Source organism: Pseudoalteromonas sp. R86517 (assembly GCF_042466295.1).
In the GTDB taxonomy this organism is placed as follows: Bacteria; Pseudomonadota; Gammaproteobacteria; order Enterobacterales; family Alteromonadaceae; genus Pseudoalteromonas; species Pseudoalteromonas atlantica.
Genome location: NZ_JAXHCB010000001.1, coordinates 930,070 through 1,160,755, shown reverse-complemented (window position 1 = coordinate 1,160,755; position 230,686 = coordinate 930,070). Strand labels below are relative to the sequence as shown.

190 protein-coding genes, 31 tRNA genes, 1 pseudogene and 1 riboswitch (2 of these 223 running past the window's edge) are annotated in these 230,686 nt (G+C 41.0%); of the genes and pseudogenes, 90 read left to right on the top strand and 132 right to left on the bottom strand.

What is annotated here, in order from left to right:
- The 9 genes from grxB to dapB form a co-directional block, all read right to left on the bottom strand.
- A protein-coding gene (grxB, locus tag SJY38_RS05175; protein ID WP_377109362.1) for a glutaredoxin 2 crosses the window boundary here: on the bottom strand, positions 1–274 show its beginning. 359 nt of this gene lie to the left of the window's left edge; only the first 274 of its 633 coding nucleotides appear in the window; it begins with the start codon at positions 272–274; its stop codon lies off the left edge, out of view.
- Between the two features lie 177 nt (positions 275–451).
- Positions 452–1,585, bottom strand: a complete 1,134-nt coding sequence (locus SJY38_RS05170; protein WP_377109361.1) for an L-dopachrome tautomerase-related protein — start codon at positions 1,583–1,585, stop codon at positions 452–454.
- Positions 1,586–1,593: 8 nt separating this feature from the next.
- A complete protein-coding gene (locus tag SJY38_RS05165) occupies positions 1,594–2,085 on the bottom strand; it encodes a cupin domain-containing protein (protein WP_248461671.1) in 492 nt (163 codons plus the stop codon).
- Positions 2,086–2,274: 189 nt separating this feature from the next.
- Entirely contained in the window at positions 2,275–2,928 is a 654-nt protein-coding gene (ribB, locus tag SJY38_RS05160; RefSeq protein WP_004588090.1) for a 3,4-dihydroxy-2-butanone-4-phosphate synthase, read from the bottom strand.
- Positions 2,929–3,152: 224 nt separating this feature from the next.
- Positions 3,153–3,334, bottom strand: a riboswitch (FMN riboswitch).
- 66 nt (positions 3,335–3,400) lie between these two features.
- Positions 3,401–4,459 (bottom strand): S66 peptidase family protein, encoded by a 1,059-nt coding sequence (locus SJY38_RS05155; RefSeq protein ID WP_377109360.1) that lies wholly within the window; start codon positions 4,457–4,459, stop codon positions 3,401–3,403.
- A 356-nt stretch (positions 4,460–4,815) separates the two neighbouring features.
- Positions 4,816–5,292 carry a transcription elongation factor GreA gene (gene greA, locus SJY38_RS05150; protein WP_004588092.1) on the bottom strand — a complete coding sequence of 159 codons (477 nt, stop codon included), beginning with the start codon at positions 5,290–5,292 and terminating at the stop codon, positions 4,816–4,818.
- Positions 5,293–5,338: 46 nt separating this feature from the next.
- On the bottom strand, positions 5,339–8,557 hold the full coding sequence (gene carB / locus SJY38_RS05145; protein ID WP_024033384.1) for a carbamoyl-phosphate synthase large subunit: 3,219 nt from the start codon (positions 8,555–8,557) through the stop codon (positions 5,339–5,341).
- A gap of 16 nt (positions 8,558–8,573) precedes the next feature.
- Positions 8,574–9,710 (bottom strand): glutamine-hydrolyzing carbamoyl-phosphate synthase small subunit, encoded by a 1,137-nt coding sequence (gene carA / locus SJY38_RS05140; RefSeq protein ID WP_004588094.1) that lies wholly within the window; start codon positions 9,708–9,710, stop codon positions 8,574–8,576.
- 364 nt (positions 9,711–10,074) lie between these two features.
- Positions 10,075–10,872, bottom strand: coding sequence for a 4-hydroxy-tetrahydrodipicolinate reductase (dapB, locus tag SJY38_RS05135; RefSeq protein ID WP_138685009.1), 798 nt, complete (start codon positions 10,870–10,872; stop codon positions 10,075–10,077).
- 339 nt (positions 10,873–11,211) lie between these two features.
- On the opposite strand from dapB, the gene SJY38_RS05130 reads away from it, so the two are divergent.
- The 3 genes from SJY38_RS05130 (at position 11,212) to SJY38_RS05120 (ending at position 14,623) form a co-directional block, all read left to right on the top strand.
- Positions 11,212–12,525, top strand: coding sequence for a Na+/H+ antiporter NhaC family protein (locus SJY38_RS05130; RefSeq protein ID WP_004588096.1), 1,314 nt, complete (start codon positions 11,212–11,214; stop codon positions 12,523–12,525).
- Positions 12,526–12,659: 134 nt separating this feature from the next.
- Positions 12,660–13,448, top strand: coding sequence for a hypothetical protein (locus tag SJY38_RS05125; RefSeq protein WP_004588097.1), 789 nt, complete (start codon positions 12,660–12,662; stop codon positions 13,446–13,448).
- A 161-nt stretch (positions 13,449–13,609) separates the two neighbouring features.
- Positions 13,610–14,623: an alpha/beta fold hydrolase gene (locus tag SJY38_RS05120; RefSeq protein WP_377109359.1), complete on the top strand. Its 1,014-nt coding sequence runs from the start codon at positions 13,610–13,612 to the stop codon at positions 14,621–14,623.
- Positions 14,624–14,694: 71 nt separating this feature from the next.
- On the opposite strand, the gene SJY38_RS05115 is transcribed toward SJY38_RS05120, so the two are convergent.
- A complete protein-coding gene (locus tag SJY38_RS05115; RefSeq protein WP_286740083.1) occupies positions 14,695–15,492 on the bottom strand; it encodes a M48 family metallopeptidase in 798 nt (265 codons plus the stop codon).
- A 194-nt stretch (positions 15,493–15,686) separates the two neighbouring features.
- Here SJY38_RS05115 and SJY38_RS05110 point away from each other — a divergent pair, with 194 nt between their 5' ends.
- Positions 15,687–16,886, top strand: coding sequence for a Bcr/CflA family efflux MFS transporter (locus SJY38_RS05110; RefSeq protein WP_288422097.1), 1,200 nt, complete (start codon positions 15,687–15,689; stop codon positions 16,884–16,886).
- Between the two features lie 28 nt (positions 16,887–16,914).
- Here the strand turns inward: SJY38_RS05110 and grpE are convergent, their stop codons facing one another.
- Complete coding sequence (gene grpE, locus SJY38_RS05105; protein ID WP_024033377.1) at positions 16,915–17,529, bottom strand: nucleotide exchange factor GrpE; 615 nt, start codon at positions 17,527–17,529, stop codon at positions 16,915–16,917.
- 58 nt (positions 17,530–17,587) lie between these two features.
- Positions 17,588–18,553 (bottom strand): HrcA family transcriptional regulator, encoded by a 966-nt coding sequence (locus SJY38_RS05100; RefSeq protein ID WP_054983110.1) that lies wholly within the window; start codon positions 18,551–18,553, stop codon positions 17,588–17,590.
- A 284-nt stretch (positions 18,554–18,837) separates the two neighbouring features.
- Between SJY38_RS05100 and nadK the strand changes: the two genes are divergently transcribed.
- From nadK to recN, 3 genes are all read left to right on the top strand, one after another.
- Positions 18,838–19,722: an NAD(+) kinase gene (nadK, locus tag SJY38_RS05095; RefSeq protein WP_004588103.1), complete on the top strand. Its 885-nt coding sequence runs from the start codon at positions 18,838–18,840 to the stop codon at positions 19,720–19,722.
- A gap of 75 nt (positions 19,723–19,797) precedes the next feature.
- The gene (locus tag SJY38_RS05090) at positions 19,798–20,364 is read left to right on the top strand and encodes a hypothetical protein (protein WP_096041509.1); all 567 of its coding nucleotides are present in this window, start codon (positions 19,798–19,800) and stop codon (positions 20,362–20,364) included.
- A gap of 75 nt (positions 20,365–20,439) precedes the next feature.
- Positions 20,440–22,113: a DNA repair protein RecN gene (gene recN / locus SJY38_RS05085; protein WP_024033375.1), complete on the top strand. Its 1,674-nt coding sequence runs from the start codon at positions 20,440–20,442 to the stop codon at positions 22,111–22,113.
- 361 nt (positions 22,114–22,474) lie between these two features.
- On the opposite strand, the gene SJY38_RS05080 is transcribed toward recN, so the two are convergent.
- The 3 genes from SJY38_RS05080 to gltB form a co-directional block, all read right to left on the bottom strand.
- The gene (locus SJY38_RS05080) at positions 22,475–23,494 is read right to left on the bottom strand and encodes a GGDEF domain-containing protein (RefSeq protein ID WP_286745480.1); all 1,020 of its coding nucleotides are present in this window, start codon (positions 23,492–23,494) and stop codon (positions 22,475–22,477) included.
- 218 nt (positions 23,495–23,712) lie between these two features.
- Positions 23,713–25,128, bottom strand: a complete 1,416-nt coding sequence (locus tag SJY38_RS05075) for an FAD-dependent oxidoreductase (protein ID WP_004588108.1) — start codon at positions 25,126–25,128, stop codon at positions 23,713–23,715.
- Positions 25,129–25,137: 9 nt separating this feature from the next.
- On the bottom strand, positions 25,138–29,595 hold the full coding sequence (gene gltB / locus SJY38_RS05070; RefSeq protein ID WP_024033372.1) for a glutamate synthase large subunit: 4,458 nt from the start codon (positions 29,593–29,595) through the stop codon (positions 25,138–25,140).
- Positions 29,596–30,031: 436 nt separating this feature from the next.
- On the opposite strand from gltB, the gene SJY38_RS05065 reads away from it, so the two are divergent.
- The gene (locus tag SJY38_RS05065) at positions 30,032–30,184 is read left to right on the top strand and encodes a hypothetical protein (RefSeq protein ID WP_157686048.1); all 153 of its coding nucleotides are present in this window, start codon (positions 30,032–30,034) and stop codon (positions 30,182–30,184) included.
- Between the two features lie 260 nt (positions 30,185–30,444).
- On the opposite strand, the gene SJY38_RS05060 is transcribed toward SJY38_RS05065, so the two are convergent.
- Positions 30,445–30,783 carry a Grx4 family monothiol glutaredoxin gene (locus SJY38_RS05060; protein ID WP_004588110.1) on the bottom strand — a complete coding sequence of 113 codons (339 nt, stop codon included), beginning with the start codon at positions 30,781–30,783 and terminating at the stop codon, positions 30,445–30,447.
- A gap of 267 nt (positions 30,784–31,050) precedes the next feature.
- Between SJY38_RS05060 and SJY38_RS05055 the strand changes: the two genes are divergently transcribed.
- The 4 genes from SJY38_RS05055 to SJY38_RS05040 all read left to right on the top strand — a co-directional run bounded on the left by SJY38_RS05055 (position 31,051) and on the right by SJY38_RS05040 (position 36,606).
- Positions 31,051–31,632: a Fe-Mn family superoxide dismutase gene (locus tag SJY38_RS05055; RefSeq protein ID WP_004588111.1), complete on the top strand. Its 582-nt coding sequence runs from the start codon at positions 31,051–31,053 to the stop codon at positions 31,630–31,632.
- Positions 31,633–31,841: 209 nt separating this feature from the next.
- Complete coding sequence (locus SJY38_RS05050) at positions 31,842–33,764, top strand: PrkA family serine protein kinase (RefSeq protein WP_024033371.1); 1,923 nt, start codon at positions 31,842–31,844, stop codon at positions 33,762–33,764.
- A gap of 26 nt (positions 33,765–33,790) precedes the next feature.
- Positions 33,791–35,074, top strand: coding sequence for a YeaH/YhbH family protein (locus SJY38_RS05045; RefSeq protein ID WP_286745471.1), 1,284 nt, complete (start codon positions 33,791–33,793; stop codon positions 35,072–35,074).
- A 17-nt stretch (positions 35,075–35,091) separates the two neighbouring features.
- Positions 35,092–36,606 (top strand): SpoVR family protein, encoded by a 1,515-nt coding sequence (locus tag SJY38_RS05040; RefSeq protein WP_004588114.1) that lies wholly within the window; start codon positions 35,092–35,094, stop codon positions 36,604–36,606.
- Between the two features lie 152 nt (positions 36,607–36,758).
- Here the strand turns inward: SJY38_RS05040 and SJY38_RS05035 are convergent, their stop codons facing one another.
- Together SJY38_RS05035 and SJY38_RS05030 are read right to left on the bottom strand one after the other, a co-directional pair.
- The gene (locus SJY38_RS05035) at positions 36,759–37,730 is read right to left on the bottom strand and encodes a diguanylate cyclase (protein ID WP_029774351.1); all 972 of its coding nucleotides are present in this window, start codon (positions 37,728–37,730) and stop codon (positions 36,759–36,761) included.
- A gap of 3 nt (positions 37,731–37,733) precedes the next feature.
- Positions 37,734–38,738, bottom strand: a complete 1,005-nt coding sequence (locus SJY38_RS05030; protein ID WP_004588116.1) for a response regulator — start codon at positions 38,736–38,738, stop codon at positions 37,734–37,736.
- Between the two features lie 216 nt (positions 38,739–38,954).
- Here SJY38_RS05030 and tpx point away from each other — a divergent pair, with 216 nt between their 5' ends.
- Positions 38,955–39,542, top strand: a complete 588-nt coding sequence (tpx, locus tag SJY38_RS05025) for a thiol peroxidase (RefSeq protein ID WP_004588117.1) — start codon at positions 38,955–38,957, stop codon at positions 39,540–39,542.
- Positions 39,543–39,655: 113 nt separating this feature from the next.
- Here the strand turns inward: tpx and adk are convergent, their stop codons facing one another.
- From adk to SJY38_RS04970, 11 genes are all read right to left on the bottom strand, one after another.
- Complete coding sequence (gene adk / locus SJY38_RS05020) at positions 39,656–40,300, bottom strand: adenylate kinase (RefSeq protein WP_004588118.1); 645 nt, start codon at positions 40,298–40,300, stop codon at positions 39,656–39,658.
- A gap of 182 nt (positions 40,301–40,482) precedes the next feature.
- Entirely contained in the window at positions 40,483–42,396 is a 1,914-nt protein-coding gene (htpG, locus tag SJY38_RS05015; RefSeq protein ID WP_004588119.1) for a molecular chaperone HtpG, read from the bottom strand.
- A gap of 145 nt (positions 42,397–42,541) precedes the next feature.
- Positions 42,542–44,446, bottom strand: a complete 1,905-nt coding sequence (locus tag SJY38_RS05010) for an MFS transporter (RefSeq protein ID WP_377109358.1) — start codon at positions 44,444–44,446, stop codon at positions 42,542–42,544.
- A gap of 266 nt (positions 44,447–44,712) precedes the next feature.
- Positions 44,713–45,321, bottom strand: a complete 609-nt coding sequence (recR, locus tag SJY38_RS05005) for a recombination mediator RecR (RefSeq protein ID WP_004588121.1) — start codon at positions 45,319–45,321, stop codon at positions 44,713–44,715.
- Between the two features lie 6 nt (positions 45,322–45,327).
- Positions 45,328–45,654, bottom strand: coding sequence for a YbaB/EbfC family nucleoid-associated protein (locus SJY38_RS05000; RefSeq protein WP_004588122.1), 327 nt, complete (start codon positions 45,652–45,654; stop codon positions 45,328–45,330).
- A 59-nt stretch (positions 45,655–45,713) separates the two neighbouring features.
- Positions 45,714–48,182 carry a DNA polymerase III subunit gamma/tau gene (gene dnaX / locus SJY38_RS04995; RefSeq protein ID WP_288422105.1) on the bottom strand — a complete coding sequence of 823 codons (2,469 nt, stop codon included), beginning with the start codon at positions 48,180–48,182 and terminating at the stop codon, positions 45,714–45,716.
- Between the two features lie 3 nt (positions 48,183–48,185).
- The gene (apt, locus tag SJY38_RS04990) at positions 48,186–48,731 is read right to left on the bottom strand and encodes an adenine phosphoribosyltransferase (protein ID WP_004588124.1); all 546 of its coding nucleotides are present in this window, start codon (positions 48,729–48,731) and stop codon (positions 48,186–48,188) included.
- A 172-nt stretch (positions 48,732–48,903) separates the two neighbouring features.
- The gene (locus SJY38_RS04985; protein ID WP_004588125.1) at positions 48,904–49,026 is read right to left on the bottom strand and encodes a hypothetical protein; all 123 of its coding nucleotides are present in this window, start codon (positions 49,024–49,026) and stop codon (positions 48,904–48,906) included.
- A gap of 72 nt (positions 49,027–49,098) precedes the next feature.
- Positions 49,099–49,851, bottom strand: a complete 753-nt coding sequence (locus tag SJY38_RS04980) for a DUF2063 domain-containing protein (protein WP_286740401.1) — start codon at positions 49,849–49,851, stop codon at positions 49,099–49,101.
- 10 nt (positions 49,852–49,861) lie between these two features.
- Positions 49,862–50,689, bottom strand: coding sequence for a DUF692 domain-containing protein (locus tag SJY38_RS04975; RefSeq protein ID WP_095206655.1), 828 nt, complete (start codon positions 50,687–50,689; stop codon positions 49,862–49,864).
- Between the two features lie 113 nt (positions 50,690–50,802).
- Positions 50,803–51,288, bottom strand: coding sequence for a hypothetical protein (locus tag SJY38_RS04970; protein ID WP_024033363.1), 486 nt, complete (start codon positions 51,286–51,288; stop codon positions 50,803–50,805).
- Positions 51,289–51,515: 227 nt separating this feature from the next.
- Here SJY38_RS04970 and SJY38_RS04965 point away from each other — a divergent pair, with 227 nt between their 5' ends.
- Both SJY38_RS04965 and SJY38_RS04960 read left to right on the top strand, forming a co-directional pair.
- On the top strand, positions 51,516–52,496 hold the full coding sequence (locus SJY38_RS04965) for a tRNA-dihydrouridine synthase (protein WP_096041497.1): 981 nt from the start codon (positions 51,516–51,518) through the stop codon (positions 52,494–52,496).
- A gap of 57 nt (positions 52,497–52,553) precedes the next feature.
- A complete protein-coding gene (locus tag SJY38_RS04960; protein WP_096739417.1) occupies positions 52,554–52,886 on the top strand; it encodes a TraR/DksA C4-type zinc finger protein in 333 nt (110 codons plus the stop codon).
- 4 nt (positions 52,887–52,890) lie between these two features.
- Here SJY38_RS04960 and SJY38_RS04955 read toward each other — a convergent pair whose 3' ends face one another.
- The 9 genes from SJY38_RS04955 to pyrC all read right to left on the bottom strand — a co-directional run bounded on the left by SJY38_RS04955 (position 52,891) and on the right by pyrC (position 61,548).
- A complete protein-coding gene (locus SJY38_RS04955) occupies positions 52,891–53,934 on the bottom strand; it encodes a hypothetical protein (RefSeq protein ID WP_286740394.1) in 1,044 nt (347 codons plus the stop codon).
- A gap of 63 nt (positions 53,935–53,997) precedes the next feature.
- Positions 53,998–55,257, bottom strand: a complete 1,260-nt coding sequence (locus SJY38_RS04950) for a hypothetical protein (RefSeq protein WP_004588132.1) — start codon at positions 55,255–55,257, stop codon at positions 53,998–54,000.
- Between the two features lie 11 nt (positions 55,258–55,268).
- Positions 55,269–55,883 (bottom strand): energy transducer TonB, encoded by a 615-nt coding sequence (locus SJY38_RS04945; protein ID WP_004588133.1) that lies wholly within the window; start codon positions 55,881–55,883, stop codon positions 55,269–55,271.
- Complete coding sequence (locus SJY38_RS04940) at positions 55,883–56,287, bottom strand: biopolymer transporter ExbD (RefSeq protein WP_004588134.1); 405 nt, start codon at positions 56,285–56,287, stop codon at positions 55,883–55,885. Before SJY38_RS04940 ends, SJY38_RS04945 begins: the two co-directional genes overlap by 1 nt.
- Before the next feature lie 14 nt (positions 56,288–56,301).
- Positions 56,302–56,826, bottom strand: a complete 525-nt coding sequence (locus SJY38_RS04935) for a MotA/TolQ/ExbB proton channel family protein (protein ID WP_004588135.1) — start codon at positions 56,824–56,826, stop codon at positions 56,302–56,304.
- Positions 56,826–58,190, bottom strand: coding sequence for a MotA/TolQ/ExbB proton channel family protein (locus SJY38_RS04930; RefSeq protein ID WP_004588136.1), 1,365 nt, complete (start codon positions 58,188–58,190; stop codon positions 56,826–56,828). Before SJY38_RS04930 ends, SJY38_RS04935 begins: the two co-directional genes overlap by 1 nt.
- A 7-nt stretch (positions 58,191–58,197) precedes the next feature.
- Complete coding sequence (locus SJY38_RS04925; protein ID WP_004588137.1) at positions 58,198–58,968, bottom strand: DUF3450 domain-containing protein; 771 nt, start codon at positions 58,966–58,968, stop codon at positions 58,198–58,200.
- 862 nt (positions 58,969–59,830) lie between these two features.
- Positions 59,831–60,034, bottom strand: coding sequence for a cold-shock protein (locus SJY38_RS04920; protein ID WP_004588138.1), 204 nt, complete (start codon positions 60,032–60,034; stop codon positions 59,831–59,833).
- Positions 60,035–60,498: 464 nt separating this feature from the next.
- Positions 60,499–61,548 carry a dihydroorotase gene (gene pyrC, locus SJY38_RS04915; RefSeq protein ID WP_286740354.1) on the bottom strand — a complete coding sequence of 350 codons (1,050 nt, stop codon included), beginning with the start codon at positions 61,546–61,548 and terminating at the stop codon, positions 60,499–60,501.
- 214 nt (positions 61,549–61,762) lie between these two features.
- On the opposite strand from pyrC, the gene SJY38_RS04910 reads away from it, so the two are divergent.
- From SJY38_RS04910 to SJY38_RS04900, 3 genes are all read left to right on the top strand, one after another.
- Positions 61,763–64,132 (top strand): GGDEF domain-containing protein, encoded by a 2,370-nt coding sequence (locus tag SJY38_RS04910; protein ID WP_054983093.1) that lies wholly within the window; start codon positions 61,763–61,765, stop codon positions 64,130–64,132.
- Between the two features lie 455 nt (positions 64,133–64,587).
- Positions 64,588–65,475 carry a LysR substrate-binding domain-containing protein gene (locus SJY38_RS04905; protein ID WP_004588141.1) on the top strand — a complete coding sequence of 296 codons (888 nt, stop codon included), beginning with the start codon at positions 64,588–64,590 and terminating at the stop codon, positions 65,473–65,475.
- A 51-nt stretch (positions 65,476–65,526) separates the two neighbouring features.
- Positions 65,527–66,291 (top strand): YdcF family protein, encoded by a 765-nt coding sequence (locus tag SJY38_RS04900; protein WP_273589112.1) that lies wholly within the window; start codon positions 65,527–65,529, stop codon positions 66,289–66,291.
- Positions 66,292–66,302: 11 nt separating this feature from the next.
- On the opposite strand, the gene SJY38_RS04895 is transcribed toward SJY38_RS04900, so the two are convergent.
- Complete coding sequence (locus SJY38_RS04895; protein ID WP_377109356.1) at positions 66,303–67,055, bottom strand: Nif3-like dinuclear metal center hexameric protein; 753 nt, start codon at positions 67,053–67,055, stop codon at positions 66,303–66,305.
- A gap of 150 nt (positions 67,056–67,205) precedes the next feature.
- Here SJY38_RS04895 and SJY38_RS04890 point away from each other — a divergent pair, with 150 nt between their 5' ends.
- Positions 67,206–67,574, top strand: a complete 369-nt coding sequence (locus tag SJY38_RS04890; RefSeq protein WP_004588144.1) for a hypothetical protein — start codon at positions 67,206–67,208, stop codon at positions 67,572–67,574.
- A gap of 141 nt (positions 67,575–67,715) precedes the next feature.
- On the opposite strand, the gene SJY38_RS04885 is transcribed toward SJY38_RS04890, so the two are convergent.
- The 6 genes from SJY38_RS04885 to SJY38_RS04860 form a co-directional block, all read right to left on the bottom strand.
- Complete coding sequence (locus SJY38_RS04885; RefSeq protein WP_377109355.1) at positions 67,716–70,892, bottom strand: amidohydrolase family protein; 3,177 nt, start codon at positions 70,890–70,892, stop codon at positions 67,716–67,718.
- A 97-nt stretch (positions 70,893–70,989) separates the two neighbouring features.
- Positions 70,990–71,814, bottom strand: coding sequence for a M90 family metallopeptidase (locus tag SJY38_RS04880; RefSeq protein WP_054983089.1), 825 nt, complete (start codon positions 71,812–71,814; stop codon positions 70,990–70,992).
- Positions 71,815–71,872: 58 nt separating this feature from the next.
- Positions 71,873–74,761, bottom strand: a complete 2,889-nt coding sequence (locus tag SJY38_RS04875) for a two-component regulator propeller domain-containing protein (protein ID WP_377109354.1) — start codon at positions 74,759–74,761, stop codon at positions 71,873–71,875.
- Between the two features lie 355 nt (positions 74,762–75,116).
- Complete coding sequence (locus SJY38_RS04870) at positions 75,117–75,755, bottom strand: CatA-like O-acetyltransferase (protein ID WP_377110197.1); 639 nt, start codon at positions 75,753–75,755, stop codon at positions 75,117–75,119.
- Positions 75,756–75,909: 154 nt separating this feature from the next.
- On the bottom strand, positions 75,910–76,950 hold the full coding sequence (locus SJY38_RS04865; RefSeq protein WP_377109353.1) for a Glu/Leu/Phe/Val dehydrogenase: 1,041 nt from the start codon (positions 76,948–76,950) through the stop codon (positions 75,910–75,912).
- A 449-nt stretch (positions 76,951–77,399) separates the two neighbouring features.
- Complete coding sequence (locus SJY38_RS04860) at positions 77,400–78,926, bottom strand: fumarate hydratase (RefSeq protein ID WP_004589406.1); 1,527 nt, start codon at positions 78,924–78,926, stop codon at positions 77,400–77,402.
- 169 nt (positions 78,927–79,095) lie between these two features.
- Here SJY38_RS04860 and pabB point away from each other — a divergent pair, with 169 nt between their 5' ends.
- The 3 genes from pabB to SJY38_RS04845 all read left to right on the top strand — a co-directional run bounded on the left by pabB (position 79,096) and on the right by SJY38_RS04845 (position 82,503).
- Entirely contained in the window at positions 79,096–80,442 is a 1,347-nt protein-coding gene (gene pabB / locus SJY38_RS04855; protein WP_377109352.1) for an aminodeoxychorismate synthase component I, read from the top strand.
- Positions 80,443–80,448: 6 nt separating this feature from the next.
- The gene (locus SJY38_RS04850; protein ID WP_186807292.1) at positions 80,449–81,024 is read left to right on the top strand and encodes a CoA pyrophosphatase; all 576 of its coding nucleotides are present in this window, start codon (positions 80,449–80,451) and stop codon (positions 81,022–81,024) included.
- A gap of 102 nt (positions 81,025–81,126) precedes the next feature.
- Positions 81,127–82,503, top strand: coding sequence for an L-serine ammonia-lyase (locus SJY38_RS04845; RefSeq protein WP_004589403.1), 1,377 nt, complete (start codon positions 81,127–81,129; stop codon positions 82,501–82,503).
- 71 nt (positions 82,504–82,574) lie between these two features.
- Here SJY38_RS04845 and cysB read toward each other — a convergent pair whose 3' ends face one another.
- Positions 82,575–83,552: an HTH-type transcriptional regulator CysB gene (gene cysB / locus SJY38_RS04840; protein ID WP_024032357.1), complete on the bottom strand. Its 978-nt coding sequence runs from the start codon at positions 83,550–83,552 to the stop codon at positions 82,575–82,577.
- A gap of 293 nt (positions 83,553–83,845) precedes the next feature.
- On the opposite strand from cysB, the gene SJY38_RS04835 reads away from it, so the two are divergent.
- On the top strand, positions 83,846–84,604 hold the full coding sequence (locus tag SJY38_RS04835; protein ID WP_126007531.1) for a hypothetical protein: 759 nt from the start codon (positions 83,846–83,848) through the stop codon (positions 84,602–84,604).
- Positions 84,605–84,854: 250 nt separating this feature from the next.
- Here SJY38_RS04835 and SJY38_RS04830 read toward each other — a convergent pair whose 3' ends face one another.
- A complete protein-coding gene (locus SJY38_RS04830; protein WP_004589400.1) occupies positions 84,855–86,147 on the bottom strand; it encodes an NCS2 family permease in 1,293 nt (430 codons plus the stop codon).
- Between the two features lie 117 nt (positions 86,148–86,264).
- Here SJY38_RS04830 and SJY38_RS04825 point away from each other — a divergent pair, with 117 nt between their 5' ends.
- From SJY38_RS04825 to SJY38_RS04815, 3 genes are all read left to right on the top strand, one after another.
- Positions 86,265–86,720: a tetratricopeptide repeat protein gene (locus tag SJY38_RS04825; RefSeq protein WP_054983083.1), complete on the top strand. Its 456-nt coding sequence runs from the start codon at positions 86,265–86,267 to the stop codon at positions 86,718–86,720.
- A 283-nt stretch (positions 86,721–87,003) separates the two neighbouring features.
- Entirely contained in the window at positions 87,004–87,438 is a 435-nt protein-coding gene (locus tag SJY38_RS04820) for a SulA-like leucine-rich domain-containing protein (protein WP_029774255.1), read from the top strand.
- A gap of 42 nt (positions 87,439–87,480) precedes the next feature.
- Entirely contained in the window at positions 87,481–87,960 is a 480-nt protein-coding gene (locus SJY38_RS04815; RefSeq protein WP_286744894.1) for a YchJ family protein, read from the top strand.
- A gap of 127 nt (positions 87,961–88,087) precedes the next feature.
- Here SJY38_RS04815 and SJY38_RS04810 read toward each other — a convergent pair whose 3' ends face one another.
- Positions 88,088–88,390 (bottom strand): DUF6172 family protein, encoded by a 303-nt coding sequence (locus SJY38_RS04810; RefSeq protein WP_004589192.1) that lies wholly within the window; start codon positions 88,388–88,390, stop codon positions 88,088–88,090.
- Between the two features lie 190 nt (positions 88,391–88,580).
- Complete coding sequence (locus SJY38_RS04805) at positions 88,581–89,108, bottom strand: VC2046/SO_2500 family protein (protein WP_286744898.1); 528 nt, start codon at positions 89,106–89,108, stop codon at positions 88,581–88,583.
- A 112-nt stretch (positions 89,109–89,220) separates the two neighbouring features.
- Between SJY38_RS04805 and SJY38_RS04800 the strand changes: the two genes are divergently transcribed.
- Both SJY38_RS04800 and SJY38_RS04795 read left to right on the top strand, forming a co-directional pair.
- Positions 89,221–89,305 (top strand) — tRNA-Tyr (locus tag SJY38_RS04800).
- Between the two features lie 48 nt (positions 89,306–89,353).
- Positions 89,354–89,438: transfer RNA gene (locus SJY38_RS04795), tRNA-Tyr, on the top strand.
- 63 nt (positions 89,439–89,501) lie between these two features.
- Here SJY38_RS04795 and SJY38_RS04790 read toward each other — a convergent pair.
- Positions 89,502–90,152: a M48 family metallopeptidase gene (locus SJY38_RS04790; protein ID WP_286745247.1), complete on the bottom strand. Its 651-nt coding sequence runs from the start codon at positions 90,150–90,152 to the stop codon at positions 89,502–89,504.
- A gap of 309 nt (positions 90,153–90,461) precedes the next feature.
- Between SJY38_RS04790 and SJY38_RS04785 the strand changes: the two genes are divergently transcribed.
- Positions 90,462–93,794 carry an MHYT domain-containing protein gene (locus SJY38_RS04785; RefSeq protein WP_377109351.1) on the top strand — a complete coding sequence of 1,111 codons (3,333 nt, stop codon included), beginning with the start codon at positions 90,462–90,464 and terminating at the stop codon, positions 93,792–93,794.
- A gap of 9 nt (positions 93,795–93,803) precedes the next feature.
- Positions 93,804–94,799, top strand: coding sequence for a two-component system response regulator (locus SJY38_RS04780; RefSeq protein WP_055255630.1), 996 nt, complete (start codon positions 93,804–93,806; stop codon positions 94,797–94,799).
- Here SJY38_RS04780 and SJY38_RS04775 read toward each other — a convergent pair.
- Together SJY38_RS04775 and SJY38_RS04770 are read right to left on the bottom strand one after the other, a co-directional pair.
- Positions 94,796–95,224 (bottom strand): VOC family protein, encoded by a 429-nt coding sequence (locus tag SJY38_RS04775; RefSeq protein WP_286745255.1) that lies wholly within the window; start codon positions 95,222–95,224, stop codon positions 94,796–94,798. The two genes, SJY38_RS04780 and SJY38_RS04775, sit on opposite strands and share 4 nt — an antisense overlap.
- Position 95,225: 1 nt before the next feature.
- Positions 95,226–95,882, bottom strand: coding sequence for an HD domain-containing protein (locus SJY38_RS04770; protein ID WP_377109350.1), 657 nt, complete (start codon positions 95,880–95,882; stop codon positions 95,226–95,228).
- A 140-nt stretch (positions 95,883–96,022) separates the two neighbouring features.
- Here SJY38_RS04770 and SJY38_RS04765 point away from each other — a divergent pair, with 140 nt between their 5' ends.
- Entirely contained in the window at positions 96,023–97,213 is a 1,191-nt protein-coding gene (locus SJY38_RS04765) for a class I SAM-dependent methyltransferase (RefSeq protein WP_121637668.1), read from the top strand.
- A 96-nt stretch (positions 97,214–97,309) separates the two neighbouring features.
- Here the strand turns inward: SJY38_RS04765 and SJY38_RS04760 are convergent, their stop codons facing one another.
- The 11 genes from SJY38_RS04760 to SJY38_RS04710 all read right to left on the bottom strand — a co-directional run bounded on the left by SJY38_RS04760 (position 97,310) and on the right by SJY38_RS04710 (position 112,632).
- The gene (locus tag SJY38_RS04760; protein ID WP_004589184.1) at positions 97,310–97,606 is read right to left on the bottom strand and encodes a PilZ domain-containing protein; all 297 of its coding nucleotides are present in this window, start codon (positions 97,604–97,606) and stop codon (positions 97,310–97,312) included.
- Between the two features lie 9 nt (positions 97,607–97,615).
- Entirely contained in the window at positions 97,616–97,996 is a 381-nt protein-coding gene (locus tag SJY38_RS04755; RefSeq protein WP_024034218.1) for a PleD family two-component system response regulator, read from the bottom strand.
- A gap of 74 nt (positions 97,997–98,070) precedes the next feature.
- Entirely contained in the window at positions 98,071–101,958 is a 3,888-nt protein-coding gene (gene hrpA / locus SJY38_RS04750; RefSeq protein ID WP_377109349.1) for an ATP-dependent RNA helicase HrpA, read from the bottom strand.
- A gap of 95 nt (positions 101,959–102,053) precedes the next feature.
- Positions 102,054–103,082: an isoaspartyl peptidase/L-asparaginase family protein gene (locus tag SJY38_RS04745; RefSeq protein WP_377109348.1), complete on the bottom strand. Its 1,029-nt coding sequence runs from the start codon at positions 103,080–103,082 to the stop codon at positions 102,054–102,056.
- A gap of 246 nt (positions 103,083–103,328) precedes the next feature.
- On the bottom strand, positions 103,329–104,036 hold the full coding sequence (locus SJY38_RS04740) for a SapC family protein (RefSeq protein WP_004589180.1): 708 nt from the start codon (positions 104,034–104,036) through the stop codon (positions 103,329–103,331).
- A 338-nt stretch (positions 104,037–104,374) separates the two neighbouring features.
- Positions 104,375–105,085, bottom strand: coding sequence for a 6-phosphogluconolactonase (pgl, locus tag SJY38_RS04735; RefSeq protein WP_273586759.1), 711 nt, complete (start codon positions 105,083–105,085; stop codon positions 104,375–104,377).
- 3 nt (positions 105,086–105,088) lie between these two features.
- A complete protein-coding gene (zwf, locus tag SJY38_RS04730; protein WP_004589178.1) occupies positions 105,089–106,561 on the bottom strand; it encodes a glucose-6-phosphate dehydrogenase in 1,473 nt (490 codons plus the stop codon).
- Between the two features lie 268 nt (positions 106,562–106,829).
- Positions 106,830–108,476 (bottom strand): glucose-6-phosphate isomerase, encoded by a 1,647-nt coding sequence (gene pgi / locus SJY38_RS04725; RefSeq protein ID WP_377109347.1) that lies wholly within the window; start codon positions 108,474–108,476, stop codon positions 106,830–106,832.
- A gap of 516 nt (positions 108,477–108,992) precedes the next feature.
- Positions 108,993–111,218 (bottom strand): aminotransferase class V-fold PLP-dependent enzyme, encoded by a 2,226-nt coding sequence (locus SJY38_RS04720; RefSeq protein ID WP_377109346.1) that lies wholly within the window; start codon positions 111,216–111,218, stop codon positions 108,993–108,995.
- Positions 111,219–111,344: 126 nt separating this feature from the next.
- Positions 111,345–112,421, bottom strand: a complete 1,077-nt coding sequence (locus tag SJY38_RS04715) for an AI-2E family transporter (RefSeq protein WP_004589175.1) — start codon at positions 112,419–112,421, stop codon at positions 111,345–111,347.
- Complete coding sequence (locus SJY38_RS04710) at positions 112,414–112,632, bottom strand: hypothetical protein (protein WP_377109345.1); 219 nt, start codon at positions 112,630–112,632, stop codon at positions 112,414–112,416. The genes SJY38_RS04715 and SJY38_RS04710 overlap by 8 nt, the downstream gene beginning before the upstream one ends.
- A gap of 147 nt (positions 112,633–112,779) precedes the next feature.
- Here SJY38_RS04710 and SJY38_RS04705 point away from each other — a divergent pair, with 147 nt between their 5' ends.
- Genes SJY38_RS04705 through SJY38_RS04685 form a run of 5 tightly spaced genes read left to right on the top strand, consistent with a single transcriptional unit; the run spans position 112,780 to position 116,300 of the window.
- Positions 112,780–113,445 carry a hypothetical protein gene (locus tag SJY38_RS04705; protein ID WP_004589173.1) on the top strand — a complete coding sequence of 222 codons (666 nt, stop codon included), beginning with the start codon at positions 112,780–112,782 and terminating at the stop codon, positions 113,443–113,445.
- A gap of 1 nt (position 113,446) precedes the next feature.
- Complete coding sequence (locus SJY38_RS04700; RefSeq protein WP_138611458.1) at positions 113,447–114,904, top strand: M48 family metalloprotease; 1,458 nt, start codon at positions 113,447–113,449, stop codon at positions 114,902–114,904.
- Positions 114,905–114,958: 54 nt separating this feature from the next.
- On the top strand, positions 114,959–115,306 hold the full coding sequence (arsC, locus tag SJY38_RS04695; protein WP_029772483.1) for an arsenate reductase (glutaredoxin): 348 nt from the start codon (positions 114,959–114,961) through the stop codon (positions 115,304–115,306).
- Complete coding sequence (gene wrbA, locus SJY38_RS04690) at positions 115,306–115,860, top strand: NAD(P)H:quinone oxidoreductase (protein WP_154945798.1); 555 nt, start codon at positions 115,306–115,308, stop codon at positions 115,858–115,860. Before arsC ends, wrbA begins: the two co-directional genes overlap by 1 nt.
- Positions 115,857–116,300 (top strand): DUF2069 domain-containing protein, encoded by a 444-nt coding sequence (locus SJY38_RS04685; protein WP_004589169.1) that lies wholly within the window; start codon positions 115,857–115,859, stop codon positions 116,298–116,300. Before wrbA ends, SJY38_RS04685 begins: the two co-directional genes overlap by 4 nt.
- Before the next feature lie 323 nt (positions 116,301–116,623).
- Here the strand turns inward: SJY38_RS04685 and SJY38_RS04680 are convergent, their stop codons facing one another.
- Together SJY38_RS04680 and SJY38_RS04675 are read right to left on the bottom strand one after the other, a co-directional pair.
- Complete coding sequence (locus tag SJY38_RS04680) at positions 116,624–117,961, bottom strand: ankyrin repeat domain-containing protein (protein ID WP_004589168.1); 1,338 nt, start codon at positions 117,959–117,961, stop codon at positions 116,624–116,626.
- Positions 117,962–118,171: 210 nt separating this feature from the next.
- The gene (locus tag SJY38_RS04675; RefSeq protein ID WP_377109344.1) at positions 118,172–118,765 is read right to left on the bottom strand and encodes a phospholipid-binding protein MlaC; all 594 of its coding nucleotides are present in this window, start codon (positions 118,763–118,765) and stop codon (positions 118,172–118,174) included.
- A 246-nt stretch (positions 118,766–119,011) separates the two neighbouring features.
- Here SJY38_RS04675 and SJY38_RS04670 point away from each other — a divergent pair, with 246 nt between their 5' ends.
- On the top strand, positions 119,012–119,548 hold the full coding sequence (locus tag SJY38_RS04670) for an acyloxyacyl hydrolase (protein ID WP_029772479.1): 537 nt from the start codon (positions 119,012–119,014) through the stop codon (positions 119,546–119,548).
- Between the two features lie 120 nt (positions 119,549–119,668).
- On the opposite strand, the gene SJY38_RS04665 is transcribed toward SJY38_RS04670, so the two are convergent.
- On the bottom strand, positions 119,669–121,039 hold the full coding sequence (locus tag SJY38_RS04665) for a YjiH family protein (protein WP_377109343.1): 1,371 nt from the start codon (positions 121,037–121,039) through the stop codon (positions 119,669–119,671).
- A 70-nt stretch (positions 121,040–121,109) separates the two neighbouring features.
- Positions 121,110–122,168 carry an outer membrane protein assembly factor BamC gene (bamC, locus tag SJY38_RS04660; RefSeq protein WP_029772477.1) on the bottom strand — a complete coding sequence of 353 codons (1,059 nt, stop codon included), beginning with the start codon at positions 122,166–122,168 and terminating at the stop codon, positions 121,110–121,112.
- Between the two features lie 360 nt (positions 122,169–122,528).
- Between bamC and SJY38_RS04655 the strand changes: the two genes are divergently transcribed.
- Both SJY38_RS04655 and bcp read left to right on the top strand, forming a co-directional pair.
- Positions 122,529–123,065: a glycine cleavage system protein R gene (locus SJY38_RS04655; protein ID WP_024034205.1), complete on the top strand. Its 537-nt coding sequence runs from the start codon at positions 122,529–122,531 to the stop codon at positions 123,063–123,065.
- Between the two features lie 10 nt (positions 123,066–123,075).
- The gene (gene bcp, locus SJY38_RS04650) at positions 123,076–123,555 is read left to right on the top strand and encodes a thioredoxin-dependent thiol peroxidase (RefSeq protein WP_029774548.1); all 480 of its coding nucleotides are present in this window, start codon (positions 123,076–123,078) and stop codon (positions 123,553–123,555) included.
- Between the two features lie 187 nt (positions 123,556–123,742).
- Here bcp and SJY38_RS04645 read toward each other — a convergent pair whose 3' ends face one another.
- The 5 genes from SJY38_RS04645 to queE all read right to left on the bottom strand — a co-directional run bounded on the left by SJY38_RS04645 (position 123,743) and on the right by queE (position 128,084).
- Positions 123,743–124,240 carry a lactoylglutathione lyase family protein gene (locus tag SJY38_RS04645; protein WP_029774549.1) on the bottom strand — a complete coding sequence of 166 codons (498 nt, stop codon included), beginning with the start codon at positions 124,238–124,240 and terminating at the stop codon, positions 123,743–123,745.
- Between the two features lie 11 nt (positions 124,241–124,251).
- Entirely contained in the window at positions 124,252–124,395 is a 144-nt protein-coding gene (locus SJY38_RS04640) for a twin-arginine translocation signal domain-containing protein (protein ID WP_377109342.1), read from the bottom strand.
- 142 nt (positions 124,396–124,537) lie between these two features.
- Positions 124,538–125,071 carry a GNAT family N-acetyltransferase gene (locus SJY38_RS04635; protein ID WP_377109341.1) on the bottom strand — a complete coding sequence of 178 codons (534 nt, stop codon included), beginning with the start codon at positions 125,069–125,071 and terminating at the stop codon, positions 124,538–124,540.
- Between the two features lie 964 nt (positions 125,072–126,035).
- Positions 126,036–127,073 carry an IS110 family transposase gene (locus SJY38_RS04630; protein ID WP_096041474.1) on the bottom strand — a complete coding sequence of 346 codons (1,038 nt, stop codon included), beginning with the start codon at positions 127,071–127,073 and terminating at the stop codon, positions 126,036–126,038.
- Positions 127,074–127,418: 345 nt separating this feature from the next.
- Positions 127,419–128,084, bottom strand: coding sequence for a 7-carboxy-7-deazaguanine synthase QueE (gene queE, locus SJY38_RS04625; RefSeq protein ID WP_024034200.1), 666 nt, complete (start codon positions 128,082–128,084; stop codon positions 127,419–127,421).
- 145 nt (positions 128,085–128,229) lie between these two features.
- Between queE and queC the strand changes: the two genes are divergently transcribed.
- The gene (queC, locus tag SJY38_RS04620; RefSeq protein ID WP_004589469.1) at positions 128,230–128,886 is read left to right on the top strand and encodes a 7-cyano-7-deazaguanine synthase QueC; all 657 of its coding nucleotides are present in this window, start codon (positions 128,230–128,232) and stop codon (positions 128,884–128,886) included.
- Positions 128,887–128,986: 100 nt separating this feature from the next.
- On the opposite strand, the gene SJY38_RS04615 is transcribed toward queC, so the two are convergent.
- On the bottom strand, positions 128,987–129,436 hold the full coding sequence (locus SJY38_RS04615; protein ID WP_024034199.1) for an isoprenylcysteine carboxylmethyltransferase family protein: 450 nt from the start codon (positions 129,434–129,436) through the stop codon (positions 128,987–128,989).
- Positions 129,437–129,780: 344 nt separating this feature from the next.
- On the opposite strand from SJY38_RS04615, the gene SJY38_RS04610 reads away from it, so the two are divergent.
- Positions 129,781–130,023 (top strand): hypothetical protein, encoded by a 243-nt coding sequence (locus tag SJY38_RS04610; protein WP_024034198.1) that lies wholly within the window; start codon positions 129,781–129,783, stop codon positions 130,021–130,023.
- Here SJY38_RS04610 and SJY38_RS04605 read toward each other — a convergent pair.
- The 5 genes from SJY38_RS04605 to SJY38_RS04585 all read right to left on the bottom strand — a co-directional run bounded on the left by SJY38_RS04605 (position 130,020) and on the right by SJY38_RS04585 (position 136,302).
- Entirely contained in the window at positions 130,020–131,057 is a 1,038-nt protein-coding gene (locus SJY38_RS04605) for a hypothetical protein (RefSeq protein WP_377109340.1), read from the bottom strand. The two genes, SJY38_RS04610 and SJY38_RS04605, sit on opposite strands and share 4 nt — an antisense overlap.
- A gap of 101 nt (positions 131,058–131,158) precedes the next feature.
- Positions 131,159–131,830, bottom strand: a complete 672-nt coding sequence (locus SJY38_RS04600; protein ID WP_377109339.1) for a tRNA (adenine(22)-N(1))-methyltransferase TrmK — start codon at positions 131,828–131,830, stop codon at positions 131,159–131,161.
- Positions 131,831–131,978: 148 nt separating this feature from the next.
- Positions 131,979–132,932, bottom strand: a complete 954-nt coding sequence (locus tag SJY38_RS04595; RefSeq protein WP_064386656.1) for a class I SAM-dependent methyltransferase — start codon at positions 132,930–132,932, stop codon at positions 131,979–131,981.
- A complete protein-coding gene (uvrB, locus tag SJY38_RS04590) occupies positions 132,933–134,927 on the bottom strand; it encodes an excinuclease ABC subunit UvrB (RefSeq protein WP_273606375.1) in 1,995 nt (664 codons plus the stop codon).
- Between the two features lie 4 nt (positions 134,928–134,931).
- Positions 134,932–136,302, bottom strand: coding sequence for an MATE family efflux transporter (locus tag SJY38_RS04585; protein ID WP_377109338.1), 1,371 nt, complete (start codon positions 136,300–136,302; stop codon positions 134,932–134,934).
- A gap of 1,062 nt (positions 136,303–137,364) precedes the next feature.
- Between SJY38_RS04585 and SJY38_RS04580 the strand changes: the two genes are divergently transcribed.
- The 14 genes from SJY38_RS04580 (at position 137,365) to SJY38_RS04515 (ending at position 147,879) form a co-directional block, all read left to right on the top strand.
- A tRNA-Asn gene (locus SJY38_RS04580) sits at positions 137,365–137,441 on the top strand.
- A gap of 21 nt (positions 137,442–137,462) precedes the next feature.
- Positions 137,463–137,539 (top strand) — tRNA-Asn (locus SJY38_RS04575).
- A 21-nt stretch (positions 137,540–137,560) separates the two neighbouring features.
- Positions 137,561–137,637: transfer RNA gene (locus SJY38_RS04570), tRNA-Asn, on the top strand.
- Between the two features lie 26 nt (positions 137,638–137,663).
- Positions 137,664–137,740, top strand: a tRNA-Asn gene (locus tag SJY38_RS04565).
- Between the two features lie 148 nt (positions 137,741–137,888).
- Entirely contained in the window at positions 137,889–139,832 is a 1,944-nt protein-coding gene (locus SJY38_RS04560; protein WP_377109337.1) for an EAL domain-containing protein, read from the top strand.
- Between the two features lie 214 nt (positions 139,833–140,046).
- Entirely contained in the window at positions 140,047–140,628 is a 582-nt protein-coding gene (gene rsxA / locus SJY38_RS04555) for an electron transport complex subunit RsxA (RefSeq protein WP_377109336.1), read from the top strand.
- A gap of 1 nt (position 140,629) precedes the next feature.
- Positions 140,630–141,184 (top strand): electron transport complex subunit RsxB, encoded by a 555-nt coding sequence (gene rsxB, locus SJY38_RS04550; protein WP_004589479.1) that lies wholly within the window; start codon positions 140,630–140,632, stop codon positions 141,182–141,184.
- Between the two features lie 8 nt (positions 141,185–141,192).
- Complete coding sequence (rsxC, locus tag SJY38_RS04545; RefSeq protein WP_377109335.1) at positions 141,193–143,619, top strand: electron transport complex subunit RsxC; 2,427 nt, start codon at positions 141,193–141,195, stop codon at positions 143,617–143,619.
- Entirely contained in the window at positions 143,616–144,674 is a 1,059-nt protein-coding gene (gene rsxD / locus SJY38_RS04540; protein WP_004589481.1) for an electron transport complex subunit RsxD, read from the top strand. Before rsxC ends, rsxD begins: the two co-directional genes overlap by 4 nt.
- Positions 144,671–145,309: an electron transport complex subunit RsxG gene (rsxG, locus tag SJY38_RS04535; protein ID WP_004589482.1), complete on the top strand. Its 639-nt coding sequence runs from the start codon at positions 144,671–144,673 to the stop codon at positions 145,307–145,309. Before rsxD ends, rsxG begins: the two co-directional genes overlap by 4 nt.
- The gene (locus SJY38_RS04530; protein WP_004589483.1) at positions 145,306–146,004 is read left to right on the top strand and encodes an electron transport complex subunit E; all 699 of its coding nucleotides are present in this window, start codon (positions 145,306–145,308) and stop codon (positions 146,002–146,004) included. The genes rsxG and SJY38_RS04530 overlap by 4 nt, the downstream gene beginning before the upstream one ends.
- 44 nt (positions 146,005–146,048) lie before the next feature.
- On the top strand, positions 146,049–146,681 hold the full coding sequence (nth, locus tag SJY38_RS04525) for an endonuclease III (protein ID WP_024034131.1): 633 nt from the start codon (positions 146,049–146,051) through the stop codon (positions 146,679–146,681).
- 3 nt (positions 146,682–146,684) lie between these two features.
- Positions 146,685–147,218, top strand: coding sequence for a hypothetical protein (locus SJY38_RS04520; protein ID WP_377109334.1), 534 nt, complete (start codon positions 146,685–146,687; stop codon positions 147,216–147,218).
- Positions 147,169–147,879, top strand: a complete 711-nt coding sequence (locus SJY38_RS04515) for a GGDEF domain-containing protein (protein ID WP_024034141.1) — start codon at positions 147,169–147,171, stop codon at positions 147,877–147,879. The genes SJY38_RS04520 and SJY38_RS04515 overlap by 50 nt, the downstream gene beginning before the upstream one ends.
- Positions 147,880–147,939: 60 nt before the next feature.
- On the opposite strand, the gene SJY38_RS04510 is transcribed toward SJY38_RS04515, so the two are convergent.
- Both SJY38_RS04510 and SJY38_RS04505 read right to left on the bottom strand, forming a co-directional pair.
- Positions 147,940–148,599 (bottom strand): hypothetical protein, encoded by a 660-nt coding sequence (locus tag SJY38_RS04510; RefSeq protein WP_377109333.1) that lies wholly within the window; start codon positions 148,597–148,599, stop codon positions 147,940–147,942.
- A 1-nt stretch (position 148,600) separates the two neighbouring features.
- The gene (locus tag SJY38_RS04505; RefSeq protein ID WP_248450718.1) at positions 148,601–149,107 is read right to left on the bottom strand and encodes a sigma-70 family RNA polymerase sigma factor; all 507 of its coding nucleotides are present in this window, start codon (positions 149,105–149,107) and stop codon (positions 148,601–148,603) included.
- 497 nt (positions 149,108–149,604) lie between these two features.
- Here SJY38_RS04505 and SJY38_RS04500 point away from each other — a divergent pair, with 497 nt between their 5' ends.
- A complete protein-coding gene (locus tag SJY38_RS04500) occupies positions 149,605–150,108 on the top strand; it encodes a hypothetical protein (RefSeq protein ID WP_029772398.1) in 504 nt (167 codons plus the stop codon).
- An 87-nt stretch (positions 150,109–150,195) separates the two neighbouring features.
- Here SJY38_RS04500 and SJY38_RS04495 read toward each other — a convergent pair whose 3' ends face one another.
- The gene (locus SJY38_RS04495; RefSeq protein ID WP_377109332.1) at positions 150,196–150,561 is read right to left on the bottom strand and encodes a DUF4345 family protein; all 366 of its coding nucleotides are present in this window, start codon (positions 150,559–150,561) and stop codon (positions 150,196–150,198) included.
- A 2-nt stretch (positions 150,562–150,563) separates the two neighbouring features.
- The gene (locus SJY38_RS04490) at positions 150,564–151,529 is read right to left on the bottom strand and encodes an AraC family transcriptional regulator (protein WP_273586744.1); all 966 of its coding nucleotides are present in this window, start codon (positions 151,527–151,529) and stop codon (positions 150,564–150,566) included.
- A gap of 209 nt (positions 151,530–151,738) precedes the next feature.
- On the opposite strand from SJY38_RS04490, the gene SJY38_RS04485 reads away from it, so the two are divergent.
- Both SJY38_RS04485 and SJY38_RS04480 read left to right on the top strand, forming a co-directional pair.
- The gene (locus SJY38_RS04485) at positions 151,739–152,689 is read left to right on the top strand and encodes an SDR family oxidoreductase (RefSeq protein WP_273586743.1); all 951 of its coding nucleotides are present in this window, start codon (positions 151,739–151,741) and stop codon (positions 152,687–152,689) included.
- 52 nt (positions 152,690–152,741) lie between these two features.
- Positions 152,742–153,356: an alpha/beta fold hydrolase gene (locus SJY38_RS04480; protein ID WP_337938899.1), complete on the top strand. Its 615-nt coding sequence runs from the start codon at positions 152,742–152,744 to the stop codon at positions 153,354–153,356.
- Positions 153,357–153,942: 586 nt separating this feature from the next.
- Here the strand turns inward: SJY38_RS04480 and SJY38_RS04475 are convergent.
- The 12 genes from SJY38_RS04475 to SJY38_RS04420 all read right to left on the bottom strand — a co-directional run bounded on the left by SJY38_RS04475 (position 153,943) and on the right by SJY38_RS04420 (position 174,781).
- Positions 153,943–156,900 carry a TonB-dependent receptor gene (locus tag SJY38_RS04475; protein ID WP_055253067.1) on the bottom strand — a complete coding sequence of 986 codons (2,958 nt, stop codon included), beginning with the start codon at positions 156,898–156,900 and terminating at the stop codon, positions 153,943–153,945.
- 604 nt (positions 156,901–157,504) lie between these two features.
- Positions 157,505–160,552, bottom strand: a complete 3,048-nt coding sequence (locus SJY38_RS04470) for a TonB-dependent receptor (protein ID WP_248444022.1) — start codon at positions 160,550–160,552, stop codon at positions 157,505–157,507.
- Between the two features lie 78 nt (positions 160,553–160,630).
- Positions 160,631–163,366 (bottom strand): poly(beta-D-mannuronate) lyase, encoded by a 2,736-nt coding sequence (locus tag SJY38_RS04465; RefSeq protein ID WP_286744600.1) that lies wholly within the window; start codon positions 163,364–163,366, stop codon positions 160,631–160,633.
- A gap of 520 nt (positions 163,367–163,886) precedes the next feature.
- Positions 163,887–164,849: a class 1 fructose-bisphosphatase gene (locus tag SJY38_RS04460; RefSeq protein ID WP_029772406.1), complete on the bottom strand. Its 963-nt coding sequence runs from the start codon at positions 164,847–164,849 to the stop codon at positions 163,887–163,889.
- Positions 164,846–165,928 (bottom strand): class II fructose-bisphosphate aldolase, encoded by a 1,083-nt coding sequence (fbaA, locus tag SJY38_RS04455; protein WP_054983428.1) that lies wholly within the window; start codon positions 165,926–165,928, stop codon positions 164,846–164,848. The genes SJY38_RS04460 and fbaA overlap by 4 nt, the downstream gene beginning before the upstream one ends.
- 13 nt (positions 165,929–165,941) lie before the next feature.
- Positions 165,942–166,559, bottom strand: coding sequence for a bifunctional 4-hydroxy-2-oxoglutarate aldolase/2-dehydro-3-deoxy-phosphogluconate aldolase (eda, locus tag SJY38_RS04450; protein ID WP_024034155.1), 618 nt, complete (start codon positions 166,557–166,559; stop codon positions 165,942–165,944).
- Positions 166,560–166,623: 64 nt separating this feature from the next.
- Positions 166,624–167,556: a sugar kinase gene (locus SJY38_RS04445; RefSeq protein ID WP_286744589.1), complete on the bottom strand. Its 933-nt coding sequence runs from the start codon at positions 167,554–167,556 to the stop codon at positions 166,624–166,626.
- 58 nt (positions 167,557–167,614) lie between these two features.
- On the bottom strand, positions 167,615–168,922 hold the full coding sequence (locus tag SJY38_RS04440; protein WP_055020381.1) for an MFS transporter: 1,308 nt from the start codon (positions 168,920–168,922) through the stop codon (positions 167,615–167,617).
- 3 nt (positions 168,923–168,925) lie between these two features.
- Entirely contained in the window at positions 168,926–169,270 is a 345-nt protein-coding gene (locus tag SJY38_RS04435) for a cupin domain-containing protein (protein ID WP_004589273.1), read from the bottom strand.
- Positions 169,271–169,275: 5 nt separating this feature from the next.
- Positions 169,276–171,495 (bottom strand): heparinase II/III family protein, encoded by a 2,220-nt coding sequence (locus tag SJY38_RS04430; protein ID WP_377109331.1) that lies wholly within the window; start codon positions 171,493–171,495, stop codon positions 169,276–169,278.
- A gap of 2 nt (positions 171,496–171,497) precedes the next feature.
- On the bottom strand, positions 171,498–173,756 hold the full coding sequence (locus SJY38_RS04425; protein WP_286744593.1) for a chondroitinase-B domain-containing protein: 2,259 nt from the start codon (positions 173,754–173,756) through the stop codon (positions 171,498–171,500).
- 146 nt (positions 173,757–173,902) lie between these two features.
- A complete protein-coding gene (locus SJY38_RS04420; RefSeq protein WP_024034160.1) occupies positions 173,903–174,781 on the bottom strand; it encodes an NAD(P)-dependent oxidoreductase in 879 nt (292 codons plus the stop codon).
- Between the two features lie 939 nt (positions 174,782–175,720).
- Between SJY38_RS04420 and gloA the strand changes: the two genes are divergently transcribed.
- Complete coding sequence (gene gloA / locus SJY38_RS04415) at positions 175,721–176,119, top strand: lactoylglutathione lyase (RefSeq protein ID WP_286744597.1); 399 nt, start codon at positions 175,721–175,723, stop codon at positions 176,117–176,119.
- Between the two features lie 36 nt (positions 176,120–176,155).
- Here gloA and SJY38_RS04410 read toward each other — a convergent pair whose 3' ends face one another.
- From SJY38_RS04410 to SJY38_RS04370, 9 genes are all read right to left on the bottom strand, one after another.
- Positions 176,156–176,422, bottom strand: coding sequence for a DksA/TraR family C4-type zinc finger protein (locus SJY38_RS04410; protein ID WP_024034161.1), 267 nt, complete (start codon positions 176,420–176,422; stop codon positions 176,156–176,158).
- A 506-nt stretch (positions 176,423–176,928) separates the two neighbouring features.
- Positions 176,929–177,004 (bottom strand) — tRNA-Glu (locus tag SJY38_RS04405).
- Between the two features lie 174 nt (positions 177,005–177,178).
- Positions 177,179–177,254, bottom strand: a tRNA-Glu gene (locus SJY38_RS04400).
- 85 nt (positions 177,255–177,339) lie between these two features.
- Positions 177,340–177,415, bottom strand: a tRNA-Glu gene (locus SJY38_RS04395).
- A gap of 85 nt (positions 177,416–177,500) precedes the next feature.
- Positions 177,501–177,576, bottom strand: a tRNA-Glu gene (locus SJY38_RS04390).
- A gap of 85 nt (positions 177,577–177,661) precedes the next feature.
- A tRNA-Glu gene (locus tag SJY38_RS04385) sits at positions 177,662–177,737 on the bottom strand.
- A gap of 85 nt (positions 177,738–177,822) precedes the next feature.
- Positions 177,823–177,898: transfer RNA gene (locus SJY38_RS04380), tRNA-Glu, on the bottom strand.
- 141 nt (positions 177,899–178,039) lie between these two features.
- Positions 178,040–178,115: transfer RNA gene (locus tag SJY38_RS04375), tRNA-Glu, on the bottom strand.
- Between the two features lie 36 nt (positions 178,116–178,151).
- Positions 178,152–178,227, bottom strand: a tRNA-Ala gene (locus SJY38_RS04370).
- Between the two features lie 960 nt (positions 178,228–179,187).
- On the opposite strand from SJY38_RS04370, the gene SJY38_RS04365 reads away from it, so the two are divergent.
- From SJY38_RS04365 to SJY38_RS04330, 8 genes are all read left to right on the top strand, one after another.
- Positions 179,188–179,263 (top strand) — tRNA-Val (locus SJY38_RS04365).
- Between the two features lie 146 nt (positions 179,264–179,409).
- Positions 179,410–179,485 (top strand) — tRNA-Val (locus SJY38_RS04360).
- A gap of 160 nt (positions 179,486–179,645) precedes the next feature.
- Positions 179,646–179,721: transfer RNA gene (locus SJY38_RS04355), tRNA-Val, on the top strand.
- A gap of 149 nt (positions 179,722–179,870) precedes the next feature.
- Positions 179,871–179,946 (top strand) — tRNA-Val (locus SJY38_RS04350).
- A gap of 49 nt (positions 179,947–179,995) precedes the next feature.
- Positions 179,996–180,071, top strand: a tRNA-Val gene (locus SJY38_RS04345).
- Positions 180,072–180,104: 33 nt separating this feature from the next.
- Positions 180,105–180,180 (top strand) — tRNA-Val (locus SJY38_RS04340).
- Between the two features lie 45 nt (positions 180,181–180,225).
- Positions 180,226–180,301 (top strand) — tRNA-Val (locus tag SJY38_RS04335).
- Positions 180,302–181,191: 890 nt separating this feature from the next.
- The gene (locus tag SJY38_RS04330; protein WP_289107110.1) at positions 181,192–182,832 is read left to right on the top strand and encodes a tetratricopeptide repeat-containing response regulator; all 1,641 of its coding nucleotides are present in this window, start codon (positions 181,192–181,194) and stop codon (positions 182,830–182,832) included.
- 56 nt (positions 182,833–182,888) lie between these two features.
- Here the strand turns inward: SJY38_RS04330 and msrB are convergent, their stop codons facing one another.
- The 7 genes from msrB to SJY38_RS04295 all read right to left on the bottom strand — a co-directional run bounded on the left by msrB (position 182,889) and on the right by SJY38_RS04295 (position 191,705).
- Positions 182,889–183,329 carry a peptide-methionine (R)-S-oxide reductase MsrB gene (msrB, locus tag SJY38_RS04325; protein WP_064384881.1) on the bottom strand — a complete coding sequence of 147 codons (441 nt, stop codon included), beginning with the start codon at positions 183,327–183,329 and terminating at the stop codon, positions 182,889–182,891.
- Positions 183,330–183,623: 294 nt separating this feature from the next.
- Positions 183,624–184,064, bottom strand: coding sequence for a hypothetical protein (locus SJY38_RS04320; protein ID WP_055018776.1), 441 nt, complete (start codon positions 184,062–184,064; stop codon positions 183,624–183,626).
- 11 nt (positions 184,065–184,075) lie between these two features.
- On the bottom strand, positions 184,076–184,582 hold the full coding sequence (locus tag SJY38_RS04315) for a DUF2919 domain-containing protein (protein ID WP_004588866.1): 507 nt from the start codon (positions 184,580–184,582) through the stop codon (positions 184,076–184,078).
- A gap of 9 nt (positions 184,583–184,591) precedes the next feature.
- A complete protein-coding gene (gene ligA, locus SJY38_RS04310; RefSeq protein WP_289107108.1) occupies positions 184,592–186,610 on the bottom strand; it encodes an NAD-dependent DNA ligase LigA in 2,019 nt (672 codons plus the stop codon).
- Positions 186,611–186,682: 72 nt separating this feature from the next.
- Positions 186,683–187,438 carry a cell division protein ZipA gene (zipA, locus tag SJY38_RS04305; protein WP_289107106.1) on the bottom strand — a complete coding sequence of 252 codons (756 nt, stop codon included), beginning with the start codon at positions 187,436–187,438 and terminating at the stop codon, positions 186,683–186,685.
- A 72-nt stretch (positions 187,439–187,510) separates the two neighbouring features.
- A complete protein-coding gene (locus tag SJY38_RS04300; RefSeq protein WP_377109330.1) occupies positions 187,511–190,906 on the bottom strand; it encodes a chromosome segregation SMC family protein in 3,396 nt (1,131 codons plus the stop codon).
- Between the two features lie 67 nt (positions 190,907–190,973).
- The gene (locus SJY38_RS04295) at positions 190,974–191,705 is read right to left on the bottom strand and encodes an RNA methyltransferase (RefSeq protein ID WP_289107104.1); all 732 of its coding nucleotides are present in this window, start codon (positions 191,703–191,705) and stop codon (positions 190,974–190,976) included.
- 162 nt (positions 191,706–191,867) lie between these two features.
- On the opposite strand from SJY38_RS04295, the gene SJY38_RS04290 reads away from it, so the two are divergent.
- From SJY38_RS04290 to SJY38_RS04280, 3 genes are read left to right on the top strand one after another with little or no spacing between them, the layout of a single operon-like run.
- A complete protein-coding gene (locus tag SJY38_RS04290; RefSeq protein ID WP_126007622.1) occupies positions 191,868–192,977 on the top strand; it encodes a YjgN family protein in 1,110 nt (369 codons plus the stop codon).
- 9 nt (positions 192,978–192,986) lie between these two features.
- The gene (locus SJY38_RS04285) at positions 192,987–194,009 is read left to right on the top strand and encodes a M48 family metallopeptidase (RefSeq protein ID WP_377109329.1); all 1,023 of its coding nucleotides are present in this window, start codon (positions 192,987–192,989) and stop codon (positions 194,007–194,009) included.
- Positions 193,996–194,394, top strand: a complete 399-nt coding sequence (locus SJY38_RS04280) for a DoxX-like family protein (protein ID WP_096739348.1) — start codon at positions 193,996–193,998, stop codon at positions 194,392–194,394. Before SJY38_RS04285 ends, SJY38_RS04280 begins: the two co-directional genes overlap by 14 nt.
- A 52-nt stretch (positions 194,395–194,446) precedes the next feature.
- On the opposite strand, the gene speB is transcribed toward SJY38_RS04280, so the two are convergent.
- A complete protein-coding gene (speB, locus tag SJY38_RS04275; RefSeq protein WP_289107100.1) occupies positions 194,447–195,370 on the bottom strand; it encodes an agmatinase in 924 nt (307 codons plus the stop codon).
- Positions 195,371–195,373: 3 nt separating this feature from the next.
- The gene (gene speA / locus SJY38_RS04270; RefSeq protein ID WP_377109328.1) at positions 195,374–197,287 is read right to left on the bottom strand and encodes a biosynthetic arginine decarboxylase; all 1,914 of its coding nucleotides are present in this window, start codon (positions 197,285–197,287) and stop codon (positions 195,374–195,376) included.
- A 251-nt stretch (positions 197,288–197,538) separates the two neighbouring features.
- Between speA and SJY38_RS04265 the strand changes: the two genes are divergently transcribed.
- Both SJY38_RS04265 and SJY38_RS04260 read left to right on the top strand, forming a co-directional pair.
- A complete protein-coding gene (locus tag SJY38_RS04265; protein WP_096739346.1) occupies positions 197,539–198,402 on the top strand; it encodes an alpha/beta hydrolase in 864 nt (287 codons plus the stop codon).
- Positions 198,403–198,404: 2 nt separating this feature from the next.
- The gene (locus SJY38_RS04260) at positions 198,405–199,010 is read left to right on the top strand and encodes a TetR/AcrR family transcriptional regulator (RefSeq protein WP_377109327.1); all 606 of its coding nucleotides are present in this window, start codon (positions 198,405–198,407) and stop codon (positions 199,008–199,010) included.
- Positions 199,011–199,054: 44 nt separating this feature from the next.
- Here the strand turns inward: SJY38_RS04260 and SJY38_RS04255 are convergent, their stop codons facing one another.
- From SJY38_RS04255 to SJY38_RS04240, 4 genes are all read right to left on the bottom strand, one after another.
- Positions 199,055–199,387 carry a YnfA family protein gene (locus SJY38_RS04255; protein WP_029772735.1) on the bottom strand — a complete coding sequence of 111 codons (333 nt, stop codon included), beginning with the start codon at positions 199,385–199,387 and terminating at the stop codon, positions 199,055–199,057.
- A 122-nt stretch (positions 199,388–199,509) separates the two neighbouring features.
- Complete coding sequence (locus tag SJY38_RS04250) at positions 199,510–200,379, bottom strand: MYG1 family protein (protein ID WP_054983440.1); 870 nt, start codon at positions 200,377–200,379, stop codon at positions 199,510–199,512.
- Between the two features lie 268 nt (positions 200,380–200,647).
- A complete protein-coding gene (locus SJY38_RS04245) occupies positions 200,648–201,118 on the bottom strand; it encodes a GNAT family N-acetyltransferase (protein ID WP_004588851.1) in 471 nt (156 codons plus the stop codon).
- A gap of 158 nt (positions 201,119–201,276) precedes the next feature.
- Positions 201,277–203,541, bottom strand: a complete 2,265-nt coding sequence (locus SJY38_RS04240; RefSeq protein ID WP_377109326.1) for an EAL domain-containing protein — start codon at positions 203,539–203,541, stop codon at positions 201,277–201,279.
- Between the two features lie 386 nt (positions 203,542–203,927).
- Here SJY38_RS04240 and cysZ point away from each other — a divergent pair, with 386 nt between their 5' ends.
- Positions 203,928–204,641, top strand: coding sequence for a sulfate transporter CysZ (cysZ, locus tag SJY38_RS04235; protein WP_377110196.1), 714 nt, complete (start codon positions 203,928–203,930; stop codon positions 204,639–204,641).
- Positions 204,642–204,690: 49 nt separating this feature from the next.
- Here the strand turns inward: cysZ and SJY38_RS04230 are convergent, their stop codons facing one another.
- From SJY38_RS04230 to hemA, 14 genes and pseudogenes are all read right to left on the bottom strand, one after another.
- On the bottom strand, positions 204,691–205,230 hold the full coding sequence (locus SJY38_RS04230) for a hypothetical protein (RefSeq protein WP_377109325.1): 540 nt from the start codon (positions 205,228–205,230) through the stop codon (positions 204,691–204,693).
- Positions 205,231–208,542 (bottom strand): Ig-like domain-containing protein, encoded by a 3,312-nt coding sequence (locus SJY38_RS04225; protein WP_377109324.1) that lies wholly within the window; start codon positions 208,540–208,542, stop codon positions 205,231–205,233.
- A 17-nt stretch (positions 208,543–208,559) separates the two neighbouring features.
- The gene (rlmM, locus tag SJY38_RS04220; protein WP_004588846.1) at positions 208,560–209,645 is read right to left on the bottom strand and encodes a 23S rRNA (cytidine(2498)-2'-O)-methyltransferase RlmM; all 1,086 of its coding nucleotides are present in this window, start codon (positions 209,643–209,645) and stop codon (positions 208,560–208,562) included.
- A gap of 17 nt (positions 209,646–209,662) precedes the next feature.
- Positions 209,663–210,031: a DUF423 domain-containing protein gene (locus tag SJY38_RS04215; RefSeq protein ID WP_198401364.1), complete on the bottom strand. Its 369-nt coding sequence runs from the start codon at positions 210,029–210,031 to the stop codon at positions 209,663–209,665.
- The gene (locus tag SJY38_RS04210; protein ID WP_138685610.1) at positions 210,028–210,663 is read right to left on the bottom strand and encodes an alpha/beta family hydrolase; all 636 of its coding nucleotides are present in this window, start codon (positions 210,661–210,663) and stop codon (positions 210,028–210,030) included. The genes SJY38_RS04215 and SJY38_RS04210 overlap by 4 nt, the downstream gene beginning before the upstream one ends.
- A 2-nt stretch (positions 210,664–210,665) precedes the next feature.
- On the bottom strand, positions 210,666–211,562 hold the full coding sequence (locus tag SJY38_RS04205; RefSeq protein WP_004588843.1) for a transcriptional regulator GcvA: 897 nt from the start codon (positions 211,560–211,562) through the stop codon (positions 210,666–210,668).
- A 128-nt stretch (positions 211,563–211,690) separates the two neighbouring features.
- A complete protein-coding gene (kdsA, locus tag SJY38_RS04200) occupies positions 211,691–212,545 on the bottom strand; it encodes a 3-deoxy-8-phosphooctulonate synthase (protein ID WP_054983446.1) in 855 nt (284 codons plus the stop codon).
- Positions 212,546–212,554: 9 nt separating this feature from the next.
- The gene (locus SJY38_RS04195; protein WP_377109323.1) at positions 212,555–213,808 is read right to left on the bottom strand and encodes a DUF819 domain-containing protein; all 1,254 of its coding nucleotides are present in this window, start codon (positions 213,806–213,808) and stop codon (positions 212,555–212,557) included.
- Between the two features lie 14 nt (positions 213,809–213,822).
- Entirely contained in the window at positions 213,823–214,650 is an 828-nt protein-coding gene (locus SJY38_RS04190) for a tetratricopeptide repeat protein (RefSeq protein WP_004588840.1), read from the bottom strand.
- A 292-nt stretch (positions 214,651–214,942) separates the two neighbouring features.
- A complete protein-coding gene (locus SJY38_RS04185) occupies positions 214,943–215,317 on the bottom strand; it encodes a SirB2 family protein (RefSeq protein ID WP_377109322.1) in 375 nt (124 codons plus the stop codon).
- A 314-nt stretch (positions 215,318–215,631) separates the two neighbouring features.
- Positions 215,632–216,573, bottom strand: a pseudogene (locus SJY38_RS04180) (DUF3369 domain-containing protein); the annotation flags it as partial.
- A 57-nt stretch (positions 216,574–216,630) separates the two neighbouring features.
- Positions 216,631–217,470: a peptide chain release factor N(5)-glutamine methyltransferase gene (prmC, locus tag SJY38_RS04175; protein WP_055253086.1), complete on the bottom strand. Its 840-nt coding sequence runs from the start codon at positions 217,468–217,470 to the stop codon at positions 216,631–216,633.
- A 2-nt stretch (positions 217,471–217,472) separates the two neighbouring features.
- Positions 217,473–218,558 (bottom strand): peptide chain release factor 1, encoded by a 1,086-nt coding sequence (gene prfA / locus SJY38_RS04170; RefSeq protein WP_004588836.1) that lies wholly within the window; start codon positions 218,556–218,558, stop codon positions 217,473–217,475.
- A 7-nt stretch (positions 218,559–218,565) separates the two neighbouring features.
- A complete protein-coding gene (gene hemA, locus SJY38_RS04165; RefSeq protein WP_004588835.1) occupies positions 218,566–219,822 on the bottom strand; it encodes a glutamyl-tRNA reductase in 1,257 nt (418 codons plus the stop codon).
- Between the two features lie 83 nt (positions 219,823–219,905).
- Between hemA and lolB the strand changes: the two genes are divergently transcribed.
- From lolB to SJY38_RS04085, 16 genes are all read left to right on the top strand, one after another.
- The gene (gene lolB / locus SJY38_RS04160; protein ID WP_004588834.1) at positions 219,906–220,493 is read left to right on the top strand and encodes a lipoprotein insertase outer membrane protein LolB; all 588 of its coding nucleotides are present in this window, start codon (positions 219,906–219,908) and stop codon (positions 220,491–220,493) included.
- Positions 220,494–220,495: 2 nt separating this feature from the next.
- On the top strand, positions 220,496–221,353 hold the full coding sequence (gene ispE / locus SJY38_RS04155) for a 4-(cytidine 5'-diphospho)-2-C-methyl-D-erythritol kinase (RefSeq protein WP_064384843.1): 858 nt from the start codon (positions 220,496–220,498) through the stop codon (positions 221,351–221,353).
- 90 nt (positions 221,354–221,443) lie between these two features.
- Positions 221,444–222,391 (top strand): ribose-phosphate pyrophosphokinase, encoded by a 948-nt coding sequence (locus SJY38_RS04150; RefSeq protein ID WP_004588832.1) that lies wholly within the window; start codon positions 221,444–221,446, stop codon positions 222,389–222,391.
- A gap of 151 nt (positions 222,392–222,542) precedes the next feature.
- The gene (locus tag SJY38_RS04145) at positions 222,543–223,157 is read left to right on the top strand and encodes a 50S ribosomal protein L25/general stress protein Ctc (protein ID WP_004588831.1); all 615 of its coding nucleotides are present in this window, start codon (positions 222,543–222,545) and stop codon (positions 223,155–223,157) included.
- An 18-nt stretch (positions 223,158–223,175) separates the two neighbouring features.
- A complete protein-coding gene (pth, locus tag SJY38_RS04140; protein WP_024033868.1) occupies positions 223,176–223,760 on the top strand; it encodes an aminoacyl-tRNA hydrolase in 585 nt (194 codons plus the stop codon).
- A gap of 33 nt (positions 223,761–223,793) precedes the next feature.
- Positions 223,794–224,885: a redox-regulated ATPase YchF gene (gene ychF / locus SJY38_RS04135; protein ID WP_004588829.1), complete on the top strand. Its 1,092-nt coding sequence runs from the start codon at positions 223,794–223,796 to the stop codon at positions 224,883–224,885.
- Positions 224,886–225,633: 748 nt separating this feature from the next.
- Positions 225,634–225,710 (top strand) — tRNA-Met (locus tag SJY38_RS04130).
- A 67-nt stretch (positions 225,711–225,777) separates the two neighbouring features.
- A tRNA-Leu gene (locus SJY38_RS04125) sits at positions 225,778–225,862 on the top strand.
- 37 nt (positions 225,863–225,899) lie between these two features.
- Positions 225,900–225,974 (top strand) — tRNA-Gln (locus SJY38_RS04120).
- A gap of 5 nt (positions 225,975–225,979) precedes the next feature.
- Positions 225,980–226,056: transfer RNA gene (locus SJY38_RS04115), tRNA-Met, on the top strand.
- 93 nt (positions 226,057–226,149) lie between these two features.
- Positions 226,150–226,234 (top strand) — tRNA-Leu (locus tag SJY38_RS04110).
- Positions 226,235–226,274: 40 nt separating this feature from the next.
- Positions 226,275–226,349 (top strand) — tRNA-Gln (locus tag SJY38_RS04105).
- Between the two features lie 123 nt (positions 226,350–226,472).
- A tRNA-Leu gene (locus tag SJY38_RS04100) sits at positions 226,473–226,557 on the top strand.
- A 40-nt stretch (positions 226,558–226,597) separates the two neighbouring features.
- Positions 226,598–226,672, top strand: a tRNA-Gln gene (locus SJY38_RS04095).
- Positions 226,673–226,795: 123 nt separating this feature from the next.
- A tRNA-Leu gene (locus tag SJY38_RS04090) sits at positions 226,796–226,880 on the top strand.
- A 39-nt stretch (positions 226,881–226,919) separates the two neighbouring features.
- Positions 226,920–226,994, top strand: a tRNA-Gln gene (locus SJY38_RS04085).
- Positions 226,995–226,998: 4 nt separating this feature from the next.
- On the opposite strand, the gene SJY38_RS04080 is transcribed toward SJY38_RS04085, so the two are convergent.
- Both SJY38_RS04080 and SJY38_RS04075 read right to left on the bottom strand, forming a co-directional pair.
- A complete protein-coding gene (locus tag SJY38_RS04080; protein ID WP_377109321.1) occupies positions 226,999–228,588 on the bottom strand; it encodes a putative bifunctional diguanylate cyclase/phosphodiesterase in 1,590 nt (529 codons plus the stop codon).
- Between the two features lie 156 nt (positions 228,589–228,744).
- Positions 228,745–229,914, bottom strand: a complete 1,170-nt coding sequence (locus tag SJY38_RS04075; RefSeq protein WP_377109320.1) for an FAD-dependent monooxygenase — start codon at positions 229,912–229,914, stop codon at positions 228,745–228,747.
- Between the two features lie 256 nt (positions 229,915–230,170).
- Here SJY38_RS04075 and miaB point away from each other — a divergent pair, with 256 nt between their 5' ends.
- Positions 230,171–230,686 carry the 5' end (the start) of a tRNA (N6-isopentenyl adenosine(37)-C2)-methylthiotransferase MiaB gene (gene miaB / locus SJY38_RS04070; RefSeq protein ID WP_029774570.1) on the top strand. Its footprint extends 933 nt past the window's final position, so the window shows 516 of its 1,449 coding nt (coding positions 1–516); the start codon lies at positions 230,171–230,173; the stop codon falls past the right edge of the window.

Sequence of the window (230,686 nt, the reverse complement as noted above, 5' to 3'; positions counted from 1 at the left end):
AGCCACCTTGCCACTCAATAGCCCCTTGAGTTGGCTTGTTTGATTCGCTAGAACCAGCAAGTTCAATAAGCAGGCTAATAATTTCGTTACTTTCACCCATAACAGTGCCGTCATCTTTTTCAAGAATAGGTACCATTTTTTTACCAATTAGTTTTGTTGGTGTTTCAGTGTCGTCGTAATCAAGTACAACGTCATCAAGCTTAATGCCTAATTTGCCTGCTACATATTTAACACACGCACAAAAAGGACAATGAGAGTAACTGTATAGTTTCATAATTAATTAAAGCCTAAAGCGGGTTAAGTACCTATGCCCGTAAGATACCCAAATAGTCAGCGCAGAAAAACCGCATTTAGGTTGAAACTTTATCTTGTAAAAATTGATAATCACGCTTTAAAAAGTAGATAAAATAAAAAACACGCCATAAAGGCGTGCTCAATTTACACATTATAGTTAGCGCCCTATTACGCCCTCAGCTAAAGGTTTAAATCTAAATATGTAATAGGGTGCTTTATTTTGAGCATTGCCGTTATTAAGTTGTGCCGAAAGCGGCAATTGCGCAGCGCCGGTGTACATGTAACCCTCTGGTCCAATGCTTACACCATCAGGCCAAATCATGTTTTTATTGTACGTGTAATCACGGTACGTACGTGTTTTGGCGTCAATAACGCCCACAGTACGCTCACCCACTATGGTTAAATATAAATTATCATCAGCATCAATACTTAAACCACCGTTTACTGGTTTTTGTGCGTATTGCTCTACTCGTTCGCCTAGTTGTTTATCGGTTAATTGCTCGTTAGCAATATCGGCCATTTTAATACGGTAAACATACTTTTTATTAAGCGGAGCAAAGTAAAGCCATTGCTGCGCGTTATCAAGCACAATGCCATCGGCACCAATAAAGGCATTAAGTTGCTTTTGGTTATCAGTCCCTTCATCAATCATTATTGGCATTGTGTAATCGGGTAATGCACTTTCGTGACCTTGCAATACTCGCCGGCTCTTACCTGTTTTAGTATTAACGATAATAAGGGCGGCTTGCTTGCCATTTCCGCCATCCGCAATACCTTCATCAGCGATCACCAATGTATTGTATTTGCTCGATATAGCTAAATCATTAAGTTGAGATTGAGCAACCGATATAGGGCTAGGTAAGTAAATAATTTTATTAAGCTTATTGTTTAGCGCATCCCATGCTATCAGCTTTGGCGTAATACGCGGCTGCGCCTGGCCTGAGTCGAGTATCCATACATTACCTCTGTCATCAGCCCTTACCCCTAATACCCAATTTAAATAGTTAGCGGGATTTTTTAAGCTGCCATCACTCTTATAAGGGGTTTGCATTTGTGCATTAGGAAATGGCACCACATCACCACTTTTTAAAAGCTCCCCCACTTTTACTTTTGGGTTATAAAAAGGGTGATAACTAAAAATAAAGCGCTTGTTTTGTGTATACGTAATACCGCCCACAGCACCGTCGGTTTGTGCGTAAACCTCAGCGGGTACCGTGTCATTTGCAAAAGCCGAGGCACTTATTAGCAAGGCTATAGCGCTTAGCCCTAATTTAGATTTATTTAAAAACATAATTTACCCTACTTTTGCTTAATGTAATTAGCTGTGCCGTCTATCCAGTCTTGTCGAGCTGGGGCAAAAAAATCAATATCTACCGTATCTTGGGTAAAGTGAAATTCGTGCGGTACATTGGCCGGTATCACCATCATGTCACCCGCTTTCATAAGGTATTGTTTACCGCCAGAAAACACTTTAGCTTCGCCTGACATGATCCACGTTACTTGTTCATTAGGGTGTTTATGAAGCGGTACTTTTCCGCCTTTTTTAGCCACCCATTTTACAAACGTTGATTGCGTACCATGAAAATATTGGCGTGTTAAATATGGGCCCATTTGCTCTTTGGGTTGGCTGTCGAGATTAAGTAAAAAAGGGGCGTTGGTAATGTGCTGATTATAACTATCCATTATGCCCATTTGGGGTGCAGGCGTTATTTGCTGTTCAAGTTTACTTTGCGCTGCCCATACGCCACTGCTTGTTAAAGCACTTGCTAGTAAAAGCGTGTTAATTTTCATAGTTTCACCTAAATAATGAACTGTGTGCGGCTGCACTGACTATTTAGGCAAAGTTTACAGCCTGAGGATTTTTGAAAAAGCCGCCTAGGCAAGAAACATTTTCAAATAAAAACGAGTAATTAATTACTTATTACAAAATATAAACCCAGCAATAAAGCTGGGTTTTACTTAGGTAATGCTTAAAAACGCTTAACTGACCTTTAATTCTTGCATTTGTATGTACTGTACTAAGTCTTCAATCGTTACCACTGTCATGCTGTGTTTATTAGCATAATCACTTACCTGTGGTAAACGCGCCATGGTGCCATCAGGGTTAGTGAGTTCACAAATAACCCCAAACGGTTTTAAACCAGCCAGCTGCATTAAATCAACAGATGCCTCGGTGTGGCCGCGGCGAACTAAAACCCCACCTGTTTGTGCTTTTAAGCCAAATACATGGCCTGGGCGCGATAAATCACTGGGTTTGGCATTATCGGCAGTGGCGGCTTTAATCGTTGTTACTCGATCGGCGGCCGATACGCCGGTTGTAACACCGTGTTTAGCCTCTATTGTGACTGTGTAGGCTGTATTATTTTGGCTGGTGTTGTGAGTTACCATTTGCGGTAGCTCGAGCTGCTTAATACGCTCATCGCCCATACACAGGCACACAATTCCGCTGCCTTCGCGGATCATTTCCGCCATTTGTTGGGTGGTTAAATGCTCGGCAGAGAAAACAAAATCACCTTCGTTTTCGCGGTTCTCGTCATCAACAACAAGTACGCCTTGGCCTTGCTGCAAAGCAGCGATGGCGTTTTCTACGCGGGTGTGGCTTTCGCCAAATTGGCTAAGTAAAGACTGAATCATTATTATATTCCACATAAAAATAAATAGATTCAGGACACTGAAAGGCATGGCAAAACACACAAACTAAATTGCGAACTTTTTGCCACTAAACAGCTTATACCAATCCGCTTAATTAAGTGATTTATTTTGAGGTTGGAAAAACGTGTCGCTCAAAATGATTAAGTATTATTGCGAATTGGTATTAAACACGCAGCCACAGGCCACGTGTTTGCATACGCTACAAGCTATATTCTCTTTCATCCGGACTATAACCGTCGGCTCTGGCATCTCACCAGATCTGCTTGACCTTTATTTAATACATTAAAAAACGATTATTAAATAAAGCGCTCGCGGGCTCGTTTTATTCAAAAACTAATGAGTAAAACATACCGCCGGTGGGGAATTTCACCCCGCCCTGAGAATGTACCGTGAACTTATCTGTTCACGGCCTGCGCATTATACGCGTGTATTTATGTGTTATTCAAAATAAACGTTAAATAAGTTCAGTGTTTAGTGAGGCATTGAGTACTTTACCTTGGTTAATATCGGCCGTGAGTGAGCATTTTGCACCATTAACTAAGTTTAAATTTGGCTGCACATGGCCTATATCAGCATCTATTATTACCGGGAATAAACACCCACCCAATGCCACATCTAGCGCATGGCGGTAATCAAATGCATCGTGATGACTTTGTGTTATTTCGCTGCGCCCTAAAATAAGGCCGTTAATATCATCAAATACACCGGCAAGTTTGAGCGACAATAAAAATCGTGCCACGGTGGTAGGGGTAAGCTCTGAATTTTCTAGGTATAAAATTAGCCCTTCGTTCGCACTGTGTTTTTTAAAGTCATGCAATGCTAAAAATGGCGAATCCAGCAATAATCCTACCGTATCAAGGCAGCCGCCAAATAAGCGCCCAGACATCTCTATTGTGCGCTCATCGGTGTAATTTAGGCACTGCCACTGGGTAGGCTCGCTTGGCGCTAGCAGCTCATCTGGGTTTTGTGCGTAATTGGGTTTATTTTTTTGATAATAAGCAGAGGGTCCTTGCTCAAATTTACTTCCCGACTCGTAGGTAATGGTTTCAAAAATTTGTAGGCTGTAGGGGTTTGTTTCATCAGGGTGGAGCTGCATTAGGTTGGCACTATGAAGTGTTGCCCATTGGCACTTAGCCGTAAGTGCACAGGCAATTGTGCTCACATCAGAAAAACCCACCAGCCATTTAGGTTTGGCCTCTTTTATGGCGTTAAAATCGAGTAGTGGCAAAATTTCCATTGCCAGCTCTCCGCCCATTGGTGGCATAATGGCGGCAACCTCATCGTCTAGCAAAAAGCCCATTAATTGCTTGGCATGCGCTTTTGCATCTAATTCATCGCGGGGTTTATTTTGGCGTAAAAACTCCCCTTCTACTACCTCGTAACCACGGTGTTTTAAACCGTCTATCACTCTATCTAATCGTGCATGGTATTTTTCTTTTAAGCCCGACGAAAGCGAGCAAATAGCAACTTTAGAGCCTACTTTTAAAGGCGCTGGATAAAGTATATTAGCCATGAATGTTCCTTTTAATAAAGTGATTCCACTGTGTAAAAGCCGTTATGCATTTACACATTACCTATATGAATGTACCTATATCAACACGCACACTCTTTATGCAATATGAATAAGCGTAGAGTGTGTTTAGCATTTATGCAGTCACCATTTTATTTATAAATTTTTTAACGGGTAATGACACGCGCTTTTTTAGCAATCCAATTATGCCAATCCGTTTAACTCAGCTGTCTATTTTGAGGGGGGGGGGTGTTATATATGGGGTTTATGAGGATAAGTTGGCATTAGCTAGTTTTTAGGCATAAAAAAACCGATGCAATTGCATCGGTTTTTGCTTGTACATTACTGTGAGCTAAATATTAAAGATACTCAACGTCAATGATTTCGTACTCAACGTCGCCTTTAGGCGTTTTAATGGTCACAGCATCATCTGTTTGTTTACCAATTAAACCGCGCGCAATCGGTGAGTTAACAGAAATTAAGTTATTTTTAATATCTGCTTCGTCATCACCCACAATACGGTAGGTTACTTCGGCATCTGTTTCTACATTTACAATAGTGACAGTAGTACCAAAAATAACTTTACCTGTATTAGGCATTTTAGTTACGTCAATAATTTGCACATTTGAAAGCTTAGCTTCAATTTCTTGAATACGGCCTTCGCAAAAACCCTGTTGTTCACGCGCTGCGTGGTATTCAGCGTTTTCTTTTAAGTCACCATGTTCACGTGCAATCGCAATATCATTTACGATTTTAGGACGGGTAACTGTTTTTAATTCGTTAAGCTCTTCGCGCAGTAACTCTGCGCCACGAACTGTCATCGGAATTGATTGCATACTTTTCTCACTTAACACCAAGGCCTAGTGGCCTTGGTACATTTCCTTAGTTCAATCGCTGGTGTAGCTCTTGAACTGACGTCACTTTACTACGGTCGTCCGCTTGGTTAGCAGTACAGTTAGCAAATGCCGCGTTCAAGGTTGTCGTGTAGTTGGTTTTGTTTTGCAATGCACCACGACGCAACACCTTCGAATCTTCGATCGCTTGGCGACCTTCGGTGGTATTTACGATATAGCTGTACTCTTTATTCTTGATGTTATCAAGAATATGCGGGCGGCCTTCATATACTTTGTTTACACGGCGTACTTCAATACCGGCCTCTTTTAAAGCCTCTGCTGTGCCACCTGTTGCATCAATTTCAAAACCAAGGTCTGTCATGGTTTTAGCAAGTTCTACAACACGAGACTTATCGCTGTTACGTACAGATAGTAACGCGCGACCACCGCGTGGTAAAGTGTTGCTTGCACCTAATTGTGCTTTTGCGAACGCTTCGGCGAAAGTATCGCCAACACCCATCACTTCACCTGTAGAACGCATCTCTGGGCCACGGATAGGATCCACACCTTGGAACTTAGCAAACGGTAAAACAACTTCTTTAACGCTGTAATACGGTGGAATTACTTCTTTAGTAATGCCTTGGCTTGCTAAAGACTGACCCGCCATACAACGCGCGGCTACTTTTGCAAGTGCAATACCGGTCGCTTTAGATACAAACGGTACAGTACGCGCCGCACGTGGATTCACCTCAATTAAGTACACTTTGCCATCTTTTACAGCAAATTGTGTATTCATTAAGCCCACTACGCCAAGCTCAAGTGCCATATCGGTTACTTGTTTGCGCATAACATCTTGCACTTCTTGTGATAAAGAGTGTGCAGGTAATGAACATGCTGAGTCACCCGAGTGAACACCCGCTTGCTCAATGTGCTCCATTATGCCGCCAATAATTACTTGCTCGCCGTCACAAATTGCATCAACGTCCACTTCGATTGCATTATCTAAGAAGTGATCAAGTAGTACTGGCGCTTCATTTGAAGCTTGTACCGCTTCAGTCATGTAACGACGTAAGTCTTGCTCATCGTAAACAATTTCCATTGCACGGCCACCCAGTACGTACGATGGACGCACAACCAGTGGGAAGCCAATTTCACCTGATTTAAGTAATGCTTCTTCAGTTGATGTAACTGTTGCGTTTTCTGGTTGTAGTAAATCAAGACGCTCTACTAACTGTTGGAAACGCTCACGGTCTTCTGCGCGGTCAATCGCATCTGGTGAAGTACCAATTACTGGCACACCATTCGCTTCAAGTTCACGTGCTAGTTTAAGTGGTGTTTGGCCACCGTACTGTACAATCACACCTTTTGGTTTTTCAACACGTACAATTTCTAATACGTCTTCAAGTGTAATTGGTTCAAAGAATAGACGGTCAGAGGTATCGTAATCGGTAGAAACCGTTTCAGGGTTACAGTTAACCATGATGGTCTCATAGCCGTCTTCACGTAGCGCAAGGGCTGCGTGAACACAACAGTAGTCAAACTCAATGCCTTGGCCGATACGGTTAGGACCGCCGCCAATAACCATGATTTTGTCTTTGTCTGACGGGTTTGCTTCACACTCTTCATCATACGTTGAGTACATGTAAGCTGTGTCTGAGCTAAATTCGGCAGCACAGGTATCAACACGCTTGTACACAGGGACGATGTTTAACTGATGACGCTTTTTGCGAATTTCGGCTTCAGATACACCAGCTATTTCAGCAATACGTGGGTCGGCGAAGCCTTTACGCTTAAGTTTACGTAAAAACTCGGCATTTAAGCCGGCCATGCCACCTTCAGCAATTTTAGCTTCGTCTTTTAAAATGTCTTCTATTTGTACTAAGTACCAAGGGTCAACTTTGGTAAGTTCAAATACCTCTTCTACGCTCATACCGTGGCGCATTGCATCGGCAATGTACCAAATACGCTCAGCGCCTGGCTCGCGTAGTTCACGAATGATTTTTTCGCGCGCTTTCGGGTCATCAAGTGCCACAATTGGGTTAAAGCCCGTTGCGCCAACTTCAAGACCGCGTAATGCTTTGTGTAACGATTCTTGCTGGTTACGACCAATCGCCATTACTTCGCCCACTGATTTCATTTGCGTTGTTAAGCGGTCGTTCGCGCCGGCAAATTTTTCAAAGTTAAAGCGAGGGATTTTTGTTACTACGTAGTCGATTGATGGCTCAAATGACGCCGGTGTTTTGCCACCTGTAATGTCGTTTTGAAGTTCATCTAACGTGTAACCTATTGCTAACTTAGCGGCAATTTTAGCAATTGGGAAACCCGTTGCTTTAGATGCCAGTGCTGATGAGCGAGATACACGTGGGTTCATCTCAATGATAACCATACGGCCATCATCAGGGTTTACACCAAACTGTACGTTTGAACCACCGGTTTCAACACCAATTTCACGCAGTACCGCCATAGAGGCATTACGCATTAATTGGTATTCTTTGTCGGTTAGGGTTTGTGCTGGTGCAACGGTGATGGAATCACCAGTGTGTACACCCATTGGGTCAAAGTTTTCGATAGAACATACAATGATACAGTTGTCTTTTTTGTCACGAACAACTTCCATTTCATATTCTTTCCAGCCAATCAGTGATTCATCAATCAGCAACTCACTTGTTGGTGATAAATCTAGGCCGCGCTCACAAATTTCGTTAAATTCTTCCATGTTGTAAGCCACACCGCCACCGGTGCCACCCATAGTGAAAGAAGGACGAATAATACACGGAAAACCAATACGTGTTAGCGTATCGTGTGCTTCATCCATAGAGTGAGCAATTTCAGCACGTGGACATTCAAGGCCAATGTTTTTCATGGCTACGTCAAAGCGTTCACGGTTCTCTGCTTTGTCGATTGCATCGGCGGTTGCGCCAATTAACTCAACGCCGTGTTTAGCCAGTACGCCGTGCTTATCTAAATCAAGTGCACAGTTTAATGCCGTTTGACCACCCATTGTTGGTAGTACTGCATCTGGCTTTTCTTTTTCAATAATTTTTTCTACCACTTCCCAATGAATAGGTTCGATGTACGTTGCATCGGCCATTTCCGGGTCAGTCATGATAGTCGCTGGGTTTGAGTTAACTAATATAACTCTAAAGCCTTCTTCTCTAAGTGCTTTACACGCTTGAGCACCAGAGTAATCAAATTCACAAGCTTGACCAATTACAATTGGGCCTGCGCCTAAGATAAGAATGCTTTTTAAATCGGTACGTTTTGGCATTATTACTCCAGTTAAATTAGTTATTACGCGCTTGCATCAGGTCGATGAAGTGGTCAAATAATGGGGCTGCATCGTGCGGGCCTGGGCTTGCTTCTGGGTGACCTTGGAAGCTAAACGCTGGCTTATCAGTACGATGAATACCTTGTAGTGTTCCATCAAATAACGATTTGTGCGTGGCACGTAAGTTACTTGGTAGTGTGTCTTCATCGGCAGCAAAACCGTGGTTTTGTGCGGTGATCATTACTACATCGCGGTCTAAGTCTTTTACTGGGTGGTTACCACCGTGGTGGCCAAATTTCATTTTTACTGTTTTAGCACCTGAGGCCAGTGCTAATAATTGATGCCCTAAACAAATACCAAAAATTGGTGTGTCGGTTTCTAAAAAGGTTTTAATTGCATCAATAGCGTAAGTACATGGCTCTGGATCGCCAGGACCATTAGATAAGAAGATACCATCTGGGTTTAAAGCAAGTACATCGGCGGCTGAGGTTTGCGCTGGTACAACGGTTAATTTACAACCGCGATCAACTAGCATACGTAAAATATTACGTTTAACACCGAAGTCGTAGGCTACTACATGAAACTTTTCATCATCGCTGCTAAGTGTTTTAAATCCTTGGCCTAATGTCCAGCTTGATTCGCGCCACTCAAAATTTTCCTTGGTTGAGACAACTTTTGCTAAATCCATACCTTTTAAACCTGGGAAGGTTTGCGCGGCTTGTAACGCTTTGTTTTCGTCTAACTCGTCACCGGCAATAATACAGCCGTTTTGTGCGCCTTTATCGCGCAAAATACGGGTAAGCTTTCTGGTGTCGATGTCCGCAATACCCAAAATATTACGTTGTTTTAAGTAATCATCTAACGATTGCTCGTTACGAAAGTTACTTGCTAGCAGTGGCAAATCACGGATCACTAGGCCTTTAGCCCAAATTTGATTCGCTTCTTCGTCTTCGCTGTTGGTACCCGTATTGCCGATATGTGGGTACGTCAAAGTTACGATTTGTTCCGCGTATGATGGATCAGTCAAAATTTCTTGATAACCAGTCATAGACGTATTGAATACTACTTCACCGACTGACATGCCGTCAGCGCCGATTGCAGTACCGCGAAACACTGTGCCGTCTTCTAGGACTAACAGAGCGGATTTAGTCAAGTTAAACCTCCTAACAGTAAAAAACGGGAGTAAGCAAATGCTTAACACCCCGCCAATACCCAGAGGGATCGTCAAAACCAGATTTTTTTGTGAGCTTAAATTGTTTTACGCAGTCTTAAATGATGCCGATATAAAACGCTAAACCTTCAATCATTTTTCTTGCCTAAAACTCTTTTCATTCCCACTGAAACCCCTGGTTTTACTAGCCACTTGGGTATAATTGGAAACACGCATTTAGTAATTTTTGGCAAATTGGCTGCATTCTACATGAAGATGCTATTTAGGTCTAACGTTATTTAGATAAATACTACAAACAAGTCGCTTTAGGCAAAAATAGACCCAAACAGCTAAAAAAGTAACTAAACTACTTGAGATCTAGCACATCTTGCATATCATAAAGTCCTGCTGGTTTATTTTGTAACCACTGCGCAGCCCTTATAGCTCCTAATGCAAAGGTCATTCGCGAACTTGCTTTGTGGGTTAATTCAAGCCTTTCGCCCATAGTTGCGAAATAGGCGGTGTGTTCACCTACTATGTCCCCGCCTCTTAGTACTGAATAGCCAATTTCATTTTGCGATTTTGCGGTTTCTACTTGGCTGCGGTCGTATACCGCTACTTCATCGTGATCCCACCCTTTAGCCTGTGCAATAGATTCACCAATGGCTAATGCTGTGCCCGATGGCGCATCTATTTTATGACGATGATGCGCTTCAAAAACTTCTATATCTAGGTCGTCACCAAATTTAGTGGCCGCTGTTTGCACTAGGTTAAGTAGCACATTAACGCCAACGCTGTAGTTACGCGCAAACACAATAGGAATATGTTTAGCAGCATTTTCTAATAATGCCATGTCTTCGCTAGTTAAACCTGTGGTGCCTATAACCATAGGCAGTTTTTTATCGAGCGCTGTTTTTAAGTGATTGCGCATACCTGCTGGTAACGTAAAGTCGATAAGTACATCAACATCAGCAACCTTGCTCTCGTCGCTAAAGCTAATGGCTTTGTCGGCTGCACTGTTTACTTGATTTACATTAATACCCAATAACGATGAGCTGCTGCGAACATACGCACCACCAAGTTGTGTTTGCTCTTTAATTGTCGCGGCTTCTAATAGGGCTAAGCCCATTCTGCCGTTAGCACCAAAAACACCTATTCGATTCATTGTTATTGCCTTAATCTGATTTAGTTGGATCTGTTGTTGCGTACCCTGACTAATTTGGCGCCCTAAACTTGCTTTGAGCAATTATTAGCCGCATATAATCGCACACCGGTAGATATTATCTAAAAGTCGTGCAATAGTCAGGTAAGCCCTTAATTAAATAATAATAACAATACCAGTTTACTTTAGCCATCTATACATTTAAACTTCTCTTTCGCGTCGATTTGGTCTTTGGCTTGCGGGCGCTGTGGTCATCTACTTTTCAATTAAAGAGTGATCTACTAAATTCAGCTAAAAGAGGAGTTTTGGCTGTGGTTATATTAACTGGTTATGAGGAATACAATGCAGCCAACATTTAATAAAAACAAAGCAATTCTATCTTTGCTTCCCCTTCTTACCTTTGTAGCCCTTTTTTTAGGCTCAGGTTTATATTTACAATCGCAAGGGGTTGATTACGCTTTTTACCAGCTCCCAGCGCCGGTTGCTATACTACCCGCTATTATGCTTGCCTTTATTTTAAACAAAGGCACTGTAAACCAATGTGTTGAAACCTTTATCAAAGGCGCAGGACACAACAACATTATTACCATGTGTTTAATTTATTTACTTGCTGGTGCATTTTCGGCAGTAGCAAGTGCCACCGGTGGTGTGGATGCGGTTGTAAACGCTGGCTTGTCACTTATTCCCCCGTCGCTGTTATTACCTGGGCTATTTTTAATTGCTGCGGTTGTCTCTACTGCAATGGGTACATCAATGGGTACCATTGGTGCTATAGGGCCAATTGCTTATGCGGTATCCGTTAAAACAGGCATCGACCCTGCCCTAATGGCCGGTACTATAGTATCGGGCGCAATGTTTGGTGATAACCTTTCTATTATTTCAGACACAACCATTGCTGCAACGCGTACGCAAGGCTGTGAAATGAAAGACAAGTTTAAAGAAAACTTAAAAATAGCGGTTCCTGCTGCCGTATTAACCATTGCTTTGCTGCTTTATTTAACACCTGCTCCACAAGCAGTAGAAACTAAAGATTTTGATTTATTATTAGTGCTGCCTTATGCCTTTATTTTAGTATTGGCTGTTGCCGGTATGAACGTGTTTGTGGTGCTATTTAGCGGTATTGTATTTGCTGCGCTAATGGGCTTTACCGGCAGTTACGAAGGCGCAAGCTTTGTAAAGGATATTTACAAAGGCTTTACCGATATGCAGGAAATATTTTTACTTTCTATGTTTATTGGTGGCTTATCTGAATTTATTCGTATTAACGGCGGCCTTGATTTTCTGGCACAAAAAATTCAAGCCATTACAAAAGTGATTGCCAAGTGGCACCGCAAAGTAGCTGATCAGCTTGGTATAGCTGCATTGGTATTAACCAGCAACGTGTGTATAGCCAATAACACGGTATCCATTATTGTTGCAGGTCCTATTGCTAAAAAACTTGCTGATGATGGCGAAATAAGTGGTAAACGCTCTGCAAGTTTACTTGATATTTTTGCTTGTGTTACGCAAGGCTCACTGCCCTATGGTGCTCAAGCATTACTGTTAGGTGCTACGTTTAAAATTAGCCCGTGGGAAGTATCAACGTCATCTTACTATTGCTTTATTTTAGCTTTTACTGCCATTGCCGTTATTTGTTTGCGCCGCAATAAAGCCTAAATTTTGTGCAAAACCTTATGTTGCAGCTTAATAAATAAGCTGCAACATATGTTAAAATAATAATCTACAAATCAATACCTTGTGCTATAATGCGCGCTTTCGCGTGTCACTAAAGTTATAGTTAAATATAGATTATGAAATTTAAAAAATTACTTCCCCTCGTTACCCTTACGTCAATCGCTTTATCATCTTCTGCCCTTGCTGCTAATTGGAGCAGTACCGCATTACATGTTAATAATGGCGACCAAAAAAACCCATTTACCAAGCAAGAATCAGACACTACTGTTTACTCGCTGCAACATGCATCGGGCTATGATTACGGTGATAACTTTTTCTTTATTGATTACAGCAAAGACGATACAACCGACGGCTACCAAGATAGCGACTTTTACGGCGAATGGTATTCAACGCTAAGCTTATCGGCTATTAGCGGTGAGAAAATTGGCGCAGGTGCATTATTAGATGTAGGCCTTACTGGCGGAATTAACGTTGCCGGCGATGCCAAAATGATGAAATACCTACCGGGTGTTAAATTAAGCTGGGATGTACCTGGGTTCAACTTTTTTCAAACACTTGTCACTGCCTATATTGATGACAGTGAAGGCGTAGCAAAAGGCGGGGCCCCTATTGAAACTAACAGCTGGATGTTTGATGTAGCCTTTGAATACCCGTTTACCGTAGGCTCGCAAAAATTTAGCTTTAAAGGACACGCTGAGTACATTGCAGAGCGCGAAGATGAATTTGGTAACGACGTAGAAGCGTGGATACTTGCACAGCCTATTTTAGTATGGGATATGGGGCACGCGTTAGAAATGAAAGAGAACACCCTATTACTGGGTATGGAACTGCAATACTGGCATAACAAGCTAGGCACTGAGGTCACTGAATCGGTTCCACAAATACACGTTGAGTGGACTTTTTAAGCCCTTACAGTGTAAAACAGAGTCACATTACTTTTAAACGGAGCACTTAAACAGTGCTCTTTTTTTTGCCATGAAAACTATTTAATTGAACAGCCTTTAATACTTAGTTATTGTCTTACTTTAATTAAAGCCGTGTGCTTGCCTTTAATAGGAGTAAGGAAATGCCAGCGATTAAAGTTATTTGTTTGTCTGCATTATTAGCCTTTACTAATAATGCATTTGCCAGTAGTACAGAACCCTCTAAAACCCTCTCTTACGATGCACTTTTAACAAATTACCAGTATGATTTTAAAGTAAATTATTTTGATATTGCATCACAAAAGCAATCGCTAAAAATGGCGTATATTTATTTAAAACCCACACAAAAAAATATGCCAACAGTGACGCTAATGCACGGTAAAAACTTTAATGCCGACTACTGGAGCCCCACAGCCCGTTACTTACAGTCGCTTGGGTTTGGGGTGCTGATTCCCGATCAAATTGGTTTTGGTAAATCTTCAAAGCCCACTAACTATCAATATTCATTTGCGGCGCTTGCGCATCATACACATGCATTAATGGACTCGCTAAATCTTGAAAAGTCGATAGTTGTTGGCCACTCTATGGGGGGAATGCTAGCGAGCCGTTTTGCATTAATGTACCCAGATACAACCACTAAACTGATTTTGCTTAATCCAATAGGGCTTGAAAACTACTTACACTATGTAAAATACAAAGACACCAACTTTTTTTATAAAAATGAGCTTAACAAAACGCCCGAAGGTGTTAAAAAGTACCAGCAAAAAAACTATTACGACGGTCAATGGAATGCTCAGTATTCAGCATTAACCGACTTTATTACAGGCCAAATACAAGGCCCAGATAAAGAGCAAATTGCCTGGGTTAACGCTAAAACCTACGATATGATTTTTACCCAACCGGTGATCACTGAATTTAAAGACTTAACCGTGCCCGTTAAATTAATTATTGGTACGCGTGACAGAACAGGCCCTGGCCGAAACTGGAAAAAAGACGGGATAGATTATCAGCTGGGGCGTTACGATAAATTAGGAAAACACGCTGCTGGGCTTATTCCTGATGCGCAACTGTTTGAACTTGATAATTTAGGTCATTTACCGCAAGTAGAAGATTTTGAGCGATTTAAGGCAGTGTTTAAACAAGCACTAAGTGAGTAATAGCTTGATACTTAATAAAATAAAGCCCCTGTAAGTAAACTGCTTACAGGGGCTTGTTATATAAAACTAATTTACAGCGTACATTGCGGGTTTTTACCCTGCGATTTAGCCGTACTTTGCTCGCTAAGAGCTTCGCTCATTTGTGCTTGTAAATTATTAATTCGATTGCTCGGTGCAGGGTGAGTAGATAAAAACTCAGGTGTGCTACCACTGCCTGCTGCGCTCATATTTTGCCAAAGCGTTACCGACTCTTGTGGGTTAAAACCAGCCTTCGCCATTAAATCTAAGCCAATGGTATCGGCCTCTGATTCGTGTGAACGGCTAAACGGTAAAACTACGCCGTACTGCGCGCCTAAGCCTAAACCTTGCATAATTTCGTTGCGGTATTGTACGTTGCCCATTTCAAGCGCTGCGCTGCCTAATTGCATACCGGTATCTAAAATTGAGCTTTGCGATACACGCTCATTTGAATGCTCTGCTATAACGTGGCCCACTTCGTGCCCTAGTACGGTTGCAAGCTGATCTTGATTGGTGGCTATTTTTAATAACCCCGTATGAACACCTATGTAGCCACCAGGTAATGCAAAGGCATTTGCCGACTCATCTTCAAATACCACGACTTCCCAATTTTGTGAAGCGTATTCTTTTGGTAAAACAGCCACGACCTTTTCAGCAATACAATTTACATACGCATTGGTTTTTGCATCTTTATTGATTGGCTGTGACTCCTTCATTTGAGCAAAACTTGCGGTGCCCATTTCACTCATTTGTTGCTCTGAATACAGCGCAATTTGAGTACGCCCCGTAGGCGATGTTTTACAGCCGGCTAAAACTGCGGTTGCGAGTAAGGCAAGGGCTAGCTTTTTCATGGTGTTTCCTTCAAGTCTTTAATTTTTATTAGTTGTAGAATAGCAAACACAGTGCCAGTTTAGAATCTTTGCTCCTTATTACGCCGCTTTTTATTTTTAATAAATAAATGACCTTGCCAGACAAACTAAGTTTATACCCTTGCATAGCCCTGTTACACTATAAGCCTTGTTTTTAGTGAATGTTGAGTGACTACATGGACGCCTCGGCCTCGTCTTTTAATACCCGAATTTTGTTACCTTTGTTAGCCAGTATTGTTGCTATTACGCCACTGGCTATAGACATGTACTTACCGGCCATGTTGGTTATTGCGAACGATTTACAAACCACTATGCCAAATGTACAAATTTCGCTAAGTATTTATTTGGCTGGCTACTCGCTAGGCATGTTATTTTTTGGCCCTATTGCCGATCAACTCGGACGACGAAAACTAGCCCGTATTGGCTTAACCTTATTTGGTGTAAGCTCATTTGCGCTGGCTTTTACCACCGAAATACACACCTTTTGGGTACTTAGAGCCGTGCAAGCATTCACCGGCGCGGCAGCTACGGTGGTTGTGCCTGGCGTAATTAGGCATATTTATCAAAAAAACACCGCTAAGGGCATGTCGTATGTATCTATGATTATGATGGTAGCGCCCTTAGTTGCCCCCTCTGTGGGGTCATTTATTTTAGGGTTCTCGGTATGGTCAACCATATTTTTGGTTCTTACTGCCTATAGCTTTTTAATTTTAGCGTTTGTACAGGTGTATTTAATTGATATCCCCATTCATAAAAATGAGAAAAAAGGCCTAGCCTTGTTTTTCGACAGCTATAAAACGGTACTTAGTAATAAAGATGCACGTGCAGACATATTAAGCTCTATGTTTGTCTCGTTTGGCTTTTTTTGCTTTTTAACCTCAGTGCCTTTTGTATACCTAGATTTATATAATGTATCTGAGCAATTATTTGGTATTTTATTCGCATTTAATGTCATGGCACTTATGTGTGGTAACTTTTTAAATACCCGAATTGTACCAAGAATTGGCTCTCGAAAAATGCTGTACATAGGGCTTGTATGTGGCTTTGCCTCTGGGCTGGCACTGCTTACGTTTAGCTTGTTGCAGCTTTCTTTATATTACATTGTAGCGGCCATTGCGCCTTTAATGATGAGCCTAGGGGTAACAGCGAGTAATGCTGATTCATTAATATTAATGAAGTTTGAAAAAAACACCGGTACCGCCACCGCTGTTATTGGAACGCTGCGCTTTGGCAGTGGCGCGCTCGTTGGCCCATTGCTTGCGGTAGTGCATGCAAAAAGTGCAGTGCCGTTTTCAAGCTTAATGTTTAGCGCCGTGCTATTAACTATGCTGGTGCAGTTAATCCATTATAAAATAGACAAAAAAAATGCCTCATAATGAGGCATTTTTTATAAACAGTGACTAATTAAGCGTCTGCTGCTTTAGATACCATAACCATTGCAGGGCGTAATAAACGACCATTTAATGTGTATCCTTTTTGCATTACTGCAAGTACCGTGTTTGGTGAAACATCGTTACTTGGTTGGATAGACATTGCTTGGTGGAATTCTGGATTGAATTGCTCACCTTGTGGGTTAACAATTTCAACGCCAAACTTTGCAACCGCATCGTTAAAGCTTTTAACTGTCATATCAATACCTTCAAGCAATGGCTTTAGGGTTTCGTTTTCTTTATCAGAAAACTCAATAGCACGCTCTAGGTTATCGATTACTGGAAGTAATTCGTTAGCAAACTTTTCCAGTGCAAATTTATGTGCTTTTTCTACATCTTGTGCAGCACGACGACGAATGTTATCTACATCTGCGGCGGCGCGTACAACGCTGTCTTTTTGATCCGCAATGGTTTGCTTAGCGGCTTCAAGCTCTGCGTATAGCATTGCAATTTCAGCTTCAGGGCTTTGCTCTTGGTCTGCTTCGTGTTGCTCTGCGGCTTCTACTGCTGCTTCAACATCAGCTTCCATTTGAGCTACTTCTTCGTTTAGTTCTACTTCTTGCTCTGGGTTTTGTGTCTGCTCAGACATAAAATACGTGCTCCAATTCTTTACAACTGCGGTAATTATGGGGATTGAATAAAAAGATTCAAGAGTTAGATGGCTCTAATAATTTAAATTCTTGGATTAATTGTTCAATTTGCGCCGATTTAGGGCAAATTACGCAAAAGCGGCTTTGATACTCTTGATTTTGAAAGTACGGCACACTAATTACTATCAGCTCATTACACTCTGTAAACGGTAAGTTTTCAGTGTTTAAAACCGATACCCCGTTTTTAAATGCGAGTTTATCTTCGACAAAATTTAAAAATGAAACGCCAATATTTAAGCTTTGCTCGCAATCGACCTTTTTATATAAATAGTTTTCGCCTACTACAATACTGTTATCTGATCCAAGCTTATGACTAAGCTGGCGCGTCCACTGTGTCAGTGAGTCGTGGCAATTACGCGGTGCGGTGTTTGCCATTGCTTGCATTCTGTACAAACCTTCCATTAAGGTTTGTTGGCTAAATACTGTGTTTAACCAAGTTGCAAATTGATAACGCACGGCATCTGAGGAATCATCAGGTTTGTTGATACAAATATTATGGCTTTGCCCTGCTCTATCTATTAGCAGTACAAGCCAATCGTTAGAATCAAACTCAAGCACTTCTACTCTAAACACTTGTTGTGAGCTTGCTTGGGGTAAGCCTACACAACAACATACTTGGTACTTTTTACTTAATCCATGGGCCAGCTCCACAAGTTGTGCTTGTTGTGGCTGCCAGTAATTAGCTATTTCAGCTAACGGAAAAAACTCATCAAACCAATAATCAAACCCTTGGTTTGTAGGCACACGCCCTGCCGATGTATGAGGGGAATATAACAAGCCTACTTTTTCAAGTCGCGCCATAGCATTTCGTACCGTGGCAGAACAAACCGCCATGCCTTTTTGCTTCGCTATTTTTGTTGATGGAACGGGTAACCCTTCACCATTACAATAAAGGCTCATCACTGCTGAAAAAATTTGTTGATCTCGAGGGTTTATATTCATGTTATCTACATCTTGTTGCATGAAAGAGATATCGGGGCAGTTAAAACAAATTCAAGCCTAAAGCACGCTTTAAGTGAATATGTTGTTGCATGCATTACAATAAAACACTGCTGCAACTATTTTTAAGCATTTAATACAAAAATTAAAGGGGTTATTTAATCTGTTGAGCCAATAATCAGCTCTTAGGTGAGCTTGGCAATATACAGGCGTAATTGAATCATTATCATATTGGTAAATCTGTGTTTTCAAACACTTCTGTTTTGAGTTACCCTACAAAAATATTATTACTTTTTATTGCAGCCGTTATGCACTCACCGTTTAAAACTATTGGCCTTATAGGTAAACCAAACCATCCTAAAGCTGCGGCTACGTTACAGCGTTTACATACTTTTTTATCGGCTCTTGGCTTTACCGTGATTGTAGAAAAGCGCACCGGTGGGCAGTTATCGGATGTCCCTGATACTCATCAAGTTGACCTTGTTAGCTTAGGCGAGCAAGCCGACCTTGCTATTGTTGTAGGGGGTGATGGCAATATGCTTGGTGCTGCACGCGTACTTGCACGCTTTGATGTAGCTGTAATAGGCGTAAACAGAGGTAATTTAGGGTTTTTAACCGACTTAAACCCAGAGGGCTTTGAAGGTAGCCTAGAGCAAGTGTTAAGCGGCGAATATTTAGAAGAGAAACGCTTTTTGCTCGAGGTAGAAGTATATCGCCATAACGAACTTAAAAGTGCGAATTCAGCCGTTAACGAAGCGGTGCTACACGCCGACAAAGTTGCCCACATGATTGAGTTTGAAGCTTTTATTAATAACGACTTTGTGTTTTCTCAGCGCTCTGATGGTTTAATTGTATCAACCCCTACCGGCTCTACAGCTTATTCTTTATCGGGTGGCGGGCCCATTTTAACACCTGAGCTTAATGCAATTTCGTTAGTGCCTATGTTTCCGCATACATTATCAAGCAGACCCTTAGTGGTTGATGCCGATAACGAGGTACGCTTAAAGTTAAGCCTTGAGAACACCGACAGCTTACAAGTCAGTTGCGACAGCCATGTAGTGCTTGCCGTTTTACCCGGCGATGAAGTAGTTATTAAAAAAGCCGACAGAAAACTGCGCTTAATTCACCCAAAAAACTACTCTTACTACAACGTTTTACGTACTAAACTTAATTGGGGCAGCCGTTTATACTAATTTTATTGCCAAGCGTAGTGCTTTAGCGCAAAATACAAGACAAATAAAAATTAATCAAACTAGGAATATCTAGCAATGACTTATGTTGTTATCTTTGCTTTGTTATTACTTATCACTTTGCTTGGCGCTTATATTAGAGTTGAAAACAATAGAAAAAAAGCGTTAGAAACCAAGAAAAAACAATTTAACGAACGTGTTGCCCAAGTAAACACTCGCCTTAAAACCAAGCTAAACAATTTATTAGAAGCCAAAATAATAAGACCTAAGTATGTAGCGCAAATTCAGGCAATTGTGGCCAATTTTTTTGTGGTTCAGCCCCATACAGATGAAAACCTACAACATTTAGAAGATATTAGCGACAGCTTAGTGAGCACGCTTTCGATTGAGTTTCAAAAAGCACTGCAAAGTGAAAACGCCCAAGCGCTACAAGATAATATACAGTACTTTGTGAGTGAGTTACCCCAGCAAGGCATACTTTATAATAAAGCGTTTTATCACGAAATTTTACCCTCATTGATTGTACAAATTAAAACTGACACACCTGAAAACCCAAGCGAAAGCCTTGAAAATACTGACGAAACACCTTCTGACGAAAGTACTGACTCTGATAGTCAGTTTTCTCAAAATGCGAGTGTTGCTTAAAAAGTAAAAAATTAATTTGCAAAAAACCTAAACACTGTATAAATTAACAGTTAATTCACTGGATGGATGAACAGTATGTTAATTGGTTTAGAAATTAAAAATTTTGCAATTGTAAGTAACTTAAGCACTGAGTGGCATAACGGCATGACGGCGATCACGGGTGAAACCGGCGCGGGTAAATCGATTGCCATTGATGCACTTTCACTGTGTTTAGGCGAGCGCGCTGAAGCGTCGGCGGTTCGCCCTGGCACAGATAAAGCAGAAGTGTGCGCACAATTTGATTTAACTGCCCTTCCTCTTGCTAAAGCATTTTTAGAACAACACATGCTAACGAGTAACGACAACGAATGCCTACTTAGACGCGTTGTATGTAAAAATGGCCGTAGCAAAAGCTATATTAATGGCAGCGCTGTTACAGCAGCTCAACTTAAAGAGCTGGGACAGTATTTAATTTCTATACACGGACAGCACGCTCATCAACACCTTTTAAAAGCTGAACACCAGCTGCAACTGCTTGACGCCTACGCAGGCCACAACCAGCTTGTAAAAGCGGTTAGCCAAAGCTTTAAATTATATGCAAACCTGCAAAAAGAATTTAAACAGCTTGAGCAACAGCAATTACAACAAGCCGCTCAAAAACAATTACTCGAATACCAAGTTGCCGAATTAGATGAGTTTGCCTTACAAGACGGCGAGTTTGAACAAATAGAAGCCGAACATTACAAGCTAAGTAACAGTCAAACCATTTTAGAAGCCTGCCAGCGCGAACTTCAACATTTATACGAAAGTGATGAGCAAAATGCCTGTTCAATGCTGCAACACAGCGCTCAGCAATTTGCCGAGCTTGCAAATTATGACGAAAGCTTAGCAAGTGTAGCTGCATTATTAGATGAAGCCGCAGTGCAAGTTGAAGAAGCAAGCAGAGAAGTAAGAAACTACGCAGAGCAGGCCGACTTAGACCCTGCTAGATTAACAGAAGTAGAAGCGCGCTTAAGTGGCGCGATGGACTTAGCCCGTAAGCATCATATAAAACCTCAAGAGCTGGTTGAGTTTCATCAAGGTTTAACACAAGAGCTAGAATCAATTAGTAACAATAGCTCACGTTTGGCGCAATTAGACGATGAAATAACTAATGCGCTAAGTGCATACCAGCACGCCAGTGATCAGCTAAGCGAAAGTCGCCATAAATATGCTAATACATTAAATCAATTAATTAGTGAAAGCATGGCTAATTTATCAATGGAAAATGGGGTCTTTGAAATTCAGCTTACCCAAGAAGCTGAGCGCCAACCCAATGCATTAGGTTTTGATAGCGTCTCGTTTTTGGTCTCTACTAATCCTGGGCAGCCATTACAACCTTTAGCTAAAGTGGCCTCGGGTGGTGAGCTGTCGCGTATTAGCCTTGCCATACAGGTGATCATTGCCCAAAAAGTGACTACGCCAACGCTTATTTTTGACGAAGTGGATGTAGGTATATCAGGTCCTACCGCCTCCTCTGTAGGGAAGTTACTACGCCAACTAGGAAAATCAACACAGGTTATTTGTGTAACCCATTTACCCCAGGTTGCAAGTAGTGCGCATCAGCAGTTTTTTGTAGCAAAAGAAATAGCACAAGGCGAGACCTTTACTCAAATGCTCAGCCTAAATAAAGACGGCCGTATTAATGAAATTGCACGCTTACTTGGTGGCGATAATATAAGTAAAACCGCTAAAGCAAATGCTAAAGAGCTTATTATGGCGCACGCTTAAGTTATACTTTTGCTACAACAGTGGAGAGACGTTTTAAATGCAAAGCATGCTGATAAATTTTTGCCATGTTACTGGGTGGCTACTTGTTGTTTTGAGCTTTTTACTTATCGGGTTTAGTAAGTTTAAACACGCAGAATTTAAGCTAAAACTTTTTAGCTTTTTAAAACTTATATTGGTTTATCAAGTAACGGTGAGTGTTTGGCAGTGGTTTATTATTGGCAACATAGTGGCTAATAATCAATGGTTACTTTTATTAGCACAGATACTGTGCAGTGCAATGTGCTATTTAAGTTTACAGCGGCGAAAAAGTAAAAGCCGCCCCAACCTTGATAGTTTTTCTATGGATTAACTAACACAAGCGTTAAGAGCAAGTTCTATTTTTACCTTGCTCTTTTGCTTTGTATAATCGCTCGTCGGCAAGCTTTATGTCTTGGGCTATGGTTGTATCTAACTGGCTTTGCACAAGCCCCATACTTATAGTTAATACCACCGATTTTCCATTCATGCGCACTGGATTTTTTTGTAATTCGGCATGAATTTTTTCTGCAATACTTTGCCCCTGATCTTTGTCGCTGTTTGGTAGTGCAATTAAAAACTCTTCACCGCCCCACCGAGAAGCAATACCTTGCTTTGGCATGCTCTTTTTTAAAATATTGGCAAGTTGGGTTAACGCTTCATCACCAAAGTCGTGGCCGTAGTTATCATTAATGTTTTTGAAATTATCAACATCAGCTAGCAAAATTACATACGGCTGCTTAGTTTTTTTATGAAGATGTTTAAGCTCAGTAAGTTCTTTCATCATAAAACGTCTGTTAGGTAAATCAGTTAAGTGATCTATTGTGGCAAGGCGCTCATTTTTTTGACTCAGCGCGACTATTTTTTCATTGTATTTTTCGCGTGAGCGCTCATAAAAACCACTTAATAAAGCAACAATAATAAAAGAAATGACCACCCTCAGCGGAAGTGCTTCAGGCTGATAATCATAAATATTAAAGTTATCTGTAATAATAAAGCCGGCGATCACGGCAAATAAAAAGACAACAATATCAAATGTTCCTTTTTTTAGGCCTCTAATAGAGTAAGTCACCGGTGATACAATAAATATCCAAATTGGCCCAGTACCTTCAGCTCCACCCGAGATCACTAAATACAGCATTAAACAGTAAAGGTTATATAAAATGGTGGTCGCTGATTTTTCGACTGCGCGGTAAAGGCTAAAAGCCCACGCATAAAAACCAGCTGAAACTAGCAGCATAATACCAAGCACTACATCAGCATTAGACAGTGCATTACACGCCATAGCGAAGGTAGCTATAAATCCGATGGTCGAAAAAAAGCGAACAATTAGCTTTCTTTCTCTGTTGTCTGAGTATGCATTCATATTATTATTTTTTATTTGCAAGCGAGATTTAAAAGCTCATTTTCCGAGGATTTAAAAAAGAATTTAGCAGCAAGTTTGTACTGAAATAGTACTTTAAGCAAGATTTACACGTTAATTATTGGTTAATGACAATTTTTTAATACTTTTTTATTTGAAAAAAGCAAAAAAAAGCAAGCCAGTTGGCTTGCCTTTATTATATTTAAAACTTAACGAGATACTTAAACCTCTAAATAATCCATAATACCTTCAGCAGCGTTACGTCCTTCAAAAATAGCCGTTACCACTAAATCAGAGCCTCGCACTATATCGCCACCTGCAAATATTTTCGGATTAGTTGTTTGATGAGTAAATTCACCTTGCTCTGGTGCGTTAATGCCGCCCCAGTGGTTAATTTCTACATCATACTTTTCTAACCAGTCCATTTTGTGTGGTTTAAAGCCAAACGCCATAATAACCTGGTCTGCCTCAAGTACGTGCTCAGAGCCTGGTACAACTTCTGCTCGGCTACGGCCGTTTTCATCAGGCTCACCCAGTTGTGTTTTAACCATTTTAACGCCTGCAACATGGCCATTATCATCAAGTACAATACCCGTAGGCTGTACATTAAAGGTAAAGTTTACACCTTCTTCTTTAGCGTTTTTAACTTCACGCTTAGAGCCTGGCATATTTTCTTCATCACGACGATAAGCACAAGTTACTTTAGCTGCATTTTGGCGAATAGACGTTCGCACACAGTCCATCGCGGTATCACCACCGCCAAGTACCACAACCTTTTGATTGGCCATATCAATGCACGCTTGGTTTTTTTCATCGTAACCCATAACGCGATTTGTGTTACCAATTAAAAATGGCAGTGCGTCGTGTACGCCTGGCGCGTCTTCGTTTTCAAGACCAGCACGCATACTCTGATACGTACCTACACCTAAAAATACCGCGTCGTAGTCAGCTAAAATTTCGTCCATAGTGATATCTACACCCACTTCAACGTTTAGCTTAAATTCCACACCCATTTCGGTGAAAATTTCACGGCGCTTTTGCATTACTTCTTTTTCAAGTTTAAAAGAAGGGATACCAAAAGTAAGTAATCCACCAATTTCTGGGTGACGGTCAAAAACCACTGGCTTTACACCGTTACGTACTAAAATATCTGCACACCCTAAACCAGCCGGACCCGCACCAATAATAGCCACTTTTTTATCCGTCCATGTCACGTATGACATGTCTGGTTTCCAGCCCATTTTAAATGCGGTATCGGTAATGTATTTTTCAATATTACCTATCGTTACTGCGCCAAACTCTTCATCAAGCGTACATGAACCTTCACACAGTCTGTCTTGTGGACATACGCGTCCACACACTTCAGGTAAACTGTTTGTACGATGAGAAAGCTCAGCCGCTTCTAAAATACGGCCAGTTCTAATTAATTTTAACCACTGCGGAATGTAGTTATGCACTGGGCATTTCCATTCACAGTAAGGGTTACCACAATCTAAACAACGGTCAGCTTGTGAATTTACCTGATTCTCAGAAAAGGGTTCGTAAATTTCCACGAAAGATTTTTTACGCGACGAGATTGGTTTTTTGCGCGGATCAACACGCTGCACGTCTATAAATTGATATACATTTTCGCTCATACTGCCCCCTTATTGCGCTTGAACACGAAGTTCTGCGCTACTGCGAGCGCGGTGCCCGAGTAAACTTTTTACATCACTTGATTTTGGTTTAACTAGTTTGAACATAGGTAAGTACAGTTCAAAATTAGCTAAAATGGTTTCTGCTCGACATGAACCCGTTAGCTCTAAATGCTCGGCAATTAGGCCACGCAGATGCTCTTGGTGCGAACTTAAATCATCAAGTGTTACTACTTCTACAAGCTCTGGATTAATGCGTTTTTCAAAGTCACTTCGCTCATCTAAAATATATGCAAAACCACCGGTCATACCCGCACCAAAGTTAACGCCTACATTACCTAGCACGCATACAACGCCACCAGTCATGTATTCACAGCCGTTATCACCTACGCCTTCAACAACGGCTTGCACGCCAGAGTTACGCACTGCAAAACGCTCACCAGCACAGCCTGCGGCAAATAACTTACCACCCGTAGCACCGTACAAACATGTGTTACCAGCAATAGTCGCTTTATGACTTTCAAAGGATGATCCCAGTGGTGGGCGTATAACAAGCTTACCGCCTGCCATGCCTTTACCCACGTAGTCGTTTGCATCGCCAATAAGGGTCATCTCTAGGCCACCGGCATTCCAAACACCAAATGATTGCCCTGCTGTACCATGTAGCTCAATAGATACTGGATCTGCAGCCATACCTTGATTGCCGTGCTTAGAAGCTATGTAACCCGACAGCATTGCGCCCACTGAACGGTCTGTATTACATATGCGGCTCACGAGCGAAATACCCGATGAGGTATCAATCGCTTGTTGCGCTTTACCTAGTAACGTTTCGTTAAGTTCACCTAAATAATGCGAGCTATTTGGTGCGCTGCAAAATAAGGTTTCGCCCGTTGGGTTATTTGGCTGAGCAATTACAGACGATAAATCTATTTTCTTTTGCTTCGCTGTTTTACCTTCAATCGCTTCTAATAAGTCTAAACGGCCAATTAAGTCAGTTAGATTAGCAACACCTAAGCTTGCCATAATTTCACGTGCTTCTTGAGCTATAAACTTAAAGTAGTTCATCGCCATTTCTGGTAAGCCGTGGTAATGCTTTTGACGAAGTGTTTCATCTTGCGTTGCAACACCGGTCGCACAGTTATTTAAATGACAAATACGTAAGTATTTACAACCTAGCGCCACCATTGGGCCTGTACCAAAGCCAAAGCTCTCTGCACCTAAAATAGCGGCTTTAATGATATCTAAACCCGTTTTTAAACCACCATCTGTTTGCAGGCGAATACGGTGACGAAGACCATTTTCAACAAGCGCTTGCTGGGTTTCTGCAAGGCCAAGCTCCCACGGGCTACCCGCGTATTTAACTGACGTTAATGGGCTTGCACCGGTACCACCATCGTAACCTGAGATAGTAATTAAGTCGGCGTACGCTTTAGCTACACCTGTGGCAATTGTGCCAACACCCGGCTCAGATACTAACTTCACCGATATCATCGCTTCTGGGTTTACTTGTTTTAAATCGAATATTAGCTGGGCTAAATCTTCAATTGAGTAAATATCGTGATGTGGTGGTGGTGAAATTAATGTTACACCGGGAACCGAATAACGAAGCTTTGCAATATATGGCGTTACTTTTTCGCCTGGTAATTGTCCGCCTTCGCCAGGTTTAGCACCCTGCGCCACTTTAATTTGAATTACATCCGCATTACGAAGGTAGTGCGGCGTTACACCAAAACGACCCGAGGCAACTTGTTTAATACGTGAGTTTTTCTCGGTGTTGTAGCGCAGCTTATCTTCGCCGCCTTCACCTGAATTTGAACACCCGCCTAAGCGGTTCATTGCAATGGCAAGCGCTTCATGCGCCTCAGGCGAAAGTGCACCAATACTCATAGCTGCAGAGTCAAAGCGCTGGTATAAAAATTCAGCCGGCTCAACATCATCAATGCTAATGCCTTTTTCAGGTAATTTAAGCGCTAACATATCGCGCAGCGTTGCAATAGGACGGTTATTAACTAAATCAGCATAGGCTGCGTAGTCTTTATAATCGCCTGAACGTACGGCCTTTTGTAGCGTTTGAATAACATCTGGGTTGTAAGCGTGGTATTCACCACCGTGAACGTATTTTAATAAACCACCATGGCTCAATAATTTACGTTTACTAAAAGCAAGTTTATGTAGCTTTTGCTGATCAATATCAAAATCGCTAAAACAGGCGCCTTTAATACGACTTGCCACACCTTTAAAACACATGTCTACCATAGCATCAGATAGACCAACCGCTTCAAAAAGCATTGAACAACGGTACGATGCAATTGTGCTTATGCCCATTTTAGACATAATTTTGTACAAGCCCTTATTAATGGCTTTTCGGTACGAAAGCGTCACTTCGCAGTACGATTTATCAATCACTTTACTGTCGCTCATCGCAACCAGTGACTCGTATGCAAGGTATGGGTAAATTGCGGTTGCACCAAAACCAAGTAATACGGCAAATTGGTGTGCATCGCGTACGCTACCCGTTTCAATAATAATATTAGACTCACAACGTAAGTTATTATCTACTAAACGTTTTTGTACAGCACCTACCGCCATAGCAGCAGGAATTGGTAATTGGGTTTCGCTAAAGTTACGGTCAGATAAAATAAGCATTACACAGCCGGCTGCTGCTTTTTCTTGTGCAGCGTCGCAAATACGTGCAACCGCTTTTTCTAAACCTTCCTCTGCTGTGTATGTAATATCAATTTTACAGTAGCTGTAATGCTCGTCATCGGCATTAAGTAGCTGCTGCATGTCAGCATACATTAAAATTGGCGTATCAAACTGTAGGCGCTTAGCGTGGCCTGTAGTTTCATTAAATACGTTTTGCTCACTACCAATACACGTTGCCAGTGACATTACGTGGTTTTCACGCAACGGGTCGATTGGCGGGTTAGTCACTTGTGCAAACTTTTGGCGGAAGTAATCGTACAATGAACGATGCCCTTCGCTAAGTACTGCAAATGGCGTGTCATCACCCATAGAACCTGTTGCTTCTTGGCCATTTTCACCCATTACACGAATAACACTATCGAGCTCTTCGTTAGTGTAACCAAACATTTTTTGGTATTTAACAAGTGTTTCGTCATCAAATGAGCGATTACCCGCATCTTGCTCGGTAAGCTCTTCAAACGGGGTTAAACGTTTAACGTTTTCTTCAAGCCATGACTTATAAGGATGACGCGATTTTAAATCTTGGTCGATTTCGTCTGAGTGCCAAATTTTGCCTAATTTAGTATCAATTACTAACAGCTCACCTGGTCCTACACGGCCTTTTTCAACCACTTCATCTGCAGTGTAATCCCAAATCCCTACCTCAGAGGCAAGTGTAATAAAGCCATCTTGGGTAATAACATAGCGCGCTGGACGCAGGCCATTTCTGTCAAGGTTACAGGCTGCAAAACGCCCATCAGACATAACAATACCCGCAGGGCCATCCCACGGCTCCATGTGCATAGAGTTAAAGTCGTAAAATGCGCGTAAGTCATCATCCATAGCACGGTTTTTCTGCCATGCAGGTGGCACAAGCATACGCATAGCACGGAATAAATCCATGCCACCCGCTAAAAACAGCTCCAGCATGTTATCTAAGCTTGAAGAGTCAGAGCCGGTTTCGTTTACAAATGGCGCTGCACTTTGTAAATCAGGAATAAGTGGCGATGAAAACTTATACGAACGTGCACGAGCCCATTGGCGGTTACCTTCAATGGTATTAATTTCACCATTATGCGCTAAATACCTAAATGGTTGTGCTAAAGGCCAACGCGGCTGAGTATTAGTAGAAAAACGCTGATGGAATACACAAATAGCGCTGGTCATACGAATATCAGCTAAGTCTAAATAAAAGTTAGGCAAATCTGCAGGCATCATAAGGCCTTTATAGATAGTCACTAACCCCGATAAACTCGCAATATAAAACGACTCATCCTCTGCTAAACGCTTTTCTGCACGGCGACGTGCTACATATAAACGTCGCTCTAAATCTTTAGAGCGCCATCCTTCAGGCGCACTAACAAAAATTTGCTCAAAACCAGGTAATTGCTGTGTAGCAATTGGCCCTAGCATTGAAGGATCAGTAGGCACTTCACGCCAACCGAGTATTTTAAGTGTTTCTTGTTCTAATTCTTCACATAAAACCTGTTTTGCAGCTTGTGCTAAAACGGGATCTGAATTTAAGAAAACCATGCCTACGGCGTAATTTTTACCTAAGTGCCAATTATGCTCACTCGCAATAGCACGGAAAAAACTGTCAGGTTTTTGTAATAATAAACCACAGCCGTCACCTGTTTTACCATCGGCAGAAATACCACCGCGGTGCTGCATGCGATCAAGTCCAGTAATAGCTGTACGAATAAGCCGATGACTAGCTTGACCATTTACTTGGGCTATTAAGCCAAAGCCACAATTATCTTTTTCTAATGTTGAGTCGTATAACATAGACCCCTCCCTTGCTGCACTGTTAACGTGAATGAACTGCTCGACGATTTGCTAACAGACGCACAAAACTAGCCTCTATAGTAAATAGAGTCAATATTATTTTGAATACATATTCACATTCTTGAATATTTCTCACTTCAAGGCAAGATTTCTTTTTCACCCATAAGTTTTAACATTTAGCGCTTATTTGCGCGTTATTTTTTCATGACACTGGTGTCAATTTTAACATTTTGTAAAAACAAAGGCGTTAAAGCAATACCCTTTACGTAAACGTAAAGCATCAAAGCAATGAATAAATATTCACTAATTTCCCACAGGTTCAGTTAACATTTAGATAGTTTAATGCGTTTTAAATAAATTAGAGGTTTAGGATCACGCTTTTTTAGCGTTCATTAGTATAGTTATTAATTGTGGTATCGTTTTTAGTGCAGATGTAGTGAATTTTTATTTAATGCCAATTCGCTTGATTGAGCGAACTATTGTAAAGCTGGAAAAACGTGTTGATAGCTGGGCAAAAAACTCGCTATTTAGTTGTTCTAAAAAAGAATTACTTAACGCAGATAGCGACACGTTTAGCCCCGCAAAATGATTACGTCTTATTGCGCATTGATATAAAACTCATATTTTAATTAAAATTCGCGCTTATATTAAGTAGCTTTGTTGCTTACTTATCCTGACTAGGTGCACCTAAACAAGGAGCAAGGGCTGAGTTTGCTAACTATTGAGCACAAATTAATAGTTATAATCACCCACTGATGGGCTGACCAAGAGATTAAGACGTAATAAAGTTATATATAGGCACAAAAAAGCCACGTAAAACGTGGCTTTAATAATCTAGCAAAGTAGCAATTACTCTGCGTCAGCTTCTTTATACTTAGCTGCAGTTTCAGTGATCAGTGGCTGTAATTCACCACGTTGAAACATTTCAATGATAATGTCACAACCACCTACTAATTCGCCCTCAACCCAAAGCTGTGGGAAAGTAGGCCAATTTGCGTATGCTGGTAACTCAGCGCGAATATCTGGATTAAGTAAAATATCAACATAGGCAAATGGTTCGCCACATGACATTAGAGCTTGTGACGCTTGTGAAGAAAAACCACAATTTGGTAATTTAGGCGACCCTTTCATGTAAAGGATAATTGGGTTTTCTGAAATCTGCTGTTTAATTTTATCAATGGTTTCCATCTACAACCTCAAAATGACGATAGCTTGATATACCTAGGGCTTGAAAATAAATCATTGTGGCCACAGATATATAACTTAAAATGGGCAAATAAAGCCGCAATTGAAATAGTCTTTAGCAATAGCATTGCTGTTTGCTTAAACTTGAGTAAAATACTCAACAATTATAGTAACACTATATTTTCGTTTGGTATAGGTAAGTGCTCTGTTCTATCAGGCATTACGTACTATCAAGCGAGTTATCAACCAAAAGAAGATGGAGATAAAAAAATGGCATTTGAACTACCGTCACTACCATATGCAATTGATGCACTTGAGCCTCATATTTCACAAGAAACTCTTGAGTATCACCACGGTAAGCACCACAACACTTACGTTGTTAAATTAAACGGTTTAATTCCAGGTACTGAATTTGAAAACAAATCTTTAGAAGAGATTGTTTGTTCATCTGAAGGTGGCGTATTTAACAACGCTGCACAAATTTGGAACCACACTTTCTACTGGAACTGTCTATCTCCAAATGGCGGCGGCGAGCCAACAGGTGCTATCGCTGACGCTATTAACGCTAAATGGGGCTCTTTTGACGCGTTTAAAGATGCATTAAACGACAAAGCGGTTAATAACTTTGGTTCTAGCTGGACATGGTTAGTTAAACTAGCTGACGGTTCATTAGATATCGTAAACACGTCTAACGCAGCAACGCCGCTTACAGACGAAGGTGTTACACCAATCCTAACTGTGGATTTATGGGAACACGCTTACTACATTGATTACCGTAACGTTCGTCCTGATTACCTTAAAGGTTTTTGGGCGCTTGTTAACTGGGAATTCGCGAACGCTAACTTCGCTTAATTAGCTATTATACGCTGATTTAAAAAGACGCCTCGGCGTCTTTTTTTATGCCTTTATAAAATTCAAACCGCCTTTATACGCGCGAAATTGCTAATTTAGCCACATGATCTTTTTTCACTTAAATTTTTAATTTTATTGCACAAAAATATCAATCTCTGACTAAACTTTAAAAAGTAAGCACCTTTTTAAAGCGGGTTTCGGAGGTTATTATGACTATTTTTGAGCACTACCAAGCACGATACGAAGCAGCACAAGAAGAAGAATACAGCATTAGCGAATTTCTAGAAATTTGTAAAAATGACAAATCAGCTTATGCCAGCGCCCCTGAGCGTTTACTTATGGCAATAGGCGAGCCGCAAATGGTTGATACTGCAACCGATGCACGTTTAAGCCGGTTATTTTCTAATAGAGTGGTTGCACGCTACCCTGCCTTTGCAGACTTTTACGGCATGGAAGATGCCATAGAACAAATTGTCTCCTACCTAAAGCATGCGGCTCAAGGTCTAGAAGAATGCAAACAAGTCCTTTATTTACTCGGCCCTGTTGGGGGAGGTAAATCTTCAATTGCAGAAAAACTAAAATATTTAATGCAACAAGTGCCTATCTATTCAATTAAAGGCTCTCCGGTAAACGATCACCCTCTCAGTTTGTTTGACCCAGTAGAAGATGCCAGCGTTCTCGAAAAAGAATACGGTATTAAACCACGTTATTTAAAAACGATTATGTCGCCATGGGCTGGTAAACGATTAAAAGAATTTAACGGCGATATTAGCCAATTTAGAGTCGTCAAACGCTACCCCTCTATTTTAAATCAAATAGGTATAGCCAAAACCGAACCCGGTGATGAAAATAATCAAGATATTTCTGCATTGGTGGGCAAAGTAGATATTCGCCAGCTTGAGCACTTTGCTCAAAACGACCCCGATGCCTACGCTTACTCAGGCTCTTTATGTTTAGCAAACCAAGGTTTAATGGAGTTTGTAGAAATGTTTAAAGCCCCTATCAAGGTGCTGCATCCACTCCTTACCGCAACGCAAGAGGGTAACTACAACGGTACCGAAGGTATTAGCGCTCTGCCCTTTAACGGCATGATTTTAGCCCACTCAAATGAATCAGAATGGCAAACATTCAAAAATAATAAAAACAATGAAGCGTTTTTAGATCGTGTTTATATTGTAAAGGTCCCTTATTGCCTGCGCGTGACCGAAGAAATAAAAATTTACGACAAACTTATTCAACATAGTGAACTTGCCAGCGCACCGTGTGCACCAGGTACGCTTAAAGCGTTAGCGCAATTTACTACCTTATCTCGATTAAAGGAGCCTGAAAACTCTAGTATTTACTCAAAAATGCGGGTCTATGATGGTGAAACCCTAAAAGATACCGACCCTAAAGCAAAATCTTATCAGGAGTATCGTGATTACGCAGGGGTAGATGAAGGCATGACCGGCCTTTCAACTCGTTTTGCTTTTAAGATTTTGTCGCGCGTATTTAATTTTGATACTACCGAGGTTGCAGCTAATCCGGTGCATTTATTTTATGTTTTGGAGCAACAAATAGAGCGTGAACAATTTAGCGCCGAAGTGGAAGAGCGCTATTTAAGTTTTTTAAAAGGCTATTTAATTCCGCAATATGTTGAGTTTATTGGTAAAGAACTACAAACCGCGTATTTAGAGTCATACTCTGAATATGGCCAAAATATTTTTGACCGCTATGTGATTTATGCTGATTTTTGGATACAAGATCAAGAATACAGAGACCCAGATACAGGACAGTTATTTGACCGCGCCTCGTTAAATGCAGAACTTGAAAAAATAGAAAAACCCGCCGGCATTTCTAATCCCAAAGATTTTAGGAACGAAATAGTTAACTTTGTATTACGTGCACGCGCTCACAATAATGGTAAAAACCCGTTATGGACAAGCTACGAAAAACTACGCACTGTGATTGAGAAAAAAATGTTCTCAAATACCGAAGATCTACTCCCTGTTATTTCCTTTAATACAAAAACCTCCGCTGAGGATCAACAAAAACACGAGGACTTTGTTAACCGCATGGTTGAAAAAGGCTACACGCAAAAACAAGTGCGTTTACTTTCTGAGTGGTATTTACGGGTTAGAAAATCGCAGTAACCTTCATGTAGTTTAGGGGGAACAGTATGGCGCATTTTATAGATAGACGCTTAAATGGTAAAAACAAAAGCACGCTTAATCGTCAGCGCTTTATTAGGCGCTATAAAAAGCAAATAAAAGAAGCAGTGTCTGATGCGGTTAATAAACGCAGCGTTACCGACTCAAGTTCAGGGGAGAGTATATCTATCCCGCAACGAGATATTAGCGAGCCCATTTTTCACCAAGGTAAAGGGGGCGACAGAGAACAAATTCACCCTGGTAACGATCAATTTTCAACAGGTGACAAAATTGAGCGCCCTAAAGGCGGCCAAGGTGGTGGCGCAGGCGATGGCGATGCAAGTGATTCAGGCGAAGGCCAAGATGACTTTGTGTTTTCTATTTCTAAAGATGAATACCTTGATTTACTCTTTGAAGACCTAGAGCTGCCCAACTTACAAGAAAACCAGCTAGATAAGCTTGTACAAATGAAAACTCATCGGGCTGGTTTTTGTAGCGATGGTATGCCCAGTAATATTGATATAGTACGCTCATTACAGGGCTCACTCGCCAGAAGAGTCGCCATGAGTGCGGGTAAAAAAAGACGCCTAGCAGAGCTTGAAGGTCGACTTGCGATGGAGTGTGAGCAAACCGACAGCGACCAAGCCATTATTGCATTATTACAAGAGGAAATTGAGCAACTTAAACAGCAAATAAAAGCCGTACCATTTATTGATAATTACGACTTACGTTTTCGTAATTATGAAAAACGCCCCCACCCCACCAGCAAAGCCGTTATGTTTTGTATTATGGATGTATCAGGCTCGATGGATCAGGCCACAAAAGACATGGCAAAGCGTTTTTATATTTTGCTCTATCAATTTTTGACTCGAAGTTATAAAGACATTGAGGTGGTGTATATACGCCACCACACACAAGCTAAAGAGGTCGACGAACAAGAGTTTTTTTATTCTCAAGAAACTGGCGGCACTATTGTCTCCAGTGCCCTTAAATTAATGAACGAAATAATAAAAGAGCGCTATGATTCAGAGCAATGGAATATATACGCAGCGCAAGCATCTGATGGCGATAACTGGGCAGACGATACCCCACACTGCGGTGAAATATTACGCAACAAGTTACTTAATGCGGTACGCTACTTTGCCTATATAGAAATTACCACGCGTGCGCACCAAAGCTTGTGGCGCGAATACCAAAACATCACCCAAACCCATAGCAACTTTGCAATACAACATATTAAAAGTGTTGAAGACATTTACCCTATGTTTAGGGAGCTATTTAAAAAAAATCGTCAACAACAAGGGGCTGCTTAGCCTAAGCGAGGTTTACTATGAGCACTGAACGAATTAGCGATGGCCCAGATTGGACCTTTGAGCTGCTTGAGCAATACCAAACTGAAATAGCCCGTGTTGCAGCGCATTATCGCTTAGACACTTACCCTAACCAAATTGAGGTAATAACAGCTGAGCAAATGATGGATGCTTATTCAAGCGTTGGCATGCCTATAGGCTACAGCCATTGGTCATATGGTAAAAAATTTATACAAACCGAACAAAATTATAAGCGTGGGCAAATGGGGCTAGCTTACGAAATTGTGATTAATTCAAACCCCTGTATTGCTTATTTAATGGAAGAAAACACACTCCCTATGCAGGCACTGGTTATGGCGCATGCCTGTTATGGCCATAACTCATTTTTTAAAGGAAACTACTTATTTAAAACATGGACTGACGCAGACTCCATCATAGATTACTTAGTGTTTGCTAAAAATTACATTAGCCGCTGCGAAGAAAAATACGGTATTACACAAGTAGAAAGCTTAATTGATTCGTGCCACGCATTGATGAATTACGGCGTAGATAGATATAAACGCCCGCAGCAAATTTCCCTTTTTGAAGAACAAAAACGCCAAAAAGAGCGTGAAGACTACATGCAATCTCAAGTAAACGAGCTATGGCGCACTATCCCCGCTCAACAGCAAGAAGCTAAAAAGCAAGAGAGGCATTTTCCGCAAGAACCGCAAGAAAACATTTTATACTTTATTGAGAAAAACGCGCCTCTATTAGAGTCTTGGCAGCGAGAAATAATACGTATTGTGCGAAAGATATCGCAATATTTTTATCCGCAAAAACAAACCCAAGTGATGAACGAAGGCTGGGCCACCTTTTGGCACTACACCATTTTAAACCACTTATATGATGAAGGTAAATTAACCGACTCCTTTATGATGGAGTTTTTGCAAAGCCATACCAACGTGGTTTATCAGCCACCTTATAACAGCAATTACTATTCAGGTATAAACCCGTATGCATTGGGTTTTAATATGATGGTGGATATTCGCCGTATTTGCGAAAACCCAACAGATGAGGATAGACGCTGGTTTCCTGAATATGCAGGCACTAATTGGCTAGACACACTACATTTTGCGATGGAAAACTTTAAAGATGAAAGTTTCATAAGCCAATTTTTATCACCTAAGTTAATTCGTGATTTTAAGCTATTTACTATTGTCGATCACAGCCGTAATCCACATCTAGAGGTAGGCGCAATACATGATGATAGCGGTTATCAGGCTGTACGCGAAGCGCTTTCAGCGCAATATAATTTGAGTAATCACGAACCTAACATTCAAGTATATAATGTTGATGTTAGAGGCGATCGTTCTTTAACGTTGCGTTATGTTCCTCACAATAACATCCCCCTTGCTGACTCGCATAAAGAAGTGCTAAAACACCTTTACAGGTTATGGGGATTCAAGGTTCAATTAGAGCAAGAGACCAGTACAGGCGATGTGTCTACTCTTGGCCAATGCCCAGCAGATGATACTCGCCATACTACAGAGTAAATAAAATGCCTGATAAAAACGGCACTTTAATCAAGCCCTTGTTAAGTATTGACTGCCAAGGCTTGCGGCGCAATTAGGTGCATCCTTGGTTACTTTAATTTAGCAGTAATATTACCGCTGCCTTAATTTTAGCAGCGCATAAAAAAAGACGCTTATGCGTCATTTTTTATATCCTCAAAATCGGTTACTCTGTTACGGCCATGCTCTTTTGAGTGATACAGGGCTTTGTCAGCGGCTTCAATCCACCGCTCATGTTTTGCAAAGTCAGGGCTATTTCCTGCAAAACCAACACTCACAGTCATCTCTATTTTTGTGTTTTTATAAACAAAAGGGTTGGCTTCTATTAACGCTCTTATGCGCTCGGCAAATATTGCTGCGCCTTGCTTGTCGGTATCGAGTAAAGTAACAACAAACTCCTCCCCACCATAACGCCCTGCTATATCAGTTTCGCGAAGCGTCGTTCGTAGCAGTTCTGAAAGGTGGCGTAGCGCTTCATCGCCACAACTATGGCCATGCTCATCATTAATTTTTTTAAAATGATCGATATCAAACATCAATAATGTGCTGCTGCCACCGCTGCGCTTAACACGTAAAAACTCTTGGTGCAGTGTGCTTTCCCAATGCCCACGGTTAAACAGTTGCGTTAAGCTGTCGGTTTGGCTTACTTGCTCCAAACGCTTATTTAAATCTTCTAATTCTTTTTTATTGACCGCCACATCGGTAACATCATAAATAATGATACAAATATGACTGACCTCACCCAGAGTGTTGGTAAGTGGAATAAAGGTCGCATTTTGGTACATATAATCCGCTTTACCGGTAATGGGGCGGTAGTTTTTAAAACGAAAGATGTAAGGTTGCTGCTCCCAGATAGTAAAAGAGCGGTTTTTAAGTACAAATACAGACTCTGACTTGCTTCTAAACCATTTCTCATCAATCGAAGGAAATAAATCAAATAGGTCTTTGTCTTTTACAGCACTTGGTAATAGCCCAGAATGGTTTTCCATAAAGCCATTCCACACACACACTTTATAATTTCTATCCAGTACAACCAGGCCCACATCAACCGTGTTAAACATATCCATTAACCAATGGATCTCATTCATTTCTAAATCAGCGGCCATAACTTAGTCTTCTAATAGGTAAGCAACTTTGTATTTCAAAGTTTTAAGTGAATCTTCGGTAAATAACAGCATAAGATCGCAGTTAATATCGTGGTTTTCGATGCCGTAGCTTATTTCTATCGCTAAGGTTCTTTGCCAACGAGATTTATTTGATTTAACCAATTCAGATACATCGCGATGTTGGCCAAGTACAATGGGATGACCTTGGCTAAAAGACATATCTAGCTGTTTAGAAAGCCCCGTTAAAATTGAGCCTATTAAAATATTACTAATATCCATAAGTAGCTCAAGCTCAACTTTGTCGTTCAGCTCACCGTCGTAATTCATCAGTGACGCAATTTCTTTAAAGCTTGAGTCGTTTAATAAAAGTAATGCCTCGCCTGATACGCCACCGCCAATAAAGCCTTGGCACACCCCTGATGTGGCAGCATTATTGTCAATTGACTGCAGCGCCATATCCAGTTCATTAACTTCAAGCACATTCACATTCGGAATTGGCAGCTCTACAAACACATTCAAAAGCCGTGCAAGCAAATCGCCTGCTTGACCCATAGCGACATTTGTAAGCTCTTGGTATATATCGCGCACATCTGGGTCTACTTGTTCACCTAAAGAATGAGCAAGACGCTCGCGCATGGCTTTATCTTTAATGCCATGATGCTCGATAATATCGGCAAGTTTTTCAGGTGAGCAAGGTTTTTGGATAAAATCAATGGCGCCTAATTCAAGTACGCGTTGGTGCGCATTTGGCTGAATATCGCCAGATACAACCACGGTTAGGATATTAAGGCCTTGCTCTTTCATGGCCATAAGGACTTCGTAACCGTCCATTTCAGGCATGTTTAAATCAAGAAAAAGGATTTCGGGCTCGATTATTTTTAGTTTTTTGATGCAATCAACACCATCTTGAGCAAACTCTACTTTAATATCCCAGTCATCTGGTAAAGAGCGGGCTAGCTGGCGCCTCGCTAATTTTGAGTCGTCACATATTAATACGGATGTTGACATACTATCTCTCTATTATTTAACCCAATGTTGTCAATAGGCCTTATGACTTTATTAAAGATACATTTTGTAACTACATGTTAATAAAAGTTCATGCAGTTTACAATTTATATATCACAGAACTTATTATTACTTTTACAGTGATATTTAATCGCTTGGTCAGTGATATTGAGTATAATACACTCAAACCTATTGCGTTAATTTAAAAGGAAATAACCTATGGTACGCTCTCTTATTTTTGCACTAAGCACACTGGCTTTAAGCTCAGTTGGGCACGCATCACAGTACCCAGAAAACACGCTTGATGCAGGTAAGGTCTCTGCTCAGGGTAAGCCTGTCACTTTGTTAGGTAAAGGTGTAAGTGTAGGTGATAATGCGCCAAATTTTAAAGTGGTTGATGGTGGTTTTGCTCCTGTAAATCTTAATGATTATAAAGGGCAAGCTGTATTAATCAGTGTGGTGCCAAGTTTAGATACTGGCATTTGTAGCTTACAAACTAAACATTTTAATGAAAAAGTAGCGACGCAATTTCCTGCTATCGCAATACTGACCATCAGTGCCGATTTACCTTTTGCTCAAAAACGCTTTTGTAATGCTGAAAACATCGACAAAGTAACAGCCCTTTCTGACTCTGTATGGCGAGACTTTGGCCAAAAATATGGCTTAATTATAAAAGATATGGGGCTACTAACTCGCGCTGTGCTTATTTTAGATAAAAGCCATACAGTGATATACAAACAGCTAGTGTCTAATTTATCTACCGAGCCAAACTACGACCCAGTAATAGAAAAGCTAAAAACGTTATAGGTAACAGGGCGTGTTGACCTTTGGTGGTTTAATTTTAAATTATTAAAAGCTAATAAATACATAAAAACCGCCCGAGGGCGGTTTTTTAATACCTAAGCTGTGTTTAGATTATATTAACCTAAAAGCTCTGCTAGTTGCTGGCTTACTGTTTCAACAGCTTGCGTACCATCAATTTTATGGTACTGCGTGTTACCTGCTTGCGCTTCAGCTTGGTAGTAATCAACCAATGGCATAGTTTGCTCATGGTAAATAGCTAAACGTTTACGAACTGTTTCTTCCGTGTCATCTGCACGAATAATAAGCTCTTCGCCTGTTTCATCGTCTTTACCTTCCACTTTTGGTGGGTTGTAAACAACGTGATAAACACGGCCAGAGCCAGGATGTACGCGACGTCCACCCATACGCTCAACAATTACTTCATCAGCAACGTCAAACTCAATAACGTGATCAACCACAACGCCATTTTCTTTCATAGCATCTGCTTGTGGAATGGTACGTGGGAAGCCATCAAGTAAAAAGCCTTGTTCGCAGTCTGGTTTAGCAATACGCTCTTTCACTAAACCAATGATGATATCGTCAGAAATTAACTGACCTGCATCCATTACTTTTTTCGCTTCTAAGCCAAGTGGTGTACCTTCTTTAATGGCTGCACGAAGCATATCACCGGTAGAAATTTGTGGAATACCGTATTTGTCCATTAAAAACTGAGCTTGAGTACCTTTACCAGCACCTGGCGCGCCCAAAAGAATAATGCGCATATCATTGTCCCCTAGTATGGATATTTATTTTAAAGCCTGAATTCTTCCACAAGCGCTGCAGATACTCAAGCAACTTATACTAATTGCCTACTTTAGAGCGCATAAAAAAAGGAAGCATACGCTTCCTTTATAATTATGGTTATATTTTAGGCTCTTTTAGCAATTAAAAGAGCCTGTTAGCCTTACTTATTTAAATCAAGCATTAACTTGTTTAAACGTGTTACGAACCCGGTAGGATCTTTTAATGTACCGCGTTCAGCAAGTAAAGCTTGGTCTAGTAATACATGAGACCACTGTGCAAACTTATCTTCGTCTTGCTCATCGTTTAAGTGCTTAACTAACTGATGCTCAGGGTTAAGCTCAAACACTGGCTTAGCCTCTGGTACAGGTTGCCCTACTGACTCCATAAGCTTTTGCATTTGCGAGCTCATGTCGTTCTCATCGCTAACCACACAGGCAGGAGAGTCTGTTAAGCGATGCGTAAAGCGTACTTCTTTAACTTCTTCGCCTAGCGCTGTTTTAATGCGCTCAATTAAGCCTTCTACTTCTTTTTCAGACTCTTCTTGCGCTTTTTTTGTTTCTTCGTCGTCAAGCTTACCTAAATCAAGGTCGCCACGGGTAATTGACTGGAATGATTTTTCGTTAAACTCAGTTAAGTGGCTCATCATCCACTCATCAACACGGTCACTTAGTAATAATACTTCGATGCCTTTTTTGCGGAAGATTTCTAAGTGCGGCGAGTTTTTAGCCGCTGTAAACGAATCAGCAACTACGTAGTAAATTTTATCTTGCTCATCGTTCATACGCTCAATGTATTGCTCCAGCGATACATCTTGTGTCTCTGAGTCGGTATGCGTAGATGAGAAGCGTAACAATTTAGCAATGGCTTCTTTATTCGCTGTATCTTCTGCTGGGCCTTCTTTGATTACTTGGCCAAACTCGTTCCAAAATGTTTGGTAGTCTTCGGCTTTGTTTTTAGCCATACGCTCTAGCATTTTTAAGATACGAGACGTACACCCTTTACGAATCGCTTGCGTTACTTTGTTATCTTGTAAAATTTCGCGCGATACATTTAGCGGTAAATCGTTTGAATCAAGCAAGCCTTTTACAAAGCGCAAGTAACTTGGCATAAACTGCTCGGCGTCATCCATAATAAAGACACGTTGAACATACAGTTTTAAGCCACTTTGGCGCTCACGGTTCCATAAATCGAACGGCGCTTTTTTAGGGATATACAATAAGCTTGTGTACTCAGTTTTACCTTCTACTTTATTGTGTGCCCAGTTTAGCGGCTCTTCCCAATCATGGCTTACATGCTTGTAAAACTCTTTGTATTCTTCATCAGAAACCTCTGACTTATCACGTGTCCATAATGCGGTTGCACGGTTAATGCTTTCCCACTCACCTGGAACTGCTGGGATTTTTTCGCCGTCTTCGCCTTCAGACTCAGGCACTTCTGCTTTATACATTTGTACAGGCGTAGAAATATGATCTGAGTATTTAGTAACAATGCTACGTAAACGGTATTCATCCGCGTATTCTTTTTCTTCTTCACGCAGGTGTAAAATGATATCCGTACCACGGCCTTCTTTTTCAATTTCTTGTAACGTGTACTCACCTTCACCTTGTGATTGCCACTCGTACGCTTGTGTTTCACCCGCTTTACGCGTGCGCACTGTCACTTCATCAGCCACAATAAATGCCGAGTAAAAACCAACACCAAATTGACCAATTAATTGCGAGTCTTTACTTTGGTCACCGGTTAAGTTTTTGAAAAACTCAGCAGTACCCGACTTAGCAATAGTTCCTAAAGAGCTAATCACTTCTTCACGCGTCATACCAATACCATTGTCAGAAATGGTAATTGTGTTCGCTTCTTTATCTGCGCTAATACGTACACGTAAATCGGCATCACCTTGGTAAAGGTCGCCATCAGAAAGCGCTAAAAAGCGTAGCTTATCGGCGGCATCTGATGCATTTGATACAAGCTCACGTAAAAATATTTCTTTATTCGAATATAACGAATGAATCATTAAGTTTAATAGTTGTTTTACTTCTGTTTGAAAGCCTAATGTTTCTTTTTGTGCTGCAGTCATTTATGTATCTCCAATTAGCAAAGTGTCTGCGTTATGCACTTAATATGGGGTGAGGTGGAGTAACTTCAAGGGAAAAATTTAAAAAAGCAGCTTTTGTGCTGACATAAATAAAAAGCCACATTAAAATGTGGCTTTTAGAGTTAAATTACGGTGTGTTTTTAGCGTGCTGGGCTTTTAAAGCGCTGACTTGTTCGTGCAAATAATTAGCACTTACCTGCTCAGCTTCAATCGGCTCTCCCACACTCACCGATACTAAAGACCATTTAAGGCGTGGTAGTTGCCACTTGGCTTTACGGCCAAACATACTGCCCCACAAGCCACCTAAGTGAACGGGCACAACAGGCACAGGTGTGCGCGCTATAATGCGCTCAATGCCCCGCCTAAACATGTCCATTTCACCATTACTTGTTAGTTTTCCTTCAGGAAAAATACCAACTAACTCACCGCGTTCAAGCGCTGCGGCAACCTCATCAAATGCTTTTGCAAACGCCTTTGGGTTGGCTTTTTCGCTATCAATTGGAATAGCTTTTGCCATTTTAAATAGCCAATGCAGCGCTTTTGAGTAATAAATGGGGGCAAACACCATAAAGCGTATAGGCCTAGGCGAAGTGGCTAAAATAAACATCCAATCTACAAAGCTTACATGGTTAGCTACAATAACGGCTGCGCCTTCGCTTGGAATATTTTCATGCCCTTTTGTGCGCACACGATACATGCATATAGCTAAAATATAGATAACAAAGCGCAAGAAAAATTCCGGTACCTTAGTGTAAATATAAATAGAGATAAGCAAATTAAGCCCCGCCAAAAGCAATAGTAACGACGAAATATGCCACTCTAAAACAGAGAGCGTTACAATACTTAATATGGCACTGCCAACCATAAAGAGCGCATTAAGCACATTATTAGCAGCAATCACCCGTGAACGACTTGCCTCCTCGGTACGCTGTTGAATAAGCGCATACAGCGGCACAGTATAAAAACCGGATGCAATACCAATACCTGCCATCCAAACAAAATGCCATACCATGTCGCCTGTATTAAGCACTTGTTTAAGCGTTAATAAATTTTCAGAGGGCGCGATATATTCACTAATAGCCGGCTCTTGGCTTAATAAATACAAAAATAGCGTAATTAAAATAGCGCCAAAAGGTACAATGCCCAGCTCAATACGTGAGCGTGAGAGCTTTTCGCACAACAAAGACCCCACGGCAATGCTTAGCGAAAACACCACCAGCGCACTGGTTACCACGAGTTCATCGCCACCCATTACATGCTTAACGTAATTAGGTAATGCCGTTAAAATAACCGCGCCTATTAGCCAAAACCAGCTTATACCCAACACCGATTTACCAACCGATTCTGTTTGAGCATTAAGCGCTTTAAATACATTTTTAGTGGATGAAAAAATATTATAGGTAAAGTGCAAATTAGGATTATTGGCTTGGCTTATAGGAATAAAGCGGCTGCTGAAAAAGCCAAGTACTGCAAGTATCAGCACGGCAATACTAATAATTGTTGGACCTGTTGTTTGAGTAATGTAATAGGTGCCAAAAATAGTACCAATTAAAATAGCTACAAAAGTGGCAGACTCAACCAAGCCATTGGCTTTTGTTAATTCGTTAGGCGCCACATGTTGCGGTAATATTGAATACTTAAGCGGGCCAAAAAAAGTACTTTGTAAGCCCATAAAAAACACGGTGGTCAGCATTAACCACACATATTGCGTAAAAATAGAGGCTGCGCCAATAACCATAATCGGTATTTCGCAAAATTTAACAAGCCGGATCAGCTTTGATTTTTCTGTTTTTTCGGCTAGTTGCCCCGCCATTCCTGAAAATAAAAAAAACGGTAATATAAATAAGCCCGCTGCAAGGTTTGAATACAGCGCACCATCGCCAAGGGTTGCAGCTTGAAACACTAACAATATAAGCACGGATTGCTTATACACATTATCATTCATAGCCGACAAAAACTGCGTTACAAATAGCGGTAAAAAGCGCTTACTGCTGAGTAAACCGCCTTTATTGTCGTGTTTATTATTTTGCATAGTACTCCTTACTAATCAGATAAATTCCTGATGTTTTTATACCAACTTGAGCGATATTTTTAAGGCGCGTGAGCCGTGCAACTATCACGTTATCTAGTTGTTGTTAGTCAATAATTTATAACACAACGTCGCCAAGTTTAACTCATTTATTAATTTAATATGATTACCGGCAAACTCACACACGTTATACGGTAATTAAATAGCAAACACAAAAAAGCCCACATATTTTACTATGTAGGCTTTTAAAACGATTTCAGATAGTTGTGTTAGTCCTGCATAACCGCTCGGCGGCCACTAAATGCATGCATTAACGTTGTGCCATCTACTAAATCAAGCTCGCCACCAACAGGTATACCATGCGCTATACGCGAGGCCCCTACTTTATATTTATGGCAAAGCTGGGCAATATAATGTGCAGTGGTTTCGCCCTCAACCGTGGGGTTGGTAGCTAAAATCACTTCGTTAATACCGCCGTGCGAGAGCTTTTGTTCAAGTATATCAAGGCCTATTTCTTTAGGCCCAATACCGTCAATTGGCGATAAATGCCCCATAAGTACAAAATATAAACCAAGGTATTGGCCTGTTTGCTCTATTGCCAACACATCGGTAGGCGATTCAACAACACACAGCACACCACTGTCTTGGCGTTTTGTACTTAAGCAAATATCACACTGCGCTTGCTCAGTAAAAGTGCGGCACGACTGACAATGCCCAACCGCGCCCATGGCTTTGGTCAATGCGTTACCAAGTTGAGTACCGCCTTTACGATCGCGCTCTAATAAATGAAACGCAATGCGCTGAGCCGATTTAGGACCAATACCCGGTTGGCAACGTAGCGCTTCTATAAGCTGCGTTAAACTATCTGAAAGTTGCATATTTGCTTAAAACGGCATTTTCATACCTGGTGGTAATTGCATACCGCCAGTTACTTTGCCCATACGCTCTTGCGTTTCGTCAGCAACGCGGCGAACAGCATCGTTACATGCTGCAGCAAGTAAATCTTCAATCATGTCTTTGTCGTCTTCCATAAGGCTTTCATCAAGCTCAACACGACGCACGTTATGATTACCAAGCATGGTTACTTTTACAAGGCCTGCGCCGGCTTCGCCAACAACTTCCATTGTCGCGATTTCGTCTTGGGCTTTTTGCATGCGCTCTTGCATTTGCTGCGCTTGCTTCATCATGTTACCCATTCCACCTTTAAACATAATTTTCTCTCTTTCTTTTAAACTCTAGTTGTCATGAAGATAAGGGCGATTGTATTTAATTACAATGCCTGAATACTGTTTTCGTCTATTTCGGCGCTAAATAGCTGCTGAAATTGTACTATGTTTTCATCAGATGTGATCACATCTATTGCTTGCTGGTGTCGCCCTGCATCTATTTTTTGCTGAATTAAATAAGGCGAGTCAATCACCCCTTTTGCAAAGTTAATACTCAGCGATACGTTATGCCCGTAAATGCTTGATAACGCCGCATCGAGCTTTTGCCTAAGCATGGGCGTATCTAAGTGTTTTTGCGATTCATCCACGTCAATATGTAAACTGTCGCCTTGCTTGGTAAAAATCGAGTGTAATGCAAATTGGCGCATTCGCCCACCAAGCCCCATACGCTTAATTAAATAAGCCCACTCATCTTGCTGATGCGCAAATTTAATCTCGCTAATTGGGCTTTGAAAATCATCTGGGACCGGTATAGCGGGCTCTTGCTCTATTACCTCAGGCTTTTTTTGCGGATTAATTTGCTCCAGCAGCTCAGGCGCTAAGTTTTCAGTAATTGTTTGATGCTTTTCTTTAAAATCAACCTTACGCGCTGGCTGGCTTTGCGTTACTGGCTCAGCTGGCGTTTGGCTCCCTGTTACTGGGAGCGTTGGCTTTTTTTCGCTATCGCCTTGCGCATGGTCATGCCATGGCGGTGAATCGTTTTGTGACTCACTCGCTTGCAGGCTTGTATTATGTGGCTTTGCTTCGCTGTTAGGCGTAGCTTGGGCAGGCGTTTTTGGTGTTTGCGCTTGCTCAGGGGTATTTACACTCCCCCCTGAAAGCCTGCCTGCCCCCGATATATTTCTATCCCGTAAAATTCGCGCAATTGCTGATTGTGCTTGAGCTTCTTGTTCACGCACACTGCTATCTTTAGCATCGGCGCTTTCAGGCGCGGGTTGTGTGTGTTGCGCTACAGATGCAGGGTTATAACCTTGCTCTACCGCACTGCTCATAACATCATCAAATTGTGCAGCTAAGCTTTGCTCCATATTACTGTGTTGCAGATAAGCATCGTCTTCACTTTGGCGCTCAGCAGCATCGTCACTCTTAGCAATGTGCTCACTTTGCTGCACAGGGCTCGGTATATCGTTTTGCGGGCTTTGAGCCGCAGCTGATGCGCTGTTGCTGTTTTGCTCACTTGGCGAGCGTGTTAGCTGCTCTGTGGGCGGTTGCTCTACTGGTTCATCAATTGTTTGGCTTTGCGCAGTGCTTTGATTTTGGCTTTTCTCAACCATTACTTGCGGAGCAGGGGTTTCGGCTTGCGATGGTGTTTTATTTTTATTTAATATATCACGCAGCGCATCGGCACGGCCTTTACTACTGGTAGGCGCAGGCGTTGCTGCACTTGGTGTGTCACTAGGCTCAGGAAGCGATTGAGCAAGCGTTGTACCTGCAGATTCAAATGCTAATAAACGCAGCATTATCATTTCAAAGCCTAAACGAGGCTCTGGCGCCCATTGTAAGTCTTTTTTACCGTTTAATAGTAACTGGTAATAAACCTGTATTTGTTGAGCCTGGGTGTGCTGTGCAACATGACTAACATAATCGGCGTTTTTATCATCAAGTTGCGCTGCTTGCGGGACAAGCTGAGTTAATTGAATAAGGTGAGTTAATGCAATTAAATCATCAAGTAGCGCAATATAGTTAGGATTACGGCTCGCTACTTGGGCTATTTCGTCCATCAGTGCGCCACCATCTTGTGCTAACAAAGCAGCAAGCAAACTTTGGCTGTAATGTGTGTCCATTAAACCAAGCATAGCTTGTACGGCTTGATTATTTATGTCGCCGTTGGTTTGCGCAATAGCTTGATCAGTTAAGCTTAACGCGTCACGCATACTGCCATCAGCGGCTTTTGCAATAATACTTAGCGCATCTTTATCAAAGTTTAATTCCTCTTGAGTAAGGACATGCTCAAGCTGAGTTTTAATTTCGCTTTGCGAAAGTGCATTTAAGTTAAACTGTAAACAGCGCGATAAAATGGTAACAGGTAACTTTTGCGGATCAGTGGTTGCCAGTAAAAACTTCACATGCTCTGGCGGCTCTTCTAACGTTTTTAATAACGCGTTAAAGCTATGCTTAGAGAGCATGTGTACTTCATCTATTAGGTATACTTTGTAACGTCCACGCGTGGGGGCATATTGAACGTTATCAAGAATTTCACGAGTATCTTCTACTTTGGTGCGAGAAGCGGCATCGATTTCAAGTAAGTCAATGTATCGCCCTGCTTCTATGTCAGTACAACTGCTACATTGCCCACAAGGAGACGCCGATATACCCTCATCACAATTTAAGCTTTTAGCAAAAATACGCGCAATGGTCGTTTTACCCACACCACGGGTTCCAGTGAATAAATAAGCGTGATGCAGTCTATTTTGCGTTAGCGCATTAACAAGCGCTTGCTTTACATGAGACTGGCCAACCAATTCATGAAAGGTTTGCGGACGCCATTTTCTCGCTAGAACCTGATAACTCATCAATTACTCGCCTTCAAACTCAACCAGTTTTAAGATTTTAATACCCATTTTTTCTATACGCTGCTCACCACCAAGCTCTGGTAATGAAACAACAAACGCTGCATCAGTGGCTGTGCCGCCTAATTTTGCAACTAGCTTTGCTGTGGCTTCAATTGTGCCACCAGTAGCTAATAAATCGTCAACTAATAATACTTTGTCGCCTGGGACAATAGCATCAACATGAAGCTCTAATGTGTCTTCACCGTATTCAAGTAGGTAATCTTGGCGAATCACTTCGCGTGGTAGCTTGCCTGGCTTACGAACAGGAATAAAAGGGATCCCTAACGCGTAAGATAGCGGTGCACCAAAAATAAAGCCGCGAGATTCTGTACCAATAATCTTTGTAAAGCCTTGGTTTTTATATTCGTTTATAAAAGCATCGATTGTTGCTTTAAAGGCTTCTGGATTTGCCATTAGTGTTGTTACATCACGAAACATAATGCCTGGTTTAGGATAGTCGGCAATGGTTGCGATACTGTTTTTAATAATAGCGGGTGTTACTTGAGTCATAAGTTTAATTGCTCAATAGTTTATATTTCAAAGCAGCTGATTATAACCTTAACTGACGTTAAAATGCGAGTTTGCTGTTATTAATACCGAGGTGGTTTGAAAATTATAAGGGTGGAGGAAGAAAAGAAGCTTAAGGCTGATATAAACAACAGCCTTAATAGAGCAAGGAGCTTTAAGTTAGGCTTGTGATCCAGCCTAAAATCGCATTTAAACAGCCAATACCCACAAAAACTGCTAAAAAAGCAATAAAGTAAGTAGCGTTAAACGGATCTTTAAAGTCTTTATCATCTGACATTGGTATAACCTTTTTTTAAGCACGACAAATAAGGCTGCCATGATAGACGAAGTAAAAAAATCTATAAAGACCTTAATGTTGATTTTTTGTCACGATAATACCGCGCTCGCACATTGCATTAAGCGTACTTAACGCACCATGCGCAATTTGTTGTTCGCTAAAATTAGGCGCGTGGACTAAAACCTGCTGGCATACACTTTCAAACTCAATGCCCGCATTGGATTCTATTATTGAAAGTAGCAAGGCGGTCATTGCATTTGTGGCTAAAAACTGTACGTCGTCGTTATCATCTCTGTATACAACAAAGTAATTAGGCTGCTCAGATGGCGTGCTGGGTTTATACTCTGTGCTGATATTTTGCACCGCATACTGGTAGCTTAAATTACGCGCTACACTCGATAAGTAAAGTGTAGAACTGGTTAGTTCAGTGCTTTTTAAGCGTTGCTCATTGGTATCTTCATTCGCCACGGAAACATCAAGCTCTATCCACTCATAATGTGCCAGCTCCAGCATAAATGCATAATCGTACTCTTGCAGGGTATAGCTGCTCGATAAGTAATTAATAAATTCCCCTGCTATGTCTAAAAAATAAGGCGACTTACAGTCATGCTCACTAAAAAATGCCCTTATTAATTTTTGCCATTGCTGCTGTGTATATAAAGTTTTAAGCACCGGAAAACCAGATGAGATAAACCCTGCAATATTATTAAAAAATAAGTCGCGGTAAATCGCCATGCGTCTATCTTCAATATCGTTTGGCTTTGGGTTATGCTCAGGCTCACGTATGTGCGCCATAAACTCATTTTGGCTGTCAATAAAGCTCATATTCCTTCCTTTATGCTAATTGCTGAGTAGGCGATGCGCATAACTGCTTATTTTGTAAATCGTGAATAATATCAAGCTCTTTTGTAAGTGTATTTATACTTGGAATATTAAAATCACGCTCCAATAAGGTAGGAAACACCCCATGCGCTTGGTACGCTTTATCAAGTAAGTCCCATACGGGGTCAATAACATCAGCGCCGTGGGTATCAACAATTAAATCATCGGCTTCATTGTAGTGCCCAGCTACGTGCCCATATGCAATGCGTTTTGAAGGCAACCCTAATAAAAACGCTTCGGCGTTGTAACCATGATTAATTGAATTAACATAAATATTATTTACATCAAGCAGTAGTTTACAATCGGCTTGCTCTAAAATCGTGTTTGTAAATTCAAGCTCAGATAACTGCTGGCCAGGCGCCGCATAATAAGAGACATTTTCGATGGCTATTTGGCGCTCTAAAATATCTTGCACTTGTTTGATGCGAGGTACAACGTGTGCAATGGCATCTTCAGTAAAAGGGATTGGCATTAAATCGTACATATGCCCTTTTCCAGAACAGTAACTTAGGTGCTCACTGAATAGTTTAATGTTGTGCTGATCAAAAAACGTTTTTAGCGATTTAACAAATTCAATATCAAGAGGTTCAGGCGAGCCGATAGAAAGCGATAAACCATGGCAAACAAAATTATTGGCGTCAGTTAAGGTTTTAAATTGTTTTTTAAAGCGCCCTCCCAGCTTAAGCCAGTTTTCAGGCGCTACTTCCATAAAATCAATTTGCTTTGGTGTATGCGCTAGTAGTTCATCAAGCATCTCTCGACGAAGACCTAAGCCCACCATCCCAAATGCTGAGTTTTGTGTTGCTCTCATCATTATCTCCTAAAACAAAAAGGGCCTTTTGGCCCTTTTAGCATAACGTATATCTGAGTAAATCAGGTACTTAAATCAGCCTGTTATTGGCCGCCACATTTGCCTTCGCCGCATTTACCTTCTTTTTTACCTTTTGCGTCGCCGCCACATTTACCTTCACCGCACTTACCTTCTTTTTTGCCTTTTGCGTCGCCACCACATTTGCCTTCGCCGCATTTACCTTCTTTTTTGCCTTTAGCGTCGCCGCCACATTTGCCTTCGCCGCACTTACCTTCTTTTTTTCCTTTTGCGTCGCCGCCACATTTGCCTTCGCCGCACTTACCTTCTTTTTTACCTTTTGCGTCACCGCCACATTTGCCTTCGCCGCACTTGCCTTCTTTTTTACCTTTTGCGTCACCGCCACATTTGCCTTCACCGCACTTACCTTCTGCCGCATCAAGCTGGTATCCGGTTACTAACTGTTGAAATTCAAATGGGTTTGCTTGTGCATCTGCAGAGGCAAAACTTGCAGAGCCAACAACTACTGCACCTAAGGTTAACGCGATTGAGTTTTTCTTTACTGTATTCATTGTATGACTCTCTTATATAAGTGTGTATTAAGATAACGCAAACTAATTATTGTCAATTATGCGTTGCTTGTATAATTAAATAGACCCGCTATCAAATAAAAACTTTCATTTATTTTCATTTTTTTTACTTTTAAATTTATACATACAAATATGGGCAGTAATTTAAGTTTTATCAAACCATACTTTGCAGGTACACTACGCACCCGTTTTTTCAATAAAAATACTCTATGAAACTTGTTTTAGCGCCTATGGAAGGTGTTGTTGATTTTAAAATGCGCCAACTTCTTACCAATATTGGTGGCTTTGACCTATGCGTAACAGAATTTGTTAGAGTAATTGATAAATGTTTACCGGCTAAAGTTTTTCATCGCTATTGCCCTGAGCTCAATAATAACGGTTTAACCAAAGCCGGTACTCCTGTGCGCGTACAGTTATTAGGGCAAGTGGCCGACGTATTAGCAGAAAATGCGGTTAGAGCTATCGAATTAGGCTCCCACGGTATAGATCTTAATTTTGGCTGCCCTGCAAAAACGGTAAATAAAAGCCGCGGGGGCGCTGTACTGCTAAAAGACCCTGATCATATGTATAACATAATCAAAGCGGTAAGGGATGCGGTAGATAGTAAACATCAAGTAAGCGCTAAAATACGCTTGGGCTTTGATGATGATAGCAATAGCCAAGAAATTGTAGATGCCGTTGTCAGCGCCGGTGCAGATAGTATTGCAATACACGCCCGTACTAAGCGTGATGGTTATAACCCACCTGCATACTGGGAAAAAATCCCCCCGCTAATAAAAGGTAAAAACATAGCCGTGGTTGCCAATGGTGAAATTTGGCAAGTGGAAGATGCTCTACTTTGCCAAACCCGAAGCCAGTGTAGCGATTTAATGCTAGGGCGCGGTGCGCTTTCTCACCCTGATTTAGCAAAAAAAATTAAAGCTCATGTTAATAATGAACAATATAATGGCCTAGAGTGGGAACATATAATTTATCATTTGATTCACTCTGCTATTCATCAAGACCCCACACAAGATGAAAAATATTTTGCCTCTCGTACTAAACAATGGCTGGGTTATCTAAAACGCCAATACCCACAAGCCAATGCACTATTTGATGAAATAAGACGTCTTAAAGTAAAAGGTGATGTAGCACAGGTTTTAAAAAAATACGCTAAGTCTCCGCAACTTGATTCAAATCATAGCGTATAACCAGCGCAGCTCAGATAATACCGGTATAACGAAACGCTAAATGAAGGTTATACCAATATGCTTTATCAGCAACAACTGCACAGTGAAATAGCACACGTTAAATCAGTAATATTAGCGATGCTGAGCCAATCTGCACACCCTGCCCATCTTAAGCTACGTGACGTTATATTAACTAGCCAGCATAACGAATGGCTTGACACTGCCACCTACCACTTAGGCCCTGAATATCAAACTTTAGTTAATAGGCTGACAGAATTAGAAGCGGCAATAAGCCAAATTGATATTGGTCAATACGGCTATTGCTGCGATTGTGAAGAAGCAATTTCTGAGCAGTTACTTAAACAAGACCCTGCAACACAACGTTGTGAAATGTGCGCTAAGCGCACATAAGCGCTTAAAGTGTTAATAATTGCTCAGCAAAACTAAAAGCGTGGCCTGGGTAAAGCACACTATCTTCAACTAAATACTGCGCATCGCGCTGTGAAATAGCTAAACGTTTTACTAAGTTCACTTTTGCCTGAGATAAGGTCCATGCATGGTAGTGTATACCTACATCAGTTTCCATTAGCGCAAGCATTAGCCTTTTATCTTCTGGGCTCAGCTGGCTGTTTTTAGCCATAGCTGGCAACAGCATGTAATCAGTTTGCCAATCAATCCCTTTTACTTTTGGCGCCTTGCTTAAATATTGGCTAATAAACGAAGTACTATGATGCTCGTTATAGCTCAAATTAGGTGCAGTGTGCGAGTTCATTTGAAGATGCTGATTGATAGTATCAACCCATTGCAAAGGCGACTTAACCGCCCCACTGAAGTAATTTAGTTTACTTTGATACCATTCACTGCCATTAGCAAGTCCACGTAAGCCAATGCTTCCCCTTGGTTTGTACTGGGCCAAGTAATCATTAAACTCTGCAATCTGGGCTTTTAAATCGTTTGCGCTAGATTGTTTTAATAGTGGCGTTTGTAAGTAACCCTGCAGGAGGTTTAATTCAACCTTGTTTAATCTCAAATTGCTTTGCATCGCACTGTCTAATTGATCTTGAGTGAACTTAAGCCACTCAATTACCTCGTTAGCCTTAGTACTTTGAATTTGCGCTGATAATAAGTTGTCTAACACATTGACCTGTGCAGGCCAGCTGAAAAAGCGCTCAGGAAAGCGCTCAGCAATAATTAAGTAATTTAGCTGCTGCGTTTGCGCGTTTGAAAGAGTCATTGTTTGTAGGCGCTGATACATCTGATGACGAAGCGATAAATACGCTGAGGAAAAAGGCAATACTTGTTCAGTGGATATACTTGCAGTGCCCGCAGGCTTTAGCGCCGTGTTTAAATTTTTAATACTCTGCTGCGCAGCATCATAAGATTCAAAAGGCGGTGGTTGTTTTGAACAAGCAACCAAAAACAGACTAAATAGGACAGACAAAAGATGCGTTTTATTCATTATAAATTCCAATAAAAAAAGCCCCATAGGGGCTTTTTATATAATTGCTAAAACAAATTAAAGTTAAATTTTAACACCGTTGCGAGCGGCTTTATCTTTAATAAATGTAGACCAACCTTTAGCAAACTTACGTGTGCGTGGGTCGTCCATTGCTTTAGTAATAGCAGCATAAGCTTGCTTGTATTTAGCTTGGTAGTAGTACGCTTCAGCTAAATCTGAATAAATGGTGCCTTTTTTGTCAGAGCCAAGCTCTAACGCTTTGTTCAAACGAACAACAGCAGCACTAAAGTTCTCAGATTGTAAAAGTAACGATCCTGCTTTGCGGTAAAGCTCTGCATCGTCGTCAAATTTAGCAGCTTCTTCGTAGTACTTAGCAGCTTTTTCGATGTCTTTAGAACGGTGGTAGTTACTAGCAATTGCGTTAACATTTTGCTTAGTACGCTTAACTTTGTCTTCTTTAATAGCATTTTCAAGGGTTTTAGCCGCTTTAAATGGAATTTCGTTTAAAGAATAAAAGTTAGAAAGTACTTTGTAATCTACTTCCGCTTCAAAATAGCCATTTTTGAATGCTACTTCCATGGTCGCTAGACCTTTAGAGTAGTCTTCGGTTTGTAGGTAGTATTTACCTAAACTAACCCAGGCTTTTTTGTCATCTGGCCAAACTCGTACAATCTCTTCACCAATTTTCACCATGTTGGCGTAGTCTTTAAGTTCAAAGTAAGAACCTAATTTTAATTGGTAAGGGGCCTTGTTAGGCTCCTTTTGTAAAGAGATTGCCTTGTCGGCAGGTTTAAAAACATCACGAAACTGACCTAACTGATAGTTAGCTTGCGCAATACGAGTATACACTTTAGGGTCTTCTTCGCCGGTGAAGTCCATCCAAGCTGTATAAGCTTTTTTGGCTTCTTGAAACTTTTCAGTACCTGCGTATAAATCACCTAATAGCTTTAAAGTTTGCTCGTGATCTGCGAAGTTTAATATATCAGGGGCAACAGCTTGTCTAGAGTATTTAATCGCTTCATCGTACTTCTCTTTTTGCGCGTACATGCTACCTAAGTAACGATTTACAGTCGCTTTATCGAAGTCGTTAGATGCGTCAATCTCTTTTAACAAGGCAATTGCTTCATCAATTTTGTCTTCATTGTACAAGTCAAACGCTTTAATTACCTTTTTACCAGTACGCTCGCCCATGATTTTAGTCTTGGCTTTTTTACGCTCTTCAATTTTAGCGTAATCCGGCGCTGCTAATACAGGTGCAGTTATAGCTGCACCTGACACAGACATAAGAATTGCAAGAGCAGTTACTTTAGATAAATTTCTCATTACTCGCCTCCTTAGCCTTGGTTAAGTTTAAAGTCTAGTTGAACTTGTAAACCAACTTGTTTCTGTGGTTTACCGTCAATAATTTTAGGACGGTATTTCCACTTGCGTAATGCACGTTTAGCTTCACGGTCAAAGATACGTTTTGGTTCTGCGTCAATAACTTGAACGTCAGTCACGCCACCTAACTCATCAATTGTGAACGAAAGTTGTACCCAACCTTCTTTACCATCACGCGCTGCTTGCGTTGGATATTTTGGTTCAATACGAACGATAGGTGTCGCATCACCATCTCGTCCAAATGCACCTGGACCACTTAGTCCACCAGCCGAACTTCCTACATCAATGCTACCCATGTTAAATGACATAGCACCAGGGTTAGGATTGTTATTCTCCGGCTGTGGCGGCTGCGGTTTAGGCGGCTGCTTTGGCGGTGGCGGAGGCGGAGGCGGAACACGCTTCCTCTCCTGCACCTTAGATTCAGGCGGATTCGTCATTATTTCGACTATGATCTGCTCTTTTTGTTCAGTATTACGGTCAGCCCCACCAGAGATGAGGTAAGCCATGAAGTAGAACAAGCCGAAAGTAACTGCCCCACCTGCAATCAGTGAAAACAGAAAACGAATCATTACTGATCTCCAGCTATTGAAATTCTCAGGTTGTCACCTGTCGCTTTGATCTGGTCCATAACTTTAACCACTACGCCGTGCTTTGCTTCTTTATCAGCTTGCAAAATCACAACATCAGTAGGTTGTTCTGCTAATAAACTTTCGATTTTTGCTGAAACACGTTCAACATCAACTTGCTGTTTATCAATCCAGATAGCACCATCACTGCGAATAGCAACAAAAATGTTAGCATTTTTTTGCTTCGTAGCTTGGGCCGCTTTAGGTTTATTGACCTCGATACCAGCCTCTTTAACGAACGATGTAGTTACGATAAAGAAAATAAGCATGATAAATACGATGTCAAGCATTGGCGTCATATCTACCGCTGCTTCTTCTTCTTCACGAAAACGTTGTTTACGTGCCATATTTAATTCTCTCTCTAGTGATGAGGCATGCTATCTACAAGTTTGGCTTTCACCATTCTCGCTCTTGCCTCAAGGCGTGAGCTAAAGAAAACTCCAGATAGTGCCGCAACCATTCCAGCCATTGTTGGGATTGTTGCCATTGAAATACCTGATGCCATTAAACGTGCATTACCAGTACCTTGGGTTGCCATGGTTTCGAAAACCGCGATCATACCCGTTACAGTTCCAAGTAAGCCTATTAAAGGACAAACAGCTACTAATGTTTTAATCAACAACATACGCTGATCTAATTTTTCAGACGCTTCAGAAATCCATGCTTCACGGATTCTGTGTGCGTACCAAGACGTAGTGTCTTGGCGGGCATCCCACTTTGCTACAATATCCTTCGTTAAACGAGGAAATTCAGCAAGTAGGAACCAATAGCGCTCAATCATTAAAACCCACATAAGAAAGAGTGCTATCGCGACCACGTATAATACCTGGCCGCCTGTGCCAACAAAATCCCTGATAGATTCCCATATCTCCATCAGGACTAGCATTAGGCTTTCTCCTTCTCCGCGTGAGTAGCAACGATACCCGCGCTTTGCTCATCAAGGATATGTAATACTGACTTACTACGACCTGCAACAATTGAATGAAGTAGGATAAGTGGTAGTGCAGCAATTAGACCTAGCGCTGTAGTTACAAGAGCTAGAGAGATGTTACCAGCCATGATCTTAGGATCGCCCGTACCGAACAATGTGATTGTTTGGAACGTTAAGATCATACCGATTACTGTACCTAGTAGACCAAGTAACGGTGCGATTGCAGCAAGAATCTTGATGATGTTGATGCCAGCTTCAACACGTGGCGTTTCACGTAAGATAGCTTCATCAAGTTTAAGCTCAAGGTTTTCAACGTCTTGGCTCTTGTTGTCATGGTACACTTTAAGAATACGACCCAGTGGGTTGTTTGTATTCGGTGTAGACAAGTTTTTAAGCTGAGACTTGATCTTAGAAGTAGTAAGCGCTAAGTCAACGAAACGTACTAAGAAGATTAGTAGACCAACAGCTAATAAAACTGTGATGATGTAACCAACTTCAGCACCTTGCTCGTAGTATTCCATAAGCGTTTTCTTCTGCGTGTTGATACGTAAGATTGCACCACGAGTCGGGTCAATGTATACGCCAGCGTAATTGTCAGAAGAAGTACCTTCAAGAGCAGAGATACCATCTAAAATGTAGCTATCAGGTTGTTTACCTAAAGGCTGAATAGATTTTGTCTCTGGCGAGTAGATTAAGTAACCTTCGTCAGTAACTAAGTTAAAGTTACCAATACGTGTTACTTGCTTAACTGTAGAGTTACCGTCAAGACCTGACACTTCAGTTTCAAAAGTAGAAACTTTTGCTGACTCAGTCATTTCTGTTTGAAGTGCAATCCAAAGTTCTTCAAGTTCACGAACTGTTGGAAGTTCTTTAGCTGCTGCTAATGAACGAAGTACTTCTGCACGGCCTGGCTTTTCAGCACTTACTAGTGAAGCTTCGATAGAACCGATAGCGTCTTGCGCTGCACGACGTACAACACCAAACATTTCACCAAGAGTACCTTGTGCGTTTTGAAGCGCTTGCTCTTTTTCAGCTAATGTATTTTCGTTTTGTGCATATTGCTTAGCTAAGCTGTCACCGCGTGCTTTTTCAGACGCTAATTGGCTTTTTGCTTTGTTAAGTAATGCTTGCTTGTCAGCACGTTCTGATAAGAACTCTTGCTCACGTTGCTTATTGATTTTACCTTCAGAGATACGTTCTTGCTTTACTTGCTCAAGAATTTTATCTAAAGCATCAGTATTTGCATGTGCATTAAGCGCGGTACCTGCAGAAACAGATAGTACTGCTGCAACAGCAAAACCTTTAAATAGTTTCTTCATTATTCGATTACTCCGCGCCAAAGATTGGTAGTTTAACAAGTTCTAGTGTCGCTTGCTTACGCGCCATACGAATCACTTCTTTAACTGGTTTTAGGTATTCTTCACCTAATTCTTTCCACTCTTTAGTGTTGTTGTCCCACACCCAAGCGTGTTTTAAGTCAAAAGATTGTGCTACGTAAGTGATACGACCTAAACGACCGATATCAACGTTAATGTTTTTACCATCAACTTCTAAAGTACCTTGAGAAGCAGTTACAGCCGAGCTGTAAGCAGTTTCAACTGTGTATGCTTCAAGAACTTGGCGGAATTTCTCAGACGTCGTTACAGACGCAGAAGCCATGATTTCACGAAGTCTTTCTACACGAGCAAGACGAGAATCAAGATTGAACGGAACGTCCGCTTTGATGAATTGCTCAAGCGTATCGATCATGCGATACATCAAAGGCACAACGTTTTGTTTAGTGTTGTCGATAGTAGCGATTTGACGGTCAAACGATTCGATTGACGCATTTTGGTCAGCGACCAAACGTGCTACGTGATCGTTGTACACTTTCATAAGTTCAGTCTCATCAACAATACTACGGTACTCAGCGATTAGCTCTTGAGTTTGACCGTATACGTTGTCAATTTTAGTTTGAGACTTAACAGCAGCCTTTTGAATTTGCTGACCTGCTTTTTGCACGTCATTCAAAGGATCTGCAATCACATTGCTGCTTGCAAATGCAAAAGCGCCAACCAACGCAGATGCTACAAGACTCTTTCTGATTTTAACAGACATAGTTCCCAACCAATTAAGTAATGTTACTTTTATAATTTAATTATCAACCTTATTAAGGGTGACAACCCTGATATCTTTTAATAGATATCAACCCTCCAATAATGCTAAATGCAATACGCCCTGTCAACTTGATGTTAGCTATTCTAAGTAAATAAATACCTTGAAAAAGCTAAAACTAAAGTATTACAAAAAATACTGTTAACATAAATGCAACCAATATTAAGGCGTTTTAGCATTATATAGCCCCTTTAAAATTAAACACTAGTTAAAAATTAGACACTTACATGAAACAAAAATGCAACATCTAAACAAAACTGAATTGCACCTTAAAAAAAAACAAAAATAATAAAAATGTGACAATTTGATGAACTAGATTTGGTTAAATTAGGCTAAAAACACATCTTAACTTACAAATCCTGCGCTTCATCGTATAAAAATACAACAATTCGAAAGTGGTTTTGAAATGATGTATAAATATTACTGCATTTAAGTTAATGGCTTTCACTTTGCTAAGCCCAAGTTAAGCCTTATTAAAGTTAGTAAAACACTCAGTTAATTACACGGTTTTTAATACACACTATGCGTGTGGTAAATGTATTGTTTAACCTTGGTAAGTATGCAGATTATGAGCTGTTAGTGTATTGAAGCGGCGTTGCTATTAAACAGGGTTTTTAACTATTTAAATGGCAAATATGTTAAACGTGTTTGAAGCTAGAACGAGAAGTAAATTTTAACGTTTGACTGTATTAGGGAGTGAACAAACAATATTAGAGAGTATAAAAACAATGAGGAAGATTTTGAGGAATTATGGTGAAACAGAAAACTGCTTCACCAAGATGAACTAAGGTTCACATAATTAAAATTATGCTACTTCTACGTTCTCAGCTTCAGGGCCTTTTTGACCTTGTTTGATGCTGAAAGTCACAGCTTGACCTTCGCTAAGAGTGCGAAAACCAGAACCAGTGATTGCGCTGAAATGTACAAACACGTCAGGACCATTTTCTTGTTCAATGAAACCAAAGCCTTTAGCTTCGTTGAAAAATTTTACTTTACCAGTAACCGACATACTAAATTTTCCTGTAAGTCAATAATTAAAATTCAGCCATATTATTATGGCTATATCCTCCCTGAGTCAGTGCCCAAAATTCTGGAGGTATAGTACAGGAACAAGTTTTAACCTAACCGGTAACCTTAAACGCAGCACAATATCCGTAAATTCAATACGCAAAAACTCAAAGCAAGTTAAGGTTAACACATTAATTTTTTTTTGGCTCTATTAATTAAGATTTATTTACTCAGAACAAAAATAAATAAAGCATCATATGTAAGTGGTTATTTTTAAAGCTAAAACTGAACAAAAAACGACAGCTTTGTTGCTCGTAATTGTAACAATTCATGTATAACAGCTTAGCTTAACAAATAAAGTACCTCGTAAAGAGCGTTAAAACTCGCGTAAAGATTGAATTTCAAGCAAATAAAAAGCCGTACAGCAAGCTATACGGCTTTAATACAATGCTAATTTAAAGCAGTTTACTTAACCTGCCAGTCAATCGTAGCTTCTGCTTTAATAGGCACAACTTGTGAGTCACCAAGCGTGTAACTTGCGGGGACTTGCCAAGGTCTTTTCTCTAGGGTAATTGTATCGGTGTTACGGGCAAGTCCGTAAAAGTCAGGCCCAAAATGGCTTGCAAAGCCCTCAAGTTTATCCAGTGCGCCTGCTTCTTCAAAGGCTTCGGCGTAAAGTTCAATCGCAGCATGTGCTGTATAGGCGCCAGCACAACCGCATGCCGCTTCCTTTTTATCTTTATAATGTGGTGCTGAGTCAGTCCCTAAAAAGAACTTTTTATTTCCACTTATAGCTGCCGCCATTAATGCTTGTTGGTGAATATTGCGCTTTAAAATAGGTAAACAGTAATAATGCGGACGTATGCCACCAGCTAACATGTGGTTACGGTTGTACAATAAGTGATGCGCGGTAATGGTTGCCGCCACATTTTGCGGTGCGGCTGTCACAAAATCAACAGCGTCTTTTGTCGTAATGTGTTCAAGCACTATTTTCAGATTTGGAAAATCAGCGACAACATCGCCTAAAATCGTCTCTAAAAATACTTTTTCACGGTCAAAAATATCTATTGATGAATCAGTCACTTCACCATGCACTAATAACAGCATGCCCACGTCTTGCATCGCTTCTAATACAGGGTAAATATTCTTTACTGATGTGACCCCAGAGTCTGAGTTAGTGGTTGCCCCAGCGGGGTACAACTTGGCAGCAACAATTTTGCCCGTTGCTTTGGCTTTTTTAATTTCTTCAGGTGTGGTTTTATCTGTTAGGTAAAGCACCATTAAGGGTTCAAAGTTGCCCTGCGGCCCCGCTGCCATAATTCGCTCTCGATAAGCTAGCGCTAAATCAGTGCTCGTTGCTGGCGGTACAAGGTTTGGCATTATGATGGCGCGGCCCATGTAGCGGCTAATATCGCGTACTGTATCTTTAAGTTGCTCACCATCACGTAAATGGACATGCCAATCATCAGGACGAGTTATGGTTAATGTGTTTTTTGAATCGGTATTAATGCTCATTACTTTTTTCCACGGCTGAATTTATCCGATCATAGGCATATGGAAAGATCTAGTAAAGTGTTATCTAAACTATTCCCCTTTATGAGTGCTGCAAAATACTATTGGGTTTAAGTTTAACGACGATTACACTCGTTTAAGCGTTTTATTTTGAACATGCTTCAAATTTGGGTTAACTTATCAGTGCTAATACAAATAAAAAGAATAAAATTACCCTATGTCGAATCATATCGATACCTATAAAGCGCTCGAAGTTAAAACTGAACAACTGAGCATAATAAATCAGTTTTCCTCAAGCTTATTACAGCTCGATACCCTAGAAGAGTTATTTGAGTACGTAACCACTCAAGTAGTAAACCGCCTTGGGTTTGTTGATTGTGTTATTTACCTGGCTGATGAAACACGTTTACAGCTAAATCAAGTCGCTTCTATGGGCATAACCCACGCCAGAGACGAATACCAAGCAGAGCGTAAAATTATTGGCTTTAACGAAGGTATAACCGGTTATGTCGCCCGTACAGGCACAGCTATTATTATTGGCGATGTAACACAAGACCCTCGCTACATTGCTGATGAACGCCCTGCCCAATCAGAGTTGTGCGTGCCACTTATATACAAGGATCATGTTTTAGGGGTTATTGATTGTGAACATCCAATAAAAAACTACTTCACAAACGCTCACCTAGAAATATTAACCACGGTTGCGCATTTATTAAGTGCTAAGCTAAACCAAGTAAACACGGTCAATAGCTTAACGCACACAGTAAAACAGTTAAATGATGCGCAAAAGCTTGAAAACAGCTTACTGCAAATCGCTAATTTAACCTATAAAGCCAGTAACCTAGATACCTTTTTTGAAGCTCTTCACAGCATAATAAATAGCTTACTTCCTGCAGATAACTTTTTTATTGCCCTTTACGATAAGCAAGTAGACATACTCGATTTGGTTTACATCGTTGAAGAAGGCATTCAAACGCACGCACACAAAAAAATATCAAAAGAGCAATTAAAAGACACAGCTTCGTATTACCTACTAAAATCAGACCGTGTACTGCTATTAAATCAAAACGATTATCAGCAACATATAAATAACGGCGACTTTAAACTTGTTGGCCGTCTTTCTGAATCCTGGCTAGGTGTACCTTTTAAAGCAAATGATAGAATAAGCGGTGTAATTGTTGTTCAAAGTTACGATAAAAAGCTGCATTACAACGAACACGACAGCGCCCTTTTAACCTACGTAAGTAGGCAAATTAGTATGGCCATAGATAGGCAGCTTGCAAGGCAAGAGCTTGAACACAAAGCATTGCATGATGAGCTAACAGGCCTCGCTAATCGCTCGTTACTTATTGAGCGTATTAAACATGCAATTTTGCGTTTGTCGCGTGTTAAAAAAGGCACGAGCCATGCCTTGCTTTATTTAGATTTTGATCGATTTAAAAGTATCAATGATTCGCTTGGCCATGAGGTTGGCGATCACTTTTTAATTAAAATTTGTGAGCTCATAAAAGGCACCGTCAGAAACACTGATACGTTTGCACGACTTGGTGGGGACGAATTTGCTATTTTTATGGAAAACATCACACACCGAAACCAGGTTAGCGAAGCGCTAAAACGAATAAACACAGCCCTTGCTAAGCCACTTAATGTCGATAGTCATTTATTGCAAGCATCAACCAGCATTGGCATCGCCTTTAGTGAAAGCAGCGACGATAAAGCCTATTTGTTATTACAGCAAGCCGATGCCGCCATGTACGAAGCTAAATCAAGCGGGCGTGGCCAAGTTAAGTTTTTTAATAACACCATGCGTAAAAAGCTCAAAACACATGCCGATATAGAAAACGACTTACAACACGGCATTGAACACAACGAATTTGAGCTTTATTTTCAACCTATTTTTACTATAGCGACAAGTGAAGTTGTCGGCTTTGAGGCATTAGTGAGATGGCACCATCCTAAAAAAGGGTTTGTGCCACCAAATGAGTTTATTCCGATAGCCGAAACCACCGGGCAAATTATTAACCTCGATTTGCACTTGCTTGACCTCGCTGCACAACATATTGCGCACTGGCACACATTAGGGCATCGCTTTTTAAAAGTAACGGTCAATGTGTCATCGCGTCATTTTGCCAGTCTCGACTTTGTTGCCCAAGTTCACGCATTATATAATAAATACCAACTGCCTTTAGGGTCGTTATGTTTAGAAATCACTGAATCAGGGCTTATTGCTAACCTTGATTTAGCAACCCAAATAATAGAAGGGCTAGCCCCACTTAAAGTGAAGTTATGCTTAGATGACTTTGGTACTGGATACTCAGCACTTGGTTACTTACACCAATTACCTATTCATATTTTAAAAATAGATAAAAGCTTTATCGATCACCTCAACAAAACCAATAACCCGTTAGTAGAGGCCATTCTCTCATTAGCGCAGTCACTAAACTTTGAAGTTGTGGCTGAGGGAATCGAAACCCAAGAGCAACTAAATATTTTACAAGCCACTCAATGTAATTACGGTCAAGGCTTTTTAAAGTCAAAACCGGTTACAGCACAACACGCCATTAAGCTTATCCACAAACCCCTGTAGTAGCTGTTATCCAAAGGCTTACTTTTTCACAACCAAAAAGGTGTAAAAAGTAAGCCCCGTAATACCCATTCGTTTATTTAAGCGCTCAGTTTTAAAGCAATAAAAACATATTATTACTGTTTAAGCTTTAGCCCATTAAAAACAGACCTGTTATTACGCGTTGTGATAAATACTTATCCCTCTTAAAAACCAGTGCCTTTTATTAAGCTGCCCTACCCATAACGCTGCTTTAAACAGCCGCTGTATAACCCAACAAAACAACTTGAGCTAAACTCATGCCAAACTCATCAAACCAGTAGTAACTAAAGCACCCACATTAGTTAATTTAACTTTAAGGGATTATTTTAGTAATTAATAGATTGTTTTAGCCATCTAGACGTTGAAACGTTTTTTGTAAAGGCGTAGTATGTAGTCAATCTGAGCCAAACTCACTTTTCCCTTGAGAATTATTAAAGATGATTGATATAAAACACCTTAAAACTATTGCGACATTAAAAGACACCGGATCGTTAGTTAATACAGCCCGCGAATTATTTTTAACGCAATCAGCTTTATCTCATCAAATTAAAGACTTAGAAAACAAATTAGACTGCCAATTATTTGAAAGAAAAACGCAGCCTGTGCGCTTTACGCCACAAGGAATGCTATTACTCGAACTTGCCAACGAAGTTTTACCTAAAGTAGAAGCCACTAAGTGCCGTTTAAAAGAAAGCCTTAATCAACCTATTTCTCAACTGCGCTTAAGTGTTGAATGCCATGCGTGTTTTCATTGGCTGCTTCCTACTATTAAAGAATTTAATAATTTTTGGCCGGATATTAAAATTGACTACGAACGCGGCTTTAGCTACGACGCTATACCTGATTTACTCAATGATGAGCTCGACTTAGTATTAACCTCAGATATACGCGATCCTGATAAACTTGAATACGCTCACTTATTTGATTTTAAATTAAAGCTTATCGTCGCCCCTGATCACGACCTAGCTAAAAAAGCATATGTAACAGCGCTTGATTTAAAAAACGAAACCATTATTTCGTATCCTATTCCGCGCGAGCGACAAGATATATTTAAACACTTTATTCAAAATGCCCGCTTTGACGGCACCTTAAAAAATGTAGATCAAGGCTTATTAATTTTTCAGCTAGTGAGTGCAGGAATGGGTGTAGCAGCGCTGCCTGACTGGTTGGTAACACCTTACGAAAGCCAAGGTTTAATTAAATCTATCCCGCTTGGTGCACTAGGCCTAACCCGCCCTATGTACCTAGCAATGAAAAAAGACATGAAAGACAACCCCGTTTATCGCCATTTTTTAAATACCTGTAAGCAAAATAACGGTCGATAAATCACAAACGAATAAGTAACATAAGGCCTATTGTGTTTTATGTTGCTTGTTATGTTTGAATTAAAAAAATTATTAGGTGGCTTAATTATGCCGCTACCACTATTTGGTTTACTTGCGTTTGTAATGCTAGTTTTGGCGTTTCGTGCACGTAAGTCTGCTTTAGTGATCGCAAGCTTAAGTCTATTGGCGCTTTTAGTGTTAAGTACGCCGTTTGCTGCGCATCAACTGATTAAAAACAATGAGCCCGCGTCATTGGCTTTTAATGCACTAAAACACCCAACCCTTGATAAAATTGTTGTACTGGGTTGCGACATAAACCCTAACCCCGCTTTAAGCGCTAATAATCAGCTAGGAAACTGTGCGCTTACTCGCTTGGTAGAAGGGGTTAAGCTTGCAAAAAAATACCCTAATGCAACGCTTATCGTATCTGGCGGTGGCTATAATAAAGTAACCAATAGCGCGTTAATGAGCCAAACAGCAATAAATTTAGGGGTGAGTAAAAACCGCATAAAACAAAACCCACAGGCAATGGATACAGCCGCAGAAGCCAAACTACTCGCGCCTAAGCTCGTTGATTTTAAGGTTGCACTGGTTACGTCTGTGCTACATATGCCGCGCTCAATAAACCTGTTTAATGCCCAAGGCATTGAGGTAATTCCTGCCGCTACGGATTATCACAATTTTGCGGCTTTACCTTTGTATAAACAATTTATACCAAATGCTGAGGCATTACGTGTAGTAACGCAATATGCCCATGAAGTGATTGGGAATGCTTGGATAAGTATGCGCCGCTGGATAAACCCAGAGGCGCTGTAGAGTATATAAATTTATACTGGGTTATCTATATCTATAAAGCTCACATCAAAACCATGTTCTTTGGCAAGTAGCTCACCAAGGGCTTTAATTCCGTAACGCTCGGTTGCATGATGCCCTGCTGCAAAAAAGTCTATATTTTGCTCTCGCGAGCTGTGAATAGTTTGCTCTGAGGCTTCACCCGTTAGGTATGCATCAATCCCCTGCTCTGCTGCTAAATCGATATAACCTTGCCCGCCTCCTGTACACAGGGCAATGGTGTTAATTTTTTCATCGCGTACAACACTCCTTAAAGGTTCGCGGTTTAAAACTTTGGCTATTTTATTTGCAAACTCGCTACCTGTAAGCGGAGTTTTTAACCGCCCTTTCATAGCAACGCTATTAGTAACGGGTTCAAGCCCTGTCTCTATTTCAATATCGAGCAAATTAGCAAGCTGGGCGTTGTTACCTATAACAGGGTGAATATCAAGCGGTAAATGATAGGCAAATAAATTAATATCGTGCGCTAACAAAGCCCCAATACGGCGTTTTTTCATGCCTGTAATAGGTTGCGATTCACCTTTCCAAAAATAACCATGGTGAACCAAAACAGCATCGGCTTTTTTTTCTATCGCTGCATCAATGAGTGCTTGGCTTGCAGTCACCCCCGTAACAATCGTTCTAATTTCATTTTTACCTTCGACTTGCAGCCCATTTGGACAAAAATCTTTAATTGTGTGAGGCTTTAAAATGTCGTCTAACAGTTGGTTAAATTCTCTACGTTGCATACTTATTACCTTACTCAGCACTGAATTTTGTGCAAATTTTGGCGTTTATAGGGCTAAAATGGAAGGAAAATCGCAAAAAATTGAAAAACAGTTGGAAAATAGGTATAAATACGGCTTCTTTATCTGTGTTCACAACGTATAGGGTCTCTGATGAGCAAACTAGACAAAACAGAAGTTTTATCTGCCTTTGAAGCTGCATATGAAGCTGCCAATGGTAAAAAACCTGAAATTACTACAAAACCTGGCTGGTACAGCATCGATGGTGGCAAAAACTTACGCCTAGCTGATGTAGCAGAGCTAACGAAAGAATTAAGCTCTGGCAAATCGCCTGCACAAGCTGAGCAAAAAGCGCCTGCGAAAAAAACTAAAACTAAAGCTGCTGCGCCTGTTAAAGCACAAAAAACAGCGCCGTTTACTGTTGTAACACAAAGCGAAGACGGCTACACAGCTGAAGAGCTTTGGATTGTTGAGCTTGCAAGTAAAGATCACGACTGTCGCTTACCGCGCGGTGTTGTTTAAACAACATGTGATTAATAAAAAAGCCGCGTTAAGCGGTTTTTTTATGCCTGTTTATCACCTTCTATCAATTCGCTTTATTAAATAATTTATTTTGAGCTAAAAAAAAGCGGCTAATAGCCGCTTTTTAAACGTGTATTACAATTATAGCTTTTCAAAATAAAGTGGTTTTCGCTGCTTTTTACCCACTTCGTTCATTGTGCTTGCATCAAATAAGCGCCCATTGATCATGGTGTAATCGACTTTATCTGAATCGCGAATATTTTTCAGCGGATCGCCATCAATAACAATTAAATCGGCAAGCTTACCTACTTCTAGCGAGCCTATATTTTTATCAAGCCCCAAGTATTTAGCAGGGTCAAGCGTAGAGGCTCTAATTGCTTCAAGTGAACTCATACCGCCTTGAGCAAACATCCACATTTCCCAATGTGCACCTAAGCCCTCGCGTTGTCCGTGAGCACCTAAATTTACCAGTACACCTAAATCTTGCAGCTCTTTAGCAACACGGGCGTTATTAAAGTGGTTATAGTGATGATCGGGCGCTTTTACTCGGCGCATAGCACGTGGCAACAGCTGATTTTTAGGCACAAACTTACTTAAACGCGGGTGATTCCACACATCCGTTTTATCGTACCAGTAATTTTCTCCCCAAATTCCGCCATAGGCGACAACAAGCGTTGGGGTATAACCAACATCACTTTGCGACCATAATTGTTTTATATCATCGTAAATATGCTCAACCGGAATTGAGTGTTCAATCCCCGTATGTCCATCAACAACCATACTTAAGTTATGTTGTAGCAGTGAGCCGCCCTCTGGCACAACCATCATCTCAAGCTCACGCCCTGCTTCAATAACTTGTTGGCGCTGCTCACGGCGTGGCTGGTTGTACGATTTAACACTAAACGCCCCAACCTTTTTAAGACGCTCTAAATGAAATTTAGCATCATCTAGCGAATCAATATGCGAGGTGTAACCAGGCATATTTGCTCCATATAAAATGGTGCCGGTAGAAAAAATACGTGGCCCGACAATCATGCCGGCTTTTTGCATTTCACTGGCGGTAAATATTTCAGAGGTATCGTTTGATGGATCATGAATTGTTGTGACACCTAATGCTAAACCAGCATAGTTTTTCCAGTTTTGCTGAGGAATAATTTCATCGCTGGCTTGTGAGCCATGTGCATGCGCATCAACAATCCCAGGCATAATTGTTTTACCTGCTACATCGATAATTTCAGCCCCTTTGGGGATCGTTACCTCATCAGCACTACCAATCGCTTTTATGCGTTTACCGTCTGTGATGATGACACCATTTTCAATGACTTGCTCACCCTTCATGGTAATAATGTTGGCGCCCTTTAGCGCAATCATGCCCTTTGGTGCAGCCATTTTTTTACTAAAGCTAATATTCTCACCGCTTTTTACTTTAAAATCGGCATCATCGGCTTTATCAATAGCAAACATACCATCAAGGCTTGCATGGTATAGCTCGGGCCCTAAGCTCCAGTAGAGAGTGTTACTTTGAGCACTCCAACTTATATTTTCACCCGCACGCACAGATAACTGCTCAATAGGAAACTGGTTATCTTTAGGGCTTATTGTGATAGGTGAGCCGCTTTCTACCAGCGGGGTAACAAATACTTTAAAGCGCTCAGCAAACGCTAAGTATTTACCATCAGGTGAGACTCGAAATTCAGTCGCATGCTCTGATTCGTAAAGTTTACGAACGTTTTTAGTTTCAAGCTCCACAACACTTAAGGTAGGCTTAGGCCAAGGGCTCATGATAAATACACGGTCATTGGCGCTACCAAACTGAGGTTGATAACCACTTTTAGAAATAAGCTCGCTCTCTCCCCCTTTTGCGCTTACTTTATAAATACCTGGGTTAAGTGACCACTTAGGATTTAAAATACTTCCGCCGGTGGCTTTACGATAAACGATTGTTTTGCCGTCAGGACTAAAAGTAGGCTCAACGTATTTACCCGGCTCACGGGTTATCGCCTCGCCGCGCCCGTTTCGAGCAGAGACAACGCGCACAGTACCTTGCTTAGTATCACTCCACGTGGTGTAAACAATCTTTTTACCATCGCGGGAGTACTGCGGGAACAGCTCATAATGATTAGTTTGTTTGGTTAAGCGCTTAATTTTACCAGAGTCTAAATCGCGTTTATAAATATAACCTAATGCTTCAAAAATCGCAGTTTCACCATCGGGACTAACCTGCACGTTGCGCAACATTTTTACATCAAACTCATCGGTATCTAAATTTTGAGTAAAGCGTACCGCGGTTTGTATTTTTTTACTGGTGTTTACTTTAAAGGGAACACGCGCAACAGCTTTATCATCAACAGCAATTTTATGTATTGAACCGGAAGCCCAAAACACCAGTTCTTCGTTATCTGGGGTCCACGCAATGGTCGGATACACACCATGAATAGCCCAGGTTTCTTGCATATCGCGTTCAAGCTTGCCATAAAGCTTGGTGTGCTCGCCACTGGTTAGGTCGTATAAGTACAAGCTTGTTTGAAAGTCATCACGTCTTATATAGGCAAGCTTTTTACCATCAGGTGAAGGTGTGGGTCTTATTGCACCGCCCATGCCTTGTATTATGGTTTCTATTTCGCCTGTTTCTCTATCGTAGCGCTTAATTTTATAAATACCGGCAACAGAATCTTTAGAGTAGTGAAAAGTTTTACCTGGCGTCGCATCATGAGAAAAATAAACATAGCGCCCATCTGGTGAGAACATTGGCTCACCTAAGTCTTTTTGGTCGTTCTCACGTTTAGTAAGCTGAACACCTTTACCACCCGCTTTGTGGTAAAGCCACACTTCTCCAGCCCCGAGTGAGCGACTAGCGGTAAAGTGTTTGCGTGCGACAAGGTAGTCGCCATCAGGGCTCCATGCGGGGCTGTTTAAAAGTCTAAAGGTTTCGTCAGTCACAGCGTGTTGATTGCTACCATCAACATCCATAACCCAAATATTATCACCACCGCCTTGATCTGAGGTAAACGCAATGTGTTTCCCATCGGGGCTAAAGCGAGGCTGCATTTGCCAAGCAATATCTGAGGTGAGTTTAGTTGCTTCACCTCCGCTTATAGGCATAGTGTAAATGTCGCCAAGTAAGTCAAACACTAGCGTGTTGCCATCAGGACTAACATCAATGTTCATCCATGTGCCTTGCTCTGTGCTAATGGTTGCATCTACAAACTCACCTTTTGGTGAGTCTACCTGCCACTTTTCTTGCTCTTCGTTTGCGTGCAGCTGACCTATTGCAAGGGCGACTGATAAAGCCAGTGCAGTGTGAAGCATTTTTTTCATGCATTTCTCGCTTGTTATTATTGCAGTTAAACTCTCTAACACGATTGCAACAAAAACAACGCTAACTTGCCAGCGTTATCAGACCAAGTACCAAAAATTAATGCCAAACTATGGGGTCAAATTGGTAGTAATCCACCAGCATTCTATAAATTTCAGGGTCGTGCTGCCTAAGCTGCGCCGGCTTTTCTAAAAAGGTCTCTGTGAGTACTGCAAAAAACTCAGCTTCATTGGTTGCCCCATAACTATGAATAACGTGAGGCATGTTATAAGCAACATGACTTTTTAACTGCACAAAGGCACGGCTAAACACTCGGGCCCACTCTTTATAAGCATTGGGGTTTTTTAATAATGGAGTGCCAGTGGTTTTTCCGGTTTCTTGGTCTAACTGGTGGGCAAATTCATGAAACACTAAATTATGGCCATCGCTTGGTAAACGGTTGCCTTCAAGTACATCGTGCCAACTTAGCACTAACGTGCCACCAGGCCACGACTCACCTAAGCGTACCGCGTTGTGGTAACTAACCAGCCCAGCACTATCTCGTGTAGATTGCGGCGCATAATACGCACTGGGGTAGAGTAAAATTTCTTTCACGTTTTTATAAAGTGGCCACGGTTTATTAAGCACTAACACACAGGCATCGGCAGCAACTATCAGCTTCATGGCGGGGGTTAGCTTTAGTCCGTCTCGTCCTAAAAAGCGCTTTTCATTTAAAAACCATATTATGTGGCGCTCAAGCTTGGCTCTGTCGTTATCCGTCATCTTTTTATAGATAGGCATGCAACGAAGGAGTATTTCTTTTTGTTGAGAGTTTAAAACCGCGTTTTTATATTTTTTATTCCAAAGCCAGTTTTGTAGTGCCTGCCAGCGCCAATAAATTACAACAAAAATAGCCAAAGCAAAAATGAGTAGCCCGTTTATCATGGGGACATCCAAAATAAGTTAGTCTCTTATTAATATGTGCGCATGCACTCATTTTCAATCAGATAATTTCTGTGCAATTTCGTCCGCTATTTTTAGCTTTGTATAATGCTTGATCTGCCCGCGATAAAAGGCGGTCGTAATCACCGACGTTGGTTGAGTCAGACAAGCCAAAACTGGCTGTTACACTTAACCCCTCACCAATGGCCGAAAAGTCATGCTGTGCAATGCTCTCGCGCAGTGCTTCGCATATGATTTTTGCTTCGCCGGCGGTTTTATCTGCAAAAACAATTGTAAACTCTTCACCGCCCCAGCGTGCTATATGCTGGTTTTCTTGGCAGCCATTTTTAAGCAGCTCTGCAATAGTACAAATCACTTTGTCGCCAATAATATGCGACCAGTTATCGTTAATCCGCTTAAAGTGATCAATATCCAGTATAGCTATGGCTAGCGGCCGGTTTTGCTGTTTGTAAGTGGCAAAGTTATGGGCAAGCCAGCTATCAAAAGCACGCCTGTTAGGCATGTCGGTAAGTTGGTCGTGCGTTGCTTGGTACGCAAACGCATTGGCTTGCGTTTGTAGGTCTTGGGTTTGTTTTTCTACGCGATTAGTCAACTCTATTTCTATTTTTTTGTAGTGATATAAACGGTATTTGTATATAGCAAAAATAACCATTAAAAATAATACAAATACTGCAAACTTAAATTGCGGTTTTTGCCAAAAAAATGACTGAATTACAATATTTACAGCTTGCTGATTATCTTGCCACTGTGCGTTAGGGTAACTTGCTCGTACCATAAAGGTATATTCCCCAGGCGGTAAGTTAGTGTACTCAGCACCGGTCATATGTTGGCGATTAACCCATTTATCGTTAAAACCCTTTAATTGGGTTTGAAAATTTAATCGCTGCGGCATAATAAAGCTCAGCCCTGCATAATGAAACGATAAACGCGATACCCCAGGTGGCAAAAATACCGACTCTCCTTTAAGCGGAAGCGCAATAGGCTTACCATCTACAAAAATATTTTCAATAATGGTCGGCAGCGCAATTTGCGTTGATGCTTGTAAGCGCGCTGGTTTTACGGTACTCACCCCCTTTGCGGTTGCAAACCAAATACTCCCATCGTTGTGCGTTACAGCCGAAGGGGTTGAACCTCCATTAGCCTGTGCACTTAACATACCATCGCCTTCATCATACAGTTGATAGTTAAGCACGGGTGCTTTAGCGCTCGCGGGAGCGTCGAGGATTTGCTGTATATGATTTTTATCGATTTGAATAATTCCGCGGTTGCTCGAGAGCCAAAATGAGCCATTGTGCGGCACCACTTGAAATAGTTTATCGATAGGTAAACCTTGCTCTAAGCCAAGCATGGCCATTTTTCCGCTTGTTAGCTCATAGCGTACTAAGCCTCTATCTGTGGCCATCCAGGTATAGGTATCATCAATATAAAACCCAAACGCATATTGCGCAGAAAACTCACGAGGGAATTCAACCGTTGTAAATTGCTCACTAACAATATCAAATACCACCACCCCATTGCCGGTACCTACCCAAATATTGCCTGCGTTATCTTCACTGAGTGCAAGTACAAACCCACTTGGTAAGTCTTTTTTATTTGTAAATTGATTTAAGCTGCCATCTTCATTGATGCGCGTCAGCCCCATAGCAGAGCCTATCCACAAACGGTTTTTAGAATCAAATAATAAAGCCCTTACTTCGTTACTTCCAAGGCCAGTGCTACGATTAATAAACGGCGTAAAGGTATTATTAACTATTTTTAAAACACCTGAGGTATACGTACCTGCCCACACACTACCGTCGGGTGCTTCGTGTAAACTGAGCACAGAATAAGGACTGCTTTGTTTAGAGCCTGAAACCAAGGTAGCGCGATTATTTTTTATTATATTTAAGCCAGAGCTTCCCCCCACCCATAAACTGCCATCGGAGTGAGAAAGCACTGTGCGGGTATAATCCCCCGCTAAACCTCTTTTTTGGGTCCACGATGAAAACGGCGACTCACGCAGGCGAAACAACCCGGCGTTAGTGCCAATCCAAATACTGTTTTCTCTATCTTGTAACAAAGATAAAATACGATTGGCGGGTAATCCGTTATTGGCATCTAACTGCTCTACGCCATCAGGCGATAACCTAAACACCCCTTTATTAATTGTGCCAAACCATAAGTCTCCATGGTTATCCTCTAGTAAGCTAGAAATAGATTCATTGCTAAGCTTTTCATGTATCGGCTGAAACTGCGCATTGGTTTTGATCCACGCGCCTTTTTCGCTTCCCACAATAAGCGAGCCACCACGGGTAATTAATAAGTTATAGACAGGTGCATTTGGTAAACCAAAGTGTGGCGTCATTAAGGTCGGTATTTTGTTGTGTATTTTATAAAGGCCTGCACTGGTTGCTGCCCAAATAACCCCATCGTGATCTTCTATAACGCGATAAGCACTCACATTTTTAATAATCGCAAGGTCGGTATCGCTGTTATGTTCACGATAAAACACGCCGTCGTTTTCAAGAGCTAACCATAGGCTTTGATCAGCACTTTCAATTAAATGATTAACCATGGTTGATGCTGATCGCTTGGTATCCCACTGCCTATGTTGATATAAGCTAATTCCTCCGCGCGACCCCGCTATGTATAACCCACCACTATTTGTGGGAGTGAGTGCCCTTAAACCCGAGTCGGGTAAGTTATTAATATGAGCACGGGTTAATATTGTAAACTCTTGGCCATTAAAACGTGCCAAACCTTCCCATGTAGCAACCCATAAGTAGCCATCTTGGGTTTGCGTAACGCTATTAATACTGTTGTGGGGCAATCCAGAGCGGGTATTCCATGTTTCAGAAAAATAATCACTTAACGGTAAACGGGTTTGTTCTTGGGCTTCACATAAAAACATGACGAAAAAAGAACATAAAATGCTTAATTGTCTCATCATCAACTGCCTTAGTTATTCTTTTACTTGTGTGTAAGCGTTTTATCGTTATTTAAAAGGAGTAGGAAAGAATTTACTTGGCACTGAGCACACCAAAATTGTGCGCTCCAACAAAGCGTTAAAATCCCTATACGCATTGGGTGAATACACTAGGGTTTATTTAAGCGCTAAAAGCGCGTTAATTAAAACTAAACAATAGCGTAAACAACTAATAATACGTGCTAAAAAGCACCTTAAATAAGTCGCTAAAACTTAATGTCGTAAACGTATCAGCTAATCGTTACAAATTAACTTATATCGCCTATCTAACTAAAAATACTACCATAGCAAATAAATACATTGCATTAACTAAATTCAATTAACATTTACAAAAGTCGTCGATATTGTTTTGTAATACGTGTATAAACGCTGCGACGTGTAAACCGTCCATTAGCGAATGATGCACATCAATCGAAAACGGCATTAGGCCCGTGGTTTTATCGTATTGGCCAAACACAAATTTAGGAATACCTAAGCTTTTTCCTTCACTAAAGGCATGCGAAAAACTACTAAAATTAAGCCAAGGTAAAACCGATATATGTATCAAATCGGCCTGCCCTTCGGTTTGATTAAACGCCTGAGAAAATAACGGTTGAGATTTAGCATTGGCGCTTATCGCAGTGGCGTGCTGAGCAAATTCTTCAAGCCAAGGCGAATAATTAAAGTAACTAAATATAAACGAATCATCGCTAGCAAGCTCGACCACACTGGCTCTTACTTGCTTTAATCGCCATGGACGGTCATTAATAATTCTTAGCATAATCGGGTTATAAGCGTGGCAAGCTTTTAATGTGGCATGCACATATGCTTGAAAAAAAGACAGTTTATTTTGTTTACAATATTCAAATAAAGGCTTGGCGTTAAGTGTTACGCACACATTAAAATATGGCTGGGTAAAGTTTTTAAATAATTCAAAGTGTTGTTGGCGAGGCCATGTATCAAGGTCGATGGGCTCCATTAAGGCGTTTATATCAGTCATAATATCCATAAGCTTGTCGTTAACGATTAGGCCGGATTGCCATAAGGGTCTTGGCCACAAAAATTACCACGCCACAGAGTATAAACAAAAAAGGCGTACCACTGTACGCCTTAGTTTAAATAAACGGGTAAATTTACAGGCCGTTTTGAATTATCTCTTGCGCTAACTCATCGGCAATCAAGTGCGTTGATTTTTGCTCTTTTTCACTACGGGTGAATATTTCGGTTAAGGTATCAAAAATACCTTCAACATGTTTATTAGACGCCGCCTCACTGTAGCCTTGTGGCGCAGTTTCGTAATACACATTAATAATGCCACCAGCGTTAATAACGTAATCGGGTGCATACAAAATACCTTTTGCACGAAGTACTTCACCGTGACGAGACTGCGCTAGCTGATTATTAGCACACCCAGCAATAATGGTTGCCTTAATACGTGCAATGGTTTCATCATTAATGGTGGCACCTAATGCACAAGGTGCGTATACATCAACATCAAGGTCGTAAATTTCATCAATACCCACCGCCGTAGCGCCAAAGTCATTTACTACCCGCTCTACAGCATCTTGATTGATATCTGTTACAAATAATTTTGCACCAGCTTGAGCTAAATGCTTACATAAACCATAGGCGACTGCACCTAAACCTTGTACAGCCACTTTAATGCCCGCAAAATCTTGATGCCCACGTTGGTGCTGTAATGCCGCTTTAATTCCTAAAAACGTACCGTAAGCTGTAAAAGGTGACGGGTTACCGCTTTTCCCTTCCAAGCCCAACACATAATTCGTTTCTTTATTCATTAATGCAACGTCATCACATGTAATGTTTACATCTTCGGCAGAATAGTAACGGCCATTCAATCGCTCTAATTGACGACCAAAAGCTCGAAATAACTGCTCTGATTTAATCTCTTTTGCATTGCCAATAATAACTGATTTACCACCACCAAACGGTAGGCGAGCAACCGCATTTTTATAGGTCATCCCTTTTGAGAGACGTAAAACATCGTAAACGGCATCTTCATCGTTGGCATAGTCCCACATTCTACAACCACCAACAGCAGGGCCAAGGTTAGTATTATGTACGGCAATAATTGCTTTTAAACCTGACGCTTCGTCAGAACAAAAAACCACTTGTTCGTGGTTATCAAATTCAGCTTGATTAAACACAGCCACTGTAATTACTCCAAAATAGTTTACCCGTGAGAGGGATGAGCGCTGGAAATTGACGAAACTTTACCACTTCATTTTTAAGGGTGCCACATAATGAGAAGTTAAACCCGTAAAAAGCAAGCCTTGTGAATTAATAAATCTAAATAACAATAAAATATGGATATAAAATTCAACAAAAGGCATATAAATTAAGTTTAAAGCTAACAACACCGTTAAAAAGCGCCCCCACATTTACGTAAACGTAAAGGTAATGCTAAGTGTAAACCTTGTATTACACAGCTCCCCTCCCAGCAAAGGCGCACAGTGTATAGGTTTATGAAGAAAAAAGCAGATTTACCACAACTGGTCTGAGGTGTTTATTTGAAGGGTAATTTGCGCTTTTTTAATATTTCATAAAACAAATACAAAAAAAGCGAGCCTAAGCTCGCTTTGTAATTAGATTACATAAACCTTTATTTAAGCTTGCCGTCTAGCTCTTCAATTTTAGCTTTCCAAATTGCAGGGCCTTGCGTGTGTGCGTTAGCACCTTCGCTGTCTACAGCAACCGTAACTGGCATATCTTCTACTTCAAATTCGTAGATTGCTTCCATACCTAAATCTTCAAAGGCAACCACGCGTGCTTTTTTAATTGCTTTAGATACTAAGTATGCCGCACCACCTACAGCCATTAAATAAACCGATTTATGCTCTTTAATCGACTCAACTGTAGCAGGACCACGCTCAGCTTTACCTATCATGCCTACAATGCCGGTTTTTTCTAGCATCATATCGGTAAATTTATCCATACGTGTTGCGGTAGTAGGGCCTGCAGGGCCTACAGCTTCATCACCTACAGCATCAACTGGGCCAACGTAATAAATAAACTTATTATCAAAATCAACGCCCTCAGGTAAACCTTCACCTGAATTGATCATATCTTGTAAGCGTTTATGAGCAGCATCACGGCCTGTTAAAATAGTGCCTGAGAGTAAAACAGTTTCTCCCATTTTCCACTCGCGGGTGTCTTCTTTAGTTAACGTATCTAAATTAACACGGCGAGTTCCTTCACCTACTTCAAATGTCACTTCTGGCCAGTCTTCTAGCTTAGGCGCTTTTAAATCTGCAGGGCCTGAGCCGTCTAGTGTAAAGTGTACGTGGCGCGTAGCTGCACAGTTAGGGATCATCACAACAGGTTTTGATGCTGCATGCGTAGGCGCTGTTTTTACTTTAATATCAACAACCGTTGTTAAACCACCTAAACCTTGCGCGCCAATACCTAGTTTGTTAGCACGTTCAAAAATTTCTAAACGCAGTTTTTCTTCCGTTGTTTCTGCACCGCGCTCCATTAATTCATGAATATCAACCGGGTCCATTAACGACTCTTTTGCCATTACCGCTGCTTTTTCGGCGGTTCCGCCAATACCTATACCTAGCATGCCTGGCGGGCACCAACCAGCGCCCATTGTCGGTAGCGTTTTTTCTACCCATGCAGCTACATCGTCAGATGGGTTTAGCATAACCATTTTACTTTTGTTCTCTGAGCCGCCGCCTTTCGCTGCAACCATTACTTCTACTTCGCCGCCCGCCACTAAATCGATGTGTACAACTGAAGGGGTATTATCTTTAGTGTTTTTACGTGTGCCAGCAGGGTCAGCTACAATAGAAGCGCGTAGTGGGTTATCTGGATTTAAATATGCGCGACGTGTGCCTTCATCAACCATTTGTTGTACGGTTAAATCTGTTTTATCCCACTTAACATCCATCCCTACTTTTACAAAACAGGTAATAATACCCGTGTCTTGACACAATGGACGCTTGCCTTCAGCCGACATACGCGAGTTAATTAAAATTTGCGCGATTGCATCTTTTGCAGCCTTGCTTTGTTCTTTGTTGTAGGCTTTTTCTAGCGCTTGAACAAAATCAAGGGGGTGATAAAAAGAGATATATTGCAACGCATCTTCAATGCTATCAATAAAGTCTTGCTGACGGATTGTACTCATAGTGGTTCCTTAAGTTAGCGTTACGCTTAAGCGTAATCTATACCAAACCGGTGACGGTGGTTTGCACTGTTTTAATTACAACGTAGATTTGATACTAAACGCTGCCAAAAAAATTTGACTTATGATACCCTCCCAGCCCGTTTCGAGCCAGTTCTTAAAGGGGCAGTAAATGCTAAACAATGAAAAAAATTGTGTAAAATTAGCCATAACACAAAACTGCATTGATGTTTTCGCGCATTTTGCGCATTTACCCTATGCCGTATTACTAGACTCAGCCAATAGCGAGCACATAAATAGTCGCTTTGATATTATTGCGATAGAGCCTCACGCTATTTTAGAAGTAAACAACAATCAAAGCGTATTTAATCAGCAGCTTGACTCGCGTAGCCCCTTTACAATAATGAACGATGAACTAAGTAAACTTAGCGCGCAAAAAGCCGCTAATAACCTGCCTTTTAATGGCGGCTGGCTTGGTTATTTTGGTTACGATTTAGGGCGTATTATTGAGTACATGCCACGCACGGCAAAACACGATATAACGTTGCCACAAATGGCCATTGGCCTTTATTTAGATGCGCTGATATTTGATAAACACCAGCAAAGCTGGTTTTACGTTTCCCAACCTGAGGTGAACCGTTTAGCGCTTTACCAGCAATATTTAGCAACCGATGTAGCGCCTGCACAGTTTTCGCTCACCAGCGATTGGCACTCAAATATGAGTGAACATGAATACGCTGACAAATTTGCGCAAATACAAGATTATTTAAAAAGTGGTGATTGCTATCAAATCAACCTAGCACAGCGCTTTAGTGCCGGTTTTAAAGGCGACCCTTTCCAAGCCTACAAAGTATTGCGTGAGGCTAATAAAGCGCCATTTTCTAGCTTTATTAACCACCCACGTGGCGCCATTTTATCAATATCGCCAGAGCGCTTTATTGCAATTCACGACAATATAGTTGAAACAAAACCTATCAAGGGCACTTTGCCACGCATGGCCGACGCAATCGCCGACCAACAGCAAGCCAGAGCCCTTGAAAACTCATCCAAAGACCGCGCAGAAAATGTAATGATTGTTGATTTACTGCGTAACGATTTAGGTAAGGTTGCAAAACCTGGCTCTGTAAAGGTGCCCTCACTTTTTGCTATTGAGAGCTTTCCGGCAGTGCATCACTTAGTGAGTACCGTAACGGCAGAACTGGATGAGAGCAAAACGTGTGTTGATCAACTTGAAGCAGCATTCCCTGGAGGGTCAATCACTGGCGCGCCTAAAATTAGAGCTATGGAGATAATTGAAGAGCTAGAGCCTCATAGGCGTAGTATTTACTGTGGCTCTATAGGGTATTTAAGCGCCTGCGGTAATATGGACACCAGTATTACAATCCGTACATTGGTTTGTCATAACGAACACATTTATTGCTGGGCCGGCGGTGGTATTGTCGCTGATTCTAAAGTCGAATTGGAATACCAAGAAACATACGATAAAGTGAATAAAATACTTCCTTTATTAAAACAGTAGAACGCTTTGAATAGTGAACATATTATGGCGCGGTTTCAGCTAAGCCCTACTGCTGCGCCAAATCAAATAAAAGATACCCGTAAAAAGCGTGCCAGTGCGGTTATGCTGCCTATTATTGATGTTGATAACCACGCGCATATTTTATTGTGCAAACGCCCTACTTATTTACATCATCACCCTGGGGAAATTTGTTTACCCGGCGGTAAATTTGAGCAAAGCGATAAGCACCTGCGCACCACAGCGCTTCGAGAACTACACGAAGAGCTTAATATAGCGCCTAGTAATGTTAAAGTGCTCGGGCAGCTGCCACAATACTCTACCCTAACTGGCTTTAGCATTAGCCCATTTGTGGGTTTACTTGATGAACACACAGTATGGGAGAACGATTATAATGAAGTGCAAGCTAGCTTTTTACTGTCGCTTACCCAGCTTTCAAACGAGGCCAATTGGCAGCCCATTCCTTTTCAACGTTTTGGCAAAACCATCACCTTGCGAGGGTTTAGTACACCGCACGGATTACTGTGGGGAGCAACGGCTAGCATTATAAAAAACTTTACAAAACAGCTTGCCCTACCAGTGTAAAACTTACGGCCAAATAGTTACATAATATAGAATTAACGTTATGATACTCGACCGTTCAAAGAACAGCTTTCGGGCTGAGTAAATAAAGTAGAGACCCATAGTATGATCAGTGCATTTGATATGTTTAGCATTGGTATTGGCCCATCGTCGTCACATACCGTTGGCCCAATGCGTGCCTCGCGCTTATTTGTTAATGACCTACAAGAGCAACAACTTTTAACCTCTGTTACCGATATAAAGGTAGAGCTTTATGGCTCACTGGGTCAAACCGGCGTAGGCCATGGCTCTGGTAAAGCCGTTATATTAGGGCTTGCCGGCTACGACCCAGAAACAATAGATGCCGATTTAGTTGACGATATCCTTGCCACCATTGAAAAAGAGCAAGTGATATACCTCAACCAAACCCATAAAGCGAACTTTCCTAAGCAAGGGGCTATTGTTTTTCATCGCCGCAAAACCTTACCTAAGCACTCTAATGCAATGGAAATTATTGCCTCAAACAATGGCGAAAAAGTATATAGCAAAGTGTACTACTCTATTGGCGGCGGCTTTATTGTTACCGATGAAGAATTTGAAAACGAAAAACAAGCAGCCCTTGATATACGCGAACAAAACCCGGCTCCTTACCCGTTCGAAAGTGCAAAAGATTTACTAGAGCTGTGTAAAGAATCAGGCTTTAGTGTATCTACTTTAATGATGCATAACGAAAAAACGCTGCGCAAAGAAGACGATATTAAAGACGAGCTGTTTAATATTTGGCAAGTAATGAAAGCCTGTATTGAACGTGGCATGCGCACTGAGGGAATTTTACCAGGTGGTTTAAAAGTTAAACGCCGTGCACCTAGTTTGTATTTAAAGCTAAATGTAGAAGTGAGTAATGACCCACTCAGAGCAATGGATTGGGTGGATTTATTTGCCTTAGCTGTAAATGAAGAAAATGCCGCAGGTGGGCGCGTAGTCACGGCGCCAACAAATGGTGCTGCGGGTATATTGCCGGCCGTTTTAATGTACTACCACACATTTATTAAAGAAGTGGACCGCGACATAGCCACACGCTATTTATTAACCGCAGCGGCGATTGGTATTTTATACAAAAAAAATGCCTCTATTTCGGGCGCAGAAGTAGGCTGCCAAGGTGAAGTAGGTGTTGCCTGTTCAATGGCTGCCGGCGCACTCACCGAAATTGTTGGTGGTAATGTAGTACATGTTGAAAACGCCGCCGAAATAGGCATGGAGCATAATTTAGGCCTAACTTGCGACCCTGTAGGCGGATTGGTACAAGTACCGTGTATTGAGCGCAATGCCATGGGCGCCATTAAAGCAATTAATGCCTCTCGCCTAGCAATACGTGGCAGTGGCGAGCAAAAGGTGTCGCTTGATAAAGTGATTAAAACCATGCTCGATACCGGTAACGACATGAAAACCAAATATAAAGAAACCGCTCGCGGTGGATTAGCGGTAAACATTATTGAATGTTAAGCGTATAAAAACAAAAAACCGCGTATTTTAGCAATACGCGGTTTTTTAGTATTTATATAGTTAAAGTCTTACTATTTTACCGGCAGTTCTATGTCGGCAAATAACGCATCAACATCTTCTTGATTACGTAATAAGCTTGCTCGCTCTACTCGCTCTTTAGTTAAATGCGGGGCAAAACGCTCAATAAAGTCATACATATAAGTACGTAAAAAACTGCCCTTTCTAAAGCCAATTTTAGTTGTGCTAGCTTCAAATAAATGGCTGGCATCAATACACACTAAATCTGTGTCACTTAATTGATCAACGGCCATTGAAGCGACTACACCTACACCTAGCCCTAACCTTACATAAGTTTTAATTACATCGGCATCGGTTGCAGTAAACACAATGTGCGGCTCAAGGCCGTGCGCATTAAATGCTTTATCAAGCTCAGAGCGCCCAGTAAACCCAAATACATACGTAATAAGCGGATACTGCGCTATATCGGCAACGGTTAAATTGTCGGCCTTTTGTGCTAGAGGATGATCTTTTGCCACCACAATGCTGCGGTTCCAATGATAGCAAGGCAGCATAACTAAATCTGAGTATAAATGAAGTGCTTCAGTTGCAATGGCAAAATCTGCATCACCGCGCGCTGCTGCATCAGAAATCTGTTGTGGTGTACCTTGATGCATATGCAGCGAAACAGCTGGGTATTTTTTCATAAAGCCCTGAATAACACTTGGCAAAGCATAACGTGCTTGCGTATGTGTTGTGGCTATATTTAGTTTACCCTGATCAGGCAGCGTATGCTCATTAGCAACCGCTTTTATACCTTCGACTTTAGATAAAATTTCGCGAGAAATGTTAATTATTTCTTCGCCGGCCCCCGTTACATGCGTTAAATGCTTACCACTGCGGCCAAAAATTTGTACACCTAGCTCATCTTCAAGCATGCGCACTTGTTTAGATATACCAGGCTGTGAGGTAAATAAACTCTCAGCAGTTGCTGATACGTTTAGCTTATGGTTTTGAACTTCTACGATGTATCTAAGTTGTTGTAATTTCATGGTTGCAGTTTTTAACGTTATTATTAAGCTTATATGATGGTAATACTAAGCAAAACCAAGTTTAATTTAGTTAAAACTTGGCAAAGTAAGCACGTATATTTTCATTATTTAAGCATTAAGGCTAGCATAATAAACCCGCTGCAGATAGCGATGTTTATTCAGGTTCAACTTATAATACATTATTCTTATATCTAATTTTTAACATATTTTTAAGTTAATCAGCGCAAAGCTACCCTCAAAGCATATATTTGATGTAATATAAAAAAATAGATTATGAATCCGAGAATTAAGCCATGATCGTTTCGATTATAATTGTGCTTATAGTGGCACTGATAGTGATTGCACTGTGGGTAAGCGCTGTACAGCAGCATAAAGAAAAGCAAGAAATTGAACGTCGCAAAGAATTAACAAAACAAAAAGCGATAATTGAAGAAACCGAAGAAGCACTTATGAATAGCGCTAATATTCCGCTTTCTGAAAACATTATACGCGTTTTACAACGTAGATGTTACGAAGCACTTAACGCTATGGTGAACCATTCACCTAATTCTAAAGCATTAAAAAGCAGAATGAACGAAGCTAAAGAAAAGCTAAGTGGTGCAGTACAAGGTAATAGCAGCGACAATTTATCGTTACCAAGTAACGATAAGCAGTTAGTCTCGTTAATTCAGGGCATAAAAAAGCTTAGAGTTATTATGCGCTCTGAACACAGTAAAGGCCGTGTAGATAGCCAAATATTTGCAGCAGAAGATAAACGCCTAGAAAAGTTACAACTCAGAATTAATATAGAAAGCCAAATTAAACGCGGTTTATCTGCTCGCTCAGCGAGCATGGTGGGCTCTGCTAGGCAATATTTTGAAAAAGCCTATGCCACACTTAGTGCCGTTACCTATTCTGATGAATACGTAAACGCAAAACGCCAAGAAGTTGAAGCCTATTTAGAAGAAATAAGCACCGAACTAAAAGCATCAAATGCCACTGCCTTGAAGAAAAAAGCAGAAGCAGAGCAAGATGACTTAGACGTATTATTTGCACCTAAAAAGAAATGGTAATTTTAAATACCCAAAAGAAAGCCCATACATAATTTATGGGCTTTTTTGTATCTGTTAAGCTTTTACCAATGGGTAAATACTAACGTATTTTGAGGCACTACCTAGCGCTAACTACATTATAAACGCTCATTTACCACAACATAGATACGCAAGGTATAACAACGCAGCGGCATGAGCGATAGACACTAAATAATAAATGTTTACCCACCCTCAAACTAAGCCTCTTAGCTAAAAGAATGGGTATTAGCTATTACGATAAAAATGCAAACTTGATAATAAATAACGCTGTTAAAATCCACACGCTAATACTAACCTGATCGCGTTTACCACACAGTACTTTAACCGCAGTGTACGATATAAAACCAAGAGCAATACCGTGCGCAATAGAGAATGTAAGCGGCGTCATAAGTAGTACCACACTTACCGGAATTGCATCGCTCATGTCATCCCAGTTTACAAACTTAAGGTTTTGCAGCATTAATACCGCAACGTATAAAATAGCACCCGCTGTTGCATAAGCCGGCACCATTTGCGCAAGCGGCGCAAAAAACATCATTAGTAAAAAGCATATACCCACAACAACAGCTGTTAAGCCAGTACGCCCACCAACCGATACACCGGCCACAGACTCAATATAAGAAGTAGTGGTAGAAGTACCTAACATTGCACCCGCAATAGTAGCTGTACTATCGGCACTTAAAGCACGCCCTAAACGTGGCATATTGCCTTTTTCATCGGCTAAGCCTGCTTTTTGAGTTACAGCAACTAACGTGCCTGATGTATCAAATAAATCAACAAACAAAAACGCAAAGATTACACTCAGCATAGAAAGCTCAAAGGCTGCTGCAAAATCAAGTTGCATGAAGGTAGGTAAAATAGACGGTGGCATTGACATTACGCCGTGGTACTCAACTAAGTCGAGGCTTAACGCAATGCCCGTTACTAGCAAAATGCTAATAAGTACGCCGCTTTTTATATCACGATAAAGCAAAGCAGCAATGACAAAAAAGCTTAAAATAGCTAATAAAGGACCTGCCGAAGTAATATCGCCAAGCTGTACTAATGTAGCTGGGCTTGAAACAATAATGCCTGCATTTTTAAGCGCAATTAACGCTAAAAACGCACCAATACCAGTGGCAATAGCCTGCTTTAAAACCAGAGGGATAGCATTAATTATCCACTCTCTGACCTTAAACAAACTTAATATTAAAAATATACAACCAGACATAAATACCGCACCTAATGCAGCTTGCCAGCTATAACCCATGCCCAGTACAACACCGTAAGTAAAAAATGCGTTTAAACCCATGCCCGGCGCAAGTGCTAAAGGGTAATTAGCCCACAATCCCATAATAAAACAGCCAATAGCAGCCGCAATACAGGTAGCAACAAATGCAGCACCTTGATCCATGCCTGCTTCCGCAAGCATTGCAGGGTTTACAAATACAATGTAAACCATAGTAATGAAAGTAGTGATTCCAGCAATGCTTTCGCGTCGCACATTGGAGTTGTTTTCGCGGAGTTTAAATAGAGCTTCGAGCATAATAGACTTGTGATAGTAAAAAGTGACGTGATTTTACCATAAAATTAAGTATAAACAGGACATTTTACCTTGCGATATACTAAACTGTTGACGTAGAAACTATAAAAAAGAAAATATATGAATAAGACTCAGCCTAGCGGACAAGACTTAGAGCAGCAATTAAACAATATTTTAGATTTTGTAACACAGCCTACAAACCACAGCGCTGAAAACAAGAGTGATGTAAGTGAGCAAACAACACTTAACAAAGCACTGTATTATTTAAAGCATAACCAGGCACCGTTGGCAGCTAAGTGGATGCGCCTTGCCGCAATGGCCGGAAATCATCGCGCCCAGTTTTATTTAGGGTTATTTTTTGTCAAAGGCCAAGGCGTACCAAAAAGCGTATTTCACGCAGCAGCATGGCTGAGTTTAGCCAGCAGCCAAGGCTATGAACCGGCAACCGCTGCTTTAAATGATTTAAGAAAATATATCGACACCAAACGTCTTAAAGACGCTCAGTGCTATGCAGCCAGTTTGTATGAGCAAATCCACCAAATTCAGTTTGCCCACTTAATCCCAAAAAATGACTAACTACTGTATAGCTAACAGCTAAGCACTGTAAAACACACTAAAATAACTGTATAGCCATCCCTTAAGTACTGTATAACGCTGCTACACTTTATACAGTACTGCAAACACCCTCAGCTTTCACTTACACGACTTAAATTATAACACACTGTTTTTAAAGTGTTATTTTTATTATTTATTTTTTAAAACCATTAACTGTATAAAAAATAACAAAAAACGCTTGCACACAACAACTGTATAAACTACTGTATACATGTACTGTATATAAACCCAGTGAGTGAGACCTATGCTACAGCCAATTACCGTAAGAACCGTTAAAAGCTACCAACAACATAATGAAAGTGAGTCGGTAAACTTAATAAAAGTAGAAGATGAAATTTCTGCTACGTTTGAGATGCTAAAAGTGTTGCACCAATACAATAGCTCTAACGCGTGGACCTTACTGATTGCGCCCGACCATGTGCCTAGTAAAGCCTTGCTAGATAGCTGCTCTATAGATACCAGCAAACTGCTTGTAATAAGACAAAAGCATTTAGTAAATTTAGAGTATGTACTTAATTCAGCACTTCATAATGGGAACTTTGCAGCCATTATTACGTGGACAGATATAGTAAGTGAGCAGCAGCTTGTTAATTTATCGCTTAATTTAAACAAAAGAAGCGCTAAGCTATTTTGCTTTACTAAAAAAACCAGCACTACAGCAATATCACTTACTCAATAAGCTTGGTAAAATGCATTTTTAATTTATGTTAATTAGTATTTTATGAGTGTAACTAGTACTAGCGCTTGCTTATGCAACAGTCAGCTTAATTATGGCGACTGTTGCCAGCCTTATCATCTTGATATAAAAACCCCAACAACACCTGAGCAACTAATGCGTTCGCGCTTTAGTGCTTATGCATTAAAAAATGCATCTTATGTATTTAAAACTTACGCCAAAGAAAAACAAGCACAAAACCCAGTAAATGAAATTGCTGACTTTGCCAATAGCTGCCGCTTTGTAAAATTAGTTGTGCGCGATACGCAGCAAAGTGATGAGCGAGGTTATGTTGCCTTTAACGCGTATTATTTTTACCAAAACTTATATTGTGAATTAGATGAGAAATCAGACTTTATAAAAGAGGACGGTGAATGGCGTTATTTAGAGGGTATTATTAATCCGGCCGCCGATATAAAAGTTGCCAGAAACGACCCCTGCCCATGTGCAAGCGGTAAAAAATATAAAAAGTGTCACAGTGTATAAAATAAGCTAAACACTTAGCATAAAATAGCTTTTTATTTAAGCGCTACTCTATACCACTAAACACGTTAATAACTGCCATAAACAAAAATGGACCATCTAGGTCCATTTTCTACAATATTGCTATTGGTTATTCATCATCATCTAGATCGAACGATTCACGCTGCGCAGGTCTAGCTAAAATCTCAACATAGAATGAAGTAAGCGCCTGCTTTTCGATTTCGCTGATCTTGTTGTTAATTTCAGCTACGTGAACAACTTCGGCATCATCGGCACTTGTGCCAAACTTACAGTCAAACGCCCAGTAATCAGCTTCAACAGGTAGCGTTTTATTGCGCTCTCTTTTCAAATATTTTTTCACTTCATGCTTTGCAGCATCAACCATACGAGGGTATTTGATTTTCTCATGATTTAGCGTGAATGTTTTCTTCATTACGTTCCTAATTACCTTGATTTAATGATAATGGCACTCAAGTCATACCATTTGCAGCCATTATAGCAATTGCATTTAATTTGTGGATGCTTTTTTTAAACAAAAAAAGAATTGTTCTATTTTATTGCATAACCGGTTATTAAATATAAGGTGTTTTAGGCTTTTAAAACGCACAAGTGTTAAATTATTTTTATGCGTTAGCAACAAGCAATGGCTTATGTATAGCCTCATTAGTTAAATCGTCATAAAATGCTGCGGCGTCCATTTGTGGACTTGCAAGCGCGGTGTGCGTGTCATTTAAGCGCCTGCGTACTGATAGTTCACAATTATCGATTACTGTTAAAGGAATATGTAACTTGTCATCTCTAATCGCTAGTGGCTCAGGCTTTAAGCAGTGGCTTAATTTTATTGCTTTCATGCCTGCTTGCTCGCCTTGTTGAACAATCATCGACGCGTGCTCTTGCCCTATGGTCATATCAAATTTTTCGGGAGCTAATAATTGCTTTGGTCCAGCACCAAAGCGCTCCCTTAACTGTTCTTCGTCTACATAAGCACTATGCGTTTCACTTTTTGGCAAGTGAAATTGACTAAAATCCAGCACATCGTGCGATAGCATCGCTAATAAAAGTGAGAATTCGCCTCTGCGATTTTCATGCACACTTTTATTTAGCCTAGTCTTTAGTTGACTCTCTGTGATTAACAAATCATCGATTTGCATAGTCTTTAGCCGATTATGATAACTGGTAGATATTTATCGGCTTTATTTCAAATTTCTTTAGCTTTTTTCTTTACTTAAATACGCAGTTTGCTATTATCAGCGCCGTTGCATTGGAGGGGTTCCCGAGCGGCCAAAGGGATCAGACTGTAAATCTGACGGCTCAGCCTTCGCTGGTTCGAATCCAGCTCCCTCCACCACTTTTCTTACCGCTAAGTTAAGTGGGGCCAAATGTAACAAAATAGTGTGGAGGGGTTCCCGAGCGGCCAAAGGGATCAGACTGTAAATCTGACGGCTCAGCCTTCGCTGGTTCGAATCCAGCTCCCTCCACCACTTCTTATCTTCAGTATCCTTTTCTATACCTTTTTCATTACTATTTAAAACTTCATTTTTAGACTAATTATCAAATACCCACTGTAATGTTGCCCCGTGGTTTTTAAGCCATGCTGATGCAGATTTATAATCGGGATAAAAATTAGCTACGCGCTTCCAAAAAGCGCTGCTGTGGTTCAAATACTTTAAATGAGCCAATTCGTGCACAATAACATAATCAATTATACGATGAGGCGCCCCAACAAGGTTAAGGCTAAAGGTTAGCTCTCGCCGAGAATTACAACTCCCCCACTTACGTTTATAACTTCCAATCGTCAATTTAGTCGGTAATGCTTCTGACATCTGTTGGCAATAATAAGCTAAACGCATTTCAATGTAGTTTGTTAGCGTTTCTTCAAGGGCAAGGCAAAGTAACTGCTTGCGTTTTTCAGGCTGTTTTTTTACTCGATTAGAAGTGTAAATAGTAAACTCGCTATCGGATTGCTGAACATGCGAGCGTGTCCCTTTTGCAAAAGTAATGGTATATGGCTTAGCAAAAACCATTATTTGCTGGTTTTTAAACGGGTGTTGTTGAGTATCAATGGCATTAAGTTGTTTATGTAATTGCGCAGTTACCCACTCTTTTTTACTAAACAGCCATTGTTCTATTTGTAGTTTTGGCACGTGCGTAGGCGCATAAACAGTAACTAATTTTTGGCTAACTTTTATTGCCACTGTTTTACGCCTTGCACTGCGTTTTAGCTGATACTCAAACAAGGTGTATGCTCTAAATATAAATAAAAGCGTATTATAAAGCCTTATTTAATCAATGCAGTTATTTAGCGATAAATAAGTGGGCTCAGTGTTTATTATTATTTTTATTTACGCAAAATCACGTCTTATTAATGAAGCACGTTACGCATGTTAATACTTTAATGCTAAAAAGTAACCTCGCTGATTTATAATATAAATTATTAGATTAACAGTTTATTTATAAAATAAATCTATTAAACTAGTTCAATAAAGATACTAATTTGAGCCACTATGCTGTCTGCATTTTTTATAACCGACCACGATCCGAGCCTCATTATCAACGGTGCATATAACCCTATACTGGTTAGTTTATCGGTCATTACCGCTATTTTTGCTGCCTTTTTTACGATCTGGTTGGTTGATGTAGCAAAGCAAACAAAGTTCGAAAGCTATAAACGCTTAGCCAATGTGACCGGTGCCACTGTTTTATCGGCCGGTATTTGGAGTATGCATTTTATAGGTATGTTGGCCTTTTCGTTATGCACAGAAATACACTACGACCCAATCATTACCGTTTTGTCTTTTTTACCGGCGTTTATTGCATGTCAGTACGCTTTTTCGATTTTAGTAAAATCGCAAGGGTCATACAAACACCTTATTATTTGCTCTATTTTACTAGGCTCAGGCATTGGTACAATGCACTACAGCGGCATGGCAGCAATGGAGCTGGCCCCGTTACTACGTTATGATGCAATCATATTTGCTTTATCAATTGTGGTCGCTGTTGGTTTATCGTTCATAGCACTTTTTACGCGTTATCATTTAACGCGTTTGCTACCTAATTTATCACAACTGCAAGCCCGCGCTATTACCGCTGTTATTTTAGGCTCAGCGGTGGCAGGTATGCACTATATGGGTATGGCTGCTACCCGCTTTGTTGCAACCTCTCCGCTTTTACCCGATTACGAAGAGTCAACCACTGAGCTTGCTTTTGTGGCTATTGCCGTAGCTACCGCGACCGTTGCTATAACCTGTGTCATTGCAGTTATAAATGGCATGGTTAGATACCGCTTACTGCTTGAGGAAAAATCGGCGGATGAATCTCGACTAAATGCTATTTTAGGCACTGCTATTGATGGCATTGTGACTATAGATCACACCGGCATTATTTTGAGCTTTAACGAAGCGGCCAGCAAAATTTTTGGTTGGCGAGAAAACGAAGTTCAAGGTCATAATGTAAAAATGCTGATGGCCGATGAAATCGCTCGCCACCATGATGGCTATTTGTCTCACGCCAAAAATGTAGATCTAGGAAAAGTAATTGGTATAAATAGGGATGTGTCTGCCAAACACAAAGATGGCCACCTTTTTCCTATTCGCTTAGGTATAGGGGAAGTTAATCAGCCAGGCCATATGCCGTTATATGTTGGCTTTATCACCGATTTAACCGAACAACGCGCTATGCAGCAAAGTCTTATTGAAAAAGAGCAAAAGTACCGCTCTTTAATGGATAATATGCCTGGCGCTGCTTTTCGCTGTAAGTACGACGAAAACTGGAGCATGTTATTTATCAGCCCAACAGTGGCTGAGCTAACAGGGTACACGCCAGAAGAGTTCACAGAAAGCTGCATTGAACTTAACGACCTTATTTTAAAAACAGATCAGCCAACGGTAAACGAAGCCGTAGCGCAAGCCATGACCTCAAGTTTAAAGTACTCGGTAGAGTATCGTATTCGCCACCGTAACGGCAAAGTTGCCTGGGTATTAGATAAAGGCAGTATTACCTGTGATAAAGATAATAACCCGCAGTGGATAGATGGGGTATTGGTTGATATTACCGAGCAAAAAGAATACGAAGACAAACTTGAACAGGCAAAATTGCAAGCTGAAGAAGCAGCGCACGCTAAGCAATCTTTTATGGCTAATATGAGCCATGAGATCCGCACGCCGATGAATTCTATTATCGGTTTTAGCGACCTACTGATGGACACTCCGCTAAACCAAGAACAGCAAAAACACTTGGTTACAGTTAATAATGCGGCGCGTTCATTATTAAGGTTACTTAACGAAGTGCTTGATACCGCAAAACTTGAGCGCGGAAAGCTAACTATTGAACCCGTTCACTTTAGTTTAAAACAAGTACTCGATAGCATTATTTCGACATTTTGGCTTGAAGCAAAAAAGAAAGACTTGCGTTTAAAGTTGAACATTAAAGATTCTGTTGCCACAACTTACTATGGCGACCCAGATAGGTTAAGGCAAATTTTAACTAACCTCATCGGTAACGCCATTAAATTTACCGAGCAAGGTTCGGTTGAGCTAACTGTAAGTACCACGCAAACTGATCAGCTCTTTTTTGAAGTGCAAGATACCGGCATAGGTATTGCCAAAGACCGTGTTAAAGCTATATTTCAGCCGTTTGTTCAGGCCGATGGCACCACTACTCGTCGCTTTGGCGGTACAGGCCTTGGAACAACCATTAGTAAACAATTAGTAGAGCTAATGGGCGGCACTATAAACCTAGTCAGTGAAGAAAACAAAGGTAGCTGCTTTTACTTCTCTTTACCGCTTAAACAAGGCGATGCAGAAAAAATAGACCATTTCGATGGCCTGCACACTCAATTACCATCGCTAAGGGTACTTGTGGTGGATGATATTGAGCAAAACACCGAGCTGCTTTCGTTATTACTTTCTAAAGATCAACATTTGGTAAGCAAAGCAAGCAACGGTTTAGAGGCTATTGCAATATTCGAGAAACAAGATTTTGATGTCATCTTAATGGATATTCATATGCCTGAGTGTGATGGCATAGAAGCAACCACAAAAATTAGAGCCATAGAAAAGCAAAGGCAGCTTAAATTTACCCCCATTATTGCGTTAACGGCAAGCGTTCTACAGCAAGATAAACTCACAGCTAAACGTGCCGGCATGAACGGCTTTGCTAATAAGCCGATAGATATAAATCAGCTTAACCAAGAAATTGCCCAGGTGCTTGGCTTAGGTATTGCTAAAGATATGGTTATTAGCCAATCAGACCCTGAGGCTAAACACATCGACTTTGAAAAAGGTGTGATGCTTTGGGGTAATAAATGTAAGCAGTTAACCGAAATTGCCAAATTTATCAATGACAGCAATAAACGATTTGATATTTTATTTAACAGTAAGTTATCTGAGATTAAAGACGCCAATAGCCTGATACATACCCTTAAAGGGGTCGCTGGTAATTTAGGCCTAACAACATTAATGAATTTATTAGCCAAGTTAGAGCGCGAGCAAACTTCTGAGCAATCTACAGCGTTAGTAACACAAATAAAAGGCGAGTTAGAGACAATAACGCAATTAATATCAGGCGATGAGTGCGCACAAATCACGCCTGCTGAGAGTGAAAATAATGAACAAAAAAGCACGCTAAGTGCGGCTGAATTAAAGTCACTGTGTGAAACGCTACACCATGAAGCGCAAAGCGCCGAGCTCAACGATGATTTACTTGCGCAGCTTGAAAATAACGCCCCTGCACACTTACAAACTCAAATAAATGAGGTTGTAAACGCATTTGATGAATTTGACTTTGATCAGGCGCAACACGTGCTAGACGGTCTAATTAAAGAGTTTACCCAAGAATGAGAATATTGAATGGATTTTAGCAACGACAAACCACGTATATTAATCGTTGACGATGAACCTGCTAACTTAAAAGTCATGCGAGAAGTATTAGGTAATCAATACCGTATGTCTTTTGCTAAATCGGGCGCTGCAGCACTTGCGCTACTAGAAAAAGAACAGCCTAAACTTATATTACTCGATATCATGATGCCCGATATGAATGGCTTTGAGGTGTGCGAAATACTTAAAAGCACACCCGCGCTTTCGCATATCCCAATTATTTTTGTAACGGCTTTGGGTGATGAAAGCGATGAGTTTAAAGGCTTTGAACTTGGTGCTGTTGATTACATTACTAAACCTATTAGCCCTGCGATTGTGCGCGCACGTGTTAAAACGCATTTATCGCTTGTACAAGCCGAGCAATTAAAGCAAGCCCATGTTGATTTAGTACATCGATTAGGCCGCGCTGCAGAGTACAAAGACACAGACACTGGCGAGCACATTGCTAGGATGAGCCAATACAGTAAATTATTAGCATTAGAATTTGGCATGGGTGAGCAACAAGCAGAGCTACTTCGCCAAGCAGCCCCCATGCACGATGTAGGTAAAATAGGTATTCCGGATGCTATTTTATTAAAACCTGGGCGATTAACCCCTGACGAATTTGACCACATGAAACAGCATGCGGCTATTGGCGCGCAAATTTTAGCAAATTCCTCATCACCGCTATTACAACTTGCCCATAAACTGGCTATAGAGCACCACGAAAAGTGGGATGGCAGTGGCTACCCTAATGGTTTAAAAGGCGAACAAATATCGGTTGAAGGGCGTATTGTGGCTATTGCAGATGTATTTGATGCCCTTACCTCAAAACGCCCGTATAAAGAGGCTTGGGGTGTAGAAGAGGCGCTTGAGCATATGCAAGCACAAGCGGGTAAACACTTTGACCCCCACCTCATCAATTTATTTGTAAATAAGCTCGATGCTATAATCGCAATTAAAAACGCATATCAAGAGCAACACTAAGTATTGCGCGTGCGTGAGCCTTGTTTTACATCACCATATACCGCTTTTATGTGCGGGTAGTCATGAGAGGTTATTTCGTGGCTATTCCCACTGTTATCTTTAAAATAAAGTGAAAACGTTACACCGTGATCGGCCAGTACTGTTTTTATGTTTAAGCCATTTAAATAATCAACCCAACAAATAAACTGTGCACCGGTGGCTGCAAACGCAATACCTTTGCTTCGCCCTTGCCCTTCAAATAACGCTAAACGCGTTGTTTTTGCGCTATCTTCAAGTGTGAGTGGCCCTTTGCCATTTTCATCCCAAAAGACAAGCTCTTCAACTACGCTAAAGCCTAGTACCTGCTTGTACCACTTTAGCGCTTCTGGGATGTTTTCAACATTAAGGTGGCAATGATCAATGCCCGATAATAAAGGAGCGCTCATATTATTGACCAATTTCTGATTTTAGCTGCTCTAAAAACGCATGCATATACTCTGTGCGTCGCTCTGCCTCGGCTTTAGCTGAGGGCGTATTCATGCTCTTAGCAATATGAAGCAATTTAATAAAAAAATGATCAAGGGTATAGGTTTTATCATCTGCTTCGCGGTTAACGCAAAATGGGTCATCAGGGTTATACAGTAAGCGGCTAATAGAGCCCCCTACTTTCATACAACGGCTAACGCCTATTGCACCGAGTGCATCCATTCTATCGGCATCTTGCACGATTTGCGCTTCTACAGTTTTAACCGCTATATTGGCGCTAAAGCTATGGGCAGCAATAGCATGATGAATATCATCAAACAAACATGCGTCGTAGTTAATTGATTTTAAAAACGCAATGGCTTTATCTGCCGCCATAGTAGATGCTTTTGCTCTATCAGGGTGGTTTTTTGCCACCGCAACACAATCGTGCATCCACGCCGCTGGCAAAACAATATTCATATTGGCTTGCTCGGCGTGACATAATTGAATGGCAACACGCACTACGCGTTCAATATGCGTTATGTCGTGTGCTACATCGGCATGTATTAACGAAGTAATAAATGAGCGACATTGAGAATCAAGCTGTTGTAACTCAGGGCTTAAAGCAGTGTTGGCCACAGTGATGTTCCAAAAAACTAATTTATATGGGAATTATCCGTACTTTAACGTGCTTTACACCTCCCTTGCAAAACATTCATTGTATGTTGCCCTATGCTTGACTAAAATACAGCGCTTATTTATTACAACTGAGAAGCCTTATGTCATCTGCCGTTTACCTACAAGCTGGTCGCGAAAAATCATTAAAAAGAAAACACCCTTGGTTATTTTCAAAAGCCATCAAAAAAATTAAAGGTAAACCAGGCTTAGGTGATACGGTCACCATTCACGACAGCGAAGGTAAATTTTTAGCCACCGCTGCTTATAGCCCTCACTCACAAATAAGAGCGCGAGTGTGGAGCTTTGATGAAAAAGAAGTAATAGACCAACACTTTTTTGAGCGTCGCTTACGCCGTGCTTTAGATGCTCGCGAGCATGCAATAGCCGAAGGCGGTTTAACTGGCTTTAGGTTGTGTGCTGCTGAGTCTGACTACTTGCCAGGTGTAACCATTGATAAGTTTGATAACACCTTAGTTTGCCAATTACTAAGTGCCGGCGCTGAGCGCCATAAAGGTGAAATTGTAGGCGCGTTAATGGCTATTTTTCCTGGCGCGAATATTTATGAGCGCTCAGATGTAGACGTGCGCACCAAAGAAGGCTTAGAACCTATTAAAGGTGTACTGTGGGGCAACGAACCTTCAGAACCTGTGGTTATTGAAGAAAATGGCTTAAAGCTTGAAGTAGACATTTTAGAAGGTCATAAAACAGGCTTTTACCTGGATCAACGTGATAGCCGCGCAGCACTTGAGCGCTTTTCAAAAGATAAAACCGTATTAAATTGCTTTAGCTACACAGGTACTTTCTCACTTTACGCACTGCGTGGTGGCTGTAAACACGTCACTAATGTTGATGTATCACAACCAGCACTGGATACCGCTAAGCGTAACGTAGAGCACAATAACTTAGATTTAAATAAAGTCGATTTTGTAAAACAAGATGTGTTTAAGCTATTACGCCAATACCGTGAGGAAGGTAAACAGTTTGACACTATTGTGATGGACCCACCAAAATTTGCAGACAACAAAGCGCAGTTAACCGGTGCATGTCGTGGTTATAAAGATATAAACATGATTGCTATGCAAATATTAAAACCAGGCGGTACATTACTTACCTTCTCGTGCTCTGGATTAATGGAGCAAAACTTGTTTCAAAAAGTGGTAGCAGACGCTGCGCTAGATGCAGGTAAAGAGCTATTGATTATGGAGCGTTTAAATCAAGCGGCCGATCACCCTATTGCTGGCAGTTACCCTGAAGGCTTTTACTTAAAAGGCTTGATTTGTAAGGTTTACTAAAAATTATTGTTATTACCTACAAGGACGTAGGTAATAAAATCGAACGTTGATTAACACCCACAATCGCAAAAGCCAGCCGCTTGGTGTTTATTCAATTTAATTAAACTGAACTATTTCTAATCCTGCGGTAATGGTGCCATCGTCTTCTTTGCTAGCACGTATAACTTTAGCCGTTGCATTTAAAGAGGCAATACTTGGGTGAGTCGATTCTATATTAACCTGTAGCAAAGTATCGAGCTCAAGCAAGTCATCTAAATGAAGTGATAACCCAGTGGCACTTAAATCAACACATTCTGCGGTATAATTTAGCCCAGCAACTGGCTCTATTGTTGTTAATTGCGCAGGGGTATTAACCTGCATACGTCTAAAATTGCGCTTATCTTCAGTAAACATGCATCACCTTTAAACAACCGTGTTTATTTGCTCAAATAAAGTACCCATCGAAAACGGTTTTACTACATAGGCATCACACCCTGCATCAAAGCCAGCTTGCTTTTCCGAGGGCGACTCTAAGCCCGAAACCATAACAACAGGTATATTTTTAGTCTCAGGCGTGTGCTTAAGCATCCGACATGTATCATACCCATCGAGGCCAGGCATACATACATCAAGCAAAATAATATCCGGCGGGTTAGCAATGGCAGACGCCAAACAGCTTTTACCCGAGTCAGCATAACTAACATCAAATTTTGAAGTCAGGGCAGATTTAAGCATTTCATAATTGAAATACTCGTCATCTACAACTAACAATCGCTTAATCTTATGTTCAACCGATGAGGACATAGGTATGTCGCTTCCTTCTCAACCAAAAATAAATCCTTCTATTAAGGTACTAAGCTTAATAGAAAATGCAAGTTTTATTCTATCTCTTTTATCGCATTCATAACGCGTTTTGCAGAAATAGGATATGGGGTACCTAAGGTTTGCGCAAACAGTGACACCCTAAGCTCCTGCTGCATCCAAAAAATAGCGTTTACCTGTTGCGGAATAGGCAAGCCTTTTGGAATTTTATTTACGAGCTTTTTGTACTCTTGCGCTACTTTTTCAAGTTCTAAAACGCACAATCTATCGCGGTTAGGATCAACAGGCAGTTTTTCTAAACGTTTTTGAATCGCTTTTAAATAACGAATTAGGTCGGGCATTTTATTCGCACCGTGAGCACTGACAAACCCTTTGAAGATAAGTGACTCAAGCTGCGATTTTATATCGCCATGGGCAGTTATCATAGTTAAATCGACACGCCCTTTCATTTTTTTATGTAACGCGTGAGCGATGCTTAAAACTTGTTCAACCTGTGTGGCAATTTCTACCACAGCATCGCCTAGCTCTCCCCTAATTTGCTCTTTAACTTTATCAAAAGCGTCTTCATCGCGTATATCGCCATGCTTTATTAATAAGCTGTCTACGCCGGCGGCAATACAATCATCAATTAAATCTGCAATTTTCCCAAACGGGTTAAAGTACAAGCCCAGTTTGGCTTTATTAGGCAAGTTTTGCTGAAGGTACTTTATTGGCGACGGCACATTTAATAAAACTAAACGCCGTAAACCTTGCTGATGCGCTTGCTGAGCTTTTTCTTCACTATCAAAGAGCTCAATTGCCGCTGTGGATTTTTTATCTACCAGCGCTGGGTAAGCTTTTATTTCGTATTGGCCTTGCTTTTTAACGTACGAGGCAGGCAAAGCGCCAAAGTCCCATTGTGTTAAATCAGCTTTTTCAATGCCTTTATCAGCCACCTTCGATAGCGTATCAGTTACTTTACCTTGCAGCTGTGCTTTTAGTTTTGCTAAATCTAGCCCGCGTGCAAGCAATTTATCGTGCTCATCACGCACCTCAAACTGCAACCTTAAATGAGGCGCCAGTGCGTTTAAATCCCACGCTTCTATATCTACTTTTACGCCTGTCATTCTTAGTAAGCGTGTAGTAAGTGCATCAAGTAAGCTGCCTTGCATAGGCTCAATGGCTGCCAGTACAGCATCAGCGTAATTGGGAGCAGGTACAAAGTTACGACGTAACGACTTAGGTAACGATTTAATTAAACCACTTATTAGCTCATGCCTAAAAGCAGGTATGTGCCAATCAAACCCGGTTTCTTGCACTTGGTTTAAAAGTGCTACCGGTATTTGTACAGCCACCCCATCAACAGCTTGTCCTGGATCAAAATGATAGCTCAGCGGCAAAATGATATTATCTTGCTGCCATGTATCAGGGTAATCAAACTCAGTAATATTACTTGCACCGTGCTGCATAAGCTCTTCACGGGTCATGTATAGGTAGCGTTTATCTTTTTGCTTTTGGGTTTTATACCACTTTATAAAGGCTGCACGGTTGTTGATTTCTTTAGGTATTTTTTTATCGTAAAATTCAAATAACGTTTGCTCATCAACCAAAATATCGCGACGTCGCGATTTATGCTCAAGTACCTGAATATCTTCTATTAGCTCGCGGTTGTACGCTAAAAATTGCTCATTTAAGCCAAGCTCTTGCTCTACAAGGGCGGTGCGTACAAACAGCTCACGGCTAACTTTAGGATCTATATTGCTATACACACAGCGGCGTTTATTAACCACCAATAAGCCGTACAAGGTTTGTTGCTCGAACGCGATAACAGCGCCTGGTTTTTTCTCCCAATGCGGCTCAGAATAGCTTCGTTTTACTAAATGCTGTGCAAGGGGCTCTACCCAATTAATATCTATTTTGGCATTAATGCGTGCGTATAGTTTACTGGTCTCTACCAGCTCTGCCGACATAATCCATTTGGGGCTCTTTTTAAATAATCCAGAACCCGGAAAAATATGAAACTGGCTATTACGAGCGCCTTTATATACTTGCTTTTCGTCTTTAAAGCCTATGTGACTTAACATGCCGCTCAGTAACGCTTTGTGTATTAGCTCAGAGTCAGCCACTTGCGTGGTGGCTTTAATTTTCATTTCGTTGCACACAGTGCTTATTTGATAAACAATGTCTTGCCACTCACGAATACGCATATAAGCTAAAAAGTCTTTTTGGCACAACTTTCTAAACTGGCTATTTGTCAGCTCACTTTGCTGCTCTTCTAGGTAATTCCAAAGATTTAAAAAAGCAATAAAATCTGAGTCAGGGTCATCAAAGCGACTGTGTTTTTCGTTCGCTGCGGCGCGTTTTTCTTGCGGGCGCTCTCGTGGGTCTTGAATCGACAGCGCTGCCACAATAATAATAACTTCTCGTAGTGCACCGAGCTTATTAGCCGTCAACACCATTTTAGCTAAACGCGGGTCGACCGGTAGGCGGCTAAGCTCACGCCCTGATTGCGTTAAACTCGTTTGATGGCGCTTTTTACTCGGCTTAATCGCCTGAAGCTCTTCAAGTAGGGTTAAACCATCGTTAATATTGCGACTATCTGGCGCTTGTACAAACGGAAACTCGCTCATATCGCCAAGCCCTAATGCCAACATTTGCAAAATAACAGAGGCTAAATTAGTGCGCAGTATTTCTGGGTCTGTAAATTCAGGGCGAGATATAAAGTCATCTTGCGAATACAAACGAATACAAATACCCGCTTCAACACGGCCGCAACGTCCCATACGTTGGTTCGCACTTGCCTGAGAAATAGGCTCAATAGGTAAACGCTGTACTTTAGTACGATAGCTGTAACGGCTAATACGCGCTGTACCTGGGTCTATTACATAACGAATACCCGGCACCGTTAATGAAGTTTCGGCTACGTTGGTTGATAAAATAATATGGCGGCGCGAATGCGGGGCAAATATACGATTTTGCTCTGCGTTAGATAAGCGCGAATAAAGTGGTAATACGTCGGTGTGTTTTAAATTACGTTTAGAGAGCGCCTCTGCGGTATCGCGTATTTCGCGCTCGCCATTTAAAAATATGAGAATGTCCCCTGGCCCTTCAGCGCACAGCTCATCTACCGCATCAAAAATACCTTGCAGTTGGTCGCCTTCGGCTTCCATAGCGCCTTTATTTATATCGCTTATAGGGTTATAGCGCACCTCAACGGGGAATGTACGTCCCGATACTTCAATAATTGGCGCATCATCAAAGTGCTTTGAAAAACGTTCAGGATCAATGGTCGCCGAGGTAATAATAACTTTTAAGTCGGGGCGCTTTGGCAGTAAGTTTTTTAAATACCCCAAAATAAAATCGATATTTAAGCTGCGCTCATGGGCTTCATCAATAATGATGGTGTCGTACTGATTTAAAAAGCGGTCTTGTTGTATTTCGGCGAGCAAAATACCGTCGGTCATCAGTTTTACATACGTATTATTAGAAACCTGATCGCTAAAACGTATTTTAAAACCGATTTGTTGGCCAAGTTCACATTTCATTTCCTCAGCAATGCGGTTAGCTACACTGCGCGCGGCTAAACGTCTTGGCTGGGTATGGCCAATAAAGCCATCAACCCCACGGCCAAGCTCTAAACACATTTTTGGTATTTGTGTAGTTTTACCTGAGCCTGTTTCACCGGCAATAATCACCACTTGATTATTCGCAATGGCGTCTTTAATGACGTCCTTTTTTTGACTTACCGGTAATTGCTCAGGGTACGTTACAGCGGGCAGCTCAGCTAAACGTTTTTCACGTAGCTGCTGGCTGCGGGTAATATCAGCCGCTATTTTTTCAAGGGCATTGGCCTGCTTAGTCTCGTCTTGTATTTTTTTTACGCCATGTAAGCGTTTTTTAAATATAAACTGATCTTTTTTTAAGCACGTTTTAAGCTCGCCAAACAACTGACCTAGGTTTACCACCCGCACACCTTATAAATTTAATAAATGAGGGCTAATAGTATCAAAATAAACGCGCAGCGTTAATCCTACAATCCCTATAAGGCTTATATATCACGCTATTGGTTTTTAAAAATTCCCACAAAGGTTGCTTGCGTGTTTGATTTGCTCGCTCGGTACATGCCCGTGGTATTAAATGGCATACTAATATGACCTTTAGCATCCACAATAATAACCCCACCTGTACCACCTATAGGCGCAAGCACTTGGTTAATAACCTCATCCCCAGCTTGTTCAATGGTTTTATTTTGATATTTAACGCGTGCACAAATATCACTGGCAACACTGTAACGAATAAAATACTCGCCGTGACCGGTGGCCGACACCGCACACGAATCGTTTTCAGCAAATGTACCCGCGCCAATAACAGGGGAATCGCCAATGCGGCCAAAACGTTTTGCGGTCATGCCACCTGTAGATGTACCTGCGGCTAAATTGCCGTTTTTATCAAGTGCCACTGCGCCTACGGTGCCCATTTTATAATTTGTTGGCAGGGCCTTATGCGCAGCTTGGTAGTTTTTGCTGGTTGCTTTTTCTAATTTTTGCTTTGCTTTTAAAAGTGCTTCATAACGGTGCTTAGTATCAAATATATTATTTTCTATCAGCGCAACGCCCTGCTCTTTTGCAAATTCTTCAGCGCCTTGACCACTAAGCATTACGTGTACTGAGTTATCCATTACTAAGCGGGCTAATTGAATTGGGCTTTCTATGTGCTTTACGCCAGCGACCGCACCCGCTTGACGGTTTCGCCCATCCATTATTGAGGCATCAAGTTCATGGCTGCCATCATAGGTGTACACTGCACCACGCCCAGCATTAAAGTAAGGCGACTGCTCTAATACTTCAATAGCAGTGGTGATTGCATCTAAACTTTCGCCGCCCTTTTCAAGTACGCTGTAACCTGCTTCAACAGCTTCGGCTAGTTTTGCTCGGTAGGCTTTTTCTTGCTCTGGGGTAAATTTTGCTTTTTCAATTGTGCCTGCTCCACCATGAATCGCTATAGCAAACGGGGCTTGTTCACTTAATACTTGCGTGCTTAGTGTTAAGCAGCCGCTGGCTAAAACTGACAATAAGAATGTTTTTTTCATAGTGCGCTCTTTTTTAAATTTAGTATTGAATTTACTTTGAATGGTTACACGTATTTTTTCAACTAATATCAACGGTATTAAGTTAGCACTTTATTTAAGCACTTAATAAACAGCCTAATAATAATGCGAAATACGAGGGTGTTATTTCCCTTCATCACCCCTACTTTTTAACCCAATTGGCATAGAGTAAGTTTAATGGCACAAAAAAAGCGCCATCAGGCGCTTTTTAGCTAAACGTGTATGTAATTACGCGTCTTGCTTAGCTTTTAAACGTGCTAAACGTGCTACTTGGTGAGTAGATGTTAAGAACGAATAGATAGGTGCTAAGTAACCGCGCTTACGAAGCTCTAAAAATTCTTCATCGCTAAGCGAGTTAAGTTTTTTCTCATCGATAAGGTAAATACCGTTGATGTCTTTTTTCTCGCCTTTAATGTCTACAGTTAGCGTTTGCGCTACTAGTAGCTCTTTATCAGCTAAGTATTTAGTGAATGCTTCTGTTACTTGAGAAAACTCAATGAAAGACACTAAAGACTCTTTACGACGCTTTAAGTAGTCAGTTTCTTCACCGTTTTCAAATAATGCGTTACCTTCTTCTTCACCTACAAGCGAGCTTGCTTCGTCAATCACAATACCGTACTGATCTTGCTCAGGGTGCTTTACTAGACCTAATGGGTAGCGCGTTGATGCCATAGGAGCAAAAGCTGCTGTCCATTTACCATCTTCTACAAACAGGTTTTCGCCTGGCTCTAGGCCAAACATTGCAACTGCTTGGAAAGTACCGCTTTCGTTGTTTTTAACAAAAGACATTGGGAATTCATTTGCTACGCGTGCAAACTCATGTGCAACTACTGGCACTAAATGTTGAGTTTTCATAAATTCAACGTTGATGCCGTTTTGAATTTTAGTGTTGGCATGCTTTTCGTTGTGTAAAGGCTGTACTTGTTGCTCCGCCATGTTACTGCTCCGTTTATTTTTAATATATATGTTTCATTGTTAATGCCTTTAGGCTAATGCTTTTGAACGAAAAAAGGAAGGGAAAGTTTTATGACAACCGTCATGAAAAAATAAAGTTTAACTAAATCTAGGCGTTGCTAAAAAACAGACAATAAAAACGCAACCAATACGCTCAAAAACAGTACAAATAACGGGTAATTTTAATACAGCGCCATAAAAACCATTAACATTGGTTAACAGTTTGACGGTATTTTTTGAATAGGTTTAGCACGTTATTTAGCCAAATAAAAAGGCAGCTTAATTAAGCTGCCTTTTTAAACTGTAAATGAGCGGCTAAATTAAGGCGCCCAATACACTTCAATATTTATGCTTGGGTGGTTTAGCACAGCGCGAAGTGGCATATCGTTTACATCGCCACCCGCTTTAGCTTGCTTGTAAACCGCTAGCTTTTCTTCACCACTGATCAGGAGTTTAACCACTTTAGAGTTTGCTATTGCATTTAAAGTCAGTGTCATACGCTCTGTAATGCTGCCTGTCACGTCGCTTTCTATTGCATTAATAGCACACACAGTTTGCTGTGTTGTTAAACCATGCTCAAGGCCCTGCGCATGTGGGAACAAAGACGCTGTATGGCCATCTGGGCCCATCCCTAAAATTGTTACATCATACGGTGCTTTTAAAGCGCCATAAGCGGCTTCACATACTTGTGTACCTTGCTCGGCCGTTGCTGCATCGTTTTTCATGGTAATAAAATTAGCGGCACTGCCGTAATTTTGTAACAAGGTGCTTTTTATAAACGCTTCGTTACTTTTTTCGTGGCTTGGCTCAACCCAGCGCTCATCAACCATGGCAACATCTACATTTTGCCAATCTAAATCAAGCGTTGATAAGTGCTTGTACGCTGGCGCCGGAGACGAACCGCCCGATACCATTAGCACAGCACGGCCATCACTTTTTGTGCCATCACGTAAAGATTGCTCAAGCGTGTGTGATAGCTCAGCGGTTAACTCATCTTTTGAGTCAAAAAATTTTTCAACAAGTGTTGCCATACCTTACGCCTTATCGCCTGTGTTAAACCACACGTGGTTGTTTTCAGCTAATAATTCATCAGCATCATCCGGTCCCCAGCTACCAGCACGGTAAAGTGCAGGTTTGCCTTTGGTTTGCCAGCGCTCAATAATTGGATCTATCCATTTCCACGCTTGACGAACTTCGTCACGGTGTATAAATAACGATGGGTTATTAGCTGCAGCATCAAGCATTAAGCGTTTGTACGCATCAGAATGGAAACCGTTGCTGTATGCTTGAGAAAGCTCAATATTCATCGTTACCGGCTCTAATTGCATTTCAAGATTATCAAGGCGCTTAGACATAAGCGTTAATTGAATCGTCTCTTCCGGCTGCAAACGAATAACAAGGCGGTTTGGCTCAATATTACCCACGTTCTCTTCATAAATATTGTGCGATACTTTTTTGTACTCAACCACAATTTCTGCACAACGTTTAGCCATACGCTTACCAGTACGAAGATAAAAAGGTACCCCCGCCCAACGCCAGTTATCAATGTGTGCACGAATAGCCACAAAGGTTTCTGTTTTACTTGAACCTTCGTTAAGCTCTTCTAGGTAACCTGGTACAATTTTACCGTTTAAGTCCCCTGGTACATATTGACCGCGAACGATATTTTCATCTACGTCACCTTCTAGTAACGGACGAAGTGCTTCTAATACTTTAAGTTTTTCAGTACGGATGCTATTTGCGTTTAATTTATTTGGTGATTCCATTGCCACTAAGCACAATAACTGTAACAGGTGGTTTTGCACCATGTCGCGCAGTGCTCCGGCTTTATCGTAAAAACCAGCACGGCTTTCAAGGCCTACCGTTTCAGATAAACTAATTTGAATATTATCAATAGATTTAGCATCCCACATGTTTTCAAACAGTGAATTTGAAAAACGCAGTGCCATTAGGTTTTGTACTGTCTCTTTACCTAAGTAGTGGTCAATACGGAAAATTTGCTCTTCGTCAAAAAACTCTGCAATTTTACCATTGATAGCCTCTGCTGATTCGCCGCAGTAACCAATTGGCTTTTCAACAACCACACGTGAAGTGGGTGTGATCAAACCTTTCGTTGATAAAATTTCACAACATGTGCCATAAACAGCAGGCGGAAGTGATAAATAAAATACGCGAGATTTATTGCTGTCGTGCTCATCTAAAATGCCTTTAAGTACATCCCAGTTGTCGTCAGCTTCGGTTACGTTGCTTACTACAGGCACTAAGTAAGTAGAAAATGCTTTCCAATCTTTAGCGTTAAATTCGCCTTTACTCAAAAATTCTTTCAGTGCGTTGTGTGCTGTTTCTATGTAGTCAGCACGCTTACTTTCTTCACGCACTGTAGGCAGAATACGCGAGCCTTCTGGTAAGTTGCCTTCTTGATATGCTCTGTACATTGCAGGTAGCAATTTGCGTAACGCAAGATCACCACCGCCCCCAAAAATTATAATATCAAAAGGATTAAGCATAGTTACTCTCTACGTTTGTAATACCTAAAAGCGACTTCCATAAGCCGCTTGGTATGCAGGTTTAGTGCTTGAATGACAGTGGCTCTTAGTGTTAATAAAAGCCTATTGAATGTTTTACGCTATGGCGTTTTATTTATTATTTGACTGTTCGCACAATTAAATGAGTCTTAGGAGTCCTGTAAATCCTCTCACAAAAATACAGGCCCTAAGAACTCCAGCGCTACCCGTTCAAAGGTACTCGGTTTGCTTATTTACATAAGCGAATATATTACTGCGTACGGTGTTGCTTGTAGTACGCAATTAAGCCATTTGTTGAACTATCGTGGGCGTGTTTTACGCTGTCATCGGTTAGTTCGCTTTCAATTTTAGAGGCAAGGCCTTTACCAAGCTCAACACCCCATTGATCAAATGAGCAAATTTCTAAAATTATGCCTTGGCAGAAAATTTTATGTTCGTACAGCGCAATTAAGCGTCCTACTGTTTTTGCATCAACTGTATCTAGCAGTATAGATGTTGTAGGGCGATTACCCTGATGAATTTTATGATTTAGTAACTCATCAATTTGCGCTTGTGTTTTACCTTTAGCGGCTAAATCTTCTGTGACTTGCTGTGCATCTACACCGCTCATCATTGCTTCTGTTTGCGCTAAAAAGTTAGATAATAAAATATCGTGATGCTTATCTACGGCTACCTGCGGCTTAACTGAGGCAATAAAATCAGCAGGTACAATTACATTACCTTGGTGTAAACACTGATAAAACGCATGTTGGCCGTTAATACCGGTCATACCCCAAATAATAGGAACCGTTGTATAAGGTACGGTTTCGCCAGCAAAGTTTACGTGTTTACCGTTACTTTCCATCTCACCTTGTTGTAAATACGCAGGTAACATATGAAGCGCTTGGTCATACGGTAAAATAGCTTGCGACGTAAAGCCTAAAAAGCTGGTATTCCATACACTGAGTAGTGCCATTATAAGCGGAATATTTTGCTCAAATGGAGCGGTTTTAAAGTGCTCATCTACTTCAAATGCGCCTTCTAAAATAGCTTCAAACGCGTCATAACCTAGGTATAACGCAATAGGTAAGCCTATCGCACTCCAAAGTGAAAAGCGACCCCCAACCCAATCCCACATAGTGAATACGTTTTCATCGCTAATACCAAAGGCTGCGGTTTTTTCTAAGTTTGTGCTCACAGCAACAAAATGCTTAGCAATGGCGCTGTCATCTTTTGCTGTTTGTAAAAACCAATCAACGGCCGTTTTGGCGTTGGTCATGGTTTCTGATGTGGTAAATGTTTTCGATGAAATAACAAACAAGGTTGTTTCTGGGTCAATTGCTTTTAACACAGAGGCAATTTGAACACCGTCTGCATTAGATACGTAATGAACATTTAAAATGTCATCAGCAAGTGCTTTTAGCGCTTCGGTTGCCATTTGCGGGCCTAGGTTTGAACCACCTACACCAATGCTTACCACATCTTTTACTGCTTTACCTGTGTAGCCTACCCATTGCCCACTGCGTACTTTTTCTACAAAGGTTTTAATTTTAGCTAATTCGTTATCAACCGCTTGCGTTACGTCTTCGCCGTCAACAACTAAAAGTGTATGGGCACGATTACGTAAAGCAGTATGAAGAACAGCACGCTCTTCTGTAATATTGATTTTTTCACCGCTAAACATCTTGTCGCGCCAAGAGGCAATGTCACACTCTTTAGCAAGCTCGATGAGTTGTGCAAAAATAGTTTTATCAATACGCTGCTTTGAATAATCAAACAACACACCCGGAATTTGAGTAGAGAATGCATCAAATCGTGTATCATCTTGTGCAAATAACGTTTTTAGATGGGTTTGTTTCATCTGCGGGGCACTATTTTGCAGTGCTTGCCAACTTGCTAATTGCGAACGATTAGACATGTAAATATCCTCTAAAATATTTAAATTAATGATTTAAAAACAGTTTTAGGTAAAAAGACTTCGCTAATTGCGCGTAGTGCTAGTAAAAAAGCAAGCGCTTAGTATAACGAAAAAAGTAATAAAAATGCTGTTTTTATAATTTATGATGCAGATAATAACGCAATTTTTTACTTTTGACACCGGTATCATAAAAATTTTATGAATTAATTACCCACAAATTTTAAGCATTTAATAGTTTAAACAACATTTATTAAATATTCATGAATTAGGGCCTGTTGACCTTTTAGGATTAAAATTTGTTCAAACTAGGAACAATTTAATCCTGCCGCGAGGTTTGTACCCTAGTGGGTTCAGTAACGGCTCCAGCGTTACGCTACTGGCTTACATCCATATAAAAATACCAAACACTGCTGCAAATTAAACTTCGAAACATTATAGGCCCAAAGCATAAAATGCATCGTATGCACTCGCCTAGCTTTATAGGTGGTTAAAACATCCTCAAAACTAGGCCCATAATTAGCTCACCAACGCCAAGCCACCCGCTACGTTATAAATATTCGCAAAGCCTAATTGCTGTAAATTTGCCGCTGCAATTTTAGAACGATTGCCGCTTCTACACAGTAATATATAGGTGTGCTGCGGGTTTAATTGATTTTGTACTATGGCGTTAGCCATACGGCTAAGTGAAATATTAAGCGTATTAGATAAAGGCGCGGCAAAAAGCTCCGCCACATTAATTGCGCCATGTTCATACGGCTCACGGGTGTCAATTAAATACACATTTTTTTGCGTTAGTAACGCTTTAGCTTGTCCAAAGTCTAGCTGCTTAGTGTCTGTTTGCACCGCCGCCTGTACATAGCCACACAGTTGGTTACTGGTTTGCATATGCAGCTGATCGTGTTGTGCTTTTAGCTGTGCAAATTGCGCCGTACTTATTTCTCCATCTAATAATGGGCTAAGCAAAGGCGTTTGTGCACGTACAGTACGCCAGTTAATGGCAAAGCATTGCTGATAGTCATGCCCCGAACAAATAACCGTATCGTCACTTATTTGCTCAGCAAGGGTAATAAGTGAGTGTGCCATTTGCGTTGCACTGCCCCCTTCAAGCGAGGTATTGCCAAGTCCTGCAGGTAAAATCAAATCACCGCAAAAACAATAATCAATATGGCCTGTGGTGCGCTCTTTTAATAAATAACTAACGCTGTCTTTGCTGTGCCCTGGGGTTGGCTCTATAGTTAGCGTTTTTGTACCAAGCTCAATGCTATTTTGCAGCGTATGCGTTGTGCCCAGTACTTCACTTAACAAAGCCACTGCGCTTGGACGGTCTTGGTGCTGGTGGGTATCTAAAATTGCTTTTACGCTGAGCTGTTGTGTGCTCACTATTTTTTCAAAGCGCGGAATAAGCTCTATTACCGGGTCAATAATAACGGCACTGTCGTCGTCACTAACATACAGCCAGCTACACGCCCCTTTATGCCTAAATTGTGTTAATCCTAGCGCGCATACTTCTTGCTTTGGCGAGGCACTGTCAGAAACAATTAAGCAATTGGCCTCTAATACCGCCTTTAACGAGCATATACGCTTACATGCTTGGCTAATTTGCTGCTCGGTTGCAGCAGGCCCAAAAGACAGCCTAATGGCGTTTTCACTTTGCCAATTGGTTGCTCCCATTGCATCAAGCACAAAACTGCGTGTTGCCCCTGTACTACATGCCGAGCCACCGCTCACTCTAATGCCTGCTGCGTCAAATAAATCAATAACCTCTTTGGAGGTAAGCGTATCAACAGCAAAATTAAGGGTGGTAGGTACAGAATGTGAAAAGTCGTGATTAAAGGTTATATCACCAAAGGTACTTTGCAGCGCATTAAGCAGTTGCGCTCGGTAGCTATTTAATACCTCAACCGACTTAAACGTGTCGTCGTTTTTATCTAGCAGCAAGTTAAACAGTTTATTAAGCCCTGCTATACCTGGTAGGTTTTCAGTGCCAGAGCGCATGCCGCTTTCTTGCCCGCCCCCCGCAATAAATGGCGTATAGGCACTGCCATTTTTAATGTATAAAAAACCAATACCTTTTGGTGCATAGAGTTTATGGCCCGAAAACGGGGCATAGTCTATGCTGGTACTACTAAGCGCTAGCGCTTGTTTACCTAAGGCTTGTACACAATCAACCATCCAAGACACTGATTTATTGCGGCTGCGAATAGTATGCTCTATAACGTTTAAGTCTTGATAAACACCGGTTTCGTTATTAACCGCCATGGTGCAAATCATTAGCGCGTTGTTTATGTGCTCACTAATAAACGCTAAATCTAAAACCCCTTTACTATCAACAGGAATAGCCAGTAATTGGGCGTTAATGCCTAAAACGCTATTCCAATGTTTTAACGTGTTAGGCACCGCTTTGTGCTCAGTTGCCCCGTACAATAATACAGGGTTTTGAATCGTATGATTTTTAGCATGAATGAGCGTTGAAACAATGGCTGTTTGTATGCCCTCTGTTGCGCCTGAGGTAAAAAGAATATCGCCATCGGGCGCACCAATAACATGGCGTGCATTTTGTCTTGTTTGTTCTAATAAATACTTAGCTTGTATGCCGCTAATATGGGGGCTTGAAGGGTTGCCAAAACAAATTTGCATGGTGTGCGACACCACGTCGGCAATACAGGGTAAAACAGGTGTTGTAGCGTTTGCATCAAGATAAACTTGGGCTGCTTGTTCATCGTGCAATAAAAACTCAGACATTAAAAACGCACCTTTATTACTAAAAAATATATCTTATACCCAATAGTACATAAGTTTGTTCTCATTGGGTAATAATCAATTAGTAACTTAGGTGCGTTTACTATGCTTTTTTAAACTAAAAGTACGTTACTCTGCCCGCTCTTTTGTTATTTCTCCATGGGTTGATGACCAGGCATTTATTAGCGCTTTTACAAGCGATGCGAGTGGAATGGCAAAAAACACGCCCCAAAAACCCCATAAGCCACCAAAAAATAGCACTGCAACAATAATAAATACGGGATTTAAATCAACGGCCTCAGAAAACAACAAGGGCACTAATACGTTGCCATCGAGCGCCTGAATGACCCCGTAAATTATTAATATGGTCCAAAACTGCGTTTCGATACCAAATTGAAACAGCGCCACCGCCGCAACCGGTATGGTAACCAATGCCGCACCCACAAATGGAATTAACACCGAAAACCCAACCAGCACACCAAGTAAAGCTGCATAACGTAAATCAAGTACAGTAAAGGCAATAAACGAGGTGCCACCCACAATTAAAATTTCGAATACTTTGCCTCGAATATAATTCATTATTTGCTGGTTCATTTCGTGCCACACTTGCAAAATTAACCGTCTCTGCTGCGGAATAAGCGTAGCGGCACTGCTTGTAAGCTCAAGCTTGTCTTTAAGCATAAAAAATACAAGTAAGGGTACAAGCACCAAATAAATAAGCCATGCCACAACATCTTTTAACGAAGTAAGTGAAAACGAGACAATAACTTGGCCAAATTCGAGCGCCTTTGCCTCTACACTTGCCACAATAGCTTGGACCTGCTCGGCATTAATTAAACTGGGGTATTGCTGTGGTAAGGCCATTAAAAATGACTTACCTTGCTCTACCATGTGCGGGGTTTCTTGTACTAAATTACTGGTTTGCTTCCAAAGTACTGGGCCAATAACCAAAATAAGGGTAAGCATAACTCCGGTAAATATCAGCATTACAATGACTGTGGCACTAAAGCGTTTTAACCCAAAGCGCTCTAAGTGTACAACCGGCCAATCAAGTAAATAAGCAATCACCAATGCCACTAACACAGGAACAATTAACGAGCCAAAAAAGTACAGTAATGCCACAGAGGCAATGAGTAAAAAAAGTAAGGTGACTGAATGAGGATCTGAGAACTTTCTTTCGTACCATGTTTTAACGTATTCAAACATCCAATGGCTCCACTAGTAATAGTCCTAGGTGTTGATCAAATTTATATGTATATGCATTTTTGCTTAAAAAACGCGTAATATCATCTGCGCTTTCGTCGTTATTTATACTAAACGTTATTGCCTTATTAGATGACTGCGCATTACGAAGCGCTAATTTAAATTGTACAAACTGTTGTGGGCATTTAAATTTTTTTAAATCGCACTCTAACATAACTACTTTACTCGCTAAGTAAAATGAATAATAAGTCGCATATTGTCGGTCATTCTATTTATAAAATGTGAACAGCAGTAACTTTTTCTTAAAACCATTCCAGCAATGGTTTATCCTTATAACATAATTAGCAGTAAGGATAAGTTAATGCCTGGCACGCATAATAAAGCGCAACTACCTAGTAATCCAACTCTCAAAGAGATTAATTGGTATAAAAAGCAGATAAACTGGGGTGAGCTCCCGCCTTTTTATCATCTTGTTGCTTCTTCGGTCAGCGAATCTGAAGGAATATTGGAGCACGGATTTGATAACGCTGTAAAAAGCCTGATCAATAAACGCAATTGGAACTTAGACTTACTTGATGGCTATGAAGATGATTTTGGTGAAATACACACCAAGCATAAGCCGCGTATAGCGCTACACCAAGTATTTACCGACCGAGGCTTTGAGCTCTGGGCGCAACCCTATGCTAAAGATATAATTATTGATCAATACGTTAAAGATAACCGCTTTATGGAGTTTAAAGTATGGGATCCGCATTCAATGAAAAACCTGATCCGCATAAATCAGCTCCATAAGTTTATTGGCTTTTATTTTGAGCGCGGCGACAAGGCCGATAAAGCCATTATTTTACATGCACATAAGGTAGTACATAAAATTATTAAATTTTTGCAGCAGGAATTGAACGTTGTAAAGCTTGATGGAGTCACAATAAAAGAACTCTACCAATTGTGCGAAAAAGACAGCCGTGCAAGCAGCGATGAAATTGACATAGCAAAAATTGCCATTGGTGAACAAATTAACAAGGAATAAAATGCAGCTAAAATCAGCCTTTATCACTTTATGCAGTGCCGCGCTTACCTTTAGCCTACTGGTTAGTGAGCCGTTAAAGGCACAAACAAACTTTACGCTACCCGATTTAGGCACGTCTGCGTTACAAGTTTTGCCACTTGAAAAAGAACAAGCCATTGGCGAAGTGATGATGATGCAAATAAGAGGCTCATCACCGGTAGTAAACGACCCCGTTTTAGACGAATACTTAACCACACTTGGCCGAAAACTTGTGGCTAATGCAAACGACGTGCGTTTTCCTTTTTCGTTTTTTTGGGTAAATAACAACGAAATTAACGCCTTTGCTTTTTACGGCGGGCATGTTGGTGTGCATACTGGGCTTATTGCGCAATCAGATAACGAAAGCCAATTTGCCTCTGTACTTGGGCACGAAATAGCGCACGTAACTCAGCGCCATTTAGCTCGTCGTATTCAGCAACAACAAGACAACAGCGCTCTGACTATTGCAGGCATGATAGCCGGTATCTTAGCCACCGTGGTTGCTCCCGACGCAGGTATTGCTATTATTTCGGCTAACCAAACCCAAGCCGCGTTTAGCCAATTAACTCACAGCCGTGCTGCCGAGCAAGAAGCCGACAGAATTGGTATGCAAACCCTTAATAACGCCGGTTTTGACGCCCGTGCATCGAGTGAATTTTTAACTAAACTTTCAGCGCAAATAAGATATAAGTACAAACCACCCGCTTTTTTACTTACTCACCCATTGCCAGAGAGCCGTGTATCTGACGTACGCCTACGTGCAGAGCAATTCCCTGTGCGCCATTTAAACCCAAGCCTTGAGTTTAATTTAGCAAAAAGCCGAGTACTTGCTCGTTATGCCAATAAGCCCGAAAATGCCGAAGCGTTATTTAAAAAATTAATGCGCGAAAACAGTTACAACAACACCGCGCTTAAATACGGCTTGGGCATAAGCTTACTTGATCAAGATAAACTAGATGAAGCCGCCGAAATTTTAGAGCCGCTATTAGCGCAAAGTCCTAAAAATTTATTTTATATCGATACTCACACCGATTTACTAATAGCGCAAAAAAAAGCCGACGAAGCGGTAAAGTTTTTGGCTGAACTAAACAACTATCGCCCTAACAACCAAGTTATAACTTTAAACTATGCAAATGCGGCATTAGAGGCTAAGCAGTTTGAATTAGCTGAAAACATTTTAAAAAGCTTTTTACTTGAAAAACCCGACCACAACTTAGGCAAACAGCTATTAGCCGATGCCTATAAAAAGCAAGACAAGCTTGCCGCTTATCACGAGGCCAATGCTGATGTGTTATCGCAATATGGCGCGTATATTAAAGCCGCAGACGAAATCCAAAAAGCGCTTAACTTCGTAGAACCCACAGAGCTGGTTAAACAGCAACGCCTAAAAGCCTTACTTACTCAGTATCGCCGTTTACAAAAAGAGCTGGCAAGGCTTTAAGTCTGTCAGCGGTTGCCCTAAAATAGCGGCAAATTACATTTTGGAACTAATTGTATGTCAGTGACTATTTATCATAATCCACGTTGTTCTAAATCGCGTGAAACCCTAGCATTACTTGAGCAAAACAACGTAACACCAAGCGTAGTAGAATATTTAAAAACACCGCTTAACCATGAGCAAATAAGCCAACTTTTAGAACAATTAGGGTTTAGCTCAGCTCGCCAGCTAATGCGCACAAAAGAAGATGCATACAAAGCGCTTAACCTAAAAGAAGAAACCAACGAGTCAGCGCTAATAAACGCCATGGTAGACAACCCTAAACTTATTGAACGCCCTATTGTACAAAACAACGGTAAAGCAGCCCTTGGCCGTCCGCCTGAAAACGTATTAAGCGTATTATAATGACGACTCGCATTGTTGTCCTGTATCACTCAAGCCATGGCTCGGTTGAAGCTATGGCGCACGAAATAGCCGAATCTATAGAGCAACAGGGTGCCACAGCCGTATTGCGTACCTTTGTTGCTAAAAATCCGCACGATATAGTAATTACAAAAGATGATTTAATAAATTGCGACGGCCTTGCTTTTGGCACACCTACCCGATTTGGCATGATGGCATCGCAAGCAAAAACGTTTTGGGAAACCACCAGCGATCTCTGGCTAAAAGGCCAGTTAATAGATAAACCAGCCTGTGTGTTTTCATCGTCAAGCAGTATGCATGGCGGCAATGAAGCCACCTTACTTAATTTATCATTACCGCTACTACACCACGGCATGATGTTATTAGGGGTACCTTACGAAGTACCAGAGTTACTAGCTACGCAAACCGGCGGCACACCTTACGGGGCAACACATGTAGCCGGCAGTAGTAATACGAATACTTTAAGTAAAGACGAAATTAAAATATGCCAAAGCGTTGGTAAACGCCTCACTCACATTGCGAGAAGACTTCAATGAATACCGCTGACACCCCTGCTAAAAAGCCAATTACTGTAAAATTTCAGCGCACCGCTATTTTTGGCTATGTGGGTTTATTACTTTTATTTCCTCTGTGGATGTACTTTGTACCTCCGCTAAATGGCAACGCAAGTTTTGTATCCTTGTTTGTGCCTATAATCCCTTTACTGTTGCCCTTAAGAGGCTTTATTAAAGACAACACCTACACTTACGCCTGGGCTAACTTTGTTGTTATGTTGTACTTTATACACGGCTTAACCATGTTATGGGCTGCACCTGATGAGCTAATATGGGTTTTATTAGAGCTTGTATTTGCCTCTGCCATGTTTATTGGCTGCACATATTACGCAAGGCACCGCGGGCAAGAGCAAGGCTTAAAAATACGTAAGCTTAAAGAAGAGCTCGCAGAGGAAAAAGCCGCTAACGAATACAATAAATAATGCTAATTCGCAAAATAAATTATTTAAGTTGAAAGTTGAAAGTTGAAAGTTGAAAGTTGAAAGTTGAAAGTTGAAATAATACCAATCCGCATAAGTAAGTAATCTATTTTGAGGATGGAAAAACGTGTTGATAGCAAGGCAAAAAATTTGCTATTTAGTTGTTCTAAATGAGAGTTTTTTAACGCAGATAGCGACACGTTTAGCCCCGCAAAATGATTAGATATTATTGCGGATTGGTATAACAGCTTATACATACAAAAAACGCGCTTAACATAACAATGTAAGCGCGTTTTTTTTAGGTTTTTAGTTTGCCATGGCGGCCGCTACACTAATTCGCTCAGTGCAGCCAGTGCAACTATGCTGGCTAATCCAAGCTGAGCTATTAAGCTTAACAACGAAAAAACACGCAACACAAATAATCCCCACGGGTGCTTTATATGTGGATAGAGCGCACAGCGCTTTAAACTCGCCGCAAAGAAAAAACACACCGATGCAATCAATGTAAAAATTAAAGTCAGCTCACTTTTTATAGCAATGCTTTCATCAAAAAAGAAATACAGCTGCAATGGCAATAAAATAGTGACAATTGCGTGTAAGGCGTGCACCTTTTTAATGCGGTTAAACTGCCCTTCTGGCGAAAGCTCTTTTATACCAAAATCGCGCTCAAGGCATTTAACTAAATTGCTTGCTTTAATACTTACTGCTAACCGGTAACAGCTTAAGCCTTCGTTATTACGTGCTCTAAAGTCGTAACCTGCTTTTAGTAATAGCACCATAAGGGTTTCGTTTTTAGCTAACACTGCATAATGCAGTGCAGTATTGCCTAAGGTGTCTTGCGCTTTTTGATCCTGTTTAGCCAACAGGGTTTCTATCACATTTACATAGCCCTTTTCGGCTGCCCACATAAACGCTGTTTTATTGTTTTCATCAGCCAATGTACCAGTGGCACCTTGCTCTATAAAACGCATCGCCATGGTTTGCTTTGCGCTTTTTTGGCTTAAATGAGCAAGTAATGCTTTTTCAAGCAATACAATAGAATCAACATCAGGCGATACTTGCGTTAACAGCGTAAAATAGTCTTTACCGTTTGCTACTTTTTGACTCGCAAGCTCTGTAAGTTCGTTTAAATCAGCAACCGATTCAGGTAAAAAAGCACTTAAACGCTCTCTAAAATCAACTTCTTGCCACAGTGCTAGCGTATCGTGTGCACTTAATTTGCTGCCACTATTTAGAGCATGTTCAATTAACGAAAAATAGCGTTTACTAAATAATAAGCTAAACAACGAAAGCGGCGTATCAAGTGCGTTTTGCGCCGCCACACTGGCGTATTTTTCTAGGCGCTGGCAAAGCATTAGCGCCATTGATTCGCTGGTGTATTCGTTATCTAAATAATGATTTTTAACAGCAGCAATGTAAGCGTGCGCATCTTCGTCATATTCACTAATATGCTGAAAATAACACTCTTCAAAGGGTTCAAGCGGGGTTAACCATATCAAATAGTAAATGGGTGGTAGCACAGTGGTGCATACACCGTCATCTTCAATAGTAGAACGACATGCAGGCCAAGCTTCTAAAGCATCTAAAATAAAGGCACCGTTTTGTTCTACAAGTCCTTTAATAAGTAATGGGTATTCCTTTGGCCAAATCAGTACATTTTCCATTAAAACAGCACAACTCCAGTGTAGCTTGATGAGGCGTCAGTTATAGCAGTTTTTAGCTGACACCACGCTTAATCGACGTGCTGATATTCTATCACACCTTTTTTTTGCTGTGAGCTTAAAGTAGATGAATATTAAGAAAATATAAAAGCAGCCAATACACTTTAGTGCGGCTGCTTTTGTGGTTGGAGAGGGTCTTAATCAGGAAGTGAACTATTTATTTTTTAGTTCGGTAATTACTTGCTCTAAACCTACATCAGAAATACGTTGAATGATCTCTTTTTGCTTAGCGCTTAAAAGCGAGATACCTTCGGCAACAATGTCGTAAACTTTCCATTGCTGATCTTTACCTTGGCGCAGCTTAAAATGCAGATCAATCACGGGCGCGTTTGGCTCAATAATTTGCGTTTTAACCGTCGCGTACTCAGAGTCGCTTTTAGCGGTATCTTGTTCAAATACTACTTGCTGGCCGGTGTACTTCATTAGCGCACCTGCGTAAGTACCTGTTAAATAATGCTCTACCGCATCAATAAAGCGTACAGCTTGCTCACGCTCAATGCCTTTAATGTGCTTACCAAGCAATTTAAACGACACAAACTTAATATCTATGTTTGGCATTAAACGCGTCTCTACAATGCGCACCATATCGGCTTTGCTTGCATCGCCTTGTGCATTTACTTTTGCAATATCGCTAAAAAGCGTATCGGCAACGCCTTCAAGCATATGTTGAGGCGACTGCGCCGTTTGCGCAAATAACGCGCTGCTAAAAAAGGCAGCAGCAATAAAAATAGTGTTAAAAAGTTTCATGAGCGTGACCATGTGTGTGATTAAGATGTGGCTAAATTACGCGATTTTAAGCCACAAAAACAGACACAAAAATGCACCTTATTAATGCCAAAACAGCACCAATTAAATAAACTATTTATTTTCAATTAGTTAAGCCTTCCCTGTTAACAGCCCATAAACAAGCGGCATTTTGTCCTCATTGAAAATGTGAATGGGCCACCCTTATCATTTATTTACTCATTCGACTCACACACCAATTTGGTAGTTATGAAAACGGTATATAAAACTTTTACACTTATTTTATTTTTAGTTATTTCTGTATGGGGTAACACGGCGTTTGCGCAGTCTAATCATGGTTACGCCGTAGATGTTCTCAAGGGCGAAGGCAACGTAAATGGCGTTAAGCTGGCTTATCAATATCATGCCCCTAGCTTACAAAACTTAGTAGGCGATGCGCGCTTTTATTTTGAAACCAGCGTTAATATGTGGGAATACCGCCATGGTGACAACTCGCAATCTAATCTTGTTTTGGCTATGTCGCCCGTACTGCAGTTTCCTGCTTTTAGTTTTCATAATACCCCGTTTTATATTGAAGCAGGTATTGGCGTATCGCTTATTGATGAAACTAAATTTGCGGGCAAAAATATTAGTACTCACTACCAATTTGAAGACCGTATTGGCCTAGTTGCAGACTTTGGCCACACAAACGTAGCACTTCGGGTTATTCATTACTCAAACGCCGGATTTAAAGAGCCTAACCCAGGTTTAAACTTTTTAACTCTTTCAGTGGCAAGGCGTTTTTAATCTTCATTCGTATTTAGTATCAATTTGCCACTTAAAAGGGTTAAGTATTAGGTTAAATTGAAATAACTAGCCACAAAAAAGCCCTGATAAATCAGGGCTTTTTATAATTAAAATACACTACTAGCCAACTAACCAATGCGCCATTAAGGCAATAACCGGCAGCGTAATAAGTGTACGTAAAATAAATATAACGAACAGCTCAACAATGTTTACCGGTATTTTACTGCCCAGTAAAAGTGCACCAACCTCAGACATGTAAATTAGCTGAGTTACGCTCATTGCGGCAATAATAAAGCGAGTTACATCACTTTCAATGGTGCCCGCAGCTAAAATTGACGGAATAAACATATCGGCAAATCCCACCATAATAGTTTGTGCCGCGGCCTGTGCTTCGGGTACTTGTAACCACTCTAAAAATGGCACAAACGGCATACCTAAATATTGAAATACCGGCGTGTGCTCAGCAATTATAAGTGCAAATGTTCCTACGGCCATTACAACAGGCAGTACACCAAACACCATATCAAGCGCATTATGTACACCCTCTTTTAAGGTACCTTTAAAGCCCGACGAGTTATTGGCTTTTGCTAATGCTACATCAAGTGAGTGCCCTACTAAGCTTTTACCCGTTGGGATAGCCTCAGCATCGCGATTTGGCTCACTGCCATCAATAAGCAAATCTTTTTTAAAGCGAAGTGGCGGTAAACGCGGCACAATAATAGCGGCAACAACACCGGCTAAACATACGGTGGCATAAAATGGGGCAAATAAGTGCTCTAATTTCACTTGGCCTAAAACCACTAAGCTAAACGTAATAGAAACCGCCGAAAACGTAGTACCAATAATTGCGGCCTCGCGCTGCGTGTAGTGCTTTTGGTCGTACTGCCTTGCGGTCATTAAAATACCAACACTGCCATCACCTAACCACGACGCAGTACAGTCAACTGCACTTCGCCCAGGTACGCCAAATACAGGGCGCATTACCTTAGTTAGCATAGTGCCTGCAAGCTCTAATAACCCAAAGTTAATTAGTAAAGGCAGTAATAAACCGGCCAGTATAAATACCGAAAACAAAACAGGTAATAAGTCGTTTAATACCAAAGCGCCTGTGTTTGCAGAGGTGATTGCCTCGCTACCTAACCCTAAATGGGTCATTAGCACAAACGCCATACCAAATAAACGCACCACTAACCACACTACACTTACATCAAATAAATGTTTTAACAGGGGTGATTGGCAAATAGCGGCGGGTTTAAATACTTTGGTGATCACCGACATAACGCCAGTAATACAAATAATAAGGGTAATAATTGCTTGCGCAGAGCCAGACATCAACGCTTGCACGCCTTTAGCCATTAACGCAATAGGAATGGTCATCCCGTCTGCGGTAGGAATGGGTGTCATAAATAAAAACACACCAATTAACGACGGTACTAAAAAAGTAAACCAAGTGCGCCACGTATAGTGCCCGCGAGAAGGTAACTGAGACATATTTTTTAATCCATAAAAACTACAAAAAGAGCAAAGCGCTCTTTTTGTAGTAAAAACTTATTATTAATTATTAAATTTTGATGCCGCGCTGAATAAGTGCTGCTTCTAACGCTTGTTGTAAACCATTCATGGTGCCAGGTTCGAGTGTTTCGCCTTTGTCATCCATCCAGGTTAAGCTTGTACCGCCTTCTTTAGTTTTGCTCACTAAAATTTGGTATTGGCCTTCTTCAATTGGAAGCTGCGCAACTTCGTCGCCCCAAATAGAATCCCATACACTGCTTTCTGGCTTGTTGTAGTCGGCAGTTATTAAGCCGGTATCGGTTTTAATCTCAACAATAGTAAACGATAGGCGCTCTAAAAAGCCCGAGAAGCGATCGAATACTGCATCGTATGATTGCTCAGTAACAAGTGCAGCATTGCCTTTGTTATCAAAGCCCATTTCTAAAGAAATAATACCTTGGCGCTTGCGGTTTTCTACTTCTAACTGACGATAGCGATAATCAAATTCAGCCACAACTTGGTTAAGCGCGCGTACTTCTAATTGCTGCTTAAGTAAATCGGTTAACGTATCATCACCTTTAAAGTCAATAAGTTCAGCGCGTAACGAAGCAGTACGCTGATGCGATTTTTCTTCAATTGTGAATCTAAAACGCTCTTGGTTTTCGCTTACCTCATCGCCCCACAACCAGCTCTCTTCAGCTTTAATTATTGAGTACCAGTCGGTTTCGATAATACCAAGTAGCTTATCTTCTTTTGTGGTTGTTGCATTATTTTCGGCAATAACCGCTTTAATTGAGTCCCAAACAAATTCATCTAAATCAACAATGCCATCGTTTTTATCAAAGTAAATACGCGCTTGTTTATCGCCCTCTTCTACCCAGCTACCTTTAGCAACAGTTAAAACCTGTGCTGGTGGACGATAGTTTGTTGCCTCAGGGTTGTTATCGTATTGGCCCACATCCATTTTATAAACCGGATCTTGCGCTGGTTGAGATAACGATGGCGGGGTTTTAACACCTTCATGCGTACGATAATTGCGTTCGTTGTGCGCTTCATTAATAAAAACATTACACCCTGATAAACTTACCAATACACTCACTGCAAGTGCTTTTGGGATCCAATACTGCACAGATATTTCTCCTTAGCATACCCTTTAATTGTTTTACACGTATATGAGTGGGTAATACCGAATTTGGTTCAGTGTAAAATCAACATTAACTTTACATTTATTATTTGGCTGTCTAATTGCAATAAAGTTCACACCTAAGTGTTATAAAATCAATCACAACAAAAAGACAAATTTTAGCTATGGTACTTTCCTGTGCCAGTAAAAACAAGGAACACAACGCTTTAAAGCGCCTTTAATTAAGCGCCTATGTAGTTTAGGGCGCTTTTTGTGTTAAACTTCGCCGCCGTGCAACGTAGTGTATGCGCAGCGGGCTATACCAACTCGGTTGTTATATTTCAAAAAACGTAGGTATTAAACTTCATGACTGCATTTTCAAATCATCAAATTGTTTTAACCGCTATTGGCGAAGATAGACCGGGAATTGTAAGTGAACTTACACAGCTTGTAAGTGATTGTCATTGCAACATTATAGATAGCCGAATAGCTATTTTAGGCAGCGAATTTACCTTTACCATGCTGCTAAGCGGCGATATGTCGGCCATTAGCCGCATAGAGCACACCTTGCCTACTAAAGGCATGGAGCTAGGCCTACTCACCATGATGAAGCGCAGCACCACTCGCCACACCGAAAGTGAATTTTGCGCAGGCTATACCCTTGAATACACAGGGATAGACACCCCAGGTACACTGAGTAAAGTAACGCGTTTTTTTGCCGATCACCACATTAGTATCTGCTCATTAAAGTCAGACACCTACGATGAAGAAACCGACACTAAAATGCGCTGCGAAATTGAGTTTAATATCCCAGTAGAGGTTGATATAGACCAATTTAAAGTGACCTTTGAAAACCTTTCGCACAATCTTAACGTAGATTATATTTTTAAACGTATTCGCTAAGGAGCACAGCATGAACAAAATTAGTCCATTACAAGCCGGTGATACAGCACCAGAATTTAGCTTACAAAACCAAAATGACGAAACAGTCACCCTAAGTGAGCTGTTAAAAGAGCAACAAGTACTGGTGTACTTTTACCCTAAAGCATCAACACCGGGTTGTACGGTTCAAGCCGAAAACTTACGTGACCAACAAGCGCAGCTTGCTCAATTTAACACCCGAGTTGTAGGTATTAGCCCAGACCCTATTAAGCGCCTTAAAAACTTTGAAACTAAAAAAGAGCTTAACTTTGATTTACTCGCCGATGAAGATCACGCCATTGCTGAAGCATTTGGCGTATGGGGCTACAAAAAGTTTATGGGTAAAGAGTATGACGGTATTCACCGCTTAACCTTTTTAGTAGGCCAAGACGGTAAAATTAAACACTTATTTGATAAGTTTAAAACCAAAGATCACCACCAAGTGGTTTTAGATTACTTAGCGGCGGAATAAGTTAGCTGTAAGCTGTAAGCTGTAAGCTGTAAGCTGTAAGCTGTAAGCTGTAAGCTGTAAGCTGTAAGCTGTAAGCTGTAAGCTGTAAGCTGTAAGCTGTAAAAAAATATACAAAAGCGTTGCTCTAGGGCAACGCTTTTTTATTAGCGTTTATTGAATAAAGTACAGTGACTCGTTACATAATAAATTAACCATAAGCGCCACTTGAATATATAAGCTCGTAACTGTGGCTATAAATTTCTAAAATATTGCCAAACGGGTCTTCCATGTAAATCATGCGGTATGGTTTTTCCCCTGGGTAATAATAGCGCGGCGCTTTCATACGCTTTTTACCGCCCGCGGCCACTATTTTATCAGCGAGTCCTTCTACATCAGGGTCTTGTACGCATAAATGAAATATTCCCGTTTTCCAATACTCAAAATTATTTTTTGGGTTTTGCTGATTTTTAAATTCAAATAGCTCAACCCCCACCCTATCCCCTGTTGATAAATGGGCTATTTTAAAACTGCCCCACCCAGCACCAAATACATCAGTACACATTTCACCAATAGGTGACTTATCTTCTGTTATTTGTGTAGGTTTCATAATTAAATACCAGCCCAGCACTTCAGTATAAAATTTAACAGCTTGTTCTAAGTTTGGCACTGACACACCAATATGCGAAAACGTGCGCGGATAAGGCATTGGCGAATCGTCTAAGCCATTTGCTTGCCTTTATCAGCTGCTTGCAGGTTGGCATTAGCATTTAAACTTGTAAACAGCATAGGCAGCGCCGCCGCACCCAACCCAGCAGCCGATAACTTCATAAAATCTCTTCGATTTAGCTCTTTTTTACTCATGGCATGTTCCTTAACGGCAAACGCGTTAAATGTAATTAAAGGAATTAATTAGCCATGATAAATGAATGTAGTGAGGACAAAAAATTATCAAATATGATATTAATGATTACGTTTTGTGATGGTGAGAGCTGTAATATATTTATTATTTTACTGGCGTTCTATAAATATTTAGGTTTTGTAATACATTATCTGCAACTAAAAAATTAGGTATAACATCTACGAGCAAAGCGCCTGATTTCAACGCAACCTTTATACTTGCCGCATTTTTCTCTAGGCACCTAAATTCGATAAATTTAACATGAGTGCTCGTGAGTAGCTGCGGAGCTTTTGAAATTATTTGACTAATAATCCCGTTACCATGCGCGTTTTGAGCTAACCAATAGCCTAATTCAGCAACTGCCGAATCGGGACATATCGATTTAATGGCAAATACACCACAAAACTTACCTTTAAAGTTTATTTTGAACCATCGTGAACCACTTTTTCCGCTATTTACTCGTTCAAAAATATATTTATGGGCCGACGCTATGTCTGACACATCTTTAACCCAGTAAAGATATTTTGCTAAATTAATACGGTTTTCATTAACTAATCTTAAAACATCAGGAGCATCACTTTCTAATAAAGGTGAGAGCTTTATGTCTTTTGATATTTTTATATGTAAATACTTTTCCATTTAACTTTTGATCTCCGTATATCCTTAATTACACTTTAAAATACCCAAAATAAACTTTAAGTGGCTAATTTCCAATCTATTTGATAAAAAGATAAAAAAAGGAGAATTTAATTTTGAGTAAGGCAATCAAGTTTAGAGTGTATTTAGTCGCATTGATTATATGTGTTATTGGCTTTATGTTTTCACCAGCCAGTAGCCAGTTTTATACAAACCCGTTTTATATTGGCAGTTTTATTTTTGCAATCGCGCTAATTGTGAATGTTATTAATTACTTTTGCCCAAATTGTAAGAAAAACCAGGTAATGCAATCAGCTACTAGCTATCGCCTGCCAAAAAATAAATGCTATCACTGCGGGGAAGAAATTAATTAGCCTTTTAGGATGGCCCTTTGCTTATCCGACCTACGCGTTTAAATAAGCTGGTGTGGTGGTTTATATAAAGAGTGAGTAATGGAGTTGTGGTGTTGGGTTTCGTTTCACTCAACCCAACCTACTAGAGAACCTTAGGAGAACCTTAGGGGTCACCCATTAGAAAGTTCCGGTCAAGCAGGCACCTGTGTTTTCTTGATCTTTTTATTCAAAAACCAAGTGTTTTTTATTATTTAAACTCAATTTAAATATGACTACGCACCTAGTAATGACGTCGATTGGTGTGAATATGCACCAGTCACCCATATGAATTTAGGCAGTTTAATTAAGCATTATTGATGATTAATTAAGGCCCTTGGCTTTCGCCTCAGTCATCGTTTAGTACCAATGTCAGTCCAGTTTCTGGCTGTGTTTACACACTGCGCTGTAACAAGTCTGTGGTTTATGCTTACACATAACCAACCCTGTGTGGCTCAAACATTGGGCATATCCAGTATTTAAAATATGAGCGGTTAGCGTGCAGGCTCAATCAAATCTAATGGTTTTACCAACCCCATTACGAGCTCAACACGTTAACCTAATTTGTTTTATAGACGCTAAGCAAACGCCTTGTGTTCATCGAATGGTACATTGTCTTTAAGCACGTGATAACACGCTCTTGCGAGCTTATGTGCAACCGTTTTAATCGCAACTACCTTGTTTGTTTTAGCCAGTTTTCGTTGATAATATTTTTTGATTGTCGGGTTGTACCGAATGGCAAAATTAGCGGCCTCAGTAAACGCCCACGCTAAATAACGATTGCCATTCTTCTGATTCGTAGCGCCTTTTTTCTTTCCATTACTGTACCTTGCTCCTTTAACACAGCGACAATACGATGAGAAATTCCCTGGGCTATTAAAACGTTTAATAGTGCCTGTCTCTAACATAATGGTCAGTGCTAAGGTATTCCCAATTCCATCAATACTGGTTAGGTTCATAAACTCAGGGGAGAGTGATGTTTGTTTTAAAATAGCGCCTTCTATCACATTAATTTGCTGTTGAGCACAGCGTATTAATGAGAGGTTAGAAATGACTGACAGTGCTGTATTCATTGAGCTAAAGTCTGCATGTACTTGCTCAACATTGACGCCTTTTCTGATAGCGGCCATTTGTTTGATTTTGTTGCTACTGAGCTTGTATCCAAGATGACGCATGTAACAACTTTGCACTGATAATAAGTTTTTAGTGGACTGTTGAACAATGTCCATTCGTTTACGCATTAAGTCGCGAACAGCCCTGAGCTCTCGAGGATAAATATAGCCCTCAGGTAGAATGTTTAAACGTAGCATTTCAGCTAACCAACACGCATCACTGTGGTCATCGGCATGCTTTAAGCCTGAATACTGTTGAATTGCCGCAGGGTTCGCTAGGTGAAGTGTAAACCCTTCATCCATTAAAGCATCGACTAACCAATACCAATTAAAAGTTGATTCAACAACAAGCCCTTTTAGATTGTCTTTATAAGGGGTTAGAAAAGATAAAATGACAGAGGTGTCATTATTTAGACGCTTGCAGGTAAGTGTTTCACCTTGCTCATTAATGATAGCAATAACACAATTATTTGAATGCAAGTCAATTCCACCATATAGTTTCATACTAAGCTCCTCGAGATACAGTTTATGTTTTGGTCAACACAACTGTATCGAAAAACTCGAGGAGCTTTCTATATGATTATCAAATCTTGACTTCATACATCATAAATTATTTAGCTATTTATATTTGTCGAAACTTAAATAAGTTACTGTGTCGGATGGCGCTTCGCTTATCCGACCTACGTGTTTAAATAAGCTGGTGTGGTGATTTATATAAAGAGTGAGTAATGGAGTTGTGGTGTTGGGTTGAGTTTCGTTTCACTCAACCCAACCTTGTATCTACGTAATATAACTTAACGCCGAGCAGCTTATCGCTTACAGCTAAGCACTTACAGCTGCTCTTTCGCTTTAGCTAATCCCTAAATACTTATGTACCTGCACTGATAAGCGCCAGTTTTTGGCAATACAGGTGTCGATGGCTAATTTGGTGGCTGACACTTTTTGGCTGATTGGTTGTAAGTATACAAGCTTCGGGTTAACACCTGTTTTGGCAAATAGCGCTTCAAGCTCTTCTACGTGCTTTTGCATCGCTACTGGGTGCTTTATTTCGTTGGCGCGCTTCATGGCGCTGGTAAGTACTTCGTAACCGCCGCGCATGTTTATTTTAGGCGATACGGTAACCCAGGTTTGCTCAGGGGCGAGTATTTCAAAGGTGCCGCTGGTTTCTATTTGTGTTGTAAAGCCGTTATCGTGCAATAGCTGACACACTGGGTTTAAATCGTACATACACGGCTCGCCGCCGGTAATTACAACATGCTTTGCTGTATAGCCACGCGATTTAAATAGCTCAAGTACTTGCTCGGCGCTGGCATCGGCCCAATGATCTGAATCGGCTTTTTTTTCTACCGTTTCATCAAGCGATACTTTGTACACGTTATCGACTTCCCAAGTTTGTTTAGTATCACACCATGCGCAGCCCACTGGGCAGCCTTGCAAACGCAAAAATATTGAGGGTGTGCCGGTAAAACTTGCTTCACCTTGGATGGTTTCAAACACTTCATTAATTTTGTACAAAAGAGATCTCACTTACTGCCTAGCTGCAAAATTGCTACTATAAAAGACGAAAAAGCGCTGCCCAAAAATTGTTATTTAAGCTGCGGCCGTGTAGTATATCGCGCCCTGATATAAACCTCTATTAAAACTAAAGAGCAATCCAGATATGACGCAAAAAGTAGTTGTTATTTATTCCGGCGGTATGGATTCGTTTACCGTATTAAATAAAGCCTTACAACAAGGCCATGATGTTTATGCCCTTTCATTTGACTATGGTCAGCGTCATGTTAAAGAGCTTGAAGTGGCTGCAAACGTGTGTGAAAAACTTAATGTTCCACATAAAATTGTAGATATATCAGCTATTAACCAGCTTATTGGTGGCTCATCACTGACTGATGATATTGATGTACCAGAAGGTCATTACGAAGAAGAAAGCATGAAAAGCACCATAGTGCCTAATCGTAATATGATTTTGCTTTCGCTGGCGGTTGGTTACGCTGTGTCTTTAAAAGCGAGCAAAGTATATTATGGCGCGCATTCGGGGGATCATGCTATTTACCCTGATTGCCGTCCTGAGTTTGTGCAAAAAATGGATGATGTATGTCGTATTGCTAACTACGACGCTGTAGAAATTTTTAGCCCGTACTTAAATAACACCAAAATTGATATTTTAACCGATGGCATAAAAATGGGCTTAGACTACAGCCAAACATGGACTTGTTATAACGGACGCGAAAAAGCCTGTGGTAAATGTGGCGCCTGCCAAGAACGTTTAGAGGCATTTTCGCTTAATAACGTCACTGATCCAATCGAATACGAATAACCGCTAGTTACGGGGTTTTCAGTGAAAGTACGGTTAATTTATTAGCGCTGAACGCAAAAAGGCTATCATCTCGGTAGCCTTTTTAGTATTTGCTTGAAAATTACAACCAGCGTTTTACTTTGTTTTTATACTCTGTGAATTCTTGGCCAAATAATTTGCTAAGCGCCCGCTCCTCAGGAATTATTTGAAAAAACGTTAAATAAGCAATAAACCCAGCAACACATAAAAGTGCCCACAGCGAACTAAGCCAAATACCCCAGCCTGCTAAAATAAACGCAAAGCCCACATACATAGGGTTACGTGAAATTTTATATACGCCACTGGTTACCAACTTTGATGCTTGCTCAGGCTTATTTGGATTAACTGTGGTACGTGCAAGTTTAAAGCTTACCACTCCGGCTATACAAAATGCGCACCCTATAATGACTAAGCTTGCTGCTAAGTAGGCAATAAACGCAGTAAAATCAATCACACTGTAATGCGCTATTAACGCCATAATGCCTGCAAAAACGAGCACGACAATAACCGGAGGTATTTTATTATTTAACATAGCAACTCACTGTATTGATTATAAAATAAAGTTCTATAAGTCTGTAAACACTATACCCGTTTGCATTAATACACAATTAAATACAAGGTTAACGCTGGCATAGAGCACGTTAAAACTGCTGATCAAAGCAACACAATAAAAATGTTGGCTTTAAAGTCACACGGTTTAATCTCAAATAGACTTATTAATTATGCCATTAGTTATTAAACAATAACGCAGGTGTATCAATGATGAACACAACTCCACGCTGCAATCGACAAATAAAGTTACAATTGTCAGATTTAACCGCTGCTAAATATGGTTATACTTTATGCAACAGTTAAAAATATAAAAAGGAAGTGGTTATGTCAGGCACTACAATGATAGTACTTATTGTGCTTATATCGGTTGGCTCTGGGGTTATTTACGATATGTACAAAAAGCACCTTGAATTTAAACACAAAATGCAAGATAGCAACCAAGATGCAAATAAACAACTGGCCGAGGTAAGTGCTCAAGTGGTTGCTTTAAAAGAGCGCGTGCAAACGCTTGAGGCCATAGTGACAGACTCAAGCTACACCACAAAAGAAGAGATTAACCGCCTTTAAAAACGATATAAATGTGCATTTTCTGGCTGCTCTATACCGTGGGCAGCTAAAAAACCATCTATAGCTTGGCCGCAACCTTGTGGCGCACGCGAACTATCAATTTCAAAATTAAGCTTATTTGCATGTTGCTTGCCAAGCGAGCACAGCCCCAACACTTTAGGCGAGCGCATTGCCACACTAAGTGCACCAATTTTTTCTACGCAATTGTGTTTACTAAATCGGGTAAACCCTTGGTATTTAAATTGCTCACTCACATACTCATTACTAATATCAACCAGGGCATTAATAAGGCCATGTAAAAAGCTATTTGCGCTGCTATCACTGGTTAAAAATGCAAAGGTTTTATTATTAAATTCAGTAAGCTGACAAGTGTCGCAGTGTAATTTTAAGGTGTATAACCACTGCTGCGAGCTTATTTGCTGCATAGCACTTAGTGATACCTTAGCACCTGCAAATACTAGCCGTTTTAATAACTGATCAATAGTATGACGCTCCCCATTGCCCGGCGGCGCGTGTGCAATAACAAGCTCTGCATTTTGTGCCATAACCGGTAAATCATGATGATTATTAAATGGCGTGCTGGTGGTATTATTGCTGTGAGTAAGTTGAAACAGCTCTCTTACCTCGTGCTCTCGCGCTATTTTAAGCGCTAAAAACGCTGTTTGAATAAGCTCGGAGGTTGGTAAGTTTTCCTCTACTATCCAGCGCCTGCCAAACAGTAATTTTTTTGCTGTGCCCTCACCCGCGTAACTACTGGTTTTGTAATTATCGGGGCTGAGTACGGCAACTTGTAAATAAATTTGCTGATCTTTTTGTGCAGCAAGCACTCTAAAGTGCGCTGAAAAACTTATATTTTGAAGCACTTGATTAACGCTTTGTAAGGTGTGTTTATAGCGTAAAAAGTGCTGTGGAACTATCCAGCTGTTATTAGCAAGTTGCACTAATGGAGCATACGAAATTGGCTGCTCGTAGCTGTTTTGCCATTTTTGCTCTGCACTGAGCAGCGGCTCAATGCGACTTTTTTTATCTGACATACATAAACCAAATAAACTCGCGCAAGGCGATATAATCTATGTTGATGTTACGTTTTTGCGCCTTGCATTAGATCACACTATTAGCGCTAAATAAGCCATTTTTAAGCGTCGCTGAGTTTTTTATAATCTGTTATAACTTTTTGATAATAAAGCTCATCTTTATTAAGCATTTTATTATAATGAGTGAGTAACTGTTTAAGGTATTGCCTGTGCGATGCATTATTTAAATCCCACATGCTGTTACCGGTAGATGTGAGCAACGCTGTGCTACGTTGACTTACCTCTATAAGCTCATAATAGCGGTTGTTTTCAGTGATTAATTGCTCGCTCTCAAGGCCTAAGCCTAATTTGGCTAAACCACTGCGCAAATGATAAGTATGGTGTATAGGGCAAACTATAAAGCGGGTGCTTGCTACAGATGCCACGCAATTGTTTTTAATAATGCCAGTAACAAGTTTTAGTAACAGCTCGCCACCAACACCTGCAATAACCACAGTATTTAACGCATTTGGAACGAGCTTTATTTCTCTTACATCTTGGCAATCTACTTTATATTGCGCACCACTTGGCAGTGTTTGGCTAATATTTGTAAGGTGCTCGCTCAGCTCGGTCATTATTTTATCTACCACATCGACAAAATTAATCTGTTTTGCAGCGCGGCGCTTTAATAGTGCAATGCCTAAGTAACCATGATCGCAGCAGCAATCCCAAATAACATCAACGGGGTTAGTAATTAACGCATTAATTGCGTTTAAACGCTTACTCAGTTTCATTTAATACCAATTAGCTTAATTAAGTGATCTATTTTGAGGCTGGAAAAACGTGTTGATAGCTAGGCAAAAAATTCGCTATTTAGTTGTTCTAAATGAGAGTTTTTTAACACAGATAGCGACACGTTTAGCCCCTTAAAATGATTAAGTATTATTGCGAATTGGTATAAGTTGCGGTATGCGCCGTTTTATACACTAACGCTTTTAAGCTTTTATTGCTGTCTACTTCTACAAACCGGGCCGTTGGTGCAAGGCGCTCAACAAATTCTATTGCTCCTTGGGTGTGCTCGTTTATTAAAGCTTTAAACGCATCTTCGCTAAGCTCTGGGCTATTAGCGCATAATAAAAGCTGTGTGGTATCGCACAGTAGTTCGGGTAATCTGCGCAGCACCTTTTGATAATCTTTAGTTAGAATAAAGCTGCCCTTTTGAAAGCTTGGCGGGTCTACAATAATTAAATCAAACGGCGCTGCTTTTTTTAATTTACCAAATGACTTTAAAATATCGTGCGGTAAAAAACTCACTCCGCGCTCAAAACCATTAAGTTGGTGATTTTGCTTACCTACTTTAAGTACGCCTTTGCTCATATCCATGTTCATAACGTGATCGGCCCCGCCTTGCATTGCCGCAAGCGAAAAACCACACGTGTATGAAAACAAATTAAGTACTTTTGCATGTTTACTATTGGCAGAGACAAACTCACGCCCACTTCGCATATCGGGGAATATTCCGGTGTTTTGGCGGCTTGTTAAATCCACTAAAAAACCAATGCCGTTTTCTTTTACCACATGTGGCGAGGGAAGATTACCATGCACTAAACGATTACTGCTTTGTACACCCGCGCGCTGTTGATACACCAATGCAGATATTAATTCAGGGTGATGCTGCTGCGCCCACGCCCAAAGGGTACTGGTCAGTGTATTTAACGTGGCTTCGTCAATTTCATCGTACGAAATTAAAAACAAGCTTGGCGGATAAAAGTCTAAATTAATATGACTTAGCGATGCCACGCTATGGCCGCGGCCATGAAATACGCGGCATAGTTCGTTTTGTAGTAATGGCGCATCTTCAAGCGCGCTTATTAGGGGCGAAAAATCGGGTGTCATTTAGTTAATCAACTGTTGTTGTAGTTCGTGTATTTCGTCGCGTACAGACGCGGCTTTTTCAAATTCAAGATCGCTGGCATAAGCATGCATTTTGCTTTCAAGCTGTTTAATTTGTGTGGCAATTTCTTTAGCACTGAGTATTTTTTTAGACTCTTTACGCACCAGTTTAAGATTATCTTGTGGTGCGGCTTCTTCGCCCACATCCATAATATCGGTGATCTTTTTAACCAAGGCTTGCGGCTCAATGCCGTGCTCTATGTTGTAGGCATGCTGTTTTTCACGACGGCGCTGCGTTTCACTAATCGCTTTTTCCATCGATTTAGTTACTTTGTCGGCGTATAAAATGGCGCGCCCGTCGAGGTGGCGAGCAGCACGACCAATGGTTTGAATAAGCGAACGTGCCGAGCGTAAAAAGCCTTCTTTATCTGCATCTAAAATGGCAACTAGCGCCACTTCTGGCATATCTAGACCTTCTCTTAATAAGTTAATACCCACTAACACATCAAACACACCGGCGCGTAAATCACGAATTATTTCAACGCGCTCTACGGTGTCTATGTCTGAGTGCAGGTAGCGCACTTTTACGTTGTGCTCGCTTAAGTAATCGGTTAAATCCTCAGACATACGCTTGGTAAGGGTGGTTACCAATACTCGCTCACCTTTTTCTACACATTTATAAATTTCTGAGAGTAAATCATCTACTTGAGTGCCTACAGGGCGTATTTCTATTTCTGGGTCTAACAGGCCAGTTGGGCGTATAACTTGCTCTGCTACTTCTCCTGCGCTGCGCTCTAATTCAAAATCACCCGGCGTTGCAGATACATAAATCGTTTGTGGTGCTATGGCTTCAAATTCTTCAAAGCGCAATGGGCGGTTATCCATCGCCGATGGCATTCTAAAGCCATATTCAACTAGGTTTTCTTTACGGCTTCTATCGCCTTTATACATGGCACCTATTTGCGATACGGTTACGTGCGATTCATCGATGATCATTAATGCATCATCAGGAAGATAATCGAGTAATGTGGGTGGTGGATCGCCCGGTGTACGCCCCGACAAATAACGGCTGTAGTTTTCTATGCCCGAGCAATAACCAAGCTCGGTCATCATTTCTATGTCGTATTGTGTTCGCTGCGCTATGCGCTGCTCTTCTACTAATTTATTGGCACTTAATAATTGCGCTCTGCGTTCTTTAAGCTCGGCTTTTATTTTTTCTATGGCATCAAGAATTTTTTCGCGTGGCGTTACATAGTGCGTTTTAGGGTAAATAGTGGCACGAACTATATGTTTTTCTACCGCACCAGTAAGGGGATCAAAAATACTAAGGCGCTCTATTTCGTCATCAAACATTTCTACGCGTACTGCATAGGTGTCTGACTCGGCAGGAAATATATCAACAACTTCGCCACGTACACGGTAAGTACCACGGCTAAAGTCAATGTCGTTACGGGTATATTGCAGTTCAGCTAAACGGCGCAGCATATCGCGTTGGTCGACCTGTTCGCCTACTTTTAAAAGCAGCATCATTTTCATGTATGAGTCGGGGTCGCCCAAACCATAAATAGCCGACACAGAGGCCACTATTATGGTATCGCGGCGCTCAAGCAATGCCTTAGTAGCACTTAAACGCATTTGCTCTATGTGCTCATTAATAGAGGCGTCTTTTTCTATAAACGTATCGCTGGCAACCACGTAGGCTTCTGGCTGGTAGTAATCGTAGTAAGATACAAAATACTCAACTGCATTATTAGGAAAAAACTCTTTCATTTCTCCATATAACTGCGCGGCTAGTGTTTTATTATGCGCCATTATTATTGTCGGGCGATTTAAATCGCTAATAATATTGGCCATGGTAAATGTTTTACCTGTACCTGTAGCACCGAGTAAGGTTTGATGCGCAAGCCCGGCTTCTAAGCCTTCTTCAAGCTGTTTAATCGCTGTGGGTTGATCGCCCGCGGGTTTAAATTGTGACTTTAGCTCAAAGTGATCACTCATTCATTTACTCCGTTACCGTGTTACTGCATATTGCGTCTAGCTCTTTTACAAACCATTTGTACGCGACTAACCCTGTGAATACATTACCGATTGCAGCGCCAATAAATAAACCAATCAAGCCACCTAGCATACTGCCTACATAAGCAAAAGGCAGGTAAAACACAAACAAACGAATAATACTTAAAAACAATGCATTCATAGGTTTGTGTAAAGCATTAAACGATGAATTTGATAAAATGATCACCCCTTGAAAACCATAACTTAGCGGTATGGTGTATATAAAGAGCTTAATAACATCGATTACAGCTTGTTCTTTACCAAATAATTGGCTTATTACCCCTGACAGCGAAATGAGTAAAATATAAATAGCAAATTGCCATATCATCACAAATTTAAGCGTACCAATGTACGCCTCTTTTACGCGGCCTAATTTACCCGCCCCAAAGTTTTGGCTAACAAAAGGAGGCAATGTCATCGACAAAGCCAGCACTAAAATACTGGCAATTGATTCAATACGGCTGCCCACACCAAAAGCGGCAACCGCTTCGGGTCCATGATTGGCAACGAGTGCGGTCATCACAGCCATTGCTACTGGGGTAAGCATGTTAGCCCCCGCTGCGGGTAAACCTATTTTAAGTACTTTTTTAATTGCACTTGCCGCAGTTTGATTACCTGCTTTTAAACTTAATAGCCGCTTTTTAACGCCCAGCACATATAAAATAATAACAACCGCTACGCCCCAGGCAATAACACTGGCAATAGCGGCACCTTGAATGCCTAATGCCGGTACTGGGCCCCAGCCAAATATCAAAATAGGATCGAGTATGGCATTAATAAGCCCTGCCCCACCCATTACTATGCTGGGTGTTTTAGTATCGCCACTGGCTCGTAATACCGAATTACCTATCATGGGGGTAATTAAAAATACGCTGCCAATAAACCAAATATTCATATACTCATGAATAAGTGGCAGCACTAATTGTCCGGCCCCTAATAAAGTGAATATTGGGTCGATTAGTAAATATCCAACAAACGAAAGTAAAATAACTAATAGTAGCGCCACAATAAGCGACACACTGGCATCAAAACGCGCCTCTTCTATTTTATTACTGCCTAAGGCTTTCGCTATCACCGCTGATGTGCCAATACCTAAACCTATGGCTAGGCTTATTACCGTAAAGGTTACCGGAAACGTAAAGCTTACCGCCGCAAGGGGCTCTGTGCCCAACATACTGATAAAAAATGTATCGACTATATTGAACATCATTAGCGTGACCATGCCAAATATCATCGGGATGGTCATTTTTTTCAATGTAGGCAAGATGGGATCGTTAAGTAAATCTGGGCGTGATTGAGAATGTGAAGTTTCGCGCATGGAATAAATAAGCCTCTTTTACTGAGCGAGCCATTTTAAAGCATCATAGCAATTCAAGCCACGGATTTATCAATGGATTTCATACTAATAATAAAGCAACAATTAAAAAAATAGCTAAAGTTGAATTTTTAAGCATTTGTGCACAAATACGCCCTTAGAGCGCCAAAAAACAATAAGTGAACATTTTTATTACTTTTTTAACATTTAACCCTGCAAATTCGCTGAATTTTTACACAGCGCGGTATTAATCTTTATCGTAACGAATTAATTTACTCATCGTTGCATGGTAATTCAGCATGCATTTATAACCCTATGTTTTTTATAGTAATAAAAAAATCGTTTTAAAAGCTTGAAATCGTTGTAGCGCCCTAAAACTCTGGTCGGGACAGTGTTCTTAAAGTTTCATAAACAGAGTTATCCACAGAAACCGTGGATAACTCAGCTGAGCCCGCATTTATAAAGGCTTGCGCGCTGGCTAAAATTCAGCTCAGGTCCTACCTTTGTTCAAAGTTAAAGTTAAAAACTTATCAATGCTTGCAAACAAAAAATTAAGCTAAGCCAAATCTTTGTGCCTAATACAGCTATAAGTGTCTTAATTAGTTAACGCAAATATTTAGCAACTTATTGATTGTTTTGTTTTTGTACAGCTTTTTGAAATAAAGTTTTCAGCCACGGCTTTATTAGTTTAACCCCTCTTAAATACCGTAATACGAAAAAACTACCCTGCTGGATTTTTTAAAAAGATCTGCTAGCTAAATTTATACTCGGTTTTATGACAACCAGGTTAAATACAAATTTACTGATTTGCCGCAATAAATTTTGTCTCAGCGGCATTTTTTACACATAAATTAAACAATGGCTATTTTATCGGCGCTGTTTTTTTCACATTGGTGTGAGTCTAAATAGAGATTTACCGCCGTGTTTTGCATAAATAGAGTTATAAAATGCGCAGATCGAACATAAAAACAACGAATAAACTTCTTTTTTAAATTTATGACTTTTATATGTTGACACTTTGCGGCTCCATCATTAATATTTCGCCCCGTTGAAAGGCATGACGCTTCCCCCTTAGCTCAGTTGGTTAGAGCGACGGACTGTTAATCCGCAGGTCCCCCGTTCGAGTCGGGGAGGGGGAGCCAAGTTTTTCAATCATAAACGATTCCCCCTTAGCTCAGTTGGTTAGAGCGACGGACTGTTAATCCGCAGGTCCCCCGTTCGAGTCGGGGAGGGGGAGCCAAGTTTATGTTTATGATGTAGTTCCCCCTTAGCTCAGTTGGTTAGAGCGACGGACTGTTAATCCGCAGGTCCCCCGTTCGAGTCGGGGAGGGGGAGCCAAATCATAAAATTACATCTCTATTTGTTCCCCCTTAGCTCAGTTGGTTAGAGCGACGGACTGTTAATCCGCAGGTCCCCCGTTCGAGTCGGGGAGGGGGAGCCAATCATAAGAATTTCATAGACATTTCAGTAATTTTCCACTACTCTTCTGCTTTATAACTAAAACATAATATCTATTCTAATGTGTTGCTATTAGTTGAATGATCAAGGACCTGATTCCTTTCCTTTTGAACTATTAAAAGATTGATAACATGGCTGGCTTTAAAAAACTTATTTTTATACAAATCCTGTCTTGGCTTGTATGTGTTGCGGCTGGAAGCTACTTCATATCTGTAAGCTTTAATAATGCAGTAAGTGAAGCACAAACTTCAGCGCAAACCAGTGTAACACGTTACATTAACAGCTTAACAAGTGATGAGCTTTCGCCTGAAAGTATAAAAAAAGCGATTGGCGATGGTAAAACATTTTCAAACTTTATACTAAGAGATTACCAAGGGGCTGAGGTATTTTCAGTTAACTCCCCTACCCAGCTACCCATGTTTGCTAAATTTATTCAATCTAGCTTTAATTCGGTTCGCCCACAGTTTGCCGTTAACGACGCTGCAGATATAAAAGTAGAATTTACCCTCAGCATTGAACGTTTAGCGCAGCAGCTACAAACCTCGTTATTTATAGTTATATTTATTTCTGCCTTTTTAGTGGTTATTCCTATCATATTAATGAAGTCTATTTTTCATAGCTTAAATAAAAATATCAGCATGACCGTTGCCGATGTAATAGACATTTATATTAACCAAAATCAAATTGGTGACGACTTAGACACCGCACTTGATGCAAGTAAAATGAAAAAGCTAGGTAAAGATTTAATCCCGAGCTTTAATCGCCTTTCGCATTTTTTAAAAAATAAAAATGATGATATTCAAAACGCTGCCCTAAGTATCAAGCAAGAAGCCTATAAAGATGTAATTACCGAATTAGGTAACCGTAATATGTTTGTTGAATATTACGAAAAACACATCGAAAACAGTGAGCGCAGTACGTTTGGTTCGTTAGCGCTTGTACGCTGTAGTGAGCTGCAAACTATAAACCAAAGCCGTGGCTACCAAAAAGGTGATGACTACGTTAAAGGTGTGGCGGATATAATTAAGCATATAAGCGGCACTTACACCGGCAGCCAAGTATTTAGGCTAAATAGCTCAGACTTTGTCATTGTACTACCTAATACCCCACTTAAAGAAGCAGAGCGTTTTGGTGAAAACCTGCAATCGCGCTTTACTCAATACCAACAAAATCAAGAGCTAAGCTCTGTGGCTAACACAGGTATTGTGGGCTACGAAAAAGGCAAACCGCTGGGTGAGCTATTATCGGTTGTCGATAACGCAATGAGCATGGCGCAATCTAAGCAAGTAAATGCATGGCATGTGCAGCGCGAAACCGATTTAGTTAACAATGTAAGTGCAGGGTTTGGTAACCAAAACTGGCGTAAAGTGATTAACGAAGTGATTGAATCAAAACGTGTTCACTTAGTAATGCAAAATATTATGCCGCTGGGTAAAAGCATTAAGGCGTATGCAGAGATACAAGTGCGCTTTAAAACCGAAGATAACCAAGTGCTCCCTACGGCCTCGTTTTTAGCCATGGCTGAAAAACTCGATATGGCCATAGAAATTGACCGCTTAATTATTGACTCATCACTTGAAAAAATTAAAAGCCGTAACCTCTCTGAAAAGTTTTTTGGCCTGAATGTAACCGCCTCAAGTGCACATAACGATCAATTTGTTATTTGGTTAGAGCGCCGCTTATTAAAAGATACACATATAGCCTCTAAATTAGTATTTGAAGTAAGTGAGTTTGGCCTACAGCAAAATATTAAAGCCAGTAAACGCTTTATTGATATGGTGCATCGCGTAGGTGCCCGCGTAACGGTTGAACGCTTTGGTGTAGGACTAACGTCGTTTAAGTTTTTCCGTGATTTAAAACCAGACTTTATTAAAATGGATGCAAGTTACACCCGCGGCCTAGAAGATGATAAAAACAATCAATACTTTATGCGCCTAATGGTTGATTTAGCCCACCGCATTGGTGTGAGTGTGTTTGCAGAGGGCGTTGAAAGCCAAGAAGAAAAACACATTGTAGAAACGCTTTGCCTAGACGGCGTACAAGGTTATTACATAGAAAAACCTAAAGATATTTAGCGCCACCCCTTAATGAAAGTAAAAAAGAGCACATGTGCTCTTTTTTGCATTTAACTGTTTAATTTTTCGCTTACTTTAAAATCACATAAATTTTACAGCTTTGTGATCGCTTAATTATTTTACTGTGTTTATTTAACTGATAACGACTCGCATATGTTGTTTATCGGGGCAGAAAAAAGGATAATACACAGGATTTTAATAGCGCGAGGCACACATGGCAGAATATGTCTTGTTATTGATTGGAACCGTTCTAGTTAATAACTTTGTATTAGTACAATTTTTAGGCTTATGTCCATTTATGGGTGTATCAGGCAAGCTTGATACCGCTATTGGTATGTCTTTAGCAACCACGTTTGTGCTTACTCTTGCCTCTGTTACAAGCTATTTAGTTAATCAATATATTTTAGCGCCGCTAGATATCGAATTTTTACGCACCATGAGCTTTATTTTAGTGATTGCCGTTGTGGTGCAATTTACCGAAATGGTTGTGCGTAAAACTAGCCCGACTTTATACCGTTTACTGGGTATATTTTTACCGCTGATCACCACTAACTGTGCGGTATTAGGTGTTGCGCTTCTTAACATAAAAGAAGATCACACCTTTTTACAATCGGCCGTGTATGGTTTTGGCGCAGCCGTTGGCTTTTCATTAGTACTTGTATTATTTGCAGCGCTGCGCGAACGCCTTGCTGCTGCAGATGTTCCTACCCCATTTAAAGGCGCCTCAATAGCCATGATCACCGCCGGCTTAATGTCGATGGCGTTTATGGGATTTACCGGATTAGTGAAGTTTTAATATGACCTTAATGTACGCCTTGATAGCGCTTGGCTCGCTAGCGCTTGTTTTTGGACTTATTTTAGGCTTTGCAGCTATTCGCTTTCGTGTAGAAGGCGACCCAATTGTTGAGCAAATAGATACCATTTTACCGCAAACCCAGTGTGGCCAGTGTGGCTATCCGGGCTGTCGTCCCTACGCTGAGGCAATTGCCAACGGGGATGAAATTAATAAATGCCCTCCAGGCGGAGAAGCAACGGTTAAAAAGCTGGCCGATTTAATGGGCGTAGAGCCTAAACCGCTTGCTGGCGGCGAACAAGCAGAGCCGATAAAAACAGTGGCCTATATTCGCGAAGACGAGTGCATAGGCTGTACTAAGTGTATTCAGGCATGCCCTGTGGATGCCATTGTCGGTGCTACACGCCAAATGCACACTGTACTAATAGAAGAATGTACCGGCTGCGATTTATGTGTAGAGCCCTGCCCTGTAGATTGCATTGATATGCTGCCTGTAGCCGAAACAAAACAAAACTGGAAATGGCAACTTGATGCTATTCCTGTCACGCAAATAGATTAGAGGTTTGAGTGGAAAAGTTACTTGAACAAATTAAAAAAGGCACTGTTTGGGCATTCCCGGGCGGCGTGCATCCACCACAACAAAAAACACTCTCTAACAGTGCGCGTATTGCTAGGCTTCCTCTACCTGATAAGTTAGTTGTACCAATTAAACAGCACATTGGTGCTAACGGTAAATTAATTGTAGAAAAAGGCCAACAGGTATTAAAAGGCCAAGCACTTACCGTGCCCGTTGCGAATTGGTCTGTGCCTGTACATGCGCCCAGCTCTGGCACCATAACAGATATTGCCTCTATGCCTTCGGCGCATCCATCGGCTTTACCTGAGCTAAGTATTATTATTGAGCCTGATGGCAAAGATCAATGGTGCGAACTAACCCCAACACCTAACCCAAGTGAGCTTAGCCACGATGAATTAGTTGATATAATTCATCAAGCAGGTATAAGTGGTATGGGTGGAGCAGGCTTTCCTACTTATGTAAAAGCCGATATAAAACAACCTATTGAGTTTTTAATTGTTAATGCTGTTGAGTGCGAGCCATACATAACAGCCGACGATGTGTTAATGCGTGAACATGCCAAGCAAGTAGTGCAAGGCATTGAGTTAATGCAACAAATTTTAAACCCGACACTGTGTATTGTTGGCATTGAAGATAATAAGCCCGAAGCCATAGCGGCTATGAAAAGTGCCGCAGAGCACAACGCCAATATTGTTATACAAACGGTGCCTACTGTTTATCCATCGGGTGGCGAAAAACAATTAATTAAATTACTTACAAACCGTGAAGTACCCAGTGGCGGTATTCCTGCCGATATTGGTATTTTAGTGCACAACACAGGAACTTTGTTTGCTGTGCAACAAGCAGTGTACGAAGGTAAACCGCTTATTGAACGCGTTGTTACAGTAACAGGTAACACCATTCATAATGCAGGTAATGTATGGGCACTATTAGGCACCGAAGTTAAGCACCTGCTTGATTGCCAAGGTTTTTCACCCGTACCCCAGCAGCGCGTTGTTATGGGCGGGCCGATGATGGGCTTTACCTTACCGACTGTGCGTATTGGGGTAATTAAAACCACCAACTGTATTTTAGCCCCCGATCATAAAGAGCTGGCAGAGCCTGGCCCTGAAAAAGCCTGTATACGTTGTAGTGCCTGTGCAGATGCCTGCCCTGCTTCGTTATTACCCCAGCAATTACAATGGTTTGCAAAATCAAAAGAATACGACAAATTACAAGAGCACAACTTATTTGATTGTATTGAATGTGGTGCGTGTGCGTATGTATGCCCAAGCGAAATTCCATTGGTGCAGTATTACCGCGTAGCAAAAGTAGAAATAAAAGAGCAGCAAGCCGAAAAAATTAAAGCCGATAGAGCAAAAGAGCGCTTTGACGCCCGTAAAGAACGCCTAGAGCGCGAGCAACAAGAACGTCAAAACCGCCATAAACGTAAACCAGCGGCAAAAACATCAGATGAAAAACAAAAAGTAGCGGATGCCCTTGCCCGCGTTAAGAGCAAATCATCGGATGGCGATGAAAAATCTGCTGTAGCCGCTGCAATTGCCCGCGCAAAAGCGAAAAAACAGCAAGGTGAAGAGCTAGAGCCAGATAACAGTGAAGTAGCTAAAGAGCGTGCACTACGTAAAGAAAAAGCACGTAAATATAAAGAACAAAAAGCTGCCGAGGGCGAGTCATCACCAACACCTGATGATAAAAAATCAGCTGTAGCTGCTGCTATTGCCCGCGCCAAAGCGAAAAAAGCGGCGCAAGCTGAGCAAAGCGCTGAGCCACAAAACGATGAAGCAACCGCCCCAGCTGATGATAAAAAAGCAGCCGTAGCTGCTGCTATTGCACGCGCTAAAGCGAAAAAAGCGGCGCAAGCCGAGCAAAGCGATGAAGCGCCCGCCCCAGCTGATGACAAAAAAGCAGCAGTAGCTGCTGCTATTGCCCGTGCTAAAGCTAAAAAAGCGGCGCAAGCTGAGCAAAGTGCAGAGCCACAAAGCGATGAAGCGCCCGCGCCCGCTGATGACAAAAAAGCAGCAGTAGCTGCTGCTATTGCTCGCGCTAAAGCTAAAAAAGCCGCTAAAGCGGCTGCGCAAGCCCAGCAATCAGATGAACCAAGTGCTGCTGAGCAAACAGGTGAAGTTGAGCCTGAAAACTCACAAACACACTCTCCTGCTGATGACAAAAAAGCGGCCGTAGCTGCTGCGATTGCCCGCGCTAAAGCTAAAAAAGCAGCTAAAGAAGCAGAGCAATCAGCAGCAAGTGAACACAGCACACCTGAACAAAGCAATGAGCCACAAACCAGCAGCGGTTCAAACTCTGAGAAAACGGCCTCTGAGCAAACTGCTGCAGAGAAGAAAAAAGCCGCCGTGGCCGCCGCAATAGCGCGCGCCAAAGCTAAAAAGTTACAAAAAGAAGGAAATGATCAGTCATGAAATTAACCATGGCCAGTTCGCCGCACAACCATAGCCATAAGTCGTTAACGCGATTAATGCTAACCGTAATTGCTGCGTGTATTCCTGGGCTAATAGCGCAAGTGGTATTTTTTGGGACTGGCGTACTTATTCAGTTAGTACTGGCACTTGTTGCTGTGAGCGTATTTGAAGCAGCCATTATGTTAATGCGTAAACGCCCTGTTTGGCCTGCATTGAGTGATGGTAGTGCTTGGCTTACTGGTGTGCTGTTAGCACTGAGTATTCCGCCGCTGGCGCCTTGGTGGGTCATTATTATTGGCTGTTTATTTGCCATTGTGATTGTAAAGCAACTTTATGGTGGGCTTGGGTTTAACTTATTTAACCCAGCAATGGCCGCATACGTACTACTTTTAGTCTCGTTTCCGGTGCAAATGACCGCTTGGTTACCCGTTACCGATTTACTTAACGCCCCAATTGGCTTTATTGACCAATTACGCCTTATATTTACCGATTTTACCGCTCTGGGCTTTAGTGTTGATCAAGTCCGTGCCGGCGTTGATGGCCTCACCATGGCCACCCCGCTTGATACAGTTAAAACCGATGTAGCACATGGTCTAACCGTTAGCGAAAGTATGCAAAAACCGATTTTTTCTCAATGGGCTGGGCTTGGTTGGCTATGGGTTAACCTAGGCTTTTTAGCCGGTGGTTTATACCTTTTAAAAGCTAAAATTATAAACTGGCATATTCCAGTAAGCTTTATAGGCTCACTAGCGCTGTGCAGTGCCATTGGCTATATTGCCGCACCGGGTACCGAGCCGGGTATGGTATTTCACCTATTAAGTGGCGCAACCATGATGGGCGCATTTTTTATCGCCACCGATCCTGTTTCGGCTGCAACTACCAATAAAGGGCGCTTAATTTATGGCGCGTTAATTGGCTTGTTGGTGTATTTAATTCGCACCTTTGGTGGCTTCCCTGATGCGGTAGCCTTTAGTGTATTATTAATTAATATTGCTGTACCGCTGATTGATTACTACACCCAACCACGCACTTATGGCCACGGAGCAGTAAAATGATTATTTCATCAATGGCTAAAAATGGCGCGATATTAACCGCCTTTGCACTGATAACAACAGGCTTAGTTGCCTCAATTGATGCCTTTACCGCCGATAAAATTGCCGAGCAAGAACGCCTGCAATTAACCTCACAATTACAAGAGGTATTAAACCCAAGCAGCTACGATAATCAGCTCAATACAAATTGCGTAATTATGAGCGATGAACAACTGGGTCCTTACCCCGAGCAAGTTATTTACCGCGCTTATAAAAATCAGCAACCTGTTGCACTTGTAATAAGACACATAACACCTAGTGGTTACAGTGGCGATATTAACTTATTAACCGCCGTACTTGCTGACGGCACTATTGCCGGCGTTCGTACTACTAAGCACGAAGAGACGCCCGGCTTAGGCGATAAAGTAGAAGTTAAAAAGTCGCTGTGGATCACTACATTTAACGATTTAACGGTTCAAAGTGAAGACGATGCCCGTTGGGCGGTAAAAAAGGATGGTGGCCAGTTTGACCAATTTACCGGTGCAACAATTACCCCTCGCGCCGTGGTAGGCTCGGTAAAAAATGCCGTATTATTTGCAAAAACTAACTTTGACGCCATTTTTAAACAGCCTAATGCTTGCCAAGAGGTAACACAATGAGTGAGTTAAAAACCTTATACAAAGAAGGCGTATGGGCTAATAACCCCGCGCTAGTGCAGCTACTCGGTTTATGCCCGCTTTTAGCTGTTACATCAACTGTAACCAACGCGCTTGGCCTAGGGTTAGCCACTTTATTAGTTTTAGTAGGCTCTAATATTACTGTTTCAGTTGTGCGTAATTGGGTGCCTAAAGACATTCGTATTCCGGTATTTGTAATGATTATTGCAGGCTTTGTGACCATAGTTCAGCTACTTATGAATGCGTATACCTTTGGCTTGTATCAATCATTAGGCATATTTATTCCACTAATAGTAACTAACTGCGCCATTATTGGCCGTGCAGAGGCATATGCCTCTAAAAATCCTGTGCACCTGTCTGCATTCGATGGCCTAATGATGGGCTTAGGCTTTATGGCCGTACTGTTAGTGCTCGGTGCAATGCGCGAACTGATAGGCCAAGGTACATTATTTGATGGAGCCGATTTGCTTCTAGGGCCATGGGCACAAAGCCTACGCTTGGAAATATTTAGTTTCGATAGCCAGTTTTTACTCGCTATTTTACCACCCGGCGCCTTTTTAGGGCTTGGGCTGCTAATAGCAGCAAAAAATGTTATTGACGCACAAATAAAATCAAAACAAGTAACGCCGCCAGAAGCCGAAAAAGGCCCACGCGCACGTGTTACTAGCTTAACTTAAGGGGAAAACGCATTAACGCTATTAGCTAATGCGTTTTAAGTTGCATGAATAAAGAAAAACGTCACCAAATACTCTCGCGCTTGCGCGAGCAAAACCCGCATCCAGAAACCGAGCTTGAATACTCAAGCCCATTTGAGCTACTAGTAGCTGTTACGCTCTCTGCACAAGCCACCGATGTAGGGGTAAATAAAGCCACCCGTAAATTATTTCCGGTTGCTAATACGCCACAAGCCATTTTAGATATTGGCCACGATGCGCTTCGCGATTATATAAAAACCATTGGCTTATTTAATTCAAAAGCCGCAAACGTGTACAAAATGTGCCAAATATTGGTTGACCAACATAACGGCATTGTTCCCGAAAACCGCGAAGCTCTAGAAGCCCTACCCGGTGTTGGCCGAAAAACCGCAAATGTAGTGCTCAACACAGCCTTTGGCTGGCCGACTATTGCCGTAGACACGCATATTTTTCGTGTTTCAAACCGCACCAAATTTGCTATGGGCAAAGATGTAGTCGCCGTTGAGCAAAAACTTGAAAAGGTTGTTCCTAAAGAATTTAAAGTAGACGTACACCACTGGTTAATACTACACGGACGCTATACCTGCGTTGCACGCAAGCCTAAATGCGGCAGTTGTATTATTGAAGACTTGTGTGAGTTTAAAGAAAAAACGGACTAATAATTGAAAAGCTATAGCAATAAATCACAATTATACAATTTGCTTTTAGCCATTACTTCAGCGTTTTTTATATGGCTCTCGAATGGCTTTATCACCTTTATTGCTTTTAACGAGTTTGTTGCAGGAGTGAAATTTGAAGAACTTTTGCTCATATTTTCACACGTCGATATTCTAAAAGTTTTGGCTTTTCCTGAGTTTTGGGAAGCTAATGCAAATCACTCTTTCATTGAGGCCCCTGGTTTATGGTTTGAGCCGATGACTATTGTATCTTCGTTAGGCTCATTTCTTCTCATAGCTTTATTTTCTATGTATGTCAGTAAATTAAAATCTGAAACAATATCTTTATCATTACTCTTAATTGGGTTTTTATACTTGGTTGTTTCATGGGGTGTTTTGCTAGATGTATCTGATGCTAAGATGATTGGACCCTATTTAAGTATAGGCATTCAAGGCCTGTTATTACATTCGTTTATAAGTTGCCTAATTTGTGTTTTTACCTTATCAAAAAATGTATATTTTAAAATTAGTACTATTTAGTCTTTCTTTATTTAGTAGCTTTGCATTTGCAAGCGAAATTGATTGGCAAAGCAAAGCGGCTGATCATATTAGGTTAAATATAATTCTGTTTATTAACCTTGGCCTTTTCATTCTCATTTTGTTTTTCTCAATTCGTCATATTAAAAAATTAAAACGACTTAATATAACAATCACTAATGAATCGTTAATCGACCCTTTGACAAAAGTGTTAAATAGAAAAGGCTTTCATGAACAAGTTTCACGCTTAGATAAACAAAGTGGTTTTTTACTCATTGCAGATATAGATAACTTTAAACTCATTAATGATCGATTTGGACATAATGCTGGTGATAAAGTTCTTCAAAGGGTCGCTCATGCTTTAAAAGTTCAAACTAGAGAAAAAGATATTGTTGGACGATATGGCGGAGAAGAGTTTGTAGTTTTCTTTCCAAGCAATGATGTTGAAACCGTAAAAAAGATTTCACATAGGCTTGTATTAGCCATTGCTAGCCTTAATTTAAATGACATATCACCTGAATTAACAGGAGTCACAATTAGTGCGGGTGTAGATAAAGGTGATACAAAACGCTCTAAGTTTGAAAGGTTATATGAAAACGCAGACCAACTATTATATAAAGCTAAGGCTGCTGGTAAAAATCAAGTTATCGTATTTGATAACTAACAGCTTAAGCCTTAGCTAATCCACTTCTAGTCGCACTGCAGTAATCCGGCATCTAATCGTTTAGCTGTCTGTCGAGTCTATATTATTTATAAATTGCGCCATATTTACTAAACGCTCACCGACAATAAATGCAATGGTGCGTTTAACCCAAGGAATTGCGATATTTGTGTAGTTTAGTTTAGCTAATACGCAGCTTGTAATTATTAAAAGTAGAAGCGATGACACGCTGTAAAACCAAACCATGTGTTGCTCTAGGTGAGCATACAAGTCAATTTCAAATAGCACATCAAAGCCAATAAAAACATAAGCCATATAAAAAGGTGCAGACATAAGTAACAACTTAGTTAGTTGTAATTTATGTGAGCAAAGGCGGTAAACGTCTTTTTGTAGTTGGCTAATTGACTTTGCATAATCAACGTTAGCAATATGCACTATTTGGCCAATATTACCTGCAAGGCCAGCAATGGAAAATACACTCAGTATCAACGCAGATATTGAAGGCGCTGAAACACTAAAGTTATTTGCAATATACTGCCCCAATAAAACAATAATAAAAAAGAAGGCTGCGCTTTCAATAATACGTGCCCACTTCATAGCATTAAGCTCTTTCATTTGTTTATTCACTTTTGTTTCGCTCAGCAGTGATTGGTTTATTGTAATGGCCGATTCGTTAACACTATTTTGCTGCTGCCATGTGTTTTTAATGTTATCTAAATTCATATTAAGCCCCCTGTTTTTCAAATTGATTTTTTAGTGTTTCTTTAATGCGGCCAATTCGCGTAGCGACGTTGGTTTTACTTATGCCTAAACTCGTCGCTATGCTTTGGTGGGGTTCGCCTTCTAAATACAGCAATACTATGGCTTTATTTAACTTATCGAGCTTTGCTATAAATTCATAAAGCTGCTTAACCTCTTCGCTTTTATCATTGTGCGCTGATAGGTCGGCTATGTGCACAATGCACTGCTCACTTTCATTGGCTTTATCTTCTCGTTTACTGTCTTTGCGGTAATATGAAATCGCCACATTCAGTGCTATTCGGTACATCCACGTAGAAAACTTATAGTCTTTGTCATAGTTATCATAAGCAAGCCACATGGTGGTGAGTATTTCTTGCGCTAGGTCTTGCCTGTCGTGTTGGTTTTGACAGTAAGAGTTTACAACTTTATAAATAATGCCTTTATGCTGCTCCATTGTTTGAGTAAACAGTGCTTTTTTATTGGTGTTCATTTACGCATAAATCCATCATCTAAATTAATCTCATCACGTAGTTGGCTCATCGCAGTTTTATTGTGTTTAATTTCTAATGCATCTGTTTTTAAAAGTAATAAAGTGCGGCGCTTTGGCTAATGCAACATAGCCTGTACACATTTATATAATCATTTTAGCTGCACGATAGTACTCACATAATAGCCTTATCTAGTTATTCGCAGTATCGCTGAAATAATCACAACTATTTAAAAAATAATTATCTGAGGGAGTAATAAGCTAAGTAAAAGAGCAAAGCGAGGAGTTAGCTCTTTTTCTGCTTTGCTATTAAAAAGGGACTCCTAGTTAAAAGATTTTTTAATATAGCAATAGTTAATATTATTGTATCTCTGGTTATCGAATATGACTCAGGCTAAAGGTGGTAAAAAAACATACAATCTGCTATTAATAGTGAATAATAATTTAAGGAGGTTTCTGCGTTAGCGCTGTAAGAAACCACATAACTTCAAGGATGTATTTTGCAAAGTAATCATTCAAAATTTCAGCCAAATAAGTGGTCATTATTAAATTTAGCTGTTGTACTTATACTGGCGGGTGCATTTTATTATTTGGGTCAATTTTCTGTATTTCATTCGATTCTTTTAAGCCTAATTTGCTTTATTTCATTTTTAACCTTATTAATTTTAAAGCGTTGGAAAGCATATATTAACTATTTAAAAGCAGTAGGAGATGAGATAGAGCGAGAAAGATTTCACTTAGGTGAACACATAGTATCGATGGTTCCTTACATGAACTTACAAATAACAGTTCATGCACGTATGGATGAATCAGCTTTATTAATCAAAAAAGCAAATTGTTATATTTCAATTAATCTAAAAGATATTTGCTCATTTGAGCCAACTGAATATTTCGGACGGCCAATCGCGAAAGTAATTTTGGCCGATAATAAAAACTTAACTCCTGCACTCTATGTACCTTGGTCTGAAGAAATGGCGCTAACTCAAAGTAAAGCTCATGGGTAAACGCCTTTGTTTGCTTATCATGCCTTAAAGGTATTAAGCGTTACTCTCTAAGGCGATACTAAGATTTATAGCGGTTTAACTCTGATACTAAGTGCGTACTTTTAAATACCACCAAATTAGAGGCGCCAGTATCACTATTTCAATACCCACATTTAGCCACTGTTTTGCTACCGAGCCATCTAACATAATGCCAATAAGCCTTGCAATTAATAGTCCTACGAGTAACGATGACAGTGTTGCCGCTATGCTAGCTTGCCAAGGTACAAGCTGATGATGAAATTGCAGCAATAAGCCAAAACCAATAAATAACCCCCACCAAATTCTGCGCTCTACGGCCTTAAAAATATCATTCGGAACTGGCTTGTTGCTTATCAGCTCAGGATTGGCAGCTAACACTGTGCCAAAAATAATGAATACCGCACCAACAACCCTAAAAATGACTATATTATCCATGATCAATCCCTCAGGCTGGTTGTTTGATCAACTGTTTGAGCAATCGATTGCTCAACAAGCTCCTGAGGTAACTCTTTTGCTTGGCTCCACTGCTTTGGCGATTGCCCATACATGCGTTTAAATTCTCGGCTAAATTGTGATGAGCTAACATAGCCTACCGACATGGCCGCCGAACTTACGTTCATACCCGCTGCAATTTTCATCGCAGCGGTATTTAAGCGCATAGATTTAACAAATTGAATCGGCGACATACTGGTCGCATCCTTAAATTTTCGATGCAAAACTGCCCTACTTACGCCAATTTTTGCTGCCATATCGTCTATGGTTATGGTTTCATCTAATCGAGATGCCAAATAATCAATTGAGCGTGCTATGTCGTTTCCTACGCCAAAGGCTTGGTGCACACTACTACCTGCCTGTCCGTTTAATATGGCGTAATATAATTCTCGCAGTCGCCCTTCACCTAAAACCGCAATATCTACAGGGTTGCCTACAAGTTGCAGCAATCTTAGTAATGAATCGGTAAATGAGTCATCCCATGCTGCGAGTGTAAGCCCTTGCGTTTTGGCCCCTGATGCGTGTTTTTTTACACCTTGTGCAGCCATGGTAATAGATAATTCGGTCATCACTTTTGTATCTAGCGATACAATAACGCCTAGCAAGGGGTTCTCAGGTGAAGCCGTGGGTGTACCCGCTTCTACCGGCATAGACATAGGGCAGCACATATAATTATTTTCATCGTATATAAAATGCTTACCATCGAGTATGGCTTCTTTAGTGCCACTGACTATAGCAACAATACACGGCTCGTATACCGCAGGTGCACAGCGCATAGCATGCGTTACTTTAAACAACTGAACACCTTTAATACCCGTTTCTATTAGCCCTTGGGTATAATTTTCATCGTTGTTTACATCGTTAAAAGACAGGCTATTTTGTATAAGTTGCTTAATGTGGTGTTTGCTCATTCACCCATACCTTTTAAATATAGAATAAATCCAATCTAGCACCGTAAATACACATTCTCAATGCAGCGATACAAATAGGCATATTTTAAAGAGGATATCGCCTAGTTACACCTGGTGGCGAGAGTTATATTACCTAACAAGCACTTTAGAGCAATATGCATAGCCCTGTACTGCATATTTATACTTAACTATTGATAGGAATTTAACTAATGAGCGCAACTAACCCATTTGGCCCTTCTGGCTGGACTCCCGACCAACTCAGTTCTTTAGTTGGTAAATGCTATCTAATAACGGGAGCAAATACAGGCGCAGGCTTTGAAGCAACCCGACTATTACTCGCTAAAGGCGCAAAAGTAGTTATGCTCAATCGTAACCCTTTAAAATCAGATGAAGCTATTGCTAAGTTAAAACAGGAGTTTGGCAATAGTACCGATGTGAGCTTTATAAAAATGGACCTAGCAGAGCTTGCATCAGTACGCCATGCAGCCAACGAGGTATTACAAGCTGTGCCACACATAGATGCACTTATTTGTAACGGCGCTATTGCGCAGGTCGCGACTCAGCAATTTACTAAAGACGGCTTTGAAAGTCAGTTAGGGGTTAACCACTATGGGCACTTTTTACTGTGTGGTTTGCTATTTAATAAAATAGAGCAATCTAGCGGGCGTATTGTCGTAGTGGCCAGTGAAGGCTACAAAATGGGGCTTAAAACGATTCAATTTGATGACATGAATTGGAATAAAAACTACCACCCAAATAAGACCTACTGCCACAGTAAACTTGCACAAATGATGTTTGCTTATGAGCTGCAAAATAAAATAGCCGCCGCCAATAAAAATGTGCAGGTGTTTGTGTGTCACCCAGGTGCAGCTAATACCTCTCTTATTGGCGATAATGTTAACTTTGCAACCCGATTTACCTGGTCACTAATAGTAAAAATGGGCTTAGCGCAATCGGCAGAGCAAGGTGCATACCCTGAGGTTATGTGTGCCACCGAGCATAACCTAAAACAACGTGCGTATTATGGCCCATCAGGAAGATGGAATTGGAGCGGCCCCGTAGGAATATGCAAACTTGAGCCGTTTGCTTTAGATCAGCCTGTGCTAAGCAAATTATGGGCGGTTACTGAGCAGCACACTGCTTTTAAATGGACAATATAATTGCTAATAGCGAGCGTATGTAGGGTGTAAAAGTAATGAAAAACCATTAGTAATCGGCCTAATACTTTTACTTTTCCTAACCGGCTGTAAAAGTACCAATAATCCCCCTGTACAGTATAAACCTAATGATGAGCTGGTAGTACTTGCCCATGGATTAGGCAGAAGCGATTGGGCAATGCGATATTTTGCCCAACAGCTTAAACGTGCTCATTATAAAGTATGCAGCCTAAATTACGCCTCTTTAGGGCAAAGTGTTGAGGCTGTATTTACGCAAACAACCACACAAATTAATGCATGTATTGCTAATGCGAGTAAAGTACATTTTGTCGGCCACTCCCTAGGTGGCTTAGTTATTAGAGCCTACTTGCAAAATAACCCTCGGGTATTTAATGGTAATACACTTGGAAATGTCGTGTTAATTGGTACGCCTAACAAAGGCAGCGAATTAGCTAATCATTTAAATGGTTCATGGTTAATGCATATAGCCGGCGGTGTAAGCCAATCTCTAATTACAGGCAGTAAGAGTTTGGGCAACACCATAAATGAGCTGGACATTGATTTAGGTGTAATAGCCGGTACTAAAGCATCCCCCCTGACACAGCATTATTTTAAAGGTAAAAACGATGGCTTGGTGTCTGTAGAATCAGCCAAACTGAGGGCGTGTTGATTTTTGCGGATTGAAATTTGTTCAATCTAGGGGCGATTAAATCGCGGCGCGAGGTTTGTAACCTAGTGGGCTCGATAACTGCTCCTGCGTTATTCTAATGACTTACATCCCTGTAAGAATAAGTAAAAACCAAGTAAAGCTTCCGCGTCCTGCTCACGCCCCTTACCTACATCCATGTAGGCAACAAAGAGTTTATCGCCCCTAGGCAGAACCCAAAGGGCAGCGCATGTTTGGCATTTATGCAGCGTTATCGCCTATTTATGGGGAATAACCACACTTCACAGGCTCTGCCTTGCCTAAAAACCAAACACACTGCTGCAAATTCAACCATCAAATACCAACACGCCCTACTAATATGCGTGATTTTATTACCCTTGATGTAAGCCACACGGGAATGCGCTACAGCCAACAAGTAATACAACACACACTTTATTTTTTGCAAACAGGTGCATTTTTACCCCCAACACAAAGAACCACGGCCCTTTATTAACCACCTAACTGCGGCTAAATTAAGGTCAAAAAAAAGCAAGCCATGTGGCTTGCTTTTTAGTGCCCGTTCAAAGGCTACACACTCTCAACATACTTTTTAAAAACGGTAACTTGCACCCAGTGTAATACGACGGTCAGTTAAACCTTGGAAACACAATAGTGCGCTTTCGTTTACACATGATTGGCTAATTTCAGATTCAGTAATATTTACTGCCTCTAAGCCAATATTAAGTTGCTCGTTCACATCGTAGCTAATACTTGCATTAAGCTGGCCACGGTCTTCCTGTACCACTGGGAAACCCCAAGGGAAGCTAGACGTACTACCAAAGTCATTTGAACGATACCCTTCACGCCACGTGTAACGCATACGTGCTGATAGGCCAAATTTTTCGTAGTACAGCGTAAAGTTATACGCGTTTTCAGAAAGGTTAAGTAAGCCTTGAATTTCACTTACTTCAATACCTGGCGTACCGGTAGTTGCTGCAAATACATTACTTGCTCTTGAGGTTGCTGAATTTTCGGTTTCACCACCTGAGAACTCTTGAATTGTATAGTTAGCTAGCACACCAAAACCAGAAGCCCACCCTAGGTCTTTTTCAAAGCCTGATAGGTCATACTGAAAGGCAAACTCAATCCCTTTTTGGGTAGTTTCACCACTATCGTTTACTTTTGTTTCTGTACCAACACATACGCCACGGCCATTCTCAGGGCCAAATACGTTTATATCTGCAATGGGGTTAAATATACCGCCGCCTTCACATGGATCTGTTAAGTCGCGATACCCTGTTACAGGGTCTTCAACTGGCGAGGTTAACTGATTTACGTGTAAGTCTTTACGTGTTTTATGAAAAATACCTACGCTAAATACACTTGCCTCTGCAAAATACCACTCTGCCGATAAATCGTAAGACAGTACTTCTTCAGGTTTCAGTGCTGGGTTACCAAATTCAACTTCGTCATTTGGACTTGTGCTGTAGGTAATAGACGTTGATAGGTCGTTATAATCAGGGCGACGAATATCTTTACCTACACCAAAGCGCACAAGTACATCTTCTGATACATCAGCCACAAGGTTTAAACGAGGTAAAATAAAGTCATAGTCAGATTCATTGGTAATACGCGTTACCAGTTCATTACCACTACCATCTTGAGTAACTGAGTTGCCCGTAGACTCTACGTCTGTTTGAATGTAACGTACACCAATGTTACCGCGCACCATTTCGTACTCAAAGTTAGCTTGTGCATATAGCGCATGGGTGGTTTCTTCTATATCAAAAAAACCTGCAGAACTTGAAGTAGGTGCATTTAATGTTTTGCTTGAACCATGCGCAGTCATCGCTGCTTGTAATGTGGCAAGTACCGCATCAGGGTCTGACGCCACAAGCTCTGGATCAATTAATAAAAAGTCGCCTATGTATAACGAGCGGCCATCAGCTTCGTTAAAGTTATCTGGGCCTGCCACTAATAAGTCGGCAAATAAATCACCCGACGGGCTATCAGCCATGGTTCTTAAACCAATGCTTGAGGTAATTTCGTTTTGTTTGCTTTGTGATTTACTGTAGCGGTAACCAAAATCAATAGAGGTTACAATTGAGTCTGTGTAATAGGTTGAATCAATACGGAACGCATCTTCAGAGTTTTCAACCGTATCTTGACCAATATTTACATCACGTAGCACTACATTTGCAGGGTCTAGTAGTTGTTCAACCGTTGGCGCGTACTCTGCCCCCTCTGCAATACCAAATGCCAATGCGCCACCTGATAAGTCATACTCAAACGGCACACTATTATCATTACCGCCACCAGCATCTAACGGCACATTAGGGTTAATAAAGTTAAGCGTTGTATTAAAGCTAGGCGTAGTTGTATCTGAAGATGACGAAGCAATTTCAGCACTAACAAACCACTTATCGCCTTGCCATTCGCCACCGAGTCTAAAAATATTACTGTCGGTAACACGCGAGTTTGTATCACTTGAAAAACGAAGGTTAGGATCGTCATCATCGTTTTCTAAATTAACCGGAATGACACCGCGTAAGGCCGCTTGAATAGACCCAAGGTTGGTACCGCCAAGTGAGCCTAAGTTTACGGTTTCAAATTCATCAGGAACCGAAATATCATTAAGCGCACTTACACCAGAGGCCTGTACACGAGAACTTTCTTGGCGACGTTCTTGATCGTTAACCACAGCATCAAAATAAAACTTTGTGTTGTCGTTTGGCGCCCATTCAATGGTACCTACAAAGTTTTTAGTTTCGTATTCGTAGTTATCGTAATCTTGTACAAAAAATTGAATCGGTAAAAAGTCAAAAGACTGAGCGCTGGCTACACCACTATCTGCAGTGATAATGTTATCTCTATCAGCACGTGGGCGAAACGCCGTTACATCTTGCTCTGCGTAGCTGCCGCTCACTAACACACCAAATTTACCGTAATCACCTTCCCAGTTATCAGCAAAAGTTCCCGAAAAACGTGGTTGCAAACCGCTATCAGTGCTTAAGCTACTGTGCTCACCTTGCACTCTAATAGTGGCTAGCTGCTCACCTAAATGCAGTGGGCGAATCGTTTTAAGGTTAATAGTACCGCCTACAGAGCCCTCTATTGTTTTCGCTTCAGGCGACTTTATTACCTCTAAGCTTGAAATAATTGACGCTGATACATCTTCAAAGCTAATACCACTTCGACCAGAGCCTGAGCCCACCGTTGATACACCGTTAATTTCGGTACGGTTAGCATCGGTACCACGAATTTGTACACCTGTGCCTACACCCGCTTGGCGTGTAATTTGAATACCCGTTACGTTTTCTAATACTTCAGCGAGGTTTTGATCGGGTAATTTACCAATATCTTCTGACTGAATAATTTCAACTAGGCTATCTGCAGAGCGTTTTTCAGCAAGTGCATTAGTAAGTGATTGACGAATGCCAGATACTTCGATGATCTCTACATCATCTTCTGCAATTGGCTTGGCTTCCTGTGCGTGTGTGGACATAGAAAGGTTTAATGCTGTGGCAGATATAACTGCTAGCGTAATTTTTGATAACTTGTGATTCATAGTTTTTCCTGTGTGTGTCAGTGCTATGTGTAACTCGCTATATATTTTTTATTAAACGCCTTACCATTTATCTAAATGGTTAACTTAATATTTACAGCAAAAGCACCAAAGGTCAACCTATTGGTAAACCATTTTTTGTAAAAAAAGCAAAAACAGTCATTACCAATAAAAGCCAATTCGGCATGACAAAAACACTTTTATTACTGACCATAATATAACCACTTGTATTTAATGTGCTTTTAAATCTCAATTAAGGTTAAATAACACACAAAAAAAGATTAAACCCCCCTCAATCTCCTCGATATATTTTTTTTATATATACCGCGTTATTTTTATATTTAGCCGCTTTTACCGAATTAATTGGTCAACCAAGATAAAGATAGTAGACTTTTGGCTAACTAATTAGCCTGCCAATAACGCAGCGTTACTAACACTGAGTTTAGTAATGCTGCGCTTTAGGTAAAAAGGTTTAACCAAGATTTAGTTAAGAAAGTGCGCCGCGATTCAAAAAGCTTAGTGTTAATAGCCCACACGCACATACAAAAAAACCCAATTAGCGGCATACGCTAATTGGGTTTTAAAGTGGGGATCACTGGTTATTGTCTTATAGCTTAAAGCTCATTCCTAAGAATAAACGTGGGCCGTAATCGTTTACTTCACCTAGGTTATCTTCCACAAAGAAGTCTTGTGACTTAGGTGCGCTAAACAAGTTAATGGCTTCAGCTTTAACTCTAAAGTGCTCGTTAATTTTATACGATGCACGCATTTCCCATACACCTACGGCATCAACATAACGTAAGCGGGTACCATTACTGGTATAAGGTTGGAAGTATTCACTACGGTATTTGTAAATAATGGCCGTATCAAAGTCACCAATTTGGTAATACAGTTGGCTGCTAAATACATGCTCTGAGAAGCCCGGCACCGAACCTGGTTCAATAATACCGGCAGTTAATTGAGTAGTATTGCCATCTAGGTCGGTAACGTATGTATCGCCATATAAGCTATCTTCAAACTCAAAGTCAGTATCTGCAAAGTTATAGCCAAATTTTACACCAATACCATTATCCCAGCGGTACGAGAACGATGCTTCTAAACCCAGTATATCGCTATCATTATCGGTTGTTACTGAATTTGTCACTGGTAGTGATACTGTTTCACCGCCAACCACATAGTCTTCAATCACAGTTTGTTGCTGGAAGCCACCTTGGAACTGTTTGTAGTATAGGCTTAGTGCTAAAATAGAATCTTCATTAGGGTACCATTCAAAGGCTAAGTCGTAGTTCCATGACATTAATGGTTGAGTATCAGGGTTACCTGAACCATCTACGGTTAATAAGTCAGAAAGCGATAGCGCAACAGATTGATCGTCTGTTACAAAGTCGCGATCATAGCCTAAATCAGATGGGTCAGCACGTGACATACCACGGTAAATACCCGCACGCAGTAAAATGTCTTCACTGTAATCAACTACTAAGTTAAAGCTTGGTAAGTATTTGGTATAACCACCGCCACTTTCGGTTCTTTCTAGTGAATCCCCTACATCGAGGGTTACGGCGCCTGTAGTTTCATCTACATCTACAGTGTAATTTGTTCTAAAGCCTACAGAGGTTACATCAGTATCAACAATACGCAGGCCGAAGTTACCACGAATAAACTTACCAAATACTTCAGTGTCGTAGTTTGCCATTAAGTACACTGAGGTGGTTTTTTCAGTAACATCTATGGTACCGGCATTTTCGTACTCAACATCAGGGTAACCAAATTCACCTGTATAATCAGCGTCTGTAGCCGCTACAGCTTGAGAGAAACACACGTTATCGTAGGTCGCCCACGAAGAACCTGTCCCAGAGCTTATTACATTACCGCTACTGTCTACATTTGTTACTAAGTTGCCATCCGATACGCTAGATAAAAAGTCAGATTCTGGGAAGTCAATTTGACAGCCCTGAAGTATCTCCAATGCTGAGTCATCGCCTATCGTGTACTCAGTACGAGACCCATTACCTTGGCTACCACCAAACTGTATAAAGCTTAGCTCTGAGGCTCTAATACCCCCTTCAATACTGGTAAATATATCGCCCTCTAACGCGTAGTCAAAATCAATACGCGCCGATTTAACAACGTTTTCGCGAACATTTTCACGGTCTAAACGTGTACGTAAGCTATCTGTAAAGTTAGAAATATCAGTTACATCAAAGTCCGTTAACGTGAAGTGAGGAATTTCATCGCCCATATCCCAGCTAAACAAATTACGGTCTGCGGTTCTACCACGGTTAGAAATTTGTAGCTCTTCACGCTCAGTTTTTGAATACGCTAAATCAAGATTTACAGTAAGGCGGTCGGTTACCGTGTGCTCAATATTAATGCCATAACCTTGGTAGTTTTCTTCACGAGAGAATTGCTCGCCTGCCGATTCAATACGTTCTTCACCTTCCCAATGTAAAATTCCGCCTACATCGTTAGTAACAAGCGTTGGGCCTGTTAAACCAGGTGTTGCGCGTTTTTGTAAAAAAATTAAATCGTGGCGTGCTTCTCTTTGTGTTCTGTCAGAGATTTGTGCATCAAAGTTAACATCCCACTCAGACGACGGCTGGTATTGCATTGCAATAAATACTGCATCACGCTCATCTGAGGTTTCATTTTGACGATAGCTGCGGCTACTGCCTGTCCATGCGTATGGAGTGCCATCGCTTTCGGCTTTGCCTGTTTCTGGGTCGATGTTTGTTTGATAACCTTGATTGTTACTGCCACTTACTTGGTCTTCACAATCACCTGCGCTGCTTCTGTAAAAGCCTTCATTCGTATTAGTTGGATCATTTAAACATGCCCAAAGTGAAGAGCCCGATGGGCTTGAGCTTCTGTACTCTGCTTCTGGTTGGCTAATATCTTGGCGCTGCACACCAAAAGACACACCCACCGCTTGGCCATCGGCAAACTCAAATTGGTCAACATAACTAAACGTACCACGATAGCCTGTATCACTTTGCAGTGAGTTTTCTACATTACTTTCATCTGGGTTGTAATTTAGTTTTACTTCGCCTTGTACGCGTTGCTTGCCGTAATCTAGCGGGGCAATCGTTTCAAGTGCAATCACACCGGCTACGCCACCTTCAATCATTGAAGCATCTTGGGTTTTGTAAATAGCGACCTTTTTTACAAGCTCTGATGGAAACTGTGAAAAGTTAACCGAGCGGTCACCACTACCATTGGTAGCTTCACGGCCATTAATATGGGTTGCGCTTAAAAATGGGCCTAAACCACGAATGGTGATTTCAGTAGCGCCCCCGTTTTCACGATGAGATGCGGCACCGGTAATCGACTCAAGCGCTTCACCAATTGACAACGCGGGTAAATCACCAATATCTTCTGCAGATAAACCATCGACAACTGTTGTTGCCTCACGCTTAATTGCAATTTGATCTTGTATGGTTCTACGAGTACCTGTAACGCTGATGATTTCTACATCTTGCTCTACTTCAGTCACTTTTTCTTGGGCTTCTTGCTGAGCAAAAGCATTAAATGACAATGAACCTGCCATACCTGCAAGTAAACTTGCTCTAATTAACTTAGCAGCAGGTGAAAGTGCAAAATGATTACAAACAGAGCTGTTTGTAGAATGTTGACGTCTTCGATCCATTTTTAACGACATGCCGCGTTCTCCTTTATCATTGTGTGTGTTGTGCGTAGTTTGCTATTTTTATAAGTATTAATAATGTGCAGTGTGGGCTTATTCATCTTGTGCCACCCACGTAGAGCCTGCACCTACATCAGTGCTTTGGATGTAGTATAAGTTTCTTGCACCTGCTAAGGCTTGTGCTCCATTTGAGTCAGTCTCAAGCAGCGTACTTGTAGCAGTGACAAACTCTGGGATTTCTTTACCATTTGCTTCTGGGTTTTGGTCAATAGCGCCATCGGTGTCGTATTCACCATTGCCATTTACGTTTCTAATATCAACCCAAAGGTCGCTCGCATCGCCCGACTCATAACTGTCACTAAAGCCAAAGCTGTTAGAGAACAGTGATTCAGTATGGTTAATTAGGTCACAGTCGTATTCAAAAGAGTGATCGCTCGACAGCTCGTTAGGGTAAAAGAAACCATAAACAAGCGCGCTGCTTTCAATGGTGTCTTCATCAGTTTGATCGCCCACCCCATTAGCATTTAAATTACCGTTGAAGTTAATTTCAAACGCATTTTTAGTTAAACCATACAGTACAGGTGCATTTTCTGCGGTAAGCTCATCACAATCTCCAACAGGTGCCTTTGAACCTATTTCTGTACTAAATACAAATGGTTGCTGTGAGTTAAGTACCGTATTATTAGTCACATTAAGGGTAAAGTCGCCTGCGCCATCAAGCACAGCTTGGTTACCTCCATTTGGCACCCCGCCATCAGCTTGTGAAAATGGGTTAGCGGTAAATACAATACCACCGGCTTCTTTATTACCAGAACGAATACCAGCGATGTAGTTATTGCTTACAGTGTGGCCTAAAGGCGTAACTAGCACGCCGGCAGGACGATCGCTTGAACTTGCAATATCAGTGGTACGAATAATAATGTTGTCTGATACCGTATTAAATCCACCATCTTCAAGCGAAATACCGCCATTAGGATTTAAAATGGTATTGCCTTTAATCGTCGCGCCAGAGGTTTGTACGCGCATTAAGCGTCGGCCTGTAACAAAGTTTTCTACTCGGTTATATTGAATAGTAAAGTTTGCATCATCAGCAGAGCCTGTACCTGTTGTACTACCTGCGTTAATTAAGTGCAGGCTAGAATTACCAAAATTTGGGTTGCTGCTGGTACCTGTGAAAAGGTTATATTGAATAACGTGGTTAGTGCTCGATGAAGACATTTTGATCACCGAACCATTTTCTGCTTTATCGCGGTTGGCAAAGGTATTACGCTCAACCATTGCGGCGTCGCCTTTAAGCATTAACCAATGGTAGGTAGAATTATTTAACGTCTCTGCTTCACCATCGATAGTATTTTGTGTAAATGTGAAGTTGTCACCCTCAGAATAAATAACGGCATCTTCTTCGGTTTCACAAAAGCCACCCGATTTAGTATCAATATTTTTAAATGTAAGGCCTTCAATACCCGCGGCATCAACCCCACTGGCTACATGAATACAAAGCTCGCCACTAATTACCGGGCTTTGTCCTTCAACAGCTTTAAGTGTTGCTGCGCTGGTTAGCATAATGGCATCAAGATCGGCATATACACCGGTATTTAAACCAAGCACATCGCCATCACCAAGCCCTGCATTAATAGCACCTAATAGCGCATCCGCATCGCTTATCACTTGCGTGTACACAACTGTATCGGCGGCGCCCGTAATTGTGCTTGAAAAGCCATCGTTATCGGTATAACTCGCAGTGACCGATATAATCGCGCCAGCTTGATTAGTTGGCGTAAATGTTTTGCTGTTGGTATCGGCAATTGCTACGCCATCAGCAAGCCAAGTGTAGGTAACGTTTTGCTCATCTACCCCATTGTTATCGCTAATTTCAGCGGTTAATTCGCTAGTCACTAAATATGGCGTAGCCCCTGAGATGGTGATACTACCCGCTTCATCTACAGCCTCTGCAGAAACAGCAATGGTTGCCTCAGAAAGGTTGTCTTCGGTAAAACCGTGATCGTCCGTGTAGGTAACCTGCACGGTAATAAATTGCCCTAATAATGACTCATCTACAACGTAAGTGCTTTGCGTAGCACCACTAATTGCAACCTCATCAGCAAACCACTGGTAAGTAATTGTGCCGCTTGCGCCATCTTCATCTGTTATTTCGGCTGTAAGTGTATTACCCACCGTAGGTGTGCCAACAATAGCCACCGACCCTTCTGAATTTGCACGCTCTACTGGCGCTGTGGCAGTTGATGTAGCTGACTCTGCAAAGCCTCTGCTATCTTCAAATGCTGCATTTACGGTTATAACTTTACCTAGTTGCGATTCGGTAATAGTGTAGGTTGCTAAGGTTTCATCGGCAATTTCAACATCATCTGCAAACCATGTATATGCTACAAGCGCCGGATCAAAACCATTTTCATCCGCTACATTAGCACTTAGTTCATTACCTATAATTGCATCACCGTTAATTTCTACCGTGGCCGCAAAAGGAATAGCTGACACTTCATCGGTGGGCTCACTTAAATGTGACTCATTAACACCACTGTCATCTGTATAAAGTGCTTGTGCTGTAATTGCAAAACCAATTTGCTCATCTGTTAATGTAAAAGTTGCGTCATTAGCGCCACTTATAACTTGTCCGTCGGCGTACCAGTAGTAGCTTACTTCGCCAGAAATACCATCGGCATCATTTACGCTGGTCGACAATGTTTCGCCCGTTAACGCTGTGCCTGATAGAGCAATAGAGCCCAATGTGTTGTTATTATTATTTGAATCCGTGTCACAACCTATAATGGCAGCTGCAACAGCACATAATGCAAAATGTTTTAATTTCATCATGGCTCTATTCTCCTTAATTGTGTGGTTTAGTATTTAGCAGATGTTATGTGTGATTTACCAAATACCCAGTGTGTTATTACCAAATTATTTTATTTTTACGCTTCATTGTTAACCAACTTGGTAATATAAGCATAATAAAAACACTTTTACCACTATATTCGTTCAAAATTCATCATATTTTATTAACTGAAAGTTAACTTACGTCTATACCTAATAACACAGCGTTATTACCAATATTAATTTCACGAATAGATAAACAAGCAACCTTTATGAACAATTGGTTTTACCTAAAGAATTACTCTGAATTAATACGTAGCGCGATAAGGACATAAAGAATGGAGGAGTGGAAAATACAGGCATAAAGCTTTAGCTGTAATAGCCTATAGATATGAATTTTTGGTGTGTAAATAACGTAGCCACTGCGTTTAACTCACTATTAGTCAGCAGCGGCATACGTTTTATTTAAAAGGCGTTAGGGGACAATAACCGCCCTTTTGTACTGAGGCCTTAGTCAGGTTTAATAAACCGTAGAATTAAAGTAAGTCACAGGTTCACTAGAGCCTAAAATAACAGGCACACGCTGATGCAGCTCATCGGGCTGAATATCTAAAATACGCATACCTTTAGAGGTGGCTATACCGCCTGCGTTTTCAGTGAGCATTGCCAGTGGGTTAGCTTCGTAAAGTAAACGTATTTTACCGTTTTCATTACCCGCGCGCGTATCTTGCGGGTACATAAATACCCCGCCACGGCATAAAATTCGGTGCACATCGCCAACCATGGCTGCATTATAGCGAATTGAGCTTTTAGCAAATTCTTCTGATGTATACAGTAATTTATCAAAGTAAACTTGTGTTGCTTCATCCCAGTATCGGTAATTTGCCATATTAACCGAGAACTCACGGCTTTTACTCGGTACTGCAAGCTCTGGTTTTGTAAGCAAAAAGCCACCGTGGGTTAAATCGTGTGTATAACAGCGGGTTGGCCCACCTGTACTCATTACTAGTAACGACGATGGCCCATACAGCACGTAGCCTGCACAAACCTGGTTAGTACCGGGTTGATTAAATTGCTCATCACTATCGTAGGGCACATCTGCTTTTGCTGGGTAAATGGTAAAAATAGTGCCTATTTGCCCGTTAACATCAATGTTTGATGACCCATCAAGGGGATCAAATGCCACAATATATTTACCATCAGGGTGGGCGCCTACTGCATTATCTTCTTCTTCAGATGCCACTGTTTTTACAAGATCATCATCAATTAAGGTATCTTTTAACAGTTGATTGGCAATGACATCTAACTTTTTTTGCACCTCGCCCTGGATATTTTCGTTAAGGGTAGAGCCTAAAACACCCGCAAGCTCACCTTGGCTTACTCTAAACGCTATTTCTTTTGTGGTTGCTAATAGCGTGCGAATTAACATAATAAGGTCGGTTTCAACCCCATCTTGCTTTAATACTTTATTCAGTCTTTTCATGCGCTATACCTGTTCACACAATTAAGGTCGTCAAAACATTGGATCAGGCGAGCCACCATATGCTGCTCCGACTGACGTAACCACACACGTGGATCATAGTATTTTTTATTGGGTTTATCTTCGCCATCAGGGTTACCAATTTGGCCTTGCAAGTAGTCTTGTTTTTCTTGGTAGTAGTTTAATACCCCGTTCCAACTCGCCCATTGGGTGTCGGTATCAATGTTCATTTTTACCACCCCGTAGGTTAGCGACTCAGCAATTTTACTGTGCTCAGAGCCACTCCCACCGTGAAATACAAAATTAATAGCGTTATGCTCTAAATTAAATTTTTCAGCTACATAGGCTTGCGAGTCGCGTAATATGGTAGGTGTTAATACCACATTGCCAGGCTTGTATACGCCGTGGACGTTACCAAAAGAAGCAGCAATGATAAAATTAGGGCTTATTTTACTAAGTCGCTCATAGGCGTAGGCTACATCTTCTGGTTGAGTGTATAGCGCAGAGCTGTCGAGGTGCGAGTTATCAACCCCGTCTTCTTCTCCGCCGGTACACCCGAGCTCTATTTCAAGTGTCATGCCTATTTTTGCCATACGCGCTAAATAACGCTCACAAATTTCTATATTTTCTTCCAGTGGCTCTTCTGACAGGTCTATCATGTGCGATGAAAAAAGCGGCTTGCCTGTTTGTGCAAAATACTTTTCGCCTTCATCTAATAAACCATCAATCCAGGGCAGTAGTTTTTTTGCTGCGTGATCTGTGTGCAGCATGACAGCAACGCCATAGTGCTTCGCCACGTTATGCACATACTGTGCAGCACTTATTGCCCCAACAACGGCAGATTGCTGGCCCTCTAGTGCTAAACCTTTACCACAAAAAAACTGCGCTCCCCCATTAGATAGTTGAATAATGACCGGCGACTTCATTTTTTTTGCGGCCTCTAAAGTGGCATTAATTGACGATGTGCTCACCACGTTTACAGCAGGCAATGCATACTGATGCGTTCGTGCGTGTTTATACACTTCGCTTACTTCATCGCCAACAACAACGCCTGGTGCAATGGTTGGGGCTAAATAATTCATTTTTTGCTCCTTGCTATTTTAAAGCCTCGATACAAGAGTCTGTAATGGCTTGCCAATTACCCTGCGTTACCCATTCTTTTTTAGCAACCCAGGTACCGCCTACTGCAAATACATTGTTTAACGACAAGTAATCCATTTTATTTTTTTCGCTTACACCGCCGGTCGGGCAAAAGCTCACTGCACGAAATACAGATGAGACAGCAGAGACAAACGGCGCACCACCAGCAAGTGAAGCAGGAAAGAGTTTTTGCTCTTCAAAACCATACTCAAGCGCCATTAATATATCGCCGGTATTTGATACACCTGGCAATACTGGCACGTTACACTTAACCAGCTCACTTAATAGTGTAGGCGATACAGCGGGAGTAACTATAAAATCTGAGCCTGCTTCTAGCGCTTGCTTTAAAATTGTTTCGTTAATAACGGTGCCTGCGCCCACTTTTAGCTGTGGAACCTGTTCTTTAATGGCTTTAAGCGCATCAATTGATGCATCTGTTCTAAGAACAACTTCTACCAAAGTTAGGCCTGCCTCTGCCATTGCTTTAGCAATGTTTACACCTTGCTCTGGCGTGTCTGCTTGAATTATAGGTAGCAGAGTTTGCCCTGCCATTAGTTCAGAAAAGCGAGTCATGCGTTATTTCCCTTATTTTAAGTAATCGTGCTACTTAGTGTTATAAATTGAGTAAATTAGCCAGTTAGAGACCTGATTTGGCCATGGCTTGTTGAAAAACATCTTTTGGTGCAATAGCACCGGGTTGCTGAATAACAGCGCCGGCAGCCTGCGCGCCCAGCTTAACCGCTTCGCTAATTGGGCGCCCACCTAAGCGCGCTCCTAAATACACGCCGTTAAAGGCATCGCCTGCGGAGGTTGTATCGATAACGTTTTTAACCGGCGTAATACTGTGGCTTTGCACTGTATTAGCCTCTTTTGTAATGACCGAATCGGGGCCGTTTTTTACTATAATTTCGTTAATATTGTACGGAGCCAAATAATCAATTACCGCTTCTACACTTTGCACGTTGTAAAGCGTTTCTAAGTCTTCAACGCCGGGTAACGTAATATCGGCTAGGCTAAATGCACTATGGTATTGCGCTTTAGTTTGCTCCACGTTATCCCAAAGTCGCGCACGGTAATTTGGGTCAAATACTATTTTTACACCCGCGGCTTTAAGTTGCTTCACTATGTCCCAAAACTGCGCTCTTGCTTGCTCTTCTATTACGGCTAAAGAAATACCCGAAAAGAAAAACATATCACCCGATGACAGCTGCTTAACAAGCTCAGGGCTGATAAATTCAACCACCTTTTTGGCTGCTGAATCATCCCGCCAATAAATAAAACTGCGCTCGCCTTGCTCGTCCGTTTCTATGTAATACATACCTGGGACTTTACTGCTATGAGCAAATACATAGTCTGTATTTAATTGCTCACTTGCAAAACGCTCACGCATTTTTTTACTTAAGTTATCTTCCCCTAAAGCGGTAATAACTGAGGTGGTGATTTGTGGGAAACAACGCTTTAAGTAAACTGCCGAATTGTATACGTCACCTGCAAATGACTGATGCAATGTAGAGGGAACAGTCGCTCTTAACTCAATCATGCACTCGCCAATAAAGTAAATATTTTTCATTATTATCACTTACCTTAGGTAGTAAATGGCTGTGAGAAACACAGCCATTGCCAACAAATTAGTTAGGCTTTTTCAATGGTTCAATTTTTGGAATTAAAATCCATACAGCTGCCATTGCAATAATCGCTAAAGACGCGCCTATCACAAACGCCGGTGTATAATTACCGTCCGCTGTTAAAATAGGTACCAATGACGTAAGGCCTACAGCACCTAATTTAGCGGCCATTCCAGAGAAGCCCGACAACGTACCTACCGCTTTTTTACCCAGTAAGTCGCTTGGTAAGGTTTGCACGTTACCAATGGCGGTTTGAAAACCAAATAAAATAACAGCCATAATAAGTACCGCAATTACCGGCTCGCCTGGGTTTGCCATTGCAAGCAGCGCCGGCAACATAATTAAACACCCTAATGTGATGGTCAGCTTACGCGTTTTATCGGTATTCCAGCCTGCTTTGAGGCGGTTTTGGGCAAGTAAGCCACCAAACCAAGCACCAAACATAGCGCCTACATAGGGAACCCAGCCATAAATACCAATCGATTTAACATCCATGCCATACACTTCGTTTAAGTAAATTGGTATCCAAAAAACAAATAACCACCAAATAGGGTCGATAGCTGCAGAGGCTATAATTACGCCCCAGCTTTGCTTACGAGAGAGTAACTCGCCTGTAGACGGGTTATATTCTTCTTCGTCATCGCTTGTTACATCGCCGTTATCATCAACGCGTCTTTGTCCGGTAAGAATGTACTCACGCTCTTCTTCACTTATCCAAGGGTGAGAGCCTGGAGGCGCTTTTACCAATATAATCCAAGGAACTAACCATAAAAAACCTAAGGCACCAACAAATACAAACACCATTTGCCAGCTAAAGTACACGGTTAAATAAGCAATAAGCGGGATAGCAATAATGCCACCAATGGCTGCGCCAGAATTAAATATACCTTGCGCTAAAGCACGCTCTTTTGTTGGAAACCACTCGGCATTACCTTTAGCTGCACCGGGCCAGTTACCAGCTTCGGCTACACCTAAAATTGCACGGAAAATACTTAAACTAAGCACCCCTTGTGCAAAAGCATGGGCAACAGTGGCTAATGACCACACACCAATTGAAAGCACAAAACCTAAACGCGTGCCAACCCAGTCAAAAATTTTGCCAAAAATAGCTTGGCCAAATGCATAAGCAAATACGAATACTATAGAAATATTAGCGTAAATTTGTTTACGCTCTAACGCAGATTCATCAGGGAACATTTCTTCCACAATGTCTGGCCATAAAACGCTAAGCGCTTGACGGTCTATGTAGTTAATAATGGTAGCAAGTGCAATTAGCACTATAACCCACCAGCGTAAGCCTTGAATTTTCATAGGTTATTCCTCAAGAAAGTCTTCGCGAGCTGGGCTAAAGGTATCAATCAGTATACCGCCAGTTGGGCACGTTGCACCGTGATCAGCAAAAGGAGGAATAAAACAGCTATCACCCGCTTTTAAGATTTTAGTTACGCCATCAATGTTAAAGTGAAACTCACCCTCAACCACATACGTTACTTGCGAGTGCCTGTGCGCATGGTTATAACCAATAGCCCCTTCTGAGAACCAAATTTTCACGGCCATTAGCTCTTCGTTATAGCCAAGCATTTGGCGTTTTAAGCCATTACCTAAATCTTCAATCTCGGTTTCGTTACCAAATGAAAAGTGTGCACTTTGCTTTTGCATCCTGTTTACTCCTGATTATTCTTCATCGCATAAACGCCAAGGCGGCCATTTAAGGTGAATGCTTTATTTTGATATGTGAATGTGTGTTTAGCTGCTTTATCGGCTTTGTTGATAGCAACCAAATAGGTATTATTTTTTACTTTAACTTCAATTAGGTCTAAGTGCTCTTGCGCGCCATACTTAAGTGACGATACACGGCTAACAGCCTCTAGGGTATATTCTTTACTTGGGTTGTATTCACCGTGAGGCTCAAGTACTGAAATAAATTTATGCTGTTTTTTACCTTCTACACGGCGAATATAGCCATTTTCGTTACGAAGATTAAAGTGTGGATCGTTTGCCCCTATTTGCGTAAATAAGAAAGACTCATCCCCTTTCACTAGGCTAGTTTGTGTATAAAAACGGCCGTTGTCGTTTAACCACGTTACCTTTGCTAGGCCTTCATCTGGTTGCGCCTGTGCTTTTAACCATAAATGTTGATAACCATTTTTATCACCCAGCGCAGCTAAGCTTTTGGTGTTACCAAGTAACTCAAAGCTGGTATCAATTAATTGGCCTTTGTAATGCAGTGGTAAATCAATTTTATGGGAGGAATCTGCAGTCACATTAAAAATATCAACTGCAAGCGTGCTTTCAAGCATAGGTAAATTAATTAACGCTAACGTGCGTTCAAGCTCAACACCTTTGTAAGCGGTGCTTATTTGCCCACTTGACACCGTTCCGTATTGGTTTGTTTCAAAGAAATTAAGCGTAGGATGATTGTTATTACCCACTTTAACATTTGCATTAAAATGCGAGGTTTCATCAATCACAACCGTATTATGTGCCACGGAATGTTTTGCGTAAGTTTCGTTTTCTGGTAGGTAACGGCCGCCGTATTTAGCCTCAACATTTAAAAAACGTGCAGCGCCATAATCAGATACAATTTCATTGCCATGATCGTAAAACTGCCATGTTAATTTATCAAAATGTCCATGCCCTAAACCCTGTGCAGCAGGTTTAAATAAAAGTGCTTGGTCGCCACCAGTTTGCGTACGCATTACTACCAACGCCCCTTGCTCGCCATCGTTACCATCGCCAAATGCTACCGATTTAAATACATAAGGAGTTTGCTTATTTTTATCCAGTGCTTGAGCCACCTTTAGGCCATCGCCAGAGAGTATTATTTGATTTTGCTTTTTGGCTATATCTAAGTAACCAGTATCGTGTGTTAAACCATAAGCGGCTGTTACACCGTGTACCAGCTCTATTGTGTCTATACCTTTACTTTTAATTGCATCGTTTATCGGGAAAAACAAACCGTTATAGCTTAGCTGAATAGTGGTATCAATGGCTTTAAGTAATATGCCATCGCGATATTCAAAAATGTCTCGCTGCGGTTCGTTGTTTTCAATTGCTTTAGCAAAGGTAACAAACGGAAGTAGTGCAAAGCGTTGATAATAAGGACCTTCGTTGTAATAGCCCTGTGGCGAAAACAGCATGTCTAGCTGCTTAATAAAGCCACCCTCGCCCGATTTATCTAAATCGTAAAGAGACTTTTCGACCCACTCAGGTTCATCTAATACATACCCTGCCATGCCTACACCGGCTGTAGCCCACGTACCATGGTTATGTACTTTGTTAAAGGTTGATGGCTGGCCTTGTGATAAAAATAACGATACTGGGCGCAGTAAGTCATTTTCAATGGTTTTAATATTAGCGGCGCTTAACGCATCATGCACTAAATCGTATGCTTGAATGGTATAAACCAGCCACATGGCCTCATTAAGGCTTTGCCAAAATAGTTTACCTGGGTTTTGCGACTTAACTTTGCGCTTAGGGTGTACATCAAGTGTTGGGTATAATTTGGCATACTCAAGCAACATATCACGTACGTAATGAGCGTATTTATCCTCTTGGCTTAGCTGATAAATAACACCGGCGTTATACATAAGCTGATAATTTTTTTTGTGTCGTTCGTGGGTATAGCCTCCCCCACCGTCTTTTGGTACAGGCACTGTTATAGGGCTTTTAATTTGCTCATCCACTTGTGCCTTAAGCGCTGCAAATGCGTTGGCAAACTTGCCCTGTTCGTTGTTGCTAATTGATTGGCGCATTTGCTGTACATCATCATTGGTTATTACCAAATTTGGATGCGCTGCGTAGGCGTTTATCGATAAAACTAAGGCACTTACAGTAACACCCAGCGTTTTAAATAATGACTTATTTTGGGTTAAATTCATCATTGTTAGTTCACCTTATTTAAAACGTTGTTATTTTTAATCGTTGCCGTGTGCGGGCCCGCTACACGTAACTCTTTTACGTTTGGCGCTTGAGTTGCATCAAAGGTGTTATCTGTAATGGCTGTTATTGGCTCACCAACCGTGTGCTCAATTTTAATCGGTGCCGATTTTTCAAATACGTTGCTTGCAATATTTGTTACTTGTACACCGTGCGCATACACACTCGCTTGCGCCTTGTTGCGCTTACCTAAACCTACTTTAGTTAGGGTGTTATTGGTCATTAATAAATGCGGACCAAAGGTGCTTTCATCACTTCCACCTCGGTATAACTTAACGACGCCACCGGCTACCTCATTAAAGGTATTGCTTTTAAGTGTTACATACTCTGCGTTATAAATACCTAAGTCTTCTATTTCGGTATCGAGACGTAAAATATCGCCAGTCACATTTTTAAAGGTGTTATTTACTAACGTGATTTCATCTGCCATCGCCCCTTTACCCGTTACAAAAAAGTGAAATGAGTGATTAATATCAAGATTAGTTAATTGTGAGTTGTGTATTTCAAAGCGGTAGTTATCAACCATGCCCCACTTTTTAGTACGTACCACACTATTATTAATGGCATCAGGTGCGTTTTCACCCGAGATAACTAAACCATCTAGCTTTAAGCTACCGCCGTCATGAATTTCGAATAAGGTGGAGCGTTGGTAGGTCAGCTTAGCTTTGCCAGTATGTTTAGCCTTAAGGGTAAGCACTTTTGTTATTTTAACGAGTTTAGATACATCGTATTGACCATCTGCAAGCTCTAATACATCACCCGTTTGGGCTGCATTGATTGCGTTAAGTAAGGCATCTGCAGTTGCTTTAACCTGGTGAGTTTTACCCGTATCAAATGCCACAACTTGCTCTGTTTTTGGATACCAGCTAACGCCGGTATCGGCCTTTTTTAGCACCTTTAAACCGCGTTTAGCACCTGCACTAATTTTGCTTGATTCAGGATACAGTAAACCGTTACTAGCTCTGGTTAGTGTTACATTTTGCTGTTTAACACCGTAATTTAACTCTTTTAATACCTGGGTATTAGCTACATTTTTGCTAAATTTAATACCGCTTACATCATCAAAGGTTGTAAAAGGTTGCTCGCCATTTTGATTAATAATAAGGTTATTTTTCATTACGCTATTAATTGGTGCAGCGCTACGCTCGCTATCGCTACCTGCGCCAAGTTGTATATGACGCACATTTACATAGGTATTGTTTTCAATTGTCGCGTTTTCTACCTGATGGTAGCGATTTATTGGTGAGTTAGGTACGCCGTTCATAACCGTAAAACCACTCCCAAAGCGGTAGCCTGTTAAACCTTCTAAGTAGTTATTTTTTACTGTTTGGTTTTTATTAATGATGCGAATGCCACCGGTGTGATCCACACCGTTACCAAAAAAAACGTTCTCTTGTATAATATTGCCATTACCATGGCGCAGCGTTAGTGTGCCGCGAGATTCAAAAAACACATTATTGCGGATTTGGTTTTTCCCTGATTTAACCGAGATTATTTCTACTTCGCCGTTAGTACGTTCAAAGTAGTTGTTTTCAACTACGGTAAATGAATCACTTAATGAATAGTGGCTAGTACCAATACGCAGTGTTTCACCGCCGTTAGATCCAAAAGTAGGACGATAGCCAAAAAAGTTATGATCAATTTGATGGTGGTTTTGTTGGCTTTGCTCACTATTAAGCCTTACAGCAATCGTAACGCCTTTGTTACGTTTACCTACTAAGTGGCTGTGATCAAAACGATTGTGTTTACCATATAGAGCCACCCAATAGTCTGATTCTCGTTTATCGGGGTTATTGTAGTTATCGATAACGACTTGTGTTACGCGGGAGTGAGTAGCAAGCTCATCTTTATTTTTACGAAATTCAATAACGGCTGAGCTAGGCGTATAACCATTTTTAAATACAAGCCCTGACACTTCTAAATACGAACCCGCCAGTCTTAAATTAGATTGCCCTGATAAAATAACGTTACCCTTGGTTTGCGCTGTAAGCTTTATAGGGGCGTTTTTGGTTCCTTGGCCTTGTAATAAAATTTCGAAATTAGACCACGTACCGTCTTTGAGAGTTATTTTATCGCCGGCAACGAGTTTGTCAGAGATTTCTTGAAAAGCTTGTTTAGTGTCTACAAAATAATCTTTGGCTGCCAATTGTGTGGATGTGCACCCAATAAGAACTAGGCTAAGCTTTATTATATTAATTAAACGCATAGATAACTCTTTTTCAGTGTGACCGGAAGTAATGCCTTATCAATAGTAATGCTGCACTCATTGCACAAAGCAGGTTAAATCTAGCCAATTGATGTTGTGTGTGTTTTGGTGCTTTAACTACGTTAAAGCACCCAATGTTGTCGGTATTACTTTTCTAGAGTTTTAAAGTAATCAAAAATTTCTGGTACGTTGCCTTGCCCCATACCTGCATCAAATGCCGCTTGTAAGTTAGCAGATGAACCTTCAGCAATTTTTGATTCAGTCCCAAGGTCTGAAACCATTTGTAGGAAGTAGCCTAAATCTTTGTTTGCATTGGCAATTGAAAAACCAAGGTCGCTTACATTGTCTACCGCGTAGTTTTTACAAAATTGCATAAATGGAGAGCTAGAAGGCCCTGTCGACATAATGTCAAATAGTTGCTGGCGGTCTACACCGGCTTTGTCTGCTACAGCAAACGCTTGTGACATAGCACATACTGTGGTCATACCCATAAAGTTATTGATTAACTTAGTTGTATGCCCTGCGCCTAACTCACCTAGGTGAAATACGTTTTCGCCTTGATCTTCAAGTACAGGTTTAACTTTATTGAAGGTGTCAATATCGCCCGCTGCCATAATATTTAATAGGCCGTCTTTAGCATGGGCTGGAGTACGCCCTAGTGGTGCGTCAATCATGCCTGCGCCTTTAGCGGCTAGATCAGCACCAATTTTTTTAGTAGATGAAGGAATTGATGTACCAAAATCAATTAATACCGCGCCTTCTTTAATACCCGCTAAAATGCCATCTTCTGCGTACACAATTTTTTCAACAACTGCTGATGTTGTTAAACAAAACATAATTATGTCTGCACCTTGTGCAAGCTCTTTTGCAGTGCTTGCTGTTTTTGCGCCTCTGCTAACGCATGCAGCAACCGCATCTTTGTTTAAATCCATAACAATAAGCTCATAGCCTTTGTTCTGTAAGTTTTCGGCCATATTGCCGCCCATTAAGCCAAGGCCGATAAAACCGATTACTGGTTTAGACATGAATAACTCCTAAATATGATGGCGCGTGCTTTTATGAGTACGAGTAATGATTTACCCCATAAATAGGTACGCTGTGTCGTTTAATTCAATTTGCTAAAGTAACCCTGAGCATGTTCGTTTGAATAGGTAACCCGCCGCGTTATTACCATTTGAGCGAATAAAAACAGAGTGATTACACGCTGTATATTGTTGACCGGTTACGTATTTATTTCGTTATGCTTAGCATTGCTTCGATTATTTATTAATACCTTGGAGAAGCTAAAACCAAGCAACTTACCAATTGGTATGTAAAAACTGTATTACCATACACCAATCTTGTCAACCAATAAGTTAACTTTGTAAACCAAGGTAATTTACAATTTATTTCAAATCAACAAAATAACAATAATAAACAATTAGTTATAGGTAGTATGAAAATCAAATTAATTCCACGCACTTTCCCCTTCTTTGGTTAGAGCTTAATAAAAAATAGGTTGACCAATAAGTGCAACAACTTTATAAACTCGTATAAATAGCGTGGCTATAATTACATTGTGCACTAACCCATTGTTGGTAAAACCACTAATTTAGTGTGCTAATATTATGGCAATGCGTGGTTGTAAATGCCGAGCCTTGTCCACATTTAGCTTAAATTGCCCGAACTCAGGTTAAGAAGTTTACTTACGTATTAAATCGTACTGATATTTTAATTTATTTCACAAGCCGAGGTTTTCAGTGAAGGCAAAGCCACTTGCGCGGCAATAACTAGGCTTATTGCACGTAAATTTGACGCAATGAGTGCGCAAATAGCTGGTTAATATAAACTTATTGTTCACAGTTGAGGTAAAATAAGCCCCTAGGTATATGGCAGGCTCTGGCCTTTGCAATGCGGTTATGGATACCCCATAAAGACGCTATGCTCCACACCTATTTAAATTTAAACTCACAGAGGTAACCTAAATGCGTTTATTACACACAATGTTGCGTGTAGCCGACTTAGAAAAGTCACTTTCTTTTTATACACAGATTTTAGGAATGAAAGAATTACGCCGTTCTGACAACGAAGAGTACCGTTATACATTAGCTTTTGTAGGGTATGGTGAAGAGGATAGTAATACTGTATTAGAGCTTACTTATAATTGGGATGAAAATAGCTACGATCTTGGTAATGCATATGGCCATATAGCTATTGAATTTGACGATATATACAAGGCATGTGACGACATAAAGGCCGCTGGTGGAAACGTCAGTCGAGAACCGGGGCCAGTAAAAGGTGGCACAACAGAAATTGCTTTTGTGAAAGACCCTGATGGCTATTCAATTGAGCTTATTCAGAAAAAGAAAAACAAAGCTAACTAGGCAATAAGTCTATCGAAAAGGTGCCTAGTCGCACCTTTACCTTAATTGGCTATCTTTACTTGCTCGGCGGTTTACGCCAGCAACGCCCTTGCCTTTAGCCTCAAGCTCACTTTGACACGCCACACAGTGCCTAACACCTGGCAGCGCTAACCTGCGTGCCTGTGGTATTTCACAATCACACTCATCACAGAATTCAGCACTCGCGCCTGAGATTAAATTTTGCCTTGCATATTGCACTGCGTCGTTAACACTTGCATCGATTTGATCTTGAATTGCGCCATCACGCGCCCAACCACTTGCCATAATTAACTCCTAATAATAAGAAATTAAGCTAAAAGGTTAGCAGCACAGCGCTTTATAAATGCTGAATATTTTGTACAGGCTTTATTGATTGAGCTATTTAAAGGATGAATAAATATGGTTAAGAGTAATTTGTAATTTAGTTGTGCTATCCATTTTATCTACACATGCAGTTATAAGTATGTATTTTTAACGCAGCTAGCAAAAATATTTATCACTGTAAATGAATAATTATTATTGCGGATCGGTCTTGAAAACCAAAGAAATTATACGTAGGTGATTATTAATTAAATAGATAGGTTTTTAGATATTGAAGAAAATTAAAAGTGTAAAACTAAAATTTTAACGGATAAACGGTAGAAATTAATGCGCTGGATAGCGCTGAGGAAGTTATAGCTTTATACACTACTAAAATAGTAAGTGGCGTCTCAATAGATTAGTACTCTTGATAACGTCGTGCATAGAGAGTGCGGTGTCACACTGCTTTATACATCACCTAAAATAGTAAGTGGCGTCCCCAAGGGGATTCGAACCCCTGTTACCGCCGTGAAAGGGCGGTGTCCTAGGCCTCTAGACGATGGGGACGCAGAAATTGCTTTGCAAATCACTGATTTGCTATTTCTAAGTAAGATGAGACCGAGCCTGCGAGGCGAATGGCATTATCTTCTCAAAAACGTTTTCTGTGTCACTAGGACAACTGAATGGTTTGACTCGTTTCAGGCGAGTTTTTAATAACACTACCCTACTATAAATAGTAAGTGGCGTCCCCAAGGGGATTCGAACCCCTGTTACCGCCGTGAAAGGGCGGTGTCCTAGGCCTCTAGACGATGGGGACACTAAAAAGTGTCACTAGGACAACTGAATGGTTTGACTCGTTTCAGACGAGTTTTTAATAACACTACCCTACTATAAATAGTAAGTGGCGTCCCCAAGGGGATTCGAACCCCTGTTACCGCCGTGAAAGGGCGGTGTCCTAGGCCTCTAGACGATGGGGACACTAAAAAGTGTCACTAGGACAACTGAATGGTTTGACTCGTTTCAGACGAGTTTTTAATAACACTACCCTACTATAAATAGTAAGTGGCGTCCCCAAGGGGATTCGAACCCCTGTTACCGCCGTGAAAGGGCGGTGTCCTAGGCCTCTAGACGATGGGGACACTAAAAAGTGTCACTAGGACAACTGAATGGTTTGACTCGTTTCAGACGAGTTTTTAATAACACTACCCTACTATAAATAGTAAGTGGCGTCCCCAAGGGGATTCGAACCCCTGTTACCGCCGTGAAAGGGCGGTGTCCTAGGCCTCTAGACGATGGGGACACTAAAAAGTGTCACTAGGACAACTGAATGGTTTGACTCGTTTCAGACGAGTTTTTAATAACACTACCCTACTATAAATAGTAAGTGGCGTCCCCAAGGGGATTCGAACCCCTGTTACCGCCGTGAAAGGGCGGTGTCCTAGGCCTCTAGACGATGGGGACACTAAAAAGTGTCACTAGGACAATTGATAAGTTTAACTCATATCATGAGGTGCTAAGGTAATACGTTTAATACACATAAAGACTCGAGCTTTAAGTGTTACGCTATTCTCTTGGTAAAACCACGCCTAACTATTTGTTAGATGGCGTCCCCAAGGGGATTCGAACCCCTGTTACCGCCGTGAAAGGGCGGTGTCCTAGGCCTCTAGACGATGGGGACACAGAAAACTGCTACCCTAGGACATGCACAAAGATTTGGTGGAGCTATGCGGGATCGAACCGCAGACCTCTTCGCTGCCAGCGAAGCGCTCTCCCAGCTGAGCTATAGCCCCAAACCTTTTAATACCTAACGTGTTTAACACGTTGTGTATCGCTGAGTGCGGGGCGCATTCTATGCACCCCCCAAAATAAAGTCAACAGTTTTTTATGCCACTTTATTTAAATGGTTTAATTTTCAACAAACTGGCTATCAGACATGCAAAAAAATACAATTTCGACAAAATTTGGCCTGTACTTCATCTCACAGTACTATAAACAGGTTAATTATCTATTTATACCTCGTTGATGAAGTAATAATGTTTAACATAAAAGGTATACATTTATATGCAAATTGAGTTGGGGTTAAAAAAGTACTAAAACCAAGGCTAAACCCCGCATTTAAGTGTGTTATTAAAATGCGAGGGCTCTATTCGATAACCTTATTATTAAATGCTCAACCCTTCCCTTTTTAAGTTGCTTGTACACACATATAAAAATTGAAGTGAATTAAGCCGTCGTTAAAAGTGCTAGCAAGTAATTCGTGCTGTTTTTAAACACTATGTTCCAGTTTGGGTAATAGGCTCTTTTTTGTTGTCATTGTGCCAAAACCCATGGCGTTAATTAAAGTTTATTCGCACTAATGGCAATACAGATAACTGCTTATGCCCTTTAACGTGTTCGTACCTTTTAAAAAGTACCGTATACCAGTTCAATAATTTAAAACCTTATATAGTCATAAATCTTCTTTTTGATAAAACGTCACGCTTACTGTATCAATTTCAACATCGCCTTTTATTAGCTTATTTAAGCAATGCTTTTTATTGTAAGTAAAAATAAGGCAGTCACTTAGTTCAGATTCAGCTGTTAATTTACCCTAACAACTTAAATTTGATGATAAAGTAAACGCCAACCACCCTGCACTGTTTATAAAACCTTCATTCAGCACATTTTTATCATTCAAGTGTTGACACATTTGCAACTCTATCTATAATAGCGCCCCACAACAACGCAGCAATGTAATGTTGTTTAGATGTGGGTGATTAGCTCAGTTGGGAGAGCATCGCCCTTACAAGGCGAGGGTCACTGGTTCAAGTCCAGTATCACCCACCACTTTATTAAGTGTACACATCTAAAATTCTATATGAGTTGTTAGCTCAGTTAGAAAAGAGAGCGTCACTGCTTTAAATAAAAGAAGGTGAGGTTCACTGGTTAAAGTCCAGTACTATTATTTAATAGTAGCGTTTTAATTTATATGTGGGTGATTAGCTCAGTTGGGAGAGCATCGCCCTTACAAGGCGAGGGTCACTGGTTCAAGTCCAGTATCACCCACCACATATAAATCTATTATTATATTAATAGTCGCGTTTTAAAATTGTAATATGGGTCGTTAGCTCAGTTACAAGAAAAGAGAGCATCACCGCTTTTTATAAAAGATGGCGAAGTTCACTGGTTAAAGTCCAGTACTATCTATACAGGTAGTAGCATGTAATATGGGTCGTTAGCTCAGTTGGGAGAGCATCGCCCTTACAAGGCGAGGGTCACTGGTTCAAGTCCAGTACGACCCACCATTCTTAGAATGGTGCATATTACACAAATCTAAATGGGTCATTACTCAGCTAGAAAAAGAGAGCATTACCGCTACTTCCAAGTAACGGCGAGGTTCACTGGTTAAAGTCCAGTACTATTTATTTTAATAGTAGCGTTTTAATTTATATGTGGGTGATTAGCTCAGTTGGGAGAGCATCGCCCTTACAAGGCGAGGGTCACTGGTTCAAGTCCAGTATCACCCACCACATATAAAGCCTATTATTATATTAATAGTCGCGTTTTAAAATTTAATATGGGTCGTTAGCTCAGTTGGGAGAGCATCGCCCTTACAAGGCGAGGGTCACTGGTTCAAGTCCAGTACGACCCACCATTCTAAGAATGGTGCATATTAAATATATAATTTGGGTGATTAGCTCAGTTGGGAGAGCATCGCCCTTACAAGGCGAGGGTCACTGGTTCAAGTCCAGTATCACCCACCAAATTATACAAAACGTTAAATTGATAAAGTCATACCTATTATATGTGGGTGATTAGCTCAGTTGGGAGAGCATCGCCCTTACAAGGCGAGGGTCACTGGTTCAAGTCCAGTATCACCCACCACATATAAACACTTCTAAAGCATCTAAACTCTTCTTAATAATTATTATAAAATCCTATTTGGGTAATTAATCCAGTTGTAACAAAAAAGAAAGCATCGCCGCCCTTTACAAATAATGGCGAGGGTTACTGGTATCTAGCCAAGTAACCACCCACCACATATAAACACTTCAAAATACCTAAGTTAAAAACTTCCAAAAATATCACTCTTAATTTGTCTTGTGCAAAACGATTAATCTATACGCTATAAAATTATATAAAGGTAATTAACTCAGTTATAAGAAAAAGAGAGCATCGCCACCCTTTACAAATAAAGGCGAGGGTTACCGGTATCAAGCCAAGTAATCACCCACCACATATAAACACTTCTAAAGCATCTAAACTCTTCTTAATAATTATTATAAAAATCCTATTTGGGTAATTAACTCAGTTATAAGAAAAAGAGAGCATCGCCGCCTTTTATAAATAATGGCGAGGGTTAACGGTATCAAGCCAAGTAATCACCCACCACATATAAACAATTCTAAAGCATCTAAACTCTTCTTAATAATTATTATAAAAATCCTATTTGGGTAATTAACTCAGTTATAAGAAAAAGAGAGCATCGCCGTCCTTTACAAATAAAGGCGAGGGTCACTGGTTCAAGCCAAGTAATCACCCACCACATATAAACACTCCACAAAAACCTAGATTATTTTAACTATTATTTAGAGCTGCTTTTTACCTATTAATTAAGCAATGGTTTTAAATCGCTAAGGCCAGGATAATATGAAGCCATCTAAACGTATGAAAATAACTTAATCTTCTAATAACCTCGGCTATTAATTAAATTCCCTTGTAAGCAGCTAAACTGTTGATTATAGTCTGTGATAAATCAAACAACATGTAAGCCAATGCCAACTAAGATCTACGCCAAAGCCAAAATACTGATAGTGGAAGAGCAGCCCCTCGCTCAAAGCTATATGAAACAGTCGCTAGAAAGGCTTGGCTTTCGGCAATTGCACTTTGCCGATCATGCAATTGCAGCAAAAGAGCAATGTTTGGTTGAGCAATTTGATTTAATTGTATGTTCATTTAATTTAAGCAAACACCAAGACGGCTACCAACTCTACGAAGAACTCCGTGTTAAGCAACTGATAAAAAACTCCACCGCGTTTATTTTTATTTCTGCAGAAACCAGTGGTGCGCTAGTGCATAGCGTTTTAGAGCTTCAACCCGACGACTTTTTGGTAAAGCCATTTACGGTACAAGAGTTAAAAACGCGGATTGAGCGTATTCTAAAACGTAAAAATGAGCTTCAGAGCATTTATACCTTAGTAGATGATGGCAACGACTCTAAAGCAATAAAAGTAATCGATGCCACTTTAAATAAAAAAAACAATATATACAGCCCTATCCTCCTTCGCTTAAAAGGAGATGCATTGCTTAGGCTAAACCGCAGTGAAGAAGCTAAAGACTTTTTTACCTCGGTGCTAGACATACAAAAATTTGCCTGGGCCAAAGTTGGTTTAGTAGAAGCCCTGATTGCTAATAATGAGCATATTCTTGCTCAACGCATGTTAAAAACCATGCTTGAGCGCCATGAAACACGTTTAGTTGCACTGGATTTACTCGGCCGATTAGAAATAAAACTAAACCAATTTGAATTGGCACAAGATTTTTTAAGCCAAGCAGTCGATATCGCACCACGTAACATCCAAAGACAAAAATCGTTAAGCAATGTTTCGTTAATAAACCACGATTACGAAAAGAGCTATTTAACCCAAAAAGACATAGCCAGCTATGCGCGTCATTCTATTCATGACAGCCCCGACATCTATCTCAATGCAGCCCGTGCCGGTATAGACTTTGCTTTAACCACAGATCAAACAGACCAAATACAACGTATTTCGCGTCAAACTAATAAATACATAAATGATTTAAAAAAGCAGTTTCCTAACAGCGCAAACCAATCTCAAATTGATGTACTTAATGCGCGTTTACACTATTTAAAAGACGAGCACCAAAAAGCCAAGCGCTTGATAGAGCAACTTGATGACGACGATACGTTAATACGCTCTGTAGATGGGGCGCTTGATAAAGCAAAAGCGTTTCACGAGCTGGGTTTTCATCAAAAAGCACAAACATTATTTAGCCAAATAATTAGCCATTGTGAGCGCCACCCCAATATGAGTGATACAACTTACCTGCGTTACATTCAACAGCAGCAAAGTGAGCGTCGCGACATTAAAATGGGCCCTAAAGAGCTTAACAACCATGCAGTAACTCAATTTAATAGAGGGCAATTAAATACGGCGCTAGAGGCGTTTACGCAAGCATTTAGAGTAATGCCGCGTAACCCAAGCATTGCGCTTAATTTATTACAGTGTTTGTTTGATTCGACAAAACAAAAAGGCGGCACTTTTAACTTGGTTATTGCTAAAAAGTGTTACGCCCTTTTGAGTAATTCTACACTGCAGCCAGATCAGTCGCAGCGATTAGATAAAATTTTGCATATGGCAAAAGAAATGAAACTCGATATTCAATCCCCCTAGCGCTAACTAGCGGCTAAAAATAGCTGTTTTATCTAGATTGAAGGCTAACTATATAATTAAAGCTTTTTCATTGCAGCGGCATTTACACAATAGCGCAAACCCGACGGTGCTGGCCCATCAGGAAAAATATGCCCTAAGTGTGCATCACACACATTACACACCACTTCAACGCGCTGCATACCATGGCTTAAATCGTTCACATAACCAATTGCATCGACAGTTGCAGGCTGCGTAAATGATGGCCAGCCTGTGCCGCTATCAAACTTTTCATCGGCATCAAAAAGTAAATTATCGCAGCATACACACGCGTATTTACCCGGTTCTAGTAATGTGCAACTTTGTGAGCTGTGTGGGCGTTCTGTGCCCTTTTTACGTGCCACATAGTATTGCTCATCACTTAGCATTGCCTGCCATTGCGCGTCTGTTTTTACAACCTTTTCGCGTGGCGTAGGATTGCCATTATTGGCAAAATTTATAACATCATTCCAAGTAAGCATAATAGCCTCCTTCGGTATTAATAAGTGATTAGGGTCTGTTGATCTTTTAAGGTTAAATTTGCCGCAGTCTGTTTGGTATTTAGCCAAGGCAGAGCCTATGCAGTGTGGTTATTCCCCATAATTGGGCGATAACGTAGCATTAATGCCAAACAGGCGCTGCCCAACGGGTTCTACCTAGGGGCTATTTACTCTTTGTTGCTCAGCTTTTACTTAGCCCACTAGGTTACAAACTTCGCGCCGCGATTAAATAGCCCCTAGTTTGAACAAACTTTAATCCGCAAAGTTCAACAGCCCCTAACTAAAGCGAATAGTTTGCTTTTCGTGATCTGAAAGTATGCGCTTCATGTAGGCGTCTATGTCATTTTTTTGTGCGGGTAAACTTACACTAAATTGTCGCTCGTTATTGCTATGAATAATAAGCTCATCGTTCTTACTTTCTATATGTTCAATGTTGCCAATAACAAGCCATTGCGGGCCAAATTTTTTATCAAAAAAACCTGCCAAGCTAAATAACATTAAGTGCTGTGCATCGCGCTGAATAAAATTATCAAGCGTATTGCGCTTTTTAAAGGCGGGTGTCAGCCTGTAACAACACGAACAAAACACAAATAACCATAATCCTATTACGGCAGAAAACCAAATATGATCAGTTAACGATGTAAACAACACCAAAGCGCCTAAAATAATGCCAATACCAAGCACTACAAGGGCAATTTTTTTATTAATGTTATCCATTTAGCTCCCTTTTATTTAGCGTTTTTATCATCTGCTTTTTCGGTAGGCTCTGGCCAATCGTTAAAAAACACCTGCAAATAACGACTCTTTGCCAAGTACCACATTACCCAAAACACAATCACCATTTGCACAGCTAAAAATAGTGAAAACCTGTAATGACTATGTGCAGCTTGTATTGTTAACCAGCTTAAGTCAGTTATTGCGCACACCAGTAACGGCCAGCGCATGTAGCGCCACACCATCGCTAAACGCGCACTTTGCTGATGAGAGTCGCGCGGTCGTCTTAAGCAAAATAAAAAAGTGGGCACTATCGCAATAGCGCCAATCGAAATTGCGATAAAAAAATCGTTTTTAGATTTAAAAAATAGCGACATTAAATCAAGCTCAGGGCGACGACTCAGCGCCGCTATAACCCAAATAAAATACGCACGTAGTAACACCAATAAACTCAGATGAAATGCAATTGGCGTACGGTAGCTTCCGTATTTATCCCAGTACTCGGGTCCATATCGGCTCATTTTACTACCCTAAGCATTGTACTTATCAAACAGTGCAATTAAGTCGTCTTCGCTAAGTATGTCTATGCCTAAATCTTGTGCTTTAGTTAATTTAGAGCCGGCTTTTTCGCCCGCCACCAATGCATCTGTTTTAGCCGACACACTACCGGCTACTTTTGCACCTAACTGTTGTAAGCGTGCTTTAGCATCGTTTCGGTTTAAAGTATTAAGAGTGCCAGTTAATACATAGGTTAGCCCAGCTAAGGGTTGCTCATCCTCTGAAGGCGGCGTTAGCGCTGGCCAATTAATACCTTGTTCAATTAAAGCATTAACCACATCTACATTATGTTGCTCATCAAAAAAGCCTCGAACATGAGTTGCTACAATAACGCCTACATCGCTCACTTGTGTAAGGCTTTCAATACTTGCTTGGGTTACCTTTTCAAGTGTTAAAAAATGATTTGCTAAGTTTTGCGCTGTGGCCTCGCCTACCTCACGAATACCCAGCGAATATAAAAACTTTGCAAGCGTAGTTGTTTTTGCAACTTCAAGCGCATCCACTAAGTTTTTAGCCGACTTAGGGCCCATACGCTCAAGTGACTCAAAGTGACCTTGTTTTAATATAAATAAATCTGCGGGGGTTTTTACCAGCTCTCTATCAACCAGCTGATCAACTATTTTGTCGCCTAAGCCATCTATATCAAGCGCTTTGCGTGATGCGAAATGCTTTATCGCTTGTTTACGCTGAGCTTGGCACACTAAGCCACCGGTACAACGAGCCACGGCCTCGCCTTCTACTTTTTCAACGTGTGAGTCACAAATGGGGCAACTGGCAGGAAATACAATGTCGCGTGCATCATCTGGGCGGCGCTCAAGTACTACTTGTGTAATTTGCGGAATAACATCGCCGGCGCGGCGTATAATTACTGTATCGCCTACCTTTACGCCTAAGCGGGCTATTTCATCGCCATTGTGCAGCGTTGCGTTTGATACCGTAACACCGCCTACAAATACAGGCTCTAAACGCGCTACCGGCGTTATAGCGCCTGTGCGGCCAACCTGAAATTCTACATCAAGTAACTGGGTTATTTCTTCTTGGGCAGGAAACTTATAAGCAATTGCCCAGCGCGGTGCACGTGCAACAAACCCTAAACGCTCTTGTAAGGCTTTTTGGTTTATTTTAATTACTACGCCATCAATTTCATATTTAAGCTCGCTTCTGCGCGTTAAAATATCAGTGTAGTAATCTAAAGCCGCTTGCGTACCTTCAACTAACTTTGTTTCTGGGCACAGCGGTAAACCCCAATCAGTTAATTTTGCCAATTGTTGGTAGTGATCCTCAGGGATTGTGCCATCGGCCACCAGCCCTGTGCTATACGCATAAAACATTAGCGGGCGCTTAGCGGTAATTTTTGAATCAAGCTGGCGTAGACTACCTGCGGCTGCATTTCGAGGATTTACAAATACTTTTTCGCCACGTTTTTCGGCTTCGCTGTTTAGTTTTTCGAACCCTGCGCTATCCATAAATACTTCGCCACGTACTTCAAGCTCTGCGGGGTAATCGCCACGCAGCTTAAGGGGCACATTGCGGATTGTTTTTACATTTTGTGTGATATTCTCGCCTGTAAAACCATCGCCACGAGTTGCGGCCTGCACAAGCACGCCGTCACGGTAAATAATCGACACAGCCAAGCCATCTAACTTAGGCTCACAACAAAAAGTGAGCTCATCTTGGCTCATTAAACGCTCTTTAATACGGCGGTTAAAGGCGCTAAATTCTTCTTCACTAAAGGCGTTATCAAGCGATAACATAGGCACTTGGTGAGCAACTTGTTCAAATTTACTCAGCGCAGCGCCTCCTACCTTTTGAGTGGGTGAGTCAGGCGTTAAAAATTCTGGGTTTTCTCTTTCAAGGGCGCTTAACTCGCGCAATAGTCTATCGTATTCTGCATCAGGAATACTGGGTGTATCAAGGACATAATAATTGTAGTTGTGTTGCTCTAACGTACTACGAAGATGATTAATTTGCTCACTAATGCTGCTAGACATTTAAACCTCAAAAAACATAAAAAAAGCCACTTTTAGGTAAGTGGCTTAATAACAATAATGTGTGCGTATAAATTACGCAGAAAATGCACGAACCTGCTCAACATACTGACGAACGCGCTCAACGGTCATTTCTTCACGCTCGGCATCTAAAATTTGTGCACCAAATTCATCGGCAATTTTCTTAGCTGCGCTATGTAACATATTAAAAGCAGCTAGCCCGTCGCCTTCACAAGGTAAAGTCATAAATAAGCTAACCCCTTCGGTGCTAAACTGTTCCATATTATCAATATCAAACGTACCTGGGTTATACATATTTACTAATCTAAATAACACTGGACCTTGCCCTGCAGGGTCTATGTGGCGATTAAAAAAGCCTTCTTCTGAATATTTAAATCCTAAAGTATTTACTGCAGGCAATAACTTACTGCCTTGCATGCTTAGCCCCTCAGGCATTTGAATATGCACAATAACAAAGTCAGACACATCTGCTGGCGCTTCTTTTTCGCTCTCTGGATCTGGTTCTAGCTCTGGCTCTTGAACTACTTGCAGGTCGTCTTCAATGGGTGTTTGCGCCACGCTAGTATCTATTTGCGGCTCGTTTGCATCAAAGTTTAGCTCACCAAATTGCGGCTCATCTCGCTGGGCAACAACCGGCTCTTTAGGTTCAACTGGTGTATGCGAAGGTGTATCTTGCATTGGTTCAACCCGCTCTGAAGGCGCTACCTCTGGGCTGTCTTTTTTTCTAACTGACCATAAACCATGTACTAATAAGCCACCTATGACAAGTACACTGATCACAATTAAAACCAATCTTAGTTCTTCGGCCATCCCCTCACCTTTTATTATTTGTTATGCCTAAACCCGTGTATTAATTAACACTAATACGCTTAAAATAAACTGTTATGTGTGTGCAAGTTGCACTGCTTGTTCTATATCTACTGCTACCATGCGTGATACGCCTGGCTCTGCCATAGTAACGCCAGTTAAACGCCCTGCCATTTCCATCGCAATTTTATTATGACTAATATAAATAAACTGCACCGATTGTGACATTTCTTCAACCAAACGGCAAAAGCGTACCACGTTAGCATCATCAAGCGGCGCATCTACTTCATCCAGCATACAGAATGGAGCTGGATTGAGCCTGAATATAGAAAACACCAATGATAATGCGCTCAGCGCTTTTTCTCCACCACTTAACAGATGAATTGTCGAATTTTTCTTGCCTGGCGGCTGTGCCATTATACTAACACCACTTTCGAGTAAATCGTCACTGGTTAATTCTAAATACGCGCTACCACCGCCAAATACTTTTGGAAATAGCTCGGCAAAGTCGTTGCTCACTTGATCGAAGGTAGCTTTAAAGCGTGTTTTGGTTTCGCTGTCAATTTTACGAATCGCCCCTTCAAGCGTATTTAGCGCTTTGGTTAAATCCTCAAGTTGATTATTCAGATAATCGCTGCGCTCTTTAGCTTGTTCAAACTCATCTATTGCGGCTAAATTAACTGGACCTAGCTTATCTAATTGATGCACAAGCCCACTGATCTGATTTTGCGCTGCATTTAAACTCAGTGAATCAGGCAGTGTATCTAAAACACTTTTTAAACTTTGCTTTAATTCTTCAAGCGGCTCAAGTGCTGCCTGCGCTTTTATAATTAGGCTTTGCTCTTCAATACTTAGCTTTTGATGTTGTTCTTGCAAACCTGTCAGCTCACCTTGAGAGTGCTTAAGGCTGGCTTGTTTACTTATAAGTGTTTGCTTTACCTCGTTAAGCTTTTTTTGTAACGCAAGCAAGCTAGCTTCGCCCTGCTGATGTTTTATTAAAAGCTGTGCTATTTGCTCAGTGAGCTCTTGCTCGGGTATAAGCAACGCTTCCATTTGCGCTTGCAGCTCTTTTGCTTCTTCTTGCGCACTCATGAGTTCTTGCTCAGCATGATTAAGCTTTGTTTGACTAAGCTGCCACTCACTGTGTGCTTTTTGCTCTTTTAACGTGGCCTGATGCGCTTGTGTTTTATATTGCTCAAGTGTAGCTGCAGCTTGGCTGTATGCAGTATTACTGCGTGTGCAAGCGGCGTCGGCGCTTGCCAGTTCGTCAGCTAAATTACGTTGCTGTTGATGTAACACTTCAAGCGCACTGTTGTGCTCATCGCGCGTTTTTAAAAATTGTGATTGCTCAGTGGTTAATGCACGCTTTTGTTGCTGGTACTTTTCTAGTTGCTGTAAAAATTGTGCTACTTGCTCTTTTAACATGTCGCTGCGCGTAGTGGCCACGGCAATGTTTTGTGCTAATTGATGAATTGCGTTTTTAAGTACCGCTAACTCATCACTCAGCTTTTGCTGCTGTGTTTTTAGCGCATTAAGATTCTCAAAATCCCTTGCGAGGGTATTTTCGGCCTCTACTAAGCTCGCTGTTTTTTGCTTTAACTGTGTGTGTTTTAAAAGTTGTGAGTTTTCGGCGTTTTTGTCTGCGCTACGGTGCCAGTTTCGAGCATGTAAAGCACCGCTTTTATCCATAACCGCAATATAAAACGTATCTTTTAACACAGCGAGTTCGGCGTTTTCGCTGTACGCAATACGGGTCAGTAAATCAGGGTAAACACCCTCAGTAATCAACGCCGCAACGCTATTGACTGGTATTTCACTTTTGTGAGGCCACACACTATTGTTGCTTTGCACATCAGCTACGTTTAGGTGCTCAAGCGTTTGCAGTGCCTGTTCAACTATATGTTCAAACCCTGGTTTTACCTGTAATTGATTAAATAAAGTGTGCTGCTTATTATCATCTTCAATCCCTAAACTGCTTTTAAGCCCAGCAATGCGAGCTTTTAGCTCATTAACGTGCTGTAAGCTTTGCTGATGTTGCTGCTCAGCGTCATTTACTAAATCGGTTTGCTCTTTAAGCGCTGCGGTGCAGTGTGTTTGTGCCGTTTGCTTACTGGCAAGCTCTTGAGTTAGGGTTTGTTTGTATTTTTGTTGCTCGGCTAGTTGCTGCTCTAATTGGCTACTTTTAATATCATCAATTTGGTTATTTAGTTGGCTTAGCTGTGTGTTTACATGGGTTAAGGCTTGCTCTGTTTGCTTAACACTACTTTGCTGCGCCTGTACTTTATTATTAAGCGCGTGTTGTTGTTGATTAAGGCTTTGCCACGCGTTTGTGTGCTTATTTTTTTCATCTGCTAAATCTGCAAGTGTAAGGGTAAGCTCTTCAACTTGTTCGCTGCACTCTAAACTGTACTCGCTTATCTCTTGGTGGCTCACTGCTAACTGCTCACACACATTTTGCTGCTGTGTTTTTAGCGCTTCACTTTGCAGCTTTCGCTGCTCAAGCTTAACCACACTTTGTTTAAGTGTTTGCGTTTGCTGTTTAATATTAATGTGTTGTTGTTCGGCGCGGGTCAGCTCTGTGTGGGTAACGTGTTGCTGATGCTGCGCATCGTTAAGCGCATCTTGCTCTGCATTTACTTGAGCCTCTAGGCTTGCAAGCACATCGTCGTGGCCTGAGTGAGCCGTTTTAAAAAAGGCGATTTGCTCATTAAGCTTTTTGATTTGCTCACTTTTTTCAAGCTGTTGTTGATGCAGCTTTTGCCATTTCAATACAGCCACTTGGCCTTTTAAGGTACGCTCTTGCGCTTTTAAATCGCGGTATTTTTTCGCATCAACCGACTGCACAGCCAGTTTATCTAGTTGCGCTTGTAATTCTTTGCGCACATCAAGTAAACGCTCAAGGTTTTCGCGGGTACTTTTAATTCGGGTTTGCGTTTCGCGGCGGCGTTCTTTGTATTTAGACACACCCGCGGCTTCTTCTAAAAATACGCGTAGCTCTTGAGGTTTGCTCTCGATTAAACGCGAGATCATCCCTTGCTCTATAATTGCGTAGCTACGCGGGCCAAGCCCGGTGCCTAAAAATATATCGGTAATATCGCGCTTACGACATTTGCTCCCATTTAAAAAGTACAGCGATTGGCCATCGCGTGTTACTAAACGCTTAATCGCTATTTGGTTTCTGTCGGCAAATGTATTAGGTAAATCACCTTGAGTGTTATCAAAAATAAGCTCTACTGAGGCTTGCGAGATAGGTTTACGATTAGTTGAGCCATTAAAAATAACATCGGTCATGGCATCGCCACGCAAGTTTTTAGCTGAGCTTTCACCAAGCACCCATCGCACAGCGTCAATCACGTTTGATTTGCCACAGCCGTTAGGCCCAACAACACACGTCATTTGATCAGGAAATGGAATTTTAGTGGGCTCTACAAACGATTTAAAGCCCGCTAATTTAATAGTGCTTAAGCGCATCTTATTGTTATTACCGATTATTATTGTTATTACTTACAAACAATTTAACTCATAAACAGTTAAAAAGTTAAGCTTGGCGTTTAAAGTTATCTAAAATAATACCTGTGGCCATTGCCACATTAAGTGACTCTGCCTCACCAAAAGCCGGTATGGTTATTTTGTCGCTTACTAATTTTGCACACTGCTCGCGTATGCCATGCGACTCACTGCCCATAAGCAATACACCCTTTGCGCTAAAATCCGTTGTATGTACGCTTTGCCCATCTAAAAATGCCCCATAAATAGGCATATTTAATGTTCGTAAGTATTCAGGTAGCTCTACTTGGCTTACCGACACTCTGACAAACGAACCCATGGTAGCGCTAATTGTTTTAGGGTTGTAAGCATCGGCGCTGTCGGTACTTGTTACTATATGTTTAATGCCATACCAATCGGCAACTCTGATAATAGTGCCTAAATTGCCCGGATCAGAAACCCCATCAAGCGCCAATATTAAGCCGGTATTATTAGGTAAATCAGCCTTTGGCATATCAACCACTGCAATGGCCGCGTTATTACTCACTAAGGTACTGACTTTAGTCAGCGACTCTTCTTCTGCTGGCGTAAAATCTACATGTGGAAACTGGTTTTGGTGAGTATTTATAAACGCCTGTGTTGCAAATATATCAACCGCCTTTAATGGGCTGTTTAACAACTCAAGTACGTTTTTTTCACCTTGTACAAGGTATTGATTATATTGCTTTCGGTACTTTTTTTGGCCAAGTTGGCGAATAAGCTTGAGTTGGTTTTTTGAAATCATAACAGCCCCATAAAATTATCGCCCTAGTATACCAGAGATGATTTAAAGTGCAGCACCACATATATTAAAAGCAGCGCCATTGTAGGCTGTAAGGCTATTAAAGATTGAGCTTTGCACCAAATTTAGGTAAATTAACAAAAAAACAACATGGATATAATTTTAATGGAATCAATACACCCTACTCCCCCAGAAACCACCCCTGCAGTAAGTGAACCTGCTGCCCCTATTTTTAGCGGCAAAGTACAGTTTAGCGGTAAAGGCGGTGAGTTTTTTGGTATTTGGATAGTCAATATTTTACTGAGCGTACTTACTTTAGGTATTTACTCGGCTTGGGCAAAAGTGCGCACAATGCGATACTTTTATGGCCACACCCGCATTGACGGACACAGCTTTGACTACTTAGCCACCCCTATGCAAATTTTAAAAGGCCGTATTTTAGCGGTTATTGTATTTTTAATTTACTCCTTTGGTAGCAGCTTTTTTCCTCTTGTAGGCTTACTATTTGCGGTTGCTTTTATCTTTTTAATGCCGTGGATTATTAACCAAGGCCTGCGCTTTAATATGCGTATGACCCGTCATCGAAATGTACGCTTTGCATTTAAAGGCGATTACGGCGAAGCCTTCATTAACTTTATTCTTTTACCTATTGCCAGTATTTTTACCCTTTATTTATTAATGCCGTATGTTTTAAAACGTATCGACACGTACATACATAGCAATATTAGCTACGGTGACACGCCATTAACCGTAAACCTTAAAGGTGAAACCTACTACTTAACCGCCCTTATTTGCTTTGTGGTGAGCTCTATCACTATGGTGATATTTATGGCTGTATTAGGCTTATTTGGGCTTGATTTAATGAATGTAGAAAATCAACAAGCTGCACAAGATCCAGCCAAAATGGGCGTTATGTTTGGTGGATTAATGATTGCTTACGTATTTATGATTGCGATAGTAACCGCTGTGTGGGCTGCGGCTATTCGTAACCATATTTTTGATAACAGTCAATTTGAAGATGTAGCATCATTTAAATCAGAGCTTAAGCCTATTCCTTTTGCCATATTACTATTAACCAATATGCTGGCAATCGTGTTTTCTTTAGGGCTTGCCTACCCGTGGACCAAAGTGCGTACATCGAGAATGCTTGCCGAGGTTACAACCGTTAATATTTACCCAAGTGCGCTAAATTTAGTGGATACCGCGCAGCAAGAGCAGTCATCGTTTGCTGAAGAAGCAGCCAATGTATTTGATATTGACCTATCGCTAACCTAAGAGCTTATTATGCACGTACAGGGACATTACTTCCCCAAGGCATCAAGCAATTACCAGCAAGGTGTCGCTAACATTCGCGACACCTGTGTTGAGATTAGCTACGATGACCAGCTTATTTCAAGCCATGCAATAAGCGATATAACACTCACCTCTGGCCTAGCTGGGCTTGCTGATGAACTAAATTTTAATGATGGCAGCCGCTTTATTCCTACTGATGTAAATTATCGCTGGCCTTTTAAAGCAAATAAGCATGACCTACTAGAGCGCCTTGAAAAAAGTAAATGGGCTATTATCGCGGCCGTTATTTTTACACCGCTTTTTATGTGGTTAATGCTTTATAAAGTTGTGCCCGCTATTGCTGTTTACAGTGTTGATACTCTGCCGCGCAGTGTAGTAGAGCAAATGGGTGAACAAAGCTTTACCATAATTGAAAAGCTCGCGCTTGATGACAGTGAGCTGCCTAATGAGCAACAAACTAAAGTACAACAACACTTTAATACCATGCTTAATGCGCTCTCGCTTGAGCCATCGGTTTATAGGTTATCGTTTTATAAATCAGAGGCCTTTGGAGCGAATGCGTTTGCAATGCCCCATGGACGTATTGTCGTAACCGATGAGTTAGCAAATTTATTAGCCAATAAACCCAACGCACTAAAAGCCGTATTACTTCACGAAATTGGCCACGTAGTCCACCAGCATAGCGTACGCATGACTGCGCAATCGGCAGCCAGTACCATTGTACTTGCGGTTATATTTGGTGATTTAGAAGGCATAGCAGAAGTGGTACTAGGTACGGGGGCATCTTTTGCACAGCAAGGGTTTTCTCGTGATATGGAGCGCGAGGCAGATAGCTATGCACTCATTCAACTTGAAAACTTAGGGTATTCAAGCAACGACTTTGCCGATGCCATTGAAGCATTACAAGGTGCGCACACCAGCGAAAACGAACACCTTGAAAAGGTAAATAATTTGCTCGAATATTTATCTAGCCACCCAAGTGCACAAGAGCGAATAGACAATGCGAGGAAATAACCCCGGTTATATACAAATTGCTCGCTATATTGTGGGGCTGAGTTGGATATACCACGGCTTTTTTCCAAAGCTTTATCATATTGCCCCGCTTGAAAAACTAATGACTGGTAGTGCGGGTTTTTCAGCAGAAGTGTCTGACTTAATTACACGTTCGGCGGGTATTGGCGAAATTATATTTGGATTATGCTTATTAGTGTTTTATAAAAATAAGCACATCGTTATTTTAAATGTTTTAGCCCTTGTAGGGCTTTTGTTAGCGGTTGTAGTAATGCAGCCACAATTACTCATTGAAGCCTTTAACCCGGTAACCACTAACCTGCCGCTGATTGGCTTAAGTTTTATTTGGTTAAAAGAAATTAAGCTGCAAAATAATCGACACCTCTAAAATAAAAAAGGTATGCCAGTGCATACCTTTTTGTAGTGCTTAACTTATAGCGTTAATACTTATTTTTATGTGTCCACAGGTGCAATAATTCACTGGCAATTGTTGCTGCAGCAATAGCGGTAAGCTCGCTTTGGTCGTACGAGGGTGATACCTCTACCACATCCATACCCACCATATTTATGCCTTTTAGTGCGCGCAGTATTTTAAGCACTTTATCAGATGTTAAACCACCGAATACAGGTGTGCCTGTACCTGGTGCAAATGCTGGGTCTAAACAATCTATATCAAACGTTAGGTAAACGGGTAAGTCGCCTACTCGCTCACATATTTGCGCTGCTATTTCATTAGCGTGCAAATCGTTAGCTTGCATTGCATCAATCACTGCAAACTCATGCTTTGATTGGTCAAAGTCGGTACGAATACCAATTTGGATACTGTGCTCTACATCAATCAGCCCTTCCATGGGTGCATGATAAAACATAGTGCCGTGATCAAAACGCGAGCCATTGCTGTATGTATCAGTGTGCGCATCAAAATGAACCAGTGCCATTTTGCCATGTATCTTTGCATGCGCGCGCAATAGCGGAAGCGTTACAAAGTGATCGCCACCAAGGCCTAACATCGTTGCCCCTTGGCGAAGTATTTGCTCTGCAGCCATTTCTAGCTGTGCCGTAAAATACTCAGGATCGCCTACCGGATAAGTAAAGTCCCCCGCATCAGCAACCGTTAAACGCTCAAACAAAGGAAATGTCCACGGGTATTTAGTGTCTTCCCAGGCTAAATGTACCGACGCTCTGCGAATGGCATCGGGCCCTAAGCGAGCACCGGGGCGACCCGATGTTGCTAAATCAAAGGGTAAGCCTAGTACAACGACATCTGCATCAATGGCATTAATGTTTTGCACCATAGGACGACGTAAAAACGTCATCCCGTTTGAATACAATGAGTGGTCAACATGACCAAACAAGCTAGACATTGCTTATAACTCTTCTAAATAAGTGTAGCCATTAAGGCCGCTTTGCAACTCGTCTAAAACGCTTTGCTGTTCATTTTTATCTATTTTTGCAGACACTAACTGCGCGTACGACTGCTGAAAGCTCTCAACATCTAAATGTACATAGCGCATCATATCGGCTACGGTATCGCCTTGGTTTATCTCACTAATACTGGCAACGCCTTGCTCATCCATATTTATAATAGCGCTGTGCGTATCGCCAAATAAATTGTGCATATCACCTAAAATTTCTTGGTACGCACCCACTAAGAAAAAGCCCATTAAGTAAGGTTTATCAGCACTGTACTCAGGTACGGGTAATGTGCTTTCAATACCTTGGCCATCAACATAGTGCTCAAGCGCGCCGTCTGAATCACAGGTAATATCAAGTAATACAGCACGTTTTTTTGGTGCTTCGGTTAAGCCACTTAATGGCAATACCGGAAACACTTGATCAATCCCCCACGCATCAGGAAGCGATTGAAAAAGCGAAAAGTTTACAAAAAACTTATCGGCTAAACGTGCGTTCAACTCGTCAATAATCGGACGATGAAAACGGTTTTTGTTATCCATGTGTTTGTTAAGCTCATAACAAATACGTAAGTTAACTTGCTCTGCCCACGCCCGCTGCGTTAAATCTAAAAGTCCAAGTGCAAACTGGTTATGCGCCTCTGCTAAATCCCCTTGGCTGTCGTGGTAAATTTCAATCAGTGCACGGTCATCCGTTAAATCGGTTAACTGCACAAACGAGGCCCACATATTATTTAATAAAAGCGGTGCATCTGCTGCTGGCGCTACTAACTCTTCTGGCGTGTAACTTTCAGTACCAATAACATTAGAAATAAGCACCGCATGGTGCGCCGTTAGTGCACGCCCCGACTCAGAAATAATCGTCGGCATAGGCTGCGCGTATTGCTTACATGTATCACCTATGGTGTACACAATATTATTTGCATACTCAGCTAAGCTGTAGTTCATTGAGTTATGCGATTGGCTGCGGGTACCATCGTAATCAATAGCTAAACCGCCCCCTACATCTAAGCACTCAATGCTTGCACCTAATTTGCGTAGCTCACAGTAAAAACGCGCGGCTTCGCTCACACCTAAACGCACATCACGAATGTTTGCCATTTGCGAGCCTAAGTGAAAATGCACAAGTTGCATTAAATCAAGTTGGCCTGCATCTTTTAAACGATTAACTACATGCAAAACTTGTGACGCTGATAAACCAAATTTTGATTTTTCGCCGCCACTTGCTTGCCACTTACCTTTGCCTTGCGATGCTAAACGAACGCGAATACCAATACGTGGTTTAACATTTAGCGCTTTTGCTTGGCTAAGTACCATGTCTAGCTCAGAAAGCTTTTCAAGCACTATGTATACTTTGTGGCCTAGCTTTTCGCCAATCAGTGCTAAGCGCACATATTCTTTGTCTTTGTAGCCATTACATACAATCACTGCACTGGTTTTTTCTGCCATTGCCAAAACAGTTAATAGCTCTGGTTTGCTGCCCGCCTCAAGGCCTAATTGTTTTTTTTCTAATTCGGCTTGGCTTGCTACTATTTCTTCAACCACTTCGCGTTGTTGGTTTACTTTAATTGGGTAAACTAATAAGTAGTCTTTGGGGTAACCATAGTTTTCAATCGCGGTATTAAACGCGCCACATAAACTGTGCACACGATGATGTAAAATTTGTGGAAAGCGCACTAAAGCCGGTAAGCTTAAGCCTTTTTCTTCTAGCTGCTTTGCGATATCTGTTAATGCAATAGTTTGCTCTGGGGCGTGAGCCTTTGGCGCAACATACACATCACCTTGATCATTAATACCAAAAAAACCTTGGCTCCAATGACGAACATTGTAACTCGTGCGAGCTTGTTCTAGTGATGTTGTCTCTTTCATTTATCTTTCTCTTGTATTTAATGAATGCCGGTTCGGCCAAGTGCGCGCATTAAAAGAAAAATAGACTTTTAAGTCCAACAAGTATTTTTACTCGTAACGAGTGATTTTTAGTGTTGAGAGAAAAAACACCTACACCTTAGCTTTTACAGCTAACCGCCTTTAGTAAAGCAAGCTGGTTATGCGGCTAAAAAATAAGTACAGCTGTACTTTTTTAAGATAAAATAGAACAACTGTACTTATTTGGTATAAACATGAAACAAATTTATTTTAATCAAAACAAGCCACCTAAATTTTCTAAAATAACAAAGGCTGCCACTTTTGGTTTGACCAAAACATTTCCTAAACTCAGTGCCCGCCTTGCCATGAAGGTATTTTGTAATCCGCATAGCCGACGCCAATACGAATTTAGAACATGTATACAGCCAATTAATATTAAACTTACTACCGAGCTTGGCGCTGTAAACCTGTACTATTTTAGCCAAGCCGAAAACACTAAAACGGTATTTTTATCTCATGGCTGGGCCGATAGCACTAATCGGTTTACTGCTTTAATAGATGAATTGCTTGAAAAAGGCTTTAATGTTTACTCAATTGATCACATAGGCCATGGCTATTCGCACGGCAATACCTCGCACTTATACGGGTATATGCAGGGGCTAACAGCGGCTTTTGAGTACTTTAATGGGCAAAATATTACAATTAATAGAGTCGTTACACACTCTATGGGCGGTGTTGCTTTGTTAAACTTAGCGCCTCATTATTTAGAGAATAAAAAAATTGTGATGATCTCTGCCCCTGCACAAATATTTGAAGCCATGTTTGCTAAGGTCAGGCAAGTGGGTATTTCTGAGCTCATGCTAGAAAATATGCTTAATAGGGTGTCAGACAAATATGGTATTAGCTGGCAAAACCTTCACCCTGATCATTCTAAAAATAAAATTAACGAAAACATGTTGTTTATTCATGATAAAAATGACTCAGTGGCAAGCTTTGAGGCAATAAAATTATTAACTGAGAACACACCCGCAACACTTGTTGCCACACAAGAGCTGGGGCACGTGCGCATTTTAAAAAGCCAATACGTGTACGACCAAATAACACGCTTTATGGATTAACGATGAAAAAAAGTGAGAGCACAAAACGCAATATTTTGCACAAAGGAATGGCCTATGCGGCTGCACATGGTTTATATAGCTTGTCGATAGGAAAAATAGCGGCAGTGACTAACATGTCGCGTACTGGGGTGATCTCACACTTTACCAATAAAGAAGATATGCAAGTGGCTATTTTGGCCTACACCGAAGAAGAATTTAGAAAACAGGTTGTTGATATATCTGTTGATGAAGATGCGTTAATTCATTTAAATAATTTTCAGCAACGTTGGCTTGAGTGGCTCAATTTTTTAGATACGGTATCGCCTGGTAAGCAGGCAAGTTGCCCGCTCATTAAAGCGTCGGTAGAGTTTAAAGCAAGCCCGAACTGTTTGGTAAGGCAGTTTATGCAAGACCAACACTTAAAAATGATTAACTACCTCACTAAACTTGCAGTTAACTGCCAAGCACAAGGCTACTTTAGCCAAGACAAAGAGCCGAGCATTTTTGCGTATGAGTTTTATGGCTTATATACCGGGCATGTTGTACAAACAAGCTTAATAGATAATCCAGCTTTAACGCTTACTTATAAAAAAGTAGTTGGCAATTTAATTGCACGATATATGCGTTAACAGTGGCCTGTAAGGCGTTTTTTACCTTTAATATGGCTTAATTTTTATGCGCTTTTAGGTGCAAAAATAATAATAGCCATGCCCAGTAAGGCAACCGCCCCGCCCACTACATCCCACATTGTAAGCTTTACGCCATCAACTGCCCATAACCACAGTAAAGCCACGCATATGTACACACCGCCATACGCGGCATACACCCGTCCAGCGGCTGCTGGGTGTAACGTTAGCAACCACGCGAATAGCGCTAAACTGATTGCTGCAGGTATTAAAAGGAATATGGATTTATCTTCTTTAAGCCAAAGATAAGGTAAGTAACAGCCAATAATTTCTGCCAGTGCGGTAATAATAAATAGCGCGATAGTTTTTACTTCAAACATAAAACCTCACGTGATTTAAATAACGAGAGCATAATAAAGCTAAGTAACTGCAAACTAGTTACTTAGCTAAAATAGTGCGAATTCTGGGTAAAAAATTTTTACCCATATTTAAGTAAAACAGGTTACTCAGCTAGGGCCGCGTCGGCCAGCTTCATTGTACTTTCGAACGATTTAGTACCGGCTATAAATAAACCATTGTGGCAAAATACGGCGTCGTCTAAGCCTGTTTCAGCTTGAAACTCTTCATCAGATAAACCGGCCCACGCTTTAGGCAGTGACTTTCTATCTTCAAACGAGCCTGGCTCTACTGGTACAGTTTGAATAATCCATTGGCCGTTTTGCGAAGGGTAAACCATAAATAAAGCGTCGCTTGATAAATGGTGTACTGTTTTTTTCCATGGTGTGTATTTTTCTAAAATAATCACGCGGGGATCTTTTGCCTCTTCTATTGCTTTTGCAACAATATCTTTGGCGTTAATGCTTCCTTTTGCTGAGGCAATAAAACGGGTTAATAAACGCGCAGCAAACTCAACGGCTTCATCAAAGCATTCATCAAAGTTGCCTTCCTCTTCCCATGTTGGATTAAACATAGAAAGCGTTTGGCTAAGCGTTATGCCCTCAACCACACCTTTAACGTAACCACAATCTATGGCATCAATTGTAGAGACTAAACCAGCGTCAACTCTATCAGCCACCGCTTGGTTATTATCACACAGTGCTAAACCATACTTTTTCCAAATTAAGCCAAATGACGAGTATGGCGTGCCATTTTCGCGCTCGCCTGCGCCGCCGCGTTGGTGGTGATCAAAGCGTCCTGTGTCAGGGTTGTATTCGCCACCTACATCAACAACAATATCGGCACTTTCTATTACTGCTTTATCGCGGGTTCGTACCAAGTTAAAGGCAGGCAATACATGCTTAAGTACCGCAATACTAAACACGTCATCGGCATGGAAATTACCACTGTGGGTTACTACTGTTAAATCGCTCATTGGTTTTGGGCTACTTTTAAAAAAGATAAAATTCTCACTTATGAAGTGCTAAATAAAGGTTTATACCCGTTTACTTAATCAAGTAATTTATTTTGAAGCAAAAAAGCTTGTTTATAGCCAGGTTTTGCCTCTTAAAATCATTAAGTATTACTGTGCACAGGTATTAAATATACGTGGCGAATTTTATACGAAGATAGCAGTGAAAAACAGTGAAGTATTTTTTGCGCCTACAGAGTCAGCTATAGGCACACAGTAGTAAATAGCTTATTTATTCTGGCTCAGGGCTCAGGGCAAGCTCCATAAATACACTTTGTGGGTTATCTTGATACGAGCCAAAGCTTGCACAGCGCGCAAAACCTAAATCTTCATATAAACTAATTGATTCGGTTTGCTTTGGGCCTGTTTCTAATCGGATAAGTGGAATTTTTGTTTCGCCGGCGTAATGCAGGAGGTTTTGCATTATGCGTCTTGAAAAACCTCTACCACGGTAACTTGGTTTTACGTATAAACGCCTTATTTCGCCATATAGCGCGCCGTCATTTTGCTTAACAATAGCGCCACAGGCAATAATGCCATCTTCGTTTTTTAAACCAATTGCGTAAACGTTGTCTTTGCTTAATTCTTCTAATTTGAGAGATTGGGCTGTAGCCACGGGGTATAAGGAGTTTATCAGTCTATCTATATCTGCAAACACATTAACTACATCAGGATCCTTAGGGGTTAATTCGACTAACTGCATCTCTTGTCGTCCATTTTATTATTTTGAATCGTTATAGTGGCTTCATAATATATACTTAATACGCGTGTTCCTAGTGTTGTTTAAACAAAATGTTTTAATAAGGTAAAAATAGCTTTATTAAAACGTTAGCTTAATTTACAAAAACGACGCACAGCCTGCTAAGCACTTAGGCTTTGCTTTTTTAATTGATGGGCATGCCACTTAATATAGTTACTGGCATTCATAGGTTTTGCGACTAAATAGCCTTGTATACAATCTGCATTGAGCAAGTTTAGTAACTCAAATTGCGCCTCTTGCTCTACACCTTCAGCAACAACGGTAATGTCTAAACTTTTGCCCAGGCTTATAATCGTATTAACAATATTAAAGCCTTTGCCTTTATCTAAAATCTTATCGATAAAGCTTTTATCAATTTTTATTTCCTTTACGGGGAACGCATTTAAATGGGCTAAACAGGAATACCCTGTACCAAAGTCGTCTATAGAAAACACAAAACCTTGTTCTTGTAGCTCCGTCATTTGCTTTATTGTGCTGTCAATATCGCCCGATAGCATGGTTTCGGTGATCTCAAGTTTAATATGCTGCGGTTTTATATTGAACTCTTTAATTGTAGAGCAGAGCTCACGGGTAAGCTGCGCAGAATTAAACTGTATATGACTAATATTTATAGATACGCTAAAGTGCTCATCTATCATGTTTTTTTCATTAAGTTGATTAATAAGGCTGCATATATTGCGAAGCACTATGTTTTGCAGTTTTTGAATCAGGCCATATTGCTCTGCAATAGGAATAAACTGATTAGGCGCAATAACCCCTTTATTAGGGTGTATCCACCTTATCAGTGCTTCTGCACCTACTATCTTCCCTTGCATACTAATTTGCGGCTGAAAATACGCACAAAATTCGTTATTTGCGATTGCTCTTACAATATCCGTTTCTAATTCGGCTTGGTTTTCGAGTAAAGTTTGCAGTTTAGGGTCATAAAAGCTGCAGCTATTGCCACCTTTTGCCTTAGAGCGGTACATGGCGGTATCTGCAAATTTTAATATATTATCGGTGGCTGTGTGCTCTTCGTTAATTAAGCAAATACCTATACTGCAGCTAACTTGAAATGCCAGCTCCCCTATTGCAAACTTATCATTAAACACGCCTTGTACTTTTTTAGCGACTATTTCAGATTCAATACAGGCTTGGTGATTATGCTCGCCAATGTATTCGAGTAAAATAATAAATTCATCACCGCCCACTCTAGCTAAAGTATCAGATGATCGTATTACGCCACCTAAGCGTTTTGCTAATTCTATTAATACTTGATCTCCGGCGCCGTGGCCTAATGAATCGTTTATTCTTTTAAAGTTATCAACATCTAAAAACAGCAATGCGCCCGTTTTTTTGGTGCGTTTAATACGCTCCACACACTTTGCTAGGCTGTCGCTGAGCATTCGTCTATTAGGGAGCCCTGTTAGTGGATCAAAAAACGCAAGCCGTTGAACTTCTTGCTCGGCTTTTTTGCGAAGGGTTACATCTCTTGCCATCCACACTACGTGCTTAAGTTCTGGTTTTTCTGGCTGGTAGTTAGTAAGTGCAGCCGCTCTTCCTTCAAAGGTTATGTGGCCTTTGGGCACGGCTAAATCGTACTCAAATATTTGCATTTCATTGGTGAGAATGGTTTTTTTAATAATCCCCATGATCATGTCGGCATCTTTTTCTGGGAACAAGTCTTGCACATTTTGACCAATTAAATCGGTGGGCGATTCAAGTAATAAGTCACTCGAGGTACCGTAAATATCGGTATAGACGCCCTCTTCGTTCAAAATCAAAATAAGATCGGGCATCACTTGCGTAAATGCTTTAAATTTTTCATTACTTTTTTGCAGGTCTGTCACTAGCTGCCTAGCTTTGAGCGACTCTGCGCTTTTTTCAAGTGCTATGCTAGAAAAGTGTACAAAATAGTCAATGAGTTCTAAATCTTGCTGTGTAGGCGCTTTAGGGGTCCCGTGGTAAATAGCAAAAGTGCCTAATATTTCACTGGTGGTTGAAATAATCGGGGTTGACCAACAAGAATATAAACCGTAGCTGTGTGCTAAATCTTTGTAACCTTCCCACAAGGGCGAAAGGTCAATATTTTGCACAATAACTCGCTCATTTTTATAAGCCGCGGTGCCACAAGACCCTACATTAGGGCCTATAAACACACCATTAATTGCCTTTAAATATTCATCGTCAATATTTGGGGCAGCACGATGAAATAACTGATTACCTGTTAAAGACAGTATTGAGCATCTTGCAGAGTTGTCTTCAATAACTTGCTCTATAGCTAAACAAATATCTTGTAAAACATCGTCTAAGGCAATGCCTAACGCGATTTTAGATAATATATCCTGCTGGTGAGATAACAATTGTTTTAGTTTTGCAGTATTCATACTTCACCATGCATCTAGGTGCTTTTATGTTGCTACGCACTTTAAAAAAGTGCAGTGCATCAACAAATTCCTGCTCTTAGTTCATATATTTAAAATGAGTATAGTTAATAAACTTACAGCACGAGTTTTATTATTACGATTATGGAAATTGTTTTTTAATAAAATAGGTAAAAAACAACTTTAGTATGCGTTAAGCCTACATTATTTTGCAACAAAAAATAAACATCCATAACAAAAACAATCCAGCCAACACACTCTAAAACTTTTTAAAAATTTTGCAGGTTTAACACTTTGTTACTTAAAAAGGCTGTTCAAAATTATCAGTCTAATTATACTGCATGCAGATATGAGTCTTTTTTGAGGTTACTGTGCAGATCATACAAGGTATGGAATATTTTTTTTCAGGCTTTAAATTAATTAGCCAAAAAGGCCTTAAGCGCTTTGTGCTTATTCCACTTTTACTTAATATTTTATTGTTTGGTAGTTCATTATTCTTTTTATTTGGTTGGTTAAGCGACAGCTTTAATTATATAAACAACATGTTACCTGAGTGGCTAAGCTGGCTTGAATGGTTAATGTGGCCCATTGCCGTGCTTGTGGTGCTATTTAGCTACAGCATGCTATTTACGGTAATAACCAACTTTATTGCGGCCCCTTTTAACGGACTACTCAGCGAAAAAGTAGAGCTTTATTTAACGGGTCAAAAAATAAATGACGACGGTTTTGCTGATTTAATAAAAGACATTCCACGCATGGTAGGCAGAGAGTGGACAAAGCTTTGCTATTACTTACCCCGCGCTATTGGCTTTTTTATTTTGTTGTGGATTTTACCCGTTATTGGACAAGTGTTATGGGTTTTATTTACATGTTGGATGTATGCTGTGCAATACAAAGATTTTGCCTTCGATAACCATAAAATAGGCTTTAAGCAAATGAAAGACGATTTAAAGTCTAAACAAGGTTTATCTTATGGTTTTGGCTTTGCTGTTATGCTGCTCACTGCAATCCCATTTATTAACCTAATTGTTATGCCCGTTGCTGTGTGTGGCGCTACTCGTTTGTGGGTAGATAATTATCGCTCTAAATACCGAGCGGGCTAAATAACACTACGGCAAATAATAAAAGCACCTTTTGGTGCTTTTATTTTATCTATATCAACTTAAGTGCAGTGTAATTTAGTCTAGCGCGCCTTGGCAGTACTGCATTTTTTTCATCTTGTAAAGTAAACGCTGTGATCACTATCGAGAATAACTGCTTTTTAAAAGTAATGTTAATGACTTCGCCTATTTTAGTTTTATAAGTGTGTTGCTGATTAAACAGTTTAAGTTCACCGTTTGCTAATTGCTCAACATACAAATAGGGGGTGTGCAAAGGCAGTTTTAACCTTATAACATTTAAACTGCTTTGCTCCTGTACTGCAACCCACTCCCCATCTTTATAAAGCGTATTAAAACGCGTTATGCCCTCGGGCTGTAGTACAGAGTCGTTTTGTATTAAACACGTGCTGCACCCGTTTACATGCCTTTGCTGCCAATTTACTGGCTTGTTATTATAATAAAGCGCATCAGTTAGTAACCATTCACTACTATGGCTGCTACTGGCTTTATTAACAGCGCCTTGGCTACAGGCAGCAATTAAACAAATAATAGCTCCTTGTAAAAGTGCAGCTTTTATAAATCGGTAGCTCATTTAGCGCTCTTTAATTGCTTTAATTTGGTTAATTATAGCCTCGCTTGGCGCTGCTTCTTTTATATAGCTAGGCAATGAAGTAGAAACAGCTTGAACACGCTGCTGTTGATACAGCTTATGGCTCATCGTATTTGCCACACCAAATCGGTTACCTGCACTTTGTGAGTAAAACTGTAAGTTAATCATGCTCCACTCATCGGTATCCGTTAATACAGTAATTTGCGAGTCTTGGTTTGCATCAAAGTTAGTTAATGTATCGCCTAAAATTGCATTACAATTATAATCGACCGCCTCAGAGCCAGGCCTGTTTAATCCTACGCTTTCATCAATAGCACTTTCATTTATATTTGCAGCGCTGCCGTTTGAATAATCAATGATAAAATCATCCGTTGATCCTGTTTGATTATTGGTATTTGGCACAAGGTCGCAGTTAATGTTGTTGGTATAAAACCGGTCGTAATAACGGTCACCTTCGTTATTACCTATGCTTGCAAGCCCCGTTAATTGATATAGATAATTCATTGAGCTTAAATGATTTGGCTTAAAGTTCACTTCTTCGTCGCCGCCATGATAAAGCCCTAAATTATGCCCCAACTCATGAAAAATAGTAGACGCTTGGTAATTATTCGTCACATTTTGTGATGTTTGATCATCAACCGATAACCCCCATCCGCCCATAGTCAGCATTAGGTCATTACCATTTATTTCGGCAATACCCGAGCCACTAATGCTGCCATCTTCGTTACCACTGTTTGCCATTAATAAATAATGAAAAATTGGGCGGCGCGTTGTATCGGCATATTCCATCTTATAGGCAAATAAATTAGCGGTACCTTGGTCATACTCAAAGGGCGTGTAACTGTTAAACGGTACGGTTGTACCGCCTCCTAAATCAAAGTTAGCGGTGGAAATACCTGTGCTTTGGTCAAACAAATCGCCTACATCAAAATGCACTGTGTAACCGTTACTTGCAAATACGCTTACTACTTTTTCTAATGCTGTACGCTGTGGCGTAATACCTATATCGGTACTGTCCATATAATCAATTTCTATAAATATATCTTTTTGATTTTCCCGTGCGCCCCATTCGTATAAAGGCAGCCCGCCAAACGTGGCGCCTTCTTGCTCACTGCAATCAGGGATCCCATCTAAATCTGTATCGGTATCACAGCTAATATCATTTTGACCTGCCGGCGTATTAAACACTGAGTAAACCCAATCACTTGCTTGATTAGTATCTGTTGCATTAAGCGCACGTTTTAAGCTTGACCCTTGTTCGGCCTGCATTTGTGGTGCGTTATCGCCTTGCCATTGCGTGGCACTAACCGGTTGCTGGGTAGAATTACCAAATTTAACAAAGTCGATTGTTTGTGTGGCGGCGCTATTTAATAACTCTGCAAAGCCATTTATATACCAGTAAGGACGTAGCGCATCGCTTTGGTTACCCACCAGCACAATTGTAGGGTTATTAAGTGCCGCACTTGCTAAAAACTCATCACCAAAACGACTTTGCAGTAAAATATAACTGCCGTTTTCTAATACTTTGTTGGGTAATGTAAATACTTGCTCTGCGCTCACTGAGCCATCAAGCATATTAATTGCGCGCGTTTTTAATGAATAGTTTTGTAAATTAACAGCCTCTCCAGTGCCGTTATAAATCTCTACCCAGGGCGTATCATTAGTAAATTGCACCGATATTAGCTCGGTTATTTTTAAATCTTGGGTTGAGGTGGTAAATTCACTCACTTGGCCTACTGTCGCAGCAGTACCAGAAAAATTAACTAATTGGTCATTTACACGCACTTTGTAAAGCGTGTTTTCTGAAAAATCAGCGCTTAAGTTAACGTTTTTAAAATAGTCACTCGTCTCATCAGGCGCACCAGATACGCTCTCTACATTAAGTGCAACACAGCTTGTAAAATCATCACTTGATACCTGAACACTGCCTTCACAGCTCCCCACGCTACTATTTACGGTTAACGAACTGCTCAGCATCACATCTGAAAACGTAATGCTAATGGGGGTGTCAACCAATACCGGTTCATCTGCTCCATTAGGCGTTATTTCTGTCACCGTTGCAGCGCTGGTATCAATAATTGTCGTATTAAGTAAAAAGTTAGTGCTGTCTTCACCATCACTGGCGGTCAGTGTATAGCTTTTTGCAGAAATACTATTTACAGGCGGTGTATAGCTAAAGCGCAGCGCTTGGGCATCAATAACACTCACCTGCGCCCCTTCTAGGTCATCTGGAAAAGTAATTTGTACCGTATCGCCATCGGCATCATTTACCGTCAAATTAAATTCAGCACTTAAGTTATATTGCACCTCAACGGTTACATCGTCTGCCACAGGCGGATTGTTAGGCGGCACCACAATCACCGTTTTTTGGGCGCTATTAGTTGCATCGTCGTTATCTCTAACGGTGGCTAAAAAGGTAATATTGGTATTTTGAGCAACTGTTGGAGCATTAAACGTAATGCTGGAGTCGGTTTGCGTAAATTCGACCACGGGGCCGTTTGTTTGCTGCCAGCTTAGCTCGCTAATGGTGCCATCGCTGTCCTGCGCTGTAGCTGTTATTGTCACTGACTCATTTTGTATTGCCTCGTCAGGCCCAGCTAAGGTAACACTAGGTGCGCTATTTAATTGCGTAATAAGTACCGTGGCACTGCTTTGTACAGTGCCCCCGGCATTGTCGGTTACAGTAACACTAAAACCAAGCGTTTCATTTTCACTTACATTTGGGGCGGTAAAGCTTAATTCACCTTCAGTTTGGCTAAATTCGATGGAGGAGCCAGCAGATTGTACCCACACTATGGCGCTAATTGTGCCATCTATGTCTTGTGCATTAGCAATTAAACTAACTTGGGTATTAGCCAGTGCACTACTTGGGCCTGTAATATTAACTGTGGGAGGGGTGTTTTGAACCGTGATAGTCCCAGAGAACACTTGCTCTGTAGTGGCGCCGTCATTATCGGTTACTAGCACCGAAAAGCTAAAATCAGTGTCGCTCTCTACACTGGGGGCCGTTACTGTGAGTATGTTGCCATTGGCAGTAAAGGTAAATTCAGGCCCCGACAGCTGCTGCCATTGATAACTAGACACCTGCCCGTCACTATCGCTTGCCTGAGCCGTAATAGTAAAGGTTTGGTTAGCAATAATAACGCTGCTGCTTACATCAACACTCACAGTAGGGGCGGTATTGCCAGTTGAGCCACTATCGGTGGCGTCACTATCGCTGCCACCGCCGCAACCGGCTATTAAAAGTGATAAAAAAAGTAATCCTAGCCATTTATAAACATTATTTAATACCACTTTTATGCCTCTATGATTTAGCTATACAAATTTTGGGGCACCTTAACAACGTTTAAATGAACGGTAATTTCCTCACGATCATGATACAAATGCTTAGCTTGCAACTCATAGGTTATACCGTACTTAGTAAGCTCTTCTTTGATCATCGTTAGGCATTCATAAACACTATCAAAGCGTTTTTTCATAGGCAGCTTTAAATTAAATATCAGCTCTTTGGCGTATGCGTTTACTGCCCAGTCAATCATTAGATTAGTCACTTTGGTTGGTTTTTCCACCATATCGCACACTAACCAGTTAATATTTCTTTTTTCTGGGCGGTATTTAAAACCATCGGCTCTAAAGTGTTTAACTTGGCCTGTTTCCATCAAACTATCGTTCATTGGGCCATTATCTATTGCGCTAACAAACATCCCTCTGCGTACTAATTGATAGGTCCAACCGCCTGGGCAAGCGCCTAAATCAACCCCTCGCATGCCTGGTTGTACTCGCGCTTCTCGCTCTTTTTCAGGAATAAAAACATTAAAGGCTTCGTCAAGTTTTAACGTTGAGCGGCTCGGTCCGTCACTTGGCATACGTAAACGTAAAATGCCCATAAAAAACGGCGAATTATTATAACTATACGAATACCCTACATACGCGGCATTGTTTGCTAAAAATAGTACATGCATTACCGGGCGGTTTGCCTTTGGCTCACGTAATACCGTGTTTTGCTTTTCGAGTGCTTTTTTTAACGGCGTTGATATTTTTTTACAAAAGGTCAGTAGCTCTTTGCCTTCGTTAGTATCGGGAGTTTCTACGCGCAATTCACTACACAAAGGAAAATCCTTTGCGGCTTCTTTTAATGCAGTGACCCTATCTTCTACCGGCATATTTTCGATTAACGTGCCAGCAAACCACTGGCGCGCAAATACCATATTTTTAAAGTCGACCTTTTTGATTATTTCGTCGCTGTGTTGCGCTTCAAAACATTCATAAATCACGTAGCCGGTATTTGGTTTGGCTTTTACATAGCCGGCAAAACCTTGCTCGGCAGCATGAAACGTTATTTCAGCAGCCGCATCGTTTTCAAAACCACTACGACAATAAATCACAACACTAGACATATTAACCCTTAAACTCTTTAAAACTTAAATCGTGCAACTTGCACTAAAATAACAACCCAACCAATTATAAAACATAACCCACCTAATGGGGTTATTGGGCCTAACCACTTCATGCCGCTTAGGGCTAGTAAATATAAACTGCCACTAAAAAGCAGTGTACCGGCAATAAAAAAACCTCCCGCCATGGTTAAATTAATACCCCACTTAATAAGAATCGCCACGGCTATAAGCGCTAAACCATGCACCATTTGATACTCAGCTGCGGTTTTAAATACCCCGAGTGAATACTCAGTTAAACGGCTTTTTAAGCCATGTGCGGCAAATGCCCCTAACATAACCGACAGCATGCAAAAAAAGCTGCCCGTGAGTAAAAATAATTTAATCATAATTGCTCCACTCTATTGGCTATAAATTTACTTGCTTCAAGCGCTGCAGTTTCACGGTTTTGCAGCTCGCTCACACCACTTTTTTTGCGTGGTTTGAGTGAATGGTCGCCATCGCTAAGCCAAACATAGCTTGGCTGCTTTGGCATAGAAAGCGTTTTAAGCTCTTCACGGGTGCCAAAGGTATCTCGCTCGCCTTGTAAGACTAAAAACGGGCAAGGTATGTCTGCAAAATGATCGGTGCGTAGCTTATCTAGCTTACCGGGCGGATGAAACGGATAGCCAAACGCTAATACCCCTGCAATCGGTTGTGTAGAGCTACAAGCAAGCATAGACGCCATACGCCCGCCCATCGACTTGCCGCCAATAAATAATGGTAAATTAGGTTGCGCATTTGTTAGTACTTGCTCGTAATAAGCTAACAGTTTAGGGGCTCGCTCTGGCGGCCTGCGTTTTTGTGTTTGTTTAGCAATTTGCATGTATTCAAAATCAAATAAACCTACATCAATACCCTGCGCACTAATGAGTTTAGCCATATGCTGCATAAAATCAGAATCTGATCCAGCTCCGGCACCATGCGCAAATATAAACTGTGCAATAGCAGGCTGCGTTGCGCTTTTAAACCATTCAATCATTATTAATACTCTTGTTCTTGTTCAACTAAGCTCAGCATCCAATCTTTAAACGAGACTATTTTACCCAGCTCTGTTTGCGACTCTCTAATCACTAAGTAATACGCGTTTTTACTCTCTAAGCTGTGGCTAAATGGGATCACTAAACGGCCCGCGTCAATATCGGGTTTGGCAAGCACACTATTGCCTATTGCTACACCTTGACCGTGCACCGCGGCTTGGAGCACCATTGATGAGTGGCTAAATATAGGACCTTGATTCACTTGTACATTACGTACACCTGCCGTTTTCATCCAGGTTTTCCAGTTACGACGCGTGGTATCGTGTAACAAGGTGTGCTGGGCTAAGTCACTCGGTTGATTAAGCGGTTTATGCCCGCTTAATAACAGTGGGCTACATAAAGGCACTAAATACTCGGTGTGCAATTTGTAAGTTTGAACTCCACTCCAGTGGCCTCGGCCGTAGTAAATAGCAATATCTACATCATCGGTTAACGAGTTTTCGTCTTGGTCTTGCGCTTTTATACGCACATCGATTTCGGGGTGGAGTTCGTTAAATAAACTTAATCGAGGTACCAACCACTGAATTGCAAAACTCGGGGTTAAACTTACGGTAAGCGAGCCTTTTGCACCGCGAGCAAGTAGCTTTTCGGTAGCATCTATCAGCTGGGTAAAAATCTCTTTAATATCTAAAAAGTAGCCTTGGCCTTCTTCGGTTAATAATAACGAGCGATTTTTACGTAAAAACAATTTTAAGCCTAAATGCTCTTCAAGTGTTTTAATTTGATGGCTCACTGCCGCTTGCGTTACATACAGCTCTTCTGCTGCTTTAGTAAAGCTCAAATGGCGTGCCGCGGCTTCAAAAGCTTTAAGTGCGTTTAATGGGGGGACTCGTCTTGACATAGTAACCAAGCTTAGAATTAGTTTTTCTTATGCGTAAGATTATATACAGCATCGTTGTGTGTGTATATTAATCGAATAAAAAAAGCGACCTAAGTCGCTTTTTAACTATTACCTAAATAGGTGTTAAATTATAAATCGCTTGCGCTTGTATCAAGTGGTGCAAAGCTTTTAATTAAATCATCTACCGCTTTCATTTGCGATAAGTACCCTTCAAGCTTGCTAAGTGCCAATGCACATGGACCATCACACTTTGCTTCATTAGGGTTAGGGTGCGCTTCAATAAATAGGCCCGCAATGCCCAGTGCCATGCCGCTGCGAGCAAGCTCGGCAGCTTGTGCACGGCGTCCATCAGCAGAGTCAGCTCGCCCGCCTGGGCGCTGTAGTGCATGGGTGGCATCAAAAATAACCGGTGCCATGGCTTTCATGTCATCCATACCTAGCATATCAACAACTAAGTTGTTATAGCCAAAGCTTGAGCCGCGCTCACACAGTGCCACATTATCATTACCTGCTTCATTAAATTTAGTAATGATATGGCGCATTTCGTGTGGGGCTAAAAACTGTGGTTTTTTCACATTAATAATGGCACCCGTTTTAGCCATAGCTACCACTAAATCTGTTTGGCGTGCTAAAAATGCAGGTAACTGAATTACATCAACCACTTCAGCTACAGGCGCTGCTTGGTGTGGTTCGTGCACATCGGTTATAAGCGGAATATTAAAGGTATTTTTAATCTCTTCAAATATTTTTAAGCCTTCTTCCATACCAGGGCCGCGGTAAGAATTTATTGATGAGCGATTCGCTTTATCAAACGAGGCTTTAAATACATAAGGAATATTTAATTTAGACGTTACTTCTACATAGTGCTCTGCAATGCGCATTGCTAAATCGCGCGACTCTAAAACATTCATACCACCAAATAATACAAATGGTTTGTCGTTTGCCAGCTCAATATTATTAATATTAATTACTTGGTTGTTCATTTAAATTCCTTAAGGTGCAACTGCTTGCATCATTAATCCACAAATGTAGGCCATATATGTACCTACACCATACCCTAGTACAGCTAATAAAACGCCCACTGGCGCAAGCGAAGGGTGAAACGCAGAAGCCACCACAGGCGCCGACGCAGCGCCGCCAACGTTAGCTTGCGAGCCCACCGCCATATAAAATAACGGGGCTTTTATTACTTTGGCTACAATCAGCACTAAACTTGCGTGCGTTAGCATCCAAATAGCCCCAATTAAAAATAACCCAGGGTTACTAAATATAGCGGTTACGTTCATATGTAAGCCAATTGATGCTACTAAAATATATAAAAAGCTTGAAGCAACTTTTGATGCGCCAAACGCTTCTATTTGCCTTACTTTAGTAAATGATAAACTAATACCAATAGTGGTTGAAATAACAATTAGCCAAAAGAATTTACTGTTTAAACTGTATTCTTTAGCCCACGCGTAATTGTTTGCAAAAAACGGCCCTAAAAAGTCGGCACAAAAATGAGCAAGCCCCGTTATACCAAATGCTATGGCAATAATGGTCATGTAGTCATTGAGTGTCGGCATGCGGGCATGCTCTGCATGGTATTGCTCAACACGGTTTTTTAAATCTTCTATGGCGGTTGTATCAGCCCCTGTTGCGGCATCAATTTTTTTATGGTTTGCGGCCATTAGTAATAAAACAGCCATCCAAATATTCGCCACAATCACATCAACGGTCACCATAACCGAGAATATATCGCCGCCCACTTCAAACATTTCTTTCATTGAGGCTTGGTTTGCGCCGCCGCCAATCCAGCTGCCGGCAACCGTTGTCATACCACGCCAAACAGCATCTGGGCCGTGGCCGCCTACTAAATCAGGGCTAAATACGCTAACCACTAAAATAGATAAGGGCCCACCAATCACAATACCCAGCGTACCCACTAAAAACATAATTAGCGCTTTGGGGCCTAAATTAATAATCGCTTTTAAATCAATACTAATAGTAAGTAAGATTAAACATGCTGGCAGCAAATAGCGCGAAGCAACATAGTAAACATTTGAACTATGTCCATCTACAATGCCAAACGTATTGAGTAAAGAAGGTAAAAAGTAACACAGCAATAATGCTGGTACATATTTATAAAATGCTTTTAGTTTGGGGTTTTCGCTGCTAGAGGTTTTAAAAATGAACCCTAAAATTACAGCAAGCAAACCCAGTACAACAGCATCATTAGTAATTAATGCAGTGTGAGTATCAGCCATATTTGTTCCTATTCTTAATGGTGTGTTTTATTATTATCTTCAAGTTCTTCTAGTTGATGCTGAATAATTTCAATTGCCGGATCGTCCGGGCACTCATCAATAAAAAACTGTAAATCATCGCGTGCCATTTTAGGACAATCTAACTGATTGAGTAAGTAACCTCTGTCGCGTCTCTCGTACGGGTCATCGCCTAATAGCTCCATTAGCAACTCAACACATACCAGCGCGTGGCCAAATTTATTTTCGCTAATAAACGACCATTTTTGCTGCGCTAAAAACAATTTATAAACTTCATCGTTATAAATAAGCTCAAGTGGCTCTTGCTCTTGGCCATTTTCTTCATCCGCATTTTCAGGAATGATGTACCAGCTCTGTTGCCCACTGCTAGGCTCAATAATGTAGCCTTCTTCATCACTTATTGCGACATGCACGCTAATATCTCCCTGATTAATACACACACTGGCATCTAATTGCGCTTGCTCAAGCAAATGGCTCAATAAAATACCTAATGTGGTTATAGAGCCGCTGCGCATAGTGAGTGTATAGCTTAAGCTATTTATTTTATGCTCTGGTACTTTTAGCCCAGAGGCGCTAAATAGCCATTTGCTATAAAAAATATCAAGAAGGGCTTCTAATCTATCGTGTGGGTCTTTTTGCTTTGCGCACATCGCAGTGATCTGCTGCTCAAAGTCAGTTAATACAGAAAAAGTTGGCGCTAAATCTATTTGAGGGTCCCATTTCGACTCTGCATTAATACACCGATAAAGTGGCGGTGGAGTAAATTCATCATATGCATCATCTAAATAAGATTCGTCGTGTTCGTCATACCCGAGGGTGGTCATCAATACTACAACATTTATTAAAAAACGAAGGCGTAGTTTACCTAATTTTACGGATAGTTACCAATACAGCGAAGCTCCCACCCATAATTATACCCCAGAGGTGTGCTTTATAGTAAAAGGAGTAGGCCAGCCTGGCTGAAAAATGGTGAAGGCTATAAAGCGTGCAGAGGTGTATTAACTGTATTAACTGTTACTCAAGTTCCTTGGGGGTTTAAGTCCCTTACTTATAAGTATCGTGCGTGTTTAAAAAGCATATACACGCACCGACACTTAACTTGCAACAGAGTAGGTATTATAAAAGTAGCGGCGATTTTGCCGTTGCCAAATACCCTATCGCTAAAATCACAACCGTGTTAACTACCACATACATAATTTTTGGCAGCGTATTAGTTTGTTTAGCACTAATAATACCTATCGCAATATAAATCACTACAAGCACTATTTTTTCTAATAACCATAGTTGCTCAAAGGGGTTTATTGTTGCCATGAACACCAATGTTATTGCAGAAATAAGTAATAAAGTGTCAATGCTGTGACTGCCAATAAAAACCAGTTTATTTTTGGCAAGCTTGCCACTGCCCATACGCGAAAAAGAGCGGATGTAAAATAAGATAACGCTTAGCATAGCAATTGCCATGTGTGAGTGTTTTACTGCTAAATAATCCATAAGCCTCAGTACTTTTTGTTTTGTTAAATTTAGTTAAGTGCGTTTAATACCAATCCGCTTAATTAAGTGATCTATTTTGAGGATGGAAAAACGTGTTAATAGCTAGGCAAAAAATTTGCTATTTAGTTGTTCTAAATGAGAATTTTTTAACGCTGATAGCAACACGTTTAGCCCCCTCAAAATGATTAAGTATTATTGCTGCTTGGTATAATACCAAGCCCTACGCACTGCTTTGGCTATTATGCCTCACAAACTAAAAAGCACATAGTCGCAAGGCTATGTGCTTTTTAAATTTATAGTAACGATTAACGTTGTTGTCGTTGCACGTTCTCAAATGCTAGTTGTACATTTTGCGAAAAAATCTCAATTAAATTACGTTGCGTATCGGTTATATTTTTAGGGATCCCCGATATAAATAACATCGAATTGTGATTGTACTCGCTGCTACAATAAGCAAATAAATAGTTATCTTTATAAATTATGCTTTTATCTTTAAGTGCTTGATGACACGCCTCTAGTTGCTCGTTTTGCAGCACCGCATCTAACTCTTTACCCTCGCTTTGCTCAAACTCACCGGTACCAGAGCGCACAATTAGCTTATCGTTACTATTTTCTTGCGTATTTTGCGCCACTAACGTAGTGGCATACACCGCTTGATCAGCAATGCCTAATAACGAGGTAAGTTGCTGCATCACCCCTTCAATAAACTGCTCTATTGAACGTGTGGCAAATATATCGCGCGAGGCAACAATAATTTTTTCAAGCCCTTCGCGAGATTGCTCTATAGAAATAATATCGCGATACGAGCGTAAGCTCGACATAATCACAGTAAACAGTTTTTGCGCTGTCAGCTCTGTTTTCGATTTATAGTCGTTAATATCGTAATTAATAATGACTTGGCGCTCAGGCGCCTGCCCAGGCTGACCGGTTCTTAAAATAATGCGAATATGATTATTATTAGCTTCTTCGCGAATAAATTTAGCAACCTGTAACCCAGCGTCATCTGTTTCCATTACCACATCTAGCAGTACAATAGCGGCATCTGGGTGCGCATTTATTAATTCTTTTGCTTCAGCGCCCGAGTATGCGCTTAAAAATTCTAAACGTTTGTTCTGAAATTCAAAATCACTCAACGCAAGCTTTGTAACAGCATGAACTTCAGGTTCGTCATCAACGATTAATACTTTCCAAGTGCCAAGCTCTACTTCACTTTCTAACTCATCTGGCTCATCTGAAAATAAAAAATCACCCATCATATTAAAGGTTCCTTAATGCATTTATAGAACACACAATCATGGCTGTTTATTATCAAATTAAGGCCACTGTGCGAGCGTTACACGATCGTTATTTCCCAAGTCTTTTACTGTTTTAATATTTATATACGCCATTTGCTTAAACAAATGCCGAACAGCTTCACCCTGTTCAAAACCATGTTCTATTAAAAGATAGCCACTAGGGAGCAAATAGTCACGTGATTGTGTAATTATTTGTTTTATATCAGCCATTCCTGCATCATCGGCCACTAACGCAGAAAGAGGTTCAAAGCGCACATCCCCTTCTTTTAAATGTTTATCGTCGTGTTCAATGTACGGTGGGTTGGTCACAATTAAATTAAACTGCTCATTTTTCAGCGCGCTAAACCAGTTACTTTGCTTAACTTGCACATTATTAATGGCTAAACGCTGCTGATTACGAGTCGCTAAGGCCACCGCATCTGCTACTTTGTCGACTGCTGTAATTTGCCATGTTGGCATTTCACTGCCAAGTGCAAGTGCAATAGCGCCGGTGCCAGTGCCTAAATCAAGCACTTTTGCTTGCTCAGGCACGGTAAGTGCTAAAGCTTGCTCAACAAGTGTTTCAGTATCAGGCCTAGGAATAAGCGTCGTGGCATTCACCTCGAGCGCTAAGCTCCAAAATTCGCGCTGGCCAATAATATGCGCTACGGGTTCACCATTTAAACGCCGTTCACAAAATTCATCATATTGGCGCTGTTCGTCGCTGCTAAGTAGGTTATCTGGCCAGGTAAATAAGTAACTGCGGGGTTTTTGAAGAATATGTAATAGCAGTACTTGTGCGTCTAATTTAGCGCTGTCGCTAGTTGGTGCAAGTTTAGTTGCACCAACCGCTATTGCCTGCTCAAGCGTGTGGCTCACAATTACTCATCGCCCATTGCGGCAAGTAAATCAGCCTGATGCTCTTGCATTAATGGATCGATAATTGCGCCTAAATCACCAGTTACCACTTCGTTTAAGCGATAAAGCGTTAAATTAATACGGTGATCGGTAATACGCCCTTGCGGGTAGTTGTAAGTACGAATACGCTCAGAGCGATCGCCACTGCCCACTAAGTTACGACGCTCAGAGGCCTCAGCCGCATGACGTTTTTCATCTTCGGCTTGCTGTAAACGCGCGGCAAGTACCGACATCGCTTTAGCACGATTTTTATGTTGCGAACGCTCATCCTGACACTCAACCACAACACCCGTTGGAATATGAGTAATACGAATTGCCGAGTCGGTTTTATTTACGTGCTGACCACCGGCGCCAGAGGCTCTAAAGGTATCTACTTTTATATCGGCGGTGTTTATTTCAATGGCTTCTGCTTCAGGAATTTCGGCCATTACTGCAACCGTACACGCAGAGGTATGTACACGCCCTTGCGATTCAGTCTCTGGTACACGTTGCACACGGTGAGCGCCCGATTCAAACTTAAGCTTACCGTACACACCTTCACCGCTAATGTTTGCGATAACTTCTTTGTAGCCGCCGTGTTCACCTTCGTTGGTGCTCACTACTTCAACTTTCCATTTTTGTGTTTCGGCGTAACGGCTGTACATTCTAAATAAATCGCCTGCAAAAATAGCCGCTTCGTCACCACCGGTACCCGCACGTACTTCTAAAAATACATTGTTGTTATCTTTAGGATCTTTTGGAAGCATAAGCACTTGCAGCTCATCTTCTAATGATAAAATTTGCGCTTTAGCTTCTTTGTATTCTTCTTGCGCCATTTCACGCATATCTGGGTCTGAATCTTTTAACATTTCTTCAGCAGTCGCTACATCGTCTTGCGCTTGTTGGTATGCTAAAAATGTTTTTACAATTTCTTCAAGCTCAGAGTATTCTTTTGAAAGAGCACGAAAGCGGTTTTGATCACTAATGACCGACGGATCGCTCAGTAGCGCTTGTACTTCTTCGTAGCGCTCTACTAAGGTTTCTAATTTACGATATACAGACTCTTTCATTTAACTGTTATTCCTGATCAATACCTAACATTTTTTTCAACTGAGTTAGTTGTGCCACTTCACCTTTTTTAGCCGCATCTTGAATTGCACGGGTAGGCGCGTGCATTAAGCGGTTGGTTAATTTATTGGCCAACTCTAATATAATTTTTTCTGCGTCTTTACCCGTATTTAGCTGACTAACCGCCCGCTCAACAAGTTCTGACTTAATGGTTTGTACGTCGTTTCGGTAGTGGCGAATTAAATCAACCGAATCGAGAGAGCGAACCCACATTTCAAATTCTTTTACGCGCTCGCTTATTATTAATTGTGCTTGTTCTGCCGCCTGTTCACGCGCGGCCATATTCTCGCTTACAATGGCTTGTAAGTCATCAACGGAATATAAATAGGCCGCGTCAAGCTCGCCTACTTGGCTTTCTATATCGCGCGGTACGGCAATATCAATAAACAGCATAGGTTTATGGCGGCGCTGTTTTAATGCTTGCTCCACCACCCCTTTACCTATTATTGGTAACGTACTGGCGGTTGAGCTAATAACAATATCGGCTTTGTGTAAACGCTCAGGTAGTTGTGCCAGCGCAATCACATCGGCCGACACTTCCTGCGCTAAACCGCGTGCACGCTCAATGGTTCTATTGGCAACCGTAATTTGTTGCGGCTCATTTTGATATAAATGTTTAGCTACAAGCTCTATTGTTTCGCCGGCACCAATTAATAACACATTGGTTTTATCAAGCTTGCCATAAATATGTTTTGCTAGATTAACCGCAGCAAACGCCACCGACACAGCACTGGCCCCAATATCGGTGTCGGTACGGACCTGCTTAGCTACCGAAAAGGTTTTTTGAAACAACCTATCAAACTTAACGCCTACAGCATCGTGTGTTTTGGCGCTATGATAAGCTTGCTTAATTTGCCCTAAAATTTGCGGCTCGCCCAATACCAATGAATCTAAGCCGCACGCAACACGCATTAAATGATTAATGGCTGCATCACCTTGGTGGCAATATATATTTTTGCTCAGTTCGTGTTCATCCAAACCATGGAAACTGGCAAGCCAAGCTAGCAGTGCTTGGGAATTTGACTGCTCAAGGCTACAATAGATTTCGGTACGGTTACAGGTAGATACAATAACGGCTTCGTTAAAGTCGGCATGACCGCTTAATTGCTGGAGCGCCTCAGACATTTGCTCAGGCGAAAAAGCCACTTTTTCACGTAATTCTACGGATGCGGTTTTGTGATTTATACCAAGTGCTATGATGGTCATATTTGCCAAATATTGCTGCGCCCTACTTTAAAGGCGGCAATTTTACCAAAAATCAGCGGAATATGGAAAGTAAGGAACAACATTTGATTAGACATTATTTAATTTTATTCACTCTTTTTTTGTTTTTAGCGGGCTGCGCCCACCAAATTGATACAAAAACAACGCTTTACGATGATTGGAAACCACGCTTAGCAGCGCAAAAAACCTGGCAAGCACAAGGTAAATTAGCGTTTATAAGCCCTGATGAGCGCCAATCTGCAAACTTAAATTGGCAACAAGACGAAAAACAAAACAACTTAGTGCTCACTACGTTTATTGGTACTCGTATATTGTCGCTTAAACAAACCCGCACAGGTGCGGTACTTGATTACGACGATAAAACATACACAGATACTAACGCCGCGTTATTATTAAAACGCTTAACCGGTTTTGACCTTCCAGTTGATAACGCCGATAACTGGTTAAAAGGCACGTTAACGTCGCAAACATTAAAAGTAGACGAACTTGGCCGTGCACAACAAGTTATTTGGTACGATAACAGCAATAAAAAGTGGCAAATAACGTATTCAAACTATAAACAGCAAGGTGGCTTTTGGGTTCCTGGCAATGTCACGCTAAAACATCAGCAAATTAAAATCAAAATTCAACTCTACAATTGGCAATTTAATTAAGTATGAATACTAAAACAGCTTTTTCGGTCATTGCACCGGCAAAACTTAACTTATTTTTACACATCAATGCGCGCCGTGATGACGGTTATCACGAACTAGAAACCTTATTTACCTTTTTAAATTTTGGCGACACACTCGACTTTTCAGTTAACGAAGCGCCCACTATTTTAATAACGGGTGATACGAAAGGCATAGCAGATTGCGATAATCTCATCTATAAAGCCGCGTTATTGCTTAAAAATCACTGTGGCATTTCATCAGGTGTAAAAATAAATCTCACTAAACGTTTACCTATGGGTGGCGGTGTAGGAGGCGGTTCATCTGATGCAGCCACCACGTTACTTGCACTTAATAAAATGTGGAATACACAACTAGATATTGATGAATTAGCAAACTTAGGCTTGCAATTAGGCGCCGACGTACCGGTATTTATTCGTGGTAAAAGCGCCATAGCACACGGTATTGGCGAACAATTGGTTGACGTAGAGCTTGAACAAAAATGGTATTGCGTTGTGCACCCTAATCAGCATGTCAGTACCGCTAAAATATTCACTCACCCAGATTTAAAACGCGATACACCAAAAATTTCAGGTGATTGGCGAACCCATAAATTAACCAACGATTGTGAGCCTTTAGTTAAAAAGCTCTGCCCCGAGGTTGAAAAAACCCTGCAGTGGTTGCTAAAATACGCCCCGTCGAAGATGACCGGAACAGGTTCATGTTGTTTTGTCGAATTTGCTAGCCAAGTTCAAGCACAAGATGTACTTGATAACCTCCCCCATACTTGGCAGGGTTTTGTTGCTTCTAGCGCAAATGTCTCACCTGCTCATACGGAGCTTGCCGCCATATTCGATCAATGAAGTAACGTACAAGTAATCATAAGTTAACGCGTAGTGGGTTTTACCTATTTACCCGTTAGTCCAAAAATTCAGTGCCTGAGGAACCCTACCGTGCCTGACATGAAGCTCTTCGCTGGTAACGCAACACCTGAGTTAGCTCAAAAAGTTGCAAAACGTTTGTATATTGAATTAGGCGATGCTGTTGTTGGCCGTTTTAGCGACGGTGAGATCAGTGTTCAAATAAATGAAAATGTTCGTGGCTCGGATGTTTTTATCTTGCAATCAACCTGTGCCCCTACTAACGATAACCTAATGGAACTTATCGTTATGGTTGATGCTCTACGTCGTGCATCAGCAGGTCGTATTACTGCCGTCATTCCTTATTTTGGTTATGCACGTCAAGACCGTCGAGTACGTTCTGCGCGCGTTCCAATTACCGCTAAAGTTGTTGCCGATTTCTTATCAAGTGTAGGTGTTGACCGCGTTCTTACGGTTGATTTACACGCTGAGCAAATACAAGGTTTCTTTGACGTACCAGTAGATAACGTATTTGGTAGCCCTGTATTACTTGAAGATATGGAAGAGCGTGAGTTTGAAGACGTTGTTGTAGTATCACCAGATATTGGTGGTGTAGTACGTGCCCGTGCTATTGCAAAACTACTTCACGACACAGACCTTGCTATTATTGATAAACGTCGCCCTCAAGCTAACGTTTCTCAAGTAATGCATATTATTGGTGATGTTGAAGGCCGCGACTGTATTATCGTAGATGATATGATTGATACCGGTGGTACTTTATGTAAAGCCGCAGAAGCACTTAAAGAACACGGTGCTAAACGCGTATTTGCCTATGCAACGCACCCTATTTTATCTGGCAAAGCTGCAGAGAACATTCGTAACTCAGTAATTGATGAAGTAATTGTAACTGACTCAATTCCGTTATCTGATGAATTAAAAGCGCTTGATAAAGTAAAAGTACTGACTCTTGCTGACATGTTAGCCGAAACAATTCGTCGCATCAGCAATGAAGAATCTATTTCAGCGATGTTTGAACACTAAAATCACACATTCGTTGGAACATATAAGCGCCTTTTGGCGCTTTTTTTGTATGTGTTGTTTATTTTATCGGGGGGCGGTGTTATGATAGCGCGCCTTTTGGGTAGGGACCTTGGTCGCAAAGGCCCTAACACTTTTAATTATTGGAGACATTATGTCTAACGAAACTTATACTTACAACGCTGAACTTCGCGTAGAAACTGGTACTGGTGCGAGCCGCCGCCTACGTCGCGAAGACAAAGTACCTGCTATCCTTTACGGTGCAGATAAAGAAGCGGTATCGCTTACTCTTGCTCATAAAGACATGATCAAAGCACAAGAAAGCGAAGGTTTTTACACGCACATTCTTACGCTAAATGTTGGCGGCGAGTCTGTTGAAGCTATCTTAAAAGATATTCAACGTCACCCATTCAAGCCAAAAATCACTCACCTTGATTTCCAACGTGTAGATGCAACTCACAAATTAGTAACTAAAGTTCCTCTTCACTTCATCGGTGAAGAAGCAGTTACTAAAGCTGGCGCAACTGTTGTTCACCAGTTAACTGAAGTTGAGATTTCTTGTCTTCCTAAAGCACTTCCAGAATTCGTTGAAGTTAACGTTTCTAATTTAGTAGTTGGTGATTCAGTTCACATTTCTGACCTTGAACTTCCTTCAGGTGTTCAGTCTGTTGAACTAGGTAAAGGCGAAGGCCACGACCTGTCAGTAGTTACAATCAAAGCTAACAAAGCAGCTCCTACTGAAGAAGAAGCTTCAGACGCTGCTGAATAATATTTAAGGTCTTGCACCTTGAATTCTATTCAAATGCTTGTGGGCCTGGCTAATCCAGGCCCCGAATACGCAAACACACGCCACAATGCAGGTGCTTGGTTCATTGAAGAACTCGCAGCACGCTACAACTGCACGCTCAAACACGATCCTAAATATCACGGCCTAACTGGCAAAGTGATCATCCAAGGCCAAGAATTCAAATTATTGATCCCCACCACCTACATGAACTTAAGTGGTAAAGCGGTCGGTAGTTTAGCCAATTTTTTCAAAATCCCCGTGGAAAACATACTTGTTGCCCATGACGAAATGGATTTAGACCCAGGCGTTGCCAAACTTAAAAAAGGTGGCGGTCATGGCGGTCATAATGGTTTAAAAGACATTATTGCAAAAATGGCAAACCAAAAAGATTTTATGCGTTTACGCATAGGTATCGGTCATCCAGGGCATCGTGAAATGGTTACCGGTTGGGTGCTTGGAAAAGCAGCCAAAGAAGACCAAGAAAAAATGGATGCAGCGGTTGATGAAGCAGTTCGTTGTATGGAAATACTTGCAAAAGATGGTGTGTTAAAAGCACAAAACAGACTACATTCTTTTAAACCATAATCGTTTAAACGAATCTTAACAAGGTATCTTACTATGGGTTTTAAATGTGGCATCGTTGGCTTGCCTAATGTTGGTAAATCAACGCTTTTTAATGCACTAACTAAAGCGGGTATTGAAGCCGCTAACTTTCCTTTTTGTACCATCGAACCTAACACAGGTGTAGTACCGGTACCCGATCCTCGCTTAGACGAGCTAGCAAAAATTGTAAATCCTCAACGTATTCTACCTACCAGTATGGAATTTGTTGATATTGCTGGTTTAGTAAAAGGCGCATCAAAAGGTGAAGGTTTAGGAAACCAATTTTTAGCAAACATTCGTGAAACGGATGCAATTGGCCATGTAGTTCGCTGTTTTGAAGACGAAAACGTAATTCACGTTGCAGGTACTATTGACCCTGCTGACGATATTGACGTTATCAATACCGAATTAGTACTTGCCGATATGGACAGCGCTGATAAAGCAATTTTCCGTAACGCTAAAAAAGCGAAAGGCGGCGATAAAGACGCTAAAGAGCAAAATGCAGTACTTGAAAAAGTTAAAGTACACTTAGACGAAGGGTTAACACTTCGCTCTTTAGAGCTTACTAAAGAAGAAAAAGCAGCAATTAGCTCAATTAACTTCTTAACTATTAAGCCTACTATGTACATTGCTAACGTAGCTGAAGATGGCTTTGAAAATAACCCACACCTTGACCGTGTACGTGCTATTGCAGAGTCTGAAGATGCTGTAGTAATTCCAGTGTGTGCTGCAATCGAATCTGAGCTTTCTGAACTAGATGAAGAAGACAAGCTTGAATTTATGGCAGACCTAGGTTTAGAAGAACCAGGCCTAAACCGTGTTATTCGCGGTGGTTACGAGCTATTGCATTTACAAACCTACTTCACAGCAGGTGTAAAAGAAGTACGCGCGTGGACTATTCCAGTAGGTGCAACTGCGCCGCAAGCGGCTGGTAAAATTCACACCGACTTTGAACGTGGCTTTATTCGCGCACAAACCATTGCTTATGACGACTACATTGCCTTTAATGGCGAAGGTGGCGCTAAAGAAGCCGGTAAAATGCGTCAAGAAGGTAAAGAGTACATTGTTAAAGATGGCGATGTAATGAACTTCTTGTTCAACGTATAATTACGCCTAAACAATCTGTTTATAAAAGCCCGCTTAATGCGGGTTTTTTTATGCCTTTAACCAGGTAAGTTTCATCCTAAAAGATAAATGGCCTTAATCACTTTTGGCTTTTTATATCAATTAGCATAATTAAGTGATTTATTTTGTGGATGGAAAAACCTGTTGATAGCTAGGAAAAAATCGCTATTTAGTTGTTCTAAAAGAGAATTTTTTCACACAGATAGCGACACCTTTAGTCCCGCAAAATGATATAAGTATTATTACGAATTGGTATTATACTCACGAGCTAAGCTAAATACTTTATTTAACGTGATAAATACGCATCAGTAATAAGCAAATTGCCCTAACAACTACCCCCACGCGGTGATTAATATGTAATTTTTAACGCAACTAGCGCAAGTTATGCCTACTTAAAATGATTGCATAGCCTGGTTGTTAAGTATCATAACTTCATTCAATAGCTAAAATACTCAATAAACTCGGTTTTAATACAACTTGATCACAAAGCGACTGCATAAATACTCAGCAGTTTTTATATTAACAGTTTTAAGTTGTTATTACTTAGTGTACTTTGACAGTTGATTTACAGTTAAAAAAACAGCAAATTTATTAAAATTTAGCCTCTTAGCTTAATTTTCCTGCAAACAAACCCTGTTAAGTGTTTTTTTGCAAAAAAGGTGTTGACGGATTTGGGTCATATCAGCATAATACGCCCCGCACTCAGCGATGAAGTGATAACAAAAGAGATGGCTAAGTAGCTCAGCTGGTTAGAGCACATCACTCATAATGATGGGGTCACAGGTTCAAATCCCGTCTTAGCCACCATTTTTCTTTTGTTGCTCAATGAAGAGTTTAAAATAACTACCTTCCTTTGATTACTCAAAGTGAAAATGCGGGAGTGGCGGAATTGGTAGACGCGCTGGATTTAGGTTCCAGTATCTTAGGATGTGAGAGTTCAAGTCTCTCCTTCCGCACCATGTTCTGATATGAACTAAACTATCAATTGTTTTCTGTTGGGATATCGCCAAGCGGTAAGGCACCAGGTTTTGATCCTGGCATTCCCAGGTTCAAATCCTGGTATCCCAGCCAACAATGGCTAAGTAGCTCAGCTGGTTAGAGCACATCACTCATAATGATGGGGTCACAGGTTCAAATCCCGTCTTAGCCACCATTTCTTTTTTAGAAGTGGCTCTGCAAGAGTTAAATTGCAGCTCAATGAAGAGTTTAAAATAACTACCTTTCTTTGATTATTCAAAGTAAAAATGCGGGAGTGGCGGAATTGGTAGACGCGCTGGATTTAGGTTCCAGTATCTTAGGATGTGAGAGTTCAAGTCTCTCCTTCCGCACCATGTTCTCGATAAGAACTAAAATAATCAGCTAATTCTTTGTTGGGATATCGCCAAGCGGTAAGGCACCAGGTTTTGATCCTGGCATTCCCAGGTTCAAATCCTGGTATCCCAGCCAATTTCTTATACCAAAGAAATTGCTATAAAGAATGACAATATGCGGGAGTATCGGAATTGAAAGTAGTCTTGAATTAGACGCTGGATTTAGGTTCCAATACATTAACACCTGTGTATGTTAAATGCGGGAGTGGCGGAATTGGTAGACGCGCTGGATTTAGGTTCCAGTAACTTAGGTTGTGAGAGTTCAAGTCTCTCCTTCCGCACCATGTTCTCGATAAGAACTAAAATAATCAGCTAATTCTTTGTTGGGATATCGCCAAGCGGTAAGGCACCAGGTTTTGATCCTGGCATTCCCAGGTTCAAATCCTGGTATCCCAGCCAATTTCTTCTACCAAAGAAATTGCTATAAAGAATGACCATATGCGGGAGTATCGGAATTGGCAGTTGTCTTGAATTAGACGCTGGATTTAGGTTCCAATACATTAACACCTGTGTATGTTAAATGCGGGAGTGGCGGAATTGGTAGACGCGCTGGATTTAGGTTCCAGTATCTTAGGATGTGAGAGTTCAAGTCTCTCCTTCCGCACCATGTTCTTATCTAGAACTAAAACTATTCCAAATTTAGCGTTGGGATATCGCCAAGCGGTAAGGCACCAGGTTTTGATCCTGGCATTCCCAGGTTCAAATCCTGGTATCCCAGCCAATTTCTATATTATCCTGTACTCTTCCTCATTAGCATATTTGTGTATAAACTCATTAATGTTTACTGGCTTGCTAAAATAATACCCTTGCAAATAATCACAATCCATTAGCGTTAATGTTTGTTTAAGATCGTTATCTTCTATTCCCTCTGCCACCACTTTACAATTAAGTCTCGTCGCTAAAAACAATGTCGATTCAACAATTGCGTAATCTGCTATTTGAGTCAGCATGTCTTTTATAAATGACTGATCTATTTTTATTTGGCTTATTGGTAATTCTCGCAGTAATACCAAAGAAGAAAAGCCAGTACCAAAATCATCTACACTAAATTCAAACCCTCTGCTATTTAGTTTTTGCATCATCGTGCGGGCGGCTTCTAGGTTTGTCATCATAGCACATTCGGTTATTTCAAAAATAATTGCGTCGCTTAACGTTGGGTCATGCTTTACTAGTTCTTCAACAAACTCATAAAACTCCGGGCTTTCTAAATCTTTAGTCGAAAGGTTTACATGCAACGAACCTATAAACCCAGCTGCTTTTAACTCCTTTAAATGCTTTATTGTTTCTAGTAGCACCCATTTAGAAATATTTAATATCAACCCACTTTGCTCGGCAATGCCAATAAACACCTCAGGGCTAATAAAAGAGCCATCACTTTGCGGCCAGCGTATTAATGCCTCTGCACCATGGACTTCATCGGCTCTGGCATCAAAAATAGGCTGTAAATAAAGCTCAAATTCGTGGTTTTTAATGGCGTGCTTAATACGTGAGGTCATATTTGAAAGCTCATTTGCTCGGGTGCTCAGCGCCTCAAAGTAATGTACATACAGTTGCTGTGTGTCTTTAGCCTCATGCAGTGCCAAGTCTGCTTGCTTTAATAGCTCATTAGCGTGCGACGAGTGATTCGCAAAGGTTGTTATTCCCACAGTCACGTGTACGCGTAAACTATGCTCGTAAATATGAAATGGGTGTTTGGTTGATTTTTTTATGGCTTCAATACATAAATTAACTGCCTCGTTGGCTGAGCTATCAACAATAAGTGCAAATTCATCGCCGCCTAAACGGTACAGCTTGGCTATTCCCACAATATTATGGCTGAGTGTTTTTGAAAAAATGCTTAACAGCATATCCCCTACTTTATTGCCGTATGAGTCATTAATCGATTTAAAGCGGTTTAAATCTATAAGCATTAAATAAAACGAAGGCTCGTACTTAACTTGTTTGTTAAGCACCTGAAAAAACTTTTTTCGATTAGGGAGGCCAGTTAAGCTGTCGTTTTCGGCAAGGGTTCGTTGACGTTTTGCAAAGCGGTCTATTTTTAAAATACTTTTATAACTGAGCTGAATAACTAAATAAACAAAAGCGCCCCCGCCAAATAAAATTAGCGATACGCTCATAGCAATAAATCCGGCTATGTCGTTATTTACAAAATAATAAAGTACATACCAATAACCCACTATAAAGCTAAAAATAAGCGCCAGTAGCAAAATCCACGAAACACGGTTAGTTTTTTTACAAATTTTTATTGTTGGCACAATGCTCAGCGTTAGTAGCAAAGCGCCAACAATGAGTATAAAAATAAAAAAAATATCCACAAACACACAACTTTTAATTGGTTAGTAGTTTGAGTATGGCAAAAAAACGCAATAACGGAATAAATTAATAGTGACAACTATGCAGGTGCCTAAATGGCATAAGAAAGAGAGTGATTGGCTGTGCATTTATTAATTTAGCCAATCACTTAAGCGGATTTAATTAAGCTCCCCACTAATGGCGTATTTTAATACCCAGTTTTTTAAAGGACCGGTATTGTTAGCCATTTTTAAAAACTGGCTGCGTGCCCATTTTAGTGGCGTAATTTGATTAGAAAAACCAAAGTAACACGCATCCATCATGCTCATCATTAATAGGTTGGCTTTACGGCGGCTTCGCTCGTATTCTTTTAGTTTTAGCGGACAACCTATATCATCAGCGTCTTCAAGTGCCTGTGCGAGTGCTACCACATCTTGAAAGCCTAAATTAACGCCCTGCCCAGCCAGTGGATTAATTGTATGAGCCGCATCGCCCACTAACACCAAACGCCCATTAGAGTAATTATTTGCATGCTGACGAGTAAGCGGAAATACCGCATGGCTTTGCACCTCAAAATCCCCTGCAAGAAGCGGAAACTTATTTAAAACATGCGCTTTAATTTGCTCAGCCGTTAATCCTTTAAAGTTTTGTAAGGTATTGGCGCTGTCGTACCAAATTAAATTAGCGTATGGCGCCTGCATAGGTAAAAAGGCTAACGGGCCTGTAGGAGTAAATTGTTGCCATGTTTTTACTTGCTGCGGCGCATCTAGCTTTATTAGTACGCCCATGCAGTGCTGCTGATACTGCCACCCTGTTACACCAATATTTGCCTTTGCACGTAGCTGCGATTGCCCGCCATCGGCTGCAATAACTAAATCAGCAGTGTAACGGGTATCGCCATAAATGAGGGTGATTGACGTTGTGTCTTGCTCAATAGCACTTAAAGGTGCTGATTGTTCAATAACCTCAATATTATAATGTGCAAACTGCTGCCAAAGGCTTGCTTGTATTAAATTGTTTTCAATTAAATGACCTAAGTGCGAAGTATTAATATCGGCGCAATCAAATAATAGGTTGTCGCCACCGCGCTCAAATGCTTCTAACTGCGTGTAAGGTGCTAATCGGTTTTGCCTTAAAATAGGCATAGCCCCTAGCTCGTCCAGCAGGTTTTCTGAAAAACGGTTAATAGCCGATACCCGTATATCTACCTGATCACTTGCTAAAATGGCATCGGCGTTAATCAGTTTTTTTTCTATTATTTGTACTGATTTTCCTTGCTGTGCAAGCTTTATGGCCATGGCCGCACCGACCATCCCTGCGCCTACAACAATCACTTTGTTTTGAGTCATGTTTTTCATCATTTGGTTAATACGTGAAACTGTTTTGATTGTACCGTAACTCGCCGCATTAGTGCGAGAGTATATAACTATCACGCTATTAAACTGCCTGTGTATTGATTTGAGATCACAAACATGAAAACTATACTTGGATCTGGGCGGGTATCCAGCTAAAATACGCGTCCTTTAAGTGAGCAACCTTGCTCCTTAATCCCGTTTTAAGCACATTTTTGTGCCACTACCGAATTGAACACGAGGCTATATTTCAATGAGCAAAAAGCTGCATATCAAAACTTGGGGTTGTCAGATGAACGAGTACGACTCTCAGAAGATGGCTGATCTTTTAGATGCAACCAACGGCTACCAGCTAACGGAAGAAGCAGCAGACGCCGACGTTATTTTACTTAACACCTGTTCAATTCGTGAAAAAGCGCAAGAAAAAGTATTTCACCAATTAGGTCGCTGGAAGTTATTAAAAGACGACAAGCCAGATTTAATTATTGGTGTAGGTGGTTGTGTTGCCTCACAAGAAGGTGACTCTATTCGCCAGCGCGCACCGTTTGTTGATGTTATTTTTGGCCCACAAACATTGCACCGTTTACCAGAAATGATTAAACAAGTGCAAGGCGACAAAGGCTCATCGGTGGTTGATATTTCGTTCCCAGAAATTGAAAAGTTTGACCGTTTACCAGAGCCAAAAGCAGAAGGCCCGTCTGCATTTGTATCAATAATGGAAGGTTGTTCTAAGTACTGTACTTTTTGTGTTGTACCTTATACCCGTGGT

Excerpts from the sequence above, each read along its gene's own strand:
- SJY38_RS05170 (WP_377109361.1), bottom strand. The coding sequence starts at position 1,585 with ATGTTTTTAAATAAATCTAAATTAGGGCTAAGCGCTATAGCCTTGCTA.
- SJY38_RS05165 (WP_248461671.1), bottom strand. The coding sequence starts at position 2,085 with ATGAAAATTAACACGCTTTTACTAGCAAGTGCTTTAACAAGCAGTGGC.
- ribB (WP_004588090.1), bottom strand. The coding sequence starts at position 2,928 with ATGATTCAGTCTTTACTTAGCCAATTTGGCGAAAGCCACACCCGCGTA.
- SJY38_RS05155 (WP_377109360.1), bottom strand. The coding sequence starts at position 4,459 with ATGGCTAATATACTTTATCCAGCGCCTTTAAAAGTAGGCTCTAAAGTT.
- greA (WP_004588092.1), bottom strand. The coding sequence starts at position 5,292 with ATGCAATCAATTCCGATGACAGTTCGTGGCGCAGAGTTACTGCGCGAA.
- carB (WP_024033384.1), bottom strand. The coding sequence starts at position 8,557 with ATGCCAAAACGTACCGATTTAAAAAGCATTCTTATCTTAGGCGCAGGC.
- dapB (WP_138685009.1), bottom strand. The coding sequence starts at position 10,872 with ATGAATCGAATAGGTGTTTTTGGTGCTAACGGCAGAATGGGCTTAGCC.
- SJY38_RS05130 (WP_004588096.1), top strand. The coding sequence starts at position 11,212 with ATGCAGCCAACATTTAATAAAAACAAAGCAATTCTATCTTTGCTTCCC.
- SJY38_RS05125 (WP_004588097.1), top strand. The coding sequence starts at position 12,660 with ATGAAATTTAAAAAATTACTTCCCCTCGTTACCCTTACGTCAATCGCT.
- SJY38_RS05120 (WP_377109359.1), top strand. The coding sequence starts at position 13,610 with ATGCCAGCGATTAAAGTTATTTGTTTGTCTGCATTATTAGCCTTTACT.
- SJY38_RS05115 (WP_286740083.1), bottom strand. The coding sequence starts at position 15,492 with ATGAAAAAGCTAGCCCTTGCCTTACTCGCAACCGCAGTTTTAGCCGGC.
- SJY38_RS05110 (WP_288422097.1), top strand. The coding sequence starts at position 15,687 with ATGGACGCCTCGGCCTCGTCTTTTAATACCCGAATTTTGTTACCTTTG.
- grpE (WP_024033377.1), bottom strand. The coding sequence starts at position 17,529 with ATGTCTGAGCAGACACAAAACCCAGAGCAAGAAGTAGAACTAAACGAA.
- SJY38_RS05100 (WP_054983110.1), bottom strand. The coding sequence starts at position 18,553 with ATGCAACAAGATGTAGATAACATGAATATAAACCCTCGAGATCAACAA.
- nadK (WP_004588103.1), top strand. The coding sequence starts at position 18,838 with ATGCACTCACCGTTTAAAACTATTGGCCTTATAGGTAAACCAAACCAT.
- SJY38_RS05090 (WP_096041509.1), top strand. The coding sequence starts at position 19,798 with ATGACTTATGTTGTTATCTTTGCTTTGTTATTACTTATCACTTTGCTT.
- recN (WP_024033375.1), top strand. The coding sequence starts at position 20,440 with ATGTTAATTGGTTTAGAAATTAAAAATTTTGCAATTGTAAGTAACTTA.
- SJY38_RS05080 (WP_286745480.1), bottom strand. The coding sequence starts at position 23,494 with ATGAATGCATACTCAGACAACAGAGAAAGAAAGCTAATTGTTCGCTTT.
- SJY38_RS05075 (WP_004588108.1), bottom strand. The coding sequence starts at position 25,128 with ATGAGCGAAAATGTATATCAATTTATAGACGTGCAGCGTGTTGATCCG.
- gltB (WP_024033372.1), bottom strand. The coding sequence starts at position 29,595 with ATGTTATACGACTCAACATTAGAAAAAGATAATTGTGGCTTTGGCTTA.
- SJY38_RS05060 (WP_004588110.1), bottom strand. The coding sequence starts at position 30,783 with ATGGAAACCATTGATAAAATTAAACAGCAGATTTCAGAAAACCCAATT.
- SJY38_RS05055 (WP_004588111.1), top strand. The coding sequence starts at position 31,051 with ATGGCATTTGAACTACCGTCACTACCATATGCAATTGATGCACTTGAG.
- SJY38_RS05050 (WP_024033371.1), top strand. The coding sequence starts at position 31,842 with ATGACTATTTTTGAGCACTACCAAGCACGATACGAAGCAGCACAAGAA.
- SJY38_RS05045 (WP_286745471.1), top strand. The coding sequence starts at position 33,791 with ATGGCGCATTTTATAGATAGACGCTTAAATGGTAAAAACAAAAGCACG.
- SJY38_RS05040 (WP_004588114.1), top strand. The coding sequence starts at position 35,092 with ATGAGCACTGAACGAATTAGCGATGGCCCAGATTGGACCTTTGAGCTG.
- SJY38_RS05035 (WP_029774351.1), bottom strand. The coding sequence starts at position 37,730 with ATGGCCGCTGATTTAGAAATGAATGAGATCCATTGGTTAATGGATATG.
- SJY38_RS05030 (WP_004588116.1), bottom strand. The coding sequence starts at position 38,738 with ATGTCAACATCCGTATTAATATGTGACGACTCAAAATTAGCGAGGCGC.
- tpx (WP_004588117.1), top strand. The coding sequence starts at position 38,955 with ATGGTACGCTCTCTTATTTTTGCACTAAGCACACTGGCTTTAAGCTCA.
- adk (WP_004588118.1), bottom strand. The coding sequence starts at position 40,300 with ATGCGCATTATTCTTTTGGGCGCGCCAGGTGCTGGTAAAGGTACTCAA.
- htpG (WP_004588119.1), bottom strand. The coding sequence starts at position 42,396 with ATGACTGCAGCACAAAAAGAAACATTAGGCTTTCAAACAGAAGTAAAA.
- SJY38_RS05010 (WP_377109358.1), bottom strand. The coding sequence starts at position 44,446 with ATGCAAAATAATAAACACGACAATAAAGGCGGTTTACTCAGCAGTAAG.
- recR (WP_004588121.1), bottom strand. The coding sequence starts at position 45,321 with ATGCAACTTTCAGATAGTTTAACGCAGCTTATAGAAGCGCTACGTTGC.
- SJY38_RS05000 (WP_004588122.1), bottom strand. The coding sequence starts at position 45,654 with ATGTTTAAAGGTGGAATGGGTAACATGATGAAGCAAGCGCAGCAAATG.
- dnaX (WP_288422105.1), bottom strand. The coding sequence starts at position 48,182 with ATGAGTTATCAGGTTCTAGCGAGAAAATGGCGTCCGCAAACCTTTCAT.
- apt (WP_004588124.1), bottom strand. The coding sequence starts at position 48,731 with ATGACTCAAGTAACACCCGCTATTATTAAAAACAGTATCGCAACCATT.
- SJY38_RS04985 (WP_004588125.1), bottom strand. The coding sequence starts at position 49,026 with ATGTCAGATGATAAAGACTTTAAAGATCCGTTTAACGCTACTTACTTT.
- SJY38_RS04980 (WP_286740401.1), bottom strand. The coding sequence starts at position 49,851 with ATGAGCTTTATTGACAGCCAAAATGAGTTTATGGCGCACATACGTGAG.
- SJY38_RS04975 (WP_095206655.1), bottom strand. The coding sequence starts at position 50,689 with ATGGTGGGCTTAGGTCTTCGTCGAGAGATGCTTGATGAACTACTAGCG.
- SJY38_RS04970 (WP_024033363.1), bottom strand. The coding sequence starts at position 51,288 with ATGAATACAGTAAAGAAAAACTCAATCGCGTTAACCTTAGGTGCAGTA.
- SJY38_RS04965 (WP_096041497.1), top strand. The coding sequence starts at position 51,516 with ATGAAACTTGTTTTAGCGCCTATGGAAGGTGTTGTTGATTTTAAAATG.
- SJY38_RS04960 (WP_096739417.1), top strand. The coding sequence starts at position 52,554 with ATGCTTTATCAGCAACAACTGCACAGTGAAATAGCACACGTTAAATCA.
- SJY38_RS04955 (WP_286740394.1), bottom strand. The coding sequence starts at position 53,934 with ATGAATAAAACGCATCTTTTGTCTGTCCTATTTAGTCTGTTTTTGGTT.
- SJY38_RS04950 (WP_004588132.1), bottom strand. The coding sequence starts at position 55,257 with ATGAGAAATTTATCTAAAGTAACTGCTCTTGCAATTCTTATGTCTGTG.
- SJY38_RS04945 (WP_004588133.1), bottom strand. The coding sequence starts at position 55,883 with ATGATTCGTTTTCTGTTTTCACTGATTGCAGGTGGGGCAGTTACTTTC.
- SJY38_RS04940 (WP_004588134.1), bottom strand. The coding sequence starts at position 56,287 with ATGGCACGTAAACAACGTTTTCGTGAAGAAGAAGAAGCAGCGGTAGAT.
- SJY38_RS04935 (WP_004588135.1), bottom strand. The coding sequence starts at position 56,826 with ATGCTAGTCCTGATGGAGATATGGGAATCTATCAGGGATTTTGTTGGC.
- SJY38_RS04930 (WP_004588136.1), bottom strand. The coding sequence starts at position 58,190 with ATGAAGAAACTATTTAAAGGTTTTGCTGTTGCAGCAGTACTATCTGTT.
- SJY38_RS04925 (WP_004588137.1), bottom strand. The coding sequence starts at position 58,968 with ATGTCTGTTAAAATCAGAAAGAGTCTTGTAGCATCTGCGTTGGTTGGC.
- SJY38_RS04920 (WP_004588138.1), bottom strand. The coding sequence starts at position 60,034 with ATGTCGGTTACTGGTAAAGTAAAATTTTTCAACGAAGCTAAAGGCTTT.
- pyrC (WP_286740354.1), bottom strand. The coding sequence starts at position 61,548 with ATGAGCATTAATACCGATTCAAAAAACACATTAACCATAACTCGTCCT.
- SJY38_RS04910 (WP_054983093.1), top strand. The coding sequence starts at position 61,763 with ATGTCGAATCATATCGATACCTATAAAGCGCTCGAAGTTAAAACTGAA.
- SJY38_RS04905 (WP_004588141.1), top strand. The coding sequence starts at position 64,588 with ATGATTGATATAAAACACCTTAAAACTATTGCGACATTAAAAGACACC.
- SJY38_RS04900 (WP_273589112.1), top strand. The coding sequence starts at position 65,527 with ATGTTTGAATTAAAAAAATTATTAGGTGGCTTAATTATGCCGCTACCA.
- SJY38_RS04895 (WP_377109356.1), bottom strand. The coding sequence starts at position 67,055 with ATGCAACGTAGAGAATTTAACCAACTGTTAGACGACATTTTAAAGCCT.
- SJY38_RS04890 (WP_004588144.1), top strand. The coding sequence starts at position 67,206 with ATGAGCAAACTAGACAAAACAGAAGTTTTATCTGCCTTTGAAGCTGCA.
- SJY38_RS04885 (WP_377109355.1), bottom strand. The coding sequence starts at position 70,892 with ATGAAAAAAATGCTTCACACTGCACTGGCTTTATCAGTCGCCCTTGCA.
- SJY38_RS04880 (WP_054983089.1), bottom strand. The coding sequence starts at position 71,814 with ATGATAAACGGGCTACTCATTTTTGCTTTGGCTATTTTTGTTGTAATT.
- SJY38_RS04875 (WP_377109354.1), bottom strand. The coding sequence starts at position 74,761 with ATGATGAGACAATTAAGCATTTTATGTTCTTTTTTCGTCATGTTTTTA.
- SJY38_RS04870 (WP_377110197.1), bottom strand. The coding sequence starts at position 75,755 with ATGGAGCCCATCGACCTTGATACATGGCCTCGCCAACAACACTTTGAA.
- SJY38_RS04860 (WP_004589406.1), bottom strand. The coding sequence starts at position 78,926 with ATGAGTACAATCCGTCAGCAAGACTTTATTGATAGCATTGAAGATGCG.
- pabB (WP_377109352.1), top strand. The coding sequence starts at position 79,096 with ATGCTAAACAATGAAAAAAATTGTGTAAAATTAGCCATAACACAAAAC.
- SJY38_RS04845 (WP_004589403.1), top strand. The coding sequence starts at position 81,127 with ATGATCAGTGCATTTGATATGTTTAGCATTGGTATTGGCCCATCGTCG.
- cysB (WP_024032357.1), bottom strand. The coding sequence starts at position 83,552 with ATGAAATTACAACAACTTAGATACATCGTAGAAGTTCAAAACCATAAG.
- SJY38_RS04835 (WP_126007531.1), top strand. The coding sequence starts at position 83,846 with ATGATCGTTTCGATTATAATTGTGCTTATAGTGGCACTGATAGTGATT.
- SJY38_RS04830 (WP_004589400.1), bottom strand. The coding sequence starts at position 86,147 with ATGCTCGAAGCTCTATTTAAACTCCGCGAAAACAACTCCAATGTGCGA.
- SJY38_RS04825 (WP_054983083.1), top strand. The coding sequence starts at position 86,265 with ATGAATAAGACTCAGCCTAGCGGACAAGACTTAGAGCAGCAATTAAAC.
- SJY38_RS04820 (WP_029774255.1), top strand. The coding sequence starts at position 87,004 with ATGCTACAGCCAATTACCGTAAGAACCGTTAAAAGCTACCAACAACAT.
- SJY38_RS04815 (WP_286744894.1), top strand. The coding sequence starts at position 87,481 with ATGAGTGTAACTAGTACTAGCGCTTGCTTATGCAACAGTCAGCTTAAT.
- SJY38_RS04810 (WP_004589192.1), bottom strand. The coding sequence starts at position 88,390 with ATGAAGAAAACATTCACGCTAAATCATGAGAAAATCAAATACCCTCGT.
- SJY38_RS04805 (WP_286744898.1), bottom strand. The coding sequence starts at position 89,108 with ATGCAAATCGATGATTTGTTAATCACAGAGAGTCAACTAAAGACTAGG.
- SJY38_RS04785 (WP_377109351.1), top strand. The coding sequence starts at position 90,462 with ATGCTGTCTGCATTTTTTATAACCGACCACGATCCGAGCCTCATTATC.
- SJY38_RS04780 (WP_055255630.1), top strand. The coding sequence starts at position 93,804 with ATGGATTTTAGCAACGACAAACCACGTATATTAATCGTTGACGATGAA.
- SJY38_RS04775 (WP_286745255.1), bottom strand. The coding sequence starts at position 95,224 with ATGAGCGCTCCTTTATTATCGGGCATTGATCATTGCCACCTTAATGTT.
- SJY38_RS04765 (WP_121637668.1), top strand. The coding sequence starts at position 96,023 with ATGTCATCTGCCGTTTACCTACAAGCTGGTCGCGAAAAATCATTAAAA.
- SJY38_RS04760 (WP_004589184.1), bottom strand. The coding sequence starts at position 97,606 with ATGTTTACTGAAGATAAGCGCAATTTTAGACGTATGCAGGTTAATACC.
- SJY38_RS04755 (WP_024034218.1), bottom strand. The coding sequence starts at position 97,996 with ATGTCCTCATCGGTTGAACATAAGATTAAGCGATTGTTAGTTGTAGAT.
- SJY38_RS04745 (WP_377109348.1), bottom strand. The coding sequence starts at position 103,082 with ATGAAAAAAACATTCTTATTGTCAGTTTTAGCCAGCGGCTGCTTAACA.
- SJY38_RS04740 (WP_004589180.1), bottom strand. The coding sequence starts at position 104,036 with ATGGCGGAGCAACAAGTACAGCCTTTACACAACGAAAAGCATGCCAAC.
- pgl (WP_273586759.1), bottom strand. The coding sequence starts at position 105,085 with ATGGCAACACTTGTTGAAAAATTTTTTGACTCAAAAGATGAGTTAACC.
- zwf (WP_004589178.1), bottom strand. The coding sequence starts at position 106,561 with ATGCTTAATCCTTTTGATATTATAATTTTTGGGGGCGGTGGTGATCTT.
- pgi (WP_377109347.1), bottom strand. The coding sequence starts at position 108,476 with ATGTCTAATCGTTCGCAATTAGCAAGTTGGCAAGCACTGCAAAATAGT.
- SJY38_RS04720 (WP_377109346.1), bottom strand. The coding sequence starts at position 111,218 with ATGTCTGAGTTTTTATTGCACGATGAACAAGCAGCCCAAGTTTATCTT.
- SJY38_RS04715 (WP_004589175.1), bottom strand. The coding sequence starts at position 112,421 with ATGTTTGAATACGTTAAAACATGGTACGAAAGAAAGTTCTCAGATCCT.
- SJY38_RS04710 (WP_377109345.1), bottom strand. The coding sequence starts at position 112,632 with ATGTTAGAGTGCGATTTAAAAAAATTTAAATGCCCACAACAGTTTGTA.
- SJY38_RS04705 (WP_004589173.1), top strand. The coding sequence starts at position 112,780 with ATGCCTGGCACGCATAATAAAGCGCAACTACCTAGTAATCCAACTCTC.
- SJY38_RS04700 (WP_138611458.1), top strand. The coding sequence starts at position 113,447 with ATGCAGCTAAAATCAGCCTTTATCACTTTATGCAGTGCCGCGCTTACC.
- arsC (WP_029772483.1), top strand. The coding sequence starts at position 114,959 with ATGTCAGTGACTATTTATCATAATCCACGTTGTTCTAAATCGCGTGAA.
- wrbA (WP_154945798.1), top strand. The coding sequence starts at position 115,306 with ATGACGACTCGCATTGTTGTCCTGTATCACTCAAGCCATGGCTCGGTT.
- SJY38_RS04685 (WP_004589169.1), top strand. The coding sequence starts at position 115,857 with ATGAATACCGCTGACACCCCTGCTAAAAAGCCAATTACTGTAAAATTT.
- SJY38_RS04680 (WP_004589168.1), bottom strand. The coding sequence starts at position 117,961 with ATGGAAAATGTACTGATTTGGCCAAAGGAATACCCATTACTTATTAAA.
- SJY38_RS04675 (WP_377109344.1), bottom strand. The coding sequence starts at position 118,765 with ATGAAACTTTTTAACACTATTTTTATTGCTGCTGCCTTTTTTAGCAGC.
- SJY38_RS04670 (WP_029772479.1), top strand. The coding sequence starts at position 119,012 with ATGAAAACGGTATATAAAACTTTTACACTTATTTTATTTTTAGTTATT.
- SJY38_RS04665 (WP_377109343.1), bottom strand. The coding sequence starts at position 121,039 with ATGTCTCAGTTACCTTCTCGCGGGCACTATACGTGGCGCACTTGGTTT.
- SJY38_RS04655 (WP_024034205.1), top strand. The coding sequence starts at position 122,529 with ATGACTGCATTTTCAAATCATCAAATTGTTTTAACCGCTATTGGCGAA.
- bcp (WP_029774548.1), top strand. The coding sequence starts at position 123,076 with ATGAACAAAATTAGTCCATTACAAGCCGGTGATACAGCACCAGAATTT.
- SJY38_RS04645 (WP_029774549.1), bottom strand. The coding sequence starts at position 124,240 with ATGCCTTATCCGCGCACGTTTTCGCATATTGGTGTGTCAGTGCCAAAC.
- SJY38_RS04640 (WP_377109342.1), bottom strand. The coding sequence starts at position 124,395 with ATGAGTAAAAAAGAGCTAAATCGAAGAGATTTTATGAAGTTATCGGCT.
- SJY38_RS04635 (WP_377109341.1), bottom strand. The coding sequence starts at position 125,071 with ATGGAAAAGTATTTACATATAAAAATATCAAAAGACATAAAGCTCTCA.
- SJY38_RS04630 (WP_096041474.1), bottom strand. The coding sequence starts at position 127,073 with ATGAAACTATATGGTGGAATTGACTTGCATTCAAATAATTGTGTTATT.
- queC (WP_004589469.1), top strand. The coding sequence starts at position 128,230 with ATGACGCAAAAAGTAGTTGTTATTTATTCCGGCGGTATGGATTCGTTT.
- SJY38_RS04615 (WP_024034199.1), bottom strand. The coding sequence starts at position 129,436 with ATGTTAAATAATAAAATACCTCCGGTTATTGTCGTGCTCGTTTTTGCA.
- SJY38_RS04610 (WP_024034198.1), top strand. The coding sequence starts at position 129,781 with ATGTCAGGCACTACAATGATAGTACTTATTGTGCTTATATCGGTTGGC.
- SJY38_RS04605 (WP_377109340.1), bottom strand. The coding sequence starts at position 131,057 with ATGTCAGATAAAAAAAGTCGCATTGAGCCGCTGCTCAGTGCAGAGCAA.
- SJY38_RS04600 (WP_377109339.1), bottom strand. The coding sequence starts at position 131,830 with ATGAAACTGAGTAAGCGTTTAAACGCAATTAATGCGTTAATTACTAAC.
- SJY38_RS04595 (WP_064386656.1), bottom strand. The coding sequence starts at position 132,932 with ATGACACCCGATTTTTCGCCCCTAATAAGCGCGCTTGAAGATGCGCCA.
- uvrB (WP_273606375.1), bottom strand. The coding sequence starts at position 134,927 with ATGAGTGATCACTTTGAGCTAAAGTCACAATTTAAACCCGCGGGCGAT.
- SJY38_RS04585 (WP_377109338.1), bottom strand. The coding sequence starts at position 136,302 with ATGCGCGAAACTTCACATTCTCAATCACGCCCAGATTTACTTAACGAT.
- SJY38_RS04560 (WP_377109337.1), top strand. The coding sequence starts at position 137,889 with ATGGCTGGCTTTAAAAAACTTATTTTTATACAAATCCTGTCTTGGCTT.
- rsxA (WP_377109336.1), top strand. The coding sequence starts at position 140,047 with ATGGCAGAATATGTCTTGTTATTGATTGGAACCGTTCTAGTTAATAAC.
- rsxB (WP_004589479.1), top strand. The coding sequence starts at position 140,630 with ATGACCTTAATGTACGCCTTGATAGCGCTTGGCTCGCTAGCGCTTGTT.
- rsxD (WP_004589481.1), top strand. The coding sequence starts at position 143,616 with ATGAAATTAACCATGGCCAGTTCGCCGCACAACCATAGCCATAAGTCG.
- rsxG (WP_004589482.1), top strand. The coding sequence starts at position 144,671 with ATGATTATTTCATCAATGGCTAAAAATGGCGCGATATTAACCGCCTTT.
- SJY38_RS04530 (WP_004589483.1), top strand. The coding sequence starts at position 145,306 with ATGAGTGAGTTAAAAACCTTATACAAAGAAGGCGTATGGGCTAATAAC.
- nth (WP_024034131.1), top strand. The coding sequence starts at position 146,049 with ATGAATAAAGAAAAACGTCACCAAATACTCTCGCGCTTGCGCGAGCAA.
- SJY38_RS04510 (WP_377109333.1), bottom strand. The coding sequence starts at position 148,599 with ATGAATTTAGATAACATTAAAAACACATGGCAGCAGCAAAATAGTGTT.
- SJY38_RS04505 (WP_248450718.1), bottom strand. The coding sequence starts at position 149,107 with ATGAACACCAATAAAAAAGCACTGTTTACTCAAACAATGGAGCAGCAT.
- SJY38_RS04495 (WP_377109332.1), bottom strand. The coding sequence starts at position 150,561 with ATGGATAATATAGTCATTTTTAGGGTTGTTGGTGCGGTATTCATTATT.
- SJY38_RS04490 (WP_273586744.1), bottom strand. The coding sequence starts at position 151,529 with ATGAGCAAACACCACATTAAGCAACTTATACAAAATAGCCTGTCTTTT.
- SJY38_RS04485 (WP_273586743.1), top strand. The coding sequence starts at position 151,739 with ATGAGCGCAACTAACCCATTTGGCCCTTCTGGCTGGACTCCCGACCAA.
- SJY38_RS04475 (WP_055253067.1), bottom strand. The coding sequence starts at position 156,900 with ATGAATCACAAGTTATCAAAAATTACGCTAGCAGTTATATCTGCCACA.
- SJY38_RS04470 (WP_248444022.1), bottom strand. The coding sequence starts at position 160,552 with ATGTCGTTAAAAATGGATCGAAGACGTCAACATTCTACAAACAGCTCT.
- SJY38_RS04465 (WP_286744600.1), bottom strand. The coding sequence starts at position 163,366 with ATGAAATTAAAACATTTTGCATTATGTGCTGTTGCAGCTGCCATTATA.
- SJY38_RS04460 (WP_029772406.1), bottom strand. The coding sequence starts at position 164,849 with ATGAAAAGACTGAATAAAGTATTAAAGCAAGATGGGGTTGAAACCGAC.
- fbaA (WP_054983428.1), bottom strand. The coding sequence starts at position 165,928 with ATGAATTATTTAGCCCCAACCATTGCACCAGGCGTTGTTGTTGGCGAT.
- eda (WP_024034155.1), bottom strand. The coding sequence starts at position 166,559 with ATGACTCGCTTTTCTGAACTAATGGCAGGGCAAACTCTGCTACCTATA.
- SJY38_RS04445 (WP_286744589.1), bottom strand. The coding sequence starts at position 167,556 with ATGAAAAATATTTACTTTATTGGCGAGTGCATGATTGAGTTAAGAGCG.
- SJY38_RS04440 (WP_055020381.1), bottom strand. The coding sequence starts at position 168,922 with ATGAAAATTCAAGGCTTACGCTGGTGGGTTATAGTGCTAATTGCACTT.
- SJY38_RS04435 (WP_004589273.1), bottom strand. The coding sequence starts at position 169,270 with ATGCAAAAGCAAAGTGCACACTTTTCATTTGGTAACGAAACCGAGATT.
- SJY38_RS04430 (WP_377109331.1), bottom strand. The coding sequence starts at position 171,495 with ATGATGAATTTAACCCAAAATAAGTCATTATTTAAAACGCTGGGTGTT.
- SJY38_RS04425 (WP_286744593.1), bottom strand. The coding sequence starts at position 173,756 with ATGCGTTTAATTAATATAATAAAGCTTAGCCTAGTTCTTATTGGGTGC.
- SJY38_RS04420 (WP_024034160.1), bottom strand. The coding sequence starts at position 174,781 with ATGTCTAAACCAGTAATCGGTTTTATCGGCCTTGGCTTAATGGGCGGC.
- gloA (WP_286744597.1), top strand. The coding sequence starts at position 175,721 with ATGCGTTTATTACACACAATGTTGCGTGTAGCCGACTTAGAAAAGTCA.
- SJY38_RS04410 (WP_024034161.1), bottom strand. The coding sequence starts at position 176,422 with ATGGCAAGTGGTTGGGCGCGTGATGGCGCAATTCAAGATCAAATCGAT.
- SJY38_RS04330 (WP_289107110.1), top strand. The coding sequence starts at position 181,192 with ATGCCAACTAAGATCTACGCCAAAGCCAAAATACTGATAGTGGAAGAG.
- msrB (WP_064384881.1), bottom strand. The coding sequence starts at position 183,329 with ATGCTTACTTGGAATGATGTTATAAATTTTGCCAATAATGGCAATCCT.
- SJY38_RS04320 (WP_055018776.1), bottom strand. The coding sequence starts at position 184,064 with ATGGATAACATTAATAAAAAAATTGCCCTTGTAGTGCTTGGTATTGGC.
- SJY38_RS04315 (WP_004588866.1), bottom strand. The coding sequence starts at position 184,582 with ATGAGCCGATATGGACCCGAGTACTGGGATAAATACGGAAGCTACCGT.
- ligA (WP_289107108.1), bottom strand. The coding sequence starts at position 186,610 with ATGTCTAGCAGCATTAGTGAGCAAATTAATCATCTTCGTAGTACGTTA.
- zipA (WP_289107106.1), bottom strand. The coding sequence starts at position 187,438 with ATGGCCGAAGAACTAAGATTGGTTTTAATTGTGATCAGTGTACTTGTC.
- SJY38_RS04300 (WP_377109330.1), bottom strand. The coding sequence starts at position 190,906 with ATGCGCTTAAGCACTATTAAATTAGCGGGCTTTAAATCGTTTGTAGAG.
- SJY38_RS04295 (WP_289107104.1), bottom strand. The coding sequence starts at position 191,705 with ATGATTTCAAAAAACCAACTCAAGCTTATTCGCCAACTTGGCCAAAAA.
- SJY38_RS04290 (WP_126007622.1), top strand. The coding sequence starts at position 191,868 with ATGGAATCAATACACCCTACTCCCCCAGAAACCACCCCTGCAGTAAGT.
- SJY38_RS04285 (WP_377109329.1), top strand. The coding sequence starts at position 192,987 with ATGCACGTACAGGGACATTACTTCCCCAAGGCATCAAGCAATTACCAG.
- SJY38_RS04280 (WP_096739348.1), top strand. The coding sequence starts at position 193,996 with ATGCGAGGAAATAACCCCGGTTATATACAAATTGCTCGCTATATTGTG.
- speB (WP_289107100.1), bottom strand. The coding sequence starts at position 195,370 with ATGTCTAGCTTGTTTGGTCATGTTGACCACTCATTGTATTCAAACGGG.
- speA (WP_377109328.1), bottom strand. The coding sequence starts at position 197,287 with ATGAAAGAGACAACATCACTAGAACAAGCTCGCACGAGTTACAATGTT.
- SJY38_RS04265 (WP_096739346.1), top strand. The coding sequence starts at position 197,539 with ATGAAACAAATTTATTTTAATCAAAACAAGCCACCTAAATTTTCTAAA.
- SJY38_RS04260 (WP_377109327.1), top strand. The coding sequence starts at position 198,405 with ATGAAAAAAAGTGAGAGCACAAAACGCAATATTTTGCACAAAGGAATG.
- SJY38_RS04255 (WP_029772735.1), bottom strand. The coding sequence starts at position 199,387 with ATGTTTGAAGTAAAAACTATCGCGCTATTTATTATTACCGCACTGGCA.
- SJY38_RS04250 (WP_054983440.1), bottom strand. The coding sequence starts at position 200,379 with ATGAGCGATTTAACAGTAGTAACCCACAGTGGTAATTTCCATGCCGAT.
- SJY38_RS04245 (WP_004588851.1), bottom strand. The coding sequence starts at position 201,118 with ATGCAGTTAGTCGAATTAACCCCTAAGGATCCTGATGTAGTTAATGTG.
- SJY38_RS04240 (WP_377109326.1), bottom strand. The coding sequence starts at position 203,541 with ATGAATACTGCAAAACTAAAACAATTGTTATCTCACCAGCAGGATATA.
- cysZ (WP_377110196.1), top strand. The coding sequence starts at position 203,928 with ATGGAATATTTTTTTTCAGGCTTTAAATTAATTAGCCAAAAAGGCCTT.
- SJY38_RS04230 (WP_377109325.1), bottom strand. The coding sequence starts at position 205,230 with ATGAGCTACCGATTTATAAAAGCTGCACTTTTACAAGGAGCTATTATT.
- rlmM (WP_004588846.1), bottom strand. The coding sequence starts at position 209,645 with ATGTCTAGTGTTGTGATTTATTGTCGTAGTGGTTTTGAAAACGATGCG.
- SJY38_RS04215 (WP_198401364.1), bottom strand. The coding sequence starts at position 210,031 with ATGATTAAATTATTTTTACTCACGGGCAGCTTTTTTTGCATGCTGTCG.
- SJY38_RS04210 (WP_138685610.1), bottom strand. The coding sequence starts at position 210,663 with ATGATTGAATGGTTTAAAAGCGCAACGCAGCCTGCTATTGCACAGTTT.
- SJY38_RS04205 (WP_004588843.1), bottom strand. The coding sequence starts at position 211,562 with ATGTCAAGACGAGTCCCCCCATTAAACGCACTTAAAGCTTTTGAAGCC.
- kdsA (WP_054983446.1), bottom strand. The coding sequence starts at position 212,545 with ATGAACAACCAAGTAATTAATATTAATAATATTGAGCTGGCAAACGAC.
- SJY38_RS04195 (WP_377109323.1), bottom strand. The coding sequence starts at position 213,808 with ATGGCTGATACTCACACTGCATTAATTACTAATGATGCTGTTGTACTG.
- SJY38_RS04190 (WP_004588840.1), bottom strand. The coding sequence starts at position 214,650 with ATGACCACCCTCGGGTATGACGAACACGACGAATCTTATTTAGATGAT.
- SJY38_RS04185 (WP_377109322.1), bottom strand. The coding sequence starts at position 215,317 with ATGGATTATTTAGCAGTAAAACACTCACACATGGCAATTGCTATGCTA.
- prfA (WP_004588836.1), bottom strand. The coding sequence starts at position 218,558 with ATGAAAGAGTCTGTATATCGTAAATTAGAAACCTTAGTAGAGCGCTAC.
- hemA (WP_004588835.1), bottom strand. The coding sequence starts at position 219,822 with ATGACCATCATAGCACTTGGTATAAATCACAAAACCGCATCCGTAGAA.
- ispE (WP_064384843.1), top strand. The coding sequence starts at position 220,496 with ATGAATACTAAAACAGCTTTTTCGGTCATTGCACCGGCAAAACTTAAC.
- SJY38_RS04145 (WP_004588831.1), top strand. The coding sequence starts at position 222,543 with ATGTCTAACGAAACTTATACTTACAACGCTGAACTTCGCGTAGAAACT.
- ychF (WP_004588829.1), top strand. The coding sequence starts at position 223,794 with ATGGGTTTTAAATGTGGCATCGTTGGCTTGCCTAATGTTGGTAAATCA.
- SJY38_RS04075 (WP_377109320.1), bottom strand. The coding sequence starts at position 229,914 with ATGACTCAAAACAAAGTGATTGTTGTAGGCGCAGGGATGGTCGGTGCG.